This window comes from Leifsonia sp. RAF41, from assembly GCF_052114085.1.
Taxonomy (GTDB): Bacteria; Actinomycetota; Actinomycetes; order Actinomycetales; family Microbacteriaceae; genus Leifsonia.
This window is the reverse complement of sequence record NZ_JBFREB010000001.1, coordinates 1-222,217: the sequence shown is the minus strand read 5'-3', so window position 1 is coordinate 222,217 and position 222,217 is coordinate 1. Positions and strand designations below refer to the sequence as shown.

At 67.7% G+C, this 222,217-nt stretch carries 223 protein-coding genes and 4 tRNA genes (1 of these 227 cut by a window edge); 114 read left to right on the top strand and 113 right to left on the bottom strand.

The window, feature by feature from the left end:
* A protein-coding gene (gene uxaC / locus AB4Y74_RS01135; RefSeq protein WP_441797280.1) for a glucuronate isomerase crosses the window boundary here: on the bottom strand, positions 1–285 show its start. The gene continues 1,104 nt to the left of window position 1, outside the view; 285 of the gene's 1,389 nt are visible here — the first part of the coding sequence; the start codon lies at positions 283–285; its stop codon lies off the left edge, out of view.
* Between the two features lie 180 nt (positions 286–465).
* Here uxaC and AB4Y74_RS01130 point away from each other — a divergent pair, with 180 nt between their 5' ends.
* Positions 466–1,491 (top strand): LacI family DNA-binding transcriptional regulator, encoded by a 1,026-nt coding sequence (locus AB4Y74_RS01130; protein ID WP_441797279.1) that lies wholly within the window; start codon positions 466–468, stop codon positions 1,489–1,491.
* A gap of 55 nt (positions 1,492–1,546) precedes the next feature.
* Here AB4Y74_RS01130 and AB4Y74_RS01125 read toward each other — a convergent pair whose 3' ends face one another.
* Genes AB4Y74_RS01125 through AB4Y74_RS01115 form a run of 3 tightly spaced genes read right to left on the bottom strand, consistent with a single transcriptional unit; the run spans position 1,547 to position 6,541 of the window.
* Positions 1,547–4,024 carry a glycoside hydrolase family 2 TIM barrel-domain containing protein gene (locus AB4Y74_RS01125; protein WP_441797278.1) on the bottom strand — a complete coding sequence of 826 codons (2,478 nt, stop codon included), beginning with the start codon at positions 4,022–4,024 and terminating at the stop codon, positions 1,547–1,549.
* Positions 4,021–5,037, bottom strand: a complete 1,017-nt coding sequence (locus AB4Y74_RS01120; RefSeq protein WP_441797277.1) for a Gfo/Idh/MocA family protein — start codon at positions 5,035–5,037, stop codon at positions 4,021–4,023. Before AB4Y74_RS01120 ends, AB4Y74_RS01125 begins: the two co-directional genes overlap by 4 nt.
* Before the next feature lie 7 nt (positions 5,038–5,044).
* Complete coding sequence (locus AB4Y74_RS01115) at positions 5,045–6,541, bottom strand: MFS transporter (protein ID WP_441797276.1); 1,497 nt, start codon at positions 6,539–6,541, stop codon at positions 5,045–5,047.
* A 126-nt stretch (positions 6,542–6,667) separates the two neighbouring features.
* Here AB4Y74_RS01115 and AB4Y74_RS01110 point away from each other — a divergent pair, with 126 nt between their 5' ends.
* From AB4Y74_RS01110 to AB4Y74_RS01090, 5 genes are all read left to right on the top strand, one after another.
* On the top strand, positions 6,668–7,687 hold the full coding sequence (locus AB4Y74_RS01110; protein ID WP_441797275.1) for a LacI family DNA-binding transcriptional regulator: 1,020 nt from the start codon (positions 6,668–6,670) through the stop codon (positions 7,685–7,687).
* Between the two features lie 231 nt (positions 7,688–7,918).
* Entirely contained in the window at positions 7,919–8,971 is a 1,053-nt protein-coding gene (locus AB4Y74_RS01105; protein WP_441797274.1) for a MerR family transcriptional regulator, read from the top strand.
* Positions 8,968–9,291 carry an antibiotic biosynthesis monooxygenase family protein gene (locus tag AB4Y74_RS01100; RefSeq protein ID WP_441797273.1) on the top strand — a complete coding sequence of 108 codons (324 nt, stop codon included), beginning with the start codon at positions 8,968–8,970 and terminating at the stop codon, positions 9,289–9,291. The genes AB4Y74_RS01105 and AB4Y74_RS01100 overlap by 4 nt, the downstream gene beginning before the upstream one ends.
* Positions 9,292–9,695: 404 nt before the next feature.
* On the top strand, positions 9,696–11,015 hold the full coding sequence (locus AB4Y74_RS01095) for a hypothetical protein (RefSeq protein WP_441797272.1): 1,320 nt from the start codon (positions 9,696–9,698) through the stop codon (positions 11,013–11,015).
* Between the two features lie 9 nt (positions 11,016–11,024).
* On the top strand, positions 11,025–11,198 hold the full coding sequence (locus tag AB4Y74_RS01090) for a hypothetical protein (protein WP_441797271.1): 174 nt from the start codon (positions 11,025–11,027) through the stop codon (positions 11,196–11,198).
* A gap of 312 nt (positions 11,199–11,510) precedes the next feature.
* On the opposite strand, the gene AB4Y74_RS01085 is transcribed toward AB4Y74_RS01090, so the two are convergent.
* From AB4Y74_RS01085 to AB4Y74_RS01070, 4 genes are all read right to left on the bottom strand, one after another.
* A complete protein-coding gene (locus tag AB4Y74_RS01085) occupies positions 11,511–11,780 on the bottom strand; it encodes a putative quinol monooxygenase (protein ID WP_441797270.1) in 270 nt (89 codons plus the stop codon).
* 192 nt (positions 11,781–11,972) lie between these two features.
* On the bottom strand, positions 11,973–14,111 hold the full coding sequence (locus tag AB4Y74_RS01080; RefSeq protein WP_441797269.1) for a winged-helix domain-containing protein: 2,139 nt from the start codon (positions 14,109–14,111) through the stop codon (positions 11,973–11,975).
* A 75-nt stretch (positions 14,112–14,186) separates the two neighbouring features.
* Positions 14,187–14,975 (bottom strand): hypothetical protein, encoded by a 789-nt coding sequence (locus tag AB4Y74_RS01075; RefSeq protein WP_441797268.1) that lies wholly within the window; start codon positions 14,973–14,975, stop codon positions 14,187–14,189.
* 731 nt (positions 14,976–15,706) lie between these two features.
* Complete coding sequence (locus AB4Y74_RS01070; protein ID WP_441797267.1) at positions 15,707–16,000, bottom strand: putative quinol monooxygenase; 294 nt, start codon at positions 15,998–16,000, stop codon at positions 15,707–15,709.
* 227 nt (positions 16,001–16,227) lie between these two features.
* Between AB4Y74_RS01070 and AB4Y74_RS01065 the strand changes: the two genes are divergently transcribed.
* Complete coding sequence (locus tag AB4Y74_RS01065; RefSeq protein ID WP_441797266.1) at positions 16,228–16,650, top strand: ACT domain-containing protein; 423 nt, start codon at positions 16,228–16,230, stop codon at positions 16,648–16,650.
* Between the two features lie 283 nt (positions 16,651–16,933).
* On the opposite strand, the gene AB4Y74_RS01060 is transcribed toward AB4Y74_RS01065, so the two are convergent.
* Genes AB4Y74_RS01060 through AB4Y74_RS01050 form a run of 3 tightly spaced genes read right to left on the bottom strand, consistent with a single transcriptional unit; the run spans position 16,934 to position 20,380 of the window.
* Entirely contained in the window at positions 16,934–17,920 is a 987-nt protein-coding gene (locus AB4Y74_RS01060) for an alpha/beta hydrolase (RefSeq protein ID WP_441797265.1), read from the bottom strand.
* A 17-nt stretch (positions 17,921–17,937) separates the two neighbouring features.
* A complete protein-coding gene (locus tag AB4Y74_RS01055; protein ID WP_441797264.1) occupies positions 17,938–19,071 on the bottom strand; it encodes a serine hydrolase domain-containing protein in 1,134 nt (377 codons plus the stop codon).
* A 19-nt stretch (positions 19,072–19,090) separates the two neighbouring features.
* Positions 19,091–20,380, bottom strand: a complete 1,290-nt coding sequence (locus tag AB4Y74_RS01050) for an MFS transporter (protein ID WP_441797263.1) — start codon at positions 20,378–20,380, stop codon at positions 19,091–19,093.
* A gap of 177 nt (positions 20,381–20,557) precedes the next feature.
* On the opposite strand from AB4Y74_RS01050, the gene AB4Y74_RS01045 reads away from it, so the two are divergent.
* From AB4Y74_RS01045 to AB4Y74_RS01035, 3 genes are all read left to right on the top strand, one after another.
* Positions 20,558–21,169 (top strand): TetR/AcrR family transcriptional regulator, encoded by a 612-nt coding sequence (locus AB4Y74_RS01045; RefSeq protein WP_441797262.1) that lies wholly within the window; start codon positions 20,558–20,560, stop codon positions 21,167–21,169.
* A gap of 370 nt (positions 21,170–21,539) precedes the next feature.
* A complete protein-coding gene (locus tag AB4Y74_RS01040; protein ID WP_441797261.1) occupies positions 21,540–21,815 on the top strand; it encodes a hypothetical protein in 276 nt (91 codons plus the stop codon).
* A gap of 224 nt (positions 21,816–22,039) precedes the next feature.
* The gene (locus tag AB4Y74_RS01035) at positions 22,040–23,416 is read left to right on the top strand and encodes a ParB/RepB/Spo0J family partition protein (protein ID WP_441797260.1); all 1,377 of its coding nucleotides are present in this window, start codon (positions 22,040–22,042) and stop codon (positions 23,414–23,416) included.
* Positions 23,417–23,481: 65 nt separating this feature from the next.
* On the opposite strand, the gene AB4Y74_RS01030 is transcribed toward AB4Y74_RS01035, so the two are convergent.
* Positions 23,482–23,676 (bottom strand): hypothetical protein, encoded by a 195-nt coding sequence (locus tag AB4Y74_RS01030; RefSeq protein WP_441797259.1) that lies wholly within the window; start codon positions 23,674–23,676, stop codon positions 23,482–23,484.
* A 688-nt stretch (positions 23,677–24,364) separates the two neighbouring features.
* On the opposite strand from AB4Y74_RS01030, the gene AB4Y74_RS01025 reads away from it, so the two are divergent.
* Both AB4Y74_RS01025 and AB4Y74_RS01020 read left to right on the top strand, forming a co-directional pair.
* Positions 24,365–25,270, top strand: a complete 906-nt coding sequence (locus AB4Y74_RS01025) for an ArdC-like ssDNA-binding domain-containing protein (RefSeq protein ID WP_441797258.1) — start codon at positions 24,365–24,367, stop codon at positions 25,268–25,270.
* A gap of 440 nt (positions 25,271–25,710) precedes the next feature.
* Positions 25,711–26,127, top strand: coding sequence for a hypothetical protein (locus tag AB4Y74_RS01020; RefSeq protein WP_441797257.1), 417 nt, complete (start codon positions 25,711–25,713; stop codon positions 26,125–26,127).
* Here AB4Y74_RS01020 and AB4Y74_RS01015 read toward each other — a convergent pair.
* The 3 genes from AB4Y74_RS01015 to atpB all read right to left on the bottom strand — a co-directional run bounded on the left by AB4Y74_RS01015 (position 26,124) and on the right by atpB (position 30,083).
* On the bottom strand, positions 26,124–27,239 hold the full coding sequence (locus AB4Y74_RS01015) for a hypothetical protein (protein WP_441797256.1): 1,116 nt from the start codon (positions 27,237–27,239) through the stop codon (positions 26,124–26,126). The two genes, AB4Y74_RS01020 and AB4Y74_RS01015, sit on opposite strands and share 4 nt — an antisense overlap.
* 892 nt (positions 27,240–28,131) lie before the next feature.
* A complete protein-coding gene (locus AB4Y74_RS01010; protein ID WP_441797255.1) occupies positions 28,132–29,199 on the bottom strand; it encodes a sodium:calcium antiporter in 1,068 nt (355 codons plus the stop codon).
* A gap of 104 nt (positions 29,200–29,303) precedes the next feature.
* Positions 29,304–30,083 (bottom strand): F0F1 ATP synthase subunit A, encoded by a 780-nt coding sequence (atpB, locus tag AB4Y74_RS01005; protein ID WP_441797254.1) that lies wholly within the window; start codon positions 30,081–30,083, stop codon positions 29,304–29,306.
* A gap of 241 nt (positions 30,084–30,324) precedes the next feature.
* Here atpB and AB4Y74_RS01000 point away from each other — a divergent pair, with 241 nt between their 5' ends.
* From AB4Y74_RS01000 to AB4Y74_RS00955, 10 genes are all read left to right on the top strand, one after another.
* Positions 30,325–31,092 carry an SDR family NAD(P)-dependent oxidoreductase gene (locus AB4Y74_RS01000; protein WP_441797253.1) on the top strand — a complete coding sequence of 256 codons (768 nt, stop codon included), beginning with the start codon at positions 30,325–30,327 and terminating at the stop codon, positions 31,090–31,092.
* A complete protein-coding gene (locus AB4Y74_RS00995) occupies positions 31,089–32,894 on the top strand; it encodes a glycoside hydrolase family 15 protein (RefSeq protein WP_441797252.1) in 1,806 nt (601 codons plus the stop codon). The genes AB4Y74_RS01000 and AB4Y74_RS00995 overlap by 4 nt, the downstream gene beginning before the upstream one ends.
* Before the next feature lie 11 nt (positions 32,895–32,905).
* Positions 32,906–34,237, top strand: coding sequence for an NAD(P)/FAD-dependent oxidoreductase (locus tag AB4Y74_RS00990; protein ID WP_441797251.1), 1,332 nt, complete (start codon positions 32,906–32,908; stop codon positions 34,235–34,237).
* A 96-nt stretch (positions 34,238–34,333) separates the two neighbouring features.
* Positions 34,334–34,582, top strand: a complete 249-nt coding sequence (locus AB4Y74_RS00985) for a hypothetical protein (RefSeq protein ID WP_441797250.1) — start codon at positions 34,334–34,336, stop codon at positions 34,580–34,582.
* Position 34,583: 1 nt separating this feature from the next.
* Positions 34,584–35,426 carry an alpha/beta fold hydrolase gene (locus tag AB4Y74_RS00980; protein WP_441797249.1) on the top strand — a complete coding sequence of 281 codons (843 nt, stop codon included), beginning with the start codon at positions 34,584–34,586 and terminating at the stop codon, positions 35,424–35,426.
* The gene (locus tag AB4Y74_RS00975; RefSeq protein WP_441797248.1) at positions 35,423–35,890 is read left to right on the top strand and encodes a hypothetical protein; all 468 of its coding nucleotides are present in this window, start codon (positions 35,423–35,425) and stop codon (positions 35,888–35,890) included. Before AB4Y74_RS00980 ends, AB4Y74_RS00975 begins: the two co-directional genes overlap by 4 nt.
* On the top strand, positions 35,887–36,567 hold the full coding sequence (locus tag AB4Y74_RS00970) for a gluconate 2-dehydrogenase subunit 3 family protein (protein ID WP_441797247.1): 681 nt from the start codon (positions 35,887–35,889) through the stop codon (positions 36,565–36,567). The genes AB4Y74_RS00975 and AB4Y74_RS00970 overlap by 4 nt, the downstream gene beginning before the upstream one ends.
* Positions 36,557–38,209: a GMC family oxidoreductase gene (locus AB4Y74_RS00965; protein WP_441797246.1), complete on the top strand. Its 1,653-nt coding sequence runs from the start codon at positions 36,557–36,559 to the stop codon at positions 38,207–38,209. Before AB4Y74_RS00970 ends, AB4Y74_RS00965 begins: the two co-directional genes overlap by 11 nt.
* Positions 38,206–40,062, top strand: a complete 1,857-nt coding sequence (locus AB4Y74_RS00960; protein ID WP_441797245.1) for a thiamine pyrophosphate-requiring protein — start codon at positions 38,206–38,208, stop codon at positions 40,060–40,062. The genes AB4Y74_RS00965 and AB4Y74_RS00960 overlap by 4 nt, the downstream gene beginning before the upstream one ends.
* Entirely contained in the window at positions 40,063–41,193 is a 1,131-nt protein-coding gene (locus tag AB4Y74_RS00955) for an enolase C-terminal domain-like protein (RefSeq protein ID WP_441797244.1), read from the top strand.
* On the opposite strand, the gene AB4Y74_RS00950 is transcribed toward AB4Y74_RS00955, so the two are convergent.
* A complete protein-coding gene (locus tag AB4Y74_RS00950; protein ID WP_441797243.1) occupies positions 41,160–41,681 on the bottom strand; it encodes a MarR family transcriptional regulator in 522 nt (173 codons plus the stop codon). The genes AB4Y74_RS00955 and AB4Y74_RS00950 overlap by 34 nt on opposite strands.
* 148 nt (positions 41,682–41,829) lie before the next feature.
* Complete coding sequence (locus tag AB4Y74_RS00945) at positions 41,830–42,804, bottom strand: MIP/aquaporin family protein (RefSeq protein ID WP_441797242.1); 975 nt, start codon at positions 42,802–42,804, stop codon at positions 41,830–41,832.
* A 147-nt stretch (positions 42,805–42,951) separates the two neighbouring features.
* Here AB4Y74_RS00945 and AB4Y74_RS00940 point away from each other — a divergent pair, with 147 nt between their 5' ends.
* Complete coding sequence (locus tag AB4Y74_RS00940) at positions 42,952–44,469, top strand: phytoene desaturase family protein (RefSeq protein WP_441797241.1); 1,518 nt, start codon at positions 42,952–42,954, stop codon at positions 44,467–44,469.
* A gap of 49 nt (positions 44,470–44,518) precedes the next feature.
* On the opposite strand, the gene ctaD is transcribed toward AB4Y74_RS00940, so the two are convergent.
* Together ctaD and AB4Y74_RS00930 are read right to left on the bottom strand one after the other, a co-directional pair.
* The gene (gene ctaD, locus AB4Y74_RS00935; protein WP_441797240.1) at positions 44,519–46,240 is read right to left on the bottom strand and encodes an aa3-type cytochrome oxidase subunit I; all 1,722 of its coding nucleotides are present in this window, start codon (positions 46,238–46,240) and stop codon (positions 44,519–44,521) included.
* 749 nt (positions 46,241–46,989) lie between these two features.
* Positions 46,990–48,111: a zinc-binding alcohol dehydrogenase family protein gene (locus tag AB4Y74_RS00930; protein WP_441797239.1), complete on the bottom strand. Its 1,122-nt coding sequence runs from the start codon at positions 48,109–48,111 to the stop codon at positions 46,990–46,992.
* A 67-nt stretch (positions 48,112–48,178) separates the two neighbouring features.
* Here AB4Y74_RS00930 and AB4Y74_RS00925 point away from each other — a divergent pair, with 67 nt between their 5' ends.
* Positions 48,179–48,736 carry a helix-turn-helix domain-containing protein gene (locus tag AB4Y74_RS00925; RefSeq protein ID WP_441797238.1) on the top strand — a complete coding sequence of 186 codons (558 nt, stop codon included), beginning with the start codon at positions 48,179–48,181 and terminating at the stop codon, positions 48,734–48,736.
* Between the two features lie 16 nt (positions 48,737–48,752).
* Here AB4Y74_RS00925 and AB4Y74_RS00920 read toward each other — a convergent pair whose 3' ends face one another.
* Together AB4Y74_RS00920 and AB4Y74_RS00915 are read right to left on the bottom strand one after the other, a co-directional pair.
* Positions 48,753–49,460, bottom strand: a complete 708-nt coding sequence (locus tag AB4Y74_RS00920) for an alpha/beta hydrolase (protein WP_441797237.1) — start codon at positions 49,458–49,460, stop codon at positions 48,753–48,755.
* 91 nt (positions 49,461–49,551) lie between these two features.
* Complete coding sequence (locus AB4Y74_RS00915; RefSeq protein ID WP_441797236.1) at positions 49,552–50,277, bottom strand: alpha/beta hydrolase; 726 nt, start codon at positions 50,275–50,277, stop codon at positions 49,552–49,554.
* A gap of 96 nt (positions 50,278–50,373) precedes the next feature.
* Here AB4Y74_RS00915 and AB4Y74_RS00910 point away from each other — a divergent pair, with 96 nt between their 5' ends.
* The 5 genes from AB4Y74_RS00910 to AB4Y74_RS00890 all read left to right on the top strand — a co-directional run bounded on the left by AB4Y74_RS00910 (position 50,374) and on the right by AB4Y74_RS00890 (position 54,294).
* Positions 50,374–50,757 (top strand): MarR family winged helix-turn-helix transcriptional regulator, encoded by a 384-nt coding sequence (locus AB4Y74_RS00910; RefSeq protein WP_441797235.1) that lies wholly within the window; start codon positions 50,374–50,376, stop codon positions 50,755–50,757.
* Positions 50,754–51,686 (top strand): NADP-dependent oxidoreductase, encoded by a 933-nt coding sequence (locus tag AB4Y74_RS00905; protein WP_441797234.1) that lies wholly within the window; start codon positions 50,754–50,756, stop codon positions 51,684–51,686. The genes AB4Y74_RS00910 and AB4Y74_RS00905 overlap by 4 nt, the downstream gene beginning before the upstream one ends.
* Complete coding sequence (locus tag AB4Y74_RS00900) at positions 51,683–52,813, top strand: epoxide hydrolase family protein (RefSeq protein WP_441797233.1); 1,131 nt, start codon at positions 51,683–51,685, stop codon at positions 52,811–52,813. Before AB4Y74_RS00905 ends, AB4Y74_RS00900 begins: the two co-directional genes overlap by 4 nt.
* Before the next feature lie 354 nt (positions 52,814–53,167).
* On the top strand, positions 53,168–53,575 hold the full coding sequence (locus tag AB4Y74_RS00895) for a hypothetical protein (RefSeq protein ID WP_441797232.1): 408 nt from the start codon (positions 53,168–53,170) through the stop codon (positions 53,573–53,575).
* A gap of 296 nt (positions 53,576–53,871) precedes the next feature.
* A complete protein-coding gene (locus AB4Y74_RS00890; protein ID WP_441797231.1) occupies positions 53,872–54,294 on the top strand; it encodes a tyrosine-type recombinase/integrase in 423 nt (140 codons plus the stop codon).
* A gap of 31 nt (positions 54,295–54,325) precedes the next feature.
* On the opposite strand, the gene AB4Y74_RS00885 is transcribed toward AB4Y74_RS00890, so the two are convergent.
* The 3 genes from AB4Y74_RS00885 to AB4Y74_RS00875 all read right to left on the bottom strand — a co-directional run bounded on the left by AB4Y74_RS00885 (position 54,326) and on the right by AB4Y74_RS00875 (position 55,601).
* Positions 54,326–54,399, bottom strand: a tRNA-Met gene (locus tag AB4Y74_RS00885).
* Between the two features lie 33 nt (positions 54,400–54,432).
* Positions 54,433–54,504 (bottom strand) — tRNA-Thr (locus AB4Y74_RS00880).
* 140 nt (positions 54,505–54,644) lie between these two features.
* Positions 54,645–55,601 carry an aldo/keto reductase gene (locus tag AB4Y74_RS00875; RefSeq protein WP_441797230.1) on the bottom strand — a complete coding sequence of 319 codons (957 nt, stop codon included), beginning with the start codon at positions 55,599–55,601 and terminating at the stop codon, positions 54,645–54,647.
* A 111-nt stretch (positions 55,602–55,712) separates the two neighbouring features.
* On the opposite strand from AB4Y74_RS00875, the gene AB4Y74_RS00870 reads away from it, so the two are divergent.
* The 3 genes from AB4Y74_RS00870 (at position 55,713) to AB4Y74_RS00860 (ending at position 59,481) form a co-directional block, all read left to right on the top strand.
* Positions 55,713–56,555 carry a pentapeptide repeat-containing protein gene (locus AB4Y74_RS00870; RefSeq protein ID WP_441797229.1) on the top strand — a complete coding sequence of 281 codons (843 nt, stop codon included), beginning with the start codon at positions 55,713–55,715 and terminating at the stop codon, positions 56,553–56,555.
* A gap of 145 nt (positions 56,556–56,700) precedes the next feature.
* On the top strand, positions 56,701–57,726 hold the full coding sequence (locus tag AB4Y74_RS00865; protein WP_441797228.1) for a LacI family DNA-binding transcriptional regulator: 1,026 nt from the start codon (positions 56,701–56,703) through the stop codon (positions 57,724–57,726).
* Between the two features lie 27 nt (positions 57,727–57,753).
* On the top strand, positions 57,754–59,481 hold the full coding sequence (locus AB4Y74_RS00860; protein ID WP_441797227.1) for a glycoside hydrolase family 13 protein: 1,728 nt from the start codon (positions 57,754–57,756) through the stop codon (positions 59,479–59,481).
* A 28-nt stretch (positions 59,482–59,509) separates the two neighbouring features.
* Here the strand turns inward: AB4Y74_RS00860 and AB4Y74_RS00855 are convergent, their stop codons facing one another.
* The 4 genes from AB4Y74_RS00855 to AB4Y74_RS00840 form a co-directional block, all read right to left on the bottom strand.
* Complete coding sequence (locus tag AB4Y74_RS00855) at positions 59,510–60,322, bottom strand: inositol monophosphatase family protein (protein WP_441797226.1); 813 nt, start codon at positions 60,320–60,322, stop codon at positions 59,510–59,512.
* Between the two features lie 53 nt (positions 60,323–60,375).
* Positions 60,376–60,457 (bottom strand) — tRNA-Tyr (locus AB4Y74_RS00850).
* A gap of 111 nt (positions 60,458–60,568) precedes the next feature.
* Positions 60,569–60,919, bottom strand: a complete 351-nt coding sequence (locus AB4Y74_RS00845; RefSeq protein ID WP_441797225.1) for a helix-turn-helix domain-containing protein — start codon at positions 60,917–60,919, stop codon at positions 60,569–60,571.
* 317 nt (positions 60,920–61,236) lie between these two features.
* Positions 61,237–61,884: a heme oxygenase (biliverdin-producing) gene (locus AB4Y74_RS00840; RefSeq protein WP_441797224.1), complete on the bottom strand. Its 648-nt coding sequence runs from the start codon at positions 61,882–61,884 to the stop codon at positions 61,237–61,239.
* 145 nt (positions 61,885–62,029) lie between these two features.
* Between AB4Y74_RS00840 and AB4Y74_RS00835 the strand changes: the two genes are divergently transcribed.
* The gene (locus AB4Y74_RS00835) at positions 62,030–62,518 is read left to right on the top strand and encodes a YajQ family cyclic di-GMP-binding protein (protein WP_441797223.1); all 489 of its coding nucleotides are present in this window, start codon (positions 62,030–62,032) and stop codon (positions 62,516–62,518) included.
* Here AB4Y74_RS00835 and AB4Y74_RS00830 read toward each other — a convergent pair.
* The 5 genes from AB4Y74_RS00830 to AB4Y74_RS00810 all read right to left on the bottom strand — a co-directional run bounded on the left by AB4Y74_RS00830 (position 62,505) and on the right by AB4Y74_RS00810 (position 67,356).
* The gene (locus AB4Y74_RS00830; RefSeq protein WP_441797222.1) at positions 62,505–63,506 is read right to left on the bottom strand and encodes an alpha/beta hydrolase; all 1,002 of its coding nucleotides are present in this window, start codon (positions 63,504–63,506) and stop codon (positions 62,505–62,507) included. The genes AB4Y74_RS00835 and AB4Y74_RS00830 overlap by 14 nt on opposite strands.
* A gap of 12 nt (positions 63,507–63,518) precedes the next feature.
* Entirely contained in the window at positions 63,519–64,916 is a 1,398-nt protein-coding gene (locus tag AB4Y74_RS00825; protein ID WP_441797221.1) for an FAD-dependent oxidoreductase, read from the bottom strand.
* 30 nt (positions 64,917–64,946) lie between these two features.
* On the bottom strand, positions 64,947–66,002 hold the full coding sequence (locus AB4Y74_RS00820; protein ID WP_441797220.1) for a polyprenyl synthetase family protein: 1,056 nt from the start codon (positions 66,000–66,002) through the stop codon (positions 64,947–64,949).
* Between the two features lie 20 nt (positions 66,003–66,022).
* Positions 66,023–66,856, bottom strand: coding sequence for a bifunctional demethylmenaquinone methyltransferase/2-methoxy-6-polyprenyl-1,4-benzoquinol methylase UbiE (ubiE, locus tag AB4Y74_RS00815; RefSeq protein WP_441797219.1), 834 nt, complete (start codon positions 66,854–66,856; stop codon positions 66,023–66,025).
* 113 nt (positions 66,857–66,969) lie between these two features.
* Positions 66,970–67,356, bottom strand: coding sequence for a hypothetical protein (locus AB4Y74_RS00810; protein WP_441797218.1), 387 nt, complete (start codon positions 67,354–67,356; stop codon positions 66,970–66,972).
* A 123-nt stretch (positions 67,357–67,479) separates the two neighbouring features.
* Between AB4Y74_RS00810 and AB4Y74_RS00805 the strand changes: the two genes are divergently transcribed.
* Positions 67,480–68,334: a polyphosphate kinase 2 family protein gene (locus tag AB4Y74_RS00805; protein ID WP_441797217.1), complete on the top strand. Its 855-nt coding sequence runs from the start codon at positions 67,480–67,482 to the stop codon at positions 68,332–68,334.
* 16 nt (positions 68,335–68,350) lie between these two features.
* On the opposite strand, the gene AB4Y74_RS00800 is transcribed toward AB4Y74_RS00805, so the two are convergent.
* Complete coding sequence (locus AB4Y74_RS00800; protein WP_441797216.1) at positions 68,351–69,577, bottom strand: isochorismate synthase; 1,227 nt, start codon at positions 69,575–69,577, stop codon at positions 68,351–68,353.
* A 188-nt stretch (positions 69,578–69,765) separates the two neighbouring features.
* Here AB4Y74_RS00800 and AB4Y74_RS00795 point away from each other — a divergent pair, with 188 nt between their 5' ends.
* Positions 69,766–70,434 carry a GntR family transcriptional regulator gene (locus AB4Y74_RS00795; protein WP_441797215.1) on the top strand — a complete coding sequence of 223 codons (669 nt, stop codon included), beginning with the start codon at positions 69,766–69,768 and terminating at the stop codon, positions 70,432–70,434.
* The gene (locus tag AB4Y74_RS00790) at positions 70,434–71,135 is read left to right on the top strand and encodes a GntR family transcriptional regulator (RefSeq protein ID WP_441797214.1); all 702 of its coding nucleotides are present in this window, start codon (positions 70,434–70,436) and stop codon (positions 71,133–71,135) included. Before AB4Y74_RS00795 ends, AB4Y74_RS00790 begins: the two co-directional genes overlap by 1 nt.
* 1 nt (position 71,136) lies before the next feature.
* Here the strand turns inward: AB4Y74_RS00790 and AB4Y74_RS00785 are convergent, their stop codons facing one another.
* From AB4Y74_RS00785 to AB4Y74_RS00765, 5 genes are all read right to left on the bottom strand, one after another.
* On the bottom strand, positions 71,137–71,436 hold the full coding sequence (locus AB4Y74_RS00785; protein ID WP_441797213.1) for a Dabb family protein: 300 nt from the start codon (positions 71,434–71,436) through the stop codon (positions 71,137–71,139).
* On the bottom strand, positions 71,433–71,696 hold the full coding sequence (locus AB4Y74_RS00780) for a glutaredoxin family protein (protein WP_441797212.1): 264 nt from the start codon (positions 71,694–71,696) through the stop codon (positions 71,433–71,435). Before AB4Y74_RS00780 ends, AB4Y74_RS00785 begins: the two co-directional genes overlap by 4 nt.
* 91 nt (positions 71,697–71,787) lie before the next feature.
* Positions 71,788–71,886 (bottom strand): 30S ribosomal protein bS22, encoded by a 99-nt coding sequence (locus tag AB4Y74_RS00775; RefSeq protein ID WP_003792170.1) that lies wholly within the window; start codon positions 71,884–71,886, stop codon positions 71,788–71,790.
* A gap of 69 nt (positions 71,887–71,955) precedes the next feature.
* Positions 71,956–72,168 carry a helix-turn-helix domain-containing protein gene (locus tag AB4Y74_RS00770; RefSeq protein ID WP_441797211.1) on the bottom strand — a complete coding sequence of 71 codons (213 nt, stop codon included), beginning with the start codon at positions 72,166–72,168 and terminating at the stop codon, positions 71,956–71,958.
* 40 nt (positions 72,169–72,208) lie between these two features.
* The gene (locus AB4Y74_RS00765) at positions 72,209–72,634 is read right to left on the bottom strand and encodes an ArsR/SmtB family transcription factor (protein WP_441797210.1); all 426 of its coding nucleotides are present in this window, start codon (positions 72,632–72,634) and stop codon (positions 72,209–72,211) included.
* A gap of 81 nt (positions 72,635–72,715) precedes the next feature.
* Here AB4Y74_RS00765 and AB4Y74_RS00760 point away from each other — a divergent pair, with 81 nt between their 5' ends.
* The 3 genes from AB4Y74_RS00760 (at position 72,716) to AB4Y74_RS00750 (ending at position 75,913) form a co-directional block, all read left to right on the top strand.
* Positions 72,716–74,152 (top strand): TrkH family potassium uptake protein, encoded by a 1,437-nt coding sequence (locus AB4Y74_RS00760; protein WP_441797209.1) that lies wholly within the window; start codon positions 72,716–72,718, stop codon positions 74,150–74,152.
* Complete coding sequence (locus AB4Y74_RS00755) at positions 74,145–74,816, top strand: potassium channel family protein (RefSeq protein WP_441797208.1); 672 nt, start codon at positions 74,145–74,147, stop codon at positions 74,814–74,816. The genes AB4Y74_RS00760 and AB4Y74_RS00755 overlap by 8 nt, the downstream gene beginning before the upstream one ends.
* Before the next feature lie 161 nt (positions 74,817–74,977).
* Positions 74,978–75,913, top strand: a complete 936-nt coding sequence (locus tag AB4Y74_RS00750; RefSeq protein WP_441797207.1) for a hypothetical protein — start codon at positions 74,978–74,980, stop codon at positions 75,911–75,913.
* A 73-nt stretch (positions 75,914–75,986) separates the two neighbouring features.
* Here the strand turns inward: AB4Y74_RS00750 and proC are convergent, their stop codons facing one another.
* A complete protein-coding gene (gene proC / locus AB4Y74_RS00745) occupies positions 75,987–76,832 on the bottom strand; it encodes a pyrroline-5-carboxylate reductase (RefSeq protein WP_441797206.1) in 846 nt (281 codons plus the stop codon).
* Positions 76,833–76,855: 23 nt separating this feature from the next.
* Between proC and AB4Y74_RS00740 the strand changes: the two genes are divergently transcribed.
* Both AB4Y74_RS00740 and AB4Y74_RS00735 read left to right on the top strand, forming a co-directional pair.
* A complete protein-coding gene (locus AB4Y74_RS00740; RefSeq protein WP_441797205.1) occupies positions 76,856–77,818 on the top strand; it encodes a cation diffusion facilitator family transporter in 963 nt (320 codons plus the stop codon).
* A complete protein-coding gene (locus AB4Y74_RS00735) occupies positions 77,815–78,516 on the top strand; it encodes a glutamine amidotransferase (protein ID WP_441797204.1) in 702 nt (233 codons plus the stop codon). Before AB4Y74_RS00740 ends, AB4Y74_RS00735 begins: the two co-directional genes overlap by 4 nt.
* A gap of 21 nt (positions 78,517–78,537) precedes the next feature.
* On the opposite strand, the gene tadA is transcribed toward AB4Y74_RS00735, so the two are convergent.
* Complete coding sequence (gene tadA / locus AB4Y74_RS00730; RefSeq protein ID WP_441797203.1) at positions 78,538–79,005, bottom strand: tRNA adenosine(34) deaminase TadA; 468 nt, start codon at positions 79,003–79,005, stop codon at positions 78,538–78,540.
* A gap of 50 nt (positions 79,006–79,055) precedes the next feature.
* Between tadA and upp the strand changes: the two genes are divergently transcribed.
* The 3 genes from upp (at position 79,056) to AB4Y74_RS00715 (ending at position 82,185) form a co-directional block, all read left to right on the top strand.
* Complete coding sequence (gene upp / locus AB4Y74_RS00725; RefSeq protein ID WP_441797202.1) at positions 79,056–79,688, top strand: uracil phosphoribosyltransferase; 633 nt, start codon at positions 79,056–79,058, stop codon at positions 79,686–79,688.
* 384 nt (positions 79,689–80,072) lie between these two features.
* Entirely contained in the window at positions 80,073–80,819 is a 747-nt protein-coding gene (locus tag AB4Y74_RS00720) for a winged helix-turn-helix domain-containing protein (protein WP_441797201.1), read from the top strand.
* 154 nt (positions 80,820–80,973) lie between these two features.
* Positions 80,974–82,185, top strand: a complete 1,212-nt coding sequence (locus AB4Y74_RS00715; protein ID WP_441797200.1) for an acyltransferase family protein — start codon at positions 80,974–80,976, stop codon at positions 82,183–82,185.
* Between the two features lie 37 nt (positions 82,186–82,222).
* Here AB4Y74_RS00715 and AB4Y74_RS00710 read toward each other — a convergent pair whose 3' ends face one another.
* The 4 genes from AB4Y74_RS00710 to AB4Y74_RS00695 all read right to left on the bottom strand — a co-directional run bounded on the left by AB4Y74_RS00710 (position 82,223) and on the right by AB4Y74_RS00695 (position 85,773).
* Positions 82,223–83,047 carry an ABC transporter permease gene (locus AB4Y74_RS00710; protein WP_441797199.1) on the bottom strand — a complete coding sequence of 275 codons (825 nt, stop codon included), beginning with the start codon at positions 83,045–83,047 and terminating at the stop codon, positions 82,223–82,225.
* On the bottom strand, positions 83,044–84,057 hold the full coding sequence (locus AB4Y74_RS00705) for an ABC transporter ATP-binding protein (protein ID WP_441797198.1): 1,014 nt from the start codon (positions 84,055–84,057) through the stop codon (positions 83,044–83,046). The genes AB4Y74_RS00710 and AB4Y74_RS00705 overlap by 4 nt, the downstream gene beginning before the upstream one ends.
* A gap of 149 nt (positions 84,058–84,206) precedes the next feature.
* Entirely contained in the window at positions 84,207–84,878 is a 672-nt protein-coding gene (locus AB4Y74_RS00700; RefSeq protein ID WP_441797197.1) for a PadR family transcriptional regulator, read from the bottom strand.
* A gap of 94 nt (positions 84,879–84,972) precedes the next feature.
* On the bottom strand, positions 84,973–85,773 hold the full coding sequence (locus tag AB4Y74_RS00695; RefSeq protein WP_441797196.1) for a class I SAM-dependent methyltransferase: 801 nt from the start codon (positions 85,771–85,773) through the stop codon (positions 84,973–84,975).
* Positions 85,774–86,102: 329 nt separating this feature from the next.
* Here AB4Y74_RS00695 and AB4Y74_RS00690 point away from each other — a divergent pair, with 329 nt between their 5' ends.
* The 3 genes from AB4Y74_RS00690 to AB4Y74_RS00680 all read left to right on the top strand — a co-directional run bounded on the left by AB4Y74_RS00690 (position 86,103) and on the right by AB4Y74_RS00680 (position 89,627).
* On the top strand, positions 86,103–86,567 hold the full coding sequence (locus AB4Y74_RS00690) for a MarR family winged helix-turn-helix transcriptional regulator (RefSeq protein ID WP_441797195.1): 465 nt from the start codon (positions 86,103–86,105) through the stop codon (positions 86,565–86,567).
* Between the two features lie 127 nt (positions 86,568–86,694).
* Positions 86,695–88,992, top strand: a complete 2,298-nt coding sequence (locus tag AB4Y74_RS00685) for a transglycosylase domain-containing protein (RefSeq protein ID WP_441797194.1) — start codon at positions 86,695–86,697, stop codon at positions 88,990–88,992.
* A 50-nt stretch (positions 88,993–89,042) separates the two neighbouring features.
* A complete protein-coding gene (locus tag AB4Y74_RS00680) occupies positions 89,043–89,627 on the top strand; it encodes a TetR/AcrR family transcriptional regulator (RefSeq protein WP_441797193.1) in 585 nt (194 codons plus the stop codon).
* Between the two features lie 3 nt (positions 89,628–89,630).
* Here AB4Y74_RS00680 and AB4Y74_RS00675 read toward each other — a convergent pair whose 3' ends face one another.
* The 4 genes from AB4Y74_RS00675 to AB4Y74_RS00660 all read right to left on the bottom strand — a co-directional run bounded on the left by AB4Y74_RS00675 (position 89,631) and on the right by AB4Y74_RS00660 (position 94,170).
* Complete coding sequence (locus AB4Y74_RS00675) at positions 89,631–90,074, bottom strand: SRPBCC domain-containing protein (RefSeq protein WP_441797192.1); 444 nt, start codon at positions 90,072–90,074, stop codon at positions 89,631–89,633.
* A 64-nt stretch (positions 90,075–90,138) separates the two neighbouring features.
* Positions 90,139–91,851, bottom strand: a complete 1,713-nt coding sequence (locus tag AB4Y74_RS00670) for a glycoside hydrolase family 13 protein (RefSeq protein ID WP_441797191.1) — start codon at positions 91,849–91,851, stop codon at positions 90,139–90,141.
* 214 nt (positions 91,852–92,065) lie between these two features.
* Positions 92,066–92,977: a Gfo/Idh/MocA family protein gene (locus tag AB4Y74_RS00665; RefSeq protein ID WP_441797190.1), complete on the bottom strand. Its 912-nt coding sequence runs from the start codon at positions 92,975–92,977 to the stop codon at positions 92,066–92,068.
* On the bottom strand, positions 92,974–94,170 hold the full coding sequence (locus tag AB4Y74_RS00660) for an ROK family transcriptional regulator (protein ID WP_441797189.1): 1,197 nt from the start codon (positions 94,168–94,170) through the stop codon (positions 92,974–92,976). Before AB4Y74_RS00660 ends, AB4Y74_RS00665 begins: the two co-directional genes overlap by 4 nt.
* Positions 94,171–94,335: 165 nt before the next feature.
* Here AB4Y74_RS00660 and AB4Y74_RS00655 point away from each other — a divergent pair, with 165 nt between their 5' ends.
* From AB4Y74_RS00655 to AB4Y74_RS00595, 13 genes are all read left to right on the top strand, one after another.
* Positions 94,336–95,088, top strand: a complete 753-nt coding sequence (locus AB4Y74_RS00655; protein WP_441797188.1) for an amino acid ABC transporter ATP-binding protein — start codon at positions 94,336–94,338, stop codon at positions 95,086–95,088.
* A 71-nt stretch (positions 95,089–95,159) separates the two neighbouring features.
* Entirely contained in the window at positions 95,160–96,098 is a 939-nt protein-coding gene (locus AB4Y74_RS00650; protein ID WP_441797187.1) for a glutamate ABC transporter substrate-binding protein, read from the top strand.
* A 96-nt stretch (positions 96,099–96,194) separates the two neighbouring features.
* A complete protein-coding gene (locus AB4Y74_RS00645; RefSeq protein WP_441797186.1) occupies positions 96,195–96,839 on the top strand; it encodes an amino acid ABC transporter permease in 645 nt (214 codons plus the stop codon).
* Entirely contained in the window at positions 96,836–97,786 is a 951-nt protein-coding gene (locus tag AB4Y74_RS00640) for an amino acid ABC transporter permease (protein WP_441797185.1), read from the top strand. The genes AB4Y74_RS00645 and AB4Y74_RS00640 overlap by 4 nt, the downstream gene beginning before the upstream one ends.
* Positions 97,779–98,798 (top strand): asparaginase, encoded by a 1,020-nt coding sequence (locus tag AB4Y74_RS00635; RefSeq protein ID WP_441797184.1) that lies wholly within the window; start codon positions 97,779–97,781, stop codon positions 98,796–98,798. Before AB4Y74_RS00640 ends, AB4Y74_RS00635 begins: the two co-directional genes overlap by 8 nt.
* Complete coding sequence (locus tag AB4Y74_RS00630) at positions 98,795–99,574, top strand: copper homeostasis protein CutC (RefSeq protein ID WP_441797183.1); 780 nt, start codon at positions 98,795–98,797, stop codon at positions 99,572–99,574. Before AB4Y74_RS00635 ends, AB4Y74_RS00630 begins: the two co-directional genes overlap by 4 nt.
* Positions 99,571–100,473: an ROK family protein gene (locus tag AB4Y74_RS00625; protein ID WP_441797182.1), complete on the top strand. Its 903-nt coding sequence runs from the start codon at positions 99,571–99,573 to the stop codon at positions 100,471–100,473. The genes AB4Y74_RS00630 and AB4Y74_RS00625 overlap by 4 nt, the downstream gene beginning before the upstream one ends.
* A 128-nt stretch (positions 100,474–100,601) precedes the next feature.
* Positions 100,602–102,092 (top strand): FUSC family protein, encoded by a 1,491-nt coding sequence (locus AB4Y74_RS00620; protein WP_441797181.1) that lies wholly within the window; start codon positions 100,602–100,604, stop codon positions 102,090–102,092.
* A 50-nt stretch (positions 102,093–102,142) separates the two neighbouring features.
* Complete coding sequence (locus AB4Y74_RS00615; protein WP_441797180.1) at positions 102,143–102,610, top strand: MarR family winged helix-turn-helix transcriptional regulator; 468 nt, start codon at positions 102,143–102,145, stop codon at positions 102,608–102,610.
* Positions 102,611–102,626: 16 nt separating this feature from the next.
* Complete coding sequence (locus tag AB4Y74_RS00610) at positions 102,627–103,049, top strand: organic hydroperoxide resistance protein (protein WP_441797179.1); 423 nt, start codon at positions 102,627–102,629, stop codon at positions 103,047–103,049.
* A 3-nt stretch (positions 103,050–103,052) separates the two neighbouring features.
* Positions 103,053–104,030, top strand: a complete 978-nt coding sequence (locus tag AB4Y74_RS00605; RefSeq protein ID WP_441797178.1) for a zinc-binding dehydrogenase — start codon at positions 103,053–103,055, stop codon at positions 104,028–104,030.
* A gap of 38 nt (positions 104,031–104,068) precedes the next feature.
* The gene (locus AB4Y74_RS00600) at positions 104,069–106,207 is read left to right on the top strand and encodes a S9 family peptidase (protein ID WP_441797177.1); all 2,139 of its coding nucleotides are present in this window, start codon (positions 104,069–104,071) and stop codon (positions 106,205–106,207) included.
* Positions 106,208–106,214: 7 nt separating this feature from the next.
* Positions 106,215–106,841: a GyrI-like domain-containing protein gene (locus AB4Y74_RS00595; protein ID WP_441797176.1), complete on the top strand. Its 627-nt coding sequence runs from the start codon at positions 106,215–106,217 to the stop codon at positions 106,839–106,841.
* A gap of 7 nt (positions 106,842–106,848) precedes the next feature.
* On the opposite strand, the gene AB4Y74_RS00590 is transcribed toward AB4Y74_RS00595, so the two are convergent.
* Both AB4Y74_RS00590 and AB4Y74_RS00585 read right to left on the bottom strand, forming a co-directional pair.
* Entirely contained in the window at positions 106,849–108,597 is a 1,749-nt protein-coding gene (locus AB4Y74_RS00590; RefSeq protein WP_441797175.1) for a cell wall-binding repeat-containing protein, read from the bottom strand.
* A gap of 91 nt (positions 108,598–108,688) precedes the next feature.
* Positions 108,689–109,513, bottom strand: a complete 825-nt coding sequence (locus tag AB4Y74_RS00585; RefSeq protein ID WP_441797174.1) for an aldo/keto reductase — start codon at positions 109,511–109,513, stop codon at positions 108,689–108,691.
* 59 nt (positions 109,514–109,572) lie between these two features.
* Here AB4Y74_RS00585 and AB4Y74_RS00580 point away from each other — a divergent pair, with 59 nt between their 5' ends.
* Together AB4Y74_RS00580 and AB4Y74_RS00575 are read left to right on the top strand one after the other, a co-directional pair.
* The gene (locus tag AB4Y74_RS00580; protein ID WP_441797173.1) at positions 109,573–110,115 is read left to right on the top strand and encodes a type 1 glutamine amidotransferase domain-containing protein; all 543 of its coding nucleotides are present in this window, start codon (positions 109,573–109,575) and stop codon (positions 110,113–110,115) included.
* Positions 110,116–110,219: 104 nt separating this feature from the next.
* A complete protein-coding gene (locus AB4Y74_RS00575) occupies positions 110,220–110,501 on the top strand; it encodes a Fe-S cluster assembly protein HesB (RefSeq protein WP_441797172.1) in 282 nt (93 codons plus the stop codon).
* A 63-nt stretch (positions 110,502–110,564) separates the two neighbouring features.
* Here AB4Y74_RS00575 and AB4Y74_RS00570 read toward each other — a convergent pair whose 3' ends face one another.
* Complete coding sequence (locus AB4Y74_RS00570; protein ID WP_441797171.1) at positions 110,565–110,939, bottom strand: hypothetical protein; 375 nt, start codon at positions 110,937–110,939, stop codon at positions 110,565–110,567.
* Between the two features lie 147 nt (positions 110,940–111,086).
* Between AB4Y74_RS00570 and AB4Y74_RS00565 the strand changes: the two genes are divergently transcribed.
* Positions 111,087–112,235 carry a zinc-dependent alcohol dehydrogenase gene (locus AB4Y74_RS00565; RefSeq protein ID WP_441797170.1) on the top strand — a complete coding sequence of 383 codons (1,149 nt, stop codon included), beginning with the start codon at positions 111,087–111,089 and terminating at the stop codon, positions 112,233–112,235.
* A 13-nt stretch (positions 112,236–112,248) separates the two neighbouring features.
* On the top strand, positions 112,249–112,815 hold the full coding sequence (locus tag AB4Y74_RS00560) for a hypothetical protein (RefSeq protein ID WP_441797169.1): 567 nt from the start codon (positions 112,249–112,251) through the stop codon (positions 112,813–112,815).
* A gap of 93 nt (positions 112,816–112,908) precedes the next feature.
* On the opposite strand, the gene AB4Y74_RS00555 is transcribed toward AB4Y74_RS00560, so the two are convergent.
* The 3 genes from AB4Y74_RS00555 to AB4Y74_RS00545 form a co-directional block, all read right to left on the bottom strand.
* The gene (locus AB4Y74_RS00555; protein ID WP_441797168.1) at positions 112,909–115,002 is read right to left on the bottom strand and encodes an ABC transporter ATP-binding protein; all 2,094 of its coding nucleotides are present in this window, start codon (positions 115,000–115,002) and stop codon (positions 112,909–112,911) included.
* 1 nt (position 115,003) lies between these two features.
* Entirely contained in the window at positions 115,004–116,737 is a 1,734-nt protein-coding gene (locus tag AB4Y74_RS00550) for an ABC transporter ATP-binding protein (protein WP_441797167.1), read from the bottom strand.
* A 122-nt stretch (positions 116,738–116,859) separates the two neighbouring features.
* On the bottom strand, positions 116,860–117,417 hold the full coding sequence (locus AB4Y74_RS00545; RefSeq protein WP_441797166.1) for a dihydrofolate reductase family protein: 558 nt from the start codon (positions 117,415–117,417) through the stop codon (positions 116,860–116,862).
* Between the two features lie 172 nt (positions 117,418–117,589).
* On the opposite strand from AB4Y74_RS00545, the gene AB4Y74_RS00540 reads away from it, so the two are divergent.
* Positions 117,590–118,381 carry an MBL fold metallo-hydrolase gene (locus tag AB4Y74_RS00540; RefSeq protein WP_441797165.1) on the top strand — a complete coding sequence of 264 codons (792 nt, stop codon included), beginning with the start codon at positions 117,590–117,592 and terminating at the stop codon, positions 118,379–118,381.
* Positions 118,382–118,425: 44 nt separating this feature from the next.
* Here AB4Y74_RS00540 and AB4Y74_RS00535 read toward each other — a convergent pair whose 3' ends face one another.
* Together AB4Y74_RS00535 and AB4Y74_RS00530 are read right to left on the bottom strand one after the other, a co-directional pair.
* Positions 118,426–120,057 carry a RecQ family ATP-dependent DNA helicase gene (locus AB4Y74_RS00535; RefSeq protein ID WP_441797164.1) on the bottom strand — a complete coding sequence of 544 codons (1,632 nt, stop codon included), beginning with the start codon at positions 120,055–120,057 and terminating at the stop codon, positions 118,426–118,428.
* 64 nt (positions 120,058–120,121) lie between these two features.
* A complete protein-coding gene (locus AB4Y74_RS00530) occupies positions 120,122–121,132 on the bottom strand; it encodes an SDR family NAD(P)-dependent oxidoreductase (protein WP_441797163.1) in 1,011 nt (336 codons plus the stop codon).
* 148 nt (positions 121,133–121,280) lie between these two features.
* Here AB4Y74_RS00530 and AB4Y74_RS00525 point away from each other — a divergent pair, with 148 nt between their 5' ends.
* Positions 121,281–121,646, top strand: a complete 366-nt coding sequence (locus tag AB4Y74_RS00525) for a hypothetical protein (RefSeq protein WP_441797162.1) — start codon at positions 121,281–121,283, stop codon at positions 121,644–121,646.
* 4 nt (positions 121,647–121,650) lie between these two features.
* Here the strand turns inward: AB4Y74_RS00525 and AB4Y74_RS00520 are convergent, their stop codons facing one another.
* Entirely contained in the window at positions 121,651–122,652 is a 1,002-nt protein-coding gene (locus AB4Y74_RS00520; RefSeq protein WP_441797161.1) for a quinone oxidoreductase family protein, read from the bottom strand.
* A 7-nt stretch (positions 122,653–122,659) separates the two neighbouring features.
* Positions 122,660–122,953, bottom strand: coding sequence for a GNAT family N-acetyltransferase (locus tag AB4Y74_RS00515; RefSeq protein ID WP_441797160.1), 294 nt, complete (start codon positions 122,951–122,953; stop codon positions 122,660–122,662).
* 169 nt (positions 122,954–123,122) lie between these two features.
* Between AB4Y74_RS00515 and AB4Y74_RS00510 the strand changes: the two genes are divergently transcribed.
* The 4 genes from AB4Y74_RS00510 (at position 123,123) to AB4Y74_RS00495 (ending at position 124,404) form a co-directional block, all read left to right on the top strand.
* Positions 123,123–123,902 (top strand): dienelactone hydrolase family protein, encoded by a 780-nt coding sequence (locus AB4Y74_RS00510; RefSeq protein ID WP_441797159.1) that lies wholly within the window; start codon positions 123,123–123,125, stop codon positions 123,900–123,902.
* A gap of 16 nt (positions 123,903–123,918) precedes the next feature.
* The gene (locus tag AB4Y74_RS00505) at positions 123,919–124,134 is read left to right on the top strand and encodes a hypothetical protein (RefSeq protein ID WP_441797158.1); all 216 of its coding nucleotides are present in this window, start codon (positions 123,919–123,921) and stop codon (positions 124,132–124,134) included.
* 15 nt (positions 124,135–124,149) lie between these two features.
* Positions 124,150–124,305 (top strand): hypothetical protein, encoded by a 156-nt coding sequence (locus AB4Y74_RS00500; RefSeq protein ID WP_441797157.1) that lies wholly within the window; start codon positions 124,150–124,152, stop codon positions 124,303–124,305.
* Between the two features lie 26 nt (positions 124,306–124,331).
* Positions 124,332–124,404: transfer RNA gene (locus AB4Y74_RS00495), tRNA-Arg, on the top strand.
* Between the two features lie 183 nt (positions 124,405–124,587).
* Here AB4Y74_RS00495 and AB4Y74_RS00490 read toward each other — a convergent pair.
* From AB4Y74_RS00490 to AB4Y74_RS00465, 6 genes are all read right to left on the bottom strand, one after another.
* Positions 124,588–125,367 (bottom strand): COG4705 family protein, encoded by a 780-nt coding sequence (locus AB4Y74_RS00490; RefSeq protein ID WP_441797156.1) that lies wholly within the window; start codon positions 125,365–125,367, stop codon positions 124,588–124,590.
* A gap of 74 nt (positions 125,368–125,441) precedes the next feature.
* Positions 125,442–126,659 carry an ROK family transcriptional regulator gene (locus AB4Y74_RS00485; RefSeq protein ID WP_441797155.1) on the bottom strand — a complete coding sequence of 406 codons (1,218 nt, stop codon included), beginning with the start codon at positions 126,657–126,659 and terminating at the stop codon, positions 125,442–125,444.
* The gene (locus AB4Y74_RS00480) at positions 126,656–127,453 is read right to left on the bottom strand and encodes a substrate-binding domain-containing protein (RefSeq protein WP_441797154.1); all 798 of its coding nucleotides are present in this window, start codon (positions 127,451–127,453) and stop codon (positions 126,656–126,658) included. The genes AB4Y74_RS00485 and AB4Y74_RS00480 overlap by 4 nt, the downstream gene beginning before the upstream one ends.
* Before the next feature lie 81 nt (positions 127,454–127,534).
* The gene (locus AB4Y74_RS00475) at positions 127,535–128,323 is read right to left on the bottom strand and encodes a carbohydrate ABC transporter permease (protein WP_441797153.1); all 789 of its coding nucleotides are present in this window, start codon (positions 128,321–128,323) and stop codon (positions 127,535–127,537) included.
* Complete coding sequence (locus tag AB4Y74_RS00470; protein WP_441797152.1) at positions 128,316–129,296, bottom strand: carbohydrate ABC transporter permease; 981 nt, start codon at positions 129,294–129,296, stop codon at positions 128,316–128,318. The genes AB4Y74_RS00475 and AB4Y74_RS00470 overlap by 8 nt, the downstream gene beginning before the upstream one ends.
* A gap of 34 nt (positions 129,297–129,330) precedes the next feature.
* Positions 129,331–130,707, bottom strand: a complete 1,377-nt coding sequence (locus AB4Y74_RS00465) for an ABC transporter substrate-binding protein (protein ID WP_441797151.1) — start codon at positions 130,705–130,707, stop codon at positions 129,331–129,333.
* A 252-nt stretch (positions 130,708–130,959) separates the two neighbouring features.
* On the opposite strand from AB4Y74_RS00465, the gene AB4Y74_RS00460 reads away from it, so the two are divergent.
* The 5 genes from AB4Y74_RS00460 (at position 130,960) to AB4Y74_RS00440 (ending at position 135,837) form a co-directional block, all read left to right on the top strand.
* Positions 130,960–131,739, top strand: a complete 780-nt coding sequence (locus tag AB4Y74_RS00460; RefSeq protein ID WP_441797150.1) for a VOC family protein — start codon at positions 130,960–130,962, stop codon at positions 131,737–131,739.
* Complete coding sequence (locus tag AB4Y74_RS00455; protein WP_441797149.1) at positions 131,736–132,689, top strand: aldo/keto reductase; 954 nt, start codon at positions 131,736–131,738, stop codon at positions 132,687–132,689. Before AB4Y74_RS00460 ends, AB4Y74_RS00455 begins: the two co-directional genes overlap by 4 nt.
* Positions 132,690–132,723: 34 nt before the next feature.
* Positions 132,724–133,086: a tautomerase family protein gene (locus AB4Y74_RS00450; RefSeq protein ID WP_441797148.1), complete on the top strand. Its 363-nt coding sequence runs from the start codon at positions 132,724–132,726 to the stop codon at positions 133,084–133,086.
* 2 nt (positions 133,087–133,088) lie between these two features.
* Positions 133,089–134,474 carry a GH1 family beta-glucosidase gene (locus AB4Y74_RS00445; protein WP_441797147.1) on the top strand — a complete coding sequence of 462 codons (1,386 nt, stop codon included), beginning with the start codon at positions 133,089–133,091 and terminating at the stop codon, positions 134,472–134,474.
* A 151-nt stretch (positions 134,475–134,625) separates the two neighbouring features.
* Positions 134,626–135,837 carry an MFS transporter gene (locus AB4Y74_RS00440; protein ID WP_441797146.1) on the top strand — a complete coding sequence of 404 codons (1,212 nt, stop codon included), beginning with the start codon at positions 134,626–134,628 and terminating at the stop codon, positions 135,835–135,837.
* On the opposite strand, the gene AB4Y74_RS00435 is transcribed toward AB4Y74_RS00440, so the two are convergent.
* Positions 135,834–136,736 carry a helix-turn-helix domain-containing protein gene (locus AB4Y74_RS00435; RefSeq protein ID WP_441797145.1) on the bottom strand — a complete coding sequence of 301 codons (903 nt, stop codon included), beginning with the start codon at positions 136,734–136,736 and terminating at the stop codon, positions 135,834–135,836. The genes AB4Y74_RS00440 and AB4Y74_RS00435 overlap by 4 nt on opposite strands.
* Positions 136,737–136,867: 131 nt before the next feature.
* Between AB4Y74_RS00435 and AB4Y74_RS00430 the strand changes: the two genes are divergently transcribed.
* Positions 136,868–137,068 (top strand): hypothetical protein, encoded by a 201-nt coding sequence (locus AB4Y74_RS00430; RefSeq protein WP_441797144.1) that lies wholly within the window; start codon positions 136,868–136,870, stop codon positions 137,066–137,068.
* A gap of 8 nt (positions 137,069–137,076) precedes the next feature.
* Here the strand turns inward: AB4Y74_RS00430 and AB4Y74_RS00425 are convergent, their stop codons facing one another.
* The 3 genes from AB4Y74_RS00425 to AB4Y74_RS00415 all read right to left on the bottom strand — a co-directional run bounded on the left by AB4Y74_RS00425 (position 137,077) and on the right by AB4Y74_RS00415 (position 138,942).
* Positions 137,077–137,607, bottom strand: coding sequence for a hypothetical protein (locus AB4Y74_RS00425; RefSeq protein WP_441797143.1), 531 nt, complete (start codon positions 137,605–137,607; stop codon positions 137,077–137,079).
* Between the two features lie 20 nt (positions 137,608–137,627).
* Positions 137,628–137,903, bottom strand: a complete 276-nt coding sequence (locus AB4Y74_RS00420) for a hypothetical protein (RefSeq protein ID WP_441797142.1) — start codon at positions 137,901–137,903, stop codon at positions 137,628–137,630.
* A gap of 70 nt (positions 137,904–137,973) precedes the next feature.
* Complete coding sequence (locus AB4Y74_RS00415; protein ID WP_441797141.1) at positions 137,974–138,942, bottom strand: EamA family transporter; 969 nt, start codon at positions 138,940–138,942, stop codon at positions 137,974–137,976.
* A 70-nt stretch (positions 138,943–139,012) separates the two neighbouring features.
* Between AB4Y74_RS00415 and AB4Y74_RS00410 the strand changes: the two genes are divergently transcribed.
* On the top strand, positions 139,013–139,567 hold the full coding sequence (locus AB4Y74_RS00410; RefSeq protein ID WP_441797140.1) for a CGNR zinc finger domain-containing protein: 555 nt from the start codon (positions 139,013–139,015) through the stop codon (positions 139,565–139,567).
* A 44-nt stretch (positions 139,568–139,611) separates the two neighbouring features.
* On the opposite strand, the gene AB4Y74_RS00405 is transcribed toward AB4Y74_RS00410, so the two are convergent.
* Complete coding sequence (locus AB4Y74_RS00405) at positions 139,612–140,931, bottom strand: NtaA/DmoA family FMN-dependent monooxygenase (RefSeq protein WP_441797139.1); 1,320 nt, start codon at positions 140,929–140,931, stop codon at positions 139,612–139,614.
* A gap of 9 nt (positions 140,932–140,940) precedes the next feature.
* On the bottom strand, positions 140,941–142,305 hold the full coding sequence (locus AB4Y74_RS00400) for an O-acetylhomoserine aminocarboxypropyltransferase/cysteine synthase family protein (protein WP_441797138.1): 1,365 nt from the start codon (positions 142,303–142,305) through the stop codon (positions 140,941–140,943).
* Positions 142,306–142,464: 159 nt separating this feature from the next.
* On the opposite strand from AB4Y74_RS00400, the gene AB4Y74_RS00395 reads away from it, so the two are divergent.
* Complete coding sequence (locus tag AB4Y74_RS00395; RefSeq protein ID WP_441797137.1) at positions 142,465–144,366, top strand: FAD-binding monooxygenase; 1,902 nt, start codon at positions 142,465–142,467, stop codon at positions 144,364–144,366.
* Positions 144,367–144,459: 93 nt separating this feature from the next.
* Positions 144,460–145,383 (top strand): MBL fold metallo-hydrolase, encoded by a 924-nt coding sequence (locus AB4Y74_RS00390; RefSeq protein ID WP_441797136.1) that lies wholly within the window; start codon positions 144,460–144,462, stop codon positions 145,381–145,383.
* Positions 145,384–145,395: 12 nt separating this feature from the next.
* Here AB4Y74_RS00390 and AB4Y74_RS00385 read toward each other — a convergent pair whose 3' ends face one another.
* Both AB4Y74_RS00385 and AB4Y74_RS00380 read right to left on the bottom strand, forming a co-directional pair.
* The gene (locus AB4Y74_RS00385) at positions 145,396–146,046 is read right to left on the bottom strand and encodes an IclR family transcriptional regulator (protein ID WP_441800374.1); all 651 of its coding nucleotides are present in this window, start codon (positions 146,044–146,046) and stop codon (positions 145,396–145,398) included.
* 167 nt (positions 146,047–146,213) lie between these two features.
* On the bottom strand, positions 146,214–146,684 hold the full coding sequence (locus AB4Y74_RS00380; RefSeq protein WP_441797135.1) for a hypothetical protein: 471 nt from the start codon (positions 146,682–146,684) through the stop codon (positions 146,214–146,216).
* Between the two features lie 227 nt (positions 146,685–146,911).
* Between AB4Y74_RS00380 and AB4Y74_RS00375 the strand changes: the two genes are divergently transcribed.
* Complete coding sequence (locus AB4Y74_RS00375; protein ID WP_441797134.1) at positions 146,912–147,934, top strand: glycoside hydrolase family 6 protein; 1,023 nt, start codon at positions 146,912–146,914, stop codon at positions 147,932–147,934.
* Between the two features lie 13 nt (positions 147,935–147,947).
* Positions 147,948–148,394, top strand: a complete 447-nt coding sequence (locus tag AB4Y74_RS00370) for a hypothetical protein (RefSeq protein WP_441797133.1) — start codon at positions 147,948–147,950, stop codon at positions 148,392–148,394.
* Positions 148,395–148,419: 25 nt separating this feature from the next.
* Here AB4Y74_RS00370 and AB4Y74_RS00365 read toward each other — a convergent pair whose 3' ends face one another.
* Both AB4Y74_RS00365 and AB4Y74_RS00360 read right to left on the bottom strand, forming a co-directional pair.
* A complete protein-coding gene (locus AB4Y74_RS00365; protein ID WP_441797132.1) occupies positions 148,420–149,301 on the bottom strand; it encodes an alpha/beta fold hydrolase in 882 nt (293 codons plus the stop codon).
* A 64-nt stretch (positions 149,302–149,365) separates the two neighbouring features.
* Entirely contained in the window at positions 149,366–149,998 is a 633-nt protein-coding gene (locus tag AB4Y74_RS00360; protein WP_441797131.1) for an HAD-IA family hydrolase, read from the bottom strand.
* A 128-nt stretch (positions 149,999–150,126) separates the two neighbouring features.
* Between AB4Y74_RS00360 and AB4Y74_RS00355 the strand changes: the two genes are divergently transcribed.
* Entirely contained in the window at positions 150,127–150,630 is a 504-nt protein-coding gene (locus AB4Y74_RS00355; protein WP_441797130.1) for an excisionase family DNA-binding protein, read from the top strand.
* 2 nt (positions 150,631–150,632) lie between these two features.
* Complete coding sequence (locus AB4Y74_RS00350) at positions 150,633–151,205, top strand: PIN domain-containing protein (protein WP_441797129.1); 573 nt, start codon at positions 150,633–150,635, stop codon at positions 151,203–151,205.
* Between the two features lie 110 nt (positions 151,206–151,315).
* Here the strand turns inward: AB4Y74_RS00350 and AB4Y74_RS00345 are convergent, their stop codons facing one another.
* The 5 genes from AB4Y74_RS00345 to AB4Y74_RS00325 are packed head-to-tail and all read right to left on the bottom strand — an operon-like array spanning position 151,316 to position 155,908.
* On the bottom strand, positions 151,316–152,446 hold the full coding sequence (locus AB4Y74_RS00345; protein WP_441797128.1) for an NAD(P)/FAD-dependent oxidoreductase: 1,131 nt from the start codon (positions 152,444–152,446) through the stop codon (positions 151,316–151,318).
* A 5-nt stretch (positions 152,447–152,451) separates the two neighbouring features.
* The gene (locus tag AB4Y74_RS00340; protein WP_441797127.1) at positions 152,452–153,471 is read right to left on the bottom strand and encodes a Gfo/Idh/MocA family protein; all 1,020 of its coding nucleotides are present in this window, start codon (positions 153,469–153,471) and stop codon (positions 152,452–152,454) included.
* Positions 153,468–154,238: an amino acid ABC transporter ATP-binding protein gene (locus AB4Y74_RS00335; protein ID WP_441797126.1), complete on the bottom strand. Its 771-nt coding sequence runs from the start codon at positions 154,236–154,238 to the stop codon at positions 153,468–153,470. Before AB4Y74_RS00335 ends, AB4Y74_RS00340 begins: the two co-directional genes overlap by 4 nt.
* Positions 154,235–155,023 (bottom strand): amino acid ABC transporter permease, encoded by a 789-nt coding sequence (locus AB4Y74_RS00330; RefSeq protein WP_441797125.1) that lies wholly within the window; start codon positions 155,021–155,023, stop codon positions 154,235–154,237. Before AB4Y74_RS00330 ends, AB4Y74_RS00335 begins: the two co-directional genes overlap by 4 nt.
* 18 nt (positions 155,024–155,041) lie before the next feature.
* Positions 155,042–155,908, bottom strand: a complete 867-nt coding sequence (locus AB4Y74_RS00325; protein WP_441797124.1) for an ABC transporter substrate-binding protein — start codon at positions 155,906–155,908, stop codon at positions 155,042–155,044.
* 184 nt (positions 155,909–156,092) lie between these two features.
* On the opposite strand from AB4Y74_RS00325, the gene AB4Y74_RS00320 reads away from it, so the two are divergent.
* Complete coding sequence (locus AB4Y74_RS00320) at positions 156,093–157,181, top strand: LacI family DNA-binding transcriptional regulator (protein WP_441797123.1); 1,089 nt, start codon at positions 156,093–156,095, stop codon at positions 157,179–157,181.
* An 84-nt stretch (positions 157,182–157,265) separates the two neighbouring features.
* Here the strand turns inward: AB4Y74_RS00320 and AB4Y74_RS00315 are convergent, their stop codons facing one another.
* Entirely contained in the window at positions 157,266–157,481 is a 216-nt protein-coding gene (locus tag AB4Y74_RS00315) for a hypothetical protein (RefSeq protein ID WP_441797122.1), read from the bottom strand.
* A gap of 86 nt (positions 157,482–157,567) precedes the next feature.
* Between AB4Y74_RS00315 and AB4Y74_RS00310 the strand changes: the two genes are divergently transcribed.
* From AB4Y74_RS00310 to AB4Y74_RS00300, 3 genes are all read left to right on the top strand, one after another.
* On the top strand, positions 157,568–158,518 hold the full coding sequence (locus tag AB4Y74_RS00310; protein ID WP_441797121.1) for a GlxA family transcriptional regulator: 951 nt from the start codon (positions 157,568–157,570) through the stop codon (positions 158,516–158,518).
* Between the two features lie 245 nt (positions 158,519–158,763).
* Positions 158,764–159,807 (top strand): hypothetical protein, encoded by a 1,044-nt coding sequence (locus AB4Y74_RS00305; RefSeq protein ID WP_441797120.1) that lies wholly within the window; start codon positions 158,764–158,766, stop codon positions 159,805–159,807.
* 61 nt (positions 159,808–159,868) lie between these two features.
* Positions 159,869–163,552, top strand: coding sequence for a DUF4434 domain-containing protein (locus AB4Y74_RS00300; RefSeq protein WP_441797119.1), 3,684 nt, complete (start codon positions 159,869–159,871; stop codon positions 163,550–163,552).
* 13 nt (positions 163,553–163,565) lie between these two features.
* On the opposite strand, the gene AB4Y74_RS00295 is transcribed toward AB4Y74_RS00300, so the two are convergent.
* The 3 genes from AB4Y74_RS00295 to AB4Y74_RS00285 form a co-directional block, all read right to left on the bottom strand.
* Positions 163,566–163,838, bottom strand: a complete 273-nt coding sequence (locus tag AB4Y74_RS00295) for a hypothetical protein (RefSeq protein WP_441797118.1) — start codon at positions 163,836–163,838, stop codon at positions 163,566–163,568.
* A gap of 172 nt (positions 163,839–164,010) precedes the next feature.
* A complete protein-coding gene (locus tag AB4Y74_RS00290) occupies positions 164,011–164,184 on the bottom strand; it encodes a CsbD family protein (protein ID WP_441797117.1) in 174 nt (57 codons plus the stop codon).
* A 116-nt stretch (positions 164,185–164,300) separates the two neighbouring features.
* Positions 164,301–164,606, bottom strand: coding sequence for a DUF7882 family protein (locus tag AB4Y74_RS00285; RefSeq protein WP_441797116.1), 306 nt, complete (start codon positions 164,604–164,606; stop codon positions 164,301–164,303).
* 134 nt (positions 164,607–164,740) lie between these two features.
* On the opposite strand from AB4Y74_RS00285, the gene treY reads away from it, so the two are divergent.
* Both treY and treZ read left to right on the top strand, forming a co-directional pair.
* On the top strand, positions 164,741–167,005 hold the full coding sequence (gene treY, locus AB4Y74_RS00280) for a malto-oligosyltrehalose synthase (RefSeq protein WP_441797115.1): 2,265 nt from the start codon (positions 164,741–164,743) through the stop codon (positions 167,003–167,005).
* Positions 167,002–168,711 (top strand): malto-oligosyltrehalose trehalohydrolase, encoded by a 1,710-nt coding sequence (gene treZ, locus AB4Y74_RS00275; RefSeq protein WP_441797114.1) that lies wholly within the window; start codon positions 167,002–167,004, stop codon positions 168,709–168,711. Before treY ends, treZ begins: the two co-directional genes overlap by 4 nt.
* 4 nt (positions 168,712–168,715) lie before the next feature.
* On the opposite strand, the gene AB4Y74_RS00270 is transcribed toward treZ, so the two are convergent.
* Entirely contained in the window at positions 168,716–169,042 is a 327-nt protein-coding gene (locus AB4Y74_RS00270; RefSeq protein ID WP_441797113.1) for a type II toxin-antitoxin system HicB family antitoxin, read from the bottom strand.
* Positions 169,039–169,290, bottom strand: coding sequence for a toxin HicA (locus tag AB4Y74_RS00265; RefSeq protein WP_441797112.1), 252 nt, complete (start codon positions 169,288–169,290; stop codon positions 169,039–169,041). Before AB4Y74_RS00265 ends, AB4Y74_RS00270 begins: the two co-directional genes overlap by 4 nt.
* Before the next feature lie 218 nt (positions 169,291–169,508).
* Between AB4Y74_RS00265 and glgX the strand changes: the two genes are divergently transcribed.
* Genes glgX through AB4Y74_RS00250 form a run of 3 tightly spaced genes read left to right on the top strand, consistent with a single transcriptional unit; the run spans position 169,509 to position 174,168 of the window.
* A complete protein-coding gene (gene glgX / locus AB4Y74_RS00260; RefSeq protein ID WP_441797111.1) occupies positions 169,509–171,548 on the top strand; it encodes a glycogen debranching protein GlgX in 2,040 nt (679 codons plus the stop codon).
* Positions 171,545–172,399 carry a serine/threonine-protein kinase gene (locus AB4Y74_RS00255; RefSeq protein ID WP_441797110.1) on the top strand — a complete coding sequence of 285 codons (855 nt, stop codon included), beginning with the start codon at positions 171,545–171,547 and terminating at the stop codon, positions 172,397–172,399. Before glgX ends, AB4Y74_RS00255 begins: the two co-directional genes overlap by 4 nt.
* An 11-nt stretch (positions 172,400–172,410) precedes the next feature.
* Complete coding sequence (locus AB4Y74_RS00250) at positions 172,411–174,168, top strand: glycoside hydrolase family 15 protein (RefSeq protein ID WP_441797109.1); 1,758 nt, start codon at positions 172,411–172,413, stop codon at positions 174,166–174,168.
* 7 nt (positions 174,169–174,175) lie between these two features.
* On the opposite strand, the gene AB4Y74_RS00245 is transcribed toward AB4Y74_RS00250, so the two are convergent.
* Together AB4Y74_RS00245 and AB4Y74_RS00240 are read right to left on the bottom strand one after the other, a co-directional pair.
* A complete protein-coding gene (locus tag AB4Y74_RS00245; protein WP_441797108.1) occupies positions 174,176–176,557 on the bottom strand; it encodes an ATP-binding cassette domain-containing protein in 2,382 nt (793 codons plus the stop codon).
* Positions 176,558–176,592: 35 nt separating this feature from the next.
* Positions 176,593–177,162 (bottom strand): dihydrofolate reductase family protein, encoded by a 570-nt coding sequence (locus AB4Y74_RS00240; RefSeq protein WP_441797107.1) that lies wholly within the window; start codon positions 177,160–177,162, stop codon positions 176,593–176,595.
* 47 nt (positions 177,163–177,209) lie between these two features.
* Here AB4Y74_RS00240 and AB4Y74_RS00235 point away from each other — a divergent pair, with 47 nt between their 5' ends.
* A complete protein-coding gene (locus AB4Y74_RS00235; RefSeq protein ID WP_441797106.1) occupies positions 177,210–178,220 on the top strand; it encodes a PHP domain-containing protein in 1,011 nt (336 codons plus the stop codon).
* A gap of 116 nt (positions 178,221–178,336) precedes the next feature.
* On the opposite strand, the gene AB4Y74_RS00230 is transcribed toward AB4Y74_RS00235, so the two are convergent.
* The 3 genes from AB4Y74_RS00230 to AB4Y74_RS00220 all read right to left on the bottom strand — a co-directional run bounded on the left by AB4Y74_RS00230 (position 178,337) and on the right by AB4Y74_RS00220 (position 181,366).
* Positions 178,337–178,972, bottom strand: coding sequence for a hypothetical protein (locus AB4Y74_RS00230; RefSeq protein ID WP_441797105.1), 636 nt, complete (start codon positions 178,970–178,972; stop codon positions 178,337–178,339).
* A gap of 184 nt (positions 178,973–179,156) precedes the next feature.
* Positions 179,157–179,657 carry a MarR family winged helix-turn-helix transcriptional regulator gene (locus AB4Y74_RS00225; RefSeq protein ID WP_441797104.1) on the bottom strand — a complete coding sequence of 167 codons (501 nt, stop codon included), beginning with the start codon at positions 179,655–179,657 and terminating at the stop codon, positions 179,157–179,159.
* Positions 179,658–179,680: 23 nt separating this feature from the next.
* Positions 179,681–181,366, bottom strand: coding sequence for an MDR family MFS transporter (locus tag AB4Y74_RS00220; protein ID WP_441800373.1), 1,686 nt, complete (start codon positions 181,364–181,366; stop codon positions 179,681–179,683).
* 214 nt (positions 181,367–181,580) lie between these two features.
* Between AB4Y74_RS00220 and AB4Y74_RS00215 the strand changes: the two genes are divergently transcribed.
* Positions 181,581–182,243, top strand: coding sequence for a phosphatase PAP2 family protein (locus AB4Y74_RS00215; protein ID WP_441797103.1), 663 nt, complete (start codon positions 181,581–181,583; stop codon positions 182,241–182,243).
* 14 nt (positions 182,244–182,257) lie between these two features.
* Here AB4Y74_RS00215 and AB4Y74_RS00210 read toward each other — a convergent pair whose 3' ends face one another.
* Positions 182,258–182,782 (bottom strand): hypothetical protein, encoded by a 525-nt coding sequence (locus tag AB4Y74_RS00210; protein WP_441797102.1) that lies wholly within the window; start codon positions 182,780–182,782, stop codon positions 182,258–182,260.
* 198 nt (positions 182,783–182,980) lie between these two features.
* Here AB4Y74_RS00210 and AB4Y74_RS00205 point away from each other — a divergent pair, with 198 nt between their 5' ends.
* Positions 182,981–184,921: a sigma-70 family RNA polymerase sigma factor gene (locus tag AB4Y74_RS00205; protein WP_441797101.1), complete on the top strand. Its 1,941-nt coding sequence runs from the start codon at positions 182,981–182,983 to the stop codon at positions 184,919–184,921.
* The gene (locus AB4Y74_RS00200) at positions 184,918–185,199 is read left to right on the top strand and encodes a hypothetical protein (RefSeq protein WP_441797100.1); all 282 of its coding nucleotides are present in this window, start codon (positions 184,918–184,920) and stop codon (positions 185,197–185,199) included. Before AB4Y74_RS00205 ends, AB4Y74_RS00200 begins: the two co-directional genes overlap by 4 nt.
* 3 nt (positions 185,200–185,202) lie before the next feature.
* Here the strand turns inward: AB4Y74_RS00200 and AB4Y74_RS00195 are convergent, their stop codons facing one another.
* Positions 185,203–186,321 carry a S1C family serine protease gene (locus AB4Y74_RS00195; RefSeq protein WP_441797099.1) on the bottom strand — a complete coding sequence of 373 codons (1,119 nt, stop codon included), beginning with the start codon at positions 186,319–186,321 and terminating at the stop codon, positions 185,203–185,205.
* A gap of 154 nt (positions 186,322–186,475) precedes the next feature.
* Between AB4Y74_RS00195 and AB4Y74_RS00190 the strand changes: the two genes are divergently transcribed.
* Positions 186,476–186,667 carry a hypothetical protein gene (locus tag AB4Y74_RS00190; RefSeq protein WP_441797098.1) on the top strand — a complete coding sequence of 64 codons (192 nt, stop codon included), beginning with the start codon at positions 186,476–186,478 and terminating at the stop codon, positions 186,665–186,667.
* A 9-nt stretch (positions 186,668–186,676) separates the two neighbouring features.
* A complete protein-coding gene (locus AB4Y74_RS00185) occupies positions 186,677–186,961 on the top strand; it encodes a GNAT family N-acetyltransferase (protein WP_441797097.1) in 285 nt (94 codons plus the stop codon).
* Here AB4Y74_RS00185 and AB4Y74_RS00180 read toward each other — a convergent pair.
* From AB4Y74_RS00180 to AB4Y74_RS00165, 4 genes are read right to left on the bottom strand one after another with little or no spacing between them, the layout of a single operon-like run.
* The gene (locus tag AB4Y74_RS00180; protein WP_441797096.1) at positions 186,921–187,292 is read right to left on the bottom strand and encodes a hypothetical protein; all 372 of its coding nucleotides are present in this window, start codon (positions 187,290–187,292) and stop codon (positions 186,921–186,923) included. The genes AB4Y74_RS00185 and AB4Y74_RS00180 overlap by 41 nt on opposite strands.
* 48 nt (positions 187,293–187,340) lie before the next feature.
* Positions 187,341–188,390: a lipoate--protein ligase family protein gene (locus tag AB4Y74_RS00175; protein ID WP_441797095.1), complete on the bottom strand. Its 1,050-nt coding sequence runs from the start codon at positions 188,388–188,390 to the stop codon at positions 187,341–187,343.
* A 33-nt stretch (positions 188,391–188,423) separates the two neighbouring features.
* Entirely contained in the window at positions 188,424–188,642 is a 219-nt protein-coding gene (locus tag AB4Y74_RS00170; protein WP_441797094.1) for a hypothetical protein, read from the bottom strand.
* Between the two features lie 59 nt (positions 188,643–188,701).
* Positions 188,702–189,577 (bottom strand): alpha/beta fold hydrolase, encoded by an 876-nt coding sequence (locus AB4Y74_RS00165; RefSeq protein WP_441797093.1) that lies wholly within the window; start codon positions 189,575–189,577, stop codon positions 188,702–188,704.
* A gap of 72 nt (positions 189,578–189,649) precedes the next feature.
* On the opposite strand from AB4Y74_RS00165, the gene AB4Y74_RS00160 reads away from it, so the two are divergent.
* The 7 genes from AB4Y74_RS00160 to AB4Y74_RS00130 all read left to right on the top strand — a co-directional run bounded on the left by AB4Y74_RS00160 (position 189,650) and on the right by AB4Y74_RS00130 (position 195,373).
* A complete protein-coding gene (locus AB4Y74_RS00160) occupies positions 189,650–190,081 on the top strand; it encodes a MarR family winged helix-turn-helix transcriptional regulator (protein ID WP_441797092.1) in 432 nt (143 codons plus the stop codon).
* Between the two features lie 5 nt (positions 190,082–190,086).
* Positions 190,087–191,385: an MFS transporter gene (locus AB4Y74_RS00155; RefSeq protein ID WP_441800372.1), complete on the top strand. Its 1,299-nt coding sequence runs from the start codon at positions 190,087–190,089 to the stop codon at positions 191,383–191,385.
* Between the two features lie 33 nt (positions 191,386–191,418).
* A complete protein-coding gene (gene pip / locus AB4Y74_RS00150; protein WP_441797091.1) occupies positions 191,419–192,381 on the top strand; it encodes a prolyl aminopeptidase in 963 nt (320 codons plus the stop codon).
* Positions 192,369–193,076, top strand: a complete 708-nt coding sequence (locus tag AB4Y74_RS00145) for a nucleoside/nucleotide kinase family protein (protein WP_441797090.1) — start codon at positions 192,369–192,371, stop codon at positions 193,074–193,076. Before pip ends, AB4Y74_RS00145 begins: the two co-directional genes overlap by 13 nt.
* A complete protein-coding gene (locus tag AB4Y74_RS00140; RefSeq protein ID WP_441797089.1) occupies positions 193,073–193,330 on the top strand; it encodes a glutaredoxin family protein in 258 nt (85 codons plus the stop codon). Before AB4Y74_RS00145 ends, AB4Y74_RS00140 begins: the two co-directional genes overlap by 4 nt.
* Positions 193,331–193,509: 179 nt before the next feature.
* Entirely contained in the window at positions 193,510–194,481 is a 972-nt protein-coding gene (locus AB4Y74_RS00135; protein ID WP_441797088.1) for an aldo/keto reductase, read from the top strand.
* A gap of 31 nt (positions 194,482–194,512) precedes the next feature.
* Positions 194,513–195,373 carry an aldo/keto reductase gene (locus AB4Y74_RS00130; RefSeq protein WP_441797087.1) on the top strand — a complete coding sequence of 287 codons (861 nt, stop codon included), beginning with the start codon at positions 194,513–194,515 and terminating at the stop codon, positions 195,371–195,373.
* A gap of 107 nt (positions 195,374–195,480) precedes the next feature.
* On the opposite strand, the gene AB4Y74_RS00125 is transcribed toward AB4Y74_RS00130, so the two are convergent.
* Genes AB4Y74_RS00125 through AB4Y74_RS00105 form a run of 5 tightly spaced genes read right to left on the bottom strand, consistent with a single transcriptional unit; the run spans position 195,481 to position 199,804 of the window.
* Entirely contained in the window at positions 195,481–196,347 is an 867-nt protein-coding gene (locus AB4Y74_RS00125) for a LysR family transcriptional regulator (RefSeq protein ID WP_441797086.1), read from the bottom strand.
* A 58-nt stretch (positions 196,348–196,405) separates the two neighbouring features.
* Positions 196,406–197,116 carry a winged helix-turn-helix transcriptional regulator gene (locus AB4Y74_RS00120; protein WP_441797085.1) on the bottom strand — a complete coding sequence of 237 codons (711 nt, stop codon included), beginning with the start codon at positions 197,114–197,116 and terminating at the stop codon, positions 196,406–196,408.
* A 7-nt stretch (positions 197,117–197,123) separates the two neighbouring features.
* Positions 197,124–197,579, bottom strand: coding sequence for a VOC family protein (locus AB4Y74_RS00115; protein WP_441797084.1), 456 nt, complete (start codon positions 197,577–197,579; stop codon positions 197,124–197,126).
* 57 nt (positions 197,580–197,636) lie between these two features.
* Positions 197,637–198,296, bottom strand: coding sequence for an MOSC domain-containing protein (locus AB4Y74_RS00110; protein WP_441797083.1), 660 nt, complete (start codon positions 198,294–198,296; stop codon positions 197,637–197,639).
* 23 nt (positions 198,297–198,319) lie between these two features.
* Entirely contained in the window at positions 198,320–199,804 is a 1,485-nt protein-coding gene (locus AB4Y74_RS00105) for a peptide MFS transporter (RefSeq protein ID WP_441797082.1), read from the bottom strand.
* A gap of 114 nt (positions 199,805–199,918) precedes the next feature.
* On the opposite strand from AB4Y74_RS00105, the gene AB4Y74_RS00100 reads away from it, so the two are divergent.
* From AB4Y74_RS00100 to AB4Y74_RS00085, 4 genes are all read left to right on the top strand, one after another.
* Positions 199,919–200,356 carry an Lrp/AsnC family transcriptional regulator gene (locus AB4Y74_RS00100; RefSeq protein ID WP_089915549.1) on the top strand — a complete coding sequence of 146 codons (438 nt, stop codon included), beginning with the start codon at positions 199,919–199,921 and terminating at the stop codon, positions 200,354–200,356.
* Between the two features lie 51 nt (positions 200,357–200,407).
* Complete coding sequence (locus AB4Y74_RS00095) at positions 200,408–200,833, top strand: SRPBCC family protein (RefSeq protein WP_441797081.1); 426 nt, start codon at positions 200,408–200,410, stop codon at positions 200,831–200,833.
* 87 nt (positions 200,834–200,920) lie between these two features.
* Entirely contained in the window at positions 200,921–201,655 is a 735-nt protein-coding gene (locus tag AB4Y74_RS00090) for a response regulator transcription factor (protein WP_441797080.1), read from the top strand.
* The gene (locus AB4Y74_RS00085) at positions 201,652–203,076 is read left to right on the top strand and encodes a sensor histidine kinase (protein WP_441797079.1); all 1,425 of its coding nucleotides are present in this window, start codon (positions 201,652–201,654) and stop codon (positions 203,074–203,076) included. Before AB4Y74_RS00090 ends, AB4Y74_RS00085 begins: the two co-directional genes overlap by 4 nt.
* 19 nt (positions 203,077–203,095) lie before the next feature.
* Here the strand turns inward: AB4Y74_RS00085 and AB4Y74_RS00080 are convergent, their stop codons facing one another.
* Entirely contained in the window at positions 203,096–203,929 is an 834-nt protein-coding gene (locus AB4Y74_RS00080) for an aldo/keto reductase (protein ID WP_441797078.1), read from the bottom strand.
* 19 nt (positions 203,930–203,948) lie between these two features.
* A complete protein-coding gene (locus AB4Y74_RS00075; protein WP_441797077.1) occupies positions 203,949–207,614 on the bottom strand; it encodes a proline dehydrogenase family protein in 3,666 nt (1,221 codons plus the stop codon).
* Positions 207,615–207,697: 83 nt separating this feature from the next.
* Here AB4Y74_RS00075 and AB4Y74_RS00070 point away from each other — a divergent pair, with 83 nt between their 5' ends.
* Both AB4Y74_RS00070 and AB4Y74_RS00065 read left to right on the top strand, forming a co-directional pair.
* Positions 207,698–209,287 carry a phytoene desaturase family protein gene (locus AB4Y74_RS00070; protein ID WP_441797076.1) on the top strand — a complete coding sequence of 530 codons (1,590 nt, stop codon included), beginning with the start codon at positions 207,698–207,700 and terminating at the stop codon, positions 209,285–209,287.
* An 84-nt stretch (positions 209,288–209,371) separates the two neighbouring features.
* Positions 209,372–209,923 carry an SRPBCC domain-containing protein gene (locus AB4Y74_RS00065; RefSeq protein WP_441797075.1) on the top strand — a complete coding sequence of 184 codons (552 nt, stop codon included), beginning with the start codon at positions 209,372–209,374 and terminating at the stop codon, positions 209,921–209,923.
* Between the two features lie 6 nt (positions 209,924–209,929).
* Here the strand turns inward: AB4Y74_RS00065 and AB4Y74_RS00060 are convergent, their stop codons facing one another.
* Positions 209,930–210,895, bottom strand: coding sequence for a DNA-3-methyladenine glycosylase family protein (locus AB4Y74_RS00060; protein ID WP_441797074.1), 966 nt, complete (start codon positions 210,893–210,895; stop codon positions 209,930–209,932).
* An 84-nt stretch (positions 210,896–210,979) separates the two neighbouring features.
* Here AB4Y74_RS00060 and AB4Y74_RS00055 point away from each other — a divergent pair, with 84 nt between their 5' ends.
* Positions 210,980–212,350 (top strand): FAD-binding oxidoreductase, encoded by a 1,371-nt coding sequence (locus AB4Y74_RS00055; RefSeq protein ID WP_441797073.1) that lies wholly within the window; start codon positions 210,980–210,982, stop codon positions 212,348–212,350.
* Positions 212,351–212,366: 16 nt separating this feature from the next.
* On the opposite strand, the gene AB4Y74_RS00050 is transcribed toward AB4Y74_RS00055, so the two are convergent.
* From AB4Y74_RS00050 to AB4Y74_RS00040, 3 genes are all read right to left on the bottom strand, one after another.
* Positions 212,367–212,897 (bottom strand): acyl-CoA thioesterase, encoded by a 531-nt coding sequence (locus tag AB4Y74_RS00050; RefSeq protein WP_441797072.1) that lies wholly within the window; start codon positions 212,895–212,897, stop codon positions 212,367–212,369.
* Between the two features lie 365 nt (positions 212,898–213,262).
* A complete protein-coding gene (gene menD / locus AB4Y74_RS00045; RefSeq protein ID WP_441797071.1) occupies positions 213,263–215,062 on the bottom strand; it encodes a 2-succinyl-5-enolpyruvyl-6-hydroxy-3-cyclohexene-1-carboxylic-acid synthase in 1,800 nt (599 codons plus the stop codon).
* Positions 215,055–215,411, bottom strand: coding sequence for a PLD nuclease N-terminal domain-containing protein (locus tag AB4Y74_RS00040; protein ID WP_441797070.1), 357 nt, complete (start codon positions 215,409–215,411; stop codon positions 215,055–215,057). The genes menD and AB4Y74_RS00040 overlap by 8 nt, the downstream gene beginning before the upstream one ends.
* Before the next feature lie 42 nt (positions 215,412–215,453).
* Between AB4Y74_RS00040 and AB4Y74_RS00035 the strand changes: the two genes are divergently transcribed.
* Positions 215,454–215,741 (top strand): DUF4229 domain-containing protein, encoded by a 288-nt coding sequence (locus AB4Y74_RS00035; RefSeq protein WP_441797069.1) that lies wholly within the window; start codon positions 215,454–215,456, stop codon positions 215,739–215,741.
* Here the strand turns inward: AB4Y74_RS00035 and AB4Y74_RS00030 are convergent.
* The 3 genes from AB4Y74_RS00030 to AB4Y74_RS00020 are packed head-to-tail and all read right to left on the bottom strand — an operon-like array spanning position 215,729 to position 218,824.
* Positions 215,729–216,712, bottom strand: coding sequence for a 1,4-dihydroxy-2-naphthoate polyprenyltransferase (locus tag AB4Y74_RS00030; protein WP_441797068.1), 984 nt, complete (start codon positions 216,710–216,712; stop codon positions 215,729–215,731). The genes AB4Y74_RS00035 and AB4Y74_RS00030 overlap by 13 nt on opposite strands.
* A 26-nt stretch (positions 216,713–216,738) precedes the next feature.
* Positions 216,739–217,902 carry an AMP-binding protein gene (locus AB4Y74_RS00025; protein ID WP_441797067.1) on the bottom strand — a complete coding sequence of 388 codons (1,164 nt, stop codon included), beginning with the start codon at positions 217,900–217,902 and terminating at the stop codon, positions 216,739–216,741.
* A gap of 10 nt (positions 217,903–217,912) precedes the next feature.
* Complete coding sequence (locus AB4Y74_RS00020; RefSeq protein WP_441797066.1) at positions 217,913–218,824, bottom strand: 1,4-dihydroxy-2-naphthoyl-CoA synthase; 912 nt, start codon at positions 218,822–218,824, stop codon at positions 217,913–217,915.
* A 56-nt stretch (positions 218,825–218,880) separates the two neighbouring features.
* Here AB4Y74_RS00020 and AB4Y74_RS00015 point away from each other — a divergent pair, with 56 nt between their 5' ends.
* Positions 218,881–219,873 carry an o-succinylbenzoate synthase gene (locus AB4Y74_RS00015; protein WP_441797065.1) on the top strand — a complete coding sequence of 331 codons (993 nt, stop codon included), beginning with the start codon at positions 218,881–218,883 and terminating at the stop codon, positions 219,871–219,873.
* A gap of 18 nt (positions 219,874–219,891) precedes the next feature.
* Here AB4Y74_RS00015 and AB4Y74_RS00010 read toward each other — a convergent pair whose 3' ends face one another.
* Both AB4Y74_RS00010 and AB4Y74_RS00005 read right to left on the bottom strand, forming a co-directional pair.
* Positions 219,892–220,911, bottom strand: coding sequence for an HAD-IIA family hydrolase (locus AB4Y74_RS00010; protein ID WP_441797064.1), 1,020 nt, complete (start codon positions 220,909–220,911; stop codon positions 219,892–219,894).
* On the bottom strand, positions 220,886–222,217 hold a 1,332-nt coding region (locus tag AB4Y74_RS00005), incomplete at its 5' end, for a hypothetical protein (protein WP_441797063.1). The genes AB4Y74_RS00010 and AB4Y74_RS00005, both read right to left, overlap by 26 nt.

Genomic DNA, 222,217 nt, shown 5'->3' with positions numbered 1-222,217 from the left:
GAGCCGCCACACCGCCCGCGGGTCGGACCCGCCAGCGACGCCGAGTTGTTCCAGATCGACACCTCCCGCGTGCAGCAAGCGCGTCACGTAGTGGTCGTGTGTGATCAGGAGGTCGGCTGGGTCGCGGAACCGCTGACCCTCCGCCAGCCATTCGACCGGGACGTGACCGTGCGGCGACACGATCGGAGCATTCGCCACGCGCAGATAAAGGTCGCGGGCAATGTCCCGGGTACGCGGATCTGCGGGAAGAAGGCGATCGGGGTCGCGACGTTGCGGCGGGTGCATTGGCCCATTTCATCGCGCTGACGAATTTTTGTCAACCGATTGCCGAATCGGGCCGTGCGCCGCTGCCTACACTGACCACCCGGCATTCCGGGGGCGCACCGATGCCTCCGACGTTACGTCTCCGCTAGACTGTGCCAACCGCTTGCCGGAACAATGACGTCGTATCGTAGAGGGAGCCCCGTGAGCGAAATTGAGGCATCGGTGCCGGTCCGCGTAAGCGTCCGCAAGCCGCCGGCGACCATCTACGACATCGCAAAGGCCACCGGCGTGAGCCCCTCGACCGTATCCCGAGCACTGAACAAGCCGGGCCGACTCAAGGAAGCCACCGAACGCCGTATCCGCGACGCCGCCGACGAGCTCGGATACCGCATCAATCCGATGGCGCGAGCCCTGCCCACCGGCAAGACCGGGACCCTTGCCCTGCTGGTGTCGGACATCACCAACCCGGTGTACTTCGACGTCGTCCGAGGCGCCGAGCGGGTCGCCACCGCGAACGGTCTGACGCTTGTGTTCGCCGAGTCGCAGGAGTCACCGGAACTGGAACTCGCGACGGCCGAGCGACTGCAGACCTCCGTCGACGGGCTGTTCCTCGTCGCCTCGCGCCTGACCGACGATCAGATCGCCGGCCTAGCCTCCATCAAGCCGGTCATCATCGCCAACCGGCTGGTGCCAGGCGTGACCTCGGTGATCCCGGACCCGCGTCCCGGTATCGGTGCCGCCCTCGACCAGCTCCAGGAGTTCGGGCACCGCCGCATCGCCTACCTCTCCGGGCCGGACGCATCCTGGATGAACGACGTGCGATGGCGCACCCTCTTCGCGTACGCCGTCGAGCGCGACATGTCGATCGTGGAGATCGCCTCGACGGCACCCACACGCGAGGGCGGAGCGGAGGCGCTGCCTCGCGTGCTCGCCGCCGACGTGAGCGCCGTCATCGCCTACAACGACCTCGTGGCGCTGGGCTTGTTGCGGGCAGCGCGCGAACACGGCGTCGAGGTACCGCGCGAGCTCAGCATCATCGGCTTCGACGACATCTTCGGCGCGGATCTTCCCACTCCCGCTCTGAGCACCATCAAGAGCCCTCTGCGTGAACTGGGCGAGGCGGGCACACACCGACTTCTCGTGGAGATCGAAGAACGCGACGAAGAGCATGCGCCCTCCCTGCCCACCCTGTTCATCAGTCGCGAATCGGTGGCGGACCGCCGATAGAGCCGTGCCATCGGGCCCGCGTGAGGGCAGAGCGGGGTCCTCTCCCCTCCTTCAGCTACGCCCGAACCACCTCCTGGATGGAGGCCGACGTGTGCTCGCTCTGTTCCGCCGCGCCGAGCGCGATGGTCACGTCGGCAACCTCGCTGGCGCCCGAAACCGTAACGGTGACCGGGCCAGTCCCCGTGCGGCGGACGACGGCCATGGCGATCCCGTCGAACGTCCGTTGGGCCGGCCCGTCGAAGGTCTGCGCGGGAGCGGGGTCGCCGCTGCCGACCGCTGACAGCACCGCGTCACCTTTCACGTGGACACTGATGCCCTGGTCAGCGTTCGTATTGATGCGACCCGCCGCATCGACCAGGGCCACCGTGACGAAAACGAGGTCACCATGGCTGCCGGGCTCCTCGATGAGGTGCAGGTGATCGGGTTCGCCGGCGCTCGTGAGGGTGAACGTCTCGGCACGCCGACCGTCTCGGATCGCGGTCGCCGTCAGCTCCCCCGGCTGGTACGCGACGGCGAACTCGGCCCGGTACCGGGTGGGGGCTCCCGCGGGCGCCGTGCCGACTACCTGCCCGTCGAGGGCGAGTTCGACCTCGTCGGCGTCGCTGTAGACCTCGACCGCGAGGAGCGCGCCCTCGTGCCCGGTCCAGGTCCAGCTTCCGATGCTGTCGCTCCACGTCCAGGGTCCCGCGTAGAAGGTCTTGTCGTCGTCCCGGGGTCGGGAGACGGCGATGTACGGCTGCGTCCGCAGCCCGAAGACGATCTCGCGGTAATACGAGGCCGGGCGGCGCGTACCGACCAGGTCGAGGTCTCCGCACCAGGCGGCGATCCACGGATATGGACCGCTCAGGGTAGGCGTCTCACCCTCCGCGAGGTAGTGGGCGCTGCCGATCCCGACCTCCCCGAGGTAGTCGAATCCGGTCCAGGTGAAGTCGCCGATGACGTGCGGGTTCTCGACGACCAGTGCCCAGTTGCGGTCGATGTTGGTGGGGAACGTCTCCGTGCCGACGATGACCCGGTTCGGGAAGAGCCCCTTGTCCATGATGTAGCGAGAATCGAGGTAGTTCATCCCCGCTATGTCGAGCACGCCGAACGACTCCGCCGTGTTCTCCGTGACCAGCGGCGACATGCCGATCTGGTTCATGAACTCGGCAGGGCCGGCCATCAGGGTGTTGATGCCGGCGCCGTCTCCCCTGTCGGCGCCCTCGGCGCCGCGCTCGGCGGCCAGCTTCTTCATGTCATCCATGACGGCGAGCATCCCGTTGACGGCGTTCGTGACGAACCGCGTCCCGTCGAGCTCCCGTACCTTCTCTGCGAGCGCACGACCGGTGAGCCCACCCGCCGGGGAGCCGGTCTCGGGGATCTCGTTGCCGATCGAGTACATGATGACGGACGGGTGATTGAAGTCCTTCGTCACCAGCGCCTCGACGTCGCGCTCCCACCACTCGGCGAAGTGGAGGGAGTAGTCGTGGGGCATCTTGTTCGAGGTCCACATGTCGAAGGTCTCGTCCATAACGTAGACGCCGAGACGGTCGCACGCCTCCAGCATCGCAACGCTCATCGGGTTGTGCGCCGACCGGATCGCGTTGAAGCCGGCCTCCTTGAGCAGGCGAACGCGGCGCTCCTCCGCGTCGGCGAAGGTCGCGGCGCCCAGGATGCCGTTGTCATGGTGCACGCACGCACCGCGGAGCTTCACCGGTTCTCCGTTGATCCGCAGCCCGTGCACCGGGTCGACCTGAAGCTTCCGGATGCCGAACGCCACCTCGGCATCGTCGATGGTCGCGCCGGCCACGGCGAGCTCGACCGACGCCGAGTAGAGGATGGGACTGTCCGTGCTCCACAGCTGCGGGGCGCTCACATAGAGGCGCTGCCTGCTCCGCGACGTACCGTTCGCCTCGATCGTCACCGGGACCGTCCCAGCGGCCACCGCAATACCGCCGGCGTCGCGGAGGGTGACCGCCACATCCACCGTCTCGCGCCGGATGCTGGTGCTCGCCACGGTCACATCCACCTCGACGATCGCCCCGTCGGCCTCGATGTCGTCGGCGCTGACCCGGACGCCGCTCACCGGGAGGTGGACCGGCGTCCCGACGTGCAGCCAGACGTCCCGGTACACACCGGCGCCGGTGTACCAGCGGGAGTCGCCGCCGTGGCGGGACTCGACCTCGATGAGGTTCTCCTCGCCGGGGCGGAGGAACCGGTCGGCGTCCACGATGAAGCCCGAGTACCCGTAGGGCCGCTGGCCCGCGTAGGCGCCATTGATGTGGACGACGGCGTCGCGGTAGACGCCCTCGAACTCCAGCACCACCCGCTTCCCCTCCAGGTCGGCGGGAGCGACGAACGACTTGCGGTACTCATAAGCGCCCGCGGGGAAGAACGCGACCGCGCCCTCGCCGCCCGGGTCGCGCTGCTCATGGATCAGGGCGTCGTGCGGAAGGACGATGTCCTCGTAGGGGGCGCTGATCCCGCCGAGTTCGGCGAACGGGTTCACCTTGCGGCGGAACTGCCAGCCGTCGTTGAAAGTCGTGCGCTTCATCGGGTCTCCTCCAGAGGTGCGGTGTTCAGGGTGATGAGGTCGCGGATGTCGTCGAGCAACTCGATGGTGCTCATGGCGTCCGCGAAGGGGTGGATGGGGTGCTCGGTCAGGCCCGCGGCGATCGCCTCGGTGACGGCTTCGAGCATCGGGACGTAGCCGTTGCCGCGGCGCTCATGGCGGGTCGTTTGCGGCTCGAACAGCGCCTGCGCGAGGCCGCCGGCGTGGGTCTCGTATTCGTCCGTCGCCCAGAATGGGGCGGGTAGGGTCATCCATCCGTCGGTGCCGTTGACCGAGGCCGTCGGTTCGCTGTACTCGACCATCGACGCGCTCAGCTGGGCGAACCCGCCGTTCTCGTACTCGAAGGTGACGTGCTCCGTCAGGTCGACGCCGTCGGCGCGGACACGGCCCGAGGCCCGGATGCGCGCCGGGCGACCGAGTGCGTCCAGGGCGAGCGTGACCGGATAGATTCCCTGGTCGAGCAGGGTGCTGCTCGCCCGCTCGGCGGTCCAGCGGGTGGAGTCCGGTACGTCGAAGGGAAGACCGAACGAGGCGCGCACGCTCCTCACCTCGCCGATGGCCCCCGCTCGCGCCGAGGCGATCAGGTCGCGGTAGGTGGGGTTGAAGCGCATCCACATGGCTTCCATCGCGAAGCATCCACTGGCACCCGCCGCCTGGACGATCCGGCGAGCGTCCCGGGCGGTCGCCGCCATCGGCTTCTCGATCAGGACGTGCTTGCCCGCTTCGATCGCCTCGATCGCGATCTCGGCATGGGTGGCATGCGGGGTCGCGATGTAGACGACGTCGACGTCCGGGTCGGCGAGCAGCGACGGCAGGCTTCCGTAGGCGACGGCGAAGTCGTACTCGGCGGCGAACGCCCGCGCCCGGCCCGGGTCCCGAGAGCACACCGCGTGGCGACGTGCTCCCGGGGTGAGGGCGAGATCATCGGAGAGGGACTGGGAGATCGACCCGGTGCCGACGACCGCCCAGTGCAGTTCCGCACGAGGATCCGTCACGACGGACTCAAGCGTTCGCGCTGGCTTCGGCGGCCCGTTCCGCCCGTCGAGCAGAAAGGTCGCGCTGGATCTGTGACAGATTCTTGTCGATGTTCAGGAACCACATGATGACGCCCATCAGCACGGCGACGATCAGTGGCAGCCAGAGGAAGAGCAAGATCTCCATGCTCACCGCCGAGGCTGGCTGCGTCGCCGCCTGGCCGTTGTAGCCTCCCGCGGCCAGCAGCCAGCCCACCAGGGCGACACCCAGTCCGGCCCCGAAGTTCTGGCCGGCCGTGGCTGCCGAGTACGTCATGCCGTCCAGGCGGACACCGCTCTTCCATTCCCCGTAATCCACCACGTCGGCGACGAGCGCGAACAGGCCTGCCGCTGCCGGGATGCCGCCGATGGAGCGGACCAGACCGCCTGCGATGACGAGGGTGAGGTTGGTCGGGTCGATGAGCGAGATCAGCACGCCCACGATGGTGACGACGACCCCGCTGAGGATGAGCTTCCGCTTACCGAAACGGGCGATGATCGCCGGCATGAACCAGAGGCCGATGATCAGCGGGAGCAACTGGACCAGCCCGAGGAAACTGTAGATGTTCGGGTCGCCGAGAACATCCTTGGCGTAGAACACGCCCACACCGGCCGTCCCGGTGAGGATGTAGTTGAGCAGGAAGAAGCCGAACGCGAGGAAGAAGTACGGGTTGCGGAACAGGATGCCGAGCGTCGTACGCAGCGGGAGCTTCTTGCCGTCGTCCTGCTTGATCGTGCCCTTCACCCGCTCCTTCGTGCCGAAGAAGACGATCAGGAACGTGACCGCCGAGATCACGCCGTAAATGATCGAGATGAGCGTCCACCCGGCCTGGCCGCCGCCGTTCGCGGTGATCACCGGGATGGTCACGAAGTTGACCACCAGCGTGGTGACGAGGGCGAAGAATGTGCGGATGACGGTGAGCGAGACCCGCATCTTGGAATTGCTCGTGATCACCGAGAGCAGCGTGTGATAGGCGAGATTAGACCCCACGAAACCGACGCCGAGGCAGATGAAGTACATGACGAACGCGTAGAGCTCTTTGGCACCGGTTCCGAGCCCTGCCGGGATGTTGAACAGCAGGACGAACGAGATCACCACGACCGGCGTCGCGAACAGGATCCACGGGCGGGCCTTGCCCCAGCGGGTCGAGGTGCGATCGATGAGCGTGCCGAGGATGAGATCCATCGTCCCGTCGAGCACGCGGCCGAACAAGAGCAGAGTCCCCGCGATGGCAGCGCCGATGCCGACCGTGTCGGTGAAGTAGAACAACAGGAACGCCGAGATCGGCGCGAAGATCAGATTGCCGCCGATGTCGCCGACGCCGTAGGCGAGCCGTTCGCGGATCTTCAGCTTCTCGCCGCTGGTGTCTGCGACCGCTTCGCCGACCGCGGTTGCGGCGAGCGAGGCCGTCATCGACTCCCCGGCGCTCAGGGCGACGGCCGCTCGCTGCTGTTCGGCCGAAGTCCGGGTGGAATCCTTCGCCATTGCTGACTCCCTTGTCATGGATGGGACCGGTCACATCGCCGGTTGGTGTCACGTGTCAGTGACACGCGACACCACGGTAAACGACTCGGGTGTCGCGTGTCAACAGCAATATGGCAGACTGAAGTGGTGACGGTGGAGATCCGACCCGGTCGGCGGGCAACCAGCAAGGACGTCGCGGTGGAGGCGGGAGTCTCACGCTCGACGGTGAGCCAGATCCTCAACGGCGACGACCGGTTCCCGGAAGAGACCCGCGCCCGGGTGTTCGGCGCTGCGGAAGCGTTGAATTATCGACCGTCTCGAGCCGGACGCGCCCTCGTCACCGGCCTCAGCGACATCGTCGTCATCGTCGTACCGAACGCGACTTTCGGTCCCCACCTGCAGGACTCCGTCGACAGGATCACCGGCGCAACCGCCACAGCGGGGGTGAGCGTAGTCGTCCGGTTCGCCGGCATCCGAGACGAGTCGACCCTGACGTCCGTGCTCGATCTTCGGCCGGCGGCCGTCGTGGACTTCGGGGTCTTCACCCCCGAGCAGCGTGAACGCATCGAGGCGTCCGGTTCGCGTGTCGTCCCCCGTCGGATCCTCGTCGCCGAGGGGGACGACCCAGACCCGATCGACACTGAGATCGGGCGGATCCAGGTCCGCGAACTCGTCCGCAACGGGCCCAGACGGCTGGTCTATGCGGCGCTGGAGGACAAGCGTCTCGACCCCTTCGGGCCGCCGCGGCTCGCGGGTATCCGGCGGGAGGTCGAGCGGCTCGGCCTCGCCGCCCCGCTGGCGGTTCGGGTTCCCCTGGATGCCGACGGCGCGACGAACGCGATGAGGTCGGCGCTCGCCGAGGCAGGGCCAACTGCGCTCGGTGTCTGCTGCTACAACGACGACGTGGCTATCGCGGTCACCGCGGCGGCCCGGGCTCTCGACCTCCGCATCCCGGAGGACATCTCACTGATCGGTGTCGACATGACTGCGGTCGGTCAACTGGTCAGCCCAAGGCTCACCACCGTTTTCATCGACCAGCCGTTGCTCATCGACTCCCTCGTCCACGACCTCGCGACCCTGAAAACGCGTACTGGGGCGTCGGACGCGTCCCCGACCTTCGTGGACCCCGCACGCGTGCTGAGGCTGGTCCCCGGCGAGACGACCTGACACGAGCTACCGGCGGCCGGCAACCGCACTGCCCGATGGTCGACCCGGTTTCCCGTTCCAGTGACGTCAGCGGTTTAAGGGGTCGGGGTGGACCATCGGCAGACGTCTCGACTCGCGACGTCTCCCGAGCTGATGGCTGCGGTCCGCGATCGTTCGGCTCGACTCACCACGCGCCCATCGCCCCCACAGTTGGTCCTCCAGCTCAACCGTTCGAGAAGGATTGGTCCGGAGGTGCCGGTGGTGTTCACGAGTGGCATCGACCGGTTGAGCCCACCATCCTTTTTTGATGCAGACTTGACCTTGTCCTATGGGACAAGGTTTACGTTCGACGCGGAGGATGTGATGCGGATCGGTGAGCTCGCGCGGCATGCAGGTGTGACACCCAAGGCCGTGCGGTACTACGAACGAATCGGGCTGTTGGAACCGCGACGTTCTTCCAACGGGTATCGCGAGTACGACGAAAGCCACCTTCGCGCTGTCGTTGAGATTCGTGGCCTGGCAGCCACGGGGATCAGCGCGCGTAAGGCGACACCATTCCTCGAATGCCTATCGCTCGGCCATGACCACGGGGATGACTGCGTGTCATCGCTTGCGGCCTACCGCGACAGCATTACGGAAATCGACCAGATCATCGCAACCCTCCAAGCCCGCCGGGCGCAACTCGTCGAACGACTCGACGAGGGCGCTTCCCGCACCTTCCGCAAGGAGATAACGATGACCGACTACACCACCCTGCCCGCCGGCCTCCCCGTCCCAGAGGACGACGGCGCCGCCGCGCACCTGCCCGGCATGCCCGTCCCCTCTCTGCCCTTCGCGGCAACAGACGGTCGCGAGATCGACCTCTCGCAGCTCGACGCCGGCCGGGCGATCGTCTACCTCTACCCGCTCACCGGCCGACCCGGAGTAGACCTGCCTGACGGCTGGGACTCCATCCCCGGGGCTCGCGGGTGTTCGACCGAAGCGTGCGATTTCCGCGACCACTTCGACGAGCTCGCCGCCGAAGGCGTCACCGCCGTGTTCGGCATGTCCAGCCAGGACTCCGCCTATCAGGCCGAGGTCGCCAACCGGCTCCGCCTGCCGTTTCCGATGCTCTCCGACGAAGACTTCCGTCTCCGCGACGCACTCACCCTGCCCACATTCGCAGCCGAGGGACACGACCGGCTCTACTCCCGCCTCACCTTGGTCATCCGCGACGGACATGTCGAGCACGTTTTTTACCCGATCTTCCCGCCGAACACCCATGCCCAGCAGGTCCTCGATTGGCTGCGCGAGAACCCGGCGTGACCGTGTATACCTCGACCTTTATCTTTCACAGCAAGCAGTATGACGACGAGTTCCACCGCCTGAATAACGAGATCGCCGAGCGTGCCCGCCAGATTCCCGGCTTCCTGGGTGAAGAAGCGTGGGAGAACAACCAGAACGGGCTGCATTCGGAGGTGTACTACTGGGAATCGCTTGAGGCGCTCCACGAGCTGATCGGAATGGATGCGCATCGGCAAGCCAAGGGTGCCCACGATCGCTGGATCGGACCGTACCGTGTCGTCATCGCCGAAGTCATCTCCGAGTACGGGAAGAAAGGGTTGGCGATCGAGTTCGCGCCCTGACCTAGCGCCATATACGACCCGCCAAGATCACCAGAGACGACACTGAATGAGCTTCGCTGATTTGGAGTGTGTCCGAATTGTGTCCAAATCGACCGAGAAACGAAAGAACGGCGGCTGTCCAACAGCCGCCGTTCCCAGTGTTTATAAGGCTTGTAGCGGGAGCGGGACTCGAACCCGCGACACCACGATTAGGTTCCGGTAGATCTGTTTGGAGCTCGTAGGGCGAAAACTGCTTGATTTTCTGAGGTTCTCGATCGCCTTGGATCTCGTTGGATCGCTCTCAATTCGCTTCAATATGCGGGGTAAATGCGGGGTGGTCTCACCTTTGAAAAGTTGACAATGAGAACGCTGTGGCACTAGCCGCATCGCGGCACTTCGATCACCGCGGTGCCATGATCGGCTTTGTGACCGAAGACGACGGCGGAGCCGACACGGAAAAGAGTGAGCAAACCGCCGATACCCTCTCGGCTGAGATCTTCGATCGAGGCGCGTCCCTTGTGCTTGCGCTTATCAACTTCCCCGAATGGATCCATCGCAAGGTTGAGTCAGTCTCCTTCCTTGCCGGAAAGCGCGGTCGGCGGCGAGTGTCTCTCGATTGCACGCCGCCAGCACTGTCCTGGGCGAAGGATCCAACCGGAGCCACTACCTCGATCTACGTGCCTTTGACTTTGATGAGTAAAGGTGTCCTCCGAGATCTGGATGTTTCCGACGACACCGGCCGTGCGCTGCCGGTCTTGAGCACAGCCGAGAACGCTCAACTGGCTGCATCCGCACTAGCCTTCCTTGTCAAGTTTGAACACGGTGTCACGGTGGCGACAGAGTACTGGGCTCGCCTCAATGCGGTAGTAAGCGGCTCAGAGCCTGAGTCACGAGAACTAGCTCAGGTGATCGTAGATGAGCTCAAACTCGACGTACTTGCCGCAGGGATCTTCCTCGACTTGGCGAGCAACTTCATTCTTGCGACCGTGCTACCTGCGACCGCAAGCAATGTGCGAACCGTCCTCAAATACAGTTCTCACTGGGAAGCAGGAATCGCCTCACCGTACATGCCATGGTGGAAGAGGAAGCCCAGTGAGTTCTGGACTCGCCTCCGCGCAGGGACTGGGCACAAGTCGATCCGCTTGTGGGTCAGCTTGTACGCAGTCGAATACGTCGACAGTTACCATCTGGAGGTCAACGCTCCCGATGGCCTACTCTGCTCACGAATCGAGATGCCGCCGGATAAGAACGGGAACTTGCCGCTCGACACGGATCGGACGCCCGTTGGGCATGTGCACGCCCATTACGACCCAGTCCATCGGCCGGCAGGACCGGCGGTCGTCCGCTTCGCACTTGATCAGGCCGGTCCTCTGGGTCGGACAGCGTTGATCGCCGGTTCCATGTGCGTGCTTTTCGCCATCTTCTTGTTTTGGCCATCCGCTCAGACTGATCTTCGCGAGGGCCTCGACGCCGCAACTACACTGCTCTTGTTTGTGCCTGCACTTCTCATCGCGCTGAACGCTCGGGGAGTCGAGAGCGAGTTCGTTCGATGGTTCTTGCTTCCACTTCGCGTTCTCTCAGGCGGCCTATCCATCGTTCTTGTCATCGCTGGTGGTTTGTTAGTGATGAGGGCCTCCGACGCCGTCAACACCGCTTATTGGTGGGCAGCGCTCGTCGGGTCCGCCGCTGTCTTCGTGTTGACGTTCTCGGGACTCGTCCGGCTCAAAGTCGGAGCCAAGGGCTAACATACGAGCATGGCTAAGGCGAACAAGCACAAGCACGCATACGAGAGCGGCTACTCGGCGTTCGTCATCAAGTCGTCGGAAGGGCGGCGGGCTGGCATCGACGCCAAGGATGCTCGCAAATACGAATCCCAGCGCGATGCGATCCTAAGGGGGACGCAACAGGCGAAGGCTGGTCGCGCATAGTTGTGGCGTCACCGAGGTTTCTGTTCGCCAACGCTCTCGTCATATCCGCCGCGTCCGCGTCGCTCATTGGTCGACGAGACGCCGGGATTTGAACCCTGACGTAGTCCTTGAGCGGTCTCGAGGTGCAATCAAACCCGCGGGATTTCGCGCTTGTTTACTCACATGGGGCGGTCCTCGCTGACTAGAGTTGCGGGGCATTGTGGGGATTCGGCGCCGCACATCAACACCGGAGCATATGCCTAAAACCGGCCAGTGCCCACTAGAAATTCGTCTGCGACGAGCGCGGGCGAGCCGGGTGAAGGGCATCACGGGTCAGAGCGAGACGACGTCGGTGAACCGTGTCAGCGCTGGCGGTCCGGCCAAGTAGTCGCCCAGTCTCGAAGCGCCGGGCCCAGCCCGCCAGGCGCGGTAGGCCTCGTCATGCTCGAGCGACTCCCAGTGCTCGACCGCAATCACGTGTGCGGGGCCGGTGACGTCCGTGACGACCTGCACGCCGAGGCAGCCGTCGAACGCGCGCGTGTCCGCGAGGATGTCGAGCAGCGCGCGGGGCCCGTCCTCGAGGTGGTCGGCCGCAAAGCGCACGTCGAGGAGGGAGGTGACAGTCGTGCGGGCGACGCTAGCACTGGGACGATGCTCAGTACGCAGGTGCGACGTTTGCTTCTGTCTCGCGAGGTCCTCGCCTACTTCCTGACTCTGTGCGGTTTTCGTTTTCGCAGTACCGATTAGAGCGACGCTAAATTCGCTTCAATGTACGGGGTGAGCGCGGGTTGAGTACTATTTCGTTTCCGCCCCAAGGGAAGTCGTCGCAGTGTCAGCGCCGTGAACGGCCGCCGCACGCTCTGCTGAAGTGGAACCGCCGACTGCGTAGCCGGCGTTCATGAGTCGCCGACGCTCGCCCTGTTGGAGCAGCCAAAGTTCAAACGGGTCAAGCGACTTGCCCAGAGGCGGCAGCACTGCCAACACGAGCCCGGCAACTCCCACCAACCCGGCCACGATCACCCCCACCCGGTCGGAGGGGTCCGGCCTAGAAATTAGGATCCAGGCGGCCCAGCCGATGAGAATGAGCGCGCCCGCTCGGACGGTCCACACGGTGGCGGACCTCACTCGACGGGCAACTGTTTCGGAACGCATTCGGATGTTTCGCCGCTTCGTCGCTTCGTCCTCGGCGTGACGTGCCATTTCAGCTTCGAGGCGGCGGTTCGCCTCAAAAACGTCAGCGAGCTGCTGCTCTGCAACGGCGCGTGCACTGACCTCTCTTGCGCGGTCACTGGCAGCCGATTCTGCGGCTGCAGCGGCGGTCGCCGCCTCTTCCTGAAGAGCCCGGACTTTGCCCTCCAGTGGCGCAGCGACCTCATCTCGGACTCGGTTGAGCGCGTTAATCGGCGACTCGATGCTCACGGCTTCGCTTTGGCCGAGCGTCTCTTCCATGAGGGACTGACGACTCGCTCGGCTGGTCCGAAGGAGGACGGCCTCATCGGCGCTCACCGCGTTGGTCGACTCCAGGTGTTCGACCTCATCCAGGTATCGGGACCAAGTGCTAGGGCTGGGCTGCATCCCGGCGTAGGCGGAAGCGAGGAGCATCTCGCGTGGGGTATCCGGTCCCGAGGCCGGACTGCGCACCCATAGGATGCTCGCCACCGCGTCAGTCGTGATGGCAAGCGGGAACCCGTCTCCCCGCTCATCGAACTCAACCGCCCCCATCACCAGGTTCGCGTTGGAAGTGACCAAGACTGCGCGACAATGCTCCAGCCCTTTAGCCTTGCGACCCTCCCGAAGCCTGTGCGTGGAGGACAAGGAGATGACGTCGTTGATGCGCGCTGAGTCCTGGAAGTAGTGGACCTTCGACTGAATAAGGTCTTCAAGCCTTGTCTCGTCCAAACCGTATTTGTAGTAGCCGTCCGGCCGAGGAATCACCTCGATCAGCGCGTCGGACAGGAGGTCTCGAACCTGCGATAGAAGCAGCGCCAGGTCTGCCGGTGACGCTCCGATGTCAGCGAAGTGCAGGTAGCCGGTGGAGGTCGAGCGGCTGCGACTACCTTTTCGGAGAGCCTGCGCAATGTGCTCCAAGATCCCCTCGAGCTCACTCACACTGTGGTCGAAGGTCACCAGCTTGGCAGACTGTGTTCGCGCAAGTTGGACGAGCTGTTTTGCCGCGACTTGCGCGAACTCGCCGTGAAATCCAAGCACGTCCATCAAGACGGGTGTGTCGAACACGAGACTGAGATCCGCCAGCGAATCCTTGAAGCCCGAAGTGTCAAGCAAGAGGACAGCGGCGAGCATGGCACCCTTGGCAGCCTCCACGACATAGCCAAATCGCTGCTGGTCCTGCTCCGCCAGATAAGTGACGAAAGACGCCACTAGAAAGTCGGCACCTGGCGTCTGTTCAGTCGCCTGTCCCTTCCCACGGAGACCCTGGTTGAGGAGCGGGGCAGCGTGCCGCTCGAAATAGCGGGCGAGAAGACCGCCAGGATTGTCGGACAAAACCTCAGCATGATCAGGGAATCGTTCTCGTACGAACGAGCCGAAGGACGCAATCAGGTCGGACTGCCGCTGTTGGTACTGGGTGACTTCCTGCTGGAGTGCGGGCGCTGCGGCCAGGCCCTTTTCGGTGATGGATACGGCCTTGTCTCCGACGCTCTCTGTCAAGCCCGCACGTCCGGCTCCGCGGAGAAGCCTTCGGACAACCAAGGACGGGATTTCGATGCCGAACTTGGCGCGGATCGTGTCCGCGATCGCATTTCGTTCGAGGTACGGCTTTGATGATTCGGCCAGTACCGATAAGACGAACGGCCGAAAGCTGTCCAAATAGGCAGTTGCGTTTGAGTTGTAGTTCGCGCGGAGTACCGCGTAACCAAGCAAGGTGTTTGCAGACGCTTCGATGATGCAATTTCCTTTCGCGGAAGGGCGGCTCAACAGTATCGGGAGGCCCTGACCTTGACGGCTCCGATTGGCCCGAGACGGGCTGACTGACGTCTTCTGGGCGGCCGACTACGCGCTCGCCGGCGTCGCGAGCTGGGCGGTAGCTGTCTGCCCCGCTTCATCGGCTCCCGCTCCGCTTGGGGCCGAAGCTGAGAGCGGTGCCCCATCGACAGTCAGCGGCACAGCATCGCAGGGACGCAATCCATCGATGCCTTCTGACGCAAGAGAATCTGACCTTTCCTGGACCTGGACAGCCGCAACCACACCGGCGTTAGGAGCTCCAGAGGAGAAGAGTCTGCCGATCGCGCCCGCATACGCTTTTGCCTTCTCCGACGGCCTTCGCAGGTCGATTCCTGCGTCGCGAAGGACCACGCGAGCACGACGAGCGCGGACCCACTGCAGGATTGCAAGAATCAGAAAGCCGACACACAGCGCTAGAGCAACGATGGCCGCGATGCCATTTGCTGTTGCCGTCGCGCTATCGATCGATTTGCCGGGTGCCGGCTTCGGATTGAGGAGCCCGTAGGTCATGATGCCCGACCAGAGCGCGTAGGCAAGAAAGATTGCGGCCGCAAGATACGATGGCACAGCCTTATGGACCAGTCCCACGTACGTTGCGGAGACCCGCCTTAGTGCGACGGTTACCGTTTCCAGCTGATCTTTTTGTGATTTGTCGCGGCGCTCTTGACCGACGGAGGGATCTAGGCCGCGAGTGCCCAGGTGCTCAAGCGTGGACTTGACCTTCAGTAGCCCCTCGATTCTCTCGAACGAGCGCTTCTCACGTGAAGCACGAAGGGCGGTCCAGATGGTCCACCCGAGGGTAAGAACTCCGAGGATGAGCGTTGCGATGTCGTTCAATATCAAGGTGACTTTGCCAGATCGGTAGGGTCAGCGGTCGGTGACTCCAGAGGCTTCAGCCACTACCTATCCGACCACCCCCGGATTCCAATCGTCTCGAAAAACTGAAGCCTCATTCATCCCCAAAAGGGGTGATGATTCTCCGGCCGTTCGAACCTGGTGCGGCGTCGACGAGCGGGAAGGAACTGACTTTTTCCTGAGCAGATACAGGCGAGACTACTGCTCAGGTTCGGATTCGTCCCGAGGTATGCGCTGATAGCCGGCACGCGTTGCGTCTTGAAGTCGCATCGTCGCGATTGTGAGCCGTGTGCTCGTATGGCAGGGTTCGCATGCTCTGTGCGAAGGTCGAAAGTCGCGGAAATCCAAGGAATCGCGGCCAATCGAGCCGCCTCCAATCACACGCACGTCGCACAAGTGTGTCCAAATTGTGTCCACGTACTCGCTCAGCAGGTCGGGCCGGTGCTGACTCGCACATCGACGAACACGGTGGGATTTGAACCCCTGCCGCGGCCCCCTGAGCGGTTCCCAGGTGCCCTCAAATTAGCGAGATGACGCGCTTGTTCACTCACATGGGGCGGCCTTCAAGGACCTCAGTGTGGGCTCTTTGTGGGGGCTCGTCGCCCGACGTCGATCTCCAAGTACGGGCTGAAAATGCGGCACTCCCCCCTCACGATTCGTTTCGCGTGGAGCGCGGCGTCAAGTGGGAGCGAGTCGGCTCAAGCTATCGAGAGTCACAGTGACACGACGTCTCTGAACCGTGTCAGTACTGGCGGTCCCGCCAGGTAGTTGCCTAGTCCCGAAGCGCCGGGCCCGGCCCGCCAGGCCCGGTAGGCCTCGTCATGCTCAAGCGATTGCCAGTGCTCGACCGCAATCACGTGTGCGGGGTCTGTCACATCCATGGCGACCTGCACACTAAGGCAACCGTCGAAAGCGCGCGTGTCCGCGAGGATGTCAAGCAGCGCGCGCGGTCCGTCCTCGAGGTGGTCGGTCGCAAAGCGCAGGTCGAGGAGGGAGGTAACAGTCATGCGGGCGACGCTAGCACTAGGACGCCTGCCGACTCACGCCGCTGTAGTGGCAGCCCACGGAGATGTTGGGGCCTGCCAAGTGGAAGACCCGACAGTCGACAAACGCCATCAGTCCTCTACGCGGAATCGATTCATCGCGTAGGCCTCCCCGGCGCGCGCTCTCTCCCCCGAGAAGTCGGGTGCAACACTGCCACAGCTGATGAAGGCCTGACTTGTAATGTCTTCACGTGACTGAATACCCGACTCCCACCCCTAAGCTGACGATCCCAATCGTTGCACAGCGGGTAAGGCGGCTCTCCGGCACCTACACGGTGGCCGGCTCGACGCGATCGGCTGACGTTGACAACGCCCGCATGGTCACGGTCGTCGTGGACGATGAGCAGACCTTTGTGGAGGACGCTGGCAGTAGCGGGGACTGGATAGCTCTGTACACAGGCGACACGGCGCACGACCTCGATACGGCCGGCATGACCGTGTCCCTGATCGCTCCCTTGTCGGTCGCAGGTATCCCCATTTTTGTCGCCTCCACCATGTCAGCAGACCTGGTATTCGTCCCCGCGCGTTCCTTTGAGGCCGCCGTGTCGAGCTTGGTCGCGGCAGGGCACACCGTCGTCGACGAGCGCTCCGATGGGCCCGGCAACGAAAGTTGAGCTCGATCCTGCCTGACGGCGCTAGCGTTCTTGCGCCAGGGTCTGGAATACCGCTCCTCGCTCAGGCTCGTGTACCGGGTATCGAACGGGATGCAGAACTGACGATGCGGCGCCCCCAGGACGGCATCTAACCAGTGCACGCGATGGCGTCGGCGTGGTCCGGTCGATATTCGCCACCCGCTTCTGGGCGCCTTCGACACGATCCTTGGTGCCGGACGAGTCGGAGGCGCCCGCGGCGCCGGCACCGGGAGTGGCGGCGGTCACGCGGAAACCGACGACGCGGTCACGACTGCGCAGCTTGGTCGGCAGAACGGGCATCGTCGAGGTGTCCGCTGTGGACTGCGCGCAGGGTGGCGATTGCCTCGTCCCGCCATGCGCGGGCGGCGGGCATGATCTTCGTGAACGCGCTGGAGGGATGGATATGGCCGAGCTGCAGGGAGGACGTGGCGGAAACGCCGGCGTCCCGGAGCTTCTCAGCGTAGGCCTCGGCGTCGTCGCGGAGCAGGTCGAACTCGGAGGGCATGATGTGGGCCGGCGGCAGGCCGGCGTGAGTTTCCGCGAGTAGGGGTGAGGCGTACGGGTCACGTGGATCGCCGTCCTCGCCCAGGTAAAAGGTCACGAGCCGTTCGACGTCTTCGCGGTGGAGGGCATAGTTGGAGCCGAGTTCCGCGTCGGAGTGTGAGGGCAGGCTCATGGTGAGGTCGACTGCCGGCACTTCGAGAAGTTGAAAGAGGATAGTGGGACCGTCTTCATCGCGGTTCTTGAGGCACAGCGCGGCAGCGAGGTTCGCGCCGGCCGATCCGCCGCCCACGGTGATCCGCGACGCGTCGACACCGATCTCGTCGGCGTGCTCGATGACCCAGAGCAGTGCGGCCTGGCAGTCGTTCAGCGGGATGGGGTGCTGGTGCTCGGGTGCCTTCCGGTAGTCCACCGTGATGGCGACGCAGTGGGCGCCGACGGCTCGTTCCCGGCCGATGATGTCCGTGTATACGCTCAGCCCGGTACCGGCGACCCAGCCGCCGCCGTGGAAGTACAGGTGCGCGGGAAGCGTCTCGCCCAGAGAGGGGCGGTAGATCGCCAGAGCGATCGTGCCCCCCTCGACGGGAATGTGCACGATGCGCTTCTCAGCAACGTCGGGACCGGGTTCCGCGACCAGCTCGACCAGGGCAGCCCCGTCCGCCTCGCTCTGGGCGCGCCAGGCGGGGAAGTCGATCTCGGCGGGCAGCGGGGGGGTAGGGACGAAGGCGGTGAGGATCGGATCAAGTGGCATGAGAATTCCTTCTGACGTTAGAGGCAGTGGCGTAGTGCGCGGCAGAGTTCTTCCGCCCGGGTGTCGGATTCGCCGCCGGGGCGGAGGGTCTGGTATCCGAGGGCGACCTCGCCTTCCAGGCGGGCGAAGCCGAGTTGCCCTCCAGCGCCGTCGTGGCCGAAGCTTCCCTCGCCGGCCATCTGCCGGGTTGCCGAGTTCAGCATGAAGCCGGTCCCCCACCGGTGGCCGGCATCGACACCGACGAACGGGGCCCCGGCGGAGACTGGGAGGCGCGCATCCCGGATGGTGTCCGGTCGCAGAAGCCGGATCCCGTCGACGTCGCTGACGGTCGCCGCATACGCCCGGGCGAGGTCGTGCGCGGACGTGACCAGATTCCCCGCGGCGATCTCATAGGAGAGGAACTCTGGTCCGTTCGCGCTGGCGAAGATGTCCAGGCCGTCGAACGCGCCGTTCATCCCCATCACCCGCTCGATCAGGTCAAGGTCTGAGATGGCAACGGCCGCCGGGGGGGTGCTGGGCAGCGGCTCACCCAGAGGGGCGAAATCCGCATCACTCGCGCCGATTCCGAAGGTCATCGACAGCCCGAGCGGGCCGGCGACCCTGTCACGGAGCCATTCGCTGGGTCGCTTGCCCGTGGTTCGCCTCAGTACTTCTCCCGCGAGCCAACCAATGGTCAGAGCGTGGTAGGCGAAGGCCGTGCCGGGCTGCCAGAGCGGCTCCTGCCGGGCGAGGGCGTCGGTGACCGGGAACCAGGCGCGCAGTTCTTCGACGGTCATGGTCTCGTCGGGAGCTATCAGGCCGGCTCGGTGCGCCAGTAGCTGCCGCACGGTGAGCCGCGTTTTGCCCTGCGCGCCGAATTCGGGCCAGTACTGCGCGACGGGTGCGTCGAGCTCGAGCAGGCCTTCCTCGGCGGCCATCAGCAGGCAGACCGCGGTGATCCCCTTGCTGACGGAAAACATCACGCTCCGCGTGTTGCGGGTGAAGGGGCCGCTACCGGTGCTGCCGCCCCAGAGGTCGACGACAAGTTCGCCGTCCACGTAGACCGTGCATGCCGCTCCGGTGTCACCTCGCTCGGCGAAGTTCTCGGCGAAGGCGTCCGCGACCTTCCCGAATCCTTCGGCCACGTACCCGTCGGTGCTGATCAACGTCATCATCGTTGTTCCTGGGTCCTCACGCCGAAACGGCGGTCTCGTCGACCGGTTCGGTCTCATGGTCGAATTCGTTGATCATGCGGCCGCTGCGCACCCCCCACCAGCCGATCCCGACACCGACCGCGGCGAGCACGGACATCACGATCAGGAACCCTGGCAGCGATGTGGTCAGCAGCACCGGGATCGGGGCGAGCAGAAGCGCGGGGACCAGCCGGGCCCCGGAGAAGATGACTCCCTGGCCGGTCGAACGCAACAGGGTCGGGAAGGCCTCGTTGACCCATACCCGGAAGATCGGCTCTCCGCAGAACACGGTGCCGAACCCCGAGGTGAGGATCATCGCCACCAGGGTGATGAGGCTCACGCCGAACACCACAGGGATCAGATACGCGGCGACGAACATCACTCCGCCGATGAGGAAGAAGGTGAGCCGGAACCGGGTGTCGACCACGCGCATGAACAGGTACTGGACGATGATCGCCAGAGGTACCAGGAGCAGGATGAAGACGGAGAACTGGGAGACGGGGACGCCGGCGAAGTTGGCCGCGATGTACGCTGCGTAGGAGCTGACCAGCGTGATCGGGATGCTCACCAGTGTGAAGAACGCCGCGAGGACGAGGAACGGGAAGCGCAGCGGCGGCTTCACCAGGTCACGGAACCGGGTTCGCTCCGCTCGGATGGTGTGGATCCCACTGCGTCGCTCATTCCGGGCCTGGGTCCATGACGCCGATTCCGGGATGCTGAGCCGCAGAACCAGGACCAGGACCGCGACGATAGCGATCATGCCGAAGATCGCCTGAGCACCGGCCCTGCCCATGCCGCCAGTGAACGTTGCAACGAGCACGGCCGCGCCGATTCCGACGCCGGCGAGCAGGTTCGACAAGACGAGGATCTTGCCTCGGTTCTCATCGGTCGCAGCTTCCGCGATGGTGGACAGCGATACCGGAATGTCCGCGCCGATCGCAATTCCCATGAGGGCGATGCCGGCGAAGATCACCGGGAACTGGGTGCCGAAGGTCGCCATGGTGGCACCGACCGCAATGAGCAGCATCGTGGTGATGAAGACGCGCCGGCGACCGAAACGGTCCCCCAGCCGACCGCCGATGATGGCGCCCACTGCGACGCCGAAGGTCAGCACACTGGTCAGCAGCCCGATCTCCTCCGGTTTCAGCCCGATCGTCTGCTGGTAGATCACCAGCGCCAAGCCGGTTCCGACCAGGGCCGCCCCATCTACGAACGATGCCATCCCCGCGACCCAGCCCACCCACCAGGGGTTCACGGCCCGTCGCTGTGGTGCTGAGAGCTCGGTCATTGTCTTCTCCTTCGAAGCTGGACCCCTTGCCCGGAGCCCTGGCTGACTTCCTCGATCAAGGACGCAAGCCCGACCATACCGCAATTTTAGCCATATTGAAAGTATTCGTCGCGGACAGGTTTCGATGTGGCTAAACTTGACGGAGAGCGTTGGAGGCAGCCAGGAGCGGAGGAGCCCGTGACAACCACAGAGCCACCGGCCGAGCGAGCGAAAGGCAGGCGGGGCCGGTACGCGAACGGCCAGCAACGTCGGGAAGAGTTCGTCAACCAGGCGTTCGACCTCTTCGCCAACCAAGGGTTCCAGCGGCTCTCCCTCCGCAAGATCGCGGAAGAACTGGGCGTCAGCCACGCCGCCCTGAGCTACCACTTCCCCGCGAAAGAAGATCTCCTCGAAGCCGTCTTCGACAAGCAGACCGAGAACGACCTCCCCTTGCTAGAGAAGGCGCTCGCCGAGCGGGGCATCCTGGACCTTCTCCCCGAACTGATCAGGCAAAGCGAAACGACGCCAGGCCTCGTCCTGCTCGACGCGACTATGCAAGCTGAAAGCATCCGCCCCGTACACCCCGCGCACCGCTACATGAAACAGCGCATCAACCAGCTCAACATCGACGTCAACCGTGAACTCGAACGGGAACGCGATCGCGGGCGCATCCGCCCCGACCTTGACCTCGAAATCGCCACTCGCCAACTCACCGCGATGATCAGAGGTCTGCAGCTGCAATGGCTCTACGACCCCACTATCGACATGGAAGCGCACGTAGCGCCCTTCCTCGAGTACCTACGCTCGTGATTCCGTTTTAGACCGAACGGAACGTCCGTGACCGGCGTCGCAGTGCCGGCGGCCGGGCCGCGGAGGATACGGGGCACCAGCCGGGCCGTTCCCGGCGGAGAGATCGAGAGCGAGTGGAAGCGGCGCAAGTGCCGGTGGTGTCCCCCTCGTGGTCGGGAGTTGAACCGAACCGTACAATCGCTGTACATGATGCGCTGGCCCATCCCGCGGAGCAGCTGCTGGGCTGGTCAGTGATCGGGCGCGCTGAGGGCGACCCTGCCGATGTGCGCATTTTCCGGTTGCAGCGTCAAGCTGCCGGCTCGGTCCTGATCGAAGTCGACCCGGCCTGAGCCGTGGGTACGAACAAGCGCTACGCGTCTACTCCAAACCATTGTCGGAGATCACGGAAGCGGCCGAGCGAACGCCGCGACCGATCAGCATCCCGGAGGATGTGGTGCGGGCCAGCGGTCGACGCCGGGACGAACCGCAACCCGTGCCGGTGATGGTTCACGTGCCGGTCCAGGTGGCCTACACCGACGTGCAACTGGTCGACGGTGAAGCGCTGGCCTGGACAACCGGCGGCCTGGTGTTGATCCGCTACGTTCCCGAAGGGTCCCGGTCCCCCGTCTATGTGTGGGTCGCCGGGAACCTCGTTCACCGCAAGTAGCATCCTCACCTCAGAGGAGCCGCGAGCGGCGCCCCGCTTGTTGAGGGGTTGTCCGCCTGCCTGGCGAGCTGATCGTAGGTCGCTGCGGCGGCTGCGTTCCGGGCTTTCGCGGCATATCCTCGCTGCGCTGCGGTATTCCACGGACCCGGCACTGCACCGCCCTTCGCTTCCCTTCCGATCCTCTTGCCAGACAGGCGAACTAAACCAGTTGATCGGAGAACACCATGAGCGACACCACCGCAGTTGCGGGCACCATCAAGCACCTGGACCCGCACACCCTCCTGTTGGAAGAGAACGTACGACCCACCGCACCCATCACCCCCGCGTTCGTGCAATCCATCCGCGAAAACGGGGTCCTCACCCCCGTCCTCGCCCACCAAGGTTCGGACGGGACCATCACCGTGCGGGCCGGGCAACGCCGCGTCTTCGCCGCCCGCGAAGCAGCACTCACCACCATCCCCGTCTACCTCGTGGATGCCGACGAAGTGACGACGGAGCGGATCGTGCAGCAAATGGTCGAGAACGACCAGCGCGAGCCACTCAGCGACGGTGACCGAGCCGCCGCGTTCCAGCAACTCGCGTTCGAAGGCCTCACCATCACCGCCATCGCCCGCCGCACCGGCAGCAAAACCCGGGAAGTCAAAACCGCCCTCGCGATCACCGAAAACGCCGCCGCAGCAACCGCGCTCCAGGAGCACCCGCTCACCCTGGACCAGGCCGCCGTGCTCATCGAATTCGACACCGACGAACACACCCGCACCGAACTCATCCACGTCGCCACCACCGATCCGGCCCAATTCCCGCACGCGGCCCAGCGGGCACGCGACGAAAAAACCCGCAACCAGGTCAAGGCCGACGCGGAAGCCGAGCTGGTCCATCGTGGGTACGAAATCCTCGACACCGACCCCGGCTACTACGACACCCCGTACACCCGGATCAGCGAACTCCTCACCGCCGAGAACGAACGGGTCACCGTCGAACAGATCCAGAACATCGCAGGGCGTGCGGCACATGTTCGCGTATACGCCGACGGCGAGCCGAGCGTCACCTACTTCCTCCACGACGCCAAAGCCGCAGGATTTCACACCTACAACACCAGCGGCTCAAACAGCGGGCCGATGACGGAGGAGCAGAAGGCCGAACGGCGCACCCTGATCGCCAACAACAAGGCCTGGGCCTCCGCCGAAGTCGTCCGCCGCGACTGGCTCACCACCCTCCTCAGCCGCAAAACACTCCCCAAAGACACGGGACTGGTAATCGCACGAGGTCTCACCGTGCACCGGCAGGCGATCAGCACCGCCACCCGGGAAGGCAACGAACTCGCCCACTTGCTGCTCGGTGTGGAACCCTCCGGCTACTTCCAAGCCGACAAGCTCGCCGCCCTCCTTCAGCACAGCCCGGGCAAAGCACAACACGTGGCGTTGGCGATCGTGCTCGGGGCGTGCGAGAGCGTCACCAGCAAGCAAACCTGGCGCACCCCGTCCCCGACGGATGCCGCCTACTTCACCCAACTCGCCGCCTGGGGCTACACCCTCAGCGACGTCGAACGCATCATCACCGGCACCGACAACCCCGAGCAAGAGGTCGCCGACGCCGGCTAAGACTGAATCCAGGTGTGGGTCCCGCCACGGAGGGCGGGACCCACCACCTTGTCTCAGCGCCCAGGTCAGTCGAGTCCTTGCAGCTGCGCGCCAGCTGTCGGCGCCGCGACCACCGCACCGCCTGCCCCGCGAACCCGATCCAACGCCAGGAACGGCACACACGCCGTCTCAGCGGTCAGCGCCGCAAGGTGCCCGATGGGTGTGTGGGGGTCGGCGGCGATCGCCCACCCATCCGCCGCATACCGAGACACAATGTCCACGCATTCCTTCTTCTCCTCCGGGCTCGGACTGGTGGAGCCGACCACCCCGATCAGTCCCCGTTGCAGTTCTGGGCCCATGTGTGTGGTGTCGATAATGAATACCCGCATCCCAATCACTCCCCTGCTCGATCGTTTTGTTTGCCTTTCCGGCGGAGAGATCGATGGCGAGTGGGAGCGGCGTGAGTGCCGGGACCGTGGAATACCGCACTGGAGCGAAGCGGAGGGAGGATATGCCGCGAAAGCCCGGCACGGTAAGCCGCGGGAACGAGCTACGATCGCCCCGCGGAAAGACACACAAACCCACAAAAACAGCGCCGCCACAGGCGGCTCAACAGGTTCCGGTCGGCGGACGCCAGCTGAGGTTGCAGCTGATCTCCGACGCCCCCGACCCATCTATCTGTCACGAGATCGGCTGGCACTGCCCATTCCGAGAAGCCGGACCGGTTCTCGACGATCAGGTGGTCGGTGAAGTGGCGAGTTTGAGCCGGTTCAGGTCCGGCATCCAAACGAATGGGTGACCTTTCCGGCGGTTCATCGTAGTTCGCTACCGCGGCTGCGTGCCGGGCTTTCGCGGCATATCCTCGCTGCGCTCCGGTATTCCACGGACCCGCACTACGCCGCTCCCGCTCACCATCGATTCCCCTTGCCGGAAGGGCACACACAAAAGTCGTCCACACGGGAGAAACCAATGAGCACCACAACCGCACACCGAGCCGGTTTGAGCGCCGACGAACAGAAGGCACGCGCCGAAGCGCTGCACGACTCGATCAGGGAACAGGTGGAACAACTCAGAAACTCGGAGAAGTGGCGGGCGTTCTTGGACTTTGCCAGCGCCTTCCACACCTACTCGCTGAACAACCTGCTGCTGATCCTCGCCCAGAGTCCGGGCGCAACTCAGGTGGCCGGGTTCCGGAAATGGCAGCAGCTGGGACGCCAGGTCCGCAAAGGCGAAACCGGGATCCGCATCTTCGGCTACTCCACCAAGAAGGTCACCGAAGAAGACGACAAGGGCGAGGAACTTGAGCGGCGACTTGTCCGGTACCCGATTCTGACCGTGTTCGACATCAGCCAAACCGACCCCATCGACGGTGCGGAAGTCACCAGCAGCATCACTGAGCAGCTCACCGGCACTGACGACCACGGTGTCATTAACGCCCTCACCGACTACCTAGTCGCCGAAGGGTGGAGCATCCAATACCGTCCGCTGCCCGGCGCCCGAAACGGGAGCACCAATCCCGATTCGCGGGCCGTGGTACTTGATGACGGGCTCAGTGTTGAGCACACCGCCAAAACGCTGATCCACGAAACCGCGCACATCCTGCTGGGACACACCAGCGACCCGCTCGACTACGTGAGCCACCGCGGCGTAATGGAGGTTGAAGCGGAATCCGTGGCGTACATCGTCGCCGGTCTCGCCGGATTCGATACCAGCGCGTACAGCATCGGCTACATCACCGGGTGGGCCGACGGCGACACTAACTTGATCCACGCCACGGCCGCGCGTGTGCTCGCGGCAACCCACCGCCTAGCGTCCGCCATGCAAAGCGCAGCCTCAGCCTGTCCCGGCTCGGCACCCGCTCTCGGTGGGATTTGAACGCACTTTGGCCGACCCAGCCGCCGTTGACGAGCACCAATTACCCCGGATTTACCTGGAAGTTTGGCCCACCTACTCACATATGCTCACCTCAATTCGCAGGCGTTCCTGCACCACAATGCACCACACACGGTCGATCAGAGTTGCTCCGACCGCTGCCGGCTCAGAGCGTCCGTAACATTGTCGAGGTCGTCCGGAAACAGCGCCGCATATGTGTCCAAAGTCACCGTCGCGGACGAACGACCGCTGCGGCGAGAATGTCTTGCGGGGATAGTTACAGTGCCTCGTCCAAAGGCACGCGGGACATTGGCAGACGCAGTCGTGCCTCGGCAAAGGTGCAGCCTTCGGCCCACCATCTTTTGGACGCGAGCTACAAGCGCCAACTGCAAGTCATCCGTTCGGATGTTGCGCGTTCACAGGGAGCCGCCAAGACTGGCGGTATGGGGGAAATCATGCACAAACGCAGTCAGCGGCGAGGTCTTCGCGCCGCGCTCACAATCGTTGGGGTGCTCGTTCTGGCCTTCGGCCTCTACTCGGGGCTGGTGATCATCGGCTCGGCGACGACCAACACCTGCCAGCAGGAGGGGCCGTCTTCAGCTCTAGCGCTCGTCAGCGAGAACAGCGACGTGGTGCAGCAGGGCCTTAGCTGGTGGCCGCTTGGCCGCGCGTGCGAGTGGGCGCGTGCCGATGGCAACGGCACCGTCACTACCTACAGCGGCAGCCCCGCCGGCACGGCCAGTGTTTACGGTGCAATCCTGGTGGGCGCCGGCCTGCTCACACGAGGCTTGTGGCGCTCGACCCACAACGAAACGCGGGGCCGAGCAGTAGGGCTCGACCCCGCGCAGCATTCCGCCTAGGGGCAGGTGACGGCCGTCGGGGCCACGTCGCCGTAACTGGAGGACGTCCAGCACTTGTTCGGGTCAGCGATCCAGCCGCGGTCGGTGCTCAGCGTCAGGCGTGAGTCGCCAGGCAACTGCTTGGTGCCCATGCAGTCGGTGAGAGAGACGCCCGGAACGCAATTGCCGTTGTCTACCTGCTGGATGCCGCCGCCGAGCTTGCTGGAGCTGGTCACGCCTATCTGCGCGTCGATGTGGGTACTAACCTCGTACATTCCGAACGAGTCCCCCGCGAACCTCTGCGGATACTCGAACCCGATCGTCATCGCGTTGCGACCGCAAGAGTCGAATAGGTCATTCAGGTCCGCGTACGGATACGCCGAGCTCAGATCCCCATTCGGCGAGAAGGTACTCCAGGAGTACCAGTTGTAGTTCTTAGCGATGAACTGGTCGCGGAAATTCGGTCCGCAGATGTAGCCGGGAACCACGCTCCCGCGCGTCCCGCCTGCGCCGTTGTAGAGATCGACGCCCGCCTCCAGGCCGAAAGCGACCGGGATGTTTGCCGGCGACGTAGCGCCGGTCCAGCTCATCGTCATGTCGAAGTACTGGTGCACCCCAGACCGCTTCGTCTTCGAGTACACGCTGTACGGCTTCCACCCATTTGCCGCGAGAGCCACGGCCCCGCCACTCGCGGCGGCTGCGCTCTGCTCTGGGGTTGCCGCTGCGAGCTTCGCCTTCTTGCCGGCCGGCACAGCGGCGGGCTTGAAATCGGGGCGACCCGTCTGGATCGCCGCGGGAGCCGCTGGTGCAGAGCGCGCGTTCTGCTCCGTCTTCGGACGCTCGATCACGAGGCCTGCGATGCGCGGCTCGGTACCGTAGAGGTCCCGAAAGCCGGCGAGGTAGTCCGCGGCGCTCTGTCCACTCGCGGAGAAGTACTCCCCCACAACCTGGTCGTTCTCGACCCGGTATCCGACCACGGCGGATCGCCCAGAAGCGAGCTTCTCTGCCTGGTCGAGTGTGACCCCGCCGGAGAACGGCACGACGACGTGCTCGATCTTTGTCGGATCCGGCGCCTCTCGTGCGGGCCACTCCCCCGTGGCCGCGTACGACGGCACCGCGATGAGCGATGCCATCACTACGAGGGCAGCACTTAAAGCGGTCGCTGATGATCTTTTCATTCGTATCCCTTTCACTCATAAACGAGGAGAAGGGACGTCGCCCAAGTCATTCCTAGCGGGCCATTGGGATGTAGGTCAAGGACCGATCTGTCTACCCTAGATACGAGAGAGCGTGGGTCCATCTCGTGGCCGACGGCGAAGGCGACGAGCGTGCCGATCGATCCCCACGACAGACCGGATGATTCCCTCACGATGTCGGGCCGGACGGTGCGCCCCTTCCGGTCGCAGGTCGAGATCTCGGCGGCTGTCTTTGTGGCTGACCCACGGGATATCCAGACATCCGAATGGACGCCATTCGTGTAGTCCGTCAGCGCCCACGGACGTCGGCACCTCGGGCATGCCGATGGTGCCACGCGGAAGCCGCTGCTGCGCTGCCCCGAGGATCGGGACGGAACAGCGCAGGATGCAGTCAAACGACCGAAGTGGGAACGACCCCGAGTTCTTGTAGACCCTGGGATAGGCGAGGAATCGCCCGTTTGAACGTTGAACGGAATCGCGCATTGGGACACGCCCGTGGTGCTCGCTGCACCGCCGGCGCTTCCGGATCATCAGCCACGTCAACAGCCTGCGCCGCCCACGGCACAATATGCACCGCACACGCACCACGACGCCTTCCCACAAGCAGAAAACCCCCGCATTACCAGGGGTCTTCTATGGCGGTACCGGTGCCATTTGAACTCTAGTTCGACCGCTAAGGGTCCAATGGATTCGGTCACAGTGCAGCGGTCGCACCACAATCAGCCCTACGCCAGCAAAGGGAGGCGAACTGCACGAATACGCTCGGCATCATTGCGGCGGCGCCTAGTTCGATATCGGCGACTACGCAGACCAGCGGCAACCGCTCCTGTCAGCCGATGGTGATTGCTACAAGTCCACCGATCCCGATCACGTAGAGAACCACCACAGCAAGCGAGTCCGGGCCCATGCCCGCGAAGTGCCTGCGTGGCCGAAATATCAGGCCAATGGCGTACACAACAGTCAGCAGGCCCGCCAGCGCTGTCAGGTAGATGTCACTTGCGTTCGCCTGCGGGAGAACGGCTTTGCCGCTGATCAGGGTCGCGACGAGGAACAGAACCGGCAGGAACGCATTGCCGCCGAAAATATCGCTAATCGCCAAGTTGTCATCGCCTTGCTTCACCGCCTGCAGGCCGGTGGAGATCTCCGGGAGGCTCGTGGCCAGCGCCAGCACTGTTGCACCGAAAAGCACTCCGGAAACCCCGACCTGCTTGGCGGCCGCGTCTCCAGCGAGCTCCAAAGCGACACCGGACGCCAGGGTGAGCAGCGCGGCCACACTGAAGATAACCACCGCCTTCGCGGTTCTCATCTGCTCAGGACTCGCCGGCTTCCGAGTGCGGTGGGCGCTCGGGTGAGGTGTCGTCGTGTCCGGGGCCGCGCCGTCCTGGTGCCAGGGGAGACCTTTGCCTGCACGTCGCACCAGGAAGAGGCCAACCAGCCAGATCGCCGCGATCAGGACAACGTCGGGTGTGAGGCGGGCGAACAATAGGCCTGCAGGGAGCTGGCTGCCAGCGATGACCACCGAGAGGACGGCGACCACAACCACTGCCTCCAGGACGAGACCGAGGGACGCGGCGCGGTAGGTGATCGGCTTCACGCCTTTGCCGCGCTTGCCGAACGCGTCCAAAACGGCGATGACAACCGTTTGAAGAGCGACACCACCCAGGATGTTTCCGACGGCGACGCCGATTGAACCGGAACCTGCGGCACTGACGGTGATCGCGATCTCCGGCAGGTTCGTGGCCACGGCGAGCACGATCAGGCCACCGAGTGCGCTTCCGAGATGGAAACGGCTGTCGAGAACGTCAGTCGTCTTCGAGAGCTGAATACCGGAGAACCAGATGACCGCCGCACCTCCCACGAAGATGAGCACCAGCACCCAGATCGGTAAAGAGTCCATGGGGCCCATGAAACCCCGACACGTGCGTTTGCACAACTATTGCGCATTGGCAAGCGCGACGTACGGATCCGTCTCGATAACACTTTGGCTTACAACAGAGAGCGTCAATGTTCGTCGGCGATCGCCAACTGGATGTAGACACCGGTGAGCAAAGCGAAGATGTAGGCCTGAAGCGCCCCGACGAGGATCTCCATGAGAGTGAACGCGAAGCCGAAAACCATCGTCCCCAGGCCCAGCAGCTTGAACGCGGCCGGCGCTTGGAAGAGGAACCAGGCGGTCCCAGAGAAGAAAAGCACGAGCAGCAGGTGCCCGACCACCATGTTCATCATCAGCCGAAGTACAAGCGTCACCGGACGCACGATGAAGGTAGAGATCAGTTCGATTGGGGTCACGATGATGTAAAGCGGCCACGGCACGCCAGGCGGGAACAGCGAACTGCGGAAGAACCCGCTCGGATTGCGCCGCAGCCCTGCGTAGATAAAGGCCCCGTACGCCACGATCGCCAACACCAGCGGCACCCCGATCACCGCAGAGCCGGCCATGTTCAAGCCAGGGACGATGCCGGTGAGGTTGAAGAACAACACCATAAAGAAGATGGTTGTGATCAGAGGCAGGAAGCGTGCGCCGTCCTTCTTCCCCAACAGGTCCTCCGCGATGTTGAGGCGAACGAAGTCGAGTCCCATCTCGACGATGCTCTGAAAGCGTCCCGGCACCACGCGCATACGCCGGGTGCCAAGGCCGAAAATCAGCAGGATCGCAAGCGTAGCGATGAACCGGATGACAGTGACCCGGTTGATCTCGAACAGGGTGCCCGCAAACAGGATCGGCGGCGGGAAGAAGTCGTTGATGGACGGGCCGGAGAACCCTGAGTCAGCGAGGAGCACGAAGAATCTGCTTTCCGTGATGCCCGGGGGAGCAGCGAGGCAAATCGCGGGCAGGGATCGTCGAATGGCGGGGCGGCGGCCCGGGACCGCTAACCCATTGCACCCTAACAGTCATCATTGCGCTGTTGCAACCGTTGCGGCTGAGCATGTACAGATCTGTCCGTAGGACGCTGCCAAAAACAGTTGCATTTGCGCAAGTAAAGGGTTGAATGGGCCTGGACTCTGACGGAAGGCGGTGCGCATGGACTTGGCAGGCAAGGTCGCGGTGGTGACCGGCGGCAACAGCGGGATCGGTGAGGCGATCGTCCGGGGGCTCGCTGCGGCGGGCGCTTCCGTGGTGATCGACTATGTGGCGCGGCCCGAGGACACCGCAGACCTCGTGAAGGAGATCAGCGCGGCAGGAGGCAAAGCCCTCGGCGCCGACGCGGATGTCAGCACAATCGCGGGCATCGACAAGCTGATCAGCGCAGCTAAGAAGGAGTTCGGTCAGCTCGACATCTTCGTCAACAACGCCGGCATTGAGACGCGTCAAGGGCTGCTTGACCTCGACGAGGACAGCTTCGACAAGGTAATCTCCGTGAACCTGAAGAGCGCCGTCTTCGGTACCCAGCGTGCGGCCCAAACTTTCGTCGACCAGGGCTCGGGTGGCGTCGTTATCAACGTCTCGTCCGTGCATGAGGACTGGCCGATGCCCGGCAACCTTGCCTACTGCGTCTCGAAGGGCGGGATGCGCATGCTGACGCGGACCGCCGGCGTCGAGCTCGGCCCGCACGGGGTGCGCGTCGTCAACGTTGCTCCAGGAGCCGTGGCCACCCCGATCAACGCGAAGACGATGCAGGACGACTCGCTCCGCGAGAAGCTGGAGGATTCCATCCCGCTCCGGAAGGTGGCCGACCCGGCCGAGATCGCACGGGTGGTGGCGTTCGTGGCCTCCGGCGACGCCGACTACATGACGGCCACGACGGTCTTCGTGGACGGCGGGATCATGCAGGGCGGCCCGGGGCTGTGAGCGCCTCCCGCATCGAGGAGTACGCGCTGATTGGAGACCTCCACACGGCGGCGATGGTCTCCGCTAGCGGGTCCATCGACTGGTTGTGCCTGCCACGGTTCGACTCGCCGGCTTGCTTCGCCGCAATGCTGGACGAGGATTCCGCCGGTCGGTGGCTCCTCGCTCCGGCCGGCGCAGGTCGATGCACCCGCCGCAGCTACCGCGACGGCACGCTGATCCTCGAGACCGAGTGGGAGACGAGTACCGGGCATGTCCGAGTGACGGACTTCATGCCCGTGCGCGATCAGGCGGCCGATCTGGTGCGCGTCGTCGAGGGGCTGGAGGGGTCGGTAGACATGGTGACCCATCTCCTCCTCCGCTTCGACTACGGCCACGTCATCCCGTGGGTGACCCGGACGGAGCGAGGGATTCTGGCGGTCGCCGGGCCCGAGGCCGTGCAGGTGACCGCCGACGTGCCCCTGAGTGGTCGTGACCTGAGCACGGTGGCGGAGTTCACGGTCGAGGCCGGTGACCGGGTGCGGTTCGCGCTCACCTGGTCCGCGAGCCATGAGCCTCAGCCGACACCGGCCGACCCCGACACCGCGCTGGTGGTAACCGAGCAATTCTGGACCGAGTGGAGCAGCCGGAGCACCGCGTACGGCCCCAATATGGACGCCATCCAGCGGTCCTTGATCACACTGAAAGCACTCACCTACCAACCGACCGGAGGCATCGTGGCGGCACCCACGACGTCCCTCCCCGAGCAGATTGGCGGGCCGAGGAACTGGGACTACCGGTACTGCTGGCTGCGCGACGCCACGCTGGCGCTTCAGTCGCTCCTCACCGCCGGCTACATCGACGAGGCCCGGTCCTGGCGCGACTGGCTGCTCCGTGCCGTCGCCGGCGACCCCGCCGACCTGCGCATCATGTACGGCATCGACGGCCGCCGCCGCCTGCCGGAGGAGCAGCTGGACTGGTTGGGGGGCTACGCCGGCTCGTCGCCGGTACGCGTAGGCAACGCCGCTGCGGGCCAACTGCAGCTGGATGTCTGGGGCGAGGTGCTGGACGGATTGGCGCTGACCCGGTCGACCATCGGGTCCGGCGAGGAGGACGCGTGGGACCTACAGCTCGCCCTGATCGAGCACCTGGAGACGGTGTGGCGGGAGCCTGACAACGGGCTCTGGGAGATCCGCGGCCCCAAGAAGCACTTCACCCACTCGAAACTCATGGCCTGGGTCGCGGCGGACCGCATGGTCCAGGGCGCGCGTCGCTTCGATTTGCCCGGGCCCGTCCGACGCTGGGAGCGTCTACGCGCAGCGATCCGGCGCGACATCCTGGAGAACGGCTATGACGCCTCCCGCAACACCTTTGTGCAGGCCTACGGATCCCAGGAGCTGGACGCGGCGCTGCTGCTCATCCCCCGCGTCGGCTTCCTGCCCGGGAACGACCCCCGGGTCGTCGGCACGATCGACGCCATCCAGCAGCATTTGACCGAGGACGGACTCGTGCTCCGCTACCGTCCCGAACTCAGCGACGATGGCCTGCCCGGCAAGGAAGGCGTGTTCATCGCCTGCTCCTTCTGGCTGGTCGACGCGCTGATCGGCGCGGGGCGAACGGCGGAGGCCGAGAACCTTTTCGAGCGGCTGCTGGAGCTCCGCAACGACGTCGGGCTCCTGAGCGAGGAGTGGGATCCGCGCGACCACCGACAGCTGGGCAACATGCCACAGGCGTACAGCCACTTCGCGCTCGTCCGCAGCGCCTTCCATCTCCTGGCCGGAGGCGCCGGCACCACAGAGGACCGCATCCACATCGAAAGTACTTAAGGAGTCCAGCCATGCCTGAACCGCACGTTCTCATCCTGGGTAGCGGCTTCGCTGGGTTCACTCTTGCCCGTCAGCTGCGAAGCGATGCGACAGCCCAACGCCTCCGGGTCACCGTGGTCGAGCCGGAACCGTACCTGACCTACAAACCGCTGCTGCCCGAGGTGGCAGGCGGGGAGACGGCGCCCCGCGATACGCTGGTGCCGCTCGCAGGCCGCTTCCCTCACGCGCAGCTCATGGCAGGAGCAGTGGATACTGTGGATACATCGGCCAAGGTGGCAGTGATCCGCTTGATCGATGGCACGGTACGCAGTGTCGCTTTCGACCATGTCGTGTTCGCCCTTGGAGCAGTCAGCAAGACACTGCCCATCCCCGGACTTTCCGAGCACGCGATCGGGTTCTCGAGCGTGGAAGAAGCGGTGTACCTGCGCGACCATGTCGTGGACAGGGTGCGTTTCGCGGCGGCGGCGCAGGATCCGTCGGAGCGGCAGCGAGCACTGACCTTCGTCTTCGTGGGTGGCGGTTACACGGGGGTGGAGGCGATCGCCGAGTTGCATCGACGGGCAAAGACCGAACTCGGCCGCTACCCGCAGCTGGAGCGCGAGAGGATGTCGTGGCTCCTGGTCGAGGAGGCTGGCCGTATCGCGGCCGAATTGCCGCCGAAACTGTCGCAGTGGACTCTCCAGCTGCTTCGACGCCGGGGCATCACGGTGCTCCTGCACACGAAGCTCACCTCGTGCGAGGACGGAATCGCGCACCTCGACAGCGGCGACGCGCACCCCTGCGACACCCTCGTCTGGGCCGCCGGCGTCACCCCGAACCCAGTACTTAACCGGGCCGACGTTCCACGCGGCGCGAAGGGCCACGTACAGTGCAACGCACGGCTACAAGCGGTTCGCAACGACGGCTCCCCCATCGAGGGAGTATGGGCACTCGGTGACAACGCCCAGATCCCGGACCTGACCGCCGAGAAGCAACCAGCGTTCTGCCCGCCCAACGCGCAAAACGCGATCCGTCAGGCCAAAGTCCTGGCCTCGAACATCCGCGCAACGGTCCAGGGCGCCGAAGCGATCGAGTACCGGCACCGCAGCCTCGGCACGCTTGCCAGCTACAGCGGCCACCAGGGCGCTGCGGTCGTGCGGACGCTCCCTTTGCATGGCGCGGCCGCGTGGGCGGTCGACAAGGCGTACCACGCGGTCGCGCTACCCAGCGCCGGACGGCGACTGCGTCTCATCCTCGGGTGGATCGCGAACGCACTGGCGCCTCACGACACCGCATCCACGAGTGCAGTGCAGGACCCCCGCGCGCGGTTCGTTCGTGCGGCCGCGCAACAGAACCACGACTGAGCGACCTCCTAGCAATCGGCTGGGTCTCTAGATCACACCCTTCACTAGTAGGCGCGCTGGTGCAATGATTGCGTAAAGGCAACTACCGGAGGTGGCATGATGGGCAAACACGACGACACGGACCGGACCGGTTCCAGCGCCGACCGGGACGCACTGGAAGGCCAGTACACGCAGCGAGGCGAGACAGGCCCCCGAACCGTCCACGGCCAATACACCGAGACGAGCGCGGACGCACCCGACCCACTCGCCGAAGGCGAGTACACGGGCGCATCGCACCACGGCGAGCCGCCAGAGGTCGCGAGCACGCATGAGCGGCACGGGAACTACCCCAAGGCCGAGCACTGACGTGGCGGGACTCCACGTACGCTTCCCAGACGGACGGATCGTCGGACTGACGGCCATCGGCGATCCGGCCGCGAAACGCCTCGTGATGCTCTGCCACCCCACGGCAGGAGCCTCCGGATTCGACCCAGACCCCGTCCTCACATCGACCTGGGGACTCCACCTGGTCTCGTTCGACCGCCCCGGCTACGGAGCATCCGACCCCTACCCGACAGAGACCGAGCCATCAGCGAACCGGTGGGCTGACGCAGCCGCCACCTACCTCGACCAGGCGGAAAGCTCCGCGAGCTCGACCGCCAGCACCGACTTCGGCTCCATCGGCGTCGTCGGCTGGCGGGAGGGCGGCCTGTTCGCCGCAGCCCTCGCGGCGCGGCACCCCGAGTTCGTCGACCGCCTCGCGCTCATCGGCTGCCCGGCCCTGCCCGCACTGGCCGAAACGGGGGCGCGAGCCAGAACCCGCAAGGCCGACGCCAACTGGTTCGACCCCCAACGCCTGACATCGACAAGCTCGCGATGGGACGCCACCTCCTACGAACGCCGCATCGAGCGGATGATGGCCGACGCTCAACTGCAGGGAACCGCCGGCGTCGACGCCGACCTGCAGTGTTTCCGCGCCGAACCGCCGAGCCTGTCCACTACGGCCGCCGAGACGCTCGTACTGGTCGGGCGGCAGGACACCTATGCCACTCCGCGCGACGCACGCCGGTTCGCCGATGAAATCCCGAACTCCCGGATCGTCGTAGCGGAACACGGCGGCCGGGATCTGATCGCAAGCGCATGGGAAAGCATCCTCGAACACGTCGCCCCCGAACACGGGCAGCTAGGCCCCCAGGAAGGAGATCGATGACGGCACGCAGCAGAAGGACACCGCCGACCGGAGCCCTGCACGGTATCGATCGAATGGTCAAGAACGTCGAGACCGGACGCTTCGAACGCTCACTCTCGGCACTAACGGCTGCCGGCGCTCTGGTCACCGCGGCAGAAATCTACTTCGAGCATAACAAGGCGAGCTTCGGCAACAAGTGGATGTGGGTGCCGGTGATCCTCGGCCCGATCGGCGCCGCCGCCGGCATCGCCGGTGTGACCAGCCGCCGCCTGGCAAAGACGGTGCTTCCCGTCGCGGCAGCAACCATCGTCGCGAATGGACTACAAGGCACCTACCTGCACGCACGCGGGGTCGCGCAGAAGCCGGGCGGATGGCACAACCTGCGCTACAACCTCGAGATGGGCCCGCCACTGCTCGCCCCGCTTCTCGTGACCCTTGTCGGCGGTATGGGGCTGCTCGCGGCAATCCTGAGGCGCGAAAAATGACGGCGCTTCCACTGCCGTCCTCGCGCGGAGGCAACCGTTTCCCTGGTTTCGATGCGCTCGCACAGCGCGACCACTGGGACGAGGTCACCCGGTCGCTCGTGCAGTCACGGCTGAGCCTGCTTCCCCAGATGCGGTTCTTCGACGTCACCGAAGAAGCCTGCGCCACCGCTTTGTTCGACCAACTACTCGACCAGCGCGAAGAGCCGCGGGTTCCGGTGACCGCAATGGTGGACGCCCGCCTTGCGGAAAAGCAGACCGACGGCTGGCACTACGACTCAATGCCGGAGGACGCCGTCGCGTGGCGGCAGTCGCTGGGCGCCCTCGATGAGGACGCCTCGGCCGCGCACGGCACGTGCTTCGCTGACTGCTCCTGGACCGACCAGGAGAGCATGCTCGCCCACATCCAGGCCCTCGGTGAACGCCCCTGGCACGACCTCACGGCCTCGCAAGTGTGGGGTCTGTGGACCCGGTACGCCTGCACCGCGTTCTATTCCCACCCGTGGGCGTGGAACGAGATCGGGTTCGCCGGCCCCGCCTACCCACGCGGCTACAAAAACCTCGGCATCGACCGGCTCGAACCGTTCGAGGTCGCCGACGCGAACCCCGCCGACGATCCGACGAAAATCACCGACGATCACGGCACCTCCCCCGGGTCTGGAGCATCCCATGAGCACTGACGTCCGCAAACGCAACGACTCGGCGTGGCTGCTGACCCCCAACGGCGCAGCACCCGAGCACCGGCTCCGCGACGATATGCGCCGCTTCGACGACGCGGACATCGTCGACCTGGTCATCGTCGGTTGCGGTGCAGGCGGATCGACCCTGTTGCAACGCGTGGCGCGCGCCGGCTGGACGGCCGTCGCCCTGGACGCCGGCCCGTTCTGGAGCCCGGAGACCGACTGGGTGAGCGATGAGGCCGGCTCCCACGAACTGTACTGGACGGAACCCCGGCAGATCGGCGGCCAAGACCCCGTCCCCCTCGGCTCGAACAACTCGGGCCGAGGCGTCGGCGGCTCAATGGTCCACTACGCCGGGTACGTACCCCGCTTCCATCCCAGCGACTTCCGCACCCACAGCCAGGACGGCGTTGGAGCGGACTGGCCCATCGGGTACGAGGACCTCGGGTCGTATTACGCCGCCATCGAGGGCGAGCTACCGGTCGCAGGGGAAGACTGGCCATGGGGCGACCCGCACTCCTACCCGCACCGTCCGCATCCTGTGTCCGGGAACGGTGAGGTGTTCCAGCGCGGGGCTCTGGGCTGCGGGATCACCGCGAAGGTCGGCCCGGTCGCCATCGCGAACGGCCGATTTGGGAACCGGCCGCACTGCATCTATCGCGGCTTCTGCCTCCAAGGATGCAAGGTCAATGCCAAGGCGTCTCCGCTCATCACCCACATCCCGGACGCCCTCGACCACGGGGCAGAAGTGCGTGCCGACAGCATGGTCACCTCCATCGAGATCGATCAGCGGACCGGACGCGCAACCGGCGTCCACTACGTCAAGAACGGCAGGCAGCGGTTCCAGCGGGCGCGGATGGTCGCTGTCGCCGGGTACTCCATCGAAACGCCGCGACTGCTGCTCAACTCCACGTCACAACGCTTCCCGGACGGGTTGTGCAACGACTTCGACCAGGTCGGCCGCTACCTGATGGTGCAGGGGGCCCCGCAGACCGCCGGGCGGTTCGACTCCGAGATCCGGATGTGGAAGGGTCCACCGCCCGAGGTCAGCACCGAGGACTTCTACGAGACGGACCCGAGGAAGCCGTACAAACGAGGGTTCTCGATCCAGACGGTCTCGCCGTTGCCGATCACCTGGGCGGAGCACGTCATGGCCGAGGGACGCTGGGGTGCGGAGCTCCGCAATTACATGTCCGACTACGTGCATTGGGCATGCCTCGGCGCCCTCTGCGAGTTCCTGCCGCAGCCGGACAACCGCGTCACGCTGAGCGACGAAAGGGACCGTTACGGCCTGCCCGTTGCGCACTTCTCGTATAGCCAGTGCGACAACGACCGGGCCCTCGCGCGGGCCGCGCAAGACGTCATGGAGCGGATCCTCACCGCAGCAGGCGCCAGCGAGACCATCACCATCCAGCGCTACGCCCACCTGGTCGGCGGCGCCCGCATGGCCGACAGCCAAGAGGACGGCGTGGTGGATGCGGACTGCCGCAGCTTCGCCGTCCCCAACCTGCTCATCACCGACGGCAGCGTGCTGCCGACCCAGGGAAGCGCCAACCCGGCACTGACCATCATGGCGATCGCTGCTCGAGCGGCCGACCGTCTCATCCAGCACCCGGACAGAACCGAAAGAGAGTCCCAATGACCAGCGTGAGCGACTTCGTCATCCAGCGCATCCGCGATTGGGGGGTCAGCCGCGTGTTCGGGTTTCCCGGCGATGGCATCGGCGATTTCGATGGCGCGCTCGGGAGAGCCGAGCGCGCGGGTACGGGCGTGGAGTACATCCGGCCGACCCATGAGGAGATCTGCGCCCTAATGGCGACAGCGCACGCGAAATTCACCGGCGAGATCGGGGTGTGCACCGCAACCTCGAGCCCCGGCGCCTTTCATCTGCTCAACGGGCTCTACGACGCGATGATGGACAACCAGCCGGTGGTCGCTATCGTCGGCCAGCAGGGCGTGAACGCGTTGGGCACCTTCAACCAGCAGGAGAGCAACCTGGAACGCGTCTTCTCGGACGTGGCCTGCTACGTGCAGACCATCGTCTCCCCCGAGCAGGCGCAGGCCGTCGTCGACACCGCCTTCCGGACAGCACGCGTGCGACTGCAGCCCGCCGTCATCATCCTTCCTCACGACATCCAAGGTATGAAGATGGTCGAGGCGGAACCGGAGATGTGGGTGTCCCGGTCCAGCGCGGTCGCACCGTCGACGGCGATCGTTCCTCCGCACAGCGAGCTGCTGAAGGCGGCGGAGATCATCAACGCAGGCGAGAAGGTCACCTTCCTGGTCGGACACGGCGCCAACGGGGCGACCGACGAGGTGCTTGAGGCGGCAAGGCTGGCGGGCGCGGGCATCGTCACCGCCCTGCGGGGCAAGCAGGTCGTGCCCTCCGACGTCCCGTATCACTCGCAGCAGGTTGGGTTGCTCGGATCGGTGCCGAGTCTGCACCAGATGAAGGGATGCGACACGCTCGTCCTGCTGGGCACGAACTATCCGTACGGCCAGTTCCTGCCGGCCACCGGGCAGGCCCGCGCCATCCAAGTCGACCTCAAGCCGGAGCAGATGGGACTCCGCTACCCGACAGAGCTGAACCTCTGGGGAGACGTCAAGAGCACCCTGACCGCGCTGATCCCACTGCTGCACGAAAGGATGGACCTCGACTGGCAGCAGACCGTCGCCGACGAGATGGTGCAGTGGGAGAGCGAGATGGATGCGCAGGCCATGGCGCACTACGACGACGGCGTCAACCCTCGGCGCGTGTACTACGAGCTCAACAAGCGCCTGCCGGAGCGGGCGATCGTCACGGCCGACGCCGGAACGACCGCCGACTGGTACGGCCACCACATCCGCCTGCGACGAGGGATGATGGGCGACCTCTCCGGCCGCCTGGCAACCATGCTCGCCGCGATGCCGTACGCGGTCGCGGCCAAGTTCGCCTACTCGGATCGCGCGGTGATCTGCACAATCGGCGACGGCGCATTCCAGATGCTGGGCATGAACGAGCTCATCACCATCAAGAAGTACCTCGACCGTTGGCAAAGTCCGCAGCTGATCATCCTGGTCCTGCACAACAACGACCTCACTCAGGTGTCATGGGAAATGCGGACCGAAGACGGCAACCCGGTATGGAACACCGCTCAGGAGGTGGAATCGGTCGATTACGCAGGGTGGGCGAAACTCCTCGGCTTCCAAGGCATCACGGTAACCGATGACGATCAGATCGCCGACGCCTGGGATGCGGCTTTCGCGCACCAAGGCGTCACCCTCCTCGATGCACACACCAGCAAGAACGTCCCCCCGCTCCCCCCGCACATCACGATGGAGTACGCGAAGAACACTGCCAAGGCGCTGCTGAAGGGCGATCCCAGCGAGCTCGGTGTGATCCGCGACTCTGCGACCGCCCTGATCACCGAAGGCGTGGAGCGCGTGAAGGGCAAACTGCACCTCGGTGACAACACGGACGACAGCGGCGACACGAGTTCCCCGAGGAGCGAATAGATGATGGAGCACGGCCGGGTCAGCCGGGTGAGTGTGTCCGCGTACTCGGTGCCGACGACCACCGCGGGGGAAGCCCAGCCCGAGTCGGACGGAACCGCCAAGTGGGACAGCACCGGCGTGCTCATCGTCGAAGTCGAGGCGGACGGCCGCACCGGGCTCGGCTACTCCTACACCTCTCCGGCCGCTCTGGCCATCATCAGAGGGGTCCTGGCACCCCACATCATCGGCACGGATCCGCTCGCCGCCGAGTCGACCTTCTGGGCAATGGCGGGCGCGGTCCGCAACCTGGGCTGGGCCGGAGTGTGCGCGAGCGCGATCTCCGCCGTGGACATCGCACTTCACGACCTACGCGCCCGGAAGCTGGAGGTCTCCCTCCTCCAACTACTAGGCGGCTCAGTGACCAACGTGATGGCCTACGGGAGCGGCGGGTTCACCAGCTACTCGATCCCGGAACTCCAGAATCAGCTCGGCAGCTGGGCCGACGACGGGCTGCGCGCGGTGAAGATGAAGATCGGATCCGCGCCCGTGGACGACCTGGAACGCGTACGGGCGGCCCGCGACGCGATCGGTCCAAAAGTGCAGCTGTTCGTCGACGCAAACGGCGCATACAACCTCAAACAGGCCCTCGGTTTCGCCGCGCACTTCGAAGACGAGGACGTCACTTGGTTCGAGGAGCCCGTCTCCAGCGACGACCTCGCAGGGCTGCGTCTGATCCGCAATCGCGGCCCGGCAGGCATGCAGATCGCCGCTGGCGAATACGGCTACACGCCCCAATACTTTGCGACCATGCTGGGGGCCGGCGCGGTCGACACCCTGCAAGCAGACGCGACCCGCTGCGGCGGCGTGACCGGCTTCCTCCGCGCATCCACCCTGGCCCAAGCCGCCGGCATACCGTTGAGTGCGCACACCGCCCCGGCCATCCATGCGACGCTGGGGGCCGCGCTGGCCAACGTCGTGCACGTCGAGCATTTCCACGACCACGCGCAGATCGAGGCAGCGTTCTTCGACGGTGGCCCCACACTGTCGGGTGGAGACCTTCAGGTTTTTCGCGCTTCGGCCGGCCACGGTCTGACCTTCAAACGCAGGGACGCGGAACGCTACCTCGTCGAGGAATGGTCCCCGGTGGAATAGCTGTCATGCCCGGGCTGCAGCGAGAACGCGAAGCGGCCGTCATGGATGGGTTCCCCACCTGCCGCGCCGGCGAACAGCTCCAGCGCGGCGGCGACCGTACTCTGCTCGTCAGTTGAGAGGCTCGCGAGCACCTCGGCCATTTCACGCCGGCGCTGGTCCAGCACATGGTTCACCAGGTCGGCCCCTGCCTCTGTCAGCTGCAGCCGGATGTAGCGGCGGTCGATCGGGTCGTCGGAGCGCACGATGTAGCCGGCTTGGACCAGCTTTTCGCAAGCCCGGGTCGCGTTCGACGGGTGCACGTTCAGCTCGTCAGCCACCGCACCCAGATTCTGCGGACCCGTGGCCGCGATCATCATCAGCACCCTCAACTGCGGCGTGGTGACCCGATCCTCGACCTCGAGCACCGACCTGGCCGCAACGCGCATCATCACGTTCGCCGCTGAGAGAGCCGCATCCACAGCGCGGTCGGCTGAAGCTCGGTCGGCCATGGCGTGAGGGCTCGTCATCCGCTCAGTATTCCCGTCTCGTTGCAGCTGCGCAAATCTTGCGCCGATCCCCGTGGGCCGGCAGAACAGGGTGCGGGGAGGGGACGTGGACGACCTCTCCCCGCACTTGTTACGAAGCCGCCGCCGTCGGCTATCGGCGGGAACGCGGCTCCGTGGTGTCCGGCCCAGGTGGACGGGCCGGAGTCTCGGTCTGCGCATGCATCGCGGGCCCGTTACGGAGAAGACGCGCGTGCAGGATGTCCCCGATGAACAAGTCATAGAGGATGACGCCGATCATGCCGCCGATCAGTGGCCCGAGGATCGGCACCCACATGTAGCCGCTGAACCACGGCCCGTTGCCGGGAACGGCGAGATCACCCCATCCAGCAACCCACGCAAGAAGCCGGGGACCGAGATCACGAGCCGGGTTGATCGCGTAACCGGCATTCGCTCCGAAGGACATTCCGATCGCCGCAACAGCGAAGCCGATGATGAGCGGACCGAGGTTGGCCTGGACGGCCGTATTGCGCAAATCGATGACCGCGGCGATGAGCATCAGCAGGAACATCGTCCCGACGATCTGGTCGAACAACGGTCCCCACATGTTCCCGTTGTAGTACGGGGCAGGGAACGTGGCGAAGATGGAAAACGAGGCGAGGGTATGCCCGTTGACCTTCGGTCCTTTGCTCGCCGCGTCGAACGCGCCGATCGCCGCCGCGTACACCCCGAGTACCAAAGCGGCGCCCAGGAATGCCCCGATCAGCTGGGACAGCATGTACGGCAGCACCTTCACCCAGGCGAACCCACGACGAATTGCGAAGGCCAACGTCACCGCCGGATTCAGGTGAGCGCCGCTCACTCCGCCGGCGACGTACACCCCGAACACAACCGCCATCGCCCACCCCCAGGTGATCAGGAGCCAGTCCCCTGCACCCAGGAAGAACGTGGTCGGCCCTTCGGTTCGCCCGGAACCGGGTAACGCTGCAACCGCCATGGCGACAACACCGTCGCCGAACGAGATCAGCACGAACGTGCCCAGGAGCTCAGCCAGACACTCCCCCCAGAGCCCACTCCGACGCTTCAGCCCCCAACCCTTCATCAAGACCGGAATCGTGTCGTCAGTCATCGCATACCTCCAACCGAGCCAGTGCAACATTGCACCGATATGACTTATCATGATGCAATACTTGCGAAAGCGCAATGACATTCACGGAGACCAATGCGGGTCCCGGCTAGAAGTGGTTCGTTCCGATCCGGAGGGCACAAACGACGAATGAACTCGAACCCTGACGCGATCGTCATCGGCTCTGGACCGAACGGCCTGGCAGCGGCCGTCACCCTGGCACGGGTGGGCCTATCGGTGAGCGTGTACGAACGCAATGCGACCCCCGGCGGTGGGGCGCGTACCGAGCCGATCACGCTGGAAGGCTTCGTCCACGACATCTGCTCCGCCATACACCCGCTTGCTTTCGCCTCCCCTTTTTTCCGCAAATTCAAGCTGGCCGACCGGATCCGTTTCGTGGTCCCACCCATCTCCTACGCGCAGCCGCTCGACAGAGGTCGCGCAGCGATCGCCTACAAGGACCTCGACCGCACGGCGGAATCGCTCGGCGCGGACGGCCCAACGTGGCGTCGCCTGCTTCAGCCGCTAGTCGACCACGTCGACGCGGTCGCTCAATTCACCGGATCCGAGATCCTCCAGTTTCCACAGCACCCCCTCATCGCTGCACGATTCGGGGCGAGCATGCTCACCCAGGGCGGCCCGTGGTGGAATGGAATCTTCCGCGAGGAGCGGGCGCCAGCTCTGCTCACGGGTGTCTTCGCGCACTCCAACCTCCCCCTGCCAAGCCTCGCGGGCGCCGCAGCCGGCCTGACACTGGCCACGTACGCGCACGCGGGTGGCTGGCCCGTGCCGATCGGGGGCAGCCAATCCATTACGAATGAGCTGATCGCCGACGTCCTCGACCACGGCGGCGAGGTCGTCACAGGCGCACACATCACCAGCCTTGGAGAATTGCCGGATGCACGCGCCATCCTTTTCGACACGAGCGCAGACGCCGCCGCACGGCTTGGAGCAGACCGGCTGTCGCCCCGCTACCTGCGCCGTATTCGCCGGTTCCGCCCAGGCAATGGCGTTGCGAAAGTCGACTTTGCCCTCTCCGGCCCGGTGCCCTGGACCAACTCGGAGCTAAGCGGCACCGCCACCGTCCATCTCGGCGGTAGACGTGCGGCGGTAGCCCGCTCCGAACGCCTGGTTACAGCAGGGAGATACAGTGACGACCCGTACGTGCTGGTCGCCCAACCCTCCCTATTCGATGCCAGTCGTGCACCGACCGGGAAGCACGTGCTCTGGGCATACACGCATGTGCCGCCCGGCTCCACGATCGATCAATCGGAGGCGATCATTCGACAGATCGAGCGGTTCGCTCCGGGGTTCCGGGACCTGATCCTGGCGACCGCCTCCCGCTCCGCGTCAGACATGGAGCGCTACGACCCCAACTACATCGGCGGCGACATCGCGTCCGGGGCGCCAACGCTTCGTCAGATAATCGCCCGGCCCGTGGCTTCCACCGAACCGTGGCGAATGCCCGGCCGTGGCCTGTACCTCGCCTCCTCGGCCGCCGTGCCGGGGCCGGGGGTGCACGGTCTTTGCGGATACTACGCCGCACGCAGTGTTCTGCGGCACGAGTTCGGCGTCACTCGGATGCCGTCCCTCGACCCCAAAAACCGCCGCGCTGCGCCGTCCGTCACGACCGACGGGTTCGGCCCGGACACACCGCTCCAGCAGTAGCCAAATATCCGCGGATGAAATTATCGCCCCCGCTCGGAGGGCTAGCGAGTCACTTCGATTTCCCGTCGGAGACGTCCGCGGTCGCCGCGTCCGGTGCGTCCTTGGCCGGACCGACACCGATCGGGATGCCTGCCTCGGGGTGGTTCAGGTCGAACGCCGGCGACTCCGAACGGATGCGCGGGATCGACGTGAAGTTGTGGCGCGGCGGCGGGCAGCTGGTCGCCCATTCGAGCGACCGGCCGTAGCCCCACGGGTCGTTCACGGTGACCTTGGGCGCATTGCGCGCCGTGAGGTACACGTTCACGAAGAACGGGATCATCGAGATCGCGAGGATGCCCGCACCGATCGACGAGACCTGATTCATCCAGGTGAAGCCGTCGGAGGGCAGGTAGGTCGCGTACCGACGCGGCATGCCCACGACACCCAGCCAGTGCTGGATGAGGAACGTCGTGTGGAAGCCGATGAACAGCAGCCAGAAGTGCCACTTGCCCAGCCGGTCGTTGAGCATCTTGCCGGTCCACTTGGGCCACCAGAAGTAGAACCCGGCGAACATCGCGAAGACGACGGTGCCGAACACCACGTAGTGGAAGTGGGCGACGACGAAGTAGGTGTCGGACACGTGGAAGTCGAGCGGCGGCGACGCCAGGATGACACCGGTCAGGCCACCGAAGGTGAACGTGATGAGGAAGCCGATCGACCAGAGCATCGGCGACTCGAACGTGAGCGAGCCACGCCACATCGTTCCGATCCAGTTGAAGATCTTCACGCCCGTGGGGACCGCGATCAGCATCGTCATGAGCGAGAACCACGGCAGCAGCACCGAACCGGTGACGTACATGTGGTGCGCCCACACCGTGACCGACAGGGCGGCGATGGAGATCGTCGCGTAAACCAGCGTCTTGTACCCGAAGACCGGCTTCCGGCTGAACACCGGGAAGATCTCCGTCACGATGCCGAAGAACGGCAGCGCGATGATGTAGACCTCCGGATGGCCGAAGAACCAGAACAAGTGCTGCCAGAGCAGAGCTCCGCCGTTGGCGGCGTCGTAGATGTGCGCGTCGAAGACGCGGTCGGCGGCGAGGGCGAACAGCGCAGCGGCCAGCACCGGGAAGGCCATCAGCACGAGGATCGACGTCACCATCGCGTTCCAGGTGAAAATCGGCATCCGGAACATGGTCATGCCAGGGGCACGCATGGTGATGGTTGTCGTAATGAAATTCACCGCACCCAGGATGGTGCCGAAGCCGGATAGCGCCAGGCCCAATACCCAGAGATTGCCGCCGATACCGGGCGAATACGTCGTACTCGAAAGTGGGGCGTAGGCGAACCAGCCGAACGAAGCCGCACCCTGTGGGGTCAGGAAGCCAGCCACCGCGATCAGTGACCCGAACGAGTAGAACCAATACGCCAGCGCATTCAATCGCGGGAACGCGACATCCGGCGCGCCGATCTGCAGTGGCAAGAGCACGTTCGTGAAACCGGCGAAGAGCGGCGTCGCGAACATCAGCAGCATGATCGTGCCATGCATCGTGAAGAGCTGGTTGTACTGCTCTTTCGTCTGCACCACGTTCAGACCCGGCTCGAAGAGCTGAGCGCGGATGATCAGCGCCATCACACCGCCGACCAGGAAGTAGATGAAGGACGAGATCAGGTACATGTACCCGATCGTCTTGTGATCCGTCGACGTGATGTAGTTCACAAGGATATTGCCCTTGCGCTGCACCCCGATTTGGGCGCTGTCTGTAACGGGGCGGTCTCCGATGATCACCATCTCGAACATCTCCTCAATGTCTGGCCTCAGAAACTGAAGGCTCGTAGTAGGTCTCTACGGAGATCCTTGGATCCACCAAGCACGAGGCACCTTCAATCGCCAAGATCCAACGGTCCTGCGGACGAAGGGGCCCTCTTACGAGCTACGGCACCGGTTACCTACTTCGCTCCCGCTCCAGCAACCCTTGCCTGCTGCATCAGCCCGCGCTGGGGTTATGGGCAGCTTCAGCCCTTTCGATGGTGATCGCCCCCCGCGCTTGCCCGCAGCTAGGCAGCCCACCAAGACCACAGCGACAACCCCGTCACCAAACCACATCAGCGCGGACGTGCTCAGGAATTTAGTCAGACACTCTGCCCAGGTCCACTTCCGCGCAAAAGTCCCCGACGTTCCCGGACGGAATCGCGTCGTCCGTCATTGCATACCTCCAACAGAGCCAGTAATACCTTCAACTAACACACTCATCCTGATGCAATGCTTGCGAAAACGCAATGAGTCCGCCGTTCGCAACCATTCGCCGGGCGGAACCGGTCGGGAGGCGCTGCCTCGCGGCCACCCTCACCAGCGACAATCCGATCGGCATCCGCTTCGTTCCGAATGGCTGCAATAGGTTCCTACGGCTCACCTCGAGTTTCCCGCGCTCGAAGCTAGCGCGAATGGATCTTTGGGGTTGTCGCAGCCCTCTTATTTTTTGCCCCTTGATCAGCGACTCGCCCGCGCACAGGGGCAACGAGGAGTAGCCGCAGAAGCGCTCACCTCAATTCGATCACCAGCTTTTCAGCTGAGACTCCGGTGCGCATGAGGTTCAGCGCCTCTTGGACCGCTTCCAAGCTTCCACCGACGACGCGGGGACGGGGTCCGAGGATATGTTGCCCACGTGCGATGGCGGCTGGGAGGTAGTCGGTCCAGATCGCGGCTCCAACCGGACCGCCGGCAATGGCGCTCCCCCACACGAATCGGGCACGGATCCCCCGAATGGCACACCGAGTTTGGAGGGCAACGTTGGTCCAGATCAGCCGGGCCAGCAACTTTGCCCGCGCCCGTGAGAGTCCGCCGGAGCGCGGCTGGTCGTAGAAGGACACGGAGGGGCTTGTCTGTGCCACCCGCCGAGCGCCGGTCGCGGCGGCGATGGCGACCGATGGCTCGGCCGATCCGACCGCAATAGCGACAATGCCTGCCACCCGGGATCCCGCTACTTTCTCCACGACCGACGCAACGACATCCGAAGCACCGTAGTCGAAGACCGCTTCCGCGCCGAGTTCACGCATTCGAGCATGGTTGCGCGGCGAAGCCGTTGTGATCACCCGATAGCCGGCAGCGCGCGCAAGCTGGATGGCGTTCATCCCGACGCTGGTGGCACCACCCCATACGATCACGAAATCGCTGCGGCTCGGGGACGCACCGAGCGTGGAGTAGTCCAGGGCCAGTTGCGATGATTCGAAGAGGGCTGCGGCAGCCGTAGAAACCGCGAGAGGTAGGACGACGGCTTCGCTGAACTGCACCTCGTCCGGGATTGGAGCGGCCAGAGCCTCGTCAAGGATGACGTAGTGCTGGAAGCCGCCCTCGGCCACCGCATTTCGGCCCTTCTCCAATCCGATCGCATAGCCGACGACGCGATCTCCGAGCGCGAAGCGGCTAGCTCCCGGGCCGGCCTCGACCACCTCACCTGCGACGTCCTCTCCCAGCACCACCGGGTAATCGAGCCAGCCGTACATCAGCTTCCCGTTGGACTGAACAATCGCATCCAGGGGATTGATCGCAACCGCCTCGACCCGGATCACCACCTGCCCACCCCCGGGTACCGGGTACGGGGAGTCTCGCACCACCAGTTCCGCGTACGGGGCATCGATCCATGCTGCTGAGTTGGTGACCACTGAATCTCCTAACGACACGACGTGTCATCACACTACACGCCACGACACGACATGTCATCATTGAGGCATGACTCGTTGGTCTCCCGACGCGGCGCTTCGGCTGGAGGAAGCAGCCCTGGCGTTGTTTGAAGAAGCTGGGTTCTCCGCGACAACCGTTCCGCAGATCGCCGAGCGCGCGGGACTGACGACGCGGACCTTCTTCCGCCACTTCTCCGACAAGCGCGACGTCCTCTTTCTGCGCGACCGGGAGTTCCCGGACGTTATCTCGCGGGTCCTCGACGCAATGCCGGACGACCTACCTGCTGGCGAGCTGATAATGCGCGGACTGCTCAATGCCGCGGAGGAGCTGGACACTCTGCGGGAGCCGATCGCCCGTCGTCGCCGCGTCATCAGGAGCGAGGCTCACCTCCGCGAACGGGAGCTTCTCAAGCTGGACCGCCTCGCCGACGCGGTGAGCGCAGCGCTTCGCAGCAGACGCATCGCCCCCGAGCAAGCCGTCCTCCTCAGCCGCCTGGCAGCCCTCGTATTCGATTCGAGCTTGGACCGATGGCTGGGCGACAGAGACACCGAGTCGTTGCCCGCGGTTCTAACGAAAACATGGGCGGAGCTGCAACAAGCCCTCTGATTCGTTCGAGCGACGTTCAATTGGGTCGCTGGAAGTGTTGGACCTGCTCCACGATGAGGTCGGGACGGGAGATAAAAGGGTGGTGCCCAGTGGACACTTCGACAAACCGGGTCGCTTTGTCGGCGTGGAAGCGCTGCAGATCGAGCGATGTGCTGCGGTCGTCTTTGCAAACGATATAGGTCGAGTCGACGCCCTCCCAGCCGGCGGCACTTGTCGGCGTGACGAACGCCTTAGCTGCCTGCCTCGTCACTCTGGCCCAAGCTTGGAGTTGCTTCTGCTGGTCGACGTCGTGAAGGAAACGGGCGCCGAATGAGGACGGCTCATGCCCGGCGAGACTAAGCGTGCCATCGCCATTGTCTGCGATCGACGCTGGATCTGCCTCGCCGCTCATGATCGCCGCCTGCGACTGGCCGATCTCGGGTAAGTACGACGAGATGTACAGCAAGTGCTCGACGGCAGGATGCCGTCCCGCTTCGGCGATGACAGTTCCGCCATAGGAATGGCCGACGACCACCGCGGCATCTACATCATCCAGCGCTCGGCGAAGCGTCGCGGCGTCGGCGGTCAGCCCTGCCGCTGCCGGTTCGGACCCCGTTTCACCGCACGAGGGCAGCTTGAGCGCCCGACTGCGGATCCCGATGCGATCAAGCAGGAGGTCTGCTGCTGGCTGCCACCACCACATCCCGTCTCGCACTAGCGCGCCGTGCACGAAGATCAACTCCATTGCTCTGCCTTTCCCATGCATGCGTTCACGTCAAGTGCGCCTCGTTGCTTGACCGTACGACGCGTGGTGTCTTCCGCGTCGCCGGTTCTGCTTACAGCAGGAGGGTGCGCTTGAAGAATCGGGCGATTTCATCAAGCGCTCGCGAGCCTTCATCGAGCACAGCAAAGAAAGCCGGGAACACGTGCGGCACCCCACCCGTGATCTGGATCGTCACATCCACCTCCTGCGCGGCCGCCGCCACACCGAATTCGAGCGCATCATCAAGCAGGATTTCGTTGGATCCGGCCTGGATCAGCAGAGGGGGAAGCCCCGTGAGGTCACCGAAGGTGGGGCTGATACGAGGATCGGTTAGCGCCGCCGGCCCTGCGTACTGATCGGCGCGGGCGCGCAAAGCGTCTTCTGAAAGAGCAGGATCAAGGATCCCTCGTGTGCTGACGGAGCGGCCGGTCAGTGCCAGGTTGGTCCACGGGGAGACGAGCACCGCTGAGGCGGGCATTGGAAGTCCGGAGTCTTTGAGTGCAAGCAGCAACGAGGCGACCAGGTTGCCTCCCGCCGACTCGCCGAAAAGTCCGATGCGCTCCGGCGCCACTCCGGTTTCAAGCAGGCCAGCGTATGCCGCCAGCGCGTCGTCCAGGGCCGCAGGGAAGGGGTGCTCCGGCGCGAGACGGTAGTCCACCGAGAACACAGGCATTGTCACGCGACGGGCAATCTCGGACGCCAGTCCGAGCGAGCTCTGCGCGCTGCCCGCGACGAAGGCTCCACCATGGAAATAGAGGATCACCTCGCCATCGGCTGCAGCCGCCGCTTCAACCGTCACCTGGAGCGCTGCTCACAGGTGTCTTCCTTCAGTCATCGGATTTGCTATAGTACTAACATGATTAGCACTAATGCAAATGATGTGGAGGTGACGGCGATGTTCATCTCACTGGTCCGCGCCGAGACGGCAGCATGGAGAAGCGCCGAGGCGGCGTTGCGCCAAGCAGGCCAGATTCTGCCGGGAATGTTCGATCTGCTGCGTGAGATCTCCAACAACGAACCATGCCGGGTGCAGGACCTGGCCACCACCATGCTGATCACGGTGGGCGGTGCTAGCCAGGCAGTGGACCGTGCCGTCCGAGATGGATACGCGGAGCGGCGACCGCACCCCACCGACCGACGCTCGCAGACGATCGTCCTCAGCCCGGCTGGGCGGCTGGCCTTACAGGAGGCGGAGCCGGTGCTCGCGGCAGCTGTCAGAGAAGCCGTTGCCTTCTACACCCCCGGTTCCGCATCCCGGTCTGCGGAGGCGACGCGATGACCGGCCTCCACGGCCCCGCGGTTCGCTTCCACGAGTACGGGGACGTGTCGGTGCTGAAGGTGGAAGACACCGAAGTTCGATCCCCTGCCCGCGGGGAGGTGACCGTGCGTGTGCGTGCGGCCGGCATCAATCCTGGTGAGGCAGCCATCCGCCGCGGAGACCTCCACCACCTCTGGCCCGCACGCTTCCCGTCGGGGCAGGGAAGCGACCTCGCCGGCGAGATCGTCGCGGTCGGGGCAGACGTCGAGGGTATGTGCATCGGGGACCCGGTCATGGGGTGGACCTGGGAACGTGCCAGCCACGCCGCATACGTCAACGTCCCCACAAGTCAACTGATCACAAGACCTGACGCGCTCAGTTGGGAGGTCGCCGGTTCCCTCTACGTAATCGCGTGCGCAACTCACGCGGCTGTCACCGCGATCGCGCCTTCTGCGGGCGACGTCGTGGTCGTCTCAGCTGCAGCCGGCGGGGTCGGCTCGCTCGCCGTTCAGTATCTGCGGTGGCTAGGCGTCCACACCATCGGAATCGCCTCCGCCCGAAACCACCCGTGGTTAGCTGACCACGGAGTCCGACCTGTTTCCTATGGAGAGGGCATGGCCGATTCGATCCGAACCATCGCCCCCAGCGGAGTCGACGCCTTCATCGATCTGTACGGCCCTGAATACGTCGACCTCGCCATCGACCTCGGAGTTCCCGCCGACCGGATCGAGACGATCATCTCCTTCCAGCGCGCCGCAGAGGTGGGCGCCCTGTCGGTCGGCAGCGAGAGCTCATCGAGCCTCGCCGTGCTGCAGGAGTTCACCGACCTCGTATCAACCGGTCAGCTCGACATCCCCATCGCCGAACGCTTCCCACTTACCGACGTCCAATCGGCGTTCCGGCACCTCGAGAAGCGCCACACCCACGGCAAGATCGTGTTACGACCATGACCGCACAGAAATCCCCACTGATCCAGGTTCCCGAGCCTGACCTGCTCGCGCTGCGACGCCGGCTCGCCGACACAAACTGGCCGCGCCCATGGCCTGCGAGCGGTTGGGATGCCGGCACCGACCCCAGGGAGCTGCGACGCCTGGTCGAATACTGGGCGACCACGTTCGACTGGCGACAACAAGAAGCGAGTATCAACGCGCTTCCCGCGCATACAGCGATGATCGAAGGGACACCGCTGACGTACTTCCGCTTCGACGCAGAGACCGACGACGCGCTTCCTCTCATCCTCACCAACGGGTGGCCCAGCACCGTGCTGGAACTCATCGAACTCGCCCGCCGGCTCTCCACCCCGGCCAGCTATGGAGGCCACGCGGACCGGTCCCACACAGTAATCGTTCCGGCCCTTCCCGGCTTCCCTTTCTCACCGCCACGGCCCGACCGGTACGAACAAACCCACGAACTCTGGCACGAGCTCATGACGACAGAACTCGGCTTCGAACGCTACGCCGCCCACGGAAGCGACCTGGGGGCCGGGATCACTTCGCGCCTGGCACAGGCACACCCCGACCACGTCCGCGGCATCCACCTGGTCTCTGTGGCAGCTCCTCCCAACGTGGATCACAGCAGCCTGACGGCTGAGGAGCAGCGGTACCTGGAGTCCGTCGCCGTCTGGAGTGCAGACGAGGGCGCGTATCTGCATCAGCAGCAAACCCGACCCCTGAGCCTGGCACCGGCTCTCTCAGACTCCCCCGCCGGCCTGCTCGCCTGGATCCTGGAGAAGTACCGGTCCTGGAGCGACAACGGCGGCGACCTCGGCAGCCGGTTCACAGATGACTTCCTCCTAACCCAGGCCTCCCTCTACTGGTTCACGAACTCGATCTCCACCTCGTTCCGGCCCTACTACGACTACGCGTCCGGCGTCACCCAGCGCGTCCGACAGGTGGCCGTGCCAACCGCGGTCGCTGTCTTCCCCCACGACATCGCCCGCCCACCAGGCAGCTGGGCCGAACGCACATACAACATCACCCGCTACACCCTCATGCCGCGCGGCGGCCACTTTTCGGCGCACGAGGAACCCGCACTTCTCGCCGAGGATATTTCCGCGTTCCTCACCTCGCTCCAGTAGTGAATTCATTCGACCCGAATGACGTCGATCGCCGGTCACCCTCGAGTCCAATACTCGAAATCCCGGCGCACGTGATATTCACCATCGAGCGGCTCTACGAAGCCGGCCGGTGGATTCGCCAGAGTTACGGCCTCCTGTCGCTAGTGCTCGTCAGGAGCTTCCTAGTTAGTAAGCAGAAGGAGCCTGCGGCGATGTCGACGGTAATGACCGCGGTGCTGACACTGAACGCGCAGGCTGCAGTGTCGCGTGACCATTAAGCCGAAGTTGACAGTAGCTACGAATGGGCAACCGATCGGGCCTTCCTTACGCGCCGGCCTTTCGCCAGGCCGCAACAGGAGGCATCATCGCCTGCTCGTGCGGGAAGACTTCCGCCTTGTCTCCATCTCGCCCGAATGCCAGTTGTCCGGCTCAACCGTCCTCGCCGAAGGCCCCTTCCTCGACTACCCAGCAACTCACGCATACCCTGATTTCGGACCGTGCAAGGGTGATGAGTGGTCGTTCGATGCGTGGATGGAAGGGCTCATGTTCAGAGCGGTATTGCTGCATGCGGACCGCGACCGAGACCGCGTTCTAGACCTCCCAAGCCGAAGGTCGGTGCCGCCACAGCGCGTCCGCCTTCCGATCGATTTTGACGGCGTCGGTGCATTCGAGGTGTATCAGCTCGTGGATGAATGCCAGTGGCCGACTGAAGCCGTTTACGAGTTCGAGGAGACAGTCCCACTCACAACCGAGGACACCGGCCGGCCGAACCTTCCGGACTGATCGGGGTCAGCGGATCCCGTCGCGCACACGCGCGACGCCAACCTGATCGACAGTTGCCATCCCATGCCAGCCCACTTCCCCGGGTCGAGGCGTTCGGGGAACCTCGGCGGCCGAGAGGTGTTCTGCAAGATATCACCCCGAGTCGAACTAGTGAGGTCCTACCACGGGAAAGGCGATCGTAAATTCTACGCAGAGAACCCAGAGCGGGCCAGGACGGAGCAATAGCCGAAACGCACCCGAAAGACTTACAAGGCAATGGACTAGAAAGGCAATCAAGGCAATGGACTAGAAAGGCAATGCACGAGCGCCGAAGCGTGCCCTACCCCCAATTCCTTTCCCAACCGCTGGTCGAGGCATGCGCAGGCAAAGGCCGGGATGGGATCGTCTTCGACGACGGGCGCGGCGGCTACCAGAAGACGCCGACGATGGTCACGAACTCGTGGTGGGATCGTGCACTGGCCGAAGCCGACCTGCCGGCGATGACCATCCACGACCTGCGGCACACCGCGGCGTCTCTGGCGGTCAGCGCCGGCGCCAACGTGAAGGCCGTTCAGCGCATGCTCGGACACGCGTCGGCGGCGATGACCCTCGACACATACAGCGACCTGTTCGATGACGATCTCGACGCTGTAGCCGACCGACTTCACGCGGTCGCGATTTCAAGTGTGGGCAAAATGTGGGCAAATCGTCCCGGAAACGAAGAAACGGCGGTCCGATAAGGACCGCCGTTCCCAGTGTTTATAAGGCTTGTAGCGGGAGCGGGACTCGAACCCGCGACACCACGATTATGAGCCGTGTGCTCTAACCACCTGAGCTACCCCGCCAAGTCATCTCCCCGTGGCGAGACGGGGAGACGGAGCCCCCTGTGGGAATCGGACCCACTACCTCTTCCTTACCAAGGAAGTGCTCTACCAATGAGCTAAGGGGGCGGAGCCGGGCTTCGGCCAGAGAGCCGGCCGTTTTCGGCAACCGTACGAGGATACCATCCGCGACGGCGTGCTCCGTACCAGTGGTGCCGCCAGACGGACCGGTACTCCAGTCAGGCGGCACCCGGGTCGACGCCTTCCGCTCAGGCGGCCTTGGCGGCCTCCGACGCACCGTCGAGAGCCTGCAGGTCGTCGGCCGTCAGCTCGAGGGAGACGGACGCCAGCAGGTCGGGCAGCTGGTCGGTCGTGCGAGCACTCGCGATCGGGGCGGTGATCGTCGGCTGTGCGGCGAGCCACGCCAGCGCGACGGATGCGACCGAGGCGTCGTGGGCGGCAGCGACGTCGTCGAGTGCCGCGAGCACCGAGCGACCAGTGCCATTCAGGTACTTCGCGGCACCGCCCGCGCGGGCACTGTCGACGGTGACGCCGTCACGGTACTTGCCGGTCAGGAACCCGGCCGCCAGGGCGAAGTACGGCATGACGCCGAGCCCTTCGCGCTCGGCGATCGGACGATACGACGTCTCGTAGGCGCGCTCGACCAGGTTGTAGTGAGGCTGCAGCGCGACCGCGCGGTGGAGTCCCTCGCGTTCGGTGATGCGGAACCACTCGTCGATGCGCTCGGGCGAGTAGTTCGAGATGCCGATGGACCGGACCTTTCCGGCATCCACCAGATCGGAGAGCGCCGCAACGGTCTCCTCCAAGGGCACAGTCTCGTCGTCGAAGTGCGCGTAATAGAGGTCGATGTACTCCGACTGCAGGCGCTCCAGCGACGCATCGGCGGCACGCCGGATGTTGTCGGCCGCGAGCCCCTTGAAGTCGGGATGCTGGCTCACCTTGGTAGCCAGGACCACCTGATCGCGGTTGCCGCGTGCGTCGAACCACTCGCCCAGGATGCGCTCGGAGTCGCCGCCGGTGTTGCCGGGCACCCACGCAGAATACCCGTCGGCCGTGTCGACGAAGTTGCCTCCCGCGGAGGTGTAGGCGTCGAGCACGTCGAACGACGTTTGGCGGTCGGCCGTCCAGCCGAAGACGTTGCCTCCGAGTGAGAGCGGGTAGACCTCGAGGTCGGACGAGCCGATGGTGCGGCGGGGTGCGGTCATGCGTGTCTCCTTCGTTTGTCCTTCTCTTCCACGCTAACGCGCGCCTCCGTGCGCTATTCCGGGTGTGTCTGAAGATGTGGAAAGGTTGCGCCGGGCCCGTACTGTGGACGGGTGCACACCGCCGAGGAGACCCGTCCCGCGCTGCGAGCAGACTGCTCCCAGTGCGTCGGACTGTGCTGCGTCGCGCTCGCCTTCGCCCGTTCCGCCGACTTCGCCTTCGACAAGCCGGCCGGCGACCCGTGCGTCAACCTGGACGACGGCTACGCCTGCACCATCCACCCTCAGCTGCGCGATCGCGGGTTCAAAGGCTGCACCGTGTTCGACTGCTTCGGCGCGGGCCAGCAGGTGACGCAACACACCTTCGGCGGGGCGAGCTGGCACGACGGCGCCGAGACGCGCGCCGCCATGTTCGCCGTCTTCCCGCTGATGAGGCAGGTCCACGAACTCCTCTGGTACGTGGCGGATGCGCTGGCGCTGCCCGCGGCGGCATCCCTTCACCCGGCCCTGCGCCGCATCCGCACCGAGATTCGGGCCATCGCGGATGCGCCGCCGGAGACCATCCTCGCCATCGACCTCGAAGAGGTACGCGCGCCTGCAGCGCAGCTCCTGCGTGACGCGGCCCGCCTCACCCGCGAGGCCGGCCAGATCGGCACCGGGCCGACCCGCGTAGGGCGCTCGCGCATCCGGCCCGACGCCGACCTCCTGGGCGCCGACCTCCGCAACGCGGATCTGCGCGGTGCCGAACTCCGCGGAGCCCTCCTGATCGCCGCAGACCTCAGCGGCGCGGACCTCTCCCGCGCGGAACTCATCGGTGCCGACCTCCGCGACGCCCGCTTGAACGGCGCTGACCTCCGCGACGCGATTTACCTCACCCAGCCGCAGGTGAACGCCGCGCTGGGCGACACCCGCACGCGCCTCCCGCTTACACTGACGCAGCCCGGTCACTGGCGTTGAGCCGAAGCCCCGTCCGGCAACTCCTGGGCAGCGACGCCGCGGTGCAAACGCTTCCACCCGACTCGCTATACTCCCCCTGTGCCCGGTCACACCCTGGCATCGGCGGTCGCAAGCGCTTCCACCGCAGGCGAGACCAGGAGGTGAGATGCCCGGCATCGACGATGTCGCACGCCTCGCCGGCGTCTCCACCGCGACCGTCTCGCGTGCACTGAGCGGAAACGGCCCGGTCTCGGTGTCCACCCGCGCCCGCGTCGTCCAGGCGGCGTCAGAGCTGGGCTACGTGGTGTCCTCCGACGCGTCGAGCCTGGCATCCGGCCGCACGCGCAACATCGGCGCGGTCGTCCCGCACCTGAATCGCTGGTTCTTCACCTCCGTGATCGAGGGTGCCGAACGCGTCCTCCTCCGCCACGGTTACGACCTCACGCTCTACAACCTCAGCGGCGACGGCGAGGAGCGGCGGAGGGTGTTCGAACACCACCTTCTGCGAAATCGAGTGGATGCTGTCTTCGCCGTCTCCCTGGAACTCGCTGAAGACGAGGTCCTCCGCCTCCTCGCGCTCGGCAAGCCGCTGGTCGGCGTGGGTGGCCCCCTCCCCGGCGTGAGCACGCTGACGATCGACGACGTCGCCGTCGCCCGTCTCGCGACGGATCACCTGGTCGCTCTCGGCCACCGCCGCATCGCGCACATCGGCGGCTCCCACGAGTTCGACCTCGACTTCCACATCCCCACCAGCCGTCGTCTCGGCTACGAGCGTGCCCTCACCGAGGCGGGGCTGCCGGTCGACGAGCGCCTGCACCGGGCGTCCGACTTCACCCTGCCCGGCGGGTACGAAGCGGCGAAACAGCTGCTGGGAACACCGCACGAGCGTCCCACCGCGATCTTCGCGGCCTCCGACGAGATGGCGATCGGCGCCATCCTGGCCGCCCGCGACCTGGGGTTGTCGGTTCCGCGCGATGTCTCCGTCATCGGCATCGACGACCATCCCCTCGCCGAATTCTTCGGGCTGAGCACCGTTGCGCAACATCCCGTCCAGCAGGGCGAGCGCGCCGCCGAACTTCTGCTTGCCGCGCTCGGCGGCTCCCGAAGAACCGGTGGTGCCCCGCCGGAGCCCGTCAGCCACACCGCCCCGGCGGACCTGATCGTCCGGTCGAGCACCGCCGTCCACCCCTGACCCCCACCGAACCGATACGAACACGAGGTGACCACCATCTCCACCGCAGCCCCCGCCCCGGACAGCGCACTTACCCCTTCGGCCCCCGGCCGTGAGTGGTGGCGCTCCGCCGTCATCTATCAGGTGTACCCGCGCTCCTTCGCCGACTCCGACGGGGATGGGATGGGCGACCTTCCCGGCATCACCGGTCGGCTGGGCGCGCTCCGCGATCTCGGCGTGGACGCCGTCTGGCTGTCGCCGTTCCAGCGGTCGCCTCAGCGTGACGCGGGCTACGACGTCTCCGACTATCGCGACGTCGACCCCCGCTTCGGCACCTTGGCCGACTTCGACGCGATGCTCGCCGAGGCCCACGGTCTCGGCCTCCGCGTGATCATCGACATCGTCCCGAACCACTCGTCGAGCGACCACGTTTGGTTCCAGGAAGCGCTGGCCTCCGCTCCCGGCAGCCCGGAGCGCGCCCGCTACATCTTCCGGGACGGCAAGGGCGAGCACGGCGAGCTGCCGCCCAACAACTGGGAGTCGATTTTCGGCGGCCACGCTTGGACCCGCGTCATCGAGCCCGACGGCACGCCCGGCCAGTGGTACCTCCACCTGTTCGACAAGTCGCAGCCCGACCTCGACTGGGAGAACCCGTGGGTGTGGGAGCAGTTCCGCGGCATCCTACGCTTCTGGCTGGATCGCGGCGTCGACGGCTTCCGGGTGGACGTGGCGCACGGAATGGTGAAGGAGGCCGGCCTCCCTGACTACACGCCCCCTGCGGGCACCGGCAGCATGGGCGGCGTCGCGCTCGAACCGGAGATCGCGGCGCACGCCGGGTCCGAGCCGCCGTCGCCGCCCTACTTCGCGCAGGAGGGCGTCCACGCCATCTACCGCGACTGGCACAAACTCCTCGAGGAGTACGCGGGCGACCGCGTCCTGTGCGGCGAGGCCTGGGTGGAGCCGCTCGAGAAGCTGGCGCGCTGGGTCCGCCCCGACGAGATGCAGCAGACCTTCAACTTCGCGTACCTCGAGACCCCCTGGGATGCGCAGGCGTTACGGAGCGTCATCGACGCGTCGATCGCCGCCTTCAACAGCGTCGGGGCTCCGAGCACCTGGGTGCTCTCGAACCACGACGTCGTCCGCCACGCGACCCGGCTCGCCCTTCAGGGCGAGAACCTGCAGGGGCACGGCATCGGCCCGAAGACGAAGGGGCTGCCCGACCCGGCGTTCGCGCTGCGTCGCGCCCGCGCGGCGACCGCGCTCATGCTGGCGCTGCCCGGGTCCGCCTACCTGTACCAGGGCGAGGAGCTCGGTCTTCCGGAGGCCATCGACCTGCCGGATGATGCGCGCCAGGACCCGACCTGGTTCCGCACCAACGGCGAGCGCTACGGACGCGACGGCTGCCGGGTGCCCATCCCCTGGGAGGGCGACGCGGCGTCGTACGGCTTCGGTCCCGGTTCCTCGAGTTGGCTGCCCCAGCCGTCGGTCTGGGCGGCGTACACCCGGTCGTCCCAGCAGGGAGTGGCCGGTTCGACGCTGACGATGTACCAGCAGGCTCTGGAGCTGCGTCGCAGCCACGACCTGGCGTTCGGTGGCCCCGAGTGGATCGACCTGGGTGGCGACACGATTGCGTTCCGCACCGGCGATGTGACCGTCGTGGTGAACTTCGGCACCGGGCCGGTCGCATTGCCCGAGGGCCGAGGGGATGTCGTGCTCGCGAGCGGCGCGCTGGAGGACGGCCTCCTCCCCCAGGACACCACAGTCTGGCTGGCCTGAGCTCCCACGATCGCTCAGGCGCGAGAGGTCAGTCCCAGGCGGAGAAGAAGGCGTCGGCGCGAGGGTGTAGTTGGTCGAAGAGGCCGGGCGCCGCAGCTACCAGCAGGCGATTGTCGGCTGGGCCGCCCGCGATTCCCGCGACCCGCGACCCCGCCTCCTGGGCGATCAATGCGCCGGCGGCGTGATCCCACGGGTTGAGGCCACGCTCGAAGTACGCGTCCAACCGTCCCGCGGCGACCGAGCAGAGGTCGAGGGATGCGGCGCCGATGCGTCGGATGTCGCGCACATCACCGATGAGCTCTCCCACGAACCGGGCCTGCCGTCTGCGCACTTCCGCGTCGTATCCGAAGCCGGTGCCGACAAGGGCGAGCTCCAGGTCGACACCCGTGTTCACACGGATGGGCGTCCCGTTGAGGTGCGCGCCGTCCCCGGCCGACGCCGTGAATGTCTCCTTCAGCACCGGATTCACGACCGCCCCGGCCAGCGTGCGCCAGGTCGCCGGGTCCGGATCGCCCTCGACGACCGCGATGCTGACGGCCCAGGCGGGGATGCCGTAGAAGTAGTTGACCGTCCCGTCGATGGGATCGACCACCCAGGTCAGGCCGCTCTCGCTGCCACCGGCTCCCGACTCCTCACCGAGGAAGCCGTCCCGCGGGCGGGCGGCCGACAGTGCGTCCCGGACCAGTTGTTCGGTCTCACGGTCGGCCCTGGTGACGATGTCGCTCAGGGAGGACTTCGATGCGGCGATCTCCACCCCATCCTGCCGGCGCTGTAACGCGAACGCGGCGGCACGGCGGGCGACGGTGGCGGCGATCTCGCGAAGCTCGGCATTGGAGGTCATGCCCCCAGCCTCTCAGATGCATCGGAGGATGGGGCACCGCGTGACTCTCAGGGTGGCGAGTGAGGGATTCGAACCCCCGAATGCTGAGCAGTCTGATTTACAGTCAGATCCCTTTGGCCGCTTGGGTAACTCGCCGAGGCGCTCCCGACCACCAGTTTTCTCGTGACCGAAGGCGCCCGATAAGAATAGCTGTCGCGCGCCCGCACGCGAAATCAGCGAGCGTCCAGCGGATGCGTGAGGTCGTCGTCAGGCGGCGAGGGCCACCACGCCGGGCTTCTGGACGGCCGCACCGACCAGCGCCGGCTGCAGCTCGGTCGTCGTCGCGACGCCCCGCTCTTCGTCCCGCTCCGGGACCAGAGTGAGGACCTGGGCTCCGGCGTACTCGGCCGCGACACGGGTGAGCAGCTCACCCTCGCTCACGCCCAGAACGCGGCACAGCGCGGCGAGGATCTCCGACGATGCCTCTTTTCGACCGCGTTCGATCTCGGAGAGATAGGGCACGGACACCCGCGAGTGCTCCGAGAGCTCGCGCAGCGTCGCTCCGCGCTCCGCCCTGATCCGGCGGAGCACTGAGCCGATGGCGTGCCGCAGAAGCATGGCGCCAGCCTATGTCGGATCCTCCGCATCCGTCGCTGCCTGATTCATCGGTTCTGCTGTGGGCAGAATGCCCGTGTGGTTGCTGTGCGATCGCGACACCCCGGCCCGGCTGCCGCGGATGTCGGTAGTCGGGCGCACAATCGGGGGCATGAGAACGTTGGAGATTTGCGAACGGTGCGACGGCACGGGGGCTGACCCCAGGCAGCACAGTGAGGAAATCACTGTCTGCGTCGAGTGCAGCGGCGACGGCTGCCACGTCACCTACTACGTCGAGCTGGCCCAGACCGCCTGATGCGGACGGCCTGACGCCGACAATCTCAGGCGGCGGTCTTCGCCACCGCGAGGTCGTCGAACAGTTCCGTGTTGAAGCGGAACGCCAGGCCGACCTCGTCGATGACGCGCTCGCGCTCCTCCTCGGTCCACTCGACCGCATCCAACTGCGACCGGTACGTGTCTTTGAAGAGCTTGGGTTTGGCGATGTCGGCAAAGAGGTAGAAGCCGACGCCATTGGTCTCGAAGCCGTACTGCCGCTGCAGGAGGGTGCGGATGATCTGCCCGCCGGAGAGGTCGCCGAGATACCGGGTGTAGTGGTGCGCGATGAAGCCGCCGGGCCAGGTGGTTCCGACCTCCCGGATGCGCGCGGTATAACGCCTGGTCGACGGCAGCGGGGCGATGCGCTCGCGCCAGCCGTCGCCGAGCAGGTACGCGAGATCGGCCTCGATGGCCGGCAGCCGCGTCAGCTTGGGGCTGATGAAGAGCGTCGCGACCGGATCCGACGCCATCTCCGCCGCCGCCGCTTCGAGCGCCTCGTAGATGAAATAGTGCTGCGAGAGCAGAGAGACGTAGTCGTCACGGGAACCCTTGCCGGTCATCAGGTCCTGCATGAAGACGGCACCCTCGCTCTCCTGGTGGACTCCGCGCGTGCGTTCGCGGAGAGCCTGCGAGAAGGGGATGAGCTCGGCCATGCGGGTCTCCTGACTAAGGGAAGGCTTGCCTAAGCCTGTCGTAATCGTCGCTGTGTAACAAGCCGAACCGATGACAAGCGCCTCGAGGCCGAGCAGCGCCGCACTCGTAGACTGGGAGAAGCTCACCCCGGGAAGGACGGACACCATGGCAGACTCCTCGTTCGATGTCGTCAGCAAGGTCGACAAGATGGAGGCGGACAACGCCGTCAACCAGGCCCGCAAGGAGGTGGAGCAGCGCTACGACTTCAAGAACGTCGGTGCCTCAGTCGAATGGAGTGGCGAGAAGGTGCTGCTGAAGGCCAACACCGAGGAGCGCGTGAAGGCCGTCCTCGAGGTGCTGGAGTCGAAGTTCATCAAGCGCGGGATCACCCTCAAGTCGCTCGACACCGGGGCGCCGTACGCGTCGGGCAAAGAGTTCCGCGTCGAGGTTGGACTCAAGAACGGTATCGAGCAGGACGCTGCCAAGCAGATCAACAAGCTGATCCGCGACGAGGCACCCAAGAGCGTGAAGTCGCAGATCCAGGGCGACGAGCTCCGCGTCAGCTCGAAGAGCCGGGACGACCTGCAGGCGACCATGGCCCTGCTGAAGGGCGCCGACCTGGACGTAGCCGTCCAGTTCGTCAACTTCCGCTGAGGTAGCCCCGCATCCACCGCTCCATCGCGGCGTATGCCGACGCACGCACCGGCGGCGCCGACAGGAAGACGTCGTGGAGGGCGTCCTTGACCCAGGACACGGTGACGGCCGGTGCGAGCCCCAGCGCGCGCTCCGCGATGTCACGAACGACGAGCACCACGTCCGAGCGCAGCATGTCGGTCGTCCAGTAGGGCAGCAGCGTGGATCGGGACGAGAGCAGCGTGAGCACGGGCGCGTCGATATCGAGGCCGGCGGCGACTCTGGCGTGACCGGCGAGCACGGCCGTCAGCCAGGCCGGATGGACGGGGAACCCCCGCACCGGACGCCAGGCCAGGTTGTAGTCCCACTCGCCGTCGAGCGTCCGTGAGACGGTACGGGTGTAGAAGCCGAGGTCCACGTTGGGCATGGCCGCCTTCGGGTCCAGGCGGGCACGCAGGTCGACCAGGGGTGCGAGAGCGGCGCGACCGGCCGAGTGCGCTTGGAACTCCAGCCACGGGCTGTTCAGGATGAGCGCGTCCGACCGGCCGGGGTGGCGGTCGGCCCAGAGGCTCAGTGTCAGGCCGCCGGTGGAGTGGCCGACCAGGATGAGGCGCCGTTGATGCGAGTGTCGCGCCCCCTCGCCGTGGCCCATGACCTCCAACGCGGCCTGGATGTCCTCGTCGTACACCGCCAGATCGTCGACGAAACCGGGCGTCTGTCCCGGTCGGAGGCTCCTGCCGTACTTCCTCAGGTCGAGCGCGTGGAATCGTGCACCCTGCTCGTGCCAGAAGCGCGCCAATTCGGTCTGGAAGAAGTAGTCCGACCAGCCGTGGACGTACAGTACGTCCGCGTCGGCTGCCGGGCCGCGGTGCAGCCGGAGGTGCATCGCCGGCGAGTACCGGACGAGGGTGGCGACGACCTCCCCCTCGCCATCCGCCGTCAGCGGGAGCGTCAGCTGCTCGAAATGCTCCCCGAGGATGTCGGGTTGCCACTCGTGCGCTGTCGCCATGTTCGAGTGCGGTTACTCGGACTGCCCGCTGACCGCTGGGCCGCTGCCGACCGGCTGCGCGTTGGAGGCGCGCACCATCTCGTCACGCGGCACGACCTTGACCCGGACGCGTCCCCGCTCGGAACCGAGCGCCTGTTCGTGCAGATCCAGGTTGTGCCAGCCGTCGAGCGTCGTGAATTCCACACCGCGCTCGCGCAGGAGGTTCTCCACAGATTGCTCGTCCGGGTCTGCCGGTGACCACCAGTTTCCCTGATCGTTGATCACATGCTTGATCGTTTCCATCGCATCCGACTTCGTGTGGCCGATGAGTCCGACCGGACCACGCTTGATCCACCCCGTCGCGTAGACGCCGTACATGCGCTCGTTGTCGCCCTTGCGCAGCACCTGGCCTTCGTGGTTCGGGATGACACCGTGCTTGCGGTCGAAGGGAATGCCTTGAAGCGGCGAGCCGAAGTATCCGACGGCGCGGTAGAGCGCGTCGATCTCCAGCTCGCGGATCTCGCCGGTGCCGCGCACGCCGCCCTCGCCGTCGGGCTCGGTGCGCTCGTAACGGAACGCACGGACATTGCCGTTCTCGTCACCCACGATCTCGAGCGGCTTCGCGTAGAAGTGCAGGTGCAGCCGGCGGGATGCGCTTCCCACCTCGCGCTGACGCCACTGCTGCAGCACGCGGTCGATCACCATGACCTGCTTGTTGCTGGCGACGGCCGCCTTCGACTGCTCGTCGTAGTCGAAATCCTCGTCGTACAAGATCATGTCGACGTCCCGGAGCTCGCCGAGCTCCCGAAGTTCCAGGGGTGTGAACTTCACCTGGGCGGGACCGCGGCGGCCGAAGACGTGCACGTCGGTCACCGGGGAGCTCTTCAGCCCCTCGTAGACATTGTCCGGAATCTCCGTCGGAAGCAGGTCGTCGGCGTGCTTGGCGAGCATCCGCGAGATGTCGAGGGCCACGTTGCCGTTTCCGATCACGGCGACCGACTTCGCCTCCAGTGGCCACGTGCGCGGAACATCCGGATGGCCGTCGAACCAGCTCACGAATTCGGCTGCTCCGTACGACCCGTGAAGCTCGACGCCGGGGATCTCGAGGTCGGCGTCGCGCACGGCACCCGTAGCGAAGATGACCGCGTTGTAGTGGTGCTTCAAGTCGTCGAGGGTGATGTCACGCCCGTACTCGACGTTGCCGAAGATGCGGATGTCACCGCGGTCGAGCACCTCGCGAAGGGCCGTGATGATGCCCTTGATCCGCGGGTGGTCGGGGGCGACGCCGTAGCGGACGAGGCCGTAGGGTGCGGGCAGCTGCTCGAAGAGGTCGATGGAGACATCGAAGTTGCGCTCCGCCTTCAGCAGGATGTCGGCGGCGTAGATGCCGGCCGGGCCGGCGCCGACGATGGCCAGTCGAAGTTTGGTCATGCGTTGATTCCTTCTGGTGTTGCGTCCGGCTCAGCTGGAGCGCTCGACGATGGTGTCCGCGAACCGGACGAGTGCCTTCTTCACCGGGCCGTCCGGCAGGGGCGCGAGCGCCTCCACTGCCTCGCGCGCCCAGCGGTGCGCCTCCTCCAGCGTCTGGCGCGTCACGTCGTGCTCGCGCAGCGCAGCGATGGCGTCCACAGCGGCGGGAGTGACCTCACCGTCCTCGGTGGAACCGATGACGTCGCGCTCGAGCCGCTTGAGCAGCGCCGCAGCGTCGGGATCCGTCGCCGCACGCTCACGGAGACGCAGCACCGGGAGAGTGGCGACACCCGCCCGCAGATCGTTGCCCGGGGTCTTGCCGGTCTCCGCCACGCCCTGCGAGGACAGGTCGATGACGTCATCGATCAGCTGGAAGGCGACGCCGATCTTCTCGCCGAACACCACGACGGGCTGTTCGTACTCGGTCGGGGCGTTCGAGAAGACGACGCCCATTTGAGCGGCGACTGCGATGAGAGATCCGGTCTTGTCCTCGAGCACCCGGATGTAGTGCTCGACCGCGTCTTCGCCCTCCTGCGGACCGATGGTCTCGTGGAGCTGACCGAGGCACAGCCGCTCGAACGTGTCCGCCTGCAGCTCGATCGCCCGCACCCCGAGGGCGGAGACGAGCTTGCTCGCGCGAGCGAACAGGAGATCGCCGGTGAGCACGGCCACCGAGTTGCCCCAGACGAACTGCGCGCTCGGTACCCCCCTGCGCATCTGCGAGTCGTCCATCACGTCGTCGTGATAGAGCGAGGCGAGGTGCGTGATCTCGACCGCCTGTGCCGCCTGGACGACCTTCGGGTTGGTGCCGTCACCGAGCTGCGCGGCCAGGAGCGTGAGCATCGGCCGCACGCGCTTCCCCCCAGCCTCCAAGAGATAGCGGGCGGTCACGTCGGCGAGGTTGTCCGCGAAGTGCATCTCGCGGTGCAGGCCCTCTTCGACCTGCGCGAGGCCATCGTCGACCGCGTTCGCCATCTCACGGTCCTCACCGCGGATGAAGATCCGTTCGGTGAAGCCCAGTTGACCGGTCAGCGACGGACGCCGCATCGCCGGAACACTTCGTGGCACTACTCCCCCTCGGACGGGACGGTGGACGCAGACTCTTCGGAACGGGCAGGCGCCGCGGATTCCGGCTTCGGCTTCGGCTTGCGCCTCGCAGCCGTCGCCTGGGGGGCAGCCGGCGCGGCAACGACCGATCGAACCGGCTTGAATCCGCGGTGCAGGGCCACGATCCCGGCGGTGAGATTACGGAACGCGACGCGCTCGAACCCGGCTTCGCGCAGCCAGGCCGCGAGTTGCCGCTGATTCGGCCACGCCTGGATCGACTCCATCAGGTACTCGTACGCGGCGGGATTGGAGCTGGCGACCCGGGCGAGCACCGGCATCCCGTACTTGAGATAGGCGGAGTAGCCCGCGCGGATCGGTGCGAGCGGGGGCTGCGAGAACTCGCACACCACGACACGGCCGCCGGGCTTCACCACCCGGTAGAACTCGGCGAGCGCCTTCTTGGGGTCGACGATGTTGCGCAGCCCGAACGAAATCGTGACGGCGTCGAAGGCGTCGTCCTCGAAAGGAAGGTCGGTGGCATCGGCCTGAACGAAGCGGACGAAGGGGTTGCCGGCCTGCCGCTGCCGACCGACCTCGATCATCCCCTCGGAGAAGTCCGCGGCGACGACGGACGCACCGTTCCGCGCGAGCGAAGCGCTCGACGTACCGGTTCCGGCGGCGACGTCGAGGATCGACTCCCCGGCGCGCGGGGCCACGGCTCGGGTCGTCGCCACACGCCACAGCGCCGCGTTGCCCACCGACAGAACGGCATTCGTCCGGTCGTAGCGCGTCGACACCTGGTCGAACATGGCGGCAACCTGGGCGGGCTGTTTGCTGAGGTCGGCCTTACTCACTCCACCAGCTTAGGCTGCGGGGTCTGCGGCGTGCATTCTGCGACGCTGAATGCACGCCGAATGGTCAGCGAGGGCCGCCGCGCGCGATGGCGAGCGTCGCATCCACTCGCCCCTCAATACCGCTGTCCCAGCGCCTTCGCGCGCAACGCGTCGAACTCACCGCTGCTGATGACCCCCTGGTCGAGCAGAGCCTGCGCCTGCTGGATGTCGGACGCCGGGGTGGCGGACGGCGTCGGATGCTGACCCCAGCTGTCGTCCTCGGCCACCGCCGCGTGGCGGGCCAGGTTCCGCTCCGCCATCCCTCGCCCTCGTGCGATGAGGTAGACGAGGATCGCGAGCCCCGGCAGGAACAGCAGGAAGATCACCCACAGCGCCTTTGCCCAGCCGCTCAGCCCTTGATCCCGGAACAGGTCCACCAGGACCGTGAACAGGATCATCAGGAACGCGACGAACGCGAAGATCCAGAAGACGTACAAGAACACACTCCAGAACGAGTTCATCTCGGCCTCCCTTTCGCGCACACCGTAGTGCGGAGCCGACGGCCGCGGCTAGCACGGATTTTTGCGCGGCCCACGCGGTCCCACCGGGACTACCATGGGCGTCCCGGCGACGAGGAGGCTGCTGTGAGCGACGACAGGAACTGGACGACCGACCCCTCCGAGCTGTTGCGCGTGCAGCCGGGCTTCCGGCTGTCGGAGCAGCCCACCGATGGGTCGCCGGGATTCCGCGGAGACAAGACGGCGGGCGAGGAGGCCCTGGCGGACGGGGGCAAGCGCCTGGCCGACCTGCAGGAGCAACTCTTCGCCAGTGGCAGGGAAGGAGAGCCGCGCTCGGTGCTCCTCGTCCTGCAGGCGATGGACACGGCGGGCAAAGGAGGAATCGTCTCGCACGTCATCGGAGCGATGAACCCGGGCGGCGTCCGGTACGCGGGCTTCGGCAAGCCCACCCCCGAAGAGCTGGCCCACGACTTCCTATGGCGGGTCTGGCGGGAGGTGCCCGGGGCCGGGAAGGTCGGTGTCTTCGACCGCTCGCACTACGAGGACGTCCTGATCGGCCGCGTCCGCGAACGTGCTCCGGCCGAGGAGATCGAACGACGGTACGGAGCGATCAACGCCTTCGAGAAGGAATTGACCCAATCCGGCACGACCGTGATCAAGGTGATGCTGCACCTGGGGCGGGACGAGCAGAAGAAGCGCCTCGCCTCACGGCTGGAACGGCCCGAAAAGTACTGGAAGTTCAACCCCGCCGACGTGGACGAGCGTCTGCTCTGGGACGCCTACCAGGAGGCGTACCAGGTTGTCTTCGACCGCACGACCTCCGCCTACGCGCCCTGGTTCGTCGTGCCGGCGGACCACAAGTGGTATGCCCGTATCGCGGTGCAGCAGCTGCTCATCCGGGCCCTGGAGGGTCTCGACCTGCAGTGGCCGCAGCCCGACTACGACGTCGAGGAGCAGAAGTGTCGGCTGGAGCAGTCCTGAGGATGCGCCCGCGGACTCAGCCGAACGCCTCCACGATCGGCCGGAACTTCATCGTCGTCTCGGCCAGCTCGCGATCCGGGTCCGAGTCGGCCACGATCCCCGCGCCAGCGTAGGCGGTCAGGTCACCACTCTCGGTGACCTGGGCGCACCGGAGGGCGATCGCCCACTCGCCGTCGCCGTCGCCGCCGACCCAGCCGACCGGTCCGGCATAGCGTCCACGGTCGAACGGTTCGAGCTCCCGGATCAGCGCGAGTGCCTCCGTGCGGGGGGTTCCGGCGACAGCGGCGGTCGGGTGCAGCGCCGACGCGAGATCGAGCGAGCTCGACCCGTCGCTCAGCATCCCGGCGATGTCGGTCGCCAGGTGCCAGAGGTTGGGGAGCTTCAGCGTGAACGGTTCGTCCGTGGCGGCAAGGTCGGCACTGTGCGGGCGGAGCGCATCCATCACGCTCGTGACAGCGAAGCGGTGCTCGCCCTGATCTTTGGCGCTCGCCACCAGTTCGGCCGCGGCGGCGGCATCCATTTCTGCATCCGGACCGCGCGAGATCGTTCCGGCGAGCACGCGTGCCGTGACCGTGCCGTGATGGACGCGGACCAGCGTCTCCGGGGACGAGCCGACCAGGCCGTCCACCGCGAAGGTCCAGCAGTCGGGGTAGCCGAGCGCGAGCTCCACCAGCGCGCGCCGGAGGTCGGACTCCTGCGGCAGGTGGCCGCGCAGGTCCCGGGCCAGCACCGCTTTGGAGAGATCGCCCTCGCGAATCCGCTCAACGGCTGCGGCGACGGCCGCTCGATAGCCCTCGGCGCCGAGCTCGCCGGGGAGAAGGCTCAACCGGTACTCGTCGCCGAACGGGGTCGGACTCGGCAAGGCTGCCACGGCAGGCTCGCCCGCGCGCCGGATGCGCGTGATCCAGCTGCGACTGCCCCGACGGCCGATGACGATCTCGGGCACGATGAGGGTGCTCGTCGCGGTGCTCTCGTCGTCGAAGGCGAAGGTGCCGAAGGCGACCAGGCCAGTGCCCGGGGTCCGCACCTCGTCGTCGACGGTCGCGGCGGATGCGGTCTCCCGCCAGGCCGCCGATGCCTGCTCGATGCGGTCGGGGCCGGTGAAGTCGAGCCGCAGCACCTCGCCGATCGCGGCCATTCCCTCACCCTTGCGAAGCCAGAGCAGGGGCGTGCGGGAGTCGAGGAAGGGGATGAGCTGGCGGACGTCATCGAGCGGTGTGGTCTCGGCCTCGAGGACCGTCACGCCAGTCTCCCGCCGAGCGGTCGGAGCTGATCTCACCGGACCAGCCTACGCCCGACACGCTGTGCGGCCGGTGGGCGCGGGATGGACGCTCGCTGCACGTCGGGACGCGCGAGACAGCTGTCAATGCGCGCTTTCGACACTCTGCACATCAGCCCCTGAGCCGATCAACCGGGATGTAACATTCATTTATGCCCGTGCCCGTGACCGGAGCCGCCAGCCCCCGCCGGCTCATCCGCGACGAAGTCTTCCTGCGCCTGCTCGACGCGATCGTCGACGGCGACCTCCTTCCGGGCGAGCAGCTGTACGACGCAGAGATCGAGCGGTGGGTCGGAGTCTCACGGACTCCGGTCCGCGAAGCGCTCAATCAGCTCGCCGCAATGGGGCTCGTCGAGATCCTGCCGCAGCGTCGCACCCGGGTGACACCGATCGAAGCGAAGCGCCTGCGCGACCTGATCACGACCGTCGGCGTCCTCGTCGCCGGTGTGGTGCGGGACGCCACACCCCTCCTCACCGATGCCGACCGGGAGGCGCTGCGCGCATCCACTGACGATGACTCCGCGTCTGCTGTCCGCACCGGCCTCACTGCCGACGGCTTCCTCGGGGTCTTCCTCCGCCGGCTCGACAACGGCACCGTCGCCCGCCTGCTGAAGCGCCATCTTCCCGAGGTGCAGCGCGCGCTCAACGCCTCCACGACGACCGCCGCCTTCGAGAAGGCGCGTTCGTCCATGAATGCTCTCGCCGACGCGGCAATCGCGGGCAAGGCCGACAAGGCCGGCCGCGCCGCACTAGACGTGTTCGACAAGGGGCTGGTCACCATCGCCGACGACTTCGCCGCATCCCAGAAGGAGAGCCGCTGATGCCGTTGCCCGTGAACGACACTGCCCCGGTCGAACGCCGGCTCCTGCGCGACGTGGTCTACTCCCGTCTCTACGACGGGATCCTCGACGGCACTCTCGAGCCGGGCGAGACGCTCCTCGACGAGAAGCTGACCGCATGGCTCGGCGTCTCACGCACGCCGATCCGCGAGGCCCTCATGAAGCTCGCCGACATCGGACTCGTCGAGATGGCGCCCAACCGGTACACCCGCGTCGCGCCCATCGACTTGAAGGCGATCGACGAGGCGATCTACACGACCGGGCTTCTGCACGAGCATGCGGCCCGCACCATCGTGCCGACGCTCGACAACGCGGCAGTCACCCGCATGGACAAAGCGCACAAGGAAGCCCGGAAAGCGGCCAAGGCCCGCGACCTCCCTGCTCTTGGCCGCGCGTTCAACGACTTCTTCTTCGAGCTGGAGCGAGCCGGCCAGAACGACGTGCTCATTTCGGTGAGCGAAGGGCTCAGTCCCCAGTTGCTCCGCTACATCTCCGTGTGGCACACGCCGTTCGGGATCGATGACGTGCCGGCCGCCCTCGCAGGCATCCTCGCCGCCGCGAAAGACCGCGACGGTGCCCAGGCGAGCGCTTTGGTACGAGAACTGTACGCCGGAACGCTGAAGCAGTTCCTCGACGACTACCGTCGTCGCGATTCGGACATCGCCCAGAGCCCGGTCTTCTGAGTCAGACCTCGAAGTCCACGGACGAGCGCGAGGCGACCACCGAGCGGATGAATGCCGCGACTTCGAGGTGCGCGGGATGCTGCTGATACGTCTCGATGTCGTCGACGCTGTCGAAATCGCTGATGAGGACAACGTCGAAGTCGTTCGCCGGCACCACGTTCACCCCGACCTGCAGGAAACGGATCTGCGGGATCACGGCCGGGAGCGACTCCAAGCGCAGCTTGATCCCGGCCGCATGCGCCGCGCGCTCCGTCTCGTCGGTGGCTCCGAGCTTCCACGACACGACATGGCGGATGGTCATCGGGCCTCCAGAAGGGCGGTGCGTAGGCGAGCGGGGTCCACACGCCAGTAGGTGTGGACGCGTCCAGCGATGAGGACGACGGGGATGTCCTCCACGTACTTCTCGTGAAGCTCCGCATCCTGCAGGATGTCGCGTTCCTCGACGGTCACCGTCGGACCCTCGACGGGCAGGTCGGCGATCACCGCCCGGATGGTCGCCCGTGCGTCATCGCACAGGTGACAGCCGGGCTTGCCGATGAGGGTCAGGGAGACGCTGGACACCCATCCACTCTAAACGGCACAGCAAAACTCGATACGGCACAGCAAAAAGCGCCGGACCGAAGGACCGACGCTTGAGCCGCAGACCGAGGGTCTACTTCTTGTTGCGACGCTGGTGGCGCGTCTTGCGAAGCAGCTTGCGGTGCTTCTTCTTCGCCATACGCTTGCGACGCTTCTTGATAACCGAACCCACGTGGACCTCACAAAGAATCAGGGGCATGCCGCGGAGACGCGGCGACACGAAGTGACAGTCTACCCGACGTCACGCCGAGTCCGCGACGTGGCCCTCTCGAACGGTGGCCGTCTGCAGCAAATGCTCGACGGCGGACTCCGGCACGCGGAACGATCGACCGAAGCGGATGGCGGGGAGTTCGCCGGAGTGGACGAGCCGGTAGACGGTCATGCGGGAGACGCGCATCATGTCGGCCACCTCGGCGACCGTCAGGAAGCGCACGTCCTTGAGATCGTGAGCCATACGTCCGTCCCTTTCCTGCCCGTCATCGTACTCGGGAAGGTCAGTCCTTGCGCCACTTCTTCGGGGTGACCCGCTCCGTCGCCGACGAGACCCGGTGGCGGGTGTCCGCGAGGACCTTTCCGACGGTGCTCGCGAACTCGCGCGTCTCCTCCGCCAGACGAACGCTCAGAGCGACATCCTCATCGGATGCCGTGAACGGAATGACCCAGTCCTCGACCGCCTCGAGCGGCCCGGAGTCCAGCCGGTAATACCGGTGCTGACCCACCTCGCGCACGGCGACGAGTCCGGCCTCCCGCAACACCTTCAGGTGCTTGGATACGGTGGGTTGGCTCAACTCCAGCGTCGCCACGATCTCCGAAACGGATATATCCCCGACGGCATGCGTCGCGTCCGAGCCGCGATCCAGAAGCACGCGCAGGATCTCGCGCCGCGTCGGGTCGGCGATCACGTCGAAGATGTCGGCCATGTCCCCAACCTAGTCATTCCCGCCGCGCAGTACCATGTCCCGAGCCCGCCCCGAAAAGGAAGACGACGGGAAGGACCAGACATGAGCACCATCAGGGCGGTCCCTGGCCGCGCCTCCTCGCCAGGGGGACGCGCCCGCGCCGTGATCAACGGCTTCGCTGCGCGCAGCCCGTCGCGGTTCGCGATCGTGGTGTTCGCCCTGCTGATCCTCGTCTTCACACTGCTGTTCTCGCTCCCGATCTCCTCAGCGAAAGGGCAGTGGACGCCACTTGCCGACTCGCTGTTCACAGCCGTCTCCGTCATCTGCGTCACCGGGCTCTCCACGGTCGATATGGCGACGCACTGGTCGGTCTTCGGTCACCTCCTGGTCTACATCGGCGTGCAGGTGGGCGCCGTCGGCGTGCTGACCATGGCATCCATCCTCGGACTGATCGTCTCCCGCAAGCTGGGCCTGCGCGCCAAGCTGATGGCCGCGAGCGACAGCAACCCGCTCCGGATGCACGCCGGACCGGTCGCAGAGGGCCAGGCGGTGCGGCTCGGCGAGGTCGGCAAGCTTCTGACCACCGTCGCGATCAGCATGGTGGTCATCGAGGGTGCCGTCGCGCTGCTCCTGTTCCCCCGCATGCTGATCGCGGGGATCGACGTCGGCACTGCCGTCTGGGAGGCGCTCTACTACTCCGCGATGGCCTTCACGAACACCGGATTCACCCCGAACGCCGAAGGCATCCACGCGTTCGCGACGGACTACTGGTTCCTGAGCGCCCTGATGATCGGTGTCTTCCTGGGGGCGATCGGGTTCCCGGTGATCTTGGCCATCGCATCCAATCTCCGGCTGAAGCGGCGTCGCTGGTCCATCCACGTGAAGCTCACGCTGCTGACCTCCGTCATCCTCCTCGTCGCCGGGGCCGTGCTCTACATCGTGCTCGAGTACGACAACCCCAAGACGTTCGGGCACCTGGATGCCGGCCACACGGTGTTCCAGTCGTTCTTCCTGTCGACGATGGCGCGATCGGGAGGTTTCGCGACGATCCCCATCGACGATCTGCACGGGTCGAGCCTGCTGGTGACCGACATGCTCATGTTCATCGGTGGCGGGTCGGCATCCACCGCCGGCGGCATCAAGGTCACCACTCTGGCTGTCCTCTTGCTGGCCGGTTTCGCCGAGGCGCGGGGGGTCGACTCGATGGATGCGTTCCGCCGCCGCATCCCGATCGACGTCCTGCGCCTGTCCGTCGCGGTGGCGCTCTGGGGCGCGACGATCGTGGCGGTGTCGAGCATCCTCATCCTGCAGATCACCAAGGCGCCGCTCGATCACGTGCTCTTCGACGTCATCTCGGCCTTCGCGACCTGCGGTCTGTCGACCGGACTGACCGAGAGGCTGCCGGACGCCGGCGTCTACGTCATGGTCGCAACGATGTTCTGCGGGCGCGTTGGTACAGTGACACTCGCCGCGGCCCTGGCCCAGAGCCAGCGCCGCCAGCTGTACAGCAACCCGGAGGAGAGGCCGCTCGTTGGTTGACCGGATCAAGCACAACGCCCCCGTCCTGGTCATCGGTCTCGGGCGCTTCGGTGCAGCGACCGCCGGGCAGTTGGACCGCCTCGGACGCGAGGTGCTCGCCATCGACACGGACGCGGGGCTCGTGCAGAAATGGGCCGACCGGGTCACGCACGCCGTCCAGGCGGACGCGCGGTCGATCGAGACGCTCCGGCAGATCGGGGCCGAAGACTTCTCGATCGGGGTTGTCGCCGTCGGCTCGTCTATCGAGGCGAGCGTCCTGATCACCGCAAACCTCGTAGACCTGAAGGTGCCGCAGATCTGGGCGAAGGCGATCTCGAAGTCGCACGGCAAGATCCTGGAGCGCATCGGCGCGAACCACGTCATCTACCCGGAGGCCGAGGCCGGCGAGCGCGCAGCGCACCTGGTGTCGGGGCGGATGCTCGACTTCATCGAGTTCGACGACGACTTCGCGCTCGTCAAGATGTACCCGCCGAAGCCGATCCGCGACCTCCGCCTGGGCGAGTCCGGTGTCCGCTCGAAGTACAACATCACGGTCGTCGGCGTGAAGAGCCCGGGCAAGCCGTTCACCTACGCGACCGCCGAGACCGTCGTCTCCGACCACGACCTCGTCATCGTCTCCGGCGCCTCCGCCGACATCGAGCGCTTCGCCGCCCTCGAGCGCTAGCCCCACCTCCCTCGCCTCCCGCCTCCCCCTCCCCCCTCCCCCCAACCATCGGTTCCTCACTTAATCCGCGTTTCGGAGCCGACGAAGCGGATTAACCGAGGAAGCGATCGAGGGGATGTGGATAAGTCGGATACGGCGCGGGGCGGCGTCAGGATCGTGGGATGGAAGCGCACGAGAGTGAGTTCGATGGGCTGGCATTGGCACCGGATGGGTTCACCGTGAGCCAAGGGGTCAGAGCTGGGCTGAGTCGTCACCGTCTCTATCGAGCCGACCTGCAGCGCCCCTTCCACGGAGTGCGCACTGTCGGGGCCAGGCTCGATGACCATCGGGCGCTCTGCAAGGCCTACGCATCTCGAGAGATCGATGGGGAGGCGTTCAGCCACTTCAGCGCTGCGATCATCCATGGGATGCCGCTGCCCCGACATTTTCGTCCTGCAGGGATCGACGTTGCCGTCTTCGCGCCGCGGAAGCCCTCTCGGGTCAAGGGCATCATCCCGCACGAACTGCGACCCGCCGGACACCGCGTCGTCGAGGTGGACGGGCTCAGGTGCATGTCGGCGCAGGACACCTGGGCTCAGCTCTCCGGGTATGTCAGCCTCATCGATCTCATCGCAATGGGCGACTACCTGCTGACGGGTGACGAGCCCTATTCCGGTATACCTAGCGCCTCATCGCGAGACGACCTGGAGGCTGCTGCCCGGCGCCACGGGCGCAGGCCGGGTGTGCGCAACCTTCGTCTGGCGCTGGAGCGCATCCGCTATGGGTCCCTGTCGCCGCAAGAGTCCCGTCTCAGGATCGAGCTGGTAGACGCCGGGCTTCCCGAGCCAGAACTGAATTTCCGCATCCGGGAGCGCAACGACTTCGTTGCGATGGTTGATCTGGCGTATCCCGATCGGCGCGTGGCGATCGAATATCTCGGCGACCACCATCGCACGGACGGTGAGACCTATCAGGCTGACATCTATCGTCGGGAGCGGTTGATGGCCGCTGGCTGGAACGCGGTCTTCGTCACCGCCGCGGACCTGCGCGGCGCAGTTCCGCGCGCGGTGATCAGCGTCCGTCGCGCCCTCGCCATCGCTTCCTCGCTTAATCCGTGATTGGACGGCGTTTCGGCGGATTAATCGAGGAAGCGATGGCGGGGAGGGGGGGAGGGGGAGGTGGGGACGCGGGCTAGCCGGCGGCGAGCTCGCGGGCGCGGGCCAGGGCGGCGTCGGTGGCGCGGGCGAAGAGGGAGGGGAGGTCGGCATCGGAGAGGACGGCGACCGCGCGCTCCGTGGTGCCGTTGGGGCTGGTGACCCGGCGGCGGAGTTCGGTAGGCGTCTCACCGGACGAGACGAGGAGGGAGGACGCGCCCAAGAACGTGCCGTTGACGAGCGTCGCCGCCTGCTCGGGCGTGAACCCTTTCCCGACGGCGGCCTCGGTCAGCGCTTCGATGAGGAGGAAGACGTACGCCGGACCGGACCCGGAGATCGTGCTCAGCGCATCCAGCTGCGACTCGGGAACCTCGACCACCTCGCCGACCGTCTCGAACAGCGCACGGACGACCGTGAGGTCCTCCGCTTCGGTGCGCGTGCCCGCGCTGACACCGGTGACCGCCTTACCGACGACGGCGGGTGTGTTCGGCATCGCCCGGACGACGGACACCGAGTCGGGGAGCAGGGATTCCATTGTCGCAGCGGTCACGCCGGCGGCCACGCTCACGACGACGGTTCCCGGCGCGAGAGAATCGCCGATCTCGGCGAGCAGGTCGCGCACCATGGCCGGCTTGACGGCGACGATCACCACCTGCGCTCCGTCGACGGCGAGGCGGTTCGCGTCGGGATGGGTCGCGGTCGCGTACGCGGTCACGCCGGGCGTTCCGGCGAGCTCGGCAGCGCGCTCCTCCGACCGGTTGGTCACGCGGATGCCGGCCACCTGAACCGCGGGGGCCAGGAGCCCGCTCAGGATGGCGCGGCCCATCGAGCCCGCCCCCAGCATGGCGATCGTGGGAAGGGTCACGTTCTGCGCGTCGTCCATGCCTCCATCCTAGGATTGGACGCATGAGCGCATCAGGTGGGACCAGGGCCATCGTCGCCGCGTTCGCGGCCAACCTCGGAATCGCCCTGACGAAGTTCATCGCGTGGTTCTTCTCGGGCTCGTCGTCGATGCTGGCGGAGGGCGTGCACTCGCTCGCGGACTCGGGCAACCAGCTGCTCCTCCTGCTCGGCGGACGCCAGTCGCGCCGGAAGGCCGACCGCGAGCATCCGTTCGGCTACGGCCGCGAGCGCTACGTCTACGCCTTCGTCGTCTCGATCATCCTGTTCTCGGTCGGCGGCGTCTTCTCCATCTACGAGGGCATCGAGAAGCTGACCCACCCGCACCCGTTGGAGAACGCGTGGCTGCCCATCCTGGTGCTGCTGATCGCCATCGGGCTGGAGTCGTTCTCGCTGCGCACCGCCGTGAAGGAGTCGCGCCCCCACAAGCACGGCATGTCGTGGCCGCAGTTCATCCGTCGCGCCAAGGCCCCCGAGCTGCCGGTCGTGCTGCTGGAGGATGTGGCCGCTCTGATCGGCCTGGTTTTCGCCCTGCTCGGAGTGGGCCTGACGGTCATCACCGGCAACAGCATGTGGGACGGCATCGGGACGGTGCTGATCGGCGCCCTGCTGGTGACGGTCGCGATCATCCTGGGCATGGAGACGAAGAGCCTCCTGGTCGGCGAGGGCGCCACCGACGCGGATGCTGCCGCCATCGAGGAGGCGGTGACCTCCGGCCCTGAGGTCGAGCGCATCATCCACATGAAGACGCTGTACCTCGGGCCTGACGAGCTGATGGTCGCGGCCAAGCTGGCGTTCTCGGGCGAGCACCGTCTGGCCGACGTCGCGGCCGCCATCGACGTCGTCGAGCGCCGTATCCGCGACGCGGTCCCCGCCGCCCGCGTCATCTACATCGAACCCGACGTCTGGATCGACCCGAACGATCAGGCTCCCGCCACCGACACCATCGTCATCAAAGGACTCGAGTGACCCGCACGGCCGTCATCCTGCAGCACGATCCCAGCATCCACCTCGGCAACATCGGGCCGGTTCTCGTCGAGCACGGGTACGAGCTCCGGATCGTGGATGCGAGCGCCGAGGACGTCTCGGCGATCGACCCGAGCGAGGCCGACCTCGTCGTCGTGCTCGGCGGCGAGATGGGCGCGTACCAGACGGACGAGTTCCCGTTCCTGGAGGCCGAGAAGGAGCTTCTGCGCGCCCGCATCGGCGCCCAGCGGCCGACCCTGGGCGTCTGCCTCGGCGCCCAGCTGATCGCCGGGGCACTCGGGGAGCGCGTCTACAGGGGCGACACCATGCAAATCGGTTACCGCCGTGTGGAGCCGACCGAGGCCGGGGTGGACTCCCCTATCCGTCACTTCGACGGGGTTCCTGTGGTGGAGTGGCACGGCGACACGTTCGAACTGCCCGAGGAGGCGACGCTGCTGGCGTCCTCGAACGACTACTCCAACGAGGCGTTCGCGATCGGCGACTTCGCGCTCGCGGTGCAGTTCCATCCCGAGGTCACCGACGAGATGCACGAGAAATGGGTCTCGGACGGGTACAACGAGCTGGACGAGTACGCGATCGACCCGGATGCCATGCGCCGCGACCGGGAGGCGTACTCGGCGCGCATGCAGGAGGCATCCCGTGCGGCGTTCTCCGAGTGGCTGGAGAACCTGCCGGCGTAGTGCCCGCCTCGGCACGACGCCTCAGCGCTTGGCGCGGAAGAAGTCGAGCAGCACTTCGCCGCACTCCTCCGCCAGCACCCCGGCGAACACCTGCACCTGGTGATTGAGGCGGCGATCGCGCAGCACGTCGTAGACCGACCCTGCGGCGCCCGCCTTTTCGTCCCACGCACCGAACACGACGGTGGGGACGCGCGCGGCGAGTACCGCGCCGGCACACATCACGCACGGCTCCAGCGTGACGACGAGGGTGCACCCCTCCAGGTGCCAGTCGTCGCGTGTCGCCGCCGCCTCGCGAAGCGCAAGCACTTCGGCGTGCGCGGTGGGATCGTGGCGCAGCTCCCGCTCGTTGCGACCGGTGCCGATGACCTGGCCGTGCTCATCGATGACGAGCGCCGCCACCGGAACGTCACCCGTGCCGAACGCGAGACGCGCGTCGTCGAGCGCGCGACGCATCCACTGCTCGTACGAGCTGGGCACGGTCAGGCTCACGGCGGTCCTCCGGGGGCTGGATGCGGACGAGTTCGGCTAGCCTTGAGCCTATGCGAGTGCACGTTGCGGACCACCCACTCATCACCCACAAACTGACGGTGCTCCGCGACAAGCAGACGCCCTCTCCGGTGTTCCGCCAGCTCACGGAGGAGCTGGTCACGCTTCTCGCCTACGAGGCGACCCGCGGCGTCCGCGTTCAGCCGGTCGAGATCGAGACGCCCGTGACGACCACCACGGGGGTCGCACTGAGCGAGCCGCGCCCGCTGGTCGTCCCGATCCTGCGCGCCGGTCTCGGAATGCTCGAGGGGATGGTGCGGCTGATGCCGACCGCCGAGGTGGGGTTCCTCGGCATGGTGCGCAACGAGGAGACGCTGGAGCCGACGACGTACGCCGAGCGCCTCCCGATGGATCTCTCCGACCGGCAGTGCTTCGTCCTCGACCCGATGCTGGCGACGGGAGGCTCACTCGGCGCGGCCATCGACTTCCTGTTCCAGCGCAATGCGGTGGATGTGACCGCTATCTGCCTGCTCGCCGCACCGGAGGGCCTCGCCGCCCTGGAGAAGGCGACCGAGGGGCGCAACGTCACCATCGTCCTGGGCTCGCTCGACGAGCGCCTCAACGAGAACGGCTACATCGTTCCCGGTCTCGGGGATGCCGGCGACCGCCTCTACGGGACCGTCTGACGCGGTCGCAATATTGCGTAATCATTTGACACGGCACGTCACGATCGGTTTTACTGGCGTGCATGACTGACAACGCGCGTACCCTGACCTCCTTCGAGGCCCTTGGGAATGCCGGCATGATGATGGCCGGCCGCGACTCCGTCATGTGTTGCCGAATGTGCCGCTAATCTGACGACACTTCGCCGAGCAGCCGCCCTCCGACGCATCACGTCGTGACCGGGCGAACGCTCCCCGGGAGCGCCACTCTCACGCTCCTGCGCATCGGCCCCTCTCTGTAGGGCCACAACACGACACACTTCCCGCACAAATCCCCCGCACCTCCGCCTACCCGCGGATTCTCGTCGCACAGGGATGCGGAACATCATCACTAAGGACTCGATCCCCATGTCTCTTGCCACCATCGACACCGCTTTCCCCCGCACCTCCACCGTTTCGCCGATCAGCCCCGTCCGCCGGGCCGAGTCTTCCGCACCCGCCGCCGCTCCCTCGGAGCCGGCGCCGCGCATCCGTGCCGTCCCTGCCGGCACCGAGGCCCGCGGCTTCGTCCTGTACGTCGGTATCGACGAGGCGAAGGCCGCTGCGGACGGCACCGACCTCGGCCAGCTCGTCGAGGCGCTGAAGCGCCTCACAGCCGAGCTGTCGCCCTCCGCCGAGACGTACGCCGCTGTCGCCCTCGCCCCGGCCGGCGCCGGTGGACGCGATGTGGATGTGGTCCGCCTCGCCCTGCAGGACCCGTCGGCGATCGCGAAACACCGCCAGGCGCTCACCGTGGACGAGGACGAGGACCGGGCCGCCTCCGGCGTCGTCGTCGACATCTCCCGCAAGCGCCTGGTGCTCGACAACCAGACCGTCGCCCTCACCTACAAGGAGTTCGAACTGCTCCAGTACCTGGTGCTGCGCGAGGGCCGCACCATCGAGCGCTCCGAACTGATCAGCTCGCTGTGGAGCGACGCCGACGGGGACGAGGTGCCGAACGAGCGCACGATCGACGTCCACGTTCGCCGCCTGCGCTCCAAGCTGGCGCGCTACGAGGACATCGTGCGCACGGTCCGCGGCGTGGGTTACCGGTTCGACCGCCACGCAGACGTCTCGATCCGCTACGCGAGCGCTCCCTCCCCTGACCTGTTCTGACCGCATTCCGAGCGGAACGGCGCGGGTGCCGAGCCCCATCGGCCGACTCGGGACGTCGGCGGCGCACTGGATGCCAAAAATGCCCTAGGCTGCCGACTGGCCGCGCGCACGTGTCGGGGGACTGCCCGCCCGCGCCGCCTCGAGGAGCGGCGGCGTGGACCCGAGGAGCAACAACTTCGACGTCCTGAGCATGGCGACCGTGCCAGCGTCTCTCGATCGTCCGCCACTGACCGGTACGCGCGTTGCGGAGGATCGTCAGCGCACGTCGGGCACATCCGTCGCCACGCCTCGGGTGTACTTCACCATCATCGACCAGCTGCGCGGCCTCGCCGCCCTCCTGGTCGTGTATTCGCACCTGGTCGGCAACTTTCTCGAGATGAAGCATCGAGGATGGCCGATAGCCGACGTCGTTCGGACCTTCGTTCATGACCCCCTCCACGCAGAGCTGAACTTCGGGTGGCTCGGGGTGGCCCTGTTCTTCTTCGTCAGCGGGTTTGTCGTCACCCACGCGGCCCTGCGCGAATCCCCGGGCGTGTACGTCGTCCGCCGATTGCTTCGCATCTACCCCCCACTGATCGCCACGGCGCTGCTGGTTACGGTCTTGGCGTATCTGGGGACGTTCGTGTCAGGGCTCACCTCGACGCCGGATCCGTTACAGCTCCTGCTCGGCGCATCGCTCGGCAACTACTTGCAGCTCGGACAGCCCCTGCTGATCGCCGTGGGGTGGACGCTCGTCATCGAGATGTCCTTCTACGCGGGGCTTCTGGCCACCAGCTGGCTGCTGAAACGCGTTCCGGCATTGGCCACGACGGCGCTCCTCGTGGTGGTTGCGATCGTCGTGACTTTACACGCGCAGTTGGGGACGACGTTCGCCTTGGCCGCGGCGTTCGTAGCGTTCGTTCCGTTGCTCCTCGCAGGCCAGGTCGTCTATTTCCTCCGCATGCGGATTCTTCCGGTGTGGGCAGGGCTGCTGCTCGTACCCGCCTCCTGGGCGGTATTCGTCTATGGCATGCACAAGACCAGCCCGCTGTTCGCCGACCCAGCCAATGGTTACCTGTCGAATGCGGCACTGGCCTTCGCCGTGTTCGTTGTCGCCGTTCTCCTGGAGGGACGGGTGAAACCGTTCGCGCCGCTCACCGTTGCCGCCCGCCGCAGCTACAGTCTCTACCTCTTGCACGTTCCGGTCGGCTTCACGCTGCTCGTCGCTCTTGTCGACGGCGCCCGACTGCCTTATACGGTCGCGCTGTTCTTGTCGCTGCTCGCCGTCGCCGTCGCAACTGAGATCGCGTACCGGTTCGTCGAGCGGCCGAGCATCCAACTCGCGAGATGGCTCACCACCCCTCGTCAGCCTTTATCTAAAAGCTGACGAGAGGTGATGAGGGATCGGCCTCCGAGCCGGACCCTTACGCGGAGCGCTGGTAGACGCGGAACGCGCTCGTCGCCCACGCGGCCATCACGACGGCCAGCGCAGCCAGCAGGCCCGCATGGAACCAGAGGGTCGCCCAGTCGGGATGGGCACTGAGCGCCTGCCGCCCGACGATGACCGCCCATTCGAACGGGTTGTACGCCGCGACGTTCTGCACCCACTCCGGCGACAGCTTCGTGTTCATGATCGCGGAGCTGAGGAACATCAGTGGCAGCGTGATCAGCTGCGAGATGCCGATCAGCGCGGTCTGCTCGCGAGCCAGCAGCGCGACCGCATTCGACAGTGAGCAGAACACCGCCGTCAGCAGCACAACGCCGAGAAGCAGCAACAGGATGCCGACAACTCCGCCCTCGAAGCGGGCGCCCGCCCAGAACGCGATCGCAACAACGATGAGCGACTGCGCGACTGCGAGGATCGACTGGTACACCAGGGTGGCGACGATCATCGCTCCACGGTTGGTCGGGGACGTGAGGAACCGGTCCATCACGCCGCGGTCCATGTCCTGGACGTACACGGTCCCCGACCACGCGCTCCCGAACAAGGCGAGCATCATCACGACGCCCGGCGTCAGGTATTCGAGGTAGCTCTGTCCGAGCCCGAAGCCGGGGATGTCGATCACCGACTTGAAGAGCTGCCCGAAGAGCAGCAGCCAGATCACCGGCTGCACCAGGTTCATGACCAGGAACGCGGGCATCCGCCAGGCGGCGCGCAGCTGACGGGCGGTCAGCAACAGCGTGTGCGAGAGGAACGTCGGGCCACCGCGGCGCAATGTTCGGGATGGGGTGAGGGCTGCGGTGGTCATGATGCGTTCTCCAGGACGAACTCGGCGGACTCCTGCGCCCGCGTGAAGGTGCGGCCGGTGTGCCGCAGGTAGACGTCGTCCAGGCTGGGCCGGGCGACCGTGGCCGAAGCGACGGCAACGCCGGCGGCCTCGAGCGCGGCGAGCGCGAGCGGCAGGGTCGCCGCCCCGCTGTCGGCGCGGGCGCGCAGGGTGCGGCCGTCGCCGCCCACCTCGCGGAGCGCATCCACCCGCTGCAGGGCGGCCAGCCCGGCGTACGGGTCGGCGTCGGCTGCGAGTTCGACGATCACGGCATCGCCGCGGAGGCCGTTCTTCAGCTCCTCGGGGGTGCCGCCGGCGACGACGCGTCCGTGGTCGACGATCGCGAGCCGGTCGGCGAGGCGGTCGGCTTCGTCGAGGTAGTGCGTGGTGAGCAGCACCGTCAGATTCTCGGCGGTCGTCATCCGCTCCAGTTCCAGCCACAATTCGGCACGCGCCTCCGGGTCGAGGCCGGTTGTCGGCTCGTCGAGGAACAGCACCTCCGGCCGATGCATCAAGCCGATCGCAACATCCAGCTTGCGGGCCATGCCACCGGAGTACGTCTTGACCTGGCGGCCGGCGTGATCGGTGAGTCCGAAGCGGTCGAGCAGCTCGCGGGCGCGGGCCACTGCCTCCCGCCCGGACATCCCCTGCAGGCGCCCGGCCAGCACGAGGTTCTCGACCCCGGTGTCGGACGGGTCGGAGACCGGCTTCTGGGCCACGAATCCGATGGCGCGGCGCACGCGCGATGGGTGCCGGGCGACGTCGATACCGGCGACGAACGCCGTGCCCGAGTCCGGCCGGGTGAGCGTCGACAGGATCTTCATGGTCGTCGACTTGCCTGCCCCGTTGGGGCCGAGCAGGCCGAAGACCGTGCCCGCTTGGGCCTCGAAGCCGAGGTCGTCGAGTGCGCGGATGGGAGGCTTGCCTCGCCCTCCGCTGTAGGTCTTCACGAGGTGGTCGGCGGCGAGCGCCGGCCCGTGTGCGGTAGCCATGGTGGCTTTCCTTTCTTTCTTGATGGTCAGCCACCCGCACGGGATATCCTTGAAGACAGCCCTCGGTGACTGTTGACGCAGGTTCCTTGACGGAACGACTGAAGGTGTGGATGGCCGGAGAGTTGCCGCTCTCCGGCCATCGTTCTGTGTCATCGGTACAGGTCGGCCGCCTCCTGTCCAAAGTCGCCGTCGGCGATGCGGCCGATCAGCTCCTCCATGCCGACGCCGTCGGAGAGCAGCCGATGCAGCTGCTCCCACGATGTGTAGCCGCCGATCGAGCGGTCGCGGATGCGCGAGGCGAGGTCGGCGATGAACGTTCGCTCCGCCTCCATCACCGCCATGCGGTAGTGGGACTCGACCATGAACAGTTCCGGAAGTCCGCTGACCTGCTCGTGCAGCTCGCGGCGGCCTGCCAAGTCGGCGTCCAGCCGGTCGCGCCGGCCCTCGAGGAGGGCCGCGGCGGTCTGCGGCGGGAGCATGGGCAGCAGGGACAGTCCGGTCTCGATCGCAGGGTATTCCTTGACGGGAACCTCGATGAGTTCGCGCAGCCATGACTCGGCCTCGAGCCGCCCGGTGTCAGTGATCGCGTAGACGACCCGCTCCGGGCGGTTGCCCTCGCGCTCGGTTTGCGCCACCTCGATGAAGCCGTGCTTCTCGAGCGACTTGATGACCGAGTACAGCGAGCCGAAGTTGAGGCGGATGCTGTCTTCCTTGCCGCGCTCCCGCATGGTGGTGGTCATCTCGTACGGGTACATCGGCCGCTCCCAGAGGCAGGCGAGGACCGCCAACGCCAACGGGTTGGACACCGCGCGCTTCGCCATGACTTACCTCCCGGATGTCGATTACTCGAATCAGAGTATTCGAACCAGAGTGATGTTGTCCAGACGGTAGTGCGGATTGCGGCTTCAGGATGCGTCAGTGCGCGTAGGCGCGGAAGAACAGCGTCTGCACCGGGGTGGTCGTCGGCGCTTCGCCGAACTCGGTCCTCAGCCGGTGGGCCGTCTCACTCACGAGCACATCGAGGTCGGCCGACCGCCGCCGCAACTGGTCGGCGACAGGGTTGCCGACGATCAGCCCGTCGGCGAAGTCGGCCCAGGATGCGACGGGCGCGTCGTGCGGAACGACATCCATGCGGACCCGCCCGAAACCGGTGGACTGCGCGAGGTCGCGGAGCCGGTTGACATCGCTCAACCCGAACGGCACCCGGTAGAACGGAGGCGGGTCATCCGGGAAGGCCTGCGCCAGCAGACCATCGGTGATGGCGGCGAACCGGTTCTTGGCATGGCCGTCCCAGACCGAGAAGTGAAAGACGCCTGTGGGAACGAGCACCCGGCGGGCTTCGCGAAAAGCCGCCTCCAGGTCGGGAACGAACATGATGCCGAACTGGCACGCGACCACGTCGAAGCTCGCGTCCGGGAACGGGAGGTGCTGCACATCCACCACCTCGACCCGCGTCCCCGGCGGGACTTTGGCGCGGGCGAACTCGAGCATCGCGTCGTTCAGGTCGCTGATCACGAGCTCAGCATCGGGATTGTGGTGCGCGATGGCGGCGGACGAGATCCCCGTTCCCGCGGCGGTCTCGAGGATGCGACGCGGTCGGCTCTCGGCGATCGCCTCGGCGAACACCTCGGCATAGTGACGGAAGATCACCGGCCCGAGACCGGAATCGTAGTGTGCGGGAATCGAACCCGAGAAGCGCGTGGCGTCGTCGTCCACGAGCACGAGATTACCGCTCAGGAGTTCGCTCAGGGATGCATAGATAATTCGCAGAAAAAATAACGACTTGATAACTAGATGCCGTTACCTCTTCGTTATATAGTTCAAGAGCAATGGTTGTTTGCTGTGGCAGCCATCGCGGAATGTGATTGCAGGACACTCTTGGTGCAAGGGAGAGGGTCGGCCGCTAGCCTCTGCGGCCGGCCCTCAATCTTTGTCTGGCGCCCGCTCCTCTCACACTCACCTTCGGCCCGTGGTGGCACGGATGCTGACCAACGCTCATGATGAGAAGATGCGAATGCATTGAGCACGAGCCGGAGGGATGAGACATGACCGAGACGGCGACGCAAAGCCCAGCGAATCGCTTTCGTGTCAGCGCGGTGGCGGCCTGGGAGTCGCTGTTCCGCGCGCAGGTCGCCATTATGCGTACCCTTGCCGCGGAGTTCCCTACGCGCGACATCTCGTTCAACGAGTACGACGTCATGTTCAACCTGTCGCGCCAGCCGAACCGCGAACTGCGGCTGAGGGACTTGAACAAGCATGTCCTGCTCACCCAGCCCAGCGTCAGCCGCCTCGTCGATCGGCTGGTCGCACGCGGGCTGGTGGCCAAGGAGCCGGAGCCGTCCGATGCGCGCGGCACGGTGATCCGCCTGACGGACACCGGGTACGACATGTTCCGCCGCGTGGCCGTCGATCACATGAAGACGATCACCGATCGCGTCGGCGGGCGGCTGACGTCGGAAGAGCTGGAGACGCTCGTCCGGCTCTGCGACAAACTGCGCGGCACCCCGTGACGTTTCCGTTCACAGTTCGACACACCTTCGCCCAGCCCCCAACCTGAGCGTCCGCCTCCCGGAAGCGTCACGCGCGACGCGTAATATTGCCGCCACGGATGAACGGTCTCTACGAGGGAGAAGACGCATGAGATGGGGATGGGCGCCTGCGCTGGCCGGCTTCGTCGCACTGAGCGGCCTGGCCGGTGTGCTCGCAGCAGCGGCGGTCACGCCCGCGGTGGCACTGACCGGATCGGCGGCAGACTCCACCATCAGCGTCTTCGACGGCCTCCCCGAATACATCAAGGTCGAGCCGCTGGCGCAGGCATCGACGATGTACGCGCTGAGCCAGGGCCAGCAGGTCCCCATCGCGAGCTTCTACTCCCAGAACCGCATCGAGGTGGGCTGGGACGGCATCTCGCAGAACCTCAAAGACGCGGCGATCGCGACGGAAGACCCGCGTTTCTATGAGCACGGTGGCGTCGATGTCACCGGCACGCTTCGCGGCGCGGTGCTCACGGCTCTTCACAAGTCGGTGCAGGGCGGCTCGTCCATCACCCAGCAGTACGTGAAGAACATCCTCGTGCAGCGGTGCGAGAACAAGCAGCCCGACCCGACCGCGGCCGATGCGGTGCAGAAGAAGCAGCTCGCCGCCTACGAGACCTGCTACGACGACGCGACGAAGGTCGACCCCTCCCGCAAGCTCAAGGAGATGCGTTACGCGATCGGCCTTGAGAAGGAGTACTCGAAGAACGACATCCTGCAGAGCTACCTGAACATCGCGCTGTTCGGTGGCCGCGTGTACGGCGTCCAGTCGGCGGCCGAGTACTACTTCGGCGTGGCGGCGAAAGACGTCAACCTGCAGCAGGCAGCGACCCTCATCGCCATCCTCAACAACCCCGACAACCTCCGTATCGACAAGCCGGGGAGCAAAGAGAACGGCGCAGCCAACGGGTACAAAGAGACGCTCGACCGCCGCAACTACGTGCTCGACCGGATGCTCGCCAACGGCAAGATCACGCCGGAAGAGCATGCCGCCGCGCGTGCCACCAAGGTCGAGCCGAAGATCACGCCCACACAGAACGGCTGCATGACGGCGCAGCAGTACAACGCCGCGTTCTTCTGCGACTACGTCGAGCGCGTCATCGAGCAGGATTCGATCTTCGGCGGGACCGAGGACGACCGGTCCAACTTCCTCACCCGCGGCGGATTGAAGATCTACACCACCCTCAACCTCGACCTGCAAACGCAGGCGCAAGCCGCGCTGAGCGCCTACATCCCGGCAGCAGACCCGCGCCTCGACGTCGGCTCCTCGAACGTGTCCGTCGAAGTCGGAAGCGGGCGCGTGGTCACCATGGTGCAGAACCGGCCGTACGACAACACGGCAGAGCCGGCGCCGGCGACCACAGCGGTGAACTACAACACCGACTACGACTACGGCGGCTCGGAAGGGTTCCAGACCGGGTCGGCCTACAAGGTGTTCGACCTGCTTGAGTGGCTGCAGGAAGGCCACTCGCTCTATCAGTCGGTCAGTGGCACCCAGCACGTCTTCCCGCAGACCTCCTTCCACGCGAGCGACCCGTGCAACGACATCGGCGGGGCGCCCTGGAACGTCTCCAACGATGAGGGCGAGTCCGTCACCAGCACCTCGGTGATGAACGCGACGGCGCAGTCCATCAACTCGGTCTTCGCGAAGATGGCGACCCAGCTCGACCTGTGCGGTATCAAGCAGCGGGCGCAAGACCTCCTGGTCCACGGCGCTGACGAACAGGCCAACCGGTTCATGGCCAACCCGTCGGCCGTGCTCGGCACGAACTACATCGCGCCGCTGACCATGGCGACCGCGTACGCGGGCCTCGCCAACAACGGTGTGGCGTGCAGCCCGATCGCAATCGACAAGATCGTGAACGCCGACGGCACCGCGCACGCCGTGCCGAAGTCGCAGTGCTCCACGACACCGATCAACCCGCAGGTCGCTGCAGCGGCGATCTACGCCCTGCAGGGCGTGCTGCGCGGAGGGGGCACCGCGTCGTCCGCCAACCCGGGCGACGGCATCCCGATCTTCGGCAAGACGGGCACCACCGACAACTCGGTCGAGAACTGGCTGGTCACCTCCACCAGCAAGGTCGCCCAGGCGACGTGGGTGGGCAACGTCCAAGGCGGAGTGGCGCTCAGAAGCGTCAGCTTCCAGGGCGTGGGCGGCGGAAACGTCAAGTTCTCCATCGTGAAGCGGATCACGGCGGCCCTCAACGCTGCCTACGGAGGCGGGGCCTTCCCGACCCCGAGCGGCAAGTACACCACCGCTCCCGTCGCTCCGAAACCGCCCGCCGCACCCGCCGCGCCGACGGCGCCCGGGGCGCCCGCGCCCGGTGCTGGAAACGGCAACGGCGGAAACGGCAACGGCGGAGGCGGCAACGGCGGAAACCCCCCTGGGCGCAAGCCATAGGCGAAAAGCTGCCTAGCCATCCGGCGTGATATTCGGACTAGTGTTATCGCGTGGGACGCACCCCTGATCCGAACCGCAAACCCGAGCTCCTCGGGCGCATCATGGAGCACGTCGCGACCGAGCCCCTGTCGCGGATGACCTTCCGCAGCCTTGCGAGCGCACTCGGGGTGAGCACCTACTCGTTCGTCTACCACTTCGGGTCGCGACAGGAGATGATCGACGCCATCCTGGAGGAGGGCGTCCGACAGCAGTCCGAATCCCTGACCGGCGTCGACGTGACGGCGTTCGACAGGGACCAGTTCCGCGACTGGTACAAAGAGGCGTTCCGCCACTCGCTGCGCGAGAACAACCGGACCGCGCTGCGGCTCCAGTTCGAGGCGGGTGCCCTCGAGCCCATCGACCCCGACATCGGGAAGCGCATCACCGTCTCGTTCACGCAGTGGCGCGACACGGTCAAGACGTGGCTCAAAAAGCAGGGCATCGAGAGCCGCCGCGCCGGCGTCCTCTCGCACTGGCTGGTCGACTCCGCCGCCGGCCTGCACTTCGGCTTCCTGATCAGCGGCGACCGCAACGGCACCGTCCAGGCCTTCGACGTCTTCCTGACCGCGTTCCTGCGCGAAGTCTTCGGCGACTGAGACCTACCGGGACTCCCGCTCGACCACGGTCTTCACTCCCTCGAGCATCCTGGCCCAGTTCGCCTGCGAGTGCTCCGCCGCTTCGCGCGTCGGGTTGTTGTCCTGGTCGAGGGTGATGCGTGTGCCGCGCGGCACCTCATCCAGCTCGAACCGGAGCGTGTGATAGTTCTCGGGCGCGTCCGGCAGCCCGCTGAGAGGGCTGAAGTGGGTGAGGACGATGCGCCACGGTTCCTCCCGGTCATCCAGCTCGATCACCCGGCCGTGGTCCTCGACCTGCTTGCCCTCCCACTCGACGCGCCAGACGATCTCCGATCCGATCCGCCAGTCCGAGACGATCTCCGCGCCGAACATGATCTCGGGACGCGCTCCGTTCGACGTCAGCACGTCCCACACCGCGCGGCGCGGCGCCCTCACGTCGACCTCCGCACGCGCCACATACTCGCCCATTCGCAGCCTCCCGCCGTCGTGTCGCCCATCCCACACCCGTCGGAGCGGGGTGCGCAAGGCCGGATCACCCTCGGGCCAGGACGACGGCCTCCCACGGGCGAAGACTGCCGAACGATGTCTGGGATCCTGGTCCGGAAGGTCGGACGTTGGTGAGCACGACCTCCGCATCGGACCAGCCGGGCAGCGTGTCCGCGTCGAACACCGCTTCGGTTCCGCTCAGGTTTGCGACGACGAGCAGCGACCGGTCGCCGAGCGACCGCGTGTACGCGAAGATCTGCGGATGGTCGGCGAGCATCAGCTCGTAGTCGCCGGTCGCGATGACCTCCGACCGGTGCCGTAGGTCGATCAGCGCACGGTAATGGGCGAACACCGAGTCGTCGTCGGCCACCTCCGCCTCCGCATTGATCTCGGCGGCGTTCGGATTGACGGAGATCCACGGGTTCCCGGACGTGAATCCGGCGTTCGTCCCGGAAGTCCACTGCATCGGGGTTCGCGCGTTGTCGCGGCTGGTCCGCCGCAGTGCCGCGAGCACCTCGTCCGGAGACGCGCCCAGGATGTCGACGGCCTCGGCGTAGTGATTCAACGTCTCGATGTCGCGGAAGTCGTCGATCGCGGCAAACGGCACGTTCGTCATCCCCAGCTCCTCGCCCTGGTAGACGTACGGCGTGCCGCGCATCAGATGGAGGATCGTGCCGAGAGCCTTGGCGGACTCCACGCGGTACTCGCCGTCGTCGCCGAATCGGCTGACGACCCGCGGCTGGTCGTGGTTGTTCCAGTACAGGCTGTTCCACCCGACGCCGGCCAGGCCCTCCTGCCACTTGCTGAGGTTGCGCTTGAGGTCGAGGACGGACGCCGGCCGGTGGTCCCATTTGCCGCCCGGCCCGTGGTCGAGGTCGACGTGCTCGAACTGGAACACCATGTCGAGTTCGCCGTTCCGCGGATCGGTGAAGCGCCGAGCCTGCTCAACGTCGACGCCCGGCATCTCCCCCACGGTCAGGTACCGGTCGCCGCGGCCGAGGAACACGCGCTGGTGCATCTCGTGCAGGAACTCGTGGATGCGCGGCCCCTGACCGTAGTACGGGTAGGCGTCGCCGAAGAGCGCACCTGCCGGCACCTCGCCGTCCGGCAGCTCGGTTACCTTCGAGATGAAGTTGATCACGTCCATCCGGAAGCCGTCGACACCGCGGTCGAGCCACCAGTTCATCATTTCGTAGACGGCTTCCCGCACCTCCGGGTTCTCCCAGTTGAGGTCCGGCTGCTTCCGCGAGAAGAGGTGAAGGAAGTACTCGCCCGTCTGCGGATCGAGCTGCCAGGCCGGGCCCGAGAAGAAGGAGCCCCAGTTGTTCGGCTCGGCGCCCCGCTCCCCCGGCTGCCGCCCGCCGCGCGGGGGACGCCACCAATACCAGTCCCGCTTCGGGTTGTCGGTGGATGAGGCCGACTCGATGAACCACGGATGCTCGTCGGACGTGTGATTGACGACGAGGTCCATGACGAGTTTCATGCCGCGCGCGTGGAGTCCCTCCAGCAGCTCGTCGAAGTCCTGGAAGGTGCCGAAGAGCGGGTCGATCGCACGGTAGTCGCTGATGTCGTACCCGTTGTCGTCGCCTGGCGATGCGTAGATCGGCGACAGCCAGACCACGTCCACGCCGAGCAGTTTGAGGTAGTCGAGGTGCTGGATCACCCCTTGGAGGTCGCCGATCCCGTCGCCGTCGCTGTCCGCGAAACTCCGCGGGTAGACCTGATAGACGACCGCCGACTGCCACCACTTGTCGCTCACGGGCCCACCCTACCCGGGCTGCGGGACGCCGACCCGCGCGGCCGTGCCGGTCCGAAAGGGAACAGCTCACCCGCTTCTGGCCAGGTCGCAAACGGAGGAAACCGCGATTGAGCCGTCCCGGCGGGCCTCCGTTCGACGACGTATGCCGGCGTGTCACAGGACGATTCCTCCGTTCGCCGCACCGTCGGAAAGGGCGCGGACACGTCGAGCCGAGTCAGTCGGTGGGCAGCACGACGCGCCGGCCGGTGCGCGCGGACTCCCGGGCCGCGAGAGCGACCCGCAGCGCCTCGACCGCCGCGGCCACCGGCGCGCGGGACGGCGCGACCCCAGTCTCGATACAGTCGACGAAGTAGCGGGCCTGCGCGGCGAACGCGTCACCGGCGTCGGGAGCGGCTGCATCCACTCCCGCATCTCCGACGACCTCGAGGCTCGACTGGAACGGCTGCCCGGGCGGAAGGTCGGAGACGCTCAGCAGCTGCGCGACGCCTCCGCCTTCGTATTCAATGGTCGTGGCGACCGGCGCACCGAAGCCGCCGCCCCCGAGTCGCACGGTGGTGACCGCGACGGCCCGTCCGAGCAGGGCGTTCGCCTGGTCGATGTCGTGGATGGTGAAGTCGACGAGCAATCCACCGGACCGCTTCTCATCGGCGAGCCAGTCGTATCCGACCGGGGCGTCCGAGAGCCGGGAGGCCCGCACCACCCTGACGCGCCCGACCGAGCCAGAAGCGACACGCTGAGCAAGTGACGCGTACCCGGGGAAGAACCGCACCACGTGGGCGACCATCAGCGTGCCGGGGGCTCGGGATGCGGCGTCCGCGACGAGCAGCGCGTCCTGCACGGTCAGGGCGATCGGCTTCTCGAGCAGCACGCTCCGTCCGGCGTCCAGCGCCTCGATCGCCAGCTCGACGTGCGACGGCGTCGGCGTGCAGATCGACACGATGGTGACAGCAGGGTCCTCGAGCGCTTCGCCGAGGGAGGTGGCCCAGCGGGCGTCAGGCGCGTCGGTCAGTTCGGGTCGCCGCCGCGGGGAGACCGCCCAGAGGACCGGGATGTCGTTGCGCGCCCAGGCCGACGCGTGCGCGTGGCCCATCCGCCCCGCGCCGACGATGGCGACGCCGTGGCTCATCGCACGACGAGGTCGACCCGCGCGGGATCGAACACCGAGTCGAGGATGAGACGCCCGGCCCCGCGGATGCCGGCGTTCTCCTTCGCCACGCTCACCGCGATGTCGAGCTGGTCGGTGATCATCGGCAGGCAGTCCGAGTAGATCGCCGAGCGGACCCCGGCGACGAACGCCTCGGCCTCCCCGAGAATGCCGCCGAGCACCAGACGCTGGGGGTTGAAGAAGTTCATGATCGTCGCCAGCACGCCGCCGGTACGGAGCCCTGCCTCCCGTAGCTCCTGGGTGGCACGAGGATGTGCGTCGCGGGCAAGCGCCAGCACCTCGCGCGTGTCGGTGATCTCGACCCCGGAGGCGCGCAGGGCCTGCACGATGGCGGCACCGCCGGCCACCGCGTCCAGGCACCCGATCCGGCCGCAGGAGCAGAGCACATCCGGGGCGCCTGGCACGGTGACGTGGCTGATGTCCCCTGCCATGCCGTGGAAGCCGTGGTAGACCCCGCCGAACGCGATGATCCCGCAGCCGATGCTCGAGCCCGCCTTGACGAAGACGAGCTCGCCCACGTCGGCGCCGAGCGAGTCGTACTCGCCCAGAGCCATGAGGTTCGCATCGTTGTCGGCCGCGGCGGGAAGACCCGTGATCGCGGTCAGTTCGGCCGCGACGTCCACGCCGTTCCAGCCCGGCATGCGTGAGGGCGAGACCATGCGGCCGGTGGTCGAGTCGACCGGGCCGGGGAGGCCGATCCCGAAACCGCGCAGAGTCTGTCCGGGCTGTGCGTGCTCGCGGGTCAGCTCAGCGCCGACGTCGGCGATCCAGCCGAGCACGGCAGCGGGCCCCCTGCCGATGTCCATGGTCTCCGTGCGGGAGGCGAGGAGCCGGCCGCTCAGGTCGATCAGCCCGAAGGTGGCGTGATGGGATCCCAGGTCGGCGGCGCAGACCACCCCGGTGGACGCATCCACTTCGAGCGCCCGCGGGCGGCGACCGCCGTGAGAGACGCCTGCACCCGCATCGCGGAGGTATCCGGCGGCGATGAGCGCGTCGACGCGCTGGGAGACCGTGGACGGCGAGAGGCCGGTGCTTCGGGCGAGGTCGGCTCGCGAATGGGAGCGACCCGAACGGACGAGGTCGAGGATGCCGCCCGGCGTTCCGGGCCCGGCGTGAACCGGTGTGCCCTCGATCATGCTCGTCGTGCTCGCCATCGGCGCTTCCCCTCGGGTGGCGGAGGGCTCAGGAACTCCGCGTTGCGTTGAGAATACTGTACCGACTTTGTTCGATATCGCATTATCTAATTTCGATATTGCGATTATTGCTCGTTACTTAGTACGCTCATCGAAACCTTCCCGAAGACGATGCGAGGAACCCGGATGACAGCAACGGACGCCCGACCCATGGTGAGCCTGCGCGCGGTCGACAAGTACTTCGGCGACCTCCACGTGCTGCAGAACATCGACCTCGATGTCGCCGAGCGCGAGGTCGTCGTCGTGGTCGGCCCTTCGGGATCCGGCAAGTCGACCCTCTGCCGCTCCATCAACCGGCTCGAGACCATCGACGCCGGCGAGATCCGCGTCGACGGTGAACTGCTCCCCCAGGAGGGTGCACCGCTCGCGAAGCTTCGCGCCGAGGTCGGGATGGTGTTCCAGTCGTTCAACCTGTTCGCCCACCGGACGATCCTCGAGAACGTCACGCTCGCTCCCCTCAAGGTGCGCAAGCTCGGCAAGGATGCGGCCCGCGCCCAAGCGATGGAGCTGCTCGACCGGGTCGGCATCGCCGACAAGGCGGACAGCCACCCCGCTCAGCTCTCCGGCGGACAGCAGCAGCGTGCGGCCATCGCCCGCGCGCTCGCCATGCAGCCCAAGGTCATGCTCTTCGACGAGCCGACCAGTGCACTCGACCCCGAGATGGTCGGCGAGGTGCTGGATGTCATGACCTCCCTCGCAAAGGAGGGCATGACGATGATCGTCGTCACCCACGAGATGGGATTCGCTCGCCGCGCGGCCGACCGCGTCGTCTTCATGGACCGCGGCCAGATCGTCGAGCAGGCCGCTCCCGCCCAATTCTTCGACTCGCCGGCCACCGCGCGGGCGCAGTCGTTCCTGGCCTCGGTGCTGTCGCACTGACACACCGCGCGAGGCCGCGCACCACCGGCTCCACCATCACATCCATCACACATCAGAAAGGGATGCACCCCATGACCCGCAGCATCCGCAGGAAAAGCGCCGTCGCCGGCGTCCTGCTCGCAGCCGTGACGCTCGCCGTCACCGCCTGCTCCGGAAACACGGCACTGCCCGGCAGCGACGCCAGCTCGACCGCGTCCGGAGACTCCGTGCTCGCCGGCGCGCCGGTCGCGAAGGCCGACCTCATCCTGTCCAACTCCACCATGGAGAAGATCAAGAAGCGCGGCAAGCTCATCGTCGCAGAGGCGCTCGACGCCCCGCTGCTGTCGCAGCAGGACCCGACCGACCCCTCGCAGGTGAACGGCTTCGACGCCGAGCTCGCCAAGCTGCTCGCCACCTACATCATCGGCAAGCCGAACGTGGAGATCGTTCCTCCGGCGTCCGAGACGCGTGAGGCGATGCTGCAGAACGACACGGTCGACGTCGTCTTCAATACGTACACGATCACCGAGGAGCGGGCCAAGCAGGTCGACTTCGCGGGTCCCTACTTCGAGTCCGGCCTGGCTGTCGCGGTCAAGAGCGACAACAAGGACATCAAGAGCGAAAAGGACCTCGACGGCAAGAATGTGATCGTCGGCGCCAACACGCCGGCTGTCACCGAGGTGCCGAAGATCGCGCCGAAGGCGACGGTCACGGCGTTCGGCACCGACCCGGCCGCCGTCCAGGCCCTCATTCAGGGCCGCGGCGACGCGTACGTGCAGGACTACACCCTGCTCGCTAGCGACGCGGCCAGCGAGAAGCAGATCAAGGTCGTCGGCCAGCCCTTCACGAAGGAGCCGTACGGCATCGGCCTGAAGCACGGCGACGACGACTTCAAGAAGTTCGTCAACGACTGGCTGAAGACGATCCAGAAGGGCGGCCAGTGGGGCAAGGCGTGGAAGACCACGCTCGGCACCGTGACCGACTCCGAGATCCCGACGCCTCCGGAGATCGGGTCCGTCCCCGGCTCCTGATGAGACCGGTCGGATGCGCGTGCAGGCGGCCCCCACGCCCGCGCGCATCCGGCCTCCCCTGTCCTCACCCACTGCCGCCCGCGCGATGAGAGAACGATGAACCCCCTGATCGACAACCTGGGACCCCTGGTCCAGGCGCTCGGCACCACCCTGCTGATGGCGGTGGTGGCGGGCGTCGGCTCCATCATCCTGGGCGTACTGGTGACGATCGCCCGCGTCAGCCCCATCCCGGTGCTGCGCGCTGGGGCCTTCCTCTACGTGCAGTTCTTCATCAACGTCCCCCTGCTGGCCCTGCTGCTGCTGGCGGTGTTCGCGCTCCCCGACGCCGGCATCCTGCTCCCCCTGACGCCGACGGCCATCATCGTGCTGACCGTGTACGAAGCGGCATACGTCGCCGAGGCCGTCCGCTCCGGCGTGAACACGGTCCCCGTCGGTCAGGTGGAGGCGTCCCGCGCCCTCGGGCTCACCCTCTGGCAGTCGCTGCGCTACGTCGTCGTTCCGCAGGCATTGCGCGCGGTCGTCCAGCCCATCGGCAACGTGATGATCGCCCTCGCCATGAACACCGCCCTCGCGGCCGCGATCGGTGTCGTCGAGCTCACCGCCGCCGTCAACAAGGTCAACCTGGTCGCGGCGCAGCCCATCCTCATCTTCTCCAGCGCGGGAATCCTCTACATGGCCATCGCCCTCGCCATCGGCCTCGCCGCCGGCTGGGTCGAGCGGAAGGTGGCGATCGTCCGATGACCGCTCAACTCATCCCCGACCACCCCGCGCCGGCGCGTCCGCGCCGCTCGAAGCGCCGCTACGACGCGGCCTTCATCTACGACGCACCCGGTCCGCGGGGGCGCCGCAACATCGCCATCGGCTCGACCGTCAGCGTGCTCGTCTTCGCGGTGATCGTCGGGCTCGGACTCTGGCAGTTCGCCGCGCACGGTCAGCTCGCCCCCGAGCGCTGGGCGCCCTTCACCGAGTGGGCGATCTGGCAGTACCTCCTCGTCGGACTGCTCGGAACTCTGGAGGCCGCGGCGATCGTCGCTGTGCTGGGCGGAGCGCTCGGCGTCATCCTCGCGCTCGGCCGGGTGAGCCACGTCGGGTGGGTGCGCTTCCTCTGCGGACTGTACATCGAGATCGCGCGCACCGTGCCGGTGCTGCTGGTGATCTACCTCATGCTGTTCGGCCTGCCGCAGATCGGCATCAACCTGCCCACGCTGTGGAAGCTGGTCGTGCCGCTGACGATCGCCAACGCCGCGGTCTTCGCCGAGATCATCCGCGCCGGCATCCTCAGCCTCCCGCGTGGGCAGCGCGAAGCCGCTCTCAGTCTCGGGATGCGCCCGGTGCAGGCGATGACGTACGTGGTGCTCCCGCAGGCGTTCCGGAACGTGACACCGTCGTTGGTCACCCAGTTCGTCAGTCTCCTGAAGGACACGTCGCTCGGCTACATCGTCGCGTTCACCGAACTGCTCTACCGCGGGCAGGTGCTGGCCTCGTACCTGCACCTCCTCATCCCCACCTACGTCGCCGTGACTGTGATCTACCTGATCGTCAACGGCAGCCTGTCCGCGTTCGCGTCACGATTGCAGCGCGGCTCCCGCCGACGCACCACGGCGCCGCCGACCCTTCCCTCCCTTCCCGCCGTCGCCGCCGTCGAGCACGTGGACGACGCCGACACCTCGAAAGCCGATCATGCCTAGCACCGCGTCCACCGTGTCCCTTCCGTCGTCCGCGGGCTCCGCGGCTTTGGCCGAGCTGGCCGTCGTTCGCCGGTCGGGCCTCATCGAGAGCCGTCACTTCGGCAGCCTGGTCGCTCTCGACCCGTCGGGTGCGCCGCTGATCGAGCTGGGCGACCCGGACGCGGTGATCCTGCCGCGCAGCACCGTGAAGCCGCTGCAGGCGCTCGGCTGCCTGACCGCGGGCGCTGCGCTCGAAGGACCCGAATTGGCCATCGCCGCCGGAAGCCACACCGGAGAGGACGAGCACGTGCGCGTCGTGCGCTCGCTGCTCGCGCGCGCCGGAGTCGACGACGCGGCACTGGGCTGCCCGGTCGACCGGCCGGAAGACGAGGCGACCTTCGAGCGGATGCTGCACGACGGCGAAGGGCGCTCGCGCGTGCGGATGAACTGCTCGGGCAAGCACGCCGCGATGCTTCTCGCCGCCGCCACGAACGGCTGGCCGACCGAGGGCTACCTCGACACCTCCCACCCGCTGCAGCAGCACATCCGCGCGACCATGGCCGAGCTGACCGGGGTGCCTGTCGGGCACGACGCGATCGACGGATGCGGAGCCCCACTGTTCGGCACGAGCGTGCGCGGCATCGCCCGGGCGTTCGGCCGGCTGGTGCAGGCGGAGCTCGGCACCCCCGAGCGCGCCGTCGCGGACGCAATGCGCGAGCATCCCTACTACGTGGGCGGCTCCGGTCACCAGAACACGACCCTGATGGAGACGGTTCCCGGCGCGCTCGCCAAGGGCGGCGCCGAGGGCGTCATCGGTGTTGCGGGCCCCGACGGCACTTCCGTCGCCATGAAGATCGTCGACGGCAGCCCGCGCGCCACCACCCTCATCGCGCTGCGCGTGCTGGAGGCGCTCGGAACCCCCATCGATGGTGCCCGTGCCCTCGTCGACCTGCCGGTGCTCGGCGGCGGAGCGCCCGTCGGCGCCATCGAGCTTGGCGCGGACCTCACGGCTGCGCTGGAGCGCCTCGCGTGACTGTCGTCGAGATCTGCCTCGACGACCTGGCAGGCGTGCGCGTCGCAGAGGAGGCGGGCGCCGATCGCATCGAGCTGTGCGCCGCGCTCAGCGAGGGCGGCATCACGCCATCCATCGGCACGGTCGCCGCCGCCCTGCGCGCGGCGACCCGGATCGGCATCCAGGTGCTCATCCGACAGCGGCCCGGCGACTTCGTGTACGACGACGATGAACTGCAGGCGATGGTCGACGACATCCACTCGGTGCGTTCCCTGCCGAACCCGTCGGGTGTTCCGCTCGGCTTCGTGGTCGGGGCGCTGCGCACCGACGGACGGGTCAACGTGGATGCGACCCGTCGCCTGATCGCTGCCTGCGGCGACGCCCCGGTGACCTTCCACAAGGCGTTCGACCAGGTGGGGGATCGCGCGGAGGCGCTCGAACAGCTCGTGGAGCTGGGTGTCGGGCGCGTGCTCACCTCCGGCGGAGCCCCGAGTGTTCTGGACGGCGTCGACGAGGTGGCGCGGTTGGTGGAGCAGGCGGGCGACCGCATCCTGATCCTCGCGGGAGGCGGAGTGCGGCCGGCGAATGCGGCAGAGATCGTCGGGCGCACGGGTGCGCGAGAGGTGCACTTGCGCGCGATGCGACCGGTCGCGACGCCGGGGGCCGGGTCGCCGACCGCGTACGACTCCGGCGAGCGCGAGGTGACGTCGGCGGAGATCGTCGCTGCGGTCGTGGCCGCGCTGGCGGACGTGGCGGATGCGGCACCCTCGGCTCGATCCGCGGAGACCGGCGCATGAGCGGGCTGCCCGTCGTCCTCGCGGTCGACCTCGGCGGAACCGCGATGAAGGGCGCCGTGGTCGCCGAGGACGGCGCGACGGTGGCCGAGTCCACGCTCGCAACGCCCGCCGACGGCATCCTCACCGCCCTCGTCGCCCTGCTCGCGGACCTGAGGAGGACCGCGGCCGACGACGGCCACGACGTGGTCGGTGCGGGAGTCGCGACGCCCGGAATGCTCGACGAGAAGCGCGGACTCGTGCACTACGCATCCAACCTCGGATGGCGTGACGTGCCGCTCCTCGACATCCTCCGCTCCGAGCTGAGCCTGCCCGTCGCCGTCGGCCACGACGTGCGCGCCGCAGGGCTTGCCGAGCGGAGCACCGGCGCCGCGCGCGGCTTCAGCGACTTCGCGCTGGTGCCGATCGGCACGGGCGTCGCGGCCGCGCTCGTCTCCTCCGGGGGCGCCGTCACCGGCGCGACGGGAGCCGCCGGTGAGTTCGGGCATATCCCGGTCGTTCCCGGAGGCGAACCGTGCACCTGCGGGCAGCGCGGCTGCCTTGAGGTCTACATGTCCGGCGCAGGAGTCGCGCGGCGCTACCGGGCGGCCGGCGGCGAGGCGCTCAGCACGCGCCGCATCGTGGAGCGACTCGGCTCGGACCCGCTGGCGGACCGCGTGTGGTCGGAGGCGCTGGATGTCCTTGCGCAGGGCCTCAACATCCTGACCCTGCTGTTCGACCCGGGATTGATCGTGCTGGGCGGTGGCGTCTCGCATGCGGGCCCGGCCCTGTTCGGCCCGCTGGGCGACCGCATGTCGGCCGGACTCGCCTGGCGCGAGCGGCCGCCCGTCGCGCAGAGCGCCCTTGGCGGAGACGCGGGGCGCGCGGGCGCCGCACTGCTCGCCTTCGAAGCCGCGCGCTGACGCTCGCCTCCGCCTCCCGCACTATCGAGTGGTCGCAACACGCCGTTACGACGGCGCGATAACGGCGTGTTGCGACCACTCGTTTGCACTCCGTCGCTGGGCAGGGGTTCCGGTGAGAGGATGTGCCGGTGACCAACCGGCGGCCCAGCGCTCTCCTCAGTGATGGCGTAGCGGCGCTCGTCACGACCGCCGCAGCGGCCGGTGCCTGCGCGACCGTCTGGTGGCTGGGCACCCTCGTCATCGGTGGCGCGAACGCGAGCATCACGAGCGCCGCCGTCCTCACGACGGTGGTCGCGCTGAGCCTCGGCCGACGGACGTTCGGCTCGCGCGCGGAGTTCGCCCGATCCGCGCTCGCTCTCCCACTGATCGGACTTGTTGCCGGTCTGGTGGGCTGGCTGTTGGTGGCCGTGCCGCCGCTCGGTGCGGCGCTGTTCGTGGCAGGGATGAGCCTCCCGATCTGGCTGCGCAGGTTCGGCGACCGCGCTTCGCGCCTGGGAGCGCTCGTGGCGCTGCCGTTCACTGCCGTGCTTGTCGCTCCTGTCGTGCCGGCGCCCGGCGTGCCGCCGTGGCTGACGGCGCTACTGGTTCTGTGTTCTGGAATCGTCGCGATCCTGTGGGTGGCGTTGGCCCGCGAGGTGACCCGACTGGCTCGCCGCCATCCCGAGCCGGGGCCGGCCGCAACTCCAGCGACGGCCATCCCGGCCGGGCGATCCACCGCCGGCGACCGCAGGGACGATGCCCGCCGACGACTGCCTGCGAGCACGCGAATGGCCGTCCAGATGGCCGCCGCGCTCACGGCGGCTTTCGTGATCGGCTGGGCTGCCTTCCCGGAGCACGCGATGTGGGTCGTCCTGACCGCCTTCCTGGTCTGCTCCGGCAATCGCGGGCGTGCGGATGTGGTGCACAAGAGCGGGCTCCGCATCCTGGGCGCGCTCGGGGGGACTGTTCTCGCCGTCGCGGTCACGGCCCTGGCCCCGCAGGCCTCCGGTTTCGGAGCCGTCGTGCTCATCTTCGTTGCGCTGTTCGCGGGAAACTGGCTGCGTGTTTACAGCTACGCGTTCTGGGCGCTCGCCGTCACCCTCGTCCTGACGCTGCTCCAGCAGCTGACGGGTACAGCGACCCTGACCGGGGAGGCAGGGATGCTCGCCCTGCGGATGCTGGCGATCGTCGTGGGCGCCGGGCTCGGAGTCGCGGCGAGCTGGTTCGTGCTGCCCGTTCGAAGCGTCGACGTGCTGAGGCGACGACTCTCCGAGATGCTGATCAGCCTGGGATCGGCTGTCCGGGCTGATGGGGACCCGACCGAGCGCCGCGCGCGCGTCGCGGCCTTCCGTGCCTCGGTCGAGCGGGTCGAGCAGCTCGCCCCCGCGCATCGGGCCACCCGCCTCATCCGGCGCAGCGCACCTGTCCTCCCCATCGATTGCATCGACGTCGCCCGCGCACTTCCCGCTGCGCTCGACGTCCATCTCGCGCAGCGGCGCGCAAGCCCGGGGGACCACGACGCCGGCAGCCTCCGTTCCGCCATCGGCGAGGCACGAAAGTCTCTGGCCGCCCCAGTCGACTTGGCCCGCGTCCGCACGGCGCTCGCTCGCCTTGCAGCATTGCTCCGGGGATCCTCATAAGGCGGCGGCATTAAGTTGTGCACAATTGAATTGTGTGCAAGGCTGGCGCTATGCCGGTAACCGATGAGATGGTGTGCTTCTCCCTGTATGCCGCCACCCGCGCGACGACCCAGGCCTACCGCACGCTCCTCGAGCCGTGGGACCTGACCTACCCGCAGTACCTGGTGCTCATCACGCTCTGGGTCGAGGGCGAGCAGACCGTCGGGTCGCTCGGCGATCACCTGCAGCTCGACTCGGGGACGCTGTCCCCGCTGCTCCGTCGCATGGAGCAGTCCGGCCTGGTGCGGCGTGAGCGCCGCTCGGGCGACGAGCGCGTCGTGACCGTCGCCATCGGCGAGCGCGGCCAGGAGTTGCGCCCGCAGCTGGCGCACATCCCGGGCCGGATCGCCGCGGGCACCGGCCTGCCGGATGAGCGGGCGGCGACAGAACTCATCGACACCCTCCACCGGCTGACGGAGACCATGCACGCCGCGGCGCAGCAGTCCCGCCCCGCAGAACTGAACACGCACAAGAACTGAACACCGAAAGGCACTGATGAACGTCCTCTACACCGCAGAAGCGCTCTCCACCGGAGCGGGCCGCGACGGCCGCGTCGCCACGAGCGACGGGACCTTCGCGCTCGACCTGGCCGTCCCGAAAGAGATGGGCGGTTCCGGCGCCGGAACGAACCCCGAGCAGCTGTTCGCGGCCGGGTATGCGGCGTGCTTCCACTCCGCACTGCAGGCGGTGGCTCGCAGCCAGAAGATGAAGGTCGACGACTCGTCCGTCGGCGGCCGCGTGCAAATCGGCCCGAACGGCGACGGCGGCTACCAGCTGTCGGTGCTGCTCGAGGTCGTCCTGCCCGGGCTCGAGAAGGAGCAGGCCCAGGCTCTGGCAGACGCGGCGCACCACGTGTGCCCGTACTCGAATGCGACGCGCGGCAACATCGACGTCACGATCACCGTCTCGGAGGACTGAGCGATGAAGACCCTGATCCACAACACATTCGGTGACCCGGCCGAGGTCCTCTCCGTCGAAGAGCGCCCGGTCCCCGAGCCCGGCCCCGGCGAGGTCCGCGTCCGGATGCTGCTCTCGCCCATCCACAACCACGACCTGTGGACGGTGCGCGGCACCTACGGCTTCAAGCCCGAGCTTCCCGCCCAGGCGGGCACCGAAGCACTGGGCGTCGTGGATGCCCTCGGCGACGGCGTCGACCAACTCACCGTCGGCCAGCGGGTGGTCACCGGCGGAACGTTCGGCGTGTGGGCGGAGTACTTCGTCACCGGCGCGGCCGGTCTCATCCCCGTGCCGGAGGCGCTGCCCGACGAGTCGGCCGCGCAGCTGGTGGCGATGCCGTTCAGCGCGATCAGCCTGATCGATTCACTCGGCCTGCGGGAGGGCGACTGGCTGATCCAGAACGCCGCCAATGGTGCCGTCGGCCGGATGGTCGCGCAGCTGGGCGCTGCCCGCGGCCTCAACGTGGTCGGTCTGGTCCGCCGCGCGGCCGGTGTGGAGGAGCTCCGCGGCCAGGGCATCGGCAACATCATCGCGACCGACTCCGACGACTGGCGCGACCGGCTGACCGAGCTGACCGGCGGGGCACCCATCAGCGTGGGCGTCGACTCCGTGGGCGGCTCGGCCGCGGGAGATGTGCTCTCCGCCCTTGCCGTGAACGGCACCCTGGTCGTCTTCGGCGCCATGGCGTCGCCGACGCTGGAGCTGGCCTCTGGGGACATCATCTTCAAGCAGGCGTCGGTGAAGGGTTTCTGGGGCAGCGTCGTCAGTCGCGAGATGCCCGCCGACCAGCGCGGCCGTCTATTCCAGGAGCTGTTCGCCCGCCTCCAGGACGGCACACTGACTCTGCCGGTGGCCGGCATCCACTCGCTGGACGACATCGCGGCCGCGGTTGCCGCCAGCGGTGAGCCGGGACGCGTCGGCAAGGTCCTGCTGCGTCCCTGACCCGGTACGGGGTGGGCGGCGCCCGATAGCCTGGGCTCATGCTCACCCCGCCGGTCACACCGAAGAAGCCCGTCGAACGCATCCATCACGGCGACGTCTACGTCGACGACTACGAGTGGCTGCGCGAGAAGGACGATCCGACCGTCGTCGCCCACCTGCACGAAGAGAACGCGTACACGAACGCGCGCACCGAGCACCTTGCCGTGCTGCGGGAGCAGCTCTTCGACGAGATCAAGGCCCGCACCCGCGAGACCGACATGAGCGTCCCGGTGCGCGAGGGCGACTGGTGGTACTACTCCCGGACGGTCGAAGGCGAGCAGTACGGCATCCACTGCCGCGCGCCGATCGCCTCCGCAGACGACTGGGCGCCTCCGATGCTCGACGAGGAGGCCCAGCGGAACGGCCTGCCCGGCGAGCAGATCCTGCTCGACGACAACGCCGAGGCCCAGGGTCATGAGTTCTACGCGCTCGGCAGCTTCGATGTCAGCGCCGACGGCACGCGGCTGCTGTGGGCGGTCGACACCGAAGGCGACGAGCGGTACACGATCCGGGTCCGCTCGCTCAGCGACGACGGCGCGACCTTCCCGGACGAGATCGCCGGGACCGCCGGCGGCGCACTGTTCGACCAGACCGGCGCCTTCATCTTCTACACGACGGTCGACGAGTCGTGGCGGCCGGACACCGTCTGGCGCCACCGCGTCGGCGACGGTCCCGACGTCAGCGACGCACAGGTGTTCCACGAGCCCGACGAGCGGTACTGGATCGGCGTCGGCCTCACCCGCAGCCGGCGGTTCCTGGTGATCGAGGCCGGGTCCAACATCACCAGCGAGACCTGGCTGTTGCCCTCCGACGACCCGACCGGCGAGTTCACCGTCGTCTGGCCGCGTGTGGAGGGCGTCGAGTACGACGTCGAGCACGCCATCGCCGGCGGCCACGACCGCCTCCTCATCGTCCACAACGACCAGGCCGTCAACTTCGAGCTGGTCAGCGTCTCGGCCGATGACCCGCAAGGTCCGCGCCGGGTGCTGCTCCCCCACGACCCCGCCGTGCGCCTGGAGGGAGTGGATGCGTTCCGCGACTTCGTCAGCGTCGAGTACCGCCGCGACGGGATGACCCGCGTCGCCGTCGCGTGCATCCCCGATCCGGACGCCGACGACCCCGCCGACGACACCCCGCACGAGCTCCACTTCGACGAGCAGCTGTTCACCGTCGGTGTGGGCGGCAACCCGGAGTGGACGCAGCCGTTCCTCCGCCTCGGCTACGGCAGCTTCGTCACACCGTCGACGGTGTACGACTACGACGTCCGCACCCGCGAGCTGACCCTGCGCAAGCAGCAGCCCGTGCTCGGCGCGTTCGACCCGTCGCTGTTCGAGCAGCGCAGGGAGTGGGCCACCGCACCGGACGGGGCGCGGGTCCCGATCTCTCTCGTGTACCGCACGGACCTCGTCACGCCCGGCGAGCCGGCGCCGCTGGTGCTCTACGGGTACGGATCGTACGAGGCCAGCATGGACCCGTCGTTCGGCATCCCGCGCCTCAGCCTGCTCGACCGCGGTGTCGTCTTCGCCATCGCGCACGTGCGCGGCGGCGGCGAGCTCGGCCGACTCTGGTACGAGAACGGCAAGAAGCTGCACAAGAAGAACACCTTCACCGACTTCGTCGCGGCAGCCCGCCACCTCGTCGACCGCGGATGGACCGAACCGTCGCGGATGGCGGCGCAGGGCGGCAGTGCCGGCGGCCTGCTGATGGGCGCGGTCGCCAACCTGGCCCCGCGCGATTTCGCGGGCATCCTGGCCGAGGTGCCGTTCGTCGATCCGCTGACCAGCATCCTGGACCCCTCCCTTCCCCTCACGGTGATCGAGTGGGACGAGTGGGGCGACCCGTTGCACGACCCGGAGGTCTACGACTACATGAAGTCGTACTCTCCGCTGGAGAATGTGCACCACAGCCGCTACCCGCGCATCCTCGCGATCACCAGCCTGAACGACACGCGCGTGCTGTACGTCGAGCCGGCCAAGTGGGTGGCGAAGCTGCGCGAGGTGGATGCCGACGCACTGCTCAAGATCGAGATGGCCGCCGGACACGGCGGAGTCTCGGGGCGCTACGCTGCGTGGCGGGAGCGGGCGTTCGCGCTCGCGTGGCTGCTCGATGTGGTGGGGGCGCATCCCTCGGGAGAGTGAGGCGGCGGTGAAGACGGACCTGAAGAAGGAGCTGGGAACGTACGACGCTCGGCGCGGCCGATTCGACATCCTCACCGTTCCGCCGCTGCGCTATCTGATGATCGACGGTCATGGCGACCCGAACACTGCCGAGCGGTACCGGGATGCCGTGCAGACGATCTACCCGGTCGCCTACGCGGTGAAGTTCCTCAGCAAGCTCACGCTCGACCGCGACTACACGGTCATGCCGCTCGAGGCGCTGTGGTGGGCGGACGACATGGACGCGTTCACCACCGCACGCGACAAATCGCAGTGGAATTGGACCGTCCTGAACCTGGTGCCGGAGTGGATCACCGACGACCACGTCTCCGAGTCGCGGGAGGCGGTTCAACGCAAGGGCGCAGCGCCGCTGCTTGAGGCTCTGCGCGTCGATACGCTCGATGAGGGTCTGTGCGTCCAGACTCTCCACGTCGGCTCATTCGACGACGAGGCCCCGGTGCTGGATGCGCTGCACCACACGTTCATCCCGCAATCCGGCCTGCGGATGACCGGCCGACACCACGAGATCTACCTCAGCGACGCACGCCGGACGGCTCCGGAAAAGCTGCGCACCATCCTCCGCCAGCCTGTGGAGCGGGTCGCGGCGGCCGGCTAGCAGCCGGTCAGCGGCCGCACGGGTACTCCCACGCGTACGGATCCTGCGAGGCGGAGCCGCCGACGGCGACGACGAGTGCCGGCCTGCGCTGGAACTGCGTGGTCATGGTGTTCACCGTCGCGCACGTTCCCGTCGAGAGCAGAAGGGGCGCCTTCGTCGCTCCGGCGAGCGCCGCCGTCGTGAGTGCGTCCGCGAACCCCGCCCCGGAGGTCAGGTAGACCCGGTCGCTCGCCGGAAGCGTGGTCGACAGCGCTGCAGCAACGTCGTACCGATCGGCGCCCGCCGACCTCTGTACGGTCGCCGCGGCAGGGATGCCGTTCGCCACGCCGCTCGTGACGCTGGCGGGACCGCCCACGATCATGACCTGCGTGGTTCCCCAGCGGGCCAGCGCGTCCTGGGTGGCCGCATCCATCGCGGGAGCCGACCCGTTCGTGAGCAGCACCGGCCGATCCATCACCGCACCGGCGGCACCGGCCGTGAGCGCATCCGGGAAGTTGTTGCCCGTGGCGAGGTACAGGGCGGGAACCGTCTGCCCGAACGCATCCTCGATCACGTTGCGCGAGACCTCGAACCGGTCCGCACCCGAGATGCGCTTCACCTGGTGCGTGAACGAGAGCGCGCTCAGTTGCGCGAGGACATCGTCCGACACGGTCGCCGGGCCGCCCGCCACCACGATGGTCGCGGGGTGAAGTCGCACGAGCTCGGAAGCCACGCGCGGGTCCAGAGTCGTGGGAGGCGTCAGCAGAAGCGTTCCCTTGAGGTGGGCGGCCGCCGCACCGGCCGAGAGCGCGTCCGGGAACGTTGCACCCGACGCGATGTAGGCCACCGGGACGGTGACCGGCGGATTGGGGAACGCCCGCTGGGAGGTCGCGACCGACGTGGAGTACCGGTCGTCACCCGCCACCTGATCCACGGAGGGGATCGGGTTCGGGTACCTGAGGGTCACGCCGTTCAGGCTGATCCGGATGACTGTTCCATCGGACATCCTGGTGGTCATGATGGCCCAGACCGTGCGGTTCGAGTAGCCGACATCGGTCGGGAGAGACAGCGTGTTGGCGCCCCCGATGCGCGCTCCGGCAGCGGTGTCCGGGTTGTTCGCCGCGCCGCGGTACCACTCCACCGTGTCTTGACCGCCACTGGGTCCCGAGACTGCGATGTTCAGCGTCGTGCCCGCTGTGGGACTGGCGGTGTAGTCGGGCTTGATGGTGGGGCGGTAGGCCGGCGGCGCTGAGGGAACGGTCACGGCTCGGCACCCGAACGACGGGCCCAGCGAGAACGACGCATCGGTCTCGAATACGTGGAGGCAGACCATCATGTGCCCTGTCGCCGGTGGCGTCGCCTGGAAGTCGAATCCCTGATTGGAGCCGAGCGACGGATACGCGGCATGCACGTCGGGGCGGTAGCCGGCGAATTGATCGTGGCCGTAAATGATTCCGTCGTAGGGGCTGCTACCGTCGGCCAGTTGCCAGGTCACCTGGATCCAGGCGCTCTCGAGCCAGTTGGCGTCCCCCGAGTGACCGTTGCGGTTCGGATGGTTGAGGTCACCCGCCCACCCCGTGAAGTGGATCGCCGGGAGCGCGGAGGGTGTCGAGTACTGGTACTCGCCGTACTCGACGGTCATCGTGTCGAGCCCGCCGACCGAGACGATCGGGGCAATGACCGCCGATGCCGGGGCGGCCCCGAGGACCGTCACCCCCAGCGCACCTGCCACAGCGATCGCCGCCGCTGCGAATAGTCTCCGGACTCGCTTGTTCATCGTCGTTCCGGTTCCCCTCGTTATTCGCACAGCCGCGTCAGGCTATCGGGGAATGGAACGGCCACCTATACCCCCATGAAGGGGGTGAGCTTCAGCCGAGGTCGTCCGGGTCCTTGCCCGTCCGCTCGCCCGTCTCCAGCGCGGCGATCGCCGCAAGGTCGTCGGGGTCGAGCTCGAAGCCGAACACGTCGAGGTTCAAACGAATACGCTCCGGCGACGTCGACTTCGGAATCACCACGTTGCCGAGCTGCAGCTGCCAGCGGATGACCACCTGTGCCGGAGTCACCCCGTGCTTGTCCGCGAGCCGTGCGAGTGTCGGATCGCTCAGGATGCGCCCCCGGGCGAGCGGGGACCACGCCTCGGTGACGATGCCGTGCGCTTCGTCGTACGAGCGCACCTCCGCCTGCGGCAGCCACGGGTGCAACTCCACCTGGTTCACCGCGGGCACCGTTTCCGTCTCACGCGCCAGCCGGTCGAGGTGGTGCGTGTGGAAGTTGGCCACCCCGATGGAGCGCGCGCGCCCCTCGTCCCGCACGCGCTCCAACGCGCGCCACGTCTCGACGTAGCGGTCGCTCTTCGGCGCCGGCCAGTGGATGAGGAAGAGGTCGATGGTGTCGAATCCCAGCTGCTGCAGGCTCCGATCGAATGACCGGAGTGTCGAGTCGTAGCCGTTGTCCGTCCACCACACCTTGCTGGTGACGAACACCTCCGACCGCTCCAGCCCGCTCCGCCGCACGCCCTCCCCCACGCCGCGCTCATTGGCGTAGAACGCGGCGGTGTCGATGTGGCGGTAGCCCGCGTCCAGGGCCGCGAGCACCGCATCCGCCGTTTCGGCTTCGGGGATCTTGTAGACCCCGAAGCCCAGCTGCGGGATGGTGCTGCCGTCGTTGAGAGTCAGCTGCGGGATGCTCGCCATGGGTTCATTCTGCCGCGCCGCACGCGTACAGGTGGGGGTGAGCGAAGGGAGAAAGACACATGACACTCAACGACAAGACGATCGCGTTCCTGGTGGGCCCGGAGGGCATCGAGCAGGCGGAGCTGGTGGAGCCGTGGAAGGCTGTGAGTGCGGCCGGCGGCACGCCGAAGCTGATCTCGAAAGACGACGGCGAGGTGCAGGCCTTCAACCACCTGACTCCCGCCGACACCTTCCCCGTGGATGTGACGCTCGCCACGGCGAGCGCCGACCAGTTCGACGCACTGGTGCTCCCGGGCGGCGTCGCCAACGGCGACCAGGTGCGCACCTTCCCCGAGGCGGTCTCGCTGGTGAAGGCGTTCGCCGACGCGGGCAAACCGATCGCCGTGATCTGCCACGGCGGGTGGGTGCTGATCGAAGCGGGGGTCGTCGACGGCCGCACGCTGACCAGCTGGCCGAGCCTTCAGACCGACTACCGGAACGCCGGCGCCACCTGGGTGGATGAGGAGGTCGTGGTCGACGACGGACCCTTCACCCTGATCTCGTCACGCAAGCCCGACGACCTCGAAGCGTTCGACCGCGAACTCGTGAAGGCGTTCGGGTAGAGGCCCGTGAGTGTTCCCTGGCAATGGCCTCCATGGCGGTTGCAGCGGCTCGCCCGATGAGGGAACGTAGGGCACTCCTGGAAGACACAACGGAAGGAGAGCACATGCTCACCCTCACGGAGAACGCCAGCACGATCGTCAAGACGCTCACCGAGCAGTCCCCGGAAGAGACTGCGGGTCTGCGGATCAGCAGCAGCAACCCCGACCGCACCGCCTTCGCGGCTGCCGTCACTCCTGAGCCGGAGGTATCGGACCAGGTGGTGGAGTCGGGCGGAGCCCGCATCTTCCTCGAGACGCAGGCCGCCGAGGTGCTCGACGACAAGGTGCTCGACGCCCAGGTCGACGAGCAGGGCGGCGTCAGTTTCGCCATCGGCGCGGTCGCCTAGCGACCCCCGAACGACGAGAGGCCCGGAGTCACGACTCCGGGCCTCTCGTGCGTCTGCGGCTAGCTATTGCGCCGGGGAGTCCGGACCCGTCGGCGGGGTGAGCTCGTCGACCACGATGGGATGCGGTGCCGTGCGGTCTTCGGGGAGGCCCCAGAGCGGCTCCCCCTCACCCGCGTCGAGGAGGAACTCGGCCGCCGACGTCCAGAACGGGACGATCTTCATCGGCGGGATGTCCTCCTCGCCGGGGAAGTGCGCGGCGAAATGCACCTCGGGATCGCCGTTGATCGGGTCCGAAGCGGCGATCAGACCGTAGTAGTTTTCGTCGTCCACGACGCGCCACCGTCCGGTGCGGCCGTGCTCGGGCTCCAGCCTGACCGTGTACCCGCCGTACTTGAAGTCCGGGCCGGGAGGCAGGGTGGCGCGCTCATCCTTCGTCATACTCCCGTTCTACGACCGACAGTGGTCGGGAGCAACTCGTTCACTTGCCTAGCAAAACGGTGTACGGCTACACCGGCCCCGCAGGCTGTCAACTCCTCGACTCCGACGGCTCGCCGGACTGGAGTAGTCGTGACGATAGGAGGCCACATGCTGGCGATGACATACCGCGGGCCGTACAAGATCCGAGTCGAAGAGAAAGACAGGCCGAAGATCGAGCATCCGGGCGATGCGATCGTGCGGGTGACTCTCGCAGCGATCTGCGGCTCAGACCTGCACCTCTACCACGGGATGATGCCGGACACCCGGATCGGGCACACCTTCGGGCACGAGTTCATCGGAGTGGTGGACGAAGTCGGGCCGGATGTCCAGAACCTGAAAGTCGGCGATCGGGTGATGGTCCCGTTCAACATCTTCTGCGGCAGTTGCTACTTCTGTGTCCGCGGCCTCTACTCGAACTGCCACAACGTCAATCCCAGCGCCACCGCCGTCGGCGGCATCTACGGGTACTCGCACACGACCGGCGGATACGACGGCGGCCAGGCGGAGTACGTGCGGGTGCCGTTCGCCGATGTCGGCCCGACGATCATCCCCGATTGGATGTCGGACGAAGACGCCGTGTTGCTCACGGATGCACTGCCGACCGGCTACTTCGGCGCGCAACTCGGCGAGATCGAGGAAGGCGACACCGTGGTCGTGCTCGGCTCCGGACCGGTTGGCCTGTTTGCGGCGAAGTCCGCGTGGCTGATGGGCGCCGGGCGCGTCATCGTCGTCGACCACCTCGACTACCGGCTGGCCAAGGCACAGGAGTTCGCGCACGCCGAGACGTACAACTTCGTCGAAGTCGGGGATGTGGTGCTCACGATCAAGCGCGCCACCGATGGGCTCGGGGCCGACGTGGTCATCGACGCCGTCGGAGCGGAAGCGGACGGGGCGGCGTTTCAGCACATCACCGCGTCGAAGCTCAAGCTTCAAGGCGGGTCGCCGATCGCGCTGAACTGGGCGATCGACTCCGTGCGGAAGGGTGGCACCATCTCGGTGATGGGCGCCTACGGTCCACTGTTCAGCGCCGTCAAATTCGGTGACGCGATGAACAAGGGCCTCCGGATCAATACGAACCAGTGCCCCGTGAAGCGGCAGTGGCCACGACTGTTCGAGCACGTCCGCAACGGCTACCTCACCCCGAGTGACATCGTCACCCACCGCATCCCGCTCGAGCACATCCAGGACGGCTATCACCTGTTCTCGACGAAGCTCGACGGCATTATCAAGCCGCTCGTGGTGCCGAGCGCCGCCTAGAAAGGGGACGACCATGCCGTACGTCGCAAGCGACCACACGAAGAAGTACGACCCGGAGGCGCTGCGTCAGCGCATCCCCGGCTGGGGCGTCGACAGCGACCCCGCAGACCGCCCCTCCCACCCACGCGAGCGGCTGGACCCCGAGGCGACCGGTGCCCACTGGACCTTCCCCGAGCGCCAGAAGCCGGTGGGCCGTCGCGAACGGTCGATCGAGCACACGATGCTCACGCCGGTCTTCGGAACGGCGCAGCCCCTCCACGGAGTGTCCGGTGCGATCCGCCGCTTCGCATACGACCGTTACAGCGAGGGCCGGACCGCCCACTGGATGCTGCTCGTCCTCGGCGACCGGGTAGATGCGATCGGCGCGCACGCGAAATCGCTGGCCAGCCGTCGCCCGGACGATCCGATCACGGAGTCAGGCGTCCTCTCGGAGGTGGGCCACCACCCGATCTCGTCCCGGTTCGGGGTGCGCCGTGCCGATGTCAAGCACACCTGGCTCGACCCGGTCATCGTGCTCGGCCCGTGGGTGCTCGCCGGGTTCGTCGTGGTGCGGACCGTCGCCAGGATCGCGAGACGGTAGCGGGCAGGCTGGACCACACGTTCTCGTCGTGAGGTGGAGGCCGGTGCGCGGGCCTCCCAACCCCGATCCGGGGCCCGCGCGCCACCTCTCCGATTACGGCGCCGCGACCTCCTCCGGAACGTCCGGCCGCTCCTGCTCTTGCACTTCGCGCTCCTGCTCGGCCTCTGCGTCGTCACCGCGGAACTGCGTCATGTAGAGGTCGTAGTACGCTCCGCGACGCTCGAGCAGGGTCGCGTGGTCGCCCTGCTCGACTATGCGTCCTTGCTCCATGACGAGGATGGTGTGCGCGTCGCGGATCGTGGAGAGCCGATGCGCGATCACGAACGACGTTCGGTCCGTGCGCAGCGCCGCCATCGCGTGCTGGACGAGAAGTTCCGTCCGGGTGTCGACGGACGAGGTGGCCTCGTCGAGGATGAGCAGCGACGGATTTGCGATGAACGCCCGCGCGATCGTGAGGAGCTGTCGCTCTCCGGCGGAGACGTTGCCCCCGTCGGCGGTGATGACGGTGTCATAGCCGTCCGGCAGCTGGCGTACGAAACGGTCGACCATCGTGGCTTTCGCGGCGGCGATCACCTCGTCGTCGGTCGCGTCGAGCCGGCCGTAGCGGATGTTCTCGCGGATGGTTCCCGAGAACAACCACGCATCCTGCAGGACCATGCCCACCTGCCCGCGCAGTTCGGCGCGGGAGAGCCGGGTCGTCTCGATGCCGTCGAGTCGGATCGCACCGCTGTTCAACTCGTAGAACCGCATGATGAGGTTCACCAGTGTGGTCTTGCCTGCGCCCGTTGGGCCGACGATCGCGACGGTGCTCCCCGGCCGGACACTGAGCGAGAGGTCTTGGATGAGCTCGGTCTCCGGGTCGTACGAGAAGCCGACGTGGTCGAGCTCGACGCGGCCGTCCGCGCGTTCCGGCAGGTGCTCGGTCGCCGTGTCCGGAGTCTGCTCCTCCGAGTCGAGGAACTCGAACGTCCGCTCGGACGACGCGACACCCGACTGCAGCATGTTCGCCATGCCCGCGATCTGGCCGATCGGCTGTGAGAATTCGCGCGAGTACTGGATGAACGCCGTCGCGTCGCCGATGGTGAGCTGGCCGGCGGCCACCTTCAGGCCGCCGACGACCGCGATCAGGACGTACGAGAGGTACGACACGAAGTTCATCGCCGGCATGATGCTGCCGGAGACGAACTGCGCCCCGACCTGCGACGCGTGCAGCTTCGAGTTGCGGGAGTCGAACTCGCTGAGCATGACTTCGTCGCGCCCGAAGGCACGCACCAGGTCGAGACCCGAGAACGACTCCTCGATGTGACCGTTCAGCGCGCCCGTCGACGCCCACTGGGTCTTGAAGAGCTTCTGCGACCGGGAGCCGATGACGCCCGCGATCACGCCGGAGAGCGGGATCGAGATCAGCGCGATCAGCGCCAACTGCCACGACACGACGAACATCATGATGCCGATGCCGATCACGGTGAGCACCGACTGGATGAGCTGCGAGAACGCCTGCTGGAGTGCCGTCTGGATGTTGTCGACGTCGTTGGTGACGCGCGACATCAGATCACCGCGCTGACGCGTGTCGAAATAGCTGAGCGGGAGACGGTTCAGCTTGGCCTCGACGTCTTTGCGCAGGCCGTAGATCACCCGCATGACCAGCGCGTTGAGCAGATACCCCTGCCACCACTGCAGCAGCGACGCGACGAGGTACATCGCCAGCACGATGAGCAGTAGGCGTCCGAGCTCGGTGAAGTCGATCCCCTGCCCCGTGGTGACACCGGAGCCGGCGATCACGTCCGCGAGCTGGTTCTGGCCCGCAGCGCGGAGCTGCTCGACCACCTGGTCGACCGGCACGCCCTTCGGAAGCTGGGAGGCGATCACGCCTTGGAAGATGACGTTGGTCGCGTCGCCGAGGATCTTCGGCGCGATGACCACGAGGACGACGGAGACGACCGTGAGGAGGGTGACCCATGCCATCCCGAGCCACTCGGGCTTGAGCAGACCCATGAGCCGTTTGAAGGACGGCCAGAAGTTCTCCGCCTTCTTGGCGGGTGCGCCGCCGAACATGTCGCCGTCCGCCTCGCCGGGCGTGAAGTCGTACTCCTCTTCGAGCTCATCGAGGACGATGTCCGTCGCGGTGGGCGTCTGCCCCTCCTCGGGGCGGCCGCCGCGCTTCTTGCGTTCTGTACTGCGCGCCATCTCAGGCCACCTCCAAGCTCAGCTGCGATTCGACGATCTCTCGGTACGTGTCGTTGGTCTCGAGCAACTCGTCGTGCGTTCCCTGGCCGACCACGCGGCCGTCGTCCATGACGATGATCGTGTCGGCCTCCCGGATTGTGGAGATCCGCTGGGCGACCACGATCACTGCCGCATCCCCGGTGGAGTCGGCGAGCGCGCGTCTCAGGCGCGCGTCGGTTGCGACGTCGAGTGCCGAGAACGAGTCGTCGAACAGGAACACCTTGGGCCGCGCGACGAGGGCACGAGCGATGCAGAGACGCTGGCGCTGACCACCCGAGACGTTCGTGCCGCCCTGGGCGATCCGCTCGTCGAGGCCGTGCTCCTTCGCGCGGACGAAGTCGTCCGCCTGGGCCACCCGAAGCGCCTCCCACAGCTCCTCGTCGGTGGCGTCCGGCCGCCCGAACCGGAGGTTGGAAGCAATCGTCCCGGAGAACAGGTAGGGGCGCTGCGGGACGAGCCCGAGCACGCCGGCGATCTGCTGTCGGTTGAGGCCATCGACCCGAACTCCGCCGATGCGGACGTGACCCTTCTGGGGCGTGAACAGGTCGGCGATCACCGATACGAGCGTGGACTTTCCGGATCCCGTCGATCCGACGATCGCGGTGAGCTGGCCGGCTTCGGCGGTGAAGGAGACATCGCTCAGCACGGGCTTCTCGGCGCCCGGGTAGCCGAACGTGACATCCTGCACCTCGACCAGCCCGCTCGTGGGTACCGCCGTTGCGGCCGCTCCCTCGGCGCTGGTGCTGGGCACGGCGCCGAGGACTTCCTCGATGCGCTCGGCGCAGACCATCGCGCGAGGAATCATCATCGCCATGAAGACGCCCATCATCACGGCGACGAGGATCTGAAGCAGATACTGCAGGAAGGCCGTCAGCGCACCGATCTGGATATCACCCGCGTCGACGCGATGACCGCCGAACCACAGGACGGCGACGGTCGCCACGTTCAGGATGAGCATGATGATCGGGAACATCAGAACGAAGATGTTTCCCACCTTGACCGAGATGCGCGTGAGAGCCGCGTTCGCGTCGTCGTACCGCTTGGTCTCGAACCTCTCACGGACGAAAGCCCGGATGACGCGGATGCCGACGATCTGCTCCCGGATCACGCCGTTGACGCCGTCGATCCGCTCCTGCATGACGCGGAACATCGGAAGCAGCAGCCAGACGAGGATGCCGACGACGATGAAGAGGACGGCCACCGACACCCAGATCAGCCAGGAGAGTCCGGCGTCCACGCGCACGGCGAAGATGATGCCGGCGATGCACATGATCGGGGTCGACACCATGAAGTTGAACGTCATGAGCAGCAGCATCTGAACCTGCTGCACGTCGTTGGTGTTGCGTGTGATGAGCGTCGGCATTCCCCAGCGCGCCAGATCGAGCGAGGGGAGCGCATCCACCTTGCGATAGAAGGAGCGGCGGATGTCCCTACCGGCCGTCATCGAGGCGCGCGCCCCGAAGTAGGTGGCGGCGACCGCCGCGATCACCTGCACGAAGCAGACGATGAGCATCGTGCCGCCGGTGTTCCAGATGAAGTCGGTGTCGCCTTTGACGACACCCTTGTCGATGATGTCGGCGTTGAGCGTCGGCAGGTAAAGGGCGGCCATGGTCGCGATCAGTTGTAGGACCACGACCGCGGTCACCGAGCGCCAATAGGGGCGCACGAAGCGGAGTGAGAGACGAAGCAGAGTCACAGTGATTCCCGGGTGTGCTGTGTGTGTGGACGAAAGTGCCGTGGTGAGGGGCACCGACGACGCTATCCATCAATAAGGACGCGGAGCGACCTCAATCGTGATGCGTCAGTGTCGATCTTGCGTCACTTGAGTATGTAGTGGAGATGGAGGACGCCGTTGTCGTAAGCGTCGTGGTGGCGCAGGCGCAGCTGTGCGGGTGCGCTTCCGTCAGGGAACAGGCGTGCGCCCGTCCCACGGACGACCGGATAGACGAACAGATGCAGGGAACCGAGGAGCCCATCCGCAAGGAGTGACCGCACGAGGGAGCCCGAACCGCTGACGTAGACCCCGCCGCTGTAGCCGTCGGCGAACTCCCGGATCCGCTCGGCGTCGTAGGCGCCCAACGATCGAGAGTTGGCCCAGGTGGCCGCCGCGGCCGCGTCATCCAGGGACGAACTGACCACGCCTTTCGGGCTGTCGTTGAAGAAGGGTGCCCCCGGGTCGTCGGCTGCGGTGCGCTGCGACCAGGCTGGAGCGAACATCTCGAATGTGCGGCGCCCGAGGAGGATCGCGTCCGACGAACGGGTTAGGCGTCCGATATCGTCGCCCATCTCCGGATCGAACCCGAAGTCGGCGGTCCAGCTCGGATCCTCGAACACGCCGTCCAGCGACACGAACTCGTGCACAGCGATCGCGCCCATGCGGTTCCCCTTTCCCCCGGATCAGCTTAGGGGCTGTCGGACGATCACGAAATGGCCGACGGCCGCAGGATGCGGAGTCCGTCGCCGACGTTCCGGGTCGGTCGAGAGTGTCAATCCCTCCCGGCACGGGTGTTGCGGGCGTAGACACGGATAAGACACCCGGGAGATCTCCATGAACCCAGTTATCGCCCTCACGCACGAGCAGCGACGGGGCGCGCCGCGCCTGACTCCGGAGGTCGTCCCGGGCGTGCACAGGCTCGAGCACGCCTTCACCAATTGCTACCTGCTGGTTGACGGGGAGAACTGGACGCTGGTGGATGCGGCCTTCCCGAATACCTGGAGTCCGCTGATCCGGGCGGCGCACGAGTTGGACCTGCGAATGCGCGATCTGCAGGGCATCGTTCTCACGCATGGCCATTTCGACCATGTCGGCGTCGCCGCGCGCGCAGTCGAGGAACTCGGTGTCCCGGTGTTCGTTCACGCGGGCGACCGGACACTCGCGGCTCACCCGTACCGGTACCGCCGCGAGCACTCGCCGTTCGTGTATCCCCTGCTGTACCCGCGGGCGTTCGTCCCCCTCATCAGCATGGTCCGCGCGGGCGCGCTGCATGTCAGAGGAGTGGAGGAGGTGTCGGAGCTGCCGGGTTCCGGGATGCTCGACCTGCCCGGACGCCCTGAGGTCGTGTTCACTCCCGGCCACACATTCGGGCACTGCGGGCTGCTGCTCCGCGAGCAGGAAACCCTCCTCACCGGTGACGCGCTCGTCACCCTCGACCCGTACACGGGGATTGCCGGAGCGCAGATCGTCGCCGGTGCAGCCACCGCGCACTCGCCATTGGCGCTCAGGTCGCTCGACGCGATCAGCGCAACGGGCGCCCGCGTCCTTCTTCCCGGGCACGGCGAGCCATGGCTGGACGGCGCGGAGTCCGCGGTCGCGGCGGCTCGCGCCGTCGGGCGCCGCTGAAAGGCCGCGCGGCTGCGCGACTGCGCGGCTGCGCGGCTGACCGCTCAGGCGGCCGGCCCGACCACCTCCAGCAGACCGCCGTCCTTCACCACAGTGAGCGACAGGACCTTGTAGCCCGCCTCGTCGAAGAACACCGTGATCCGGTCCGTGTCAGTGTGCATGACGATGCCGGCGCCCCAGGTTCGATGAGTCACGCGCGCCGCCACCGGGTAGGGAGTCTCACCCGCGGCGTCGTGCTCTTCCGCCCAGCGGTACGCGCTGCCCGACGAGCACGTGTCGCAATTGCCGCACGGCTCCGGGAGCTCCTCGCCGAAGTAGCCCAGCAGGAACTGCCGACGGCACATGCCCGTCTCGGCATACTCCTGCATCAGTTGCGACCGGGAGTGCTCGATGCGCTGCCGCGCCTCCGCCTCGGCCTCCGCCCGGGATGCGGCCTGCACGGGCGTGAGGTCGGCTGCCTGGAGGTCATCGTCGGACCCGGCGAGTGCATCCGCATCGCGCAGTAGGCCCAGCAACCGTCCGAGGGAGCGGACGCTGATGCCGGTCTTCTCGGACAGGTCGTCACGGCTGATCCCCGGGCGTTCGCGGACTGCGGCGAAGACGCTCGTCAGGTCGTCCGCATCCGGGCCTCCCCCGGAGAAGAACTTGGTCAGCGCGAAGTCCTCGGGCCGGTAGTGCAGCGTGACGAGCGCCGGATCGCCGTCTCGTCCAGCCCGCCCGGCCTCCTGGTAATAGCTGTCCAGCGAGTCCGTCACCGACGCGTGGACGACGAAGCGCACATCGTGCTTGTCGATCCCCATCCCGAACGCGCTGGTCGCCGTCACGACGCGCGCGCTGTCGTCCATGAACCGCTCGTAGACGTCGTCCCGCTCCGCCCGCCGCAGACCGGCATGGTATGCCGCGGACGGAATGCCGCCCTGTTCCAGCTCTTCCGCGTACAGCTCGGCGTCCTTCCGGGTGGCGGTGTAGACGAGGCCGGAGCCCGCGAGGTCGCGCACCTGGGCGACGACGGCGGAGCGCTTCTCGGAGTCCTCCTCGTAGCGCCGCACCTCCAGGCGCAGGTTGGGACGGTCGAAACCGGTGGCGAAGAGCCGCGGTCGCCGCATCCCGAGCCGCTCCCCGATCTCGGCGCGGACGGGTGGAGCCCCCGTCGCCGTCATGGCCACCACGGGTGGATGCCCGAGCTCCTCGATGACGTCACCGAGGAGGAGGTAGTCGGGGCGGAAGTCGTGACCCCACGACGACACGCAGTGCGCCTCGTCGACCGCGAACAGGGAGACGGGCAGAGCGCGTAGCCGCTCACGCACCTCCGCGTTCGCAAGCTGCTCGGGAGCGAGGAAGGCGAAGCCGGGTTCGCCGGACTCCAACGCCTCCCAGTCGCGCTCACGTTCCCGCAGACCGGCGGACGAGTTGATCGCGAACGCCCGCGGCACATCCTTTGCCTCAGCCAGCGCGCGGACCTGGTCCTCCTGCAGCGAGATCAGCGGAGAGACCACGATCGTCACTCCGCCGAGGACGGTGCCGGTCACCTGATACAGCGACGACTTGCCGTACCCGGTCGGCATCACCGCGAGGACGTCACCGCCGTCGAGCAGCACCTCCATCGCTGCCGCGAGCCGGGGTCGTAACTCCGCCCAGCCGAACGATTCGCGGGCGACCTCTTCGATGCGAGACATGCGGCCACCGTAGCCGCTCGGACGGGTCGTGCTCGTCGTCCCTCGACGAGGATGCCGATCCTGACTACTGCACCGACCAGCCGCCGTCGCTCGGGAGGACGGCACCGTTGATGTTGACGCCGTCGTCGCTGAGCAGGAAGGTGATCGACGCCGCGAGTTGCTCCGCGGTGGCGATGGTCGGGATCTGCTGCTGGAACGGCGTGAGGCGAGCCATGCCCGCCTCCGATGGCGTGGCCGGCATCGGGATGCCCGTCGCGACGCCGCCCGGGGCGACCGCGTTCACCCGGACGCCCTGCGGCCCGTACATGAAAGCGGTGCTGCGCGTGAGGCCGACGACGCCGTGCTTGGAGACGGTGTACGCCGTGCCCGACGCGTTGCCGCGGAGCCCCGCCTCCGAGGCCACGTTGACGATGGATCCCTGTCCGGCCTGGAGCATGGCAGGGAGGACCGCGCGGGTCAGCTTGAAACCGCCCGTCAGGTTGATGCCGATGGTTCGGTCCCAGACCGCGTCCGACGTCTCGTGTGCCGGCGAGAAGTCGTCGTTGACGCCGGCGATGTTCGCGAGCCCGTCGATCCGGTCGCCCGCTGCCGCCACGATGCTGTCGATGTCGGCCTGCCGGGTGATGTCGCCGACCACGGTCACGACGGAGCCGTCGGGCAGCGACGAGGCGAGGTCCGCGAGGCGGTCGGCGGAGATGTCGACAGCGACCACGTGGCCGCCCTCGCGGGCGACTCGTGAGGCGGTGGCGCGTCCGATCCCCGAGGCTGCGCCGGTCACGATGATCGTCCGGCCTTCGAATCGGCCGGCTGACACCTTCTCCACCCATCCGGTCACGACATCCTCCGGCATGACACCGTCGTTCGCCTGCAGGACAAGGTCGTCGACCACCGACTGGGGCAGCTGTCCTTGGCTCATCGCGACCAGCTGCTGCAGCGGGAGGCCGCGCACCGGCGCGAGCATCTCCTCGCCGACGCCCGCCTGCGCGAGGAATCCGTGGATGAGCGGGGCGCCCTTCGGGTGCTCCAGCCACTCACCGATGGTGCTGTGTGCCGTCAATGGCTTCGGATCGGTCATCGTCGTCCCTCCTTGTGGGTTCTGGCCAATTATGGCACTGAGTGCCACGAGTCCGCTGGGAGAATCGGATGAAAGTCGCGGGCCGACGGGCAGCCTGGCCGAACGCGGTGTGTTCCCGAGCGCCGAGCCGCTGGCTATGCTGTCCGCCATGAGCACGAAGAGCCGTCAGGCCCCGCATCAGGAAGAGACGCTGCAGCTCGGTGAGAAGCGAGGGCTGTGGGGCGCTTTCGCGGGACTGATCACCGCCGTGCTCATCGCGTATCCGCTGTCGGCATGTATTGCCTTCGCGACGCATCCGACCACCCAGAAGCTGTTCGGCGGCCGACTGGAGTCCGCCTCGGCGGGAGGCTTTGCGGCGTTCTGGTGGGTCCTCGCCCTCGGCTGCCTTGCTCTGCCGTTTCTGGTCGGCTTCGGGATCGCACGGCTCTCTTCCCGCGCCGTCATCACGATCGCGACGATCGTCGTCCTCTTCATCATCGCCGTCGTGATCCTCGGGCAGATGTTCGCGTTCTGACCGATCAGCCGACGGCGAGCACGACTTTCCTGCCGGGCGGGAGCGACTCGGCAGCCCGGTGCGCCTCCCACACCTCGGTGAGCGGGTGAAGGACGGGCTCGGCGATCGTCACGGAGCCTGAGGCGGCGTCCGCCAGCAACGACGACAGCATCCGGCGATAGGCGTTTCGCTGCGTCGAGACGTACAGCGGAGCGCTGCACACCCGCTCCCAGCGGTGTCGCCCGGCGATCGCAGCACCGCGGAGGGCGTCGGCCCGCTCGTGCCCCGGCCTGCCGGCGAACGCGGTGCGGACCAGGGTGCCGCCCGCCGCGAGAACCTCGCGGACCCGGGGGGATCCCGTGTGGTCGATGGCCGCATCCACCGCTCCCCCCGCCGCGGCGCGGACCAGCGCAGGCCAGTCGTCCGCAGTGTGATCGACCACCGGGATGCCGAACGCGCGCACCCGGTCCGCCGTTCGCGCGGAGGCGGTGCCGACGACGGTCCGTCCGGAGCGCTGGGCCAGCTGCACCGCGAGCGAGCCGACGGCGCCGGATGCACCCTGCACGAGCACGCGGCGGGCCGGACCCGCGAGCTCTAGAGCGTGCGCGGCCGTCACGCCGTCGAGCGGGAGGACAGCGGCCACTGCCGGGTCCATGCCCTGCGGAACCGCCACGAGCAGGGTCGGCGCGACGGTGAGGAACGTGGTGTGGGAACCCATCCGCGGCAGAACGCCGGCGACCGTCGCACCTTCGCGCAAGCCCAGCGCGACGGACACGGCCGACTCCGTCATCAGTTCACCGACGAAGTCGTACCCCGTCACGAATCCCGGCGCGGGCTGGAGGACGTACCCGCCCCGCCGGGCGAGCAGGTCGGTCGCCCCGAGCGACGCGTGGGTCACCCGGACGATGACGTCGTTGCCGCGCGGCGGGCGCAACGGCTCGCGGGCCAGCACCATCGCGGTCGGGTCCCCGAAACGGGAGACCCGGGCGACGAGCCGTGAAGGGGAGTCGCCGGTGATGTCTCTCATCGGGCGATCAGCCGGCGCGCCGCTGCAGCAGCGCAGCGCGTTCGGGGTGCGCTTCGAACCAGTCGGCCACGTACCAGCACATCGGGACGATGTGCCGGGAACCGTCCTTCTCTATCTCGTCGACGGCGTACTCGACCAGCTGAGCCGCGTACCCCTTGCCGCGGCGGTGCGGGACGGTGAAGGCCCGCGTCAGCGAGATCGAGCTGCCCAGGATGCTGTAGTCGAGCACCCCCACCAACTCGCCGTCGATGTGCATCGCGAAGCGGCTCGCATCCTTCTGATCACTGAACTCGGTGGCCATGCGCCCATGGTACGTCCGCTGGGTCCCAGAGGAAGCGGAGTAGTCTGAGCCCGTGGGAACCCGACCCGCACCCGAGGGCTCCCGCGCAGTTCCGCGACCGAGGTCACAGCAGACCAGGCCGCCGGCGGCGCCCGCCGACCGTGCGACGTGACGACCCTGGAGTCCCACCGTGACGTTCGACGCTCCGTCGCCCACCCTCGCCCCCCCTTACCAGGCCCTCCTCGAGCAGGTGCCGATCGGCGAGCACTCCGTCATCGAGGCCGAGACCGTGGCCTACGAGCACGAGGGCCTACCGCTTGAGGGCTACCTGGCCCGAGACGCGCAGGCGGATGAGCGACGTCCGGCGGTTCTCATCCTTCACGACTGGTACGGCGTCGCCGACAACGTCCGGATGCGCGCGCAGATGCTCGCCCGGAGCGGGTATGTCGCCTTCGCGGCCGACCTGTACGGCGCCGGCGTCCGGCCCACCGGCGACGCGGCGCCGGCGGAGGCCGGAAAGTACTACCGCGACCTGCAACTGCTGCGCGCGCGGGCCGCTGCCGGCTTCAGCTGGCTGCAGCAGCAGCCCAGCGTCGACCCGGCGCGGCTGGCGGTGATCGGCTACTGCTTCGGCGGAACCGCCGCCGTGGAGTTCGCGCGCACCGGTGCGCCGGTGCGCGGGGTGGTCTCCTTCCACGGCGGGCTGATCGCCCACGACCCGTCGGACGCGGCGCAGATCGCCGGGTCGTTGCTGGTGCTGACGGGCGGCTCGGACCCTGTCGTCCCCGACGAGGCGGTCGTCGCCTTCGAGAAGGAGCTCCGCGAGGCACCGCACGTCGACTGGCAGGTGACCACGTACTCCGGGGCCCCGCACGCGTTCACCATCCCCGGCACCGACCGTTACCGGCCGATCGCCGACGCGCGCAGTTGGCGCGCGCTGGTGTGCTTCCTGGACGAAGTGTTCCGGTGATGGAGGAGCCGCGCTGATGGAGCATCCCTTGCTGTTCGACGACGACGACCCGTTGGTCTCGCGCGTGCGGGCGCTGGCCCTGCGCCTCCCGGAGGCGGTGGAGACGCTCAACCACGGCCGTCCCTCGTGGAAGGCGGGCGAGAGCGGCCGCGCCTTCGCCGTCCTCGGAGCCGCCATGGATCGCACCGATACCCTCGTCTTCAAGCCCGATCCGGCGGAGGCGCCCGCCTGACGGGAGGACTCACGCGTGTTCGTCCCGAAGTACTGGGGACCGAGCGGGTGGCTCGCCATCGAACTGGACCGATCGGCCGCGGACTGGTCGGAGACGGCCGAGCTGATCGAAACCTCGTACCGTCAGGTCGCTCTGCGTCGCCAATTGGCGGTCTTGGATGGGGTCATGTAGGCTCTTATCCGGTCCGTTTGGATCATGCGCCACTAGCTCAACGGATAGAGCATCTGACTACGGATCAGAAGGTTGGGGGTTCGAATCCCTCGTGGCGCACTGTGTCCGAGAGACGCGCTGTGTCTGACAGACGCATACTGGTTGAGACAGTAGAAGAAGCCCCGCCTGAAAGGCGGGGCTTTTTTGCGCCCGGGCTCTTTCACGCCCCCGCGCCGAGCGACTGCGGCAGTTCGGAACGTGTGCGGCCGGTCGCGCAGCAGCAAACGTTCCGAAGGGGCGCACTCACGAAGCGGACGACGTCGACGGCGCCGGCGAGGCGGCCGCGGACGGCTCGCCGGCCGTCCGCCCGCCGCGGCGGCTGAGGACGGCGACGCACACGACGATCGCCGCCAGCAGCGCGATACTCACCGGGCCCGTGCCCAGCGCGAGTCCGCCGCGCGCGTGGGAGACCGCGAGACCGTCGGAGACGGACGCACCGAAGGGCCGGGTGAGCACGTAGGCCGACCAGAACGCCGCCGTCGCCCCGAGCCCCCACCAGCGGTAGGCGATGCCCGGGATGGCGAACAGGATGCCGAACACCAGCGCCGACGCGAAATAGCCGAGTCCGAAGGTCACCGCGGTCAGGTCTCCGAGCGCGGTGCCGAGGGCGAAGGTCATCAGGACAGCGCACCAGTAGAAGAACTGACGGGCACGGGAGTCGATCCGATGCACCGAGAGGGTTCGTTGCGTCGCGTACCAGACCACGAATACGGCCGCGAGCGCCACAGCGAGCACGACGGTCGACACGAGGTACGGGATGCCGAGCTCGACGTGGAGCACATCGGCCACCATCGTTCCGAATACCGCCACCATGAGCACCGCCGACCAATACACCCACGGGATGTACCGCCGCACCGCGAACTGCAGCACGAGCGCCGCGGCGAAGAGCAGGAAAGCACCGCCGACGGCGACGACGGGGTCGATTGTCTTGACCAGGTAGTCGGAGGCGGTCTCCCCCATGGCTGTCGTCAGCAGCTTGGTCACCCAGAACAGGGCGGTGACGGCAGGCACGGTATTGCGCATGCCCCCAAGCATCCCGGACCGGCGTGCCGTCAGCCTGGGCGACCGTGGCGAACGGCTGAGAGGCCTCAGAGGAACTAGCGGCCGCGGGCGGCGTGAGGGGTGAGTGCGTGCTGCAGCGCGAGGGTCGCTGCTCCTCCCGCGGCCGCATCCAGCCCCGGGTCCGCCAGCTCGATGACGACCGGGTGGATGGCACGCGTGCGGGCGAACCGCTCGACGTACTCGCGGATCTCGCGCACGTACACGGCACCGGCGTCGGCGAAGCCCGGACCTGCGAGCACGATGCGTTCGAGGTCGAGCACGTTCACGATCGAGAGCACCGCCGCGGCGACGTACCGCGCCGACCGCTTGATCAGCTCGCAGCAGCGCGGCTCGCCCTGCGCTGCCGCGCGCGCGATCGCCTCGAAGTCGGCGCGGAAGCGCTGCGGGTCGCCCGTGAGCTGCAGTTGATCGGTGAGGGCGTCGTCCTCCAGCGCCGCGGCGACCACGGCCCGGGGCGCTGCCAGCATCTCCAGGCACCCGCGCGCGCCGCACCAGCACTGCGGGCCGTCGATGTCGATCACCATGTGGCCGATCTCACCGACATTCGAGGACGCCCCGCGAGCGACGCTCCCTCCGGCCATGATGCCGAGGCCGAAACCGTTCGAGAGGTAGAGCGTGGCGAAGTCCTGCGTCGCCGGCACCCGGCCGGCCCAGTACTGACCGAGCGCCGCGCACGCAGCGTCGTTGTCGCGCACGACGGGGAGCCCGATCCGGGGCTCCAGCGCCTTGTTCAGCGCGAACGACTCCCACTCGGTGGAGGTGATCGAGAGCCGCTCGGCCCCTGCGCCCAGGTCGAGACCGGCCCCGGCGACGCCGACTCCCACGACGGATTCGAGCGCGATGTCGAGTTGCACGAGGAGCTGCCCCAGCTCGCGGGCGATGCGCACCACATCCTCGCTCGGCCCGGCCTCCTCGATGCCCGGCGACACCAGGCGACCGATCACGTTGCCGGCCAGGTCGGTGACGACGTAGGTCAGTCGACCCGCGTCGAGAGAAAGCCCGACCGCGTAGCGGCCTCTCGTGTTCAGTTCGAGCAGGCTGCTCCGCTTTCCGCCGGTCGACTCGCTGAAGCCGGTCTCGATGACCAGGCCCTCCTCGATCAGCGTCTTCACCACGCGGGTGATCGAGGTCGCGGTCAGGCCCGAGCGTTCGGCGAGCTCGGTGCGCGTGACCGTCCCGCCCGAACGGACCATGTCCAGGATGGCGCTCCGGGTGTTCGCGGACGACGGCCCCAGCCGCCGCCCCGGGTTCACGTCGTCTCCCGGACGACGACGACCGGTTCCGGTGCTGCGACCGCCGGCATGTCGTCGTCGTGGATGGCCGCGAGCGCGGCGGTACCGAGCAGCGCGCCGATCTCACGCCCGTGCCGGTCGATGGCGGTGATCGGGCGACTGGCGCTCTGGCAGACCAGCGAGTCGCTCCAGCAGATCAGGGCGACCGCGTCCGGCACGGGGATGCCGTGCTCCTGCAGGGCGTCCAGCGCCGCGACGGCGTCGTGGTCGGTGTCGAAGATCAGCGCGGTCGGGCTCCCCGCAGAGCTCTCGGCGCCGACCCGCACGGCGGCCTCGACGACGTCGATCGTCTGCACCGTCTCGATCGTGCGGTCCCCGGTTCCGGCGTCGCCGACGAGGGGTTCCGGTACCGGCTGACTGGTGACGTACACCCACCGTCGGGCCGGATGCGCGTCCAGGTACGAGACGAGAGCACGCGAAGCTGCGGCCGCGTCCACCGTCACCGCCGGGTAGTCCACATCGACCGCGACCGGCGCGAGGGCGACGAACGGCATGTCGATCTGGCGGAGCAGGCGGATCCGGGGGTCTGCCTCCGCCGCGCCCAGAAGGATGACACCGGCGATGCCTCCCACGCGAGCCCAGAGGCGGTACGTCTTCAGCTCCGACTCCTCGTCGTCGACCGAGCGCGTGATGAAGCGCATCCCGGCGGTGAGCAGCGGCCCGGCGATGGCGCGGACGATCGCGGAGGTGACGGTGTCATCGTGGCCGTGCCCGTGTCGGATCACCACGCCGATCGAGGCGGAAGCATCAGTCAACGCACCACACCCCCTTCCTTCTGCGCAGGACCCAGAATAGGCAGTCTGCCGGATTCACTGGCGCCGCCACGACTCCAGCCGTCACTTGATCGCGCCCGCGGCCATCCCGCGCTCGAACTGACGCTGCAACGCGATGTACGCGATGATCGTCGGAATCGCGGTGATGACCGACGCGGCGAGGATTTTCGGAGTGTCGTCGTTGTACTGCCGGCGGAAGAACTCCGGCAGCTGGGTGACCACTCCCATCCCGTCGTCGATGAGGAACACCTTGGGCAGCAGGTACGAGTTCCAGGCATAGATCAGAACGAGCACCATGAGTGCAACGGCGATCGGGCGGGACAGGGGAACGAGGATCGACCAGAACACCCTCCAGGTGCTGGCGCCGTCGATCCGCGCGGCCTCGAACATTGCGTCCGGGATGCCGTCGACGTACCCGCGGGCGATCAGCACCGTGAATGGGATCTGCAGTGCCGCGATCGGAAGGATCACCGACCAATAGGTCCCGAGCAGTCCCAGCTTGACCGCCGTCGTGTAGAGCGGAGCGATGAGCACCACCTCGGGCAGCGTCAGCGCGGCCATCATGAGCCAGAAGTACACTTCCTTGCCCCGCACCCGCAGCTTCGAGAAGCCGAAGGCGGCCGCCAGGGTCGCCACATAGACGATCACGATGGAGGCGACAGCGATGATGATCGTGTTCACGAAGAACTTCGAGAAGCCGGGCACCTGCACCACCGCGAGGTAGTTGCCCCAGCCCTGGCCCTCGAAACTGGTCTGCAGCATCGCGATCAGCGGTATCACGAACGGAACCACTGCGACGGTCAGGATCAGCTGGAGCAGGATGCGCGCGCGGCGCGATCGGGTCTCAAACATCTGCGGCCTCCTTGCGGCGCGGCTTGGTGCGGGTGAGGCGTTCGCGCCCTCTCAACTGCATGAAGACGGACACCGCGACCGCGATCAGCAGCACCAGGATCGACAGGGCGGAGGCGTAGCCCAGGTTCCGGTCGGTACTCGCGGTCTCTCCGTAGATCATGGTGCCGAGGAACTCGGACGAGTGCGCCGGGCCGCCCTGCGTGATCAGCCACGGGTTGTCGAACAGCTTGAGTGCCGTGATGAAGTTCAGGATGGCCAGAGACACGATGATCGGCTTCAGGCTCGGGAGAACGATGGAGAAGAGCACGCGGAGGTTGCCCGCGCCGTCGAGACGCCCGGCCTCGAGGAGCTCGGGGTCGATCTGCGACATGCCCGCGTACAGGAGGATGAAGCCGTAGCCGATCGCGCCCCAGCATCCGACCAGGGTCACGACCAGCAGCGACGTGGTGGACTGGCCGATCCACGGCTGCTGCAGTGCCGACAGGCCGAAGAAGCCCAGGATGCTGTTGACGGTGCCGTCGCTCTGCCAGACCTGGATCTGGGCCGGCGCCAGTGTGGCCGGTGCGACCACGACCGGGATGACGACGAGGACCTTGTAGACGTTGGCGAACCGCACCTTCGAATGCATGGCCGCAGCGAACAGCATCCCGCCGACCACCTGGACGACGAAGACGACGACGAAGTAGACGAGCGTGTTGCGGAGCGAGGTCCAGAGAACCGGGTCGCTCAGTGCGGTGATGTAGTTGCCCAGGCCGACCGGCGTCATCAGCGCCCGGCCGCCCGGCCAGGAGAAGAACGACAGGTACCCCGAGTAGATGATGCTGTAGTAGATCAGGCCGACCGAGATGGCGAACGCGGGGAGGATCCAGCGGAAGCCCCCGGGGAGGAGGCGGGCGCGCCGCTTGGGGCGCCCGCCTCCCCGCACCACCGGTGCGAGTCGGTCGGATCCGGTCTCAAGATCCGTGACGGTCATGAGTGCGTCGATCCGTTCTTATCGCGTTGGGTTGTTACTTCGTGCCGACCTTGCTGGCGACGGATGCCGCCTGCTGGTCGTCGGCGATGTCCTTGATCGACTTGTTCACCGAGGGGTCGAGCACCTGCTGGATGGCGACCACGATCGCGTCGAGCGACTTCTCCGTGGTCTGCCACTGGCGCGACTCGGTGGTGTCACCGCTGTCCTTGATCAGGGTCTCGATGGCGGGACGCTGCACGGAGTCGTTCACCAACGTGATGTTCGACCAGTCGGGCGTGGTGCCCTTGAGAGCGGGCAGCAGGTCGAGTGCGTTGGCGACGTTCTGCTGGCCGGTCTTCTTCATCGTCATCCACGCCACGAAGGTCTTCGCCGGGCCGATGTTCTTCGAGCCGGAGTTGATCGCCAGACCGTAGTCGGCCTCACCGAAGAACGTGCTCTTGTTGCCCTTGCCGGCGACGTCCGGGAACTGCGCGGGCAGCTGGACGAAGCACGTCGGGTTGGTGACGCCTGCGGCCTCCATCGAGGTCTTGCAGGACTCGGCGCCCGCGTACTGCGTGTACCAGAAGCCCATCTGGACCATGGCCGCGTCGCCCTTCATGAACTCGTTGTTCGCGAGCGGGTACTGGGGGCCGTCGAGGGCGTTCTTGGCGATGATGCCGTCGTCCTTCATCTTCTTGATGATCTCGAGCACCTTCTGGCCCTGCTCGTCGTTCCACTTCGCCTTGCCGGTCGCGGCCTTGATGAAGAAGCCGGGGTCCACGGTGTTGGCGATCGAGTGGTACATCTCGGTCGGGAAGGTGTCCTTGCCACCGGCACCCATGGTGAAGCAGGTCTTGCCGATCGCGGTGACCTTCTTGCAGGTGTCCACCCACGACGCGTAATCGGTCGGCATCTTCGCGCCGGCCTTGTCGAGGATGTCCTTGTTGTACCAGAGGAAACCGGCCGACATTCCGCCGAGCGGGAGCGAGACGAAGCGGCCGTCGGAGCTGGTCAGCTGCTTGACGTAGTCGCCGCCGATCTTGTCCTTCCAGCCGTCACCGAGGGTGTCCTTGGCGAGGGAAGTGAGGTCGAGGGCGTAGGGCCCCCAGGTGTCGGGCGAGCCGCCGGCGGGCGACAGGTCGAACACGTCGGGTCCCTTGCCGGAATCGAGGGCCGGCGTGATCGTGTTGCGGTAGTCGACGTTCTCGAAGTTCTTGTACGTGACCGTGATGTCCGGGTAGTCCTTGTTGAACTCGGCGATGTACTTCTGGGCCACCGGGGTGTCGGGGGTGTAGCCCCACCAGGTGACGCTCCCGGATTTGGCCGGCTTGACGTCCGAGCTCTGGTCGCCGGACGAGCCGGTGCAGCCTGTGATCGCCAGCGCGGCGGCCGCAGCCACCGCTGCCGCGGATAGGAACCGCGTACGAATCATGTGAATCCTCCACCTCGTTGTGTGCTGTTCGTCGTGCATGGCGGCGCACGTTCGGGGTGAGCCTACACACGCTCTTCCGTCGGATGCAATAGTTCGAACCTTTTTGTCACAAACTGGCGCATCGGGCTGTAGTGTTGCGTCTACTCCCGCTTTCTAACTGCGGATGCGCTTAGTTGCATACGTTGAGATAGTTGGTTACTGTGGCCCTCGCCCGGCTGCTGGGCGCCACTTCAGCGTAGAAAGGACCCCCCGTTGGCCATTGAATCCGTGCTCCTCAACGTGAGCGACATCGAACGTTCTGTCGATTTCTACCGCCGTCATTTCGACGCCGTCGTCATCTCATCCGACGCCGACGCCGCCGAGCTCGACCTCGTCACCGCCCGGCTGCTGCTGACGCGCGTCGACGCGCCCGCCGAATCCACCTGGGTCGGCGACGACCTGCAGCGCGGGTTCCGCCACGTCGGCTTCAAGGTCTCCGACCTCGATGCCCGCGTCGCCGCTCTGCACGACGCCGGCGTCCCGTTCCACCTCGAGCCCATCCACGCCGAAGGGGATGTCCGCATCACCTTCTTCTACGACCCGGACGGCACTCTCCTCGAACTCGTGGAGGGCCCGCTGCAGTATCACGAGGTCTACGACCGCGACGCGGTCGAGCAGGACTGGGGCCTCGGCGACCCGGAGCGCCCGCGCTTCGATCACGTCGCCGAGACAGTCGACGACCTGGACACGACCAAGGAGCACTACGCGAAGCTCGGCTACGACCTGATGTCGGGCATCCACCAGCCGAGCGACAACCGCGGCTTCGAGATCAACTTCCTCCGTCACGGCGACAGCTCGCTCGAGATCTTCACCTACGAGCGTGCGGAGAAGGCGCAGCGCGCTCCACAGCTCGACGCGCCCGGCTTCGTCGCCGTCGGCTTCGGCGGACACGGTGAAACCGCATCGGCTCCGGGCGAGAAGGTCGGCGCCGTCGCAGGGCGCGAGGTCTACAGCGGACCCGACGGGCTGCTGTACGTGCTCGCGGACGCATGACCGCGACCACGCCGCTCCGGCCGCTCGGCGGGACGGGTATCGCCGTCAGCCGGGTGACCCTCGGCGGTGCACCCCTCGGCAGTATGCCGGAGAACTTCGGGCATGAGGTCGCCGAGGCCGACGCCATCGAGCTGGTGCAGGATGTGCTCCGCAGCGGCATCCGCACCATCGACACCTCGAACGGGTACTCCGACGGCCGCAGCGAGGAGCGCATCGGCCGGGCGATCGCCGCGTTCGGCGGCCTGCCCGACGACGTCACCGTCATCACCAAGACCGACCAGCGCGACGGCGACTACAGCGGCGAGCGCGTGCGCCGCTCGCTCGCCGAGAGCGCCGAGCGGCTCGGGATCCGTCCCCTGCCGCTCGTGCACCTCCACGACCCGGAGTTCCGCGACTTCGACGCGATGACCGGCCCCGATGGTGCGGTGGAAGCGCTGCTCCAGGCGAAGGAGCGCGGCGAGGTTGGCCACATCGGCCTCGCCGGCGGTGACGTCCGGGTGATGCGGCGCTACCTGGACCTCGGTGTCTTCGAGGTCCTCCTGGTACACAACCGGTGGACCCTGGTGGACCGCAGCGCGGGCGCGCTGCTCGACCGCGCGGCCGACCTCGGGGTCGGCGTCGTCAACGCGGCCGTTCTGGGCGGCGGCATCCTCGCCGACGAGTCCGGGCGCAAGACCGACTACGGCTACCGGCCGGCGAGCCAGGAGACGCTGGAGGCGATCACCCGGATGCGGGACGTGTGCCGCCGGTGGGACACCACCCTGGCCGCCGCCGCGCTGCGCTTCTCGACCCGCGATGAACGGTTCGCGAGCACGATCGTCGGGATCAGCAAGCCGGGGCGCATCCCGCAGACCCTGGACGCCGCGGCGCTCGACCGGCCGCAGGAGTTCTGGGACGAACTGGAGTCACTCGTCCCCGCCCCCACGAACTGGCTCGACGCCGACCACTGACCACCGACAACAATTCCTGAAAGCCGAGGCACCCATGCCACTCGTCCGAATCGACATGCATACTCCTCTCGCCGACCTGCGTGCGCAGATGAGCGAGGCCATCAACTCCGCGCTGGCGGACGGTTGGGGCATGCCGGCCGACGACCTGTTCCAGATCTTCCAGCTGCACGAGCAGGGCGACCTGTTCTACAGCCGGACCTTCCCGGAAGCGGACCGCACCGACATCGTCTTCATCAGCATCCTGGCGTACAACGGGTACTCTCCCGAAGTGAAGCAGCGCGGCGCCGAGCTCATCGTCGAGCGGCTCGGCGCGCTCGGCATCAAGCGCGACAACATCCTCATCTCCCTCTACGAGAACGGCGACGGCGACTGGCTCGCCCCGTCCAAGGAGCAGTGACCATGCAGAGAAGCGACCTTCCCGACGGCTTCATCGTCGGAACCGCGACCGCCTCCTACCAGATCGAAGGTGCGACCCGTGAAGACGGCCGTGGCGAGAGCATCTGGGATGCCTTCGCGCGCGTTCCCGGCGCGATCGCCGACGGCAGCACCGGCGACGTCGCCGATGACCACTACCACCGCTGGCCGGAGGACGTCGCACTGATGTCGGACCTCGGCTTCGACGCGTACCGGTTCTCGATCGCGTGGCCGCGCATCCAGGCCGATGGCACCGGCGCGCCCAACCGCGCCGGCCTCGACTTCTACCGCCGCCTGGCGGAGTCGCTGCTCGAGCGTGGCGTGACCCCGTGGGCGACCCTGTACCACTGGGACCTGCCCCAGGCGCTGGAGGACCGCGGCGGCTGGCTCGACCGCGACACCGCCCGTCGGTTCGCCGACTACGCCGCCATCGTGGCGGAGGAACTCGGCGACGTCGTCAACGACTGGATCACGCTGAACGAGCCGTGGTGCTCAGCGTTCCTCGGCTACGGCAGCGGCCACCACGCGCCCGGCAAGACCGTCGGTTCCCGCTCGGCGCACGCCGCGCACCACCTGCTGCTCGGCCACGGCCACGCGGTGGAGGCGCTGCGCGCGACCCTTCCGTCGGCGCGCGTCGGAACGACGCTCAACCTGTACTCGGTCCGTCCCGCCGGCGACTCGGAGGCGGATGCGGACGCCGCCCGCCGGATCGACGGCCTCAGCAACCGCTTGTTCCTGGATCCGGTGCTGAAGGGCTCCTACCCGGCCGACGTGCTGGACGACCTGGGCGAGACCGAGTGGTTCGGCGAGAACGCGACCGATGACGACCTGCGCCGCATCTCCGCACCGATCGACTTCCTGGGCATCAACTACTACAGCCGTCACACGGTGACGTCGGGCTCGTCGCCCGTTGCCGGCGCTCCGGCGAGCGCGTACCCGGGCAGCGAGCACGTGCGTTTCGTGAAAACGGGCGCACCGGTCACCCAGATGGGCTGGGAGATCCACCCCGACGGGATGGTCGACGTGATCCGCCAGGCCAACGAGCTGGCTCCGGGGCTCCCGCTCTACATCACCGAGAATGGTGCCGCCTACCCCGACCGCGTCGACGCGGACGGCGAGATCGACGACCCACAGCGCGCCGAATACCTGGAGGCGCACTTCGAGGCGGCCCGGGATGCCGTGGCTGAGGGACTTCCGCTGCAGGGATACTTCATCTGGTCGCTCATGGACAACTGGGAATGGGCGTGGGGCTACTCCCGCCGCTTCGGCATCGTCCACGTCGACTACGAGACGCAGAAGCGCACGCCGAAACGCAGCGCGCACTGGGTGAGGGCGTTCCTCCAGGACGCGGTCCCCGCCTCCCGGGTCTGACCGTCCAGTTGACGCAACACGCCGTCCGCCGTCCGGCGGTCACGGCGTGTTGCGTCAACCCGTTGCACGCCGGTCGGAATTCCGGACGCGCGATCAGCTGCGGCGGACGATCGGTCGGGCGACGCGAGGCGCCGACGAGCAGGCTGGAATCATGAGTCTCGACACCTTCCCGTCATCCGATACCGCCTCCGTACCGGCGACCTCCGGAATCGCGCGACGCGCATCGTGGGGCGGAGTAGTCGCTCTGATGGTGGGCGTGTTCGCCCTCGTGACGAGCGAGTTCCTGCCCGCCAGCCTGCTGTCCCCGATCGCCTCCGGCCTGCACGTGAGCGAGGGGACGGCGGGACAGGCGGTCACGGCGACGGCACTCATCGGCGTGATCGCGGGACCGGCGATCGGTCCCCTGTTCCCACGCCTCGACCGGCGCATCCTGCTGGTCGCGCTGGCCGTGCTCGCCGCCGTTTCCAACCTGCTCGTCGCCATCGCGCCGCAGTTCTGGCTGCTGCTGGTCGCGCGGGTGCTGCTCGGGATCGCGATCTCCGGGTTCTGGTCGATGGCTGTGGCGGTGGCCGCCCAGCTGGTTCCGGCCGAGCACCTCGGCCGAGCCATGATGATCGTCAACACCGGAGTGTCTCTCGCGACCGTGGTCGCCGTGCCGCTGGGCGCCTTCCTCGGAGCGGTGTGGGGGTGGCGTGCCGTTTTCGTGCTCGTCGCCGCGATGTCCGTCGCCGCGGCTGTGGCGCAGATCCTGCTCCTTCCGAAGGTCGCGCCCGCCGAGGGATCCGGCGTCCGCACTCTTCTGGCGGCCCTCCGCTCGCCGGTGATGATCGTGGGCCTGCTCGGGATCGCCCTGCTCGCGGGTGGTCACTTCGCCGGGTTCACCTACATTCGCCTCGGAGCGGCGGACATCCCGGGGCTGACCGCCGGAGGGCTGGCTGTCCTCCTGGCGGCGTACGGCATCGGAGGCTTCGCCGGCAACATCGTGGCCGGCGTGGTCGCAGACCGCCGCCTGCGAACGGCGCTGGTCGTGATGCCCGCAGTACTCGGGGCCGCGGTGACAGTGTTCGCCCTGCTGCCCGATCAGGTTCCTCTGGCATTCGCCGCCGTCGTGCTGTGGGGCTTCGCCTTCGGCGGCGTTCCCACGCTGGTGCAGACGTGGGCGGCCCGCGTGGAGCCGGAGCGGATGGAGGCGGCGGGCGGACTCGTCGTCGCAGCGTTCCAACTGGCGATCGCGCTGGGTGCCGCCGCGGGCGGGCTGCTGGTCGACGGCGCCGGAGTGAAGGAGGCTCTGGTGGCCGGCGGGATCGTCGCCGTGCTCGGCGGCGTCCTTCTGGGAACCGCTCGCCGTCGCGAATCGGCCTAAGCGCTGAGGGCGGGGGCGGGGGCAGGGGCGGCCGAGCGCGCCGACTCGCCCCTACGCCAGGCCGCAGGGCTCACGCCGGTGACCCGGCGGAACGCGCGGCTGAATGCGACATCCGACCCGTAACCCAGGCGATGCGCCACCTCGCCGATACTGACCCCCTCATCCCGAAGCAGCTCAGCGGCCTGCTCCACCCGCACCGTCGCGAGGTAGCGGCTGGGCGAGTCCCCGACGAGCTCGCGGAAGCGCTCCGCGAACACCGTGCGGGAGGCGCTGGCGACGCGGGCGAGTCGATCCACCGTCCACGGCTCCCCCGGCGCCTCGCGCATCGCGGCGACGGCGCGCGCGATGTGCGGGTCGCGCACGCTGACGAGCCACTGGTCGGAGGCGCAGCCGTTCTCCACCCAGGACCGTACGGCGGCGGTGGCGATGATCGTCGCGATACGGCTCGCCATCAGGCAGTTCCCCGCGCGCATCCCGCCGAACTCGAGGCCGAGTGTCTGGATGAGCGGACCCATGTGCGGCTCGCGCACGACGAAGCCGCACGCGGTGAGCGACGCCGGGAGGGCGGAGGCGAGCGGAAGGCCCGGCACGGTCGCCGCGTCCAGCTCCCCGGAGGCGACGACGGAGTCGCGCTCCGCACGGATCCGGTGCGCCTCCGACTGCGGCAGCATCAAGAAGTCACCCGCCTCGAGCCGCAGTGGCGCCGCTCCGCCGGTCAGTTGTACCGAGCCGGAGACCACGTAGTGGAACCGAATGCGTCCGCCCGCGACGGAGACCGCTGTCCCGGCGGCGAGCTCGCGCTGTTCGAAGTCGAGGAGCGTCCACTCGAGGCGCGCCAGGACGCGCTCCAGATCGTCCGCTGCGGCACGCGTCAGCGTGGAAAAGGGCGCCTCTGTCATGGCAGAGGGAACAGCGGGGCGACGAGTGCCATTCCCGTCGCCTCGCTGTTCTGCTCCATTGCCTCGCGGACCGTGCAGGCAGTAGCGTGCGGCTGGATCGGCTCGCCGGTGAGCCGGGAAGGCAGGCTCCCATGTTGGTCACGGGTTCGTCGCAGGAGGGGTTCGACGAGGCGCTGCAGGACGCCATCTCGCAGCAGCCGACGCAGGGCGATGTGCCCCGGCGCTATGAAATCGTGCGGACCTGGGTGGATACCGGCGGCATCGCCGGCACCTGGTATCGCTGCGACGTGGCGGTCACCGGGCCGGACGTCCCTGACTCCGACCAGGGCTGAGGCGTCCGCTACCGCCGCAGCACGCTCGGGCGCGGAAGATCGAGCTCCTCGAGGAGGTCGCCGAGCATCCGGTCGAGTTCGAATCCCGCCTGGGTGATCTTGTTGCTGCCGAAGCTGCCGAGACTGCTGCTCGGCTGGTCGACGCTCAGCACCGTGCCGCCCGCGCGGCTGGCGTGGAGTTCGACACGGATCGGGGTGTACAGCAGAGCGCCCGGGTCGTGCCGGAACATCCGCGCCGCGGTTGCGTAGTCGCCGATCAGGTAGACAGCGCTCGGGATGTCCGCGCCGCCGACGCGCATCACCGGCGTCGGGTGGTCGGTCCAGAACCGGACGAACCGGTGGATGCCGGGGCCTGCGGTCTCGAGGGTGAGCCGCCGCCATTCCGCGCCCTGCGCGAGCAGTTCGCGCACACGGGCCGCGTCGACGGGCGGGACCTCGGCCTCGAACGCGCGGCGGAGCGTCCCGAAGGCGACCGCCGCCTCCACCTCGATCCGGTTCACCGGGACGGGGACGATGCGCTCGGACGCGGGGAGGGCCATCGGTCCATTCTCCCCCGCGATCAGCCCAGGCCGGTGACCCCGCGCTTCGGAGGCACGTCGGGAAGCTCGTCCGACGACCCGCCGCTCCCGAGCCGCGCGTAATGCGCCCGCTCGCGCTCCAGCGTGTCCGTCTCGCGCGACCCGTACCGTGCGGGATCGGGCCGCTCGGCGTCCTCCTCGACGGTCAGCAGCCCGTCCGGGTCTCTCGGGTCGCGCACCCCGGTGAGTCGCACGTCGATCGTCGACTTGTCCTCGTCGTGCCCGTGCCTGTCCTCATCTGCGCCTGTCGCATCCATGACCCCACCTTCGGCGCAGGAGCGCCGGGGGACAAGGGGTCAGGCCGGTCTGCTGGCTCGCACTCTGCGGCTAGCGGAACGTGGTCTCCCTCGACCGAGACTGGATTCGGCGGGCCGACCTGCCTGCGGGCTCCCCCGTGTCCGCGCGCACGAGCGCGATCCCGCCCAGGATGAGCACGCCGCCCAGCAATTGCAGGGGGCTGAGCGCCTCGCCCAGCAGCAGCCACGCATAGAACGTCGCCGCCACGACCTCCAGCAGTCCCGTGAACGAGGCCAAACGGGAGCCGAGGAGTTCCGTCGCGGTGATGCTCGTGGCATAGGCGATCGCTGTCGCCACGACGCCGACGACGAGCAGCGGCACCCACCACGCCGTCGGGCTGCCGAACAGGGGCACGTCGGCGAAGCTCACCGTGACGGGAAGCAGGCCGGTCGCCCCGACCACGCCGAGAGCGAGACCGCCGAGGAGCAGGCCCCCGGAGGCCAGCACGACCGGCGGCAGGCCATCACTCGGGCGCGCGGCGATCAGGTAGAACCCGGCACAGCCCACCATGGCGAGCACCGCGAGGATGAGTCCCAGCGGGTCGAGGGCGCCAGCACCGCCCGGCGAGACCACCAGGATCAGCCCGGCGACCGCGACGACCGAGCCGGCCACCACGACGGCTCGTGGCGCTTTGCGGGTGCGCGCCCAGGCCACTGCGACGAGAAGCACCGGGGCGAGGTACTCGACGAGGATCCCGGTGCTCACGGGGATGCGCTGGATGGCGGCGAAGTACAGCACCTGCGTTCCTGCCACGCCGACCAGCGCCATCCCGAGCAGCCGCCAGCGCCCGCGCCAGACGGTTGCCCACCGGCCGCGCACGGCCACGAGGGCGAACGGCAGCAAGACGACTCCTCCGATGAGCACGCGCGCCGTCACGGCCGCCACGGGCGACCATCCGCTTTCGAGCAGGGGCTTGATGAAGGCGCCCGACATCCCGAAGCTCGCCGCCGCGATCACTGCGATGATCAGGCCGAGAGTGGCCGGGTGTCGGTTGCGCATGGGACTCACCTGTCAGGATTGAAGAGGATGATGGTCCTGACGCTAGTCTCGGAGCGAGTAAGGAGTCAACTTGCAATTTGCCCCTGACACTGTGGACGCGCTGGAGTTCGCCGTCGCCCTCTGCGACACCGACCCGGGCGCCTCCCGCAGCGGCGAGGACGAACTCGCCACCACCGAGCAACTCGCCGCGCTGCTCGTCGAGAACCGGTACTCCGGCCGGGTCGACGGCGACGACGCCGAGCTGCAGGATGTGCGCGCGACGCGCGAGCGCATCAAGCACACCTGGGCTCTCGACCGCGACGCCGCCGCTCTCGAAGTCAACGCGATGCTGGCCGAGGCCCACGCGCTCCCGTACCTGATGCGCCACGACGGGTTCGACTGGCACCTGCACGCCACTGCTCAGGATGCGCCGCTCGCCGAGCGCATCCGCGTCGAGATCGCGCTCGCGCTCGTCGACGTCATCCGGTCCGGCGAGACGGGACGGCTGCGGGTCTGCGGGGCGGACGACTGCACCGGACTCGTGCTCGACCTCTCGCGCAACGCGTCGAAGCGCTTCTGCAGCGTGCGTTGCGGCAACCGGATGAACATGATCGCCTTCCGCGCCCGGAAGCAGCAGGGCGCCTAGAGTTCCCACTGACGGCGAGCCCGACGGCCGGACGAGCCACCGGGTCAGAAGTCCGAGAGGTTGCCGCGGATGCCGCCGTTGCCGTACTCCGTGCGCAGGATGCCGCGCCGGCGCAGCACCGGGACGAGCTCGTCGAGGTAGCGGTGCAGCGTGACCGGGTGCAGGTCTCCGGAGAAGATGAAGCCGTCGTTGTCGGCCTCCTCCCCGATCTCCTCGATGAAGTCGGCGATCTGCTCGGCGGTTCCCACGAATCCCGCGCGATCCGCGATCCGGCCCTTCACGACTTTCGGCGCGATCAGCTCGCGCAGCGTCACGCCCTCGCGGATGCCCTGCTTGCCGAACAGTCCCTTGATGCTGCCCTGCGACACGTGATCCCCGAAGACGGAGACGTCGAACGGCTCATCGAGCGAAAGCACGGTCAGGTCGGTCTCCAGATCACTGGACTGCCCGGCGAGCGCCCGGTACAGCTCCTCATCGGTGGGATGCTTCGACGCCTCCACGACGCGGCGCGCCTCCTCGTCGCTCGAGACGACCTCGGGCTTGAAGACGAAGAGCACCTTGATCGCGTCGGGGTTCCGGCCGGCAGCGATCGCGGCATCCCGCACCTTCGTGCGGTAGTCGCGGATGCTCTGCGCGTCGAGCGGCGCCAACGCGAGCTGAACGTCGGAGTGGGTGCCCGCGAACGCGATCCCGCGCGGCGACCCGCCAGGCGACACGATCGCCGGGTCGCCGTCAGTGAACGGCACAGCATTGAGCGGCCCGGCCAGACGGAAGTATTCGCCCTCGTGCTGGAACGGCCGGATCTTCGACCCGTCCGCGAAGTGCCGCGTGGCGGCATCCTGAACCAGCGCGTCGTCGTCCCAGCTGTGCCACAGCCGGCGGATGACGGTCAGCCATTCCTCCGCGCGGTCGTACGCGGCGTCGTGCGACAGCGCAGGGAGGCCGAGATGGCGCGCGCTGCCGACATCGGTGACCACGTTGACGCCGAGCCGGTGACCGCTCAGGTGGTGGAGGCTGGCGAACTGGCGCGCGGCGACGTACGGCGGGTAGGCGCCCGCATTGATCGTCGGTGCGACACCGAGGTGCCGGGTGGCATCGAGCAGGTAGGGCGAAAGGATGAGCGGGTCGTGCTTCGGGCCGCCGTACGCCTCGCGGACCCTCAGGTCGAGAGTGTCGGGGAACCCGAGGGACAGCGCGTCCTCGATGATGACCAGGTCGAGGCCTGCCTGCTCCAGCTCGCGCGCGGACTGCTGGTACAGGTCGGGCCGCGTCCAGTCGTAGCCCCACTCCCAGTACGGGTGGCCCCATCCTTGCGGGCCGAACCCACGGCTGAAGAACCAGCCGAAATGCTGCAGACGCGCCATCGTCTCCTCCTACCGTCCGGCGGCGACAGCCGCGTCCGTCGCGATCGGTTCGGGCAGGCCGGTGTCGCGCACGATCCTGTCGGGCACGATCGTGTCGGCCGCCTTCACCGCCGCTATTCCCCGCGCCAGGTCGTCGATCAGGTCGTCTGCATCCTCGAGCCCGATGGAGAGCCGAAGCAGGCCGTCGCCGATGCCCGTCTCTTCGCGCAGGTCGCGGTGGAGGTGCGCGTGAGTGGTGGACGCCGGGTGCAGGATGAGCGAGCGCACGTCGCCGATGTGGGTCATGCGGCTGAACAGCTCGACGGCGTCGTAGAAGCGCTCGGCGTCCGCGATTCCGCCGGCGAGGGTGAAGCCGAGCACTGCGCCCTGGCCTCTGGGCAGGTAGCGCAGGGCGAGCTCGTGGGCGGGATGCGACTCCAGCCCGGCATAATCGACGCGCACCACCTCGGGCTGCGCCTCCAGCCAACGGGCGACGGCGAGCGCCGTGTCGGACTGCCGTTGCACCCGCAGCGACAGCGTCTCGACGCCCTGTTGGATGAGGAAGGCGTTCAGCGGCGACAGCACGGGCCCGAAGAGCGACGCGATCACCGATCGAGTGAACGCGGTGTATGCGGCTGCACCATGCTCCTGTACGTAGCTCGACCCCTCCAGCCACGCATCAGGTCCCGTCAGGTGTTCGAAGGGCGAAGCGGCCCAGTCGTAGCTTCCCTGATCGACGACGACGCCGCCGAGGGTGGAGCCGTGCCCACCGAGGTACTTGCTGGCCGAGTGCACGACGATGTCCGCGCCGTATGCGCCCGGTCGCAGCAGGTACGGGGTCGCGAGGGTGTTGTCGACGACGAACGGGATCCCGTTCTCGTGCGCCACAGTGGCGACGCCCTCGATGTCGAGGATCTCGTTGCCGGGGTTGGCGATCGACTCGCCGAACAGCGTTCGAGTGTTGGGCCGAACGCGTCGGCGCCACTCGTCCAGGTCGGTCGGGTCGTCGACGAACTCGATGTCGATGCCCAGCCGACGGAGGCCGTTCTCGAAGAGCCCGCGGGTCCCCGAGTAGATACTCTGCGCCGACAGGATGTGGTCGCCGGCCTGAACCAGGCCGAGCACGGCCACGGTGATCGCCGCCTGTCCGCTGCCGACCGCGATGGCCTCTCGGCCGTGTTCGAGGGCGGCGACCCGTCGTTCCAGCGCGGCGGTCGTCGGATTGCCGGAGCGGCTGTAGGTGTAGCCCTTCTCCTCGCCACCGAAGCGGCCCTCGGCCTGAGCGAAGCTGTCGAACTCGAACCCTGCGGTCAGGTAGATGGGCGTGACGCGGGCGCCGTGGGCGGCATCGCGGGCCTCCCCCGCGTGGACCTGGGCTGTGCTGAACTCCGGCATCTCCCTATGGTGGGGCACGCTCCGGCCCGGAAGCCCTTCTGTTGCGGAGTACTACGCGGTCACCGAGCCGACCTCCTCCCGAACCGATGGGTTACTATTGCGTCATTATGCGAACAGTGCGTTCGCATAGTGAACGACTTACGACGAAGTGAGGACCCTGTGCAGTTCCACCACCACGGTTACATCTCCGGCGACCCGCGCATCCACGAGCCCGCGGGGACGGGGGTCGACCGCCGATCCGAACTGCCGGACGCCGTCGACGTGCTCATCGTCGGCAGCGGGCCGGCCGGCATGATCGCCGCAGCGCAGCTCGCACAGTTCCCGAATGTGGTCACCCGCCTCGTGGAGCGCCGCCCCGGGCGTCTCGCCATCGGGCAGGCGGACGGCATCCAGGCGCGCAGTGTCGAGACGTTCCAGGCGTTCGGGTTCGCCGAGCGGATCATCGCCGAGGCCTACCGCATCACCGAGATGGCGTTCTGGAAGCCGGATGCGAGCGATCCCTCGCGGATCGTGCGCACCGCGCGCCCCGTCGACGATCCGACCGGGGTCAGCGAGTTCCCGCACCTCATCGTCAACCAGGCCCGCGTGCTCGACTACTTCGCCGAGGTTGCCGCCCACTCGCCGTCACGGCTGACGCCCGACTACGGCTACGAGTTGGTCGGGCTGCGGGTCGGCGAGGGCGACCATCCGGTCGCTGTGACCCTCCGTCACACCGTCGGACCGGACGAGGGCGCCGAGCGGGTCGTCCACGCGAAGTATGTGGTGGGGGCCGACGGGGCACGAAGCAAGGTCCGGGAAGCCATCGGCTGCCATCTCGCCGGCGACCAGGCCAACCACGCCTGGGGCGTCATGGATGCGCTCGCGGTCACCGACTTTCCGGACATCCGCACCAAGTGCTCGATCCAGTCGGAGGCGGGCAACATCCTCCTGATCCCGCGCGAGGGCGGCTACCTGTTCCGGATGTACGTCGACCTCGGCGAACTCCAGCCCGGCGACAACCGTGCCGTCCGCGCGACGACGATCGACCAGATCATCGAGAAGGCGAACGACATCCTGCACCCGTACACGCTCGATGTCCGCAACGTGGCGTGGCACAGCGTCTACGAGGTGGGCCACCGCCTCACCGACCGCTTCGACGATGTGGTGCCGGAGGAGCTCGGGATGCGCACACCCCGCGTCTTCATCACCGGCGACGCCTGCCACACGCACAGCGCGAAAGCCGGTCAGGGCATGAACGTCTCGATGCAGGACGGCTTCAACATCGGCTGGAAACTCGGCCATGTGCTGGACGGGCGCGCTCCGGAGTCGCTGCTCGCTACCTACTCCGCCGAGAGGCAGGTCGTCGCGAAGAATCTCATCGACTTCGACAAGGAGTGGTCGGCCCTCATGGCGAAGAAGCCGGAGGAGTTCGCGAGCCCGTCCGAGCTGGAGGACTTCTACGTGCGGACGGCGGAGTTCCCGGCCGGCTTCATGACGCAGTACGCGCCGTCGCTGATCGTCGGCGAAGCGACGCACCAGGAGCTCGCGACCGGGTTCCCGATCGGCAAGCGCTTCAAGTCGGCCCCGGTCGAGCGGGTGTGCGACGGCAACCCGGTGCACCTCGGACACCACGCGCGCGCGGACGGCCGCTGGCGTATCTACGTCTTCGCGGACGAGGCGGTCGCCGGGCAGCCGTCTGCGGTGGCAGATCTCGCCGAGTGGATGCAGTCGGCGCCGGAATCGCCCCTCGCGGCCACGCCGGAGGGCGCCGACCCCGACGCCTGGTTCGACGTGAAGGTGGTCTACCGGCAGGACCACGCGTCCGTGGATCTCGGCGTGGTGCCGGACCTCTTCCTCCCCCGCGTCGGACCGTTCGCGCTGATCGACTACGAGAAGGTCTACGCCGCCGACCCCGCGCACGACATCTTCGCTGAGCGCGGCATTGATCGCGCCGGAGCCATCGTGGTCGTGCGGCCGGACCAGTACGTCGCCCACATCCTTCCTCTCACGGCGACCGACGAGCTCGCCGCGTTCTTCCGACCGGTCCTCCAGACCCGGGCGCTGAGCGACGCCGACGCGTAAGGAAGGAGATCGGGCGTCGAATCTCCTTCGATTGGCAGACTCGCAGGAGTTTCGAACGCCTCGCAGCCGAATCTCCGACGTTAGCCTGGCGACGTGACCGCTTTCGTGACGATCGCCGACGGCGTGCACCTGGTGCGCATCCCGATGCCCGGCGGTGGGCTGCCCTACAGCCTCGCCTACCTGATCGAGGACGGGAACGGGCGACTGCACGTCGTCGACCCGGGTTCCCCGACCGTCGAGGCCGCGGGCGCACTCAGCCGTGCGATGGATGCGCTCGGGCGCTCGCCGGAGGATGTCGCCGGAATCGTCGTGACGCACCTACACGCCGACCACGCCGGAGGGGTTGCGGCGCTGCGTGAGGCGACCGGTGCGCCGGTGCTGATGCACGAGCGCGAAGCGTCAGCCGCCGCCGCGATCGTCCGGGGCCTGCCGTCGCCCGACTTCGCGGCCTGGGGCGTGCCCGCGGAGCGGCGGCCCGAGCTCGCCGCCGCCTCCTCTGCGCCTAGCTCTGCCGCCCTCCCGACGCCGGATGTCCTGCTGGCCGACGGCGACCTCCTCGACGTGCCAGGACGGCGGATCCGCGTCCTGTGGACGCCCGGGCACACCCCGGGCCATCTCTGCCTCCACGACGAGGAGGCGGACCTCGTCTTCACCGGAGACCACGTGCTCCCGACGATCAACTCCGGGCTCGGTCTGGGTGGCCCGACCCCCTCGAACCCGATCGCCGACTATCTCGTCGGCCTCCGGCGCATCGGCGCGCTCGACAGCCGGGCTCTCCCCGGTCACGAGGAGCCGTTCACCGGCCTCGCGGAGCGCACCGCGGCGCTGGCAGAGCATCACCTGGGGCGAGCGCGAGAGGTCGCCGCGCATCCCGAAGGCACGGTGTGGGATGTCGCGCGCACCCTGACCTGGACGGGCGGCTGGGATGCGCTGCGCGGCTTCACCCTGCTCTCGGCGCTCGCGCAGACTGCTCTGCACCGCGATTTCGTCGCCCTCGGGGGCCTCGACGCCGGCTGACGCGGCGACGTCTCAGCGCAGGTCCGACTCGATCGCGGCGGCGGCCTCGCGCAGCCGCGCTCCGATGGCCGCCGCGTCCACGTCGTTGGTGACATAGACGACGGCCAGCGCGGCGACCGGCTGCCCCGGCGCCCGCACCGGGACCGCGATGGAGGCGAGGCCCGCGATCACCTCGTCATGGCTGGTCGCGTAACCGCGGTCGCGGGCGAGTTCGGCCTCGTCTCGCGCATGTTCGCCGGGCAGCGTGCGCCACTGCGCATCCGTCAGCACCGACTGGATGGCGATCCCGGGCGCGCCCGACGCGAGCGGGTGCCGGGTTCCCGGGCGCTGCGCCACGGTTGCGTGGGCGTGCGCCGGCTCCACGGTCACCAGCGTCACGACGTCGTGCCGGTCGAGTACGGCGAGGAAGGCGGTCATGGTCAGCTCGTTCGCCACCGCGGTGAGCTGAGGCAGCGCGGCCGACTGCAGGTCGCGCGACACCGCGCGAGCGAGGGTCGCCATGCGCGGGCCCAACTCGACTGCGCCGGCGGCGTCCCGCACCACCAGTCCGTGATCCTCCAGGGTGCGCAGGATGCGGTAGGCGATCGAGCGGTGCAGGCCCAGCCGGGAGGCGATCGCGGGGATCGTCAGCGGCTCCCCCGCGTCGGCCAGCAGTTCGAGCATCCGGATGCCGCGGGACAGCGTCTGCAGCGCGGGCGCCGGAGTCGGGGCGCCATCGTCGATCGAGGCCATGCGTTCGATTATAGAAACAGTCAGCGCCCGTCGACGCGGTCGGTGGAGCGGAACAGGATGCGCCACGCCCGCCGGTCGCGGAGGAATCCAGGGCAGCGTCAGGCCGGGACGGCCTCGCGAGTGTTGACCACATCCACCCGGGCGCCGATGAACGAGTGGACACTCTCGTGGATGTGGAACTGCGTGTGCGAGAGTCGCGCCTCCCGCGCGTGCAACAGGGCGCGGGCGGCAGCGCGGCGCGCCTGCAACCGGCCGAGAGAGACGGCGGCACCGATGAGCACGGTGAGAGCGAAGGCCACTCCCGCGGCGTCGACGATCAGAGCGAGCGACGGCGAGAGCACCGCCGAGGCCAGACCCCAGGCGCCCGTGGCCGCGACGAGCAGGGCACCGGCGGTCCAGAACGTCGACCGGGCCAGGCGCAGCGGGCTCTCGGCGAGAAGGGCGCGCGCCTCGGCGGTCTCGCGCTCCTGCTGGCGGCGGCGTTCCTTCGCCCAGTGCAGGTCGCGCTCGTGGCGGCGGGCGAGCAGTTGGGCCTGGTCGTGGGCATGGTTGAACGAAGTGGCGTTCACGATACGTCCTTTGCAGCGTTCGGGTCTACCGCGGGCCGGGTTTCGGGTCCGGCTTCGCGGGGCTACAGGCAGTAACTCGGGTGTGTGACATCCGTGAGCATAGCCAGAAAGACCGTTCTGTGGGTCGTTTAGAGGACATGAGTTTGTACCCCAATCCGGGCGACACGGATGCGGTGCACCCGACGCTGTTAGGGTGTGCTTTCCGAGGCAGTCCGAAAGGGGAACGGATGCGAAAGCCGGTCGTCATCGCGGCGCTCGCTGTCGCCCTGGTGATCGTGGTCGCCGGCGTCGCTCTGGGACTTGCGCGCCACGGCAGCGGAACGGCCGGACCGTCCGCCGCACCGACGCCGACAGCGACCGCGGACGCCTCCCGCGCGTTCGCATCCACACGCCTCTACCTCGACCCGAACACGGAGGCCGCCGCCGCCGAGAAGCGGCTGGAGCAGCAGGGAGACACGGCGTCCTCCCTGATCGTCGGACGCATCGCCGACGTACCGACCGCCGTCTGGCTCGGCGAATGGTTCCAGGGCGACCGCCTGGTGACGGAACTGCGCAACGATGTCGCCGATGCACGCTCGCAGCAGGCGACACCCGTGTTCGTCGCCTACGCCATCCCGAACCGCGACTGCGGCGGATATTCGAAGGGCGGGCTCGCGGCCGACCAGTACCTGCCGTGGATCCGGACGATCGCCTCCACCCTTCGGGGCAGCGATGCGGTCGTGCTGCTGGAGCCGGATTCGCTCGCCATGCTGGCCGACCCGAAATGCGACGGGTCGGCCGAGGTCCGGCTGCCGCTGCTGAAATCGTCGGTGGGCATCCTCGAGTCGGCGGGCGTCGCCACCTACCTCGACGGCGGCAACGCGCGCTGGCTGTCCGCCGCCGACCAGGCGTCGTGGCTCAAGCGCGCCGGGGTGCAGGACGCGCACGGCTTCTTCACGAACGTCTCCAACTTCGACACCACCCAGCGCGAGCGCGACTACGCCGGCAAGGTGTCGTCGAAAGTCGGCTGGAAGCACTTCGTCATCGACGTTTCGCGCAACGGCAACGGCTGGACCGGCACGTGGTGCAACCCTCCCGGGGCCAAGCTCGGCGACGACCCGAAAGTGACAGAGGGCGACGGCGGCAGGCTGGACGCCCTCCTCTGGGTGAAGCATCCGGGGGTCAGCGACGGCAGCTGCAACGGCGGACCGGCGGCCGGTGTGTGGTGGCAGTCCGGCGCCGAGGCCCTCCTGAGCGGCGGCAAGGGATGAGCGGTCGCAAGGGATGAGCACGGACGGCTGCGAGCAGCTCGCGGAAGCGTGCGCCCGGGTCGCCTCACGCACTCCGTCTCCGCGTGAGTTCCTCCGCCGGCTCGGCCATGAGGCGGCGGGCGTCCGCCGCGGCCTGTTCTGGCCGATGGATGCCGGGCGAGGGGGCTCCAACCGCATCCGCGGCCGGGGTTTCCGCCGGAACGTGGACGACGGCACGGAAGGACAGGCGCGACACTTCGCCGGGATCGTCGCCGTGGCCGCACGGCTCGGGGCACACACGACGCGCTGGCTGTCCATCCACGTCGGCCGGGATGCGCCCGAGTCGGCGGACGGACAGCTCACCGATCACGCGCTCGATTTCGTCCGGCTCGTCCGTTCCGGCGAGCTGGCACCGTCCGACACCGACGCGTGGGTACGGCGGACGATCTGCGGCCAGGGCAGCGGACTCACCAGCCGCTAGCCGGAAGGCCTACGACGCGGCGGCCCTACGACGTAGGCGGTGGCAGGTGGCTCCCGCGGTGGATCTCCCACAACTGCGCGTGGCCCGGAGAGTCCGGGTCGTCAGTGATCGGCTCATCTGCCATGAATAGCCGGATGAGGTGGGCCAGTTCGCCCGGATGGCTGAAGTTGATCGCGTGCGCCGCGCCTTCGATTCGCACCAGCAGAACGTGGTTGTCCGTTTCGGCGGCGACCTCCCGCACCCTCTCGTGGTGAGGCATCAGGGGGTCGCGGTCGCCCAGCACAACCAGGGTGGGGACGCTCAGTTCGAGCAGTCGGTCCAGGGACGGATACTGGGTCAGCGCCCGGAACATCTTCATGGTGCTGGGCACCCCGAACCGCAGGTAGTCGGGCGTCGCGACGCGTACCATCCGCGCCGGCTCACGCCCACCGTCGCGCGTCAGCTGCCCGACCGCCCGGCGGAGCGGCTGGTTGTAGATCCCGCCGGCCGGCGACACGAGGATCGCCCGCTCGAGGCGCTCCGGGTAGTGGTGGGCGAACTCCAGGATGACCGGGCATCCCATCGAGTTGCCGACCAGAGTGACCCTGTCGATGCCACGGTCGTCGAGGAAGCGCGCGGCGGCGTGCGCGAGGTCGGGGATGTGGAGCCCGGTCGGGGACTTCCCGCTGCGGCCGAATCCCGGCAGGTCGGGCACGAGGGTGTGGAAGTCATCGGCGAGGCGTTCGGCGGTCGGCAGCAGGTAGCGTCCCGAGAGCCCGAACCCGTGGACGTGCATCATGGCGGGCGCATCAGGGGGATTCGGGGACTCCCGGTAGAAGACATCGACGCCGTCGACCGTGGTCCATCGCTCCGCCAGGCTCGATGCCGGGCGTCTCGGGAGTCGCCGTGGGGCGCTCGTGGTGCCCATGATCCCGATCCTCCTCCGCTTGCGGCCCCCGGTGCAATGCACTTCGGCGGCGGGAGGGCCGCGCTCAGGTGGTGAGGGTCGCCGTGAAAGCGCGGTAGTCGCGCAGGCGCGGCAGGTCGGCCGTGGTCGCGGACTCGTGGGCGCCGACAACGACGACCCGCGCGCCGGAGGCGACGGCCGCAACGAGACCGGCCTCCGCATCCTCGAACACGACGCTGTCGGCGATCGGCACACCGAGGTGCTCGGCAGCGAGGCGGTAGCCCTGCGGGTCGGGCTTGCCGCGCTGCACGTCCTCCGCCGCGATCAGCACGTCCGGCACAGGGACGCCTGCAGCGCGCATCCGGACGACGGCCAGGTCTCGCGGAGCGCTCGTCACGACAGCGACAGGAGCCCTGTCCGTCAGCAGGCGCTGGACCAGCATCCGGGCACCGGGGATCTCGACGATGCCGTCCGTCCGCGTCAGCTCCTGGGCGACCAGCTCGGCCACCAGCGCTGCACGCTCCGTCTCACCGAGAGCGGGGAGGAAGTGGGCGACGGTGTCGACCGCCTGGCGGCCGTGCGCATACGCGAGGAGGGCGACCGGGTCGAGGTCGTTGCGCAGGCAGAACTCTGTCCACACGGACTCGACGACCGCCGTGGAGTCGACCAGCGTGCCGTCCATGTCGAACAGAAACCCGGCCGCCTCGATCTCATCCACGCTCCGAGCATAGGAGACGCGGGAACCGAGGCGGGCCGGGCCCGACGACGGAAGAGTGTGGGCCTAGGGCGACACAATCAACTATGGGCGATATGGACGCTTTGAGCGTTTTGAGCGATAATGGGTTCATGACCGTCACCGTCGCTCGGACGAAGCACCCCGTTGTCGTCGACCCCCCGCAGGACCTTCGCGAGCTACTAGATCTCGCGCAGTTCCTGGAACACCACACCTCCCCCGCAGTATTGGTAGGCCCGGACGGCGAGCAGATCGCTCTGCCGTTGGAGGCATACGAAGTGCTCCGCGAGGTGGTGGCGGCAATGCGGCACGGCGAGTCAGTGAGTGTCGAACCCATCGATCGACAGTTGACGACGCAGCAGGCAGCCACCCTGCTCGGTGTGAGCCGTAGCACGCTCGTCCGCCTCCTCGATGAGAACGAACTACCGTTCGATCGATTGGGTGACTCGCGGCACCGTCGGCTGCGGCTGAATGACGTGCTCGCGTACCGGGAGCGTAAGCGTGCCGATCGACGCGCCCGGCTCGATGAGCTGACTCGTCAGGCGGATGAGGACGGTCTATACGATGGCGATGCCGATACCTATCAGGCTGCTTTGGCCGAAGCTCGGAAGTCGTAGCATTGGCGCTTTTCGCCGCGTTCTTAGACGCATGCGTCCTGGTGCCAGTCGCACCTTGCGACACGATGCTCCGCATGGCGGACCAGGGCGCGTTCCGACCCCTGTGGTCGCAGAAGGTCCTCGACGAAGCTCAGCGTGCGCTGGAGAGGATCCATTCGGAGGTCGATCCGAACCGCTTCCTTAGCCGCTTCAGATCGATGAACGAAGCCTTCGACGATGCCCTCGTCACGGGCTGGGAAACACTGACTGCGGGTATCAAGCTCCCCGATCCGGACGACACCCATGTCGTAGCAGCCGCACTTGTTGGCAGGGCCGACGTGATCGTGACAGAAAATGCGAAAGACTTCCCAGACGACGTCCTCGTCCCGCTCGGGCTCAAAGCTGTCCGACTCGACGAATTCCTGCTCGATCAATTCGACCTTTCACCCAGGGCCGCCTGTCGAATCATCCACGAGCAGGTGGCCGCCATGAAGCGTCCACCCGTCGAACCCGCGCAGCTGCTGGACCGGCTTTCGCGCAGTGGAGCGCCCGCCTTCGCCCAGAAAGTACGCGACGAAATGGAGCTCCAGTCGTAGTAGTCGGGGTTCTCGTTCATGACACCGTCCCTGTTGAACCCGGCCGCCTCACTCGAGGCGGCCGGGCCGGCCGGCGGAGGAGGCCATCCCACCTGCCCCCTCCGCACCGTTCACACCAACGCGGCTGAGAAGCGCGCGGGGCGGAACGTGTCGAGGAGCGGCGACGTGTCGCCGGTGAGGATCTCGCGCGCGAGCAACTCGCCCGCGATCAGACCCAGCGTGGCGCCGCTGTGCGTGAAGGCGACGAAGTAGCCGGAGACCTGCTCCAGCTCGCCGAGCACCGGTTCGCCGTCGCCCGGGATGGGCTTTCCGCCGATCCCGAAGCCGTCCAGCTCGAGGCTCGGGTGGCCGGCGAGGACGCGGGACGCCTCCTCCAGCAGCCGGTCGACGATGCCGTCCGGAACCGTGACCGTGCCGTCGTCGGCGACGACGAGGGCCTCCTCCGACCAGGCCGAGTCGAGCGCGAGCGCGCCCGACGGGGTCGGCCGGACGGCGACATTCGGCGTGTTCAGCACGGCCCTCAGCTCCGTCGCGACGGGCTTCGTCCAGACCAGGAGGGCTGTCGGGCTGCCGTCCTCGATCGCGATGCCGTGCTCGGCGACCTGCGCCGGGACGCCAGGACCGGTCGCGAGTAACACGGCGTCCGCGTCGAAGCGGCGCCCCTCCGGGGTGACGGCACCGACGGCTCTGCCATCCTCGACCACGACCTCGACGTGCCCGGCTCCGGTGATCAGCGCGCCGCCGCGCGCCGTGAACTCCTCAGCGAGGTGGGCGATGAGCGACGGAAGGTCGACCCATCCTTCGCCGGGGTTGAAGATGCCGCCCTCTGCGGCGAGCGCCGCCGGGTCGACACCCGGGGTGACCTCGGCGACGTCGTCAGCGGTGACCCACTGGGCGTCGTAGCCGATGGACCGCTCGTGTTCGAGGACTGGCGCGAACGACTCACCCTCGGGCGCCCAGGTGAGACCGCCGTCGAAACGGAGGAAGGCCGATACGTCTTCGCGGGCCGCGAGCGTGCGGTAGCGGTCGATGCCCAGCTGCCGGAGCGCGTGGTACTCCGGCGAGCGCAGGCCCGCAGTGTTGAGCCACGAGAGCGAGCGTCCGCTCGCACCGCTGGCGAGCTCGCCTTCGGTGATGAGGGTCACTTCTGCGCCGGAGCGGACCAGGTGCGTCGCGGTGGAGACGCCGAGGACGCCCCCTCCGATGACGATGACGCGGGAACGGATGGATGGTGCGGTCATGGTGCTCACTTTCGGTTCAGCGTGTGGATGGTGTCGATCAGTTCCAGGGCCGCGAGGCTCTCCCGCGGGTCGACCGGAAGAGGGGCGCCGTCGCGGAGCGACGCGGCGAGCCGTCGGTAGAAGTCGGCGTAGTCGCCCGAGGCGAGGGGGACCTCGTCGGGGTGGGCGTCCGTCCCGAGCCGGGCCGCCGCGTTCGCGCGGCCGAGCCGGGGGTCGCCCGGGCGCATCCCGCCGGCCAGCTGGCCCTCCTGGGGGTCCAGCCCCCAGGACGTGAATCCGGCCTGCCCGCCGAGCACGCGGAACCGCGGGCCGGCGATCGGCGCGACGGCGCTCATCCAGAGGTGGCTCGTGGTGCCCGATTCGTGTTCGAGGACGACGAACACATCGTCGTCGGCCTCTCCGCCACGACGGTTGCGGACCTCCGCATGAGCGACCTCCGCTGGGCCGAAGAGCAGGAGTGCCTGGTCGATCAGGTGTGCGCCGAGGTCGAACAGGATGCCACCCCCGTCGCCAGCGGTTGTGGTCGACTTCCAGGACTCGTCGACGGAGGGCTTCCACCACTCGAATCGCGATTCGAAGCGCCGCACGTCCCCGAGCGCCCCCTCTTCGACCAGGCGGCGCAGGGTCAGGAAGTCGCCGTCCCAGCGCCGGTTCTGGAAGACCGTGAACGGGACGCCTGCCGCCTCGGCCCGCTCGATGAGCGCGCGTCCTGAGGCCGCATCCGGCGCGAACGGCTTGTCGACGACGACGGCGAGGCCCGCATCCACCGCTGCGGTCGCGTGGGCGACGTGCAGCGGGGTGGGTGAGGCGACGATCACCAGGTCCAGGCCGGGATGCGCGAGCAGCGCATCCACGTCGGCCACCGCCACCGCGTCGGGGTGATCACCGGCAAGCCGTTCGGTCTGCGAGGTGACGACCGCGCTCAGCTCGAACGACGGGTCCGCGGCCAGGAACGGAGCGTGGAATACCTGCCCGGCGACGCCGTAGCCGATCAGGCCGACGCGGGTCCGGTCTGGCTCGCTCACAGGACCTCCGAGAGGAAGCGCTGCAGGCGCGGGCTCTGCGGACGGTCGAAAAGGTCGTCCGGGCGGCCGGCCTCGACGACGCGACCCTCGTCCATGAACACGACCTGATCGGCCACCTTGCGGGCGAAGTTCATCTCGTGCGTGACGACGACCATGGTCATCCCGCGGCGGCCCAGGTCGGCCATCAGGTTGAGGACGCCCTTCACCAGTTCAGGGTCGAGCGCGCTGGTGACCTCGTCGAAGAGCATCACCTCCGGCTCCATCGCGAGCGCTCGGGCGATGGCGACGCGCTGCTGCTGGCCTCCGGAAAGGTCCCGCGGACGGTGGTCCATCCGTTCGCCGAGTCCCACCTCGGTCAGCCGCTCCTCCGCGACACGCTTAGCCTCGGCCTTGGGCATCCGCTTGACCGACTGGAGCGCGAGCGTGACGTTCTGCAGGGCGGTGTGGTCCGGGAACAGGTTGAAGTGCTGGAACACCAGCCCGATCCGGCGGCGCAGCGCATCCGGCTTCGTGCCGAGGATGCTCTGGCCGTCGAGCAGCACGTCGCCGCTCTTCGGCTCGTGGAGGCGGTTGATGCCGCGCAGCATCGTCGACTTGCCAGAACCGGACGGGCCGATCACGCACGTGGTGGTTCCCGGCGCGACGGAGAGGCTGACGCCGCGCAGCACATCGATGTCGCCGTATGCCATCGACAGGTCGACGAGGTCGAGGGAGGAGCCCCGGAAGTCGGGGGTCGTCTGGGCGGGGAAGGGCGAGGTGTACGTCATGTGTTGCTCCCGAGGGTGAGGGGCGCCGGCGGCTGGACCTCGTCGAGCTCGTCCAATCCGCTCTTGGGCGGGACGGGCTTACGGCGTCCGGTGCGGAACCGGTTGTCGAAGTAGTTCACAAGGTGCGTCAGCGGCACCGTGATGACCAGGTAGAAGAGTCCGGCCAGCACCAGCGGCGACAGGTTGCCCGTCAGCACGGCGGCGTCCTGTCCGACACGGAACAACTCCCGCTCCCCGACCAGGAGGCCGAGGAAGTACACGAGGCTGGAGTCCTTCACGATGGCGATGAACTGGTTGACCAGGGCGGGAAGAACGCGGCGGATGCCCTGGGGTACGACGACCAGGCGCATCGCCTTGCCGTAGCTCAGGCCGAGGGCGCGGCACGCCTCCAGCTGCCCCTTCTCCACGCTCTGGATCCCGGCGCGGAAGATCTCGCCGATGTAGGCCGCCGCGATGAGCGACAGCGCCAGGATGCCCAGCGGGTACGGCGACGGTCCGAAGATCGACTGCGAGAACCGCGCGAAGCCCTGGCCGATGAGCAGGATGGTGAGGATCGCCGGCAGTCCACGGAACACGTCCGTGTAGATGCGGGCGGGGATGCGGAGCCAGCGGGAGGTGGAGATCCCCATGACGGCGACCGCCATCCCGAGCACGACGCCGATGACGGTCGCTGCGATCGAGATGACCAGCGTGTTGACGAGTCCGACGCCCAGCAGCTGCGGGAAGACCTGCAGCATCGAGGGGATGTCGAAGAAGGTGTGCGTGATGGTGGTGAGCCAGTCCATGGGGATCTCCCTGTCCGCCTACTTGGTCGGGGTCGGCGTCGCGGTCTGCTCCGCCTTCGGCAGGTACTGTTCGGGCATCGGGGAGCCCGGGAACCACTTCTGGTAGAGCTTCTTCCAGGTGCCGTCCTCCATCGCCGCATGCAGCGCCTTGTCGAGGGCGGTCTTGAGGGCGGTGTTGCCCTTGGCGATGGCGAAGCCGGCGGGGGCGTCGAAGGACGGGATGTCCTCGGCGTCCTTCAACGAGGGGTACTGCGCGACGTAGCTCTTCGCGGCCTCGTAATCGAGGAAGTGCGCGTCCACCGATCCGCTGTTGATCGCCGAGACCGCCGCGTTGTTGTCGGGGAAGCGGACGAGGCTCGCCTTCGGGAAGTTCTTGACCGCGTACGCCTCCTGGAGGGTGCCCTGAACGACGCCGAGGCGCTTGCCTGCGAGGTCCTTCGCCGAGTCGATTCCGGCAGTCTTCGTGGTGAGCACCGTCAGGTAGCCCGCGAGGTAACCGTCGGAGAAGTCGACCGTCTTTTTGCGGTCGTCCGTGATGCCGATGGCGGCGACCCCGACGTCGAACTGGTGGTTGGCGACGGCGGAAAGCAGGCCCGAGAAGTCTTGGCCGGTGAAGACGGCCTTACCGAGTTTTGCGCGCTTGGCGACATCGGTGAAGAGTTCGACGTCGAATCCGGTGAAGTTGCCGCTCGCGTCAGTGAAGGTGTACGGCTTGGCGTCACCGAGGCTGGCAACCCGGACGGTGCCCGCTTCGATGAGCCCGTACGGGTTGTCCTTGGTAGCCGCGCCCGAGGCGCCGCCGGAACTGCAGGCTGCGAGAACCAGAGCGGCCGAGGCCGCGGCGGCCAGCAACGCGGCCGGCCGGAGGAGGGTGCGTCGTTTCACTGCGGGGTCCAATCGTGTGGGGAGTGCCGACGTGGAGCGGAACGCGATCCTCGTCGATCTGCCGTGTTGCTGAGACCGGTCTCTGTCAATTACGCTGAGACCGGTCTCAGTTGGTTTTCTGGGACGTTACATCACGTTTCCCCGGTTCGTCAACACGGGGGACGCGAACAGGAAGGGTCCGCCGATGTCCCCACGCCCCGCATCCCGCCGCGCCGTCACGGTCGCAGACATCGCCCGCGCAGCGAAGGTCTCGAAGGCGACGGCGGCGCGCGCCCTGGGCGACTACGGCCAGGTGAGCGAGGCGGTCCGTGCCCGCGTGCAGGCAGCGGCGGAGGAGCTCAACTACCGCCCGAACGCACTCGCCAAGTCGATGAACACCGGCCGCTCCAACACGATCGGCGTCGTCGTCGGCGACATCGAGAACCCGTTCTTCGCGCACGCCATGCGCGGGATCTCCGACGTCGCCAACAAAGCCGGTTACGACGTCATCCTCATCAACTCGGACGAGGATGTGGATGCGGAAGAGGCCGCGGTCGACGTGCTCCTCGACAAGCAGGTGGATGCGCTCATCGTCGCGCCCGCCTCCTCCGCGCGCGTGGCCCACCTGGAGGCGGTCGGCGCGGCGGGCCGGCCACTCGTGCTGCTCGACCGCCGCGCGGACGGACAACGCTACGACTCGGTGACCGTCGACAACCGCACGGCAGCCGCTCACGCCACGGCCGAGCTGCTCGCGGAAGGGCATCGCCGCATCGCGTTCATCTCGACGCACGACCACCAGTCGCCCGTCTACACACCCGGCGACACGATCACCATGTCCAGCGTCGCCGACCGCATCGACGGCGTGATGGAGGCACTGACCGATGCAGGCGTCCCCTCACCCGAGCGCAACATCCGTCTCGACGCCCGACGCCGGGGGGTGGATGCGGTGGCTCGCGAACTCCTCACCGGCGACGACCCCGTGACCGCCATCATCGCGTCGGACAGCCTCATCGCGATGACCGTCTTCCAGACGATCCGCACGCTGGGCCTGCGCATCCCTGACGACGTCTCGCTGATCGCGTTCGACAACCCGGAGTGGACCGGAATCACCACGCCGCCGTTGACGGTGGTCGAGCAGCCGATCTACGAGTTGGGCGCCGCCGCTGCGCGTCTGGCGCTGCAGCGAATGCGGGGGGAGCGGGTGGACGACGAGGCCGTCGTCTTCGACGCCGACCTCGTACGCCGATCGTCGGTCGGCCCGGTTCCGGCGCAGGTCCCCCTCATCGCCCCCTAAGGCCGCCCCACGAGATTCGTCACGAATGAGCGCTGTGCACCCGGCAGAGCGACAATTCGTCACGAATGCGAAGGGCTCACGACCTCAGCGGCTGGTCTCGCGGGCGGCTTGCACCGCGCGCAGGTCGCCGAGCGCTCGGTCCGTCTCGCGGTCGACATGGCCGCCGCGCGCAAGGATCGCCGCCGGCAGCCAATCGCTGAGGACGAAGCGGCGCCGGGCCACCGGCTCGCCCCCGTTCGTCCGGGCCGGGTGCCGCACCCAGCTGTGCTCCATTCCCTGAGTCCATGTCGTGTTTGCCATGACCTTTACGTTACGGACGTAAATATCCGGACACGAGATGGCTTTAGGTCTATCTTCGCAAAGATACGGCCAGTACAGTGAGCGGCATGATCCGATCCGTCGCGGTCCCCCTCATCGACGACTTCGCCATGTTCGAGTTCGGAGTCGTCTGCGAGGTCTTCGGGCTCGACCGCAGCTATGCGGGGCTGGAGCCGTTCGACTTCCGCGTGTGCACTGTCCACCCGGACGCGGCCGTGACGAGCCCGGTCGGCGTGACCGTTACCGCGCCCTACGGCCTCGAGGCGATGGACGACGCCGACCTCATCGCCATCCCCGCCGCGACGGTCCGCGACGAGTACCCGGAAGAGTTTTTGGATGCGCTCCGCCGCGCGTACGACCGAGGCGCCATCCTGCTCAGTGTCTGTTCCGGCGCCTTCGCCCTCGGCGCAGCCGGCCTGCTCGACGGCCGTGACTGCACCACGCACTGGCGTTACTCTGCCGAACTGCAACGTCGCTTCCCAGAAGCCCGCGTCGACCCCGACGTCCTCTTCGTCGACGACGGCCGCATCATCACGAGCGCCGGAACCTCGGCGGGCATCGACGCCAGCCTCCACCTGGTGCGGCGGGAGCTCGGGAGCGCCGTCGCCAACACCATCGCCCGCAACATGGTGGTGCCCCCGCAGCGCGACGGCGGCCAGCGTCAGTACATCGACAAGCCGGTCAGCGACTGCGACGACGACACCTTCAGCGAGCTGCTCGACCACCTGACGGACAGACTGGACGAGGCGCACACGGTGAGCAGCCTCGCCGACCGCGTGCACATGTCCACCCGCAGCTTCTCCCGGCGATTCGTCGCGGAGACCGGCGTCTCGCCGATGCAGTGGCTGACAACCCAGCGCATCCTGCACGCACGCCTTCTGCTCGAGACGACCGACCTCTCGATCGACGAAGTGGCCCGCCAGTGCGGGTTCGGCAGCGCGACGCTGCTCCGGCACCACTTCGACGCCGAGGTGGGCGTGCCCCCGACCCGCTACCGGGCCGCCTTCGCCCGGGCCTGATGGTACGGCGCGGCTAGCGCGGTTTCCGCCTGCGGATCCAGCTCCCGATCGGCCGGGCACCGCCTGCGATTCCGGGACGACATGCGCGCCCTCGCCACCCCCTGCTGAGCGGAGCACATACACCGACTTCCGTCGACGGTTGATTGACGGCCTCAGCGTCATGGTTCGGAGCCGACTGCGTCTAAGTAGGTGGACGTTGTTTCTAACAGGTGAGGAAGTGGTGTGTGATGCGAGGTTCTCGTCGGATGCGGGGTGGCCGGTGGGTCACCCGGGCAGGTGCCCTGCTGGTCGTAGTGGGCCTCATCGGCGGGGCGGGTGCGACGGTCGCGCAGGCGGCGATCGTCGAAGCCCCCGGCAACACCAGGCAGCGGTGCGACACCTACGACGTCACCCTCCAGGTGCAGATTCACGGGTGCTTCGTCTCGACAGCCTCCATCGTGGATCTCACCAGTGGGGCGACCGTCGGTGACGGGAAGCCGGTGCTGCCGGGCGATATCCTCCAGTTCACCTACACGCTGACCAACAACACCGACATCACCGTCCGAGACCTCGCCATCGACGCGAGCCCGCGCACGATCAGCTGCGACCCGGACCCGGCGTGCCAGTACGGACCAGAGGTCTGGCACACGTACTACCAGAAGTACGCAGTCGTCCCGGATTCGGTGCGAGTCGAGGGCGACCCCGACAAGAGCGTCGCTCACTTCAGCAGTGACCCATCAGGGCTGTTGATCGTCGGACAGGCAGGTCACGTGCCTCCGGGCGGAGTGGACCTCCGCGGATATCTGCCCCCGGGAGAGACCACAGACGTGTCGATGCAGTTCCAGGTACCCCTCAACGCACCACCCGGGATGGGCTTCTCCATGAACCTCGGATTCGTGCATGCATCAAACGCGGCCAACGACTACGGGTGGTCCACGGCGTCGGCGGCGATCGTGGACACCCCACCCACCCCGACCCCGACGGACACGCCCACGACGTCACCGACGCCGGAGCCCTCAGCACCGGCGATCTCCACTCCGAACCCGGAACCGTCCGAGACTGCTTCTCCGATCCCCACACCGCCCGTGTCGGCGACCCCGGAACTGGCGGCAAGCACCGCGTCTCCGAAATCCTCGCCCCCATCGGCCCCCGCCCCCGGTGCACCGCAGTCCCAGCCGGCTCGGCTCGCGGAAACCGGATCCACGATCTTCACCCCCGCCATGGTCAGCGCCGGGATCCTCATCCTGCTCGGCGCGAGCATCATCCTGACCAGCCAGCTCGCGCGTCGCCGCGAGGGACAGCTCCAGTAGCAGAGCGGAGCCCCGGGCTTCCCCTCTTTGGTGTTCTGAACGTGAGTGAAAGGTGTTTGTGATGCGTCGGGTTACGAGTGTGATGGCGGCAACTGTGCTCGCGGCGGCGTTGGTGGTGATCCCCGCGACCGGTGCGCAGGCCACTAATGCGGCGACTCGGCCTGACTGCTCGAAGGCGCCCGTAGAGCACGTTTCGGCGGAGTTCGTGCGGCCCGACGCAGCAGACGCACCGGAGACTGATCCGGCGCATCCGGTGTCCTGGTGGGGTGATCCCGGCAATGCGCTCTCGCATGGCACGGAGTGGTCGGACCTTCTGACCCAGTTGAAGGCGCTGTGTATGGATCAGGTGGTGTTGCAGTGGTCCGCGCAAACGTGGGCGGGCACGAGTGCCTACTTCGGCTTGGCTCCTGACGATCAGCCCAGGTGCGTCCAATCGGACGGTGTGGTGCCGGCAGGTGAGCCCGGCGCGGGCGGCCGCTGGGTCCGGCCGTTGTACGAGTCGCGGAATACGCAGTGGGATGCGTCGCGCGTGAACGCCCCGGACGAGTCGGGGAGGTGCGTGACCTCACCCTCAGTGCGGTCGGATCAGGTGAAGCAGTTGCTTGAGGCAGCGAAGACTCACGGCATGAGGGTGTGGCTGGGGTTGCAGATCGACGAGGGCACATTCTTCGGTGCGGGAGCGGTCTCCGCCGGGTGGATGGCGCAGCAGACGCAGCTGTCGAAGGATCTCTTCGATGACCTGTGGGCGCAGTTCGGTGCTAAGTACGGGGAGCAGATCGCGGGCATCTACCTTCCCTTCGAAGGCAACAACGTGCAGTACTCCACCGATCCCGCGTCTCCGGACTTTCACCTGTTCGATCTACTGAACCAGTACACGGACGCGGTGTCCACCTACGTCACGGGCACAGTTCCCGGGCTCGGGATCATGGTCTCCCCCTATCACACCGCTGATGTGGGCGCCGACCCGGGCTCGCCGACCCAGCGAGCGGCTCGGGACACCTATGCGTCCGTGGTCAGTGAGCTGTTGCGGGGCTCGAGCGTGAGCGTGTACGCGCCGCAGGACGGGGCGGGTGCGCAGAACGAGACCGTTGCCGACCTGGCCCCGTGGATGATCGCCGCCCGAACAGGCATCAACATCGCGGGCACCGGAACCAAACTGTGGGGAAATGCGGAGTCGTACACCTTGCAGGCGAATCTCCCGATGCCGATTCAGGCGATGGTGACGCACCTGAGGCAGATGAATGGCGAGTTCTGGGGGCAGCGTGCGGACCTGGACGGGTATGCGGGCTTCTCGGCCAACAACCTCAACACGGCGTCGTGGTGGTGGGACTACCGGTCCAACCGGGCGTACACGGCCGCATACGCCACCTATTTGCGGTTCGGATTCAACATGGCTCAGACCGTCCCCGCAGTGGGCGCCGACCGCTATCCGGGAAACTCCGGGGTGAGCGCCGCCCTGATCCAGGGCAGTTACGACGTCACCGTGCAGTGGCCCCGGTTGGTGGCCTCCACACCGACCGATGACTGGAAATCCGGCATCGTCATCCCGATCGTGGGGTATCAGGTGTTCCGGGACGGACAACCCATCGGCCAGGTGCGCCAACCGCTGTCAGACACCGCAGTGGACCAATACGGGTTCGCTCGACCCCTCCCCGCCGATGCCGACCACCCGGGCGTGCTGGCGTTCACCGATCCGAACGTGCAATCCGGACGCACCTACACCTACCAGGTGTCCGCGTTCGACGCCTACGGAAATCCGGGCAAGAAGACCTCCGGCACCACCCTCGTCGTGCCCCTCTCCGCGGCGGACACGGTCGACGGGGCAGGGACAACCACCGGCACCGGGTCGATCGGGCAGCGGGTGTCGGCCGGGGCCGGCTATGCCACGGTGAAAGCCGGCACCGACCCGCTGCAGCTGTGGAATCTCCTCGGCGGTGACGGCGACTGGAAGGACGGCTCCCCACGCCCGAAGCTGGCCGATGGGATCACCGGCGAAGCCACCTACGCCGACCCCGCCTGGGCTGGCCTGAACGTCTCCGCCGGCGCCCGAAAGCAGGTGACAGTGAATTTGGCGGAACCGACAGCGGTGCACCAGGTGCGCTCCAACTGGTTGGTGCAGAACTCCCTCGGCATCAGCCAACCTGCCGTGACCGTGGAGACCGCCTCCGCTGATGCGAGCGGCGACATCGACTGGCAGGCGTTCACGTCCTGGGCGACCGACCCCGGAACAGGCACCAACGTGTCAGGGCAGGCCGTGGGAACAGCGCCGGCGGCCGACCCCGGCACCGGCTGGTTGGACGCCACCTTGAATGCCGGAGAGATCCGCTCCGTGTCGGCGGTGCGGCTGACCGTGACAGGCACACCCGGTTTCGACTGGGCGTTCTTGTCCGAGGTCACTCTGATCGGCGCGGACGGAAAGCCGATCAGCCCCTGCGGGTCGCCCCGCGCGACCACCATGATCGACACCAACTGCGTCAACATCACCGACGACACCGACCGCAACGTTTACAGCGACACCTACATCCCCACGCGGGCCGGGAAGCTCACCTCGCCCTCGGCTGCCACCGTCGGCTCGGCCGACGACACTCCCACCAACCCGTGGGCATCCGCATCCTCGGTGGGGTGGAGCACCGACGCCGGGAGCCCCGTCCGAACCGCCGGGGGCCTCGACGTCGTGGTCGATCTGGGTCAGAACCAACCGATCGGCACCCTCGCCACTGACTGGTATACCGCCAACCGCGCCTCCGGCATCACGAGCCCTGCCGCGGTCGAATTCTCGTACCACCCAGACACTCCGGACGCTGCCCCCGACCTCACCACCGGGTGGTCGCCCGCACCCGCGGCCACCACAATCGTCGCGGGTGGCCTCACCAGCTACCGTTCCGTGCTGCCCAAACTCACGACGGCGAGCGACGCCGTCGCCACCACAGCACGCTGGATCAAAGCGCACATCGCCCTCCCGACCAGTCCCGGCGGCTGGCTCATTGCGGCTTCCATCACGGCCTACACCCCGGCCGCCGACGACCTCACGAACAACCGGCCTACCGCCGCCTACCCAACCCGAGACACGACCAACCCGTCGTACGACCTCACCAAGCCGACGACCGGCAGCAACAACACCACCATCGTCGATCCTGCCGCGAGGAGCCTTAGCCTTCCCAGCGACAACCTTGGCAACGCATTGCCCTCCCGATGCGCTCCGCCGGACGTCGACTGCGTGACCCACAGCACCTACGGCAACACGGCCCTGACCGCCACGGACGGGGGTAAACCGGTGCCCAACAAGTGGACGGAGCCCTGGGCTCCCGACGCCAACGTTCTCGTCCTTCAGCAGCACAGCGGATGGGACATCACCGTCCCGGTCGGCAGCACCTATTCCTCCCAAGAAGACGGGCACTCCACCTCACGGCTCGATGCCGTGACGCTGACCTTCACCCAACAAGCCGGCCAATCGGCCCTCCCCACCAGCCTCGACGTGTTCTATCACTCCGAGTGGGGCAACCCCGCCGATCCCTACGGCATCGCCGACGACGCCACAGCCCACTGGCAGTGGTCCGGTCACACCGCCCGGAAGCCCGTCACTCCCCCGTACATCCCTAAATCCGTCACGCTGATCACCACGTACACGATCCCGCCCTTCAGCACGCCCACTGGTGCCCCCATCGCCAAGCTCCGGTTCCACATGAACGCCCCCACCAGTAGCACCCTGATCACCGGGAGGCTTCACACCACCGTCTGGCAGTAGCTCCCGCGACCCGCTACCGCGCGGCTTTCGCCGACGGATGATGGTGCCGCGGCGACAGGTCGTCGCCGCGATAGTGACGGAGCAGCCTCCAGTTGCGCAGAGCGAACTCCCCGCAGACCGCCACGGTCACCAGACCACAGACGATGACGCCCCACGCCCGGGGGTTCTCGCCCTGGGTAGGGATGGCCACGGCGAGCGCGACCGTAGCGACGAGCGCGAGCGCGGCGAGCAGGCCGCCGATGGCCGCCCTTCGTCCCGCTCGGGCGCGGTCCGTACGGTCTCCCATATCCCGGAAGGTACTCCGCCGGAGCGGTGGACGAAAGCCGAATCACTGGAGAACGGAGCATGAACGGCACAGCCTTCCGCCGAACCGGATATGAACCAGCCGGACGCGACGAAGCCCCCGTCCGGTCGATGCCGGGCGGGGGCTCCGCTCTTGAGGTCAATGCTTGAAGGCGTCAGTGCTTGAAGGCGTCCTTGATCTTCTCGCCTGCCTGCTTAACGTCGGCTTTCACCTGGTCGCCCTTGCCTTCGGCTTCGAGGCGCTCGTCGCCCGTTGCCTTGCCTGCGGCTTCCTTGGCGCTGCCGCCAGCCTTCTCGCCAGCGTTTTCGATCTTGTCGTCGAGTCCCATGTGGTCCCCTTTCGTGGTCCGATACCCCACGAACGCTCCCACCGCGGAGGGGTGCGGTCTACCCCCTACCCAGCGCACTTTCAGGCGAGCCGCGACCGACCTCGGTTGTCTGGCGCCTAGATCCCGACCCTGAGCTGGGCGGGCTCCGGCGAGACCAACAGACCGTTCGGACGATGCGTGCCGTCCATCAGGGCCTCGAGCCAGTCGCGGTTCAACGGTGCGACGGCGGAGTCGTCGTAGCGGAACCGGATGGGCAGCCCGTTGTCCATCCAGAGCGCCTCGCGTCCGCCCTCACCGTCCGGGACCCAGCTGAGGGCGAAGCTTTCGCGCCGGCGCAGCTTCGTGGTGATGACGACCTGGAGGTGCGACAGCAGTCGGTCGCCGAAGGGATAGTCGGTGCCGCCGTAGCTCAGCACACCCATTTACTAGTGCTCCTGTTCATGCGCCTCCGCTCGTGCAGCGGCTTATCGTTAGTCTATCGATATAGCTCGCCTGTCTAGCAATCCACTCGGCTTCGGATTTCAAGGCCTACTGAGCTGCGCGCGCCTCCTCCACAATGAGGGCTGTGAGCACGTACCGCCTTCAGATCTCCCCCTCCTTCACCCTTCGCGACGCGACCCAGGTGCTCGACTACATTCACCGCCTCGGTGCCGACTGGGTCTACCTGTCGCCGCTGCTCGAGGCCGAGCCGGGCTCGATGCACGGGTACGACGTCGTCGACCACAGCCGTGTGGACGCCTCCCGCGGCGGCCCTGACGCGCTGCGGGAGTTCGCGGACGCAGCCCACGAACGCGGTCTGAAGGTGCTGGTCGACATCGTCCCCAACCACATGGGAGTAGCGACACCCGCCGTCAATCCGTGGTGGTGGGATCTGCTGACCTATGGTCAGGACTCCCGCTACGCGTCCTACTTCGACATCGATTGGGAGTTCGGCCAAGGACGGCTGCGGCTCCCCATCCTCGGCGACGGCGCGGACGAAGAGGGTGCCCTCCGCGTCGAGGGCGACGAGCTCCGCTACTACGACCACCGCTTCCCGATCGCACCCGGCACGGGCGAAGGGACCCCGCGCGAGGTGCACGCGCGCCAGCACTACGAGCTGATGTCGTGGCGCCGAGCCGACGCCGAGCTCAACTACCGCCGATTCTTCGCGGTCACGACCCTGGCAGGCCTCCGCGTCGAAGACCAGCAGGTGTTCGACGACACCCACCGCGAGATCGGTCGCTGGCTGAGCGAGGGGCTGGTCGACGGCCTCCGGGTGGACCACCCGGACGGACTGCGCGACCCCGGCCAGTACCTGGAACGCCTCCGGGACCTGGCGGGCGAAGCTCCGATCTGGGTCGAGAAGATCATCGAGGGTGACGAGCGGATGCCCGACTGGCCCGTCCAGGGCACGACCGGCTACGACGCCCTCGGCACCATCGACCGGGTCTTCGTCGACCCGTCCGGCGAGGGGCCGCTCACCGCGCTCGCCGGCGAACTCGACGACCGCGAGGAGAACCAGGACTGGGTCGAGCTGATCCACCGCCGCAAGCGCGCGGTCGCGGACAGCATCCTCCGTTCCGAGGTGCTGCGAGTGGTGCGCGAACTGGGCGAAGGCACCGACGAGGAGACCGCGGATGCCGTCGCCGAGTTGGCCGCCTGGTTCCCGGTGTATCGCAGCTACCTCCCGTACGGCGCGGAGTACCTCGAGGAGGCACGCCTCGCCGCCGCCGAGTCCCGGCCCGATCTCGCACCGGTGATCGCCCGCATCGCCGACCGCCTGGGTGACCGGTTCGAGCAGACCACCGGCGCGATCATGGCCAAGGGTGTCGAGGACAATGCCTTCTACCGCTTCACCCGGTTGACGTCCCTCACCGAGGTCGGCGGCGACCCGTCCGAGTTCGCCCTGTCTCCGGAGGAGTTCCACCGGCGGCAGGAGGACCGGCAGCGACGACTCCCGGAGTCGATGACCGTGCTCTCCACCCACGACACCAAGCGCGGGGAGGACACCCGCGCGCGCATCGCGGTGCTGGCCGAGCTGCCCGGCCGCTTCGAGCGGTTCCTGCGGACCGTGCGCGAGCGGGTCGGCTTCGGCGACGGCTCCCTGGAGAGTCTGCTGTGGCAGGCCGTCGTCGGCGCGTGGCCGGCGTCCCGCGAGCGGTTGCACGACTACGCAATCAAGGCGGCACGCGAGGCGGGCGCATCCACCGCATGGACCGACCCGGACGAGCGGTTCGAGGAGCGCATGGCCGCTGCCATCGATGCGGCCTTCGACGACGAGCGCGTGCGGGCCGAAGTGGAGGCACTCGCCGCAGTGATCGAGGCGCCCGGTGCGAGCAATGGTCTCGGCGCGAAGCTGCTGCAGCTGCTCGCGCCGGGGCGACCGGATGTCTACCAGGGTTCCGAGCGATGGGAGCGGTCGCTCGTCGACCCGGACAACCGCCGACCGGTGGAGTTCGACGCCGCCGCCGCCCTGCTCGCGCACATGGACGAGGGATGGCTCCCCGAGATTGACTCGTCCGGCGCCGCGAAGCTGCTGGTCACCTCCCGAGCCCTCCGCCTGCTGCGCGACCGGCCGGAGCTGTTCACCGGCTACCGCCCGGTCTACGCGGAGGGGTCGCGCGCTGGTCACCTCGTCGGCTTCGACCGCGGTGGCGCGATCGCCCTCGCCACCCGCTTGCCTGTCGGCCTCTCCGCCACCGGTGGCTGGGCGGATACGACCATCGACCTCGGGAATGCACCCCTGCGCGACGAACTGACCGGCCGGGAGCACCGCGGCCGCGTGCCGCTGGCCACACTATTCGAGCAGTACCCGGTCGCTCTGCTGGCGGTGGCCCGATGACCGCCGGCGGCTGGCGCGATCGTCGCTTCCCCGTCTGGGCACCGACCGCGCGCGCGGTGGACGTCGTGATCGGCAACCTCGGCACCTTCCCGCTCACGCCGGTGCCGGCCACCGCCGATGATCCGACCGGCGGCTGGTGGCAGCTCGCCGAGTCACCGGGTCTGCCCGACGACGCCGTCGACTACGGCTTCGTCGTCGACGGCGAGGGCCCCATCCCCGACCCCCGTTCGCTGCGCCAGCCCCAGGGCGTCCATGAATTGAGCCGGGAGTTCGACCCACGGTCCCATTCTTGGGCGGATGGGGCGTGGGAGGGACGCGACCTCACCGGCGCGCTGATCTACGAACTCCACATCGGCACGTTCACACCGGAGGGCACCCTCGACTCGGCTATCGCCCGCCTCGACCACCTGGTCGAACTTGGCGTCGACGCCGTCGAAGTGCTTCCGGTGAACGCGTTCAACGGCACCCACAACTGGGGCTACGACGGCGTCCTCTGGTACGCGGTGCAGGAGCAGTACGGCGGCCCTGCGGCCTACCAGCGCTTCGTCGACGCGTGCCACCAGCGCGGTCTGGCCGTGATCCAGGACGTGGTCTACAACCACCTCGGACCGAGCGGCAACTACCTGCCGAAGTTCGGCCCCTACCTCGGTCAGGGAGCGAGCACGTGGGGCGTGAACGTCAACCTCGACGGTCCGCTCTCCGACGAGGTGCGCCGCTACATCCTGGACAACGCCGAGTATTGGCTGCGCGAGATGCACGTCGACGGCCTGCGCCTGGATGCGGTGCACGCCCTCCAGGACCACGGCGCCACGCACCTGCTCGAAGAGCTGGCGGCGCTCGCCGACGAGCTGGCCGGCGAGAGCGGCCGCGCCCGCACGCTCATCGCGGAGAGCGACCTCAACGACCCGAAGCTGATCCGCCGCCGCTCACACCACGGCTACGGGCTGCACGCCCAGTGGGACGACGACGTGCACCACAGCATCCACGCCAACCTGACCGGCGAGGACACCGGCTACTACGCCGACTTCGCCGAACCGGGCGCACTGGTCCGCGTCTTCCAGCGCGGGTTCTTCCACGACGGCACCTGGTCGAGCTTCCGCGAGCGCCGCCACGGGCGTCCGCTCGACCCCGACATCCCCTTCCGGCGTCTCGTCGCGTTCAGCCAGGATCACGACCAGATCGGCAACCGTGCCGCGGGCGACCGGCTGACCGCGACCCTCGACTCGGGCCGCCTGGCGGTCGCTGCCACCCTCACCCTGCTCGGACCGTTCACGCCGATGCTGTTCATGGGCGAGGAGTGGGCGGCCACCACGCCGTGGCAGTTCTTCACCTCGCACCCGGAGCCGGACCTGGGCAAGGCCACGGCGGAGGGTCGCATCGAGGAGTTCGCGAAGATGGGATGGGGCCGGGCCGTTGTGCCCGACCCCCAGGACCCGGAGACGTTCCAGCGATCGAAGCTCGACTGGTCGGAACTCGACCGGCCGGAGTCCGCGCGGATGCTGGAGTGGTACCGCACACTGACAGCGCTGCGCCGGACCGTGGCGGTCGACGCTCCCGCAACGGACGTCGCCTACGCGGAGGGCATCTTCCGCTTCACGCGCGGCGGCCTGCTCGTCGAGGTCAGCCTCTCCGGAACCGGCCTTGGCACCGCGCCTGCGGACGCCGTCGCCGCCTTCGGCGAGGCGGTGCGCGTCACCCGCGTGTGATCGGTCAGGACGCGAGTCGGGAGCTCACCAGCCGGTTGAGACTGATGTGCTCCTCCGCCGCCCGGATCGCCAGGCTCCGATGGAGTTCCGGCGGGATCCGAACCTTGAACTCTCCGCTGTAGGGGCGTTCCGCGAAGGGCTCGGGAATGATCTCTCCTGCCCGTTCCATATCCTCGACGACTTCTTCGACAAGTTGTACGACTCCCAGTAGTGCCTCCGACTGGGTCGGCGCGAGCCAGGAGAGCGATGGGAACTCAGCGACTTGGCCAACGAACTCGCCATCGTCGGCTGACCACAGGACTCGATAGGTGTAATGCGTGAAGTCGGTCATCGTCGCTCACTCTCCCATCGATCAATCGCCAGGAGGACCTGGCACACCTGGTACCGCTTTGCCCGTCCGTGGTCGTTCTGGATGTTGACCCGCGGGTCACCGCTCCACGGCGTCTTGAAGACCATGTGACTCGAACCCGACTGGCGCGGTTCCCCGAAGTAGGCGACGCAGACCTTCGCCAATTCACGGAACCGGATGTCCGCCGGGTTCTGCCTCATACGCAGGAGGAGCTTTGCGATCTGCGGCACCCTTCATGGTGTCACTATTGACCCCATTCGTCAACTCGGCAGCTTCACTAGCGAGGTGCCGGACAGCGTCTAACGTCCCGGCCGCTCGGTGTCAATGCCTGGAGGGACACGGCGCGCCGCAGGTAATGTGGCGGTCTAACGCCGATCGGAGACACCGTGTCACTGCCCCGTCCCCTGTTTTGCTGCGCGAGCAGCCGAGTCCGCGACGGAGCAGACCGATGACCGCCGGCTCGACGCCGTACCCGCTGGGGATCACCCTGCGCGAGGGCGGCGCCAACGTCGCCGTCTACAGCGAGCGCGCCGACAAGGTCATCGTCTCGCTCTTCGACGGCCGCGGTCGCGAGACGCAGACGGTACTTCCAGAGCGCACCGGCCACGTCTTCCACGGCTTCGTCCCCGGCCTCGTTCCGGGCACGCGCTACGGGCTCCGGGTCGACGGCCCGTGGGACCCCGCCAACGGCCTCCGCTTCTCCCCCGCGAAGGTGCTCCTGCCCCCGCACGCGCGCGCCGTGACCGGCTCCTGGGACAACACGCAGGCGGTATTCGGTCATCAGCTCGGCCGGCCGAAGCGCCGCAGCGACACCAACGGTGCGCGCCACGTCGCCCTGGGCGTCGCGATCGACCGCCAGGAGTTCGACTGGGGTGACCACGAGCGCCCGCACACTCCGCTCAGCGAGACCATCATCTACGAGGTCCACGTGAAGGGCTTCACCAAGCTGATGGAGTGGGTGCCCGAGGAGTTCCGCGGAACCTACGCCGGCCTCGCGCATCCCGCCGCCGTCGAGTACCTCAAGAACCTCGGCGTCACCGCGGTCGAGCTGCTCCCCATCCACCAGTTCGTGCAGGATGCGCACCTGAAGGAGAAGGGGCTGCGCAACTACTGGGGCTACAACTCCATCGGCTTCTTCGCCCCGCACAACGAGTACGCCGCCACGGGTGACACCGGTCACCAGGTGGACGAGTTCAAGGGCATGGTGAAGGCCCTCCACGCCGCCGGCATCGAGGTCATCCTCGACGTGGTCTACAACCACACCGCGGAAGGCAACGACATGGGGCCGACCTACAGCTTCAAGGGCATCGACAACCCGTCGTACTACCGTCTCGTCGACGGCGACGCCGCCCACTACTTCGACACCACCGGCACCGGGAACAGTTGGAACGTCAGCCACCCGGCTGCGCTCCAGGTGGTCATGGACTCTCTGCGCTACTGGGTCGAGGACATGCACATCGACGGGTTCCGCTTCGACCTGGCGACCACGCTGACTCGGCAGGGCGGCGATGCGAGCCTGCACAGCGCGTTCCTCACCCTCATCCAGCAGGACCCGACGCTCGCGCAGGTCAAGATGATCGCCGAGCCGTGGGATGTCGCCGGCTACCAGCTAGGCGGCTTCCCGGCCGACTGGTCGGAGTGGAACGGCAAGTTCCGCGACGACGTGCGCGACTTCTGGCGCGGCGAGCCGGGTGTGCTCTCGACGCTGTCGCAGCGCGTGCTCGGCAGCCCGGACATCTACGAGGATTCGCGCCGCGCTCCGCTGTCGAGCGTCAACTTCGTGACCGCGCACGACGGCTTCACCCTGGCCGACCTCACCAGCTACAACGAGAAGCACAACGAGGCGAACGGCGAGGACAACCGCGACGGGGAGTCCGACAACCGCTCCTCCAACTACGGCGTCGAGGGCCCCACCGACGACGAGGGGATCAACGCCTTCCGCATCCGGCAGCGCAAGAACTTCCTGGCAACCCTCCTGCTGTCGGCCGGTGTCCCGATGATTCTCGGTGGGGATGAGATCGGCCGCACCCAGCAGGGCAACAACAACGCCTACTGCCAGGACAACGAGATCTCTTGGTTCGACTGGCAGAACGCCGACTGGGACCTGCACGCGTTCACGTCGAAGCTGATCCAGCTGCGCCGCACCGAGCCGGCATTGCGACCGGTCTGGTACCGCCACGCTCCCGAAGTCGGGGGCACCGACGTGGTGTGCATCCTGCGCGCGGACGGCGAGCCGTTCGCGGACGAGGACTGGGGCGACCCGGAGGCACGGACCATCGCCTTCGAACTGCGCCACGAGGGAGCCGACTCCTTCCTGCTGATGCTGAACTCCGCCGGAAACGGCGTGGAGTTCGTCCTGCCCCAGGCCGAGGGCGGCGACTGGGAGCTCGAGCTCTCCAGCGACCCCGAGCTCGCCCTCGGTGACGGCGAAAGCGTCATCCTCGGAGAGTCGTCCTTCGCCCTCCTGAGGTTGCGGAACAGCCGATGACCGATTCCAGCATCCCGGCGCTGCTGGGGCGATACCGCCCGCAGCACGTCATCGGCCGCGGTGGCGAGGCCAGCATCTTCCGCGCCACGGACGAGCTCCTCGGCCGCGAGGTCGCCATCAAGCTCTACCGTTCCGGCGGCGAGGAGGAGATGGCGCAGTACCGCACCGAGCAGGCGGCCCTCGCGCGGCTCAGCCACCACGGCATCGTGTCCCTGATCGACGCGGGCATCGACTACACGGCGCCGAAGGATCCGCGACCGTTCCTCGTCATGGAGCTCGTTTCGGGGACGGACCTGGCCGCCGTGCTGGGGCAGCGGGAGCTGACGCTCGAGGAGATCGCCGAGATCGCCTACGACATCTCCGAGGCGCTCGAATACGTGCACGCGAACGGTGTCGTCCACCGCGACATCAAGCCGTCGAACATCATGCTCGTCTCGTACGGCACCACCACGTTCCGCGCCAGGGCACGGCTGACCGACTTCGGGATCGCGAGCGGCATCGCGGGGGCGCCCTCACAACCCGACGAGGGTAAGACGACCGGAACGGCCGCCTACCTCAGCCCCGAGCAGGCGATGCGACAGCCTGCCACCTCCGCCAGCGACATCTACTCGCTCGGGCTCGTATTGCTGGAGTGCTTCACACGCTCGGTGACCTACCCGGGCGATGCCGTCGAGGCCGCCATGGCGCGCCTCGAGCACGAGCCGCCGGTGCCCCCGAACCTTCCCGACGGCTGGACCGCCATCCTCCTGAACATGACGTCGAGCGACCCGGCAGCACGACCCACCGCCGAAGAGCTGACGCCGCAGTTCCGCGAAGCGGTCATCTCGGCCGCGGGCCTGCAGAGGGTCTGACGACGGCCGGGATGGTCGACGCCGGCATCGAGGACCACGCCGCGCTCGGCGACGGTCGCACCGTCGCGCTGATCGATCGGTCCGGGACCGTCGACTGGCTGCCCATTCCGAGCCTGGACTCCCCTCCCGTGTTCGCCTCGCTCCTCGACCGCGACAACGGCGGCCGGATGGTCCTGCAGCCGGTGAGCGCCTTCGAGACGACGCGGCGCTACCTGCCCGGCACGAATGTGCTGGAGTCGACGTTCACCACCGCCACGGGGACCGTCCGCGTCACCGACGCGCTCGTCACCGGCGTTGCCGGACGCCTGCCCTGGCTGGAGTTCGCGCGCCGCATCGAGGGCCTCGACGGCACCGTGGTGCTGGACTGGTCGGTCGAGCCGGGAACGGTCCTGGGCACGTCGAGCCCGTGGGCGGAGCACATCGACGGGAACCGCATCCTGCGCGTCGGCACGGTCAACATCGGTGTCACCGGGTTGGCCGACTCGGAGCCCGACCCCGACGCCCCGCGGTTCGGCGGCCGAATCCGCGTCGGCGCCGGCAGCCGCCGCACGCTTACCGTCGTGGCCACCCACGACGAGCCGCTGCACCTGCCGGAGCCGGACAACGTCGACATCGGGATCGACCGCACGGTCTCCAACTGGGAGCTGTGGTCGCGGACGTTCGCGTATCGCGGGCCCTGGGCGGACGCCGTCCAGCGCAGCGCCCTGGCCTTGAAGCTTCTGCTCTACGCGCCGACCGGTGCGATCGCGGCGGCGGCCACCACATCCCTGCCGGAGACCTCGCGCGGCGGCAAGAACTGGGACTACCGCTTCGCGTGGGTGCGCGACACCGCCTACTCGCTCCGAGCACTGGCCCGCTTCGGATTGCGCGAGGAGACCCACGCCTCGATCTCCTGGCTGCTGCGCGCGGTCAAGGGCGACGCGGGCGAGTTGCGCATCTTGTACGGGCTGCGGGAGGAGTCCTCCGCCGCGCCCCAGACGCACGACGTGCCGGGCTGGCGCGGCATCGGGCCGGTCGTCACCGGCAATCGGGCGGCGCACCAGCTGCAGCTGGGCGTGTACGGCGACCTGCTGAGCGTCGCACTGGCGTATGCGGCGGCCGGCAACGTGCTCGACGTTCCGACCCGGCGGCTGGTGTCCGATGTCGCCGACCGCGTGTGCGACGTCTGGCGGCAGCCCGACTCGGGGATGTGGGAGCTCACCGAGCTGCGGCAGCACACGTCGTCGAAGATGGGCTGCTGGCAGGCGTTGCAGGCCGCACAGCAACTGGCGGAGCTCGGTCAGGCCGCGGGCAACGCGTCCCGCTGGAAGCGCGAGGCGGACCTCATCCACGACTGGGTCGACGAGAACTGCTGGTCGGACCAGCTCGGCGCCTACACGATGGTGGCGGGCGAGGACGAGTTGGATGCGTCGGTGCTCCTGCACGCGCCGAGCGGCTTCGATCGGGGCGAGCGGATGCGCTCGACGATCGCCGTGCTTCGACGGGATCTCGGCAGCGGGTCGCTGCTGTACCGCTTCACGGGCGCGGAAGCCGAGGGCGAGCGACCGTTCGTCGCGTGCTCGTTCTGGCTGGTCGCCGCCCTCGCCTGCGTCGGCGACATGCACGAGGCGTCCGCGCTGATGGACGACTTGGTGGAGCGGGCGAACGACGTCGGCCTCTACGCCGAGATGATGGAGGAGGACGGCACCTTCTGGGGCAACTTCCCGCAGGCCCTCTCGCATCTCGGCCTCATCGACGCCGCGCTGACCATCGCCGACCTGCGACCCTGACCAACCCTCAGGCCCTCCTGGAGCTCGTGGCGTTCTCTGCAGGGACGTCCGCGCCGATGTAGCGAGCGAGGTGCTGGCCGGTGAGCGTCGACCGGTCCGCCACCAGATCGGCCGGTGTGCCCTCGAAGACGAGGCGCCCTCCGTCGTGGCCGGCGCCCGGACCCAGGTCGATAATCCAGTCGGCGTGCGCCATCACGGCCTGATGGTGCTCGATCACGATGACCGACTTGCCGCTGTCGACGAGCCGGTCGAGCAGGCCGAGGAGTTGCTCGACGTCGGCGAGGTGCAGTCCCGTCGTCGGCTCGTCCAGCACATACACTCCGCCCTTCTCCGCCATGTGCGTCGCCAGCTTGAGTCGCTGCCGCTCTCCCCCCGACAGGGTCGTGAGCGGCTGCCCGATGGTCAGGTAGCCGAGCCCCACATCCGACAGCCGCTTCAGGATGGCGTGGGCTGCCGGCAGCTTCGCCTCGCCCTTAGCGAAGAACCGTTCCGCCTCAGCGACCGGCATCGCGAGCACCTCGCTGATGTCGCGTCCGCCCAGCGTGTACTCGAGCACCGACTCGTCGAAGCGTCGTCCCTCGCACACCTCGCAGACGGTCGAGACGCCCGCCATCACCCCGAGATCGGTGTAGATGACGCCGGCGCCGTTGCAGTTCGGGCAGGCACCCGCGGAGTTCGCGCTGAACAGTGCGGGCTTCACACCGTTGGCCTTGGCGAACGCCTTGCGGATCGGCTCGAGCATCCCCGTGTACGTCGCCGGGTTGCTGCGCCGGGACCCGCGGATCGCTCCCTGGTCGACGGCCACGACGCCGTCTCGGGGAGCCACCGAACCGTGAATGAGCGAGCTCTTGCCGGAGCCCGCCACCCCGGTCACCACGACGAGGACGCCGAGCGGGATGTCGACATCCACCCCCTGCAGGTTGTGCTCGGTGGCCCCGCGCACCTCCAGCGCACCGTTCGCCGTGCGCACCGACTCCTTGAGTCGAGCCCGGTCGTCGAGGTGCCGCCCCGTGAGCGTCCCGCTCGCGCGCAGCGCGTCGACGGTCCCCTCGAAGACGACCTGGCCGCCTCCCGATCCGGCAAGCGGCCCGAGGTCGACCACGTGATCGGCGATCGCGATCGCCTCCGGTTTGTGCTCGACGACGAGCACCGTGTTCCCCTTGTCGCGCAGCTGCTGCAGCAGCTCGTTCATCCGCTGGATGTCGTGGGGATGCAGCCCGACCGTCGGCTCGTCGAAGACGTAGGTGATGTCGGTGAGCGACGATCCGAGGTGCCGGATCATCTTCGTGCGCTGCGCCTCGCCGCCGGACAGCGTGCCGGAGGGCCGGTCGAGCGAGAGATAGCCGAGCCCGATGTCGACGAAGGAGTCGAGCAGATGCTGCAGGTTCTTCAGCAGCGGGGCGACAGATGGCTCATTCAGCGAGCGAACCCAGTCGGAGAGGTCCGTGATCTGCATGGCGCACGCGTCCGCGATGCTGACCCCCGCGATCTTCGAGTTCCGCGCCCCCTCGCTCAGCCGCGTCCCGCCGCACTCCGGGCACGGGGCGAAGGCCACCGCCCGCTCGACGAAGGCGCGGATGTGCGGCTGCATCGCGTCCACATCCTTCGACAGCATGGACTTCTGCACCTTCGGGATCAGCCCCTCGAAGGTCAGATTGATCCCGTTGATCTTGACCTTGGTCGGTTCGCGGTACAGGAAGTCGTTCAGCTCGGCTTCGCTGTAGTCGCGGATGGCCTTGTCCGGATCGAAGAAGCCCGACTCGCTGAACATGCGCACCGACCAGCCGTCTGTGGTGAAGCCGGGGACCGTGATCGCGCCCTCTGCCAGCGACTTCGTGTCATCGAACAGTTGGGTGAGGTCGATGTCGCTCACCGAACCCATGCCCTCACAGCGCGGGCACATGCCGCCGAGCTGGGTGAACTCGCGCCGTTCCGTCTTTCCCCCGACCGTGATGGCACCCTTGCCGGTCACCGAGGGAATGTTGAACGAGTAGGCCTGCGGCGACCCGATGTGCGGCTGTCCGAGCCGGCTGAACAGGATGCGCAGCATCGCGTTGGCGTCCGTCACGGTGCCGACGGTCGAGCGCGCGTTCGCGCCCATCCGCTCCTGGTCGACGATGATCGCGGTCGTCAGCCCTTCGAGGACGTCGACGTCGGGGCGGGCGAGAGAGGGCATGAATCCCTGCACGAACGAGCTGTACGTCTCGTTGATCATTCGCTGCGACTCGGCGGCGATCGTGCCGAACACCAGCGAACTCTTGCCAGAACCGGAGACACCGGTGAACACCGTGAGCCGCCGCTTCGGCAGTTCCACGTTCACGTCTTTGAGGTTGTTCTCGCGTGCGCCCTGCACCCGGATCACATCGTGACTGTCGGCCGTCGCGGTCATGTCGTCTCCCTCCGTCGAGCGCGATCCACGCTATCTCAGGACGATCTGACGGTGGCTGCCACGCTGTACCGCAGCCGCGCGAACTGGCCGATTGCGGTCACCGACTCGAGCCGGAGTCGGTCGGACTCCACCCTCCGTGGAAACAGCGGCGCGCCACCGGTGAGCGTGACCGGCGCGATGGACACGGCCAGCTCATCCAGCACCCCGGCATCGAAGAACTGGCCGGCAAGGTCACCGCCGCCGACCACCCAGATGTCGTCGTCGCCCGCCGCCGCGCGAATCGCGGGCAGCGCCTCTTCGACGGACCCCGATACGAAGCGGATGTCGGCGCCCTCCGGCACGGGCAGTTCCTGATGCGTGAAGACGAACGTCGGCCGAGCGCCGTGGAACTCCTGCCACTTCTCCGGATGCGCCAGGATGTCGGACTCCCGCAGTACCCACTCGTACGTCGTGCGGCCCTCCACCATCACGGCGGCGGTCGACGGCAGCAACTCCGGATCGGGAACCTCGCCCCCGGGCACCGCGAACAGCCACGACAGCGAGTCGTGCTCATCGGCGATCCACCCGTTGAGGGTCGCGGCCGTGTCGAAGATGATCCGTCCCATGCGCCGACGGTACCGACGACCACCGACACGGTGGGAGCATGGGGCGCATGGATGCCGTCGACGCCCTGAACGAGATCGCCTTCTGGCTGGAGCGGGAACTCGCCCCGAGTTTCAAAGTGCAGGCGTTCCGGCGTGCCGCCGCGACGATCGACGGGATCGGTCAGGAGGAGTTGGCCGCGCGGGTCGCAGACGGCCGCCTCAAGCGGACGAAGGGGATCGGCGACCGCACGTTCCAGGTGATCGCGCAGGCGGTCGACGGCGAGGTGCCCGCCTACCTGGCCGATCTGCGCGAACGGAACGCCGCACCGCTCGACACGGGCGGCGCGGAGCTGCTCGCCCAGCTCCGCGGGGACCTGCACAGCCACACCGAATGGTCGGACGGCACGGTGCCGATCGAGGTGATGGCGGCCGCCGCCGCCACGCTGGGCCGCGAATACCAGGCGATCACCGACCACTCGCCGACGCTCACCGTCGCCAGCGGCCTGAGCGCGGAGCGTCTCGAGGAGCAGCTGGAGATCATCGCCGACCTGGACACCGGGTCCGTGACCCTGCTTACCGGCATCGAGGTCGACATCCTCGAGGACGGCACGCTCGACCAGACGCCCGAACTGCTCGCCCGGCTGGATGTGGTGGTGGGCAGCGTCCACTCGAAGCTCCGGTCCGACCGGCGGACCATGACGACACGCATGCTCGGCGGCATCCGTGACCCGCACACCAACGTCCTCGGGCACTGCACCGGGCGCCTCGTCCAGGGTTCCCGTGGGACGCGTCCGCCGTCGGAGTTCGACGCGGATGCGGTGTTCGCCGCGTGCGTCGAGAACCAGGTCGCGGTCGAGATCAACTCGCGACCGGAGCGGCAGGACCCCCCGGACGACCTCATCCAGCGCGCCCTCGACGCCGGCTGCTTCTTCTCGATCGACACAGACGCGCACGCGCCCGGCCAGCTCGACTTCCTCGCCTACGGCGCCGCTCGCGCGGCGGCGAATGGCGTGCCCGCCGACCGCATCATCACCACCTGGCCGCTGGGGCGCCTCCGCACCTGGCTCGCCAAGTCCTGAGGCCCCGTCCCTCACGATGCCACCCGCCCGAGTTGCGACAAGATGTCGCAACTCGGGCCGCGTGGGAGCAACGACTCACCACTCGACCGGTGAGGGATGTGGGACGGACGGGCGGGTTACAGGCCCCAGGCGGAGGCGGGCGCCTGCACGATCTCGACCGGGCGCGTGCTCCAGTGCGACCCGTTGCCGTAGTGGCTGGTGGCCCACGGGCTGGCCCAGATGGCGGCGGCCGTGGCGTCCGCCGACGTCCCGGCCTCGAGGCCCGCGACGATGTCGGGATAGCCGCGCTGCAGGTTCTTCGCGCAGTACTCGGCGGCCGAGACGAGATCGGGGTAGCTGCCCAGACCCGCTCCGCCACCAGAGCCGTAACCGTTGTTCAGCGGGTTGTTGCGGTTCCACCAGTCCGGCGGACCGTTCTCCTGCCGCATCCAGCGCAGCATGAGGGCGAGGTTGGCGTCGGTCTGCGGCCAGCCGCCGAACATGAGGACGAGCTTCGCCCAGGCCTCGTTCGTCCCGACCCGCGCGAGGGTCTGGAGCCCATCCGTCGCGCTGAGACTCTCGCGATTCACGACGGGAGCGGCGATCGTCGCATCCACCAGCAGTTCCTGCGCGGGAGCCTGGCCGGGCACCCGCTCGGCGGGAGCACCGGGAGCCAGGGTCGTCGACGGCGCGATCCGCAGCGTCGAGGCGAGGGCTTCGTCGGTCGGCACGATCGAGAACCCGCACACCAACCCGATGATGGCGAGCGTCACTCCGACACGATGCCGTAGCGGCAGAACCGGCCGCCGCTTGTGCCTCGGCAGCCGGATGCGCACCCGCTGCGTCGGCACGGCGGCACGACGGCCGCTCGGGCGGCCGCGGGGGCGAAGGGGGGTGGATGCGGGGGGCATACCCGACGAAGAGTACCAGCGTCCCCCTGAATCGCTACCGCGAACGCTACCGCGTGACTTCGTTCAGCCGCTCCAGGAGCTCGGCCAGACGACGCACGTCCTCCTCGCCCCAGCGCCGCAGGCTGCGGTACAGATTCGCCTGATCCGCCGCACGGACCTCATTCACCTTCTCGATCGCCTCGGGCGTCGCGGCGAGGAAACTCGCTCGCCGGTCGGTCGGATCCGTCTGGCGCTCGACGAAGCCCATGTCTTCGAGGATTCGCACCTGCCGGCTGATCACGCTCTTGTCTGTGTAGAGCATTGCGGCCAGGTCGCCGGCGTGGATCGGTCCGCTACGGACGATCGTGCTGAGCAACTTGTAGCCGCCGGGCTGCAGTTCCGGGTGGATGTGCGACGCGCGATCGCGCATCGCCGTGCTCACCTGGTTGAACAGGCGGGTGAACTGCTCCTCGACATCGGCGATCGCCTGGTCCGTCGACCCGGTCGACGCACCAGCGGCCGGAAGGGCGGCGGCGTCGCCCGCCGCCACCCGTCCCGTGTTGTCCATGGCCGTGATCATAACGCGCCTGTCTAGCGGCCGTTCTCAGCGGTGGTTCCGCGCTCGGCATCCCGTCGGATCGCCGCCACCGAGCCGGTGACGGGAGCGCCGATGAGGGCCTCCGCCACCTCGAGGGCGTTCTCCTCGGCCGCCTCGATCGGGCTGTCGGCGCCGGTCTCCTTCTCCTTCATCCGCTCGATGGCCGTCTTGGTGCCGAGTGTGATGTTCGGGAGGAAGAGAATCGCGATGATCGTGACGATCGCGAGCGGCACGGCGATCAGGAAGATGTCCGCTACCGCCTGGCCGTAAACCGACTCCACGATGGTGCGGACGGCGAGGGGCAGATGGTTCACCTCGGGCAGCGTGCCGCTCTGCAGCGACTGGAGCGCCTTGAGGCCTGCCGCGCCGCTCTTGGCGGCGGCCGCCAGAAGGTCGTCCTTGCGGTCGACCATCGCGCTGATGACCGTCGACCCGAGCACGCTTCCCATCACGGACACACCGATGGTGCCGCCGAGGCTGCGGAAGAAGGCGACGTTGGAGCTGGCCGCGCCGAGCTGCTCGGGCTGGACCGTGTTCTGCACGATCAGCACGAGGTTCTGCATGACCATTCCGACGCCCGCGCCCAGGATCAGCATGTAGAGCGAGACGAGCGCGTAGTTCGTGTCGAACTCAATCGTGCTCATCAGGTAGAGCCCCACGGTCAGCAGCACCGAGCCGACGACCATGAACGCCTTCCACTTGCCGAACCTGCTGATCAGGTTTCCGACGATCATCGACGACAGCAGCAGGCCGAAGATCATCGGCAGCGTCAGCAGACCGGACTCCGTCGGCGTCGCACCGCGGGCGAGCTGCATGTACTGGCCGAGGTAGACCGAGGTGCCGAACATGGCGACACCGACCGAGATGGATGCGATGACGGCGAGCGTGAAGGTGCGGTTCTTGAACATCCCGAGCGGGATGATCGGCTCCTTCACCACGAGCTCGGTGATGATCATGGCGATCAGCAGGGCGATCGCTCCGCCGACCATCCATGCGGTCTGCGCGCTCCACCAGTCGAAGTTCTTGCCTGCGAGGGACACCCAGATCAGCAGCAGCGAGACACCGGCGGCGAGGAACGCAGCGCCGAGGTAGTCGATGCGGACCTTGCGCGCGGGCCGCTTCGGGAGCTTCAGGGTGAACTGCAGCAGGATGATGGCGACGATCGCGACGGGGACGCCGACGAAGAAGTTCCAGCGCCAGCCGACCGAGTCGGTCAGCAGCCCGCCGATCAGCGGGCCTCCGACGGTGCCGACGGCCATGATGCCGCCGAAGAGGCCCATGTACCGGCCGCGCTCGCGCGGGCTGATGATGTCGGCCATGATGATCTGGCTGAGGGCCGTCAGGCCGCCGGCGCCCAGGCCCTGCACGACGCGGAAGCCGATGAGCATGTTGGTGTCCTGCGAGAAGCCGGCGAGCGCCGAGCCGACGACGAAGAGCCCGAGGGCGAGCTGGATGAGCAGCTTGCGGTTGAGCAGGTCGGCGAGCTTGCCCCAGATGGGCGTGGACACGGTTGTGGCGAGGAGCGTGCTGGTGACGACCCACGTGTAGGCCGTCTGGTTTCCGTGCAGCTCGGAGATGATCCGCGGCATCGAGGTCGACACGACCGTGCCCGCGAGGATCGAGACGAACATCCCGAGCAGAAGCCCGGAGAGGGATTCGAGCACCTGGCGGTGCGACATCACCGTGGGTGAGCCATCCCTGGAGAGAGTGGTGGACATGCAGATCCTTCGAAACGATTGGTTGACTGTGATCAACTATAAATCGATAGGTGACCAAAGTCAACTAATATTGTGCACTGCTGCAAAATTTTTTGCGCTTGCCGACTGAGCATCCTCAAACGGTGGTGGGCGCATCCCCAGACTTCGGGCGCGACGCCTCCCCTACGCTCGAAGAATGCCCTCCCGCACGCGCAGCTGGTCGCTCGTCACGCCCGCCCACTGGATCGTGTGGACCGTCGTGCTCTTCGTCCTCACCGTCGCCCTGGGCTTGGCCGCGAAAACGCTGCCCGCTCTCCGGCTGGCCGGACTCGACGCCGCGGTGAACCGGGTCAACTCGCCGCTACTGGATCAGACCGCCCTCGTGCTCGACCGGCTGGACCATCCGATCGTCGTCGCCGTCATCCTTGCGGTGGTCTTCGTCGTCCTCCTGTTCGTGGTCGGATGGCGCCGGGCGCTCGGCGTGTGCGTCACCACCGGCGCGGGGTGGCTGACCACGCTCGTCGTCAAGACCGTCGTTGCTCAGCCCCGGCCCTCGACGGGCGGGCTCACGCACCTGCTCCACATCTCCCCCGCCACGCTGAGCTACCCGAGCGGGCACGTGGTGTTCGCCGCGGCTCTCGTGACCGCGCTCGCCATGGTCTGTCGCAGCGCCAGCACCCGGACGGTCGTGGTGATCGTCGGTGCTCTGTTCGTGCTCGCCGTGGGCTGGTCTCGGCTCTACGTCGGCGTGCACTACGGCACCGACATCGTCGGCGGCATCCTGAACGGTGTCGCAGGCGCGCTGCTGATCGCCGGCCTGTGGAACCTCGTCACCCGCACTCGATCCCGGACTCGGTAATCGTCCGCCCGTCTTCAGTAGTCGGCGACGACGGTGCGCGTTCCCCCATCGAGGGTGAAGGTGCCGCCATGAGGGACGATCCACTGGGGTCGCGTATGTCCGAAGGGCACACCGACGCAGACGACTGCATCGGAGTTGTACCGACCGATCTGGTCGATGACGATGTCCCGCTGAGCCGCCCGAAGATCAGAACGTTCTCTCGCGGAGGGCACGGGCGAGCCTAGTTCGCTGACCGGCGGCCGGGCGACGAGTACTCCGGCGATGGACTCGAGCACGCCGCGCTCACCGAGGGCACGCACCCAGCGCTTTACCTCAGCGAAGGCCGCAGTGACATCCGCGGCGCGTGCTTCCGCACTGGCTCCGAGTTGCCGTGTGGTCGGGTACTCGACCGGGATCAAGCCCGTTGCCTCGGTCAACCGGCGCATCGCCTGCTCGTGCAGAACCGGCGAGACAGCGGGTGCCGCAAAGGCCGGCGAGAGCACGGCGACCCGGTCTCCCCGATGAGCTTTCGGTAGAGCTGTGAACGATTTCGCGACCACTCACCGATTGAAGCAGACGACCTGGCGTTCAGCTCTGAGAGATCGCCCGCAACGAGATCGTTCTGAGTACTGAATGGCCGGTCTCGACCGCGGAAGCGCATCCACGTCGACGGTAGTTTGCCCGAGCGCGTCACGATCCGGCGTGCCGCTCGTCTACGCAAGTTAGCTCCGCACCGTCCGTAAGGAACCCGACCCGTTATGTCCCGTGACCTCGACGACCTCTCCGACGCCGAACTCCTTACCCGCGCCCGTGACGGCGAGAGCCGCGCCTTCGGCGTGCTTTGGAAACGCCACTGGTCGGCCGGCCGCGCCATGGCGGCTGCGGTCACCGGACGATTCGAACCCGACGACCTCGCCTCCGAAGCATTCGTGCGCATCCTGAACGCTGTCGAGAAGGGAAAGGGCCCCAAGAGCGGGTTCCGCTCCTACCTCGCCACCACCGTGCGCAATGTCGCGATCGACTGGTCGCGCCGGAAGAGCACCGCGAACCTCGAAGACCCGGACGCGATCGAGGACTGGTCGTACAGCGAGGTCACTGCGCTCGACAAGATCGAGCGCGAAACGATCGCCAAGGCGTTCTACGCGCTGCCCGACAGCTGGCAGGAAGTCCTCTGGTACACCCAGATGGAAGACATGTCGCCGCGCGACGTCGCGCCCATCCTGGGGCTCACGCCGAACGCCGTCTCGGCGCTGGCCGTTCGGGCGCGCGAAGGACTCCGGCAGGCCTGGATCGGCGCGCACCTCGCCGAGATCGGCCCCGGCGATCCGGTACACGAGTGGACGATCAAGAAGCTCGGAGCGCACGCACGCGACAGGCTCTCCACGGTCGACCGACGACGCGTGATGGATCACCTCGACGATTGCGATGCGTGCTCGAACGCCGCGGGCGAGGCCGACCGGGTGGGGTCCCAGCTCGCGTTAGGGCTGCTCCCCCTCATCCTCGGCGTCGCCGGAGCCGCGGCCTACGCCGAATGGGCGGCCGCTCAGAACGGCGCCGTGGCCGCGGCCTCGACAGCCGCGCTCGTGCCATTCACGCCCACTCGCGTCCGGGATGCGCTCACCACCGTGGGGTCCGGCTCTCACGCGGGATTGACTGCGGTAGCAGCGAGCGTGGCCGTGGCTGCCGTCCTGACGGCCGGGACGATCGTGGCCGCTCAGCAGGGCGATGCCCCGAGCGTCCGGACGAGCGATGTGAACGCAGTCCCCGCTGCACCCGGCGAAGCGCTGGCCCGGGAGGAAGGTTCCCGCCCCGCAGAAGAGCCCGAATCGAGCGTGGACGAAGAGGACGACCCCTCACCCCCGTATCGGACACCGACACCGGGGAACCCGGCGCAGGATCAAGCGGTCTCCGTGCTGGCGGACGACGCAGTGCCGGCCGACGACGACGTGCCGACCGGCATCCCTGAGGGCCCCGTTCCGTCCCCCGCCACGCCCGACGTTCCCAACGCGGCCATCCCTGCGCCCGAGCCTGTCGGGCCGGAGCCTGTCGGGCCGGAGCTACTACACGGACGCGAGGCAGCCGTCCGAACGATCCCGGCCGATGACACCGTGTTCGCCTATCGACTGGGCGAAGGCCGCCGAGGGAGCCAGACCGACTTCATCCATGACGCGACGGCACAATACGAGAGCCCGGCGGACGGGTCGACCTGGGCGCTGCGCGACGGAACGCTCCGGGAGTCCACCGACGTCTTCAGCGTGCAGATCTGGTTCACATCGGCCGTGGGCGGCGGCAGGTTGCTCGGCTACAGTTCCTCCGCACACGGCCTTTCGTCGAAATACGACCGCCATCTCTTTCTCGCGGATGATGGACGGCTCGTCTTCGGCGTCTTCCCGGGCAGCGTCCGCACGATCATCTCCCGCGAAAGCTATACGGACGGCACATGGCATCAGGCGACGGCAACGCTCTCTCCGGCCGGCATGGCACTCTACGTCGACGGTGAACGGGTCGCATACGACGGTACGGTCACCACCGGCCAGAGTTTCGCCGGCTACTGGCGCGTCGGCTACGACAGGCTCGACAACTGGGGACCTGCCACGCCGTTGCAGCACGCGTTCGCCGGCGAGCTCGCCTATGCGGCGGTCTACCGCGTCGCCCTCACGCCCGAGCAGATTCGAGCGCAATGGATTCTGGGGAGATGAGGAACAACCCCTATGGCCCACGCGCGAGCGCGGTCCGGCTCATCAGCGTCATCACCGACGGATGGCGAGGCGAGGTGGTGACAGCGCTCATACCCCGCGACCCGTCCTCCCCGTTGCGCTCGGCACTGTTGAACGAGCGCTCCGAGCGGCTCACCGAACTGCGCATCCTGGAGTTCCGCGTCTATGACTCGGTCCATATCGAAGAGAGCGAACCGGCCGACGCGTACCGCATCGTTGACCGGTTCACGTGCACGCGAGAGGCACTTCCCGCGCAGTGACGCTCACCCGCTGCCGAGCGTGACCTTCGTGGTCTGCGACTTGCCGTCCCTCTCGTACGTCACCGTGACTTGATCGCCAGGTTTGTGAGTCAGCTGGATGGCGGTCAAGTCGTCGATGCTGCCCACCGCCTTGCCGTCGACCTTCGTGATGATGTCGCCCGGCTGGATCCCCGCATCCGCGGCTGGGCCGCCCGGCGCCACCGTCTGCACGTACAGGCCGCTCTGCTCGGTTCCCTGCTCCCCCGGCTGGATGGGCGCGACGCCGATCCCGAAGGTGGGGTAGGTGACCTTCCCCGTGTCGATGATCTGCTGCGCGATGGGCATGGCCACCGCCTCCGGAATCGCGAACCCGATCCCGACGCTCCCGCCTCCCGCCACTCCGGATGCACTGGGCACGGTCGCGATAGCGGAGTTGACCCCCACAAGACGCCCGTCGCAGTCGACCAGTGCCCCGCCGGAATTACCGGGATTGATCGAGGCGTCCGTCTGGATGGCGTCGGCGAGCACCGCGTTCCGGTCGCCATCGCCCTGCACCGGCACGGTGCGCCCGAGGGCGCTGACCACCCCTGTCGTCACGGTGCTGGAGAGTCCGAGCGGTGCGCCCAACGCGACCACCGGCTGTCCCACCTGTAGAGCCGTCGAGTTCCCCTGTTGAATCACCGGCAGTCCCGTCGCGTCGACCTTCACGACGGCCACGTCTGCACGTTCCGAGCGCCCGACCAGCTTTGCGGGATGCGTGGTGCCGTCGCTGTACAGCACGGTGATCTCCGCCCCCTCGGCAGCCGGCGCGATCACGTGATTATTGGTCAGGATGTAGCCGTCCGAGGTGATCACCTCCCCGCTGCCGGTCCCTCCGGAACCGTCGGCCGCGGAGACGCCGATCGTGACGATAGTCGGCAGCACATCGCGGGCGACCTGCTCGGCATCGCAGACCGATTGCGTGGAAGCGGTCGGAACCCGGGACGCAGTCAACGCTCCCACCGATCCCACCGACCGGATGGCGAGGCCACCCAGTGTGCCCGCTCCGACCAGCACGACGCCGGCGAGGACGGCGAGCAGCACGATCGCCCACACCGGAAAACGTCCTGGCGAAGGCTCCTGACGACGGTCTGGTGACGTCATGGCTTCCCCCTCTTCTGCCGTTCATCGCTATCGTGAACGGCGGAATCAGCCTTGGCTAGACACTTCCGACGCCCTCCGTGATCTAGCCAAGAGCTGGCTTTTCGAGCAAGGCTGACCGCGGGTGACCTTTGTGGCGGCAGAGATGAGGTGTCGAGTGGACGACGACCCGGACCCGTCGCCCGCCGAGCGCCTGCGTGCGTGGCGTGAGGCGTTCGACGATCCCGCCGTGGAGCGGGTGGACCTCATCGGAGTCAACGTCCGCGTGCGGTTGTGGTCGGGCGTGGAACTCGAGTGGTCGGGGACAGCTCCGGACCACCCGCCGAGCGACCTCGGCGACCACAGGTAGCGTTGAGGCATGAGCCTGAGCGTCGAGAACCAGCCCGAGCAGTCCCGTTACGCGCTGCTGCAGGACGGAGAACTGATCGGGGTGGCCGAGTACGACGTGAACGACGAAGCGATCGTGTTCACCCACACCGAGGTGGATGAGGCGAAGCGTGAGAAAGGGATGGCATCCACCCTCATTCGAGCGGCGCTCGACGATGTGCGCGACAACTCGGACCGGCGGGTGATCGCCGCCTGCCCCTACGTACGGAGCTGGCTCAGCGAGCACCCTGACTACGCGAATCTGCAGAGGCGGTAGCGCGGCCGTCGTCGCTGGGCGTACGGCCCTCGACACGCTGCCCGTGGCCCGCGCCGCCGAGGTCGAGCGTGATCTTGCCGCCTTCCCAGCCGCCGTCGCCGCGATCGCCCGGCAGCGGGGCCGGGGCGGGCAGCAGCGACTGCCGGTCCATCTCCTGCTGGGCCTCGTGACGCGTGGGGGCGAAGACCTCGTCGAGCGAGCCGCCGATCGCGCCGCTCATCGTGCCGGAGCCCCGCTGGGCCTTGTTCGAGAGGTCGATCCAGCCGAGCTTCACGGCGACCACGATGAGGGCGACGAATGCCGCCACAATCCCCACGACCCACCAATTCACGCCATCCAGGGTACCGGAGGACCTGTGGACAGCCTGAGGATCAGGCGGTCACGGCACGCGGTAGAGCCACTCCTCGGTGTCGAACTTCTCGGCGACCAACTGCTCGGCGGCCGCGTACTCCGCGTCGGTGAGGTCGCCCTCCGTCGCGCCGTACAGATTCCGGAAGGTGAGCTTCATCTGCTCGATGATCTCGGCGCGGCTGAGACCGGTCTGGCTGCGGAGCGGGTCGACGCGCTTGGCGGCGCTGGTGATCCCCTTGTCGCTGATCTTCTCGCGACCGATCCGGAGCACCTCGGTCATCTTCCGGCCGTCCATGTCGTAGCTCATCGTGACGTGGTGCAGGACTGCCCCTGAACCGAGTCGCTTCTGCGCGGCGCCGCCGATCTTGCCGGACGGGCTCGTGATGTCGTTGAGCGGCTGGTAGACGGCGTCGATACCCAGGGACTTCAGCGCGATGATCGCCCACTCGTCGAGGAACGCGTAGCTGTCGGCGAAGCTCATGCCCTGCACGAGGTCGGCCGGGGCGTAGATCGAATAGGTGACGACCGATCCCGCCTCCATGAACATTGCGCCGCCGCCGGAGATGCGGCGAACGATTTGGATGCCGTACTTGGCCGCGTTCTCCGGGTCGACCTCATTCTTGACCGACTGGAAACTGCCGATCACCACAGCGGGCTCGTCCCACTCCCAGATGCGGAGGGTCGGACCGCGGCGGCCCTCGCCGACCTCGGTCGCGAGCACCTCGTCCAGGGCCAGGTGCATCTGCGGCGACACGGCCTTGGCGTGAACGATCTGCCACTCATAGTCGCGCCAGCTCGTCGCCTTCGCCAGAGCGCGGCGGATGGTCACCGCGACGGCCTCCGGCGAGAATCCGAGCAGGATGGCCCCGTCCGGGAGGGCCTCCTTCACGGCCGCGGCGATGGTCTTGGCGTCGGCCTGGGCGGAGAGCCCGTTCACGGCCGCGTCGATGGCCTCCAGGGCGGTGTCCGGTTCGAGGAAGAAGTCGCCGGCGAGCTGGAGGTTCGAGATCGTGCCGTCGACGACCTCGAGGTCGACGACGACGAGCTTGCCACCAGGGACCTTGTACTCACCATGCATGCCCTCAGCCTACGACCGCAGGGCAGCGGGGCGTCAGCGCGGCGGCTCGGCGGGCGGCATCGGGTTGCCCCACTCGTCGAGCTCCTTCCCGGGTCGGCGGGCAAGCGTCACGCCGAAACCGATCAGCAAGATCAGGATGAGCAAGGCGATGATGATGAAGATGGCGGTCAAGATCTCGCCGTGCCCGGTGACCGTTGCCGGATTGTCGATCGGCGCCAGTCGTGACAACCCGAGTGCGATGTTGATTCCCATGGGCGACCCTCCTGTCACCGAGTGTGTCCATCACCCGGAAGCAGCGATAGACAGCGCTCTCAGTCGCGCGAGGGAAACCGTTCGACGAGCCAGGCCGTGAGGTCGGCGAAGACCTCCTCCCTGTTGATCTCGTTGAACACTTCGTGCCGTGCTCCGTCGTAGACGATGGTGGTCACGTCCGTCAGTCCTGAACGGGAGCGGAGCGCGTCCTCCAGCTTCCGGGCGCTCACCGGGCCGCCGAGCGGGTCGTCCGAGCCGACTTGGATCAGTACGGGCAGGTCGTGAGCGAGGTGGCGAGCGGGGCGACCGATGAGGCGCGCGGCATCTCGCATGCCGAACAGCTTCTGCAGGGGTGTGAGCGTCGTCAGCGGGTCGTCGACGAAGGCCTGCGCGACGGCCGGGTCGCGGCTGAGCCATTCCGCGCCGGTGGTACCGAACTGCACGTATCTCTTGTTCAGATCGCCGCCGTTCATCGACCCGAGCATCCGGTAGGCGGTACCGGAGAGCACCATGGCCTCGTACTCCTCGCTGTACCGGTTGAGCAGCAGTTGGCCGATCAGCGATCCCCAGCTATGGCCGACGAAGGCGAGGGGAAGATCGGGATTCTCCTCGCGGATGAGCTCGCTGAAGGCGTGCACGTCGCGCACCGCCGCGCGCAGCCCGCCCGGTCCCAGTCGACCGAGACGGCCCGCATCCCCCTTCCACTGCTCCATGCCGGTACGCCCGTGACCCAGATGGTCGTCCGCGTACACGAGGAAGCCGGCTGCGGCGAGGTGCTCGCAGAGTGGTCGATAGCGGCCGGCGTGTTCCCCCACCCCGTGAGCGAGCTGCACGACTGCCGCCGGTATTGCGCCGACCGCTTCCGGCGCGTACACATCGAAGTGGATGCGGATGCCGTCTTCGTCGTCGAAGGTCCGGCCCTGTTGGCTCTGCACGGCCCCATTCTGACGTACGCCGGCAGCGAAGGGAGTTTAGTTAGCCAGTCTAATTTGTTAGGCTAACTATGTATGAACGCACGATTGTCGACCCACGACCTCAGCGGCGCCCTCCGCATCGCGGTGGCGCGGCTCTCCCGCCGTCTGCGCGCCGAGAAGGAGGACGACGAGCTCAGCGACTCGCAGACCGCGACGCTCGGCTACCTCGTGCGTGAAGGCTCCGGCACCATCGGCCGCCTCAGCGAGTTCGAACGCGTCAAGCCACCGTCGATGAACCGCACGGTGAACCGGCTCGAGGAGGCCGGGTACGTCGAGCGCACCGCCGATGCCGCCGACGGCCGCAAGGTCGTCGTCGTGCCCACCGAACGCGGCGCGGGCCTCGTCGCCGAGACGCGCAGACGCCGCGACGCCTGGCTGCATCAGCGCCTGCGCACGCTCAGCGCCGAAGAGCGCGCCACCCTCGCCGAGGCCGCCCGGATCATGCGGGAGCTTGCCGACTCGTGAGTGCCATGTTCCGCTCCCTGGCGGGGGTCAACTACCGCATCTGGGCGGGCGGCGCGATCGTCTCCAATGTCGGCACGTGGATGCAGCGCACAGCCCAGGACTGGATCGTCCTGACCCAGCTGACCCACAACAACGCGTCCGCCGTCGGCTTCGTCATGGCGCTGCAGTTCGCGCCGCAACTCCTTCTGCTCCCGGTCACCGGATGGGCTGCCGACCACCTCGACCGGCGCAAGCTGCTCATGGCAACGCAAGCGGCGATGGGTGCGCTCGGGCTCGGGCTCGGCATCCTGACCGTCACCGGGGCCGTACAGCTCTGGCAGGTCTACCTCTTCGCGCTGATGCTCGGCGTCGTCGCGGCCTTCGATGCGCCCGCCCGCCAGACGTTCGTCTCCGAGCTCGTCGCCGGCCCCAACCTGTCCAACGCGGTGGCCCTCAACTCCGCGTCGTTCAACGCTGCCCGGCTGATCGGACCGGCGGTCGCCGGTCTTCTGACGGCCGCGGTCGGCGCGGGATGGGTGTTCCTCATCAACGCGGCGACCTTCGGGGCGGTGCTCCTGTCGCTGGCTCTGCTCCGTCGCGAGCAGCTGTACCGCGCGGAGCGCGCGAAGAAGTCGCGCGGCGGTCTCGTCGACGGCTTCCGCTACGTGCGCAAGCGCCCGGACATCATCGTCATCCTCGTCATGGTGTTCCTCATCGGCACCTTCGGCCTGAACTTCCCGATCTTCATCTCGACCATGTCGGTGAGCGTGTTCCATCAGGGCGCGGGCGAGTACGGCATCCTGTCGTCGATCATGGCGATCGGCTCGGTCGTGGGAGCTCTCCTTTCGGCGCGGCGCGACCGCCCCCGCGTATCGTTGCTGTTCGCCGGAGCGGCGTTCTTCGGTTTCGGTTGCGCACTGGCCGCGGTCATGCCCACCTACTGGCTGTTCGCCCTGGCGCTGATCCTGATCGGAGTGTCGTCGCAGACCCTGATGACGACGGCCAACGGCACGGTCCAGATGACGACCGACCCCGTCCTGCGCGGTCGCGTCATGGCGATCTACATGGCGATCTTCATGGGCGGGACGCCGATCGGCGCACCTGTGGTCGGCTGGGTCGCCGACACGTTCGGCCCGCGCTGGGCGCTCGGGGTGGGCGCAGCGAGTGGCTTCGCTGCCGCTCTCGTCGGTGTGTTCTACCTGGTGAAGTACCGAGGCCTCCGGGTGCGGTTCGCCGGGATGCGCCCCCGCGTCGTCCTCGCGCCGCGCGAGGTCGTGCGCGAAGAGCTCGAGGAGACCGAGGCCACCGCCACCCGCGCGTCCTGATGGCGGTGCGGTGCGGTGCGGTACGGTGCGGGGATGTTCCCTGTGATCGAGGCCGACGCGCACGGCTGGGTCGAGAATCCCGACGGCGACCGCATCTACTGGGAGACCAGCGGCAACCCGGAGGGTCTACCCGTGCTGTGGCTGCACGGCGGCCCCGGTTCCGGCCTGGGCAGCGGCAGCTATCGCAAGCGTTACGACCCGGAGGTGTTCCGCCTCGTCGGGATCGACCAGCGCGGGTGCGGGCGCAGCACACCGCTGATCGTCGACGACCTGGACCGCCTGCACGCCAACACGACCGACGGCCTGATCGCCGACATCGAGCTGGTCCGCCAGGAGCTCGGCATCGAGCGCTGGCTCGTCACCGGTGGCTCGTGGGGTTCGACGCTCGCCCTCGCGTACGCACTGGCGCAGCCCCAGCGGGTTACGGGCATCGTGCTGGGTGCGGTCACGACGACCGGCCGCGAGGAGGTCGATTGGATCTCCGAGACGGTGGGTCGCATCTTCCCCGAGGCATGGGAGGCGCTGGAGCGCGCCTCGCAGCGGGGCCCCGGCGAGCGCGTGGTGGAGGCGTTCGCCCGCGTCCTCGCGACGGGCACGCCCGCCGAGCGTGCCGCAGCGGCTGACGCGTGGGACGCCTGGGAGGGCACCCACGTCTCCCTCGACCCTCACTACGTTCCCGGCCCCCTCCATGGGGACCCGGTGCAGCGTCAGGTCTTCGCCACCCTCGTCACCCACTACTGGGCCAACGACGCGTTCCTGCCCGGCGACCGCGCCATCCTGAGCCGCGTCGCCGAACTGGCGCACATCCCGGCGGTGCTGATCCACGGCCGTCACGATGTGAGCGGACCGGTCATCACGCCCTGGCTGCTGCACCGGGCGTGGCCGGCCAGCCGACTCATCGTCGTCGAAGGCGAGGGACACGGCGGTCCGGAGTCGTCTGAGCGGATGGCGGAGGCGATCAGCGGCTTCGCGCGCGGGCGAGAATGGAACGCGTGACCGCCGCCGCATCCGACCTGAGCGCGCTGGCTGAGCGCGCCCTCGCCCTCGCGGGAGCGGGCGGCCGAGCGATCCTGGGAATCGCCGGGAGCCCCGGGTCCGGCAAGACGACACTCGCCCGCGCCGTCGCCGACCGGGCGAACGAGCTGGCCGGCGCCGGCACCGCCGTGCACCTTCCCATGGACGGCTTCCACCTCGCGAACCGGACCCTGGATGCGCTGGGCCGCCACGACCGCAAGGGCGCCATCGACACCTTCGACGGCTGGGGCTTCGTCACTCTCCTGGAGCGTGTGCTCGCCGAGACCGGGAATCCCGTCTACGCGCCCGCCTTCGACCGGAACGTCGACGAACCGGTCGCCGGGTCCATCGCGATCTCACCGGGAACACGGCTCATCGTGGCCGAGGGAAACTATCTGCTCATCGACCAGGAACCGTGGTCGCGCATCCGGGACCTCCTCGCGGAGAGTTGGTTCGTGGCGACCCCTAAGGACGAACGGATGCGACGGCTCGTCGACCGGCACAAGCGCCACGGCCGCACGGCCGAGGGGGCGACCGCCTGGGCGCGAGACGTCGACGGTGCGAACGCCGTCCTCATCGAAGCGTCGCAGGAGCGCGCGACGCTCGTGGTCGAGGGCACCACCGGCCTCTCAGCACCATCGGGCTGTCAGGCGGCGTCGTTTAACCTGGAGCCATGACTTCCCCCACCCCCACCTTCGACCGCGTGACCGTGTTCGGCGCCGACTGGTGCCGCGACTGCATCCGCTCGAAGTCCCTGCTCGACCGCCTCGGCGCCGACTACGAATACATCGACCTCGTCGCCCGCCCGGAGGAGGCCGACCGCGCCCATGCGATCAGCGGCCGGACCAACATCCCGGTCGTCGTGTTCCCCGACGGCCGCCACCTGGTCGAGCCCACGGACCCCGAGCTCGAAGCCGCCCTCCGCGCCTGAGCCGCCAAGCCCCACGCTGCGAGTGGTGACAACATGTCACCACTCGCGCCGCATTCGGACGGCGACTCACTACTCGAACGGCGGCGTGCTGCTAGCAGGGCGATTCATGACCCTGCCCGCGTAATCCGATCCGGATCACCTGTTGGACAACTGACTTCGGCGGGCGGAGAGTGGCGAGCATGGAGTACACACACCTGGGCCGGTCCGGCCTGAAGGTCTCGCGCCTCGTCCTCGGCACGATGAACTTCGGTCCGCAGACCACCGAAGAGGATTCGCACCAGATCATGGATGCCGCGCACGCCGCGGGCATCAACTATTTCGACACCGCCAACGTCTACGGCCAGCACCAGGGCCGCGGCGCGACAGAGACGATCGTCGGCAACTGGTTCGCGCAGGGCGACGGTCGCCGCGAGCGCACGGTGCTCGCGACCAAGCTCTACGGCGACATGGGCGACTGGCCCAACGAGGGCCGGCTTTCCGCCCTCAACATCCGGCGAGCGCTGGATGCGAGCCTCACCCGCCTGCAGACGGACTACATCGACATCTACCAGTTCCACCACGTCGACCGGAACACTCCGTGGGACGAGATCTGGCAGGCGATCGAGACGGCGACCGCGCAGGGCAAGATCCTGTACGCCGGCTCCAGCAACTTCGCGGGCTGGCACATTGCGACGGCCCAGGCGGAGGCGCGCAAGCGGAACCTGCTCGGGCTCGTCAGCGAGCAGTCGATCTACAACCTCCTGACGCGACAGATCGAGTTGGAGGTGCTGCCCGCCGCGCAGGCGAACGGTGTCGGCGTGATCGCTTGGTCACCGCTGCAGGGCGGATTGCTCGGCGGTGTCGTCCGCAAGCAGAACGAGGGCAAGCGGCGGCTCGAGGGCCGCGCGGCGGAGACCCTCGAGAAGCACCGCGACGCCATCGAAGCGTACGAGGCGTTCGCTGAGGAGCTCGGCCACGAGCCGGGCGATCTGGCCCTGGCCTGGCTGCTGACCCGGCCGGGTGTGACCGGACCGATCATCGGCCCACGGACCCAGGAACAGCTCGACGGCGGCCTGCGCGCGCTCGACATCCACCTCGACGAGCCGGCGTTGGCCCGGCTCGACGAGATCTTCCCGGGCCACCGCACGGCGCCCGAGGACTACGCCTGGTGACCCCGGGCTGCAACAGAACGGAAGGACAGCAGTGAAGACACGTACCATCGGCGACGTCCAGGTGTCCGCCATCGGCCTGGGCGGGATGCCCATGTCGATCGAGGGCCGCCCCGACCGGGAGCGCTCGATCGCGACCATCCACGCCGCTCTCGACGAGGGCATCACCTTCATCGACACCGCGGACGCCTACCACCTGCACGCGGACGAAGTCGGCCACAACGAGGAGCTCATCGCGGAGTCGCTGCGCTCGTGGGGCGGCGACGCCTCGACGGTGCTCGTCGCCACCAAGGGCGGCCACCTGCGTCCGGGCGACGGCTCGTGGACGCTGAACGGCCGTCCCGAGTACATCAAGGAGGCCGCAAAGGAGTCGCTGCGACGCCTCGGCGGAGACGCGATCGGGCTGTACCAGTTCCACCGGCCGGACCCGGACGTCTCCTACGCCGATTCGGTCGGCGCTGTCCGCGACCTGCTCGACGAGGGCGTCATCCGAATGGCGGGAATCTCGAATGCGGACCCGGAGCAGATCCGCGAGGCGCAGGAGATCCTGGGCGGCCGGCTGGTGTCGGTGCAGAACCAGTTCTCCCCCGCGTTCCGCTCCAGCGAGCCGGAACTACGTCTCGCCGACGAGCTCGGAATCGCCTTCCTGCCGTGGAGCCCGCTCGGCGGGATCACCTCGGCCGGCGACCTGGGCAGCCGGTTCGAGCCGTTCAAGGATGTCGCCGACGTCCGCGGCATCAGCCCGCAGGTTGTCGCGCTCGCCTGGCACCTCGCGCAGAGCCCGCACGTCATCCCCATCCCGGGCTCGTCGCGCCCCGAGACCATCCGCGACTCGGTCACCGCAGTGGATGTCGAACTCACTCCCGAGGAGCTTGCCGCGCTGAACGCGGCCTGACGCCCAGACGCTGACTGCGGCGTCCCGGAACGTCTGCGCGTGCGCGAGCACCCGCGGACGTGACGGGATGCCGCAGTCGCTCGTTCGAGCAGGCCGGTCGCGCAGGGTCAGGCGGGTTCGAGCTGCGCGAGGAAGGCGGTTGCGGCCGGGCTCGGCTCATCGGCCACCGCGACGGCGACCGTCCACGCCGGGGAACCCTGCAGGCCGACCGCCCGCAGCGCGTCCGGCCGCTTCCGGGCGAAGCTGGCCGGCACGACGGCGACGCCCAAGTTGTAACCCACGAGGTCGAGGAGCGGATGGACGTCGTTGACCTCCATCGCCGCGCGGTAGTCGAAGCCCGCCGCCGCGAAAGCCCGGCGGGTCAGCGTCTGAGCGCCCCAGCCTTCCTGGAAGCCGACGAGAGGCTCACCCCGCAGCCGGTCAAGAGGGATGCTCCGCTCAGCAGCGAACCGGTGCCGGGGGTGGCAGAGCACCACCATGTCCTGCGAGCTGAGCCGCCGGAAGCGAACCCCTGCCGGTGCGTGGCCCGTGTCGACGACCAGCGCGATGTCGGCACGCCCGCCGGCCACGTCATCCACCAGCTCCTCCGACCCCGAGTAGCGCAGTCGCACCTCGACGCCGGGGTTCGCCGTCCGGAAAGCGGCCAGCTCCGCGGGCAGGTCGACCGACCCGAGGCACGGCTCCGCGCCGATGGTCAGGCGCCCGCGCAGCAGTCCACGGACGGCGGCGACGGCATCCCGGGCGGCTGCTGCGCTGGCGAGCGTGCGCACCGAGTCGGCGAGCAGCGCCTGCCCGGCCGCGGTCAGTTCGACGCGTCGAGTGCTGCGTACGAACAGCGAGGTGCCCAGCTCCTGCTCGAGCGAGCGAATGGATGCGGAGAGCCCCGACTGAGAGATCCGCAGGAGCTCGGCCGCGCGGGTGAAGTGACGCTCCTCGGCGACGGCGACGAAGTGCTCGAGTTGACGCAGTTCCATTCAGTGATCGTACTGCTGAGTCACCCTCCGACGACAAGCTTGGTCGATGAGAAACGCCTCAGGCGACCGACGCCTCCGGGGCGGAATCCGCGCCCGGCACCGGGTCGAAGCGGAAGGTCCGGCGGAAACGCGTCAGCAGTTCGTCGCGACCCGCGAGCACCTGCACGGCGACCATCCCGCCGCTGAGCAGCCCACCCAGGTCGTCACGATCGACCCGGAGTTCCAGCATGTCGGCCGGCGCCACGATCTCCAGACGGCGTTGCGGCTGCGGGAGAGCGGCGGCTCCGACGTCCATCACGTCGAGCACCCTCCCGTCCACTACGGCGCTGACCGACGCTTCGGCCACGTGCACCAGGTACTCGGTTGCCGGGAGGGCCTCGGCGTTGCGGTCGCGGAAAGCCGCGTGCAGCGTCACGGCGAGCGCATCCGCCGTGAGAACGTCGCTCTCGACCGTCTCGCCACCCAGCGCCCATCCCCAGCGCTCCAGAGCGAGCACGACGGGTTCCAGCTCGCGTCCGAGCGGTGTCAGCTCGTACCCGCCGCGCACGGTGGGGACGCGGCGGATGACGCCGGCCTCCTGCAGCTCCTTCAGCCGGTCGCTGAGGATGTTGGTGGGGATGCGCGGAAGTCCGGCCTTGAGGTCGCTGTAGCGCCGAGCGCCGGCGAGCAGGTCGCGGACGATGAGCAGAGCCCACCGCTCCCCGACCCGCTCGAGCGCGCGGGCGACACCGCCGGACTGACCGAAGCCGCGAGGGGATCGAGCTGCCATGCGGGTGTCAGGCCTGGGCCGGAGCGCCGGCTCCCTGCTCTGCCATGTACGCCTCTGGACCCTTCTCGGCGGCCGCTGGAGCCATGTAGAGGTACGAGAGGTTGTTGCCGTCCGGGTCCTCCAGGTCGCGGGAGTACATGAAGCCGTAGTCCTGGGCGGGGCGCGGTTCGATGCCGCCCGCTTCGAGCCCCCTGGCGACGATGGCGTCGACGCCCTCGCGTGAGTCTTCGCTGAGCGCGATCGACGCGCCCGCCTGCGTGCGCGGGTCGATGATCTCCTTGTCGGTGAAGGTCGCGTAGAACTCGCGGGTCTGAACCATGAAGTAGATGGTGTCGCTGAGCACGACGCACGCCGCATTGTCGTCGGTGAAGAGCGGGTTGATGGTGTACCCGAGCGCCTCGTAGAACGCCTTCGAGCGGTCGAGGTCGTTGGTCGTGAAGTTCACGAAGATGTTGGTGGCCATGCTGTCCTCCTGATGTGATCCGGTGGTTCGAATAGCCTCAGCTTGCTCTTTGCAAGTTCACTTGTCAAGAACAAGTAAATGTGATTTTCGGATGTGTGCGATTGCTTCGCGCATCTCGGGCGCGAGCGATAACGCGCCTTCTGCCTCCGCAGCCTCCAGGGCATCCGCCTGGGCGGCATCCGCATCCTGGAACCACGACGCGATCGTGACGCCGTGCCCGGGACGCGACAGCACCCGGATGGAGTCGCCGGCTCTGACATGACCCGACTTCACCACCGACAGGTACGGGCCCGGTCGCCCCTCGAGAGTGAAGCGCTTCACCCACTGCGGTTCGCGCATCCTCCGCTGGAACGTCCCGCACGGCTGCCGAGGGCACGTCACCTCGACGATCAGTTCGTCACCGATCGCCCACCGCTCGCCGATCTCCGCGCCGTTGACATCGATCCCGGCCGTCCGCAGGTTCTCGCCGAACAGCCCCGGGGGGATGTCGCGGCCCAGTTCCTGCGCCCAGAAGTCAGCGTCCTCCTCGGCGTACGCGTACAACGCTTTCGACGCCCCGCCGTGATGCTTCCGATTGGCCTGCACATCGCCGTACAAGCCGAGCGGACGCACCCGTAGACGCTTCTCCACCGGTCGCTTGTCGATAGCCGTGACACCGATGATTCCCGAGTCGTGGAGCAGCTGCTCCACCCGGCACACCGCGAGAATCTCTGCCATCGCACCAGTATCGCAGGGGGCAGTCAGCGGATGCCGCGCATCATCTTGAGCACCCACGGGCTGATGAGGGCGAGCAGGATGCCGATCACGATCGCGATGCCGCCGATGAGCGAGAAGTACACGGCTTCGGTCGAGGGCGAGTAGAGCTTCGCTAGCTGGCCGGCCATCGCCGTTCCGAGCGCCACCGAGAGGAAGTACAGCGCGACCATCTGCGCCTGGAACTTCCGCGGCGCGAGCTTCGTCGTCACCGAGAGGCCCGGAGGCGAGATCAGCAGCTCGGCGACGGTGAACACGAACAGGATGCCGACCATCGCCAGCAGCGGCGTGCTGTTCGCGCCGCCGCCCGTCCAGAACAGGAAGAGGAAGAAGGCGAGGCCCATCAGGATGGTTCCGGCCGCGAACTTGAGCGGGGCCGACGGCTGCTTCGTCCCCCACTTCGTCCAGATCGCGGCGAACACGCCCGACAGCACGATGATGAAGATCGGGTTGATCGACTGCACCCACGACACCGGGAACTCCCACCCGAAGATGTTCCGGTCGAGCCGCTTGTCGGAGTAGATCGTCACCACCGTGAACTGCTGCTGATACAGCGACCAGAACGCCGCGTTGGTGATGAAGAGGGGGATGAACGCCACGATCCGGCTGCGCTCCTCACCGCTCACCAGCCGGGATGTCAGGATGACGACGAAGTACGCGATGGCGGCGGCGATGGTGACGCCGATCACCCACAGCGCGAGGTTGGACGCGTTTATGACCCCCGTGAGGACGAGCGCCAGAATGAGGACGATCCCTGCCGCCCCCACCCCGAACATCAGGGGATAACGCGACCGCGGAAGCGGGTTGGGGATGACGCGCGACTCATCCGGCAGCCGCTTCCGTCCGATCGAGTACTGGATGAGGCCGATCGCCATCCCGACCGCCGCGAGCGCGAAGCCCCAGTGGAAACCGAGTGTCGTCTGCAGCAGACCGGTCAGCAGCGGTCCGAAGAAGGCGCCCAGGTTGATTCCGAGGTAGAACAGCGAGAATCCGGCGTCGCGCCGCGGGTCCTTCTCCGCGTACAGCGTCCCCACGATCCTGGTCGCGTTGGCCTTGAGACCGCCGCTGCCGAGCGCGACGAAGAGCAGACCGACGAGCACCCCGGCCACGCCCGGGATGAGCGCGAGCGAGATGTGCCCGGCCATGATGACGACAGCACTCCAGAACAGCACGCGTTCGGAGCCGAACAAGCGGTCGGCCAGCCACGCGCCCAGGATGGTCGACAGGTACACCGCTCCGCCGTAGGCGCCGACGATCCCGGCCGCGGTCGCCTGATCGATGCCCAGGCCGCCTTGCTCGGCGGAGTAGTACAGGTAGATGAGCAGGATGCCCTGCATGCCGTAGAAGGAGAATCGCTCCCACATCTCCACACCGAAGATGTTGGCCAGTGCCCGCGGCTGACCGAAGAAGCCGTGGCTGGCGTCGTCGTCCCGACGGGCCGGTGCGGTGTCCGTTTCGCTCATGGCGCCCATAGTCCCACCGCGGGAGGCGCAGCGAAACGCTCCGCTTACCGCGATCTTGCGCGAATGCGCAGGATTTGGTCGCTTCTCTCACGCCCACGCAACGATCCACCATAAACTCGGCCCGTGGACAACCTCGATCGCAGCATCCTCGACCTCCTGCGCCAAAACGCGCGGGCCGGCTACGGCGACATCGGCTCCGTCGTGGGCCTCTCGGCATCGGCCGTCAAGCGGCGCGTCGACCGCCTGGTCGCCGACGGGGTCATCCGCGGCTTCACGATCCAGGTGGATCCGGCCATCGACGGCATGAGCACGGAAGCGTACGTCGAGCTGTTCTGCCGGGGCACGGTGTCGCCGGAGGAGCTGCTGCGCATCCTCTCGGCCGTTCCGGAGGTCGTGGACGCCGGGACGGTGACGGGCAGCGCGGATGCGATCGTCCACATCCGCTCACGCGACATCCCCAGCCTCGAGGCCGCCCTGGAGAAGGTGCGACTGGCTCCCAATGTCGACCACACCCGCAGCGCGATCGTGCTCTCCCGCCTCATCAACCGCGGGCACGCCTGACCGTCGCGAAACTTCAAGACACGGCGTGCCTCGGTGGATGAGACTGGCGGCATGACCACGACAGCACGCGCCGACATCCACGTCGACGCCTCACGCGACCGCCTCTGGCAGGCGCTGACCGACCCTGCCACCATCGAGCGCTTCCTCTTCGGCAGCCGGGTGGAGACGGACTGGCAGAAGGACAGCCCGGTCGTCTACCACGGCGAATGGGAGGGCCAGCCGTACGAGGACAAGGGCGTCATCCTCGACGTCGTTGCTGGCGAACGGCTCGTGACCAGCTATTACAGCCCACTGAGCGGCAAGCCGGACGAGCCGGCCAGCTACCAGACGGTGTCGTACCTCCTCGCCGACGACGCAGACGGGACCCTCGTCACCATCACGCAGGACGGCTGCGCCGACGATGCGGAGGCCCAGCGGATGGGCGACAACTGGGGTACGGTCCTGCAGACGCTCAAGTCGGTGGTCGAGGGCGACTGAACGCCCCTGCGAGAACGTTCAGCACACGCGGGCCGTCATGCTGCCCCATCCGAGCGCAGACACGGGCAACAGTGGCACGATGGGCGCATGAAGCTGCTCGTTGTCGAAGACGATCCGGACATGGGGGGCCTCGTGCAGCGGGGTCTCGCGGCCGAGGGTTACGACGTCACCCTCGTCACCAACGGCGTCGACGCGATGATCGCCCTGCGCGACAACGCGTTCTCCGCGGCGGCGATCGACGTCATGCTCCCGGGCATGAGCGGCTTCGAGCTGTGCCGCCACATCCGCGAGGCGTCCAACCCGATGCCCATCCTGCTGCTGACGGCGCGCGACGCCATCGAGGACCGCGTCCATGGTCTCGACTCAGGCGCCGATGACTACCTGACCAAGCCGTTCGCCTTCGCCGAGCTCGCCGCCCGCGTGCGAGCGCTGCTGCGCCGGGAACCGACCGGGATGCGTCCCCAGGTCTCCGTCGGCCGGCTCACGATCGACTCGCACGAGCACCAGGCACTGGTCGCCGGTCACGAGATGCCGCTCAGCCGCCGCGAATTCACGCTGTTGCGCCTGTTCGCCACCAATCCGGACAAGACCCTGTCGCGCTCGGACATCCTCGAGGCCGTGTGGGGCACAACCGAGAACATCGGGACGAACGTCATCGACCAGTACGTCTCCTACCTGCGGAAGAAGCTGGATGCGGCCGGCGCGGGCCTCTCGATCGTCACCGAGCGCGGACGCGGCTACCGGCTCGACGCCCGCAACGCCGCCGAAACCAAGCGCTCCGGCGCCGAGAACTCCGCACACGACGCCGCGCCGACCGCGTGAATCGGCTGCGGCGCCTGTCGATCACGGCGCGGATCACGATCGGCAGTCTGGTCGTCGCCGCCCTGTTCGCACTCGTCGCCGTCGTGGTCATCCGTATCGGGGTGTCGTCGATCCTCCACAACGCCACGGTGACCTTACTCACCAATGATGTCGCGGCTCCGGCCGAGGGGCTGCCGACCAAGCCGGGCGGGCCGTTCGACCTCCCGGGCGGAGGCCAGGAGCTCGCCATCGTGTCCGAGGACGGCACCATCCTGGCATCCACCATGCCCGAAGCGCTGGAGGACAGGATCGGCACGCTGATCGACCAGGGCGGGCAGCCGCACGACGTGCAGGCGGGCGAGGAGCACTACCTCGTACTCAGCCGGAGTGTCGCGACGTCCACAGGCATCATGCACGTCGTGGCGGCTCGGAACGACGAGACGACAGCGCTTCTCCTCGACCGGCTGACGGCGGCCCTCCTCGTTGGCGCGGGCGTCCTGATCTTCGCGTTCGGCGGCGCGTCCTGGCTGCTGACGCGCACCGCGCTGCGGCCGGTGAGCAGGATGCGGGAGCAGGCGGACCGCATCGCCGCCTCCACCCCGGACGAGGTGGGACTGCTCCCGGTCGGCCCCGCGCAGGACGAGCTGTCGGAGCTGGCGACCACCCTCAACGACCTCATCCTCCGGCTGCGGGCTTCAGCCGACCGCGAGCGTCAGATGGTGTCGGACGCGAGCCACGAGCTGCGCACCCCACTGGCTGTGCTCCGCGGGCAGCTCGAACTGGCCGAGTTGGATGCGGGCGACCCGGAGGCGCTGCTCCATGACGTCCGCTCCTCTCATTCGACGGCGATCCGCCTTGCCCAGCTGGCGAACAACCTGCTGGAGCTGTCGCGGATCGAAGCCGGACCGTCGAGCGGACGCATCGACTGGCGCACTCTCGTCGACGAGCTGACCGATGCGATCGACCGGGCTCGACTGCTGGTGAGCAGCGACGACGAGTCGTCGGGCATCTCGGTCGACTTCGAGTACGACCCGCGTCGCCGGCCGGCGTCGGGGGCGCGTGTCGCGCTGTCGCCGACGGATTTCGGCCGGATCCTGGACAACCTCCTCGGCAACGCGATCACCGCGATCCGTTCGTCGGATCAGCCGCACGCGGACGCCACGGTGACCGCGTCACTCGTCCTGGCTGAGGATGCGGACGAGGGGCACGTCGTCGTTCTCACGGTGCGGGACTCGGGTCCGGGGATGCCGGAGGAGTTCATCCCGGTGGCGCTCGACCGGTTCACCCGTGCGGATGACTCCCGCACCGGCCAGTCCGGCGGCGGATTGGGGCTGGCCATCGTCGGCGCGTTGGCCGAGGCCGCGGGGGGTCGCGTGGTGCTGGCGAACACGGAGCCGTCCGGGCTGACCGTGACGGTGACGCTGCCGATCCGAAGTGACTGAGGCCGGATCAGCGCTCCGCTCAGTGCCCGGAGTGGTCGGAGTCCACGCCGGCGTCCGGTCCCTCGTCGAGCTCCTCGATCGCGGCGAGGTCGTCGGCGTCCAGCTCGAAGTCGAATACAGCGAGATTCTCGGCCATCCGCTCGGGGTTGCGTGACTTCGGGATGGCGACCAGCCCGTTCTGCACGTGCCAGCGGAGGACGATCTGGCCGGGCGTGCGGCCGTGTTTGTCGGCCAGGCGGCTCAGCACCGGTTCGGCGAGCAGGTCGCCGTTGCCACCGATGGGACTCCACGACTCGGTGACGATGTCGTGCTCGGTGTCGTACGCCCGCTGTTCTTTCCGGGGGATGGCGGGGCTGAGCTGGATCTGGTTGACGACCGGGACGACGCCGGTTTCAGCGATCAGTCGGTCGATGTGGGCTGGCTTGAAGTTGGAGACCCCGATCGCGCGAGCCTTGCCCGCCTCGCGCAGCCGGATGAACGTCTCCCAGGTCGAGACGAACTGGTCGCGCTGCGGCAGCGGCCAGTGGATGAGCAGGAGGTCGACGTACTTGAGGCCGAGGCGCTCCAGGCTGTCGTCCAGGCCGGCCACCGCGCGGTCGTCGCCCTGGTAGGTGCCGTCGAGCTTGGTGGTGACGAACCACTCCTCTCGCGGGACACCGCTCGCGGCGACGCCGCGGCCGACGCCGCGCTCGTTTCCGTACTTCACGGCGGTGTCGACGTGCCGGTAGCCGATCGCTGCTGCGGCCACCACCGCCCGCTCGACCTCGGCATCGTCCAGAGGCCAGGTGCCCAGGCCGATCTGCGGGATGCTGCCGCCACCGCCGAGGGGAAGGGAGGGGATCGAGGTCGTCATGCTGTCACCCTACGCGTGGTCAGATGACGCCGTCGGACAGAGTCGTCGGGTTACCGAAGCGGTGGTTGGTGATCGAGATCGCCTGCTCGCGCAGGAAGGTGAGCACCTCGACCCGGCCCGACGGGGTCACCGGTCCGGTGAAGACGGCGACGTCCGGCGCTCCCCCGAGGGCGGCGGCAAGCGCCGCCGGGTCACCACCGATCAGTCGGATCCGGTGCGCGGTGATGCGCCGCGCATGCACGCGCGAGAGCCAGTGGGCGTCTGATTCGACGACCACCTCGATCTCGCGCTCGCGGAGCAGGGCGAGCGTCCCCTTCGGCAGCGGGACCGGTGCGCTGACCGTGAACACCGACCGCGCGACCGTCCCTGCCGCCATGACGCGCAGCAGCTCGGGGAGGGAGCTTCCTTCGGAGAGGCGGATCGCAACGGGGACGGGACGGTAGCGGAACAGGTTGCGTTCCACGCCGAGCGCGGAGACGTCCTTCACCCGGTGGTACTCGTTGGCCACGGCGATCGCGTCGCTGAGGGCGGAGCGGCGGACGAGGTCGAAAGAGGGGTAGTCCATGAATGCCTGACCCGACTCGATGAGGTCGGACACCCGCGGCTCCAGCCCGCGCAGGTGGAGGCTGGAGCTCGAGTGCCCTGCCTCGGGCACCCAGGTTCCCAGACCCAGGAGGTAGTTCGGGCCACCTGCCTTGAAACCGGCGCCGACCGAGGACCGCTTCCAACCCCCAAAAGGCTGCCGTCGCACGATCGCGCCGGTGATCCCGCGATTCACGTAGAGGTTGCCTGCTTCGACGGTTTCGAGCCAGTGCGCCAGCTCTTCGGAGTCGAGGGAATGGAGGCCGGCAGTGAGCCCGTACTCGACGGCGTTCTGCAAGCCGATGGCCTCGTCGAGGTTGCGCGCGGTCATGACTCCGAGCACGGGACCGAAGAACTCGGTGAGGTGGAAGTAGGAACCCGGCTGCACACCCGTGCGGATTCCCGGCGACCAGAGCCGGCCCGATCTGTCGAGCGGTTTCGGTTCGACCAGCCACTCCTCCTCTGCTCCGAGGGTGGTGAGGGCATGGTGCAGCTTTCCCGATGCCGGCTCGATCAGCGGCCCCATCTGAGTCGTCGGGTCTTCCGGATAGCCGACCTTCATGCTGGTCGTCGCGTCGATCAGCTGATTGCGGAAGCGTTCGGATTTCGCCACCGAGCCGACCAGGATGACCAGGCTCGCCGCGGAGCACTTCTGGCCAGCGTGTCCGAAGGCGCTCTTGACGATGTCGGACACCGCGAGGTCGTAGTCGGCGCTCGGAGTGACGATGATCGCGTTCTTCCCGCTCGTCTCCGCCAGGAGCGGGAGGTCCGGACGCCACGAGCGGAACAGCCGTGCTGTCTCGTACGATCCGGTCAGGATGACCCGGTCGACGCGCGGGTCGGAGATGAGCTGCTGACCGAGTTCGTTCTCGGCGACGTCGAGGAGCGCCAAGAGTTCGCGCGGGATGCCGGCCTCCCAGAGCGCCTCCACCATCACCGCTGCGGCCCGGCGTGCCTGCGGCGCCGGCTTGATGATGACGCCGCTTCCGGCGGCGAGCGCCGCCAGCACCGACCCAGCGGGGATCGCCACCGGGAAGTTCCACGGCGGGGCGACGATGGTCAACGCCGACGGAATGAACCGCGCCCCCTGCACGGCGTCCAGTTCGCGCGCGCGTGTGGCGTAGTAGTGGGCGAAGTCGACGGCCTCGCTGACCTCCGGATCGGCCTCGGCGATGGTCTTGCCCGTCTCCGTCGCCATCACCTCGATCAGCCGGTCGCGGTTGGCTTCGAGAGCATGCCCCGCGCGGTCGAGCACCGTGGCGCGGTCATGGCCGGTACGTCGCCCCCAGTCGGTCCCCGCTTCCGCCACCATCTGCATGATTCGATCGAGCTCCTCGCGTTCCGTGACGACGGCCGCCGCGATGGAGTCCTGGCCGAGCGTCGATGATGCCGCCCGCGAGAGGATGCGCCTCCCCCACGCGCGATTCGCCGCGCGCGAAGGATCGGTGTCGGGAGTGTTGCGGAATCCGTCCACCCCGCTGGCCCCGCTACCGTCGGTGGGAGCCGGCTCTGCCTCGGGCGACGTGAGCTCGACCCCGCTCGATCCACGGGTGAGCCCCAGCACGACGCTCGTCAGCCCCTGCTCCTCCGGCGCCGCGACCTCCGGCGCGGGAGGCCGGGTGAACGAGGGAGCCGATGCCTCCTGCCATTCGTGCGTGCGGTCCTGTCGCCGGTTGGGAACGGGAGCCGCGCCCCGAGGGCCGGTATCCGCTTCCAGTTCGGCCACGGATGCGAGGAAGCGTCGCCTCTCGCGGTCGAACAGTTCCGGGTCGGAGTCGAGCTCGAACACGGCCGACATGAAATTCTCGGGGCTCGCGTTCTCCTCCAGCCTGCGGATCAGGTACGAGATCGCGACATCGAATTCGCGCGGGTCGACGACCGGCGTGTAGAGCACGAGCCGGCCGACGGTGCGGGTGACGACCTCTGCTTGCTCCGTCGCCATCCCGAGCAGCATCTCGAAATCGATGCGGTCGCTCACGCCCCGCTGCGTGGCGAGCAGCCACGCATACGCGACGTCGAACAGGTTGTGGCCGGCGACGCCGATCTTGACCGCGTCCGCGTGTTCTGGCGTGAGCGCCCAGTCGAGGACGCGCTTGTAGTTCGCGTCCGTCGACTGCTTGCTGCCGTATGTAGCGAGCGGCCAGTCGTGGATCGTCGCGTCGACACGCTCCATCGCCAGGTTGGCGCCCTTCACGACGCGCACTTTGACGGGCGCCCCGCCCTGGCTCCGCCGCTGGGTCGCCCACTCCGTCAGAGTCTGCAGCGCGTCGAGCGCGTCCGGCAGATAGGCCTGCAGGACGATGCCCGCCTCGAGCCGGAGGAACTGCGGCTTGCTCAGAAGGGTGGTGAACACCGCCATCGTCAGGTCGAGGTCGCGGTACTCCTCCATGTCGAGGTTGATGAATTTCGGCGTCGGTGACGCGGCGGCCAGCTCGTAAAGCGGGGCGAGTCGTTCGACCACCCGTTCGACCGTCTCGTCGAAGGCCCACATCGACAGCTGGGACGCGATGGACGACACCTTGATCGACACGTAGTCGACATCGTCGCGCGCCAACAGGGTCCGCGTGCCCTCGAACCTCCGCTGGGCCTCCTTCTCGCCCAGAACCGCCTCCCCCAGGAGGTTGAGGTTCAACCGGGGAGCAGGACCCGCATCACCCTCGGACGACCGCAACTTCTCGATGGCCGGCCCGAGCCGCTCGGGCGTCGCATCCACGACCAGATGGCCGACCATTCGTCGCAGCACCCCCCGGGCGATCGGAACCACCACCCAGGGCAGCACCGGACCGAACACACCGCCGAGCCAGATCGCCAGCCGCTGGTACCAGGGCAGGAAGCGCGGGATGCGCCGGGCCACCCGCTGCAGGTTGTACCCGGCGACGAACAGGTCTTGCGGCCGCGCCACCCCGTCGACGAACCCGACCGCGAAGTCGAGCCCGTCAGCGTCGCTGAGCACGCCGGCCAGCCGTTCTGCGGCGGGATCCCGGCGGGCTGTCGTGCCGTCATCGCGCCGTGCGCTCTCGGCGAGCCAGCGCTGCACCAGCTCGACCGCCTCGTGAGCGATCGTCGCCGGACGCGCCGGGATGCCATCTGTTCCATCGACCATGCTGACGACACTATTACCCGGCGCTGGGCGGCCCCGGAAGCGACCTGAAGATGTGGATAACTCGTCGCCGGTAGAGTCGATCCATGAACGACCGCTCCACCTCGGCCCCTGCCGCGACGCACGACATCGTCATCGTCGGAGGCGGACACAACGGGCTGACCGCAGCCGCCTACCTTGCCCGCGCCGGCAAGTCCGTCATCCTGCTCGAACGACTGGAGGAGGTCGGAGGGGCCGCGGTCAGCGCCCAGGCGTTCCGAGGCGTCGAGGCACGGCTGTCCCGGTACTCGTACCTCGTCAGCCTGCTGCCGCAGCGGATCATCGAAGACCTCGGCCTCGACATCCGACTGGCGCGCCGTCGCTACTCCTCGTACACGCCCGTGCCCGGCGACGCCGACGGTGCCGGCCTCCTGATCGACAACACCGACGAGGCGGCGACCGCCGCATCCTTCGCCCGCATCGGGGCGGCCGACGACGCTGCAGGCTTCGACTCGGTGTACCGGAGCACCGGCGAGCTGGCACAAGCGCTCTGGCCGACGGTGACCGAACCGCTGCTCACGCGATCCGAGGCGAAAGCGCTCGTCGGCGACGATGAGCTGTGGGATGCGGTCATCGAGCGTCCGATCGGCGACTTCATCGAGTGCCGCGTCCAGAGCGACCTCGTCCGCGGTGTCGTCGCCACGGACGCGCTGATCGGCACCTTCGCCAGCGTGTCCGATACCGACCTCGCCCAGAACCGCTGCTTCCTGTACCACGTGATCGGGCAGGGCACCGGCGAATGGGACGTTCCCGTCGGAGGGATGGGCGCCGTCACCGGCGAGCTCACCCGCGTCGCGCGCGAGGCCGGCGCCCGCATCGTCGCGGGCGCGGAGGTCACCCGGATCGACCCGGACGGAACCGTCGAGTATGTGCGCAACGGCCATGAACGCCGTGTCGAGGGCGAAAAAGTGCTCGTGAATGTGGCGCCCGGCGTTCTGGACGAGCTCCTCGGCGAGTCGCCGCAGCCTCCGCGTGCGAAGGCGGAGGGCGCCCAGGTCAAGGTCAACCTGCTGCTCGAGCGTCTCCCGCGCCTTCGCGATGAGGCCATCGACCCGAAAGCGGCGTTCGGTGGGACCTTCCACATCAACGAGACCTACAGCCAGCTCGAGGAGGCGTACTCGGGCATGACCCGCGGCGTCATGCCCGAACTGCTGCCGTGCGAGATCTACTGCCACACCCTGGCCGATCCGAGCATCCTCGACCCGGAGCTGGCGGAGTCGGGAGCGCAGACCATCACCGTCTTCGGCCTCCACACCCCGGACCGCTGGCTCACAGACGAGAACAACGACGCCACACGGCAGCGACTTCAGGATGCGGTGCTCGCCTCCCTCAACTCGGTTCTGGCCGAACCGGTCGAGAGTCTTCTCCTGACCGATGCCGACGGTCGCCCGTGCATCGAGACCAAGACGACCCGTGACCTCGAGCAGGCGCTGAACATGCCCGGGGGCAACATCTTCCACGGCCCGCTGTCCTGGCCGTTCGCGGAAGACGGCGACGCACTCGACACCCCGGCAGAGCGATGGGGTGTCGCCACACGCCATCCGCGCATCCTGCTGTGCGGTTCCGGAGCGCGGCGCGGCGGCGCGGTCAGCGGGCTCGGAGGTCACAACGCCGCCATGGCCGTGCTCGAAGGCTGAGAGCTCTCGAATCGAACCCCTGCCGATTACGCGGCAGCGTGACTAAGGTGTGGATCACCAGAGGCTGAGCCGACGGAGGTCACCATGATGCCGCAGCCGACAGGACGACTGGTCCGCAAGGACGACGGGGTCTACCTCGTCCTCGACCGGATGTTCAAAGCTCCCATCGAGCAGGTATGGACGTACTTCAGCCGTTCACCCCGGCTGGCCGAATGGCTCGGGGAGTACACGGGATCCGGGACGACCGGCGCTGTGAAACTCCGGCTCACGGCCGACGGCACGGAAGGCGAGTGGGAAGACGTCACCGTGCTGGAGTGCGCGGCGCCGCATCGGCTGCACGCCGATGTACGGGAGTCCGGGCAATCGCACCGGATGTTCGCGCACCTCACCGAAGCGACCGGCCTCACGACCGTCACGGTCGGCCGGAGACTGCGATCGCTGGTCGAAGAGGCCGACGCGGGCCCGCGCTGGGATTACTACCTCGACCGGCTCGTCGCGGCTCACGATCACAAGCCCGAGCCCGATTGGAGCAGCTACGGTCCGGCGATGCGGGACCACTATCGGGACTTGTGCCGCGAGCTCGACCGCGTCCTGCGCTCGGATGCGGCGGCAGCTCGATCCGGAGCCGCGGGCTGACGGAGGTCAGTGCCAGCGATGGTCCTGCACGGTCATCCGCGGGCCGCGACGCTGGAAGCGGAACCCGCTCGCGAAGATCAGGCGCACCACCCGCTGACGTTGACCACGCCACGGCTCCAGCAGTTCGAGCATCCCCTCGTCGTCGACACGGCGACCGATGAGCGCCTCCCCCACCTGATGGGCGAGGTGGTAGTCGCCCACGCTGACCAGGTCGGGATGACCGTGGGAGCGTTGCAGCGTCTCCGCCGCCGTCCACACGCCCACGCCCGGGATCGTCTGCAAGGCCACCTCAGCAGCGCCCAGGGTCGGGGCGCTCTCGACGGCGCGCTCGAGGGACGGCGCGACCGCGAGTACAGCCTGCACTGCTCGCGCCCTCCGTGGGTCGACGCCCGCGCGGTGCCAGTCCCATGAGGGGATGCCGCGCCACTGCTCGACGGTCGGCGTCACCCGCATGCCGTCCGGGGCCGGCCCTGGCGCGACCTCGCCGTACCAGCGGAGGAGTCGCGACCACGAGCGGTACGCCTCTAAGCTCGTGACCCGCTGCTCGATGATTGCGGGGAGGAGCGCTTCCAGCATCCGCCCGGTGCGCGCGAGCCGGAGCCCGGGGTTGCGGTGGAGACTGTCGCGCAACAGCCGGTGGCCGCTGACGTCGAGCTCCGACCAGTCGTCGCCTCGGCCGAGGAGATCCGGAACAGCCGCGATCGCCCACTCTGCGCCGGGGCCCCACGCCGCCGCCGAAACCGCGCCATCGGCCGCTGGGCGCTGGATGCGCAGGGCCGCCGCACCCTCCGGCGTGCGCCACGTGCGCCACATCCCCCGCAGGTCCCACACGGTGGTCGGGTCGTACGGTCCGCGACCGAGCAGTGCCAACGTGCCCGCGAAGTCCAGCGGCCCAGCCGGGCGATAGACCGTCTCGGCGTCGGGCGCCGCGCTCGCCCCGGAGGCGCGGGGAGCGGGAAGGACGGCGGTCATGCACGAATGCTACGTCACACACCTGACGGTGGATGTTCGGCGGAGGGCTACCCGCATGTCGGTGGGCTCCCCTACATTTCCTCCATGGGAATCGAACTCGACTCGACCACTGTCGCGCGCCTGCGCGACCACGTCACCGGAAAGGTCTACCTCCGAGGCGACGAGGGGCTCGCCGCGGAGATCACCTGCTTCAACCCCGCCATCCGCCACGACCCGGACATCGTGGTCGCCGTCGCCTCCGAAGACGACGTCGTGGAAGCGGTCAGCTTCGCCCGATCCGCCGGATTACCCGTTCGGGTGCAGGCGACCGGCCACGGCGCGGAGGCGCCCATCATCGGCGGAATGATCCTCTCGACGAAAGGCCTCGACGGCCTGTCCATCGACCCGGAGACGAGAATGGCCCGCATCGGTGCCGGGGTCCGCTGGGCCCCCGTCATCGTGGCCGCCGCGGAGCACGGCCTCGCGCCGATCACCGGTTCGTCCACGAGTGTGGGCGCAGTGGGGTACACCCTCGGGGGAGGGATCGGCCCGATGGCCCGCACGTACGGTTTCACCTCCGACTGGGTGCGCGGGTTCCGCGTCGTCACAGCGGATGGTCGGATCGTGACGGCCGACGAAGGCACGAACCGCGACCTCTTCTGGGCGCTCCGGGGCGGCAAAGGCGGCCTTGCCGTGGTGACCGAGATGTCGCTCGAGCTGGTCGCTCTGCGCAGCCTGTACGGCGGCAGCGTGTTCTTCGAGGGCGGCGCGATCGAACCGGCACTCCGCGCGTGGATCGACTGGTCGGCCGAACTGCCGGACGAGGCGACCACCTCGGTCGCGATCCTGACGGTTCCGGACATCGACGGGCCGCCCCCGCCGCTGCGCGGACGCACCGTGTTGAGCGTTCGCTTCGCCTACCCCGGCGAGACGGCCGAGGGTGAGCGGCTGTTCGAGCCCATCCGCGCCGCCGCTCCGGTCTACTTGGACTTCGTGGCCGAGATGCCCGCGACCGCGGTCGCCAGCATCAACAACGACCCGGAAGAGGGCGGCCCGACCTGGATCCGCGGCTTCATGCTCGACACCTTCGACCAGGACGCCGGCGATGTCATCCTCGAACTCGGTGGTCCCGGCTCTGGAGCGCCGTTCCTCTCCGTGGAGATCCGCCAGATCGGCGGCGCCACGGCACGCGACACCGCTGACGGCACGGCCGTGGGCGGCCGCGACAGCGGTTACACGCTCACCCTCCTTGCCGCCGACCCGTCGACTTTCGCGGAGGCCGCGCCCGCGCGGGCGGGCGCGATCGCCGACGCGCTGCGCGTTCGGATCTCCGCGATCACGAATGTGAACTTCGCGGGTGACCTCGCCGATCGGGCTGCCTTCGAGCGGGTGTGGCCTCCCGCGATCGAGAAGCGCCTGGAGGTGGCACGCACCCACTGGGATCCCGACCGGGTCTTCGCATTCGGGCCGTCCTAAAGCGGGAAGCGCCGACTCACTCGCTCCAGACGCTCGGCGCCTCGGCGCGCGTGGAGGGCAGCGCGGCGTCGGAGCCCCACTCGATGAGCCACTGGGGGATGGTCACATCCGTCGGCGACGGACCGACCGCCTCCAGCAGCTCGTCGATGGTCACGACACCACCCGTGCGCTTCAGGAACCGCCCCCGGATGAACGCCTGCGTGTAGATCTCGCCATCGACCGTGAATCGCTGCTCGACGTACACCGCTTTCTCGTCGAAGCCGAGAATGCGCGACTCCACGACGAACGGCTGCCACAGCTCCAATGACTTTCGGAACGAGATGGTCTCCGAGGCAACCACCGGGTACCAGCCCCGTCGCTTGAAGATCGCCCACACCCCGTTGCGTTGCAGCAGGTCGAACCGCCCGATGTCAGCGATTGACAGGTACACGCCGTTGTTCACGTGCTTGAGGATGTCGAGGTCGGTCGGCAGGACGCGGAACCGCGTGCGTGCCACATCCCAGTGCCCGAGCCTCGCCCCGAAACGCGAGATGAGCGCGTGAAGCATCGTTCGAAAGATCATGTGCACCCGGTCAGGTTAGTGATCCACTGAGCAATCGGCGCAATCGTTGTGCGACTCCTCCAACGCGTGCCGGATCGGCGTGGATGCCGCTTGTACGTCGGCCACTCGACCTCAGCCGATGCGGAGGCTCGCGATCAGGCCGTCCCGGAGCGACGTAGGTCTCGGGATCGGCTCCGCCGCTGACTTCGACCAGAACGAAATGTGCGTTGACGCCGATGTTGTCCGTGCTGTCCCAGCGCCGCACGCCTTCGCGCCCATGGAACTCCCGCCCCAGTCACTGAGGAAGGCATCTGCCGTGAACGCGCTCACGAACCCGTCCGAGTCGCCTCTGTTGGTCGCCGAAGCCGGAATCAGCGAGACAGGGGGACTTCGAGAAGACTCACGCCGGCAGGGGGCGCGGACAGCGCCTGGTCGAGCTCTCCCTTGGTGCGAGCGACCGCATGGTGCCACCCGTAGGCCTGCGCGAGCGCGGCGAAGTCCACAGTCTGCGGCGTGTACAGGACACGGTCGAAGGCTGACGCCGGCGCCGTCCCTGCGACTTCGAGCCCGTCGAAGATCGTTCCGCCGCCGTCGTTTCCGACGACCACCTGCAGGTGCGGGCGCGGCTCCCCCACACCGAGGAGCAGCGAACCGACGTCGTGGAGCAGAGCCAGATCGCCGAGAAGCACGCGCGTCACACCGCGCGGCAGCTCCGCCTCGTCGGCCGTCCGCTGGCTGGCGAGCGCAATGCCCGTCGCGGTGGCGATGGTCCCGTCGATTCCGGCGAGGCCACGGTTCGCATGAACGGTGATCTTCTTTCCCGGCACGGTGCGGTCGACATCCCGAATCAGACGAGACGCACCGAGGACGAGCCTGTCGTGGGGCCAGGTGTACCGCCAGACTGCCTCCGCCAACAGCGACCGCGTGATGGGGGCGCGAATCGCCGCAAGTTCGGCCGCGGCGAAGGCCAGCGCGTCCGCCGGTTCGAAGGACCGCGCCTTCTCCACATCCGGCGCCACCGAGGAGGGACCGGCGTCAAGCGCCGCCTGCTCGGCGATCCGCCGACTGGCGAATACCCACCGCCCGACCCAGCCGCGCACTTCGGGGGCGCGCACGTCGATCGACGGGTCGGCGAGCACCCCGCCGGCGACGCTCGCTCGGTGGCCCGGGTTGTACGCCTGGGCTCCGGTCGGCGCGACCACGATCACGTCGACGTCGCTCCGGGTGAGCAGCGCCGGCACTTCCCGGCTGAGGGTGGGGTGACCGAAGACGATCGCCCGCTCGACCGCGCCCCCGAAGCTCTCATCGCGGAGCAGTTCACGATACGAGACGACCAGGTTCGGTCCGAAGTGGGCACCGCTCGACACCTCGGCCAGGAGCGGAAAGCCGGCTTCGCGGGCGAACTCTTCGGCGCGCGGGCCGGCGTCGGCGCCCGCGACGACGACGGTCCGCGGACCGCCGCCGATGGCGAGGGTTTCGCGGCCGAGGGCGATCGGCCTCGCGGTGTCGGGCAGCGGACCGGTGGGCGATTCGGGGAGCGGAGGGACCGCGACCGAGAGCGGCTCGCGGAACGCGACATTGAGATGGACGGGCCCCGGGTCTGCCGTGTCCGCTCCGACAGCGGCGCGGACAGCCGCCTCAGCGAGCGCGCTCGCCTGGTCGGCTTCATCGTCAGCGCCGGCGGGGGCCCCGACGTCGACCGACCAGCGGACCGCCGCGGCGTACAGGCCGTCCTGGTGCGTCGTCTGGTTCGACCGGATGCCACGGAGCTCCTCCGGACGGTCGCCGGTCACCACGATGAGAGGGATCCCGGCCTCGTGCGCCTCGAGAACGGCCGGGTGCAGATTGGCGGTCGCGGTGCCGCTCGTTGTGATGACGACCGCGGGAGCACCGGTCTCGCGCGCCAGCCCGAGCGCAAGAAATCCGCCCGAGCGCTCGTCAATGCGCACGTGCACCCGGGCCGACCGCGAACGTTCCAGTTCGGCCGCGACGAGCGCGAGCGCCTGGGACCGCGAGCCCGGGCTGACAACGAGGTCGCTCACGCCATTCCGGACGAAGGCGCTCAGGAGCGCTATCGAAAAGTCTGTCGCCGGGTTACCGGTTCGGAGGTCGTCCGCGGACGCAACTGTGCCCGTCTCGGAGGAGTCGCCCGAGTGCGGGCGCTCACCCATCCCGGCGGCCGGTCTGGTCGTTGTCCGGACCGTTGTCGTCGAGCTCGGACAACTCCTTCTCGAGCTGCCGGATCCGCTCCTCCTGGTCGTGGTCGAGCCGGAGCTTGCCGAGGAATTCGGGATCGTCGTCCGGTGCCGTGATCCGCCGGCCCAGGGCCGCGTTCCGGCGACCCCGGCCGATCAAGAACCAGAGGATTCCACCGATTACGGGGAACAGGATGATGATGAGCAGCCACACGGGCTTCGGGAGGCCACGCACGCGCGACCGGTCGAACAGGGCGCAGTCTGCCACCGAATAGATGTAGAACACCAAGGCTGCGACGCCGAGGGCTATCCAGAGGCGGACCATGGGTCAATCGTAACTCTCAGAGACGGTCTCTAAGCTGGGAGGGTGAAGCGGATTCCCTCCTGGATTACCTATACCGTGCTGCGCCTGCTGGTGTTCGCGGTGCCGCTGGTGGTCCTGCTTCTCGTCGGGGTGGTGTGGTGGCTCGCGGTCATCGCAGCTGCCCTCATCGGCCTGTGCCTCTCATACATCTTCTTGAGCCGGCCACGGAATGCGGTCTCGTCAGATCTCTACGCCGTGCGGCATCGCGACAAGCCTGCGCGCACCGAGGACGACGACGCCGAGGACGCCGCGGTCGACGGCGCGCGGGATCGCGGCGATCAGAACGCGTAGGCCGCGCCGAGCGCGATTCCGACGAGGAGTCCGGTCAGGCTGGTCAGCTGCAGCGCCGTCACCAGTTCCCGCGGCGAGCGCCCGAACAGTGTGATGACGCACGCGGGTAGGGCTGCGAGCAGGGCGAACATCCCGAACCAGGCCAGCGGGTAGAAGACGGCTAGCACCGCGAGGATTCCGAACGGCACCAGGAGCAGCACGCAGAAGACGATGCGGGATGCCACCCGCCCGAGGAGCACGGCGAGCGTGCGCTTCCGGGCCTGCCGGTCGGGCTCGATGTCGCGGATGTTGTTCACCATCAGAACCGCGCACGCGATGAGACCGGCGATGACCGCGCCGTACCAGGACTCCTGGTTGACCGTTCCAGCGAGCATGTACGTGGTGCCGGCCGTCGCGACCAGCCCGAAGAACACGAAGACGAAGAGCTCACCCAAACCGTAGTAACCGTAGGGTCGCTTGCCGCCGGTGTAGAACCAGGCCGCGGCGATCGCGGCCGCCCCGATGAGCAGCACCCACCAGTGCTGCGTCAGGATCACCAGGATGAGTCCCGCTACCGCTGCCAGCGCGAAGAAGGCCAGTGCCACCGTCAGGACGGCGCGCGGGGCGGCCTTGCCTGAGCCGGTGAGTCGCCCGGGGCCGACGCGGTACTGGTCCGTCCCGCGCACGCCGTCCGAGTAGTCGTTGGCGTAGTTGACGGCGATCTGGAGCAGCACCGCCACAGCGAGGCACAACAGCGAACGGATCGGGTGCCAGATGGCGGGCCCTTCCGCGACCTTGGCCGCGCCGACGCCGATGAGGACGGGCGCGACCGCGAGCGGGAGGGTGCGTAGCCGTGCTCCGGCGATCCAGTCCGCCGTCGTGGCCGGCTTTACGGCTGCGGCGGCAGCACCGGGCCGACCGCTTCGGCCTCCGCGCGGACCCCGCGCCATCGGCGGAGCCGTCCGCTGCATCCGTGGCTTGTTCTCACTCATCACAGAGCGAATCGTAACAACATCGGCTATGCCCCCTGCCTTCTGGCCACTTCCGCGACCGCCACACGGTCGGGCTTGCCGCTCGCCAGCCGCGGCAGCTGGTCGACTTCGACGATCCGGGCGGGGGCGGCAGCACGCCCGAGCCGCTCCGCCACCAGCTCTCTAAGCTGCCGCAGTGACGCGGCGGCCCCGCCGTCGGTGACGACAACGGGCACGTGCCCCCACTCCGGATCCTGAACGCCGACGACGACGGCATGGCCGAATCCCGGGACTGCCTGCACGAGTCGTTCGACCGCATCGAGAAGGACCTTCTCTCCGCCGGAGATGATCACGTTGTCCGATCGGCCGTATACGGTCACACGCCCGTCCGTCGAGACCTCCCCCAGGTCACCGGTGCGGTACCAGCGCACGCCATCATCGTCTCTGAAGGCGGCCGCGGTCCGTTCCGGGTCGCCCAGATAGCCCTCTGCGAGCACGGACCCTGAGATCTCGAGCTGCCCCGCCGATTCGCGCACGACGGTCGTCCCGATCGGCACTCCGTCATACACGCAGCCGCCGGCTGTCTCACTGGATCCGTACGTGCTGACGATCCGCGCCCCGAGTTGCTCGGCGCGCCCCCGGAGCTCGGGGTTGAGTGCCTGACCACCGACGAGGATGCCGTCAAAGCGGCGCAACACGGCCGCGACGGACCGGGAACCGTTCTCGGCGGCCTCGACGAGGCGCGCAAGCTGAACCGGAACCAGCGACGTATAGCGCAGATCGTCGCTCAGAGCGCCTGCACTCGCGGCGAATCGCTCCGCGTCGAAGTGGCCGCTCCCATAGAAAACAGGTTCCGTCCCGGCGGCTAGCGAGCGCACGAGCACCTGCGCTCCCGCGACATAGTGGGCAGGAAGCGCGAGCAACCACTGCCCTTGTCCTCCCAGCGCTCCCGCGGACGCGGCGGCGCTCGCCAGGAGTGCATCGGCGGAGAGCGCGACGCGCTTGGGCACACCTGTCGAACCGGATGTCTCGATGACCAGGGCGACGTTCTGCGGAACGCTCTCCGCTGTTCCCGGCCAGGGCTCATCCGTCCGCCCGCTGGGGGTTGCCCGGGGCACAACGGCCCCGCCCGTTCCCGTCAATGCCTCGCGCAGGGCAGCGAAGACCGCCTCGGGCCTCTCGGCGCCCACCACCCGCAACGCGCGAGTCATGCTCCGCTCCTCAGTACTGCCACGGGAACGGCGACCAGTCCGGTTCGCGCTTCTGCAGGAAGGCGTCGCGCCCCTCCACTGCCTCGTCCGTGCCGTAGGCCAGGCGCGTCGCCTCCCCCGCGAACACTTGCTGGCCGACGAGCCCGTCGTCGACCGCATTGAAGGCGAATTTCAGCATCCGGATCGCCGTCGGTGACTTGGTCAGGATCTCGTTCGCCCACTCGAGCGCGACGGTCTCCAGCTGGGCGTGCGGCACCACCGCGTTGATCGCCCCCATCTCGTACGCCCGCTGCGCTGAGTACTCGCGCGCCAGGAAGAACACCTCCCGGCCGACCTTCTGCCCGACCTGACGAGCGAAGTACGCCGATCCGTAACCCGCATCGAATGAGCCGACATCCGCATCCGTCTGCTTGAATCGGCCATGCTCCTCGCTCGCGATGGTCAGATCGCAGACGACGTGCAGGGAGTGTCCTCCGCCCGCCGCCCATCCCGGAACCACGGCGATGACCACTTTCGGCATGAAACGGATCAGCCGCTGCACTTCGAGGATGTGCAGCCGGCCCCCGCGCGCAGCGTCGATGCCCGTTGCCGTCTCGCCGTCCGCGTACTTGTAACCGTCACGGCCGCGGATGCGCTGGTCACCTCCGGAGCAGAAGGCCCACCCGCCGTCCTTCGGGCTCGGCCCATTGCCGGTCAGCAGCACGACGCCGATCCGCGGGTTCGTGCGCGCGTGTTCCAAAGCCGCATACAGCTCGTCGACCGTATGCGGGCGGAAGGCGTTTCGCACCTCCGGCCGATGGAAGGCCACCCGCGCGATGCGCCCGCTGACGTCGTGGTGATACGTGATGTCGGTCAGCGCATCGAAGCCGGGAACCTCACGCCACGCGTGGGGGTCGAAGAGATCTGAGACGTCCGCTTGCATGAGTCCAGCCTACGGTTCGCGGTTCCGCCGGGGCCTGGACGTGCAAGACTGTGGAAATGGTGCCGGAACTCGCCGATCTGTTAGCAACTGCGCGGGTCGTGTCCCTTCCCATGACGACGCGGTTCCGCGGCATCACGATCCGCGAAGCGGTCCTGTTCGAAGGCCCGGAAGGCTGGACGGAGTTCTCCCCCTTCGTCGAATACGACGATGCCGAAGCAGCATCCTGGCTGCGCGCCGCCATCGATTTCGGCTGGCGCACCACTCCGACCTCTCATCGCGACCGCATCCCCGTCAACGCCACGATGCCGGCCGTCCCCGCTCGCGACGTGGACGCGGTCCTGGCGCGGTATCCCGGCGCGCGGACCGCGAAGGTCAAGGTGGCCGAGCCAGGCCAGACCCTCGCGGACGATGTCGCCCGCGTCAGGGCAGTGCGCGAAGCGCTCGGGCCCGAGGGGCGCGTGCGTGTCGACGCCAATGCGCTGTGGAACGTAGATGAGGCCGAGCACGCCATCCACGCGCTCGCACCTTTCGACCTCGAGTACGTCGAACAGCCGTGTGCCACCGTGGATGAGTTGGTCGAGTTGCGGCGCCGCATCCACTACATGGGCATCCCCATCGCCGCGGACGAGAGCGTTCGCAAGGCATCCGACCCCCTGGCCGTCGCAAAAGCCGGGGCCGCCGATCTGCTCGTGGTGAAGGCGCAACCGCTGGGCGGTGTGCACGCCGCCCAGCGGATCGTGGCCGAATCGGGTCTTCCGGCGGTCGTCTCGAGCGCCATCGACACCTCGGTCGGAATCGCGATGGGAGCGTACCTGGCTGCGGCTCTCCCTGAGCTGGAGTTCGACTGCGGGCTCGGAACGGCGGCCATGTTCGTGAACGATGTGACCGAGGAGCCCCTCCGACCCGAGAACGGCAGCATCCCGGTCGTTCGTCCGACCGTGTCGACGAACCGAGTGGACGCGCTCCGGGCCGACGCCGATCGCACCGAGTGGTGGCTCGATCGGGTCAGGCGGTGCCATCGCATCGTCGAGCACTCCGTCGCGCTCTGACGCCGGCTCCGTGCTGTCTCAGCTGTAGAGACGTTCGGGCACTTCGAGCCCGTAGATCGCGCGTCCCGAGTTCCAGATGGCGGCGCATGCGGCGCGCAGCAGGTCGACCGGGTCAGCTCCCTCGGCCACGATCCGCACGTCGTTCCCCTCGATCGCCACGGTCGCTTCCCGGACGCTGACGGCGCCGTTTCGTGCCGTGCGCACCTCCGGGTAGGGCTCGTCGAGGCCTCGAAGGTCGCGAAGGATGTACGTGGGCCGCGAGTCCGCGCCCGCCGCGAGCAGTTGCTTGCCGCGGTCGATACCGGTGAGCACCAGCACGGAGTCGATGCCGGCGCGGTTCGCACCGAGGATGTCGGTGTCCAGCCGATCGCCGATGAAGAGAGGCTTCTGCGCGCCGAAACGTGCCACCGCCTCGTCGAAGATCGCCCTCTCGGGCTTGCCCGCTACGAGCGGAAGTCGGCGCACCGCGGTGTGCACGGCCGACACCAGCGTGCCGTTGCCTGGTGCGATACCGCGGGCCACCGGGATGGTCCAGTCCGTATTCGTCGCGATCCAGGGACGTTCACTGTCGGTACGACCCTGCAGCGCGAACGATGCCTCGGCCAGATCCGCCCAGCCGATCTCCGGAGAGAAGCCCTGGATCACGGCCGCCGGGCCATCGTCGGCCGAGCGCGTTACCGCGAACCCTGCCTTCTGAACCTCATCTACAAGGCCCTCACCGCCGACCACCAGGATGTTCGCGCCGGCCGGAACGTGCTGGGCCAGCAGGCGGACCGCTGCCTGGGGCGACGTCACGACATCCGACGGCTGCACGTGCAGACCGAGATCGTTCAGGTGCTCGGCGACGGTCGCGTCCGTCCGGGACGCATTGTTCGTGATGTAACCGACCCGTGTGGTTTCAGCCACGGCGTTCAAGCTGTCGACCGCGTGAGGGATCGCGTCCGGGCCCTTGTAGACGACGCCGTCGAGATCGGCGAGCACGAGATCGACGCCGTCGAGGGGCGCCGGTTCGTTACTGCTCCGTCGAAACAGCGCCATCGTCCGGCTTGTCCTCTCCGTCGTGGGGCTCGGGGTCGCTCTCGGTCTCCGGCTCGAGCTCCGCTTCGGGCTCGGTCTCCGGCGCTTCCGGCTCGAGCTCCGCTTCCTGCTCGAGCTCGGCTTCCGGCTCGTGATCGCTCTGGGCGGGAAGGTCCTCTTCGATGATGTCCATCGTCTCGAGTTCGTCGTCGGCGAGGTCCTGGTCGAATGCCGCCTCAGCTCGCGCCGCACGGTCACGCCACTGCGTCGCCTGGTCGTCGCGTCCGAGCTCCTCGAGGACCTCGGCATAGGCATGGAAGAGGTCCGCGCTGTAGCTGAACGCCCGGTCCGGATCCAACTGCGGGATCTCCAGCTCGGCGAGCGCCGCCTCGGGCTGATTCAGGTCGAGTCGCGCCCCTGACATGGCGATGGCCAGGGACACCTGGACGTCGACGGGCAGCGATCCTCGGTCGACGGAACGGCCGAGTTCGAGTGCCCGATCGGGCCGCCCGACGCCGCGTTCGCTGTCCACCATGAGGGGAAGCTGGTCGTTGGAGCCCGAGATCCGCCGGTACGTGCGCAACTCCCGCAGAGCCAGCGCGAAGTCGCCGATCGCGTAGGCGGTGATCGCAAGCGTTTCGCGAACCACGGCAACACGACCGGCGCGACGTGACGCCGACACAGCATGCTGGTGCGCGAGCTCCGGGTCCGACTCGATCAGTCGACCGGCCATGACGAGGTGCTTCGCCACCCAATCAGCGTTGTCTTTGCTCAGCGTCTTCAGCTCGACGCGCGCCTCGCCGGGCAGATCTCGTGCCTGGATCTCGTCCGGGATGATGGGGTCGTCGTGCCGCGGACGGATGGACTGCAGTTCGCGGGACCTCTCCGCGTCTTCGTCGTACCGGCGACCCTCGTCGCGGGCATCCCGGTCGCCGCGGGCGGGCCGCCCTTCCCGGGTCCAGAGCTTGTCGTCATGCCCGGGACGTTGCGCACCATTCCTGCGTGGGCCGTCGGCCTGGCCGCGCGACTCGGCGCCACGGTATCCGCCCTGCGAGCGCTCGCCCGGGCGTCCGTCGCGCGAATTCTGGCGGTCGCCGCCACGGTATCCGCCCTGCTGGCGGTCGCCCGTGCGACCGTCGCGTGAGTCGTTGCGGTCGCCGCCGCGGTATCCGCCCTGCGACCGACCTGTCGAGTAACCCGAACCCGCATTGTTGCGTTCTCCGCCGCGGTAGCCACCCTGGGATCGCTCGCCGGAACTCCGACCGCGGGATCCGTCACGATCCCCGCCTCGGTAGCCGCCCGTCGAGCGGTCCCCCGGACGCCCGTC

Bases quoted from the DNA above. Each gene is read 5' to 3' on its own strand.
- AB4Y74_RS01125 (WP_441797278.1), bottom strand. From the start codon at position 4,024: ATGAAGCGCACGACTTTCAACGACGGCTGGCAGTTCCGCCGCAAGGTG.
- AB4Y74_RS01115 (WP_441797276.1), bottom strand. From the start codon at position 6,541: ATGGCGAAGGATTCCACCCGGACTTCGGCCGAACAGCAGCGAGCGGCC.
- AB4Y74_RS01090 (WP_441797271.1), top strand. From the start codon at position 11,025: ATGGCTAAGGCGAACAAGCACAAGCACGCATACGAGAGCGGCTACTCG.
- AB4Y74_RS01070 (WP_441797267.1), bottom strand. From the start codon at position 16,000: ATGACTGTTACCTCCCTCCTCGACCTGCGCTTTGCGACCGACCACCTC.
- AB4Y74_RS01060 (WP_441797265.1), bottom strand. From the start codon at position 17,920: ATGCCACTTGATCCGATCCTCACCGCCTTCGTCCCTACCCCCCCGCTG.
- AB4Y74_RS01055 (WP_441797264.1), bottom strand. From the start codon at position 19,071: ATGACGTTGATCAGCACCGACGGGTACGTGGCCGAAGGATTCGGGAAG.
- AB4Y74_RS01050 (WP_441797263.1), bottom strand. From the start codon at position 20,380: ATGACCGAGCTCTCAGCACCACAGCGACGGGCCGTGAACCCCTGGTGG.
- AB4Y74_RS01035 (WP_441797260.1), top strand. From the start codon at position 22,040: ATGAGCGACACCACCGCAGTTGCGGGCACCATCAAGCACCTGGACCCG.
- AB4Y74_RS01025 (WP_441797258.1), top strand. From the start codon at position 24,365: ATGAGCACCACAACCGCACACCGAGCCGGTTTGAGCGCCGACGAACAG.
- AB4Y74_RS01020 (WP_441797257.1), top strand. From the start codon at position 25,711: ATGGGGGAAATCATGCACAAACGCAGTCAGCGGCGAGGTCTTCGCGCC.
- AB4Y74_RS01015 (WP_441797256.1), bottom strand. From the start codon at position 27,239: ATGGCATCGCTCATCGCGGTGCCGTCGTACGCGGCCACGGGGGAGTGG.
- AB4Y74_RS01010 (WP_441797255.1), bottom strand. From the start codon at position 29,199: ATGGACTCTTTACCGATCTGGGTGCTGGTGCTCATCTTCGTGGGAGGT.
- AB4Y74_RS01000 (WP_441797253.1), top strand. From the start codon at position 30,325: ATGGACTTGGCAGGCAAGGTCGCGGTGGTGACCGGCGGCAACAGCGGG.
- AB4Y74_RS00990 (WP_441797251.1), top strand. From the start codon at position 32,906: ATGCCTGAACCGCACGTTCTCATCCTGGGTAGCGGCTTCGCTGGGTTC.
- AB4Y74_RS00985 (WP_441797250.1), top strand. From the start codon at position 34,334: ATGATGGGCAAACACGACGACACGGACCGGACCGGTTCCAGCGCCGAC.
- AB4Y74_RS00975 (WP_441797248.1), top strand. From the start codon at position 35,423: ATGACGGCACGCAGCAGAAGGACACCGCCGACCGGAGCCCTGCACGGT.
- AB4Y74_RS00970 (WP_441797247.1), top strand. From the start codon at position 35,887: ATGACGGCGCTTCCACTGCCGTCCTCGCGCGGAGGCAACCGTTTCCCT.
- AB4Y74_RS00965 (WP_441797246.1), top strand. From the start codon at position 36,557: ATGAGCACTGACGTCCGCAAACGCAACGACTCGGCGTGGCTGCTGACC.
- AB4Y74_RS00960 (WP_441797245.1), top strand. From the start codon at position 38,206: ATGACCAGCGTGAGCGACTTCGTCATCCAGCGCATCCGCGATTGGGGG.
- AB4Y74_RS00955 (WP_441797244.1), top strand. From the start codon at position 40,063: ATGATGGAGCACGGCCGGGTCAGCCGGGTGAGTGTGTCCGCGTACTCG.
- AB4Y74_RS00950 (WP_441797243.1), bottom strand. From the start codon at position 41,681: ATGGCCGACCGAGCTTCAGCCGACCGCGCTGTGGATGCGGCTCTCTCA.
- AB4Y74_RS00945 (WP_441797242.1), bottom strand. From the start codon at position 42,804: ATGACTGACGACACGATTCCGGTCTTGATGAAGGGTTGGGGGCTGAAG.
- AB4Y74_RS00940 (WP_441797241.1), top strand. From the start codon at position 42,952: ATGAACTCGAACCCTGACGCGATCGTCATCGGCTCTGGACCGAACGGC.
- ctaD (WP_441797240.1), bottom strand. From the start codon at position 46,240: ATGGTGATCATCGGAGACCGCCCCGTTACAGACAGCGCCCAAATCGGG.
- AB4Y74_RS00925 (WP_441797238.1), top strand. From the start codon at position 48,179: ATGACTCGTTGGTCTCCCGACGCGGCGCTTCGGCTGGAGGAAGCAGCC.
- AB4Y74_RS00920 (WP_441797237.1), bottom strand. From the start codon at position 49,460: ATGGAGTTGATCTTCGTGCACGGCGCGCTAGTGCGAGACGGGATGTGG.
- AB4Y74_RS00910 (WP_441797235.1), top strand. From the start codon at position 50,374: ATGTTCATCTCACTGGTCCGCGCCGAGACGGCAGCATGGAGAAGCGCC.
- AB4Y74_RS00905 (WP_441797234.1), top strand. From the start codon at position 50,754: ATGACCGGCCTCCACGGCCCCGCGGTTCGCTTCCACGAGTACGGGGAC.
- AB4Y74_RS00900 (WP_441797233.1), top strand. From the start codon at position 51,683: ATGACCGCACAGAAATCCCCACTGATCCAGGTTCCCGAGCCTGACCTG.
- AB4Y74_RS00890 (WP_441797231.1), top strand. From the start codon at position 53,872: ATGCACGAGCGCCGAAGCGTGCCCTACCCCCAATTCCTTTCCCAACCG.
- AB4Y74_RS00875 (WP_441797230.1), bottom strand. From the start codon at position 55,601: ATGACCGCACCCCGCCGCACCATCGGCTCGTCCGACCTCGAGGTCTAC.
- AB4Y74_RS00865 (WP_441797228.1), top strand. From the start codon at position 56,701: ATGCCCGGCATCGACGATGTCGCACGCCTCGCCGGCGTCTCCACCGCG.
- AB4Y74_RS00855 (WP_441797226.1), bottom strand. From the start codon at position 60,322: ATGACCTCCAATGCCGAGCTTCGCGAGATCGCCGCCACCGTCGCCCGC.
- AB4Y74_RS00845 (WP_441797225.1), bottom strand. From the start codon at position 60,919: ATGCTTCTGCGGCACGCCATCGGCTCAGTGCTCCGCCGGATCAGGGCG.
- AB4Y74_RS00840 (WP_441797224.1), bottom strand. From the start codon at position 61,884: ATGGCCGAGCTCATCCCCTTCTCGCAGGCTCTCCGCGAACGCACGCGC.
- AB4Y74_RS00835 (WP_441797223.1), top strand. From the start codon at position 62,030: ATGGCAGACTCCTCGTTCGATGTCGTCAGCAAGGTCGACAAGATGGAG.
- AB4Y74_RS00830 (WP_441797222.1), bottom strand. From the start codon at position 63,506: ATGGCGACAGCGCACGAGTGGCAACCCGACATCCTCGGGGAGCATTTC.
- AB4Y74_RS00825 (WP_441797221.1), bottom strand. From the start codon at position 64,916: ATGACCAAACTTCGACTGGCCATCGTCGGCGCCGGCCCGGCCGGCATC.
- AB4Y74_RS00820 (WP_441797220.1), bottom strand. From the start codon at position 66,002: ATGCGGCGTCCGTCGCTGACCGGTCAACTGGGCTTCACCGAACGGATC.
- AB4Y74_RS00810 (WP_441797218.1), bottom strand. From the start codon at position 67,356: ATGAACTCGTTCTGGAGTGTGTTCTTGTACGTCTTCTGGATCTTCGCG.
- AB4Y74_RS00795 (WP_441797215.1), top strand. From the start codon at position 69,766: ATGCCCGTGCCCGTGACCGGAGCCGCCAGCCCCCGCCGGCTCATCCGC.
- AB4Y74_RS00790 (WP_441797214.1), top strand. From the start codon at position 70,434: ATGCCGTTGCCCGTGAACGACACTGCCCCGGTCGAACGCCGGCTCCTG.
- AB4Y74_RS00785 (WP_441797213.1), bottom strand. From the start codon at position 71,436: ATGACCATCCGCCATGTCGTGTCGTGGAAGCTCGGAGCCACCGACGAG.
- AB4Y74_RS00770 (WP_441797211.1), bottom strand. From the start codon at position 72,168: ATGGCTCACGATCTCAAGGACGTGCGCTTCCTGACGGTCGCCGAGGTG.
- AB4Y74_RS00765 (WP_441797210.1), bottom strand. From the start codon at position 72,634: ATGGCCGACATCTTCGACGTGATCGCCGACCCGACGCGGCGCGAGATC.
- AB4Y74_RS00760 (WP_441797209.1), top strand. From the start codon at position 72,716: ATGAGCACCATCAGGGCGGTCCCTGGCCGCGCCTCCTCGCCAGGGGGA.
- AB4Y74_RS00750 (WP_441797207.1), top strand. From the start codon at position 74,978: ATGGAAGCGCACGAGAGTGAGTTCGATGGGCTGGCATTGGCACCGGAT.
- proC (WP_441797206.1), bottom strand. From the start codon at position 76,832: ATGGACGACGCGCAGAACGTGACCCTTCCCACGATCGCCATGCTGGGG.
- AB4Y74_RS00740 (WP_441797205.1), top strand. From the start codon at position 76,856: ATGAGCGCATCAGGTGGGACCAGGGCCATCGTCGCCGCGTTCGCGGCC.
- upp (WP_441797202.1), top strand. From the start codon at position 79,056: ATGCGAGTGCACGTTGCGGACCACCCACTCATCACCCACAAACTGACG.
- AB4Y74_RS00720 (WP_441797201.1), top strand. From the start codon at position 80,073: ATGTCTCTTGCCACCATCGACACCGCTTTCCCCCGCACCTCCACCGTT.
- AB4Y74_RS00710 (WP_441797199.1), bottom strand. From the start codon at position 83,047: ATGACCACCGCAGCCCTCACCCCATCCCGAACATTGCGCCGCGGTGGC.
- AB4Y74_RS00705 (WP_441797198.1), bottom strand. From the start codon at position 84,057: ATGGCTACCGCACACGGGCCGGCGCTCGCCGCCGACCACCTCGTGAAG.
- AB4Y74_RS00700 (WP_441797197.1), bottom strand. From the start codon at position 84,878: ATGGCGAAGCGCGCGGTGTCCAACCCGTTGGCGTTGGCGGTCCTCGCC.
- AB4Y74_RS00690 (WP_441797195.1), top strand. From the start codon at position 86,103: ATGACCGAGACGGCGACGCAAAGCCCAGCGAATCGCTTTCGTGTCAGC.
- AB4Y74_RS00685 (WP_441797194.1), top strand. From the start codon at position 86,695: ATGAGATGGGGATGGGCGCCTGCGCTGGCCGGCTTCGTCGCACTGAGC.
- AB4Y74_RS00675 (WP_441797192.1), bottom strand. From the start codon at position 90,074: ATGGGCGAGTATGTGGCGCGTGCGGAGGTCGACGTGAGGGCGCCGCGC.
- AB4Y74_RS00665 (WP_441797190.1), bottom strand. From the start codon at position 92,977: ATGAGCCACGGCGTCGCCATCGTCGGCGCGGGGCGGATGGGCCACGCG.
- AB4Y74_RS00660 (WP_441797189.1), bottom strand. From the start codon at position 94,170: ATGGCGAGCACGACGAGCATGATCGAGGGCACACCGGTTCACGCCGGG.
- AB4Y74_RS00655 (WP_441797188.1), top strand. From the start codon at position 94,336: ATGACAGCAACGGACGCCCGACCCATGGTGAGCCTGCGCGCGGTCGAC.
- AB4Y74_RS00650 (WP_441797187.1), top strand. From the start codon at position 95,160: ATGACCCGCAGCATCCGCAGGAAAAGCGCCGTCGCCGGCGTCCTGCTC.
- AB4Y74_RS00645 (WP_441797186.1), top strand. From the start codon at position 96,195: ATGAACCCCCTGATCGACAACCTGGGACCCCTGGTCCAGGCGCTCGGC.
- AB4Y74_RS00640 (WP_441797185.1), top strand. From the start codon at position 96,836: ATGACCGCTCAACTCATCCCCGACCACCCCGCGCCGGCGCGTCCGCGC.
- AB4Y74_RS00635 (WP_441797184.1), top strand. From the start codon at position 97,779: ATGCCTAGCACCGCGTCCACCGTGTCCCTTCCGTCGTCCGCGGGCTCC.
- AB4Y74_RS00625 (WP_441797182.1), top strand. From the start codon at position 99,571: ATGAGCGGGCTGCCCGTCGTCCTCGCGGTCGACCTCGGCGGAACCGCG.
- AB4Y74_RS00615 (WP_441797180.1), top strand. From the start codon at position 102,143: ATGCCGGTAACCGATGAGATGGTGTGCTTCTCCCTGTATGCCGCCACC.
- AB4Y74_RS00610 (WP_441797179.1), top strand. From the start codon at position 102,627: ATGAACGTCCTCTACACCGCAGAAGCGCTCTCCACCGGAGCGGGCCGC.
- AB4Y74_RS00605 (WP_441797178.1), top strand. From the start codon at position 103,053: ATGAAGACCCTGATCCACAACACATTCGGTGACCCGGCCGAGGTCCTC.
- AB4Y74_RS00600 (WP_441797177.1), top strand. From the start codon at position 104,069: ATGCTCACCCCGCCGGTCACACCGAAGAAGCCCGTCGAACGCATCCAT.
- AB4Y74_RS00590 (WP_441797175.1), bottom strand. From the start codon at position 108,597: ATGAACAAGCGAGTCCGGAGACTATTCGCAGCGGCGGCGATCGCTGTG.
- AB4Y74_RS00585 (WP_441797174.1), bottom strand. From the start codon at position 109,513: ATGGCGAGCATCCCGCAGCTGACTCTCAACGACGGCAGCACCATCCCG.
- AB4Y74_RS00580 (WP_441797173.1), top strand. From the start codon at position 109,573: ATGACACTCAACGACAAGACGATCGCGTTCCTGGTGGGCCCGGAGGGC.
- AB4Y74_RS00575 (WP_441797172.1), top strand. From the start codon at position 110,220: ATGCTCACCCTCACGGAGAACGCCAGCACGATCGTCAAGACGCTCACC.
- AB4Y74_RS00570 (WP_441797171.1), bottom strand. From the start codon at position 110,939: ATGACGAAGGATGAGCGCGCCACCCTGCCTCCCGGCCCGGACTTCAAG.
- AB4Y74_RS00565 (WP_441797170.1), top strand. From the start codon at position 111,087: ATGCTGGCGATGACATACCGCGGGCCGTACAAGATCCGAGTCGAAGAG.
- AB4Y74_RS00560 (WP_441797169.1), top strand. From the start codon at position 112,249: ATGCCGTACGTCGCAAGCGACCACACGAAGAAGTACGACCCGGAGGCG.
- AB4Y74_RS00555 (WP_441797168.1), bottom strand. From the start codon at position 115,002: ATGGCGCGCAGTACAGAACGCAAGAAGCGCGGCGGCCGCCCCGAGGAG.
- AB4Y74_RS00545 (WP_441797166.1), bottom strand. From the start codon at position 117,417: ATGGGCGCGATCGCTGTGCACGAGTTCGTGTCGCTGGACGGCGTGTTC.
- AB4Y74_RS00540 (WP_441797165.1), top strand. From the start codon at position 117,590: ATGAACCCAGTTATCGCCCTCACGCACGAGCAGCGACGGGGCGCGCCG.
- AB4Y74_RS00535 (WP_441797164.1), bottom strand. From the start codon at position 120,057: ATGTCTCGCATCGAAGAGGTCGCCCGCGAATCGTTCGGCTGGGCGGAG.
- AB4Y74_RS00530 (WP_441797163.1), bottom strand. From the start codon at position 121,132: ATGACCGATCCGAAGCCATTGACGGCACACAGCACCATCGGTGAGTGG.
- AB4Y74_RS00525 (WP_441797162.1), top strand. From the start codon at position 121,281: ATGAGCACGAAGAGCCGTCAGGCCCCGCATCAGGAAGAGACGCTGCAG.
- AB4Y74_RS00520 (WP_441797161.1), bottom strand. From the start codon at position 122,652: ATGAGAGACATCACCGGCGACTCCCCTTCACGGCTCGTCGCCCGGGTC.
- AB4Y74_RS00515 (WP_441797160.1), bottom strand. From the start codon at position 122,953: ATGGCCACCGAGTTCAGTGATCAGAAGGATGCGAGCCGCTTCGCGATG.
- AB4Y74_RS00505 (WP_441797158.1), top strand. From the start codon at position 123,919: ATGGAGCATCCCTTGCTGTTCGACGACGACGACCCGTTGGTCTCGCGC.
- AB4Y74_RS00490 (WP_441797156.1), bottom strand. From the start codon at position 125,367: ATGCGCAATACCGTGCCTGCCGTCACCGCCCTGTTCTGGGTGACCAAG.
- AB4Y74_RS00475 (WP_441797153.1), bottom strand. From the start codon at position 128,323: ATGTTTGAGACCCGATCGCGCCGCGCGCGCATCCTGCTCCAGCTGATC.
- AB4Y74_RS00470 (WP_441797152.1), bottom strand. From the start codon at position 129,296: ATGACCGTCACGGATCTTGAGACCGGATCCGACCGACTCGCACCGGTG.
- AB4Y74_RS00465 (WP_441797151.1), bottom strand. From the start codon at position 130,707: ATGATTCGTACGCGGTTCCTATCCGCGGCAGCGGTGGCTGCGGCCGCC.
- AB4Y74_RS00455 (WP_441797149.1), top strand. From the start codon at position 131,736: ATGACCGCGACCACGCCGCTCCGGCCGCTCGGCGGGACGGGTATCGCC.
- AB4Y74_RS00450 (WP_441797148.1), top strand. From the start codon at position 132,724: ATGCCACTCGTCCGAATCGACATGCATACTCCTCTCGCCGACCTGCGT.
- AB4Y74_RS00445 (WP_441797147.1), top strand. From the start codon at position 133,089: ATGCAGAGAAGCGACCTTCCCGACGGCTTCATCGTCGGAACCGCGACC.
- AB4Y74_RS00440 (WP_441797146.1), top strand. From the start codon at position 134,626: ATGAGTCTCGACACCTTCCCGTCATCCGATACCGCCTCCGTACCGGCG.
- AB4Y74_RS00435 (WP_441797145.1), bottom strand. From the start codon at position 136,736: ATGACAGAGGCGCCCTTTTCCACGCTGACGCGTGCCGCAGCGGACGAT.
- AB4Y74_RS00430 (WP_441797144.1), top strand. From the start codon at position 136,868: ATGTTGGTCACGGGTTCGTCGCAGGAGGGGTTCGACGAGGCGCTGCAG.
- AB4Y74_RS00425 (WP_441797143.1), bottom strand. From the start codon at position 137,607: ATGGCCCTCCCCGCGTCCGAGCGCATCGTCCCCGTCCCGGTGAACCGG.
- AB4Y74_RS00420 (WP_441797142.1), bottom strand. From the start codon at position 137,903: ATGGATGCGACAGGCGCAGATGAGGACAGGCACGGGCACGACGAGGAC.
- AB4Y74_RS00415 (WP_441797141.1), bottom strand. From the start codon at position 138,942: ATGCGCAACCGACACCCGGCCACTCTCGGCCTGATCATCGCAGTGATC.
- AB4Y74_RS00405 (WP_441797139.1), bottom strand. From the start codon at position 140,931: ATGGCGCGTCTGCAGCATTTCGGCTGGTTCTTCAGCCGTGGGTTCGGC.
- AB4Y74_RS00400 (WP_441797138.1), bottom strand. From the start codon at position 142,305: ATGCCGGAGTTCAGCACAGCCCAGGTCCACGCGGGGGAGGCCCGCGAT.
- AB4Y74_RS00385 (WP_441800374.1), bottom strand. From the start codon at position 146,046: ATGCTCGAACTGCTGGCCGACGCGGGGGAGCCGCTGACGATCCCCGCG.
- AB4Y74_RS00375 (WP_441797134.1), top strand. From the start codon at position 146,912: ATGCGAAAGCCGGTCGTCATCGCGGCGCTCGCTGTCGCCCTGGTGATC.
- AB4Y74_RS00370 (WP_441797133.1), top strand. From the start codon at position 147,948: ATGAGCACGGACGGCTGCGAGCAGCTCGCGGAAGCGTGCGCCCGGGTC.
- AB4Y74_RS00365 (WP_441797132.1), bottom strand. From the start codon at position 149,301: ATGGGCACCACGAGCGCCCCACGGCGACTCCCGAGACGCCCGGCATCG.
- AB4Y74_RS00355 (WP_441797130.1), top strand. From the start codon at position 150,127: ATGACCGTCACCGTCGCTCGGACGAAGCACCCCGTTGTCGTCGACCCC.
- AB4Y74_RS00345 (WP_441797128.1), bottom strand. From the start codon at position 152,446: ATGACCGCACCATCCATCCGTTCCCGCGTCATCGTCATCGGAGGGGGC.
- AB4Y74_RS00335 (WP_441797126.1), bottom strand. From the start codon at position 154,238: ATGACGTACACCTCGCCCTTCCCCGCCCAGACGACCCCCGACTTCCGG.
- AB4Y74_RS00330 (WP_441797125.1), bottom strand. From the start codon at position 155,023: ATGGACTGGCTCACCACCATCACGCACACCTTCTTCGACATCCCCTCG.
- AB4Y74_RS00320 (WP_441797123.1), top strand. From the start codon at position 156,093: ATGTCCCCACGCCCCGCATCCCGCCGCGCCGTCACGGTCGCAGACATC.
- AB4Y74_RS00315 (WP_441797122.1), bottom strand. From the start codon at position 157,481: ATGGCAAACACGACATGGACTCAGGGAATGGAGCACAGCTGGGTGCGG.
- AB4Y74_RS00310 (WP_441797121.1), top strand. From the start codon at position 157,568: ATGATCCGATCCGTCGCGGTCCCCCTCATCGACGACTTCGCCATGTTC.
- AB4Y74_RS00305 (WP_441797120.1), top strand. From the start codon at position 158,764: ATGCGGGGTGGCCGGTGGGTCACCCGGGCAGGTGCCCTGCTGGTCGTA.
- AB4Y74_RS00300 (WP_441797119.1), top strand. From the start codon at position 159,869: ATGCGTCGGGTTACGAGTGTGATGGCGGCAACTGTGCTCGCGGCGGCG.
- AB4Y74_RS00295 (WP_441797118.1), bottom strand. From the start codon at position 163,838: ATGGGAGACCGTACGGACCGCGCCCGAGCGGGACGAAGGGCGGCCATC.
- AB4Y74_RS00290 (WP_441797117.1), bottom strand. From the start codon at position 164,184: ATGGGACTCGACGACAAGATCGAAAACGCTGGCGAGAAGGCTGGCGGC.
- AB4Y74_RS00285 (WP_441797116.1), bottom strand. From the start codon at position 164,606: ATGGGTGTGCTGAGCTACGGCGGCACCGACTATCCCTTCGGCGACCGA.
- treY (WP_441797115.1), top strand. From the start codon at position 164,741: ATGAGGGCTGTGAGCACGTACCGCCTTCAGATCTCCCCCTCCTTCACC.
- treZ (WP_441797114.1), top strand. From the start codon at position 167,002: ATGACCGCCGGCGGCTGGCGCGATCGTCGCTTCCCCGTCTGGGCACCG.
- AB4Y74_RS00270 (WP_441797113.1), bottom strand. From the start codon at position 169,042: ATGACCGACTTCACGCATTACACCTATCGAGTCCTGTGGTCAGCCGAC.
- glgX (WP_441797111.1), top strand. From the start codon at position 169,509: ATGACCGCCGGCTCGACGCCGTACCCGCTGGGGATCACCCTGCGCGAG.
- AB4Y74_RS00255 (WP_441797110.1), top strand. From the start codon at position 171,545: ATGACCGATTCCAGCATCCCGGCGCTGCTGGGGCGATACCGCCCGCAG.
- AB4Y74_RS00250 (WP_441797109.1), top strand. From the start codon at position 172,411: ATGGTCGACGCCGGCATCGAGGACCACGCCGCGCTCGGCGACGGTCGC.
- AB4Y74_RS00245 (WP_441797108.1), bottom strand. From the start codon at position 176,557: ATGACCGCGACGGCCGACAGTCACGATGTGATCCGGGTGCAGGGCGCA.
- AB4Y74_RS00240 (WP_441797107.1), bottom strand. From the start codon at position 177,162: ATGGGACGGATCATCTTCGACACGGCCGCGACCCTCAACGGGTGGATC.
- AB4Y74_RS00235 (WP_441797106.1), top strand. From the start codon at position 177,210: ATGGATGCCGTCGACGCCCTGAACGAGATCGCCTTCTGGCTGGAGCGG.
- AB4Y74_RS00225 (WP_441797104.1), bottom strand. From the start codon at position 179,657: ATGGACAACACGGGACGGGTGGCGGCGGGCGACGCCGCCGCCCTTCCG.
- AB4Y74_RS00220 (WP_441800373.1), bottom strand. From the start codon at position 181,366: ATGTCGCACCGCCAGGTGCTCGAATCCCTCTCCGGGCTTCTGCTCGGG.
- AB4Y74_RS00215 (WP_441797103.1), top strand. From the start codon at position 181,581: ATGCCCTCCCGCACGCGCAGCTGGTCGCTCGTCACGCCCGCCCACTGG.
- AB4Y74_RS00205 (WP_441797101.1), top strand. From the start codon at position 182,981: ATGTCCCGTGACCTCGACGACCTCTCCGACGCCGAACTCCTTACCCGC.
- AB4Y74_RS00200 (WP_441797100.1), top strand. From the start codon at position 184,918: ATGAGGAACAACCCCTATGGCCCACGCGCGAGCGCGGTCCGGCTCATC.
- AB4Y74_RS00195 (WP_441797099.1), bottom strand. From the start codon at position 186,321: ATGACGTCACCAGACCGTCGTCAGGAGCCTTCGCCAGGACGTTTTCCG.
- AB4Y74_RS00185 (WP_441797097.1), top strand. From the start codon at position 186,677: ATGAGCCTGAGCGTCGAGAACCAGCCCGAGCAGTCCCGTTACGCGCTG.
- AB4Y74_RS00175 (WP_441797095.1), bottom strand. From the start codon at position 188,390: ATGCATGGTGAGTACAAGGTCCCTGGTGGCAAGCTCGTCGTCGTCGAC.
- AB4Y74_RS00170 (WP_441797094.1), bottom strand. From the start codon at position 188,642: ATGGGAATCAACATCGCACTCGGGTTGTCACGACTGGCGCCGATCGAC.
- AB4Y74_RS00160 (WP_441797092.1), top strand. From the start codon at position 189,650: ATGAACGCACGATTGTCGACCCACGACCTCAGCGGCGCCCTCCGCATC.
- AB4Y74_RS00155 (WP_441800372.1), top strand. From the start codon at position 190,087: ATGTTCCGCTCCCTGGCGGGGGTCAACTACCGCATCTGGGCGGGCGGC.
- pip (WP_441797091.1), top strand. From the start codon at position 191,419: ATGTTCCCTGTGATCGAGGCCGACGCGCACGGCTGGGTCGAGAATCCC.
- AB4Y74_RS00145 (WP_441797090.1), top strand. From the start codon at position 192,369: ATGGAACGCGTGACCGCCGCCGCATCCGACCTGAGCGCGCTGGCTGAG.
- AB4Y74_RS00140 (WP_441797089.1), top strand. From the start codon at position 193,073: ATGACTTCCCCCACCCCCACCTTCGACCGCGTGACCGTGTTCGGCGCC.
- AB4Y74_RS00135 (WP_441797088.1), top strand. From the start codon at position 193,510: ATGGAGTACACACACCTGGGCCGGTCCGGCCTGAAGGTCTCGCGCCTC.
- AB4Y74_RS00125 (WP_441797086.1), bottom strand. From the start codon at position 196,347: ATGGAACTGCGTCAACTCGAGCACTTCGTCGCCGTCGCCGAGGAGCGT.
- AB4Y74_RS00120 (WP_441797085.1), bottom strand. From the start codon at position 197,116: ATGGCAGCTCGATCCCCTCGCGGCTTCGGTCAGTCCGGCGGTGTCGCC.
- AB4Y74_RS00115 (WP_441797084.1), bottom strand. From the start codon at position 197,579: ATGGCCACCAACATCTTCGTGAACTTCACGACCAACGACCTCGACCGC.
- AB4Y74_RS00110 (WP_441797083.1), bottom strand. From the start codon at position 198,296: ATGGCAGAGATTCTCGCGGTGTGCCGGGTGGAGCAGCTGCTCCACGAC.
- AB4Y74_RS00105 (WP_441797082.1), bottom strand. From the start codon at position 199,804: ATGGGCGCCATGAGCGAAACGGACACCGCACCGGCCCGTCGGGACGAC.
- AB4Y74_RS00095 (WP_441797081.1), top strand. From the start codon at position 200,408: ATGACCACGACAGCACGCGCCGACATCCACGTCGACGCCTCACGCGAC.
- AB4Y74_RS00090 (WP_441797080.1), top strand. From the start codon at position 200,921: ATGAAGCTGCTCGTTGTCGAAGACGATCCGGACATGGGGGGCCTCGTG.
- AB4Y74_RS00080 (WP_441797078.1), bottom strand. From the start codon at position 203,929: ATGACGACCTCGATCCCCTCCCTTCCCCTCGGCGGTGGCGGCAGCATC.
- AB4Y74_RS00075 (WP_441797077.1), bottom strand. From the start codon at position 207,614: ATGGTCGATGGAACAGATGGCATCCCGGCGCGTCCGGCGACGATCGCT.
- AB4Y74_RS00070 (WP_441797076.1), top strand. From the start codon at position 207,698: ATGAACGACCGCTCCACCTCGGCCCCTGCCGCGACGCACGACATCGTC.
- AB4Y74_RS00065 (WP_441797075.1), top strand. From the start codon at position 209,372: ATGATGCCGCAGCCGACAGGACGACTGGTCCGCAAGGACGACGGGGTC.
- AB4Y74_RS00060 (WP_441797074.1), bottom strand. From the start codon at position 210,895: ATGACCGCCGTCCTTCCCGCTCCCCGCGCCTCCGGGGCGAGCGCGGCG.
- AB4Y74_RS00055 (WP_441797073.1), top strand. From the start codon at position 210,980: ATGGGAATCGAACTCGACTCGACCACTGTCGCGCGCCTGCGCGACCAC.
- AB4Y74_RS00050 (WP_441797072.1), bottom strand. From the start codon at position 212,897: ATGCTTCACGCGCTCATCTCGCGTTTCGGGGCGAGGCTCGGGCACTGG.
- menD (WP_441797071.1), bottom strand. From the start codon at position 215,062: ATGGGTGAGCGCCCGCACTCGGGCGACTCCTCCGAGACGGGCACAGTT.
- AB4Y74_RS00040 (WP_441797070.1), bottom strand. From the start codon at position 215,411: ATGGTCCGCCTCTGGATAGCCCTCGGCGTCGCAGCCTTGGTGTTCTAC.
- AB4Y74_RS00030 (WP_441797068.1), bottom strand. From the start codon at position 216,712: ATGAGTGAGAACAAGCCACGGATGCAGCGGACGGCTCCGCCGATGGCG.
- AB4Y74_RS00025 (WP_441797067.1), bottom strand. From the start codon at position 217,902: ATGACTCGCGCGTTGCGGGTGGTGGGCGCCGAGAGGCCCGAGGCGGTC.
- AB4Y74_RS00020 (WP_441797066.1), bottom strand. From the start codon at position 218,824: ATGCAAGCGGACGTCTCAGATCTCTTCGACCCCCACGCGTGGCGTGAG.
- AB4Y74_RS00015 (WP_441797065.1), top strand. From the start codon at position 218,881: ATGGTGCCGGAACTCGCCGATCTGTTAGCAACTGCGCGGGTCGTGTCC.
- AB4Y74_RS00010 (WP_441797064.1), bottom strand. From the start codon at position 220,911: ATGGCGCTGTTTCGACGGAGCAGTAACGAACCGGCGCCCCTCGACGGC.